The 230686-nt window shown below is 61.2% G+C and carries 179 protein-coding genes, 1 tRNA gene, 2 other RNA genes and 1 pseudogene (1 of these 183 cut by a window edge); 89 read left to right on the top strand and 94 right to left on the bottom strand.

Going from position 1 to position 230686, the window contains the following annotated elements; genetic code table 11:
• On the bottom strand, positions 1-1021 hold the start of the coding sequence (gene aceE / locus FVE66_RS10820) for a pyruvate dehydrogenase (acetyl-transferring), homodimeric type (protein ID WP_151447450.1). Its footprint begins 1676 nt before the window's first position; 1021 of the gene's 2697 nt are visible here — the first part of the coding sequence; the start codon lies at positions 1019-1021; the stop codon falls past the left edge of the window.
• Positions 1022-1310: 289 nt separating this feature from the next.
• Between aceE and folD the strand changes: the two genes are divergently transcribed.
• The 6 genes from folD to FVE66_RS10790 all read left to right on the top strand — a co-directional run bounded on the left by folD (position 1311) and on the right by FVE66_RS10790 (position 7302).
• Complete coding sequence (gene folD / locus FVE66_RS10815; RefSeq protein WP_151447449.1) at positions 1311-2159, top strand: bifunctional methylenetetrahydrofolate dehydrogenase/methenyltetrahydrofolate cyclohydrolase FolD; 849 nt, start codon at positions 1311-1313, stop codon at positions 2157-2159.
• A complete protein-coding gene (locus FVE66_RS10810) occupies positions 2159-4210 on the top strand; it encodes a M3 family metallopeptidase (RefSeq protein ID WP_151447448.1) in 2052 nt (683 codons plus the stop codon). The genes folD and FVE66_RS10810 overlap by 1 nt, the downstream gene beginning before the upstream one ends.
• A gap of 7 nt (positions 4211-4217) precedes the next feature.
• On the top strand, positions 4218-4829 hold the full coding sequence (locus FVE66_RS10805; protein ID WP_151447447.1) for a glutaredoxin family protein: 612 nt from the start codon (positions 4218-4220) through the stop codon (positions 4827-4829).
• A 59-nt stretch (positions 4830-4888) separates the two neighbouring features.
• Positions 4889-5329 carry a DNA polymerase III subunit chi gene (locus FVE66_RS10800; RefSeq protein ID WP_151447446.1) on the top strand — a complete coding sequence of 147 codons (441 nt, stop codon included), beginning with the start codon at positions 4889-4891 and terminating at the stop codon, positions 5327-5329.
• Complete coding sequence (locus tag FVE66_RS10795; protein WP_151447445.1) at positions 5310-5747, top strand: hypothetical protein; 438 nt, start codon at positions 5310-5312, stop codon at positions 5745-5747. Before FVE66_RS10800 ends, FVE66_RS10795 begins: the two co-directional genes overlap by 20 nt.
• A gap of 238 nt (positions 5748-5985) precedes the next feature.
• Positions 5986-7302: a D-amino acid dehydrogenase gene (locus FVE66_RS10790; RefSeq protein ID WP_151447444.1), complete on the top strand. Its 1317-nt coding sequence runs from the start codon at positions 5986-5988 to the stop codon at positions 7300-7302.
• Positions 7303-7360: 58 nt separating this feature from the next.
• On the opposite strand, the gene FVE66_RS10785 is transcribed toward FVE66_RS10790, so the two are convergent.
• A complete protein-coding gene (locus FVE66_RS10785) occupies positions 7361-7870 on the bottom strand; it encodes an Lrp/AsnC family transcriptional regulator (RefSeq protein ID WP_151447443.1) in 510 nt (169 codons plus the stop codon).
• A 130-nt stretch (positions 7871-8000) separates the two neighbouring features.
• On the opposite strand from FVE66_RS10785, the gene FVE66_RS10780 reads away from it, so the two are divergent.
• The gene (locus tag FVE66_RS10780; RefSeq protein ID WP_151447442.1) at positions 8001-9149 is read left to right on the top strand and encodes a branched-chain amino acid ABC transporter substrate-binding protein; all 1149 of its coding nucleotides are present in this window, start codon (positions 8001-8003) and stop codon (positions 9147-9149) included.
• A gap of 91 nt (positions 9150-9240) precedes the next feature.
• Here FVE66_RS10780 and FVE66_RS10775 read toward each other — a convergent pair whose 3' ends face one another.
• A complete protein-coding gene (locus tag FVE66_RS10775; RefSeq protein ID WP_151447441.1) occupies positions 9241-9549 on the bottom strand; it encodes a c-type cytochrome in 309 nt (102 codons plus the stop codon).
• Positions 9550-9706: 157 nt separating this feature from the next.
• Between FVE66_RS10775 and FVE66_RS10770 the strand changes: the two genes are divergently transcribed.
• Positions 9707-9922 (top strand): TIGR04438 family Trp-rich protein, encoded by a 216-nt coding sequence (locus tag FVE66_RS10770; RefSeq protein ID WP_151447440.1) that lies wholly within the window; start codon positions 9707-9709, stop codon positions 9920-9922.
• Positions 9923-10065: 143 nt separating this feature from the next.
• On the opposite strand, the gene ilvD is transcribed toward FVE66_RS10770, so the two are convergent.
• Complete coding sequence (gene ilvD / locus FVE66_RS10765; RefSeq protein WP_151447439.1) at positions 10066-11739, bottom strand: dihydroxy-acid dehydratase; 1674 nt, start codon at positions 11737-11739, stop codon at positions 10066-10068.
• A 137-nt stretch (positions 11740-11876) separates the two neighbouring features.
• Between ilvD and FVE66_RS10760 the strand changes: the two genes are divergently transcribed.
• From FVE66_RS10760 to FVE66_RS10740, 5 genes are all read left to right on the top strand, one after another.
• The gene (locus tag FVE66_RS10760; RefSeq protein ID WP_151447438.1) at positions 11877-12773 is read left to right on the top strand and encodes a LysR substrate-binding domain-containing protein; all 897 of its coding nucleotides are present in this window, start codon (positions 11877-11879) and stop codon (positions 12771-12773) included.
• Positions 12774-13574 carry a prolipoprotein diacylglyceryl transferase gene (gene lgt, locus FVE66_RS10755; RefSeq protein WP_151447437.1) on the top strand — a complete coding sequence of 267 codons (801 nt, stop codon included), beginning with the start codon at positions 12774-12776 and terminating at the stop codon, positions 13572-13574.
• Positions 13575-13629: 55 nt separating this feature from the next.
• Positions 13630-14595 (top strand): Bug family tripartite tricarboxylate transporter substrate binding protein, encoded by a 966-nt coding sequence (locus FVE66_RS10750; RefSeq protein ID WP_151447436.1) that lies wholly within the window; start codon positions 13630-13632, stop codon positions 14593-14595.
• Positions 14596-14660: 65 nt separating this feature from the next.
• On the top strand, positions 14661-15434 hold the full coding sequence (locus FVE66_RS10745) for an enoyl-CoA hydratase/isomerase family protein (RefSeq protein ID WP_151447435.1): 774 nt from the start codon (positions 14661-14663) through the stop codon (positions 15432-15434).
• A 28-nt stretch (positions 15435-15462) separates the two neighbouring features.
• Positions 15463-16977, top strand: a complete 1515-nt coding sequence (locus FVE66_RS10740; RefSeq protein ID WP_151447718.1) for a malonate--CoA ligase — start codon at positions 15463-15465, stop codon at positions 16975-16977.
• Between the two features lie 140 nt (positions 16978-17117).
• On the opposite strand, the gene FVE66_RS10735 is transcribed toward FVE66_RS10740, so the two are convergent.
• The 6 genes from FVE66_RS10735 to FVE66_RS10710 all read right to left on the bottom strand — a co-directional run bounded on the left by FVE66_RS10735 (position 17118) and on the right by FVE66_RS10710 (position 20564).
• Positions 17118-17576, bottom strand: coding sequence for an EVE domain-containing protein (locus FVE66_RS10735; RefSeq protein ID WP_151447434.1), 459 nt, complete (start codon positions 17574-17576; stop codon positions 17118-17120).
• A 73-nt stretch (positions 17577-17649) separates the two neighbouring features.
• A non-coding RNA gene (gene ssrS, locus FVE66_RS10730) (6S RNA) lies at positions 17650-17828 on the bottom strand.
• 174 nt (positions 17829-18002) lie between these two features.
• Positions 18003-18314 carry a cell division protein ZapA gene (locus FVE66_RS10725; protein WP_151447433.1) on the bottom strand — a complete coding sequence of 104 codons (312 nt, stop codon included), beginning with the start codon at positions 18312-18314 and terminating at the stop codon, positions 18003-18005.
• Positions 18311-18529, bottom strand: coding sequence for a coiled-coil domain-containing protein (locus FVE66_RS10720; RefSeq protein ID WP_151447432.1), 219 nt, complete (start codon positions 18527-18529; stop codon positions 18311-18313). Before FVE66_RS10720 ends, FVE66_RS10725 begins: the two co-directional genes overlap by 4 nt.
• An 84-nt stretch (positions 18530-18613) precedes the next feature.
• The gene (locus tag FVE66_RS10715; RefSeq protein ID WP_151447431.1) at positions 18614-19420 is read right to left on the bottom strand and encodes a DUF2334 domain-containing protein; all 807 of its coding nucleotides are present in this window, start codon (positions 19418-19420) and stop codon (positions 18614-18616) included.
• Positions 19407-20564 carry a glycosyltransferase family 4 protein gene (locus FVE66_RS10710; protein ID WP_241673147.1) on the bottom strand — a complete coding sequence of 386 codons (1158 nt, stop codon included), beginning with the start codon at positions 20562-20564 and terminating at the stop codon, positions 19407-19409. The genes FVE66_RS10715 and FVE66_RS10710 overlap by 14 nt, the downstream gene beginning before the upstream one ends.
• 312 nt (positions 20565-20876) lie before the next feature.
• Here FVE66_RS10710 and trxA point away from each other — a divergent pair, with 312 nt between their 5' ends.
• From trxA to FVE66_RS10685, 5 genes are all read left to right on the top strand, one after another.
• Positions 20877-21203 (top strand): thioredoxin TrxA, encoded by a 327-nt coding sequence (gene trxA / locus FVE66_RS10705; RefSeq protein WP_151447430.1) that lies wholly within the window; start codon positions 20877-20879, stop codon positions 21201-21203.
• Positions 21204-21303: 100 nt separating this feature from the next.
• Positions 21304-22569, top strand: a complete 1266-nt coding sequence (gene rho, locus FVE66_RS10700) for a transcription termination factor Rho (protein ID WP_151447429.1) — start codon at positions 21304-21306, stop codon at positions 22567-22569.
• A 274-nt stretch (positions 22570-22843) separates the two neighbouring features.
• The gene (locus FVE66_RS10695; protein ID WP_151447428.1) at positions 22844-23110 is read left to right on the top strand and encodes a type B 50S ribosomal protein L31; all 267 of its coding nucleotides are present in this window, start codon (positions 22844-22846) and stop codon (positions 23108-23110) included.
• A gap of 189 nt (positions 23111-23299) precedes the next feature.
• The gene (locus FVE66_RS10690) at positions 23300-25018 is read left to right on the top strand and encodes an ArnT family glycosyltransferase (RefSeq protein ID WP_151447427.1); all 1719 of its coding nucleotides are present in this window, start codon (positions 23300-23302) and stop codon (positions 25016-25018) included.
• Between the two features lie 48 nt (positions 25019-25066).
• Entirely contained in the window at positions 25067-26455 is a 1389-nt protein-coding gene (locus FVE66_RS10685) for an MATE family efflux transporter (protein ID WP_151447426.1), read from the top strand.
• Between the two features lie 10 nt (positions 26456-26465).
• Here FVE66_RS10685 and FVE66_RS10680 read toward each other — a convergent pair whose 3' ends face one another.
• From FVE66_RS10680 to FVE66_RS20605, 3 genes are read right to left on the bottom strand one after another with little or no spacing between them, the layout of a single operon-like run.
• On the bottom strand, positions 26466-26681 hold the full coding sequence (locus tag FVE66_RS10680) for a hypothetical protein (RefSeq protein WP_151447425.1): 216 nt from the start codon (positions 26679-26681) through the stop codon (positions 26466-26468).
• A 20-nt stretch (positions 26682-26701) separates the two neighbouring features.
• Positions 26702-26920, bottom strand: a complete 219-nt coding sequence (locus FVE66_RS10675) for a hypothetical protein (RefSeq protein WP_151447424.1) — start codon at positions 26918-26920, stop codon at positions 26702-26704.
• On the bottom strand, positions 26920-27048 hold the full coding sequence (locus FVE66_RS20605; RefSeq protein WP_277753162.1) for a hypothetical protein: 129 nt from the start codon (positions 27046-27048) through the stop codon (positions 26920-26922). Before FVE66_RS20605 ends, FVE66_RS10675 begins: the two co-directional genes overlap by 1 nt.
• Positions 27049-27247: 199 nt before the next feature.
• Here FVE66_RS20605 and FVE66_RS10670 point away from each other — a divergent pair.
• A tRNA-Leu gene (locus FVE66_RS10670) sits at positions 27248-27334 on the top strand.
• A gap of 242 nt (positions 27335-27576) precedes the next feature.
• Here the strand turns inward: FVE66_RS10670 and FVE66_RS10665 are convergent.
• Positions 27577-29460, bottom strand: a complete 1884-nt coding sequence (locus FVE66_RS10665; protein ID WP_151447423.1) for a hypothetical protein — start codon at positions 29458-29460, stop codon at positions 27577-27579.
• Between the two features lie 555 nt (positions 29461-30015).
• Between FVE66_RS10665 and FVE66_RS10660 the strand changes: the two genes are divergently transcribed.
• The gene (locus tag FVE66_RS10660) at positions 30016-30936 is read left to right on the top strand and encodes a 5'-nucleotidase (RefSeq protein ID WP_151447422.1); all 921 of its coding nucleotides are present in this window, start codon (positions 30016-30018) and stop codon (positions 30934-30936) included.
• The gene (sugE, locus tag FVE66_RS10655) at positions 30933-31250 is read left to right on the top strand and encodes a quaternary ammonium compound efflux SMR transporter SugE (RefSeq protein WP_151447421.1); all 318 of its coding nucleotides are present in this window, start codon (positions 30933-30935) and stop codon (positions 31248-31250) included. The genes FVE66_RS10660 and sugE overlap by 4 nt, the downstream gene beginning before the upstream one ends.
• A 78-nt stretch (positions 31251-31328) precedes the next feature.
• On the opposite strand, the gene FVE66_RS10650 is transcribed toward sugE, so the two are convergent.
• Complete coding sequence (locus FVE66_RS10650; RefSeq protein WP_151447420.1) at positions 31329-33641, bottom strand: NADP-dependent malic enzyme; 2313 nt, start codon at positions 33639-33641, stop codon at positions 31329-31331.
• A 317-nt stretch (positions 33642-33958) separates the two neighbouring features.
• Here FVE66_RS10650 and thiL point away from each other — a divergent pair, with 317 nt between their 5' ends.
• From thiL to FVE66_RS10635, 3 genes are all read left to right on the top strand, one after another.
• Positions 33959-34924, top strand: coding sequence for a thiamine-phosphate kinase (gene thiL / locus FVE66_RS10645; RefSeq protein ID WP_151447419.1), 966 nt, complete (start codon positions 33959-33961; stop codon positions 34922-34924).
• Complete coding sequence (locus FVE66_RS10640; protein ID WP_241673146.1) at positions 34921-35445, top strand: phosphatidylglycerophosphatase A family protein; 525 nt, start codon at positions 34921-34923, stop codon at positions 35443-35445. The genes thiL and FVE66_RS10640 overlap by 4 nt, the downstream gene beginning before the upstream one ends.
• A gap of 76 nt (positions 35446-35521) precedes the next feature.
• Positions 35522-36004, top strand: coding sequence for a CinA family protein (locus FVE66_RS10635; RefSeq protein WP_151447418.1), 483 nt, complete (start codon positions 35522-35524; stop codon positions 36002-36004).
• 81 nt (positions 36005-36085) lie between these two features.
• Here the strand turns inward: FVE66_RS10635 and pyrF are convergent, their stop codons facing one another.
• Positions 36086-36904 carry an orotidine-5'-phosphate decarboxylase gene (gene pyrF / locus FVE66_RS10630; protein ID WP_151447417.1) on the bottom strand — a complete coding sequence of 273 codons (819 nt, stop codon included), beginning with the start codon at positions 36902-36904 and terminating at the stop codon, positions 36086-36088.
• A 56-nt stretch (positions 36905-36960) separates the two neighbouring features.
• Between pyrF and FVE66_RS10625 the strand changes: the two genes are divergently transcribed.
• Genes FVE66_RS10625 through FVE66_RS10610 form a run of 4 tightly spaced genes read left to right on the top strand, consistent with a single transcriptional unit; the run spans position 36961 to position 39899 of the window.
• Positions 36961-37944 carry a DMT family transporter gene (locus tag FVE66_RS10625; RefSeq protein ID WP_338325382.1) on the top strand — a complete coding sequence of 328 codons (984 nt, stop codon included), beginning with the start codon at positions 36961-36963 and terminating at the stop codon, positions 37942-37944.
• A 33-nt stretch (positions 37945-37977) separates the two neighbouring features.
• Positions 37978-38571, top strand: coding sequence for a LemA family protein (locus tag FVE66_RS10620; protein ID WP_151447416.1), 594 nt, complete (start codon positions 37978-37980; stop codon positions 38569-38571).
• 28 nt (positions 38572-38599) lie between these two features.
• Positions 38600-39403 carry a TPM domain-containing protein gene (locus FVE66_RS10615; protein WP_151447415.1) on the top strand — a complete coding sequence of 268 codons (804 nt, stop codon included), beginning with the start codon at positions 38600-38602 and terminating at the stop codon, positions 39401-39403.
• Between the two features lie 4 nt (positions 39404-39407).
• A complete protein-coding gene (locus FVE66_RS10610; protein ID WP_151447414.1) occupies positions 39408-39899 on the top strand; it encodes a TPM domain-containing protein in 492 nt (163 codons plus the stop codon).
• An 843-nt stretch (positions 39900-40742) separates the two neighbouring features.
• On the opposite strand, the gene dacB is transcribed toward FVE66_RS10610, so the two are convergent.
• On the bottom strand, positions 40743-42155 hold the full coding sequence (dacB, locus tag FVE66_RS10605) for a D-alanyl-D-alanine carboxypeptidase/D-alanyl-D-alanine endopeptidase (RefSeq protein ID WP_151447413.1): 1413 nt from the start codon (positions 42153-42155) through the stop codon (positions 40743-40745).
• Between the two features lie 248 nt (positions 42156-42403).
• Here dacB and lhpI point away from each other — a divergent pair, with 248 nt between their 5' ends.
• Complete coding sequence (lhpI, locus tag FVE66_RS10600; protein WP_206668751.1) at positions 42404-43360, top strand: bifunctional Delta(1)-pyrroline-2-carboxylate/Delta(1)-piperideine-2-carboxylate reductase; 957 nt, start codon at positions 42404-42406, stop codon at positions 43358-43360.
• A 6-nt stretch (positions 43361-43366) separates the two neighbouring features.
• Here lhpI and FVE66_RS10595 read toward each other — a convergent pair whose 3' ends face one another.
• The 9 genes from FVE66_RS10595 to FVE66_RS10555 form a co-directional block, all read right to left on the bottom strand.
• Positions 43367-44602 carry an NAD(P)/FAD-dependent oxidoreductase gene (locus FVE66_RS10595; protein ID WP_151447412.1) on the bottom strand — a complete coding sequence of 412 codons (1236 nt, stop codon included), beginning with the start codon at positions 44600-44602 and terminating at the stop codon, positions 43367-43369.
• Positions 44599-44922, bottom strand: a complete 324-nt coding sequence (locus FVE66_RS10590) for a 2Fe-2S iron-sulfur cluster-binding protein (protein ID WP_151447411.1) — start codon at positions 44920-44922, stop codon at positions 44599-44601. Before FVE66_RS10590 ends, FVE66_RS10595 begins: the two co-directional genes overlap by 4 nt.
• A 114-nt stretch (positions 44923-45036) precedes the next feature.
• Positions 45037-46242, bottom strand: coding sequence for a cytochrome P450 (locus tag FVE66_RS10585; protein ID WP_241673144.1), 1206 nt, complete (start codon positions 46240-46242; stop codon positions 45037-45039).
• A gap of 117 nt (positions 46243-46359) precedes the next feature.
• Positions 46360-47430 (bottom strand): ABC transporter substrate-binding protein, encoded by a 1071-nt coding sequence (locus FVE66_RS10580; protein WP_241673143.1) that lies wholly within the window; start codon positions 47428-47430, stop codon positions 46360-46362.
• Positions 47431-47470: 40 nt separating this feature from the next.
• Entirely contained in the window at positions 47471-48910 is a 1440-nt protein-coding gene (locus FVE66_RS10575; RefSeq protein WP_151447409.1) for a UbiD family decarboxylase, read from the bottom strand.
• A 324-nt stretch (positions 48911-49234) separates the two neighbouring features.
• On the bottom strand, positions 49235-50788 hold the full coding sequence (locus FVE66_RS10570) for a DHA2 family efflux MFS transporter permease subunit (RefSeq protein WP_151447408.1): 1554 nt from the start codon (positions 50786-50788) through the stop codon (positions 49235-49237).
• Entirely contained in the window at positions 50788-52026 is a 1239-nt protein-coding gene (locus FVE66_RS10565; RefSeq protein ID WP_151447407.1) for an HlyD/EmrA/EmrK family protein, read from the bottom strand. Before FVE66_RS10565 ends, FVE66_RS10570 begins: the two co-directional genes overlap by 1 nt.
• Positions 52023-53519, bottom strand: a complete 1497-nt coding sequence (locus FVE66_RS10560; protein WP_151447406.1) for an efflux transporter outer membrane subunit — start codon at positions 53517-53519, stop codon at positions 52023-52025. The genes FVE66_RS10565 and FVE66_RS10560 overlap by 4 nt, the downstream gene beginning before the upstream one ends.
• On the bottom strand, positions 53516-53977 hold the full coding sequence (locus tag FVE66_RS10555) for a MarR family winged helix-turn-helix transcriptional regulator (RefSeq protein ID WP_151447405.1): 462 nt from the start codon (positions 53975-53977) through the stop codon (positions 53516-53518). The genes FVE66_RS10560 and FVE66_RS10555 overlap by 4 nt, the downstream gene beginning before the upstream one ends.
• Positions 53978-54280: 303 nt before the next feature.
• Between FVE66_RS10555 and groES the strand changes: the two genes are divergently transcribed.
• From groES to FVE66_RS20380, 3 genes are read left to right on the top strand one after another with little or no spacing between them, the layout of a single operon-like run.
• Positions 54281-54574, top strand: coding sequence for a co-chaperone GroES (gene groES / locus FVE66_RS10550; RefSeq protein WP_151447404.1), 294 nt, complete (start codon positions 54281-54283; stop codon positions 54572-54574).
• Between the two features lie 36 nt (positions 54575-54610).
• Positions 54611-56260 (top strand): chaperonin GroEL, encoded by a 1650-nt coding sequence (gene groL / locus FVE66_RS10545; RefSeq protein ID WP_151447403.1) that lies wholly within the window; start codon positions 54611-54613, stop codon positions 56258-56260.
• Positions 56260-56427 carry a hypothetical protein gene (locus FVE66_RS20380; RefSeq protein ID WP_206668749.1) on the top strand — a complete coding sequence of 56 codons (168 nt, stop codon included), beginning with the start codon at positions 56260-56262 and terminating at the stop codon, positions 56425-56427. The genes groL and FVE66_RS20380 overlap by 1 nt, the downstream gene beginning before the upstream one ends.
• Here the strand turns inward: FVE66_RS20380 and FVE66_RS10540 are convergent.
• The 6 genes from FVE66_RS10540 to FVE66_RS10515 form a co-directional block, all read right to left on the bottom strand.
• The gene (locus FVE66_RS10540) at positions 56413-59403 is read right to left on the bottom strand and encodes a hypothetical protein (protein ID WP_151447402.1); all 2991 of its coding nucleotides are present in this window, start codon (positions 59401-59403) and stop codon (positions 56413-56415) included. The two genes, FVE66_RS20380 and FVE66_RS10540, sit on opposite strands and share 15 nt — an antisense overlap.
• Positions 59404-60000: 597 nt before the next feature.
• On the bottom strand, positions 60001-62670 hold the full coding sequence (locus FVE66_RS10535; protein ID WP_151447401.1) for a hypothetical protein: 2670 nt from the start codon (positions 62668-62670) through the stop codon (positions 60001-60003).
• 239 nt (positions 62671-62909) lie between these two features.
• Complete coding sequence (locus FVE66_RS10530; protein WP_151447400.1) at positions 62910-63707, bottom strand: enoyl-CoA hydratase; 798 nt, start codon at positions 63705-63707, stop codon at positions 62910-62912.
• A 67-nt stretch (positions 63708-63774) separates the two neighbouring features.
• Complete coding sequence (gene ylqF / locus FVE66_RS10525; protein ID WP_151447399.1) at positions 63775-64683, bottom strand: ribosome biogenesis GTPase YlqF; 909 nt, start codon at positions 64681-64683, stop codon at positions 63775-63777.
• Between the two features lie 126 nt (positions 64684-64809).
• Positions 64810-66447 carry an acyl-CoA synthetase gene (locus tag FVE66_RS10520; RefSeq protein ID WP_151447398.1) on the bottom strand — a complete coding sequence of 546 codons (1638 nt, stop codon included), beginning with the start codon at positions 66445-66447 and terminating at the stop codon, positions 64810-64812.
• A 63-nt stretch (positions 66448-66510) separates the two neighbouring features.
• Positions 66511-67497 (bottom strand): histone deacetylase family protein, encoded by a 987-nt coding sequence (locus FVE66_RS10515; protein WP_151447397.1) that lies wholly within the window; start codon positions 67495-67497, stop codon positions 66511-66513.
• A 154-nt stretch (positions 67498-67651) separates the two neighbouring features.
• On the opposite strand from FVE66_RS10515, the gene FVE66_RS10510 reads away from it, so the two are divergent.
• The 4 genes from FVE66_RS10510 to mltB are packed head-to-tail and all read left to right on the top strand — an operon-like array spanning position 67652 to position 72774.
• Positions 67652-68572 carry an AAA family ATPase gene (locus FVE66_RS10510; protein WP_151447396.1) on the top strand — a complete coding sequence of 307 codons (921 nt, stop codon included), beginning with the start codon at positions 67652-67654 and terminating at the stop codon, positions 68570-68572.
• Between the two features lie 4 nt (positions 68573-68576).
• Positions 68577-69575, top strand: coding sequence for a DUF58 domain-containing protein (locus FVE66_RS10505; RefSeq protein ID WP_151447395.1), 999 nt, complete (start codon positions 68577-68579; stop codon positions 69573-69575).
• Complete coding sequence (locus FVE66_RS10500) at positions 69572-71644, top strand: transglutaminase TgpA family protein (protein ID WP_151447394.1); 2073 nt, start codon at positions 69572-69574, stop codon at positions 71642-71644. The genes FVE66_RS10505 and FVE66_RS10500 overlap by 4 nt, the downstream gene beginning before the upstream one ends.
• Positions 71635-72774, top strand: a complete 1140-nt coding sequence (mltB, locus tag FVE66_RS10495; RefSeq protein ID WP_151447393.1) for a lytic murein transglycosylase B — start codon at positions 71635-71637, stop codon at positions 72772-72774. Before FVE66_RS10500 ends, mltB begins: the two co-directional genes overlap by 10 nt.
• 64 nt (positions 72775-72838) lie before the next feature.
• Here mltB and modC read toward each other — a convergent pair whose 3' ends face one another.
• The 4 genes from modC to FVE66_RS10475 form a co-directional block, all read right to left on the bottom strand.
• Complete coding sequence (modC, locus tag FVE66_RS10490) at positions 72839-73951, bottom strand: molybdenum ABC transporter ATP-binding protein (RefSeq protein ID WP_151447392.1); 1113 nt, start codon at positions 73949-73951, stop codon at positions 72839-72841.
• A 14-nt stretch (positions 73952-73965) separates the two neighbouring features.
• A complete protein-coding gene (gene modB / locus FVE66_RS10485; RefSeq protein WP_151447391.1) occupies positions 73966-74637 on the bottom strand; it encodes a molybdate ABC transporter permease subunit in 672 nt (223 codons plus the stop codon).
• Positions 74638-74650: 13 nt separating this feature from the next.
• Positions 74651-75400, bottom strand: coding sequence for a molybdate ABC transporter substrate-binding protein (gene modA, locus FVE66_RS10480; protein ID WP_421829677.1), 750 nt, complete (start codon positions 75398-75400; stop codon positions 74651-74653).
• A gap of 129 nt (positions 75401-75529) precedes the next feature.
• Positions 75530-76756: an MFS transporter gene (locus FVE66_RS10475; RefSeq protein ID WP_151447389.1), complete on the bottom strand. Its 1227-nt coding sequence runs from the start codon at positions 76754-76756 to the stop codon at positions 75530-75532.
• 242 nt (positions 76757-76998) lie between these two features.
• Here FVE66_RS10475 and FVE66_RS10470 point away from each other — a divergent pair, with 242 nt between their 5' ends.
• Both FVE66_RS10470 and FVE66_RS10465 read left to right on the top strand, forming a co-directional pair.
• Entirely contained in the window at positions 76999-77553 is a 555-nt protein-coding gene (locus FVE66_RS10470) for a DUF1415 domain-containing protein (RefSeq protein WP_151447388.1), read from the top strand.
• 339 nt (positions 77554-77892) lie between these two features.
• Entirely contained in the window at positions 77893-78222 is a 330-nt protein-coding gene (locus FVE66_RS10465) for a hypothetical protein (protein WP_151447712.1), read from the top strand.
• Positions 78223-78291: 69 nt separating this feature from the next.
• On the opposite strand, the gene cysM is transcribed toward FVE66_RS10465, so the two are convergent.
• The 14 genes from cysM to gyrA all read right to left on the bottom strand — a co-directional run bounded on the left by cysM (position 78292) and on the right by gyrA (position 94028).
• Positions 78292-79203 (bottom strand): cysteine synthase CysM, encoded by a 912-nt coding sequence (gene cysM, locus FVE66_RS10460; RefSeq protein ID WP_151447387.1) that lies wholly within the window; start codon positions 79201-79203, stop codon positions 78292-78294.
• A gap of 186 nt (positions 79204-79389) precedes the next feature.
• Positions 79390-79698, bottom strand: coding sequence for a helix-hairpin-helix domain-containing protein (locus tag FVE66_RS10455; RefSeq protein ID WP_151447386.1), 309 nt, complete (start codon positions 79696-79698; stop codon positions 79390-79392).
• Between the two features lie 83 nt (positions 79699-79781).
• On the bottom strand, positions 79782-80723 hold the full coding sequence (gene rfaE1 / locus FVE66_RS10450) for a D-glycero-beta-D-manno-heptose-7-phosphate kinase (protein ID WP_151447385.1): 942 nt from the start codon (positions 80721-80723) through the stop codon (positions 79782-79784).
• Positions 80720-82093, bottom strand: coding sequence for a UDP-glucose dehydrogenase family protein (locus FVE66_RS10445; RefSeq protein WP_151447384.1), 1374 nt, complete (start codon positions 82091-82093; stop codon positions 80720-80722). Before FVE66_RS10445 ends, rfaE1 begins: the two co-directional genes overlap by 4 nt.
• Positions 82094-82135: 42 nt before the next feature.
• Positions 82136-83311 carry a lipopolysaccharide assembly protein LapB gene (lapB, locus tag FVE66_RS10440; RefSeq protein WP_151447383.1) on the bottom strand — a complete coding sequence of 392 codons (1176 nt, stop codon included), beginning with the start codon at positions 83309-83311 and terminating at the stop codon, positions 82136-82138.
• A 44-nt stretch (positions 83312-83355) separates the two neighbouring features.
• The gene (locus tag FVE66_RS10435) at positions 83356-83664 is read right to left on the bottom strand and encodes a LapA family protein (protein WP_151447382.1); all 309 of its coding nucleotides are present in this window, start codon (positions 83662-83664) and stop codon (positions 83356-83358) included.
• A 156-nt stretch (positions 83665-83820) separates the two neighbouring features.
• Positions 83821-84126, bottom strand: a complete 306-nt coding sequence (locus tag FVE66_RS10430) for an integration host factor subunit beta (RefSeq protein WP_151447381.1) — start codon at positions 84124-84126, stop codon at positions 83821-83823.
• Positions 84127-84140: 14 nt separating this feature from the next.
• Complete coding sequence (rpsA, locus tag FVE66_RS10425) at positions 84141-85817, bottom strand: 30S ribosomal protein S1 (RefSeq protein WP_151447380.1); 1677 nt, start codon at positions 85815-85817, stop codon at positions 84141-84143.
• A gap of 226 nt (positions 85818-86043) precedes the next feature.
• Positions 86044-86712 (bottom strand): (d)CMP kinase, encoded by a 669-nt coding sequence (gene cmk, locus FVE66_RS10420; protein WP_151447379.1) that lies wholly within the window; start codon positions 86710-86712, stop codon positions 86044-86046.
• 70 nt (positions 86713-86782) lie between these two features.
• Entirely contained in the window at positions 86783-88117 is a 1335-nt protein-coding gene (gene aroA, locus FVE66_RS10415; protein WP_151447378.1) for a 3-phosphoshikimate 1-carboxyvinyltransferase, read from the bottom strand.
• A complete protein-coding gene (locus tag FVE66_RS10410; RefSeq protein ID WP_151447377.1) occupies positions 88114-89028 on the bottom strand; it encodes a prephenate dehydrogenase in 915 nt (304 codons plus the stop codon). Before FVE66_RS10410 ends, aroA begins: the two co-directional genes overlap by 4 nt.
• A 15-nt stretch (positions 89029-89043) precedes the next feature.
• Entirely contained in the window at positions 89044-90156 is a 1113-nt protein-coding gene (gene hisC, locus FVE66_RS10405) for a histidinol-phosphate transaminase (RefSeq protein ID WP_151447376.1), read from the bottom strand.
• A 141-nt stretch (positions 90157-90297) separates the two neighbouring features.
• A complete protein-coding gene (gene pheA / locus FVE66_RS10400; RefSeq protein ID WP_151447375.1) occupies positions 90298-91371 on the bottom strand; it encodes a prephenate dehydratase in 1074 nt (357 codons plus the stop codon).
• A 17-nt stretch (positions 91372-91388) separates the two neighbouring features.
• Positions 91389-94028 carry a DNA gyrase subunit A gene (gene gyrA / locus FVE66_RS10395; protein WP_151447374.1) on the bottom strand — a complete coding sequence of 880 codons (2640 nt, stop codon included), beginning with the start codon at positions 94026-94028 and terminating at the stop codon, positions 91389-91391.
• A 225-nt stretch (positions 94029-94253) separates the two neighbouring features.
• Between gyrA and FVE66_RS10390 the strand changes: the two genes are divergently transcribed.
• From FVE66_RS10390 to FVE66_RS10355, 8 genes are all read left to right on the top strand, one after another.
• Positions 94254-94949: an OmpA family protein gene (locus FVE66_RS10390; RefSeq protein ID WP_151447373.1), complete on the top strand. Its 696-nt coding sequence runs from the start codon at positions 94254-94256 to the stop codon at positions 94947-94949.
• A gap of 315 nt (positions 94950-95264) precedes the next feature.
• Positions 95265-95945, top strand: a complete 681-nt coding sequence (ompA, locus tag FVE66_RS10385) for an outer membrane protein OmpA (RefSeq protein ID WP_151447372.1) — start codon at positions 95265-95267, stop codon at positions 95943-95945.
• A 182-nt stretch (positions 95946-96127) separates the two neighbouring features.
• Entirely contained in the window at positions 96128-96823 is a 696-nt protein-coding gene (gene ubiG, locus FVE66_RS10380; protein WP_151447371.1) for a bifunctional 2-polyprenyl-6-hydroxyphenol methylase/3-demethylubiquinol 3-O-methyltransferase UbiG, read from the top strand.
• Positions 96824-96848: 25 nt separating this feature from the next.
• A complete protein-coding gene (locus FVE66_RS10375) occupies positions 96849-97529 on the top strand; it encodes an HAD family hydrolase (protein WP_151447370.1) in 681 nt (226 codons plus the stop codon).
• Positions 97530-97642: 113 nt separating this feature from the next.
• On the top strand, positions 97643-98434 hold the full coding sequence (locus tag FVE66_RS10370; RefSeq protein WP_151447369.1) for an oxygen-binding di-iron domain-containing protein: 792 nt from the start codon (positions 97643-97645) through the stop codon (positions 98432-98434).
• Between the two features lie 72 nt (positions 98435-98506).
• Positions 98507-98885: a transfer-messenger RNA gene (gene ssrA, locus FVE66_RS10365) on the top strand.
• A gap of 274 nt (positions 98886-99159) precedes the next feature.
• Complete coding sequence (locus FVE66_RS10360; protein WP_151447368.1) at positions 99160-99390, top strand: hypothetical protein; 231 nt, start codon at positions 99160-99162, stop codon at positions 99388-99390.
• A gap of 3 nt (positions 99391-99393) precedes the next feature.
• A complete protein-coding gene (locus FVE66_RS10355) occupies positions 99394-99774 on the top strand; it encodes a type II toxin-antitoxin system death-on-curing family toxin (protein ID WP_151447367.1) in 381 nt (126 codons plus the stop codon).
• Between the two features lie 310 nt (positions 99775-100084).
• Here FVE66_RS10355 and FVE66_RS10350 read toward each other — a convergent pair whose 3' ends face one another.
• Both FVE66_RS10350 and katG read right to left on the bottom strand, forming a co-directional pair.
• Positions 100085-101209, bottom strand: coding sequence for a Fic family protein (locus FVE66_RS10350; RefSeq protein WP_151447366.1), 1125 nt, complete (start codon positions 101207-101209; stop codon positions 100085-100087).
• A 156-nt stretch (positions 101210-101365) separates the two neighbouring features.
• Positions 101366-103540, bottom strand: coding sequence for a catalase/peroxidase HPI (gene katG, locus FVE66_RS10345; protein WP_151447365.1), 2175 nt, complete (start codon positions 103538-103540; stop codon positions 101366-101368).
• Positions 103541-103710: 170 nt separating this feature from the next.
• On the opposite strand from katG, the gene FVE66_RS10340 reads away from it, so the two are divergent.
• The gene (locus FVE66_RS10340) at positions 103711-104889 is read left to right on the top strand and encodes a DUF3095 family protein (protein WP_151447364.1); all 1179 of its coding nucleotides are present in this window, start codon (positions 103711-103713) and stop codon (positions 104887-104889) included.
• On the opposite strand, the gene FVE66_RS10335 is transcribed toward FVE66_RS10340, so the two are convergent.
• The gene (locus FVE66_RS10335) at positions 104879-105757 is read right to left on the bottom strand and encodes an NAD(P)-binding domain-containing protein (RefSeq protein WP_161993252.1); all 879 of its coding nucleotides are present in this window, start codon (positions 105755-105757) and stop codon (positions 104879-104881) included. The two genes, FVE66_RS10340 and FVE66_RS10335, sit on opposite strands and share 11 nt — an antisense overlap.
• Before the next feature lie 473 nt (positions 105758-106230).
• On the opposite strand from FVE66_RS10335, the gene FVE66_RS10330 reads away from it, so the two are divergent.
• The 6 genes from FVE66_RS10330 to FVE66_RS20175 all read left to right on the top strand — a co-directional run bounded on the left by FVE66_RS10330 (position 106231) and on the right by FVE66_RS20175 (position 113084).
• Entirely contained in the window at positions 106231-106839 is a 609-nt protein-coding gene (locus FVE66_RS10330; protein WP_151447362.1) for an HPF/RaiA family ribosome-associated protein, read from the top strand.
• A gap of 34 nt (positions 106840-106873) precedes the next feature.
• Positions 106874-108667, top strand: a complete 1794-nt coding sequence (locus tag FVE66_RS10325; RefSeq protein WP_151447361.1) for an adenosylcobalamin-dependent ribonucleoside-diphosphate reductase — start codon at positions 106874-106876, stop codon at positions 108665-108667.
• 139 nt (positions 108668-108806) lie between these two features.
• The gene (locus FVE66_RS10320; RefSeq protein WP_151447360.1) at positions 108807-109112 is read left to right on the top strand and encodes a hypothetical protein; all 306 of its coding nucleotides are present in this window, start codon (positions 108807-108809) and stop codon (positions 109110-109112) included.
• Positions 109113-109490: 378 nt separating this feature from the next.
• Complete coding sequence (locus tag FVE66_RS10315) at positions 109491-110270, top strand: porin family protein (RefSeq protein WP_151447359.1); 780 nt, start codon at positions 109491-109493, stop codon at positions 110268-110270.
• A 96-nt stretch (positions 110271-110366) separates the two neighbouring features.
• Positions 110367-110756, top strand: a complete 390-nt coding sequence (locus FVE66_RS10310) for a hypothetical protein (RefSeq protein WP_151447358.1) — start codon at positions 110367-110369, stop codon at positions 110754-110756.
• 66 nt (positions 110757-110822) lie between these two features.
• The gene (locus FVE66_RS20175; RefSeq protein ID WP_161993251.1) at positions 110823-113084 is read left to right on the top strand and encodes a carboxypeptidase-like regulatory domain-containing protein; all 2262 of its coding nucleotides are present in this window, start codon (positions 110823-110825) and stop codon (positions 113082-113084) included.
• Positions 113085-113127: 43 nt separating this feature from the next.
• Here FVE66_RS20175 and FVE66_RS10300 read toward each other — a convergent pair whose 3' ends face one another.
• Positions 113128-113892 carry an IclR family transcriptional regulator domain-containing protein gene (locus FVE66_RS10300; protein ID WP_151447357.1) on the bottom strand — a complete coding sequence of 255 codons (765 nt, stop codon included), beginning with the start codon at positions 113890-113892 and terminating at the stop codon, positions 113128-113130.
• A 195-nt stretch (positions 113893-114087) separates the two neighbouring features.
• Between FVE66_RS10300 and FVE66_RS10295 the strand changes: the two genes are divergently transcribed.
• The 6 genes from FVE66_RS10295 (at position 114088) to FVE66_RS10270 (ending at position 119848) form a co-directional block, all read left to right on the top strand.
• Complete coding sequence (locus FVE66_RS10295) at positions 114088-114558, top strand: MaoC family dehydratase (RefSeq protein ID WP_151447356.1); 471 nt, start codon at positions 114088-114090, stop codon at positions 114556-114558.
• A 6-nt stretch (positions 114559-114564) separates the two neighbouring features.
• Positions 114565-115005 carry a MaoC family dehydratase gene (locus FVE66_RS10290; RefSeq protein WP_151447355.1) on the top strand — a complete coding sequence of 147 codons (441 nt, stop codon included), beginning with the start codon at positions 114565-114567 and terminating at the stop codon, positions 115003-115005.
• Between the two features lie 144 nt (positions 115006-115149).
• Positions 115150-116118: a tripartite tricarboxylate transporter substrate binding protein gene (locus FVE66_RS10285; RefSeq protein ID WP_151447354.1), complete on the top strand. Its 969-nt coding sequence runs from the start codon at positions 115150-115152 to the stop codon at positions 116116-116118.
• Between the two features lie 91 nt (positions 116119-116209).
• A complete protein-coding gene (locus FVE66_RS10280; protein WP_151447353.1) occupies positions 116210-117472 on the top strand; it encodes an FAD-dependent monooxygenase in 1263 nt (420 codons plus the stop codon).
• A 69-nt stretch (positions 117473-117541) separates the two neighbouring features.
• Positions 117542-118540, top strand: coding sequence for a tripartite tricarboxylate transporter substrate binding protein (locus FVE66_RS10275; RefSeq protein ID WP_241673140.1), 999 nt, complete (start codon positions 117542-117544; stop codon positions 118538-118540).
• A gap of 81 nt (positions 118541-118621) precedes the next feature.
• Positions 118622-119848 carry a CaiB/BaiF CoA transferase family protein gene (locus FVE66_RS10270; protein ID WP_151447352.1) on the top strand — a complete coding sequence of 409 codons (1227 nt, stop codon included), beginning with the start codon at positions 118622-118624 and terminating at the stop codon, positions 119846-119848.
• Positions 119849-119931: 83 nt separating this feature from the next.
• Here FVE66_RS10270 and FVE66_RS10265 read toward each other — a convergent pair whose 3' ends face one another.
• From FVE66_RS10265 to FVE66_RS10185, 17 genes are all read right to left on the bottom strand, one after another.
• Positions 119932-121824, bottom strand: a complete 1893-nt coding sequence (locus FVE66_RS10265) for a sensor domain-containing diguanylate cyclase (protein WP_161993250.1) — start codon at positions 121822-121824, stop codon at positions 119932-119934.
• 231 nt (positions 121825-122055) lie between these two features.
• On the bottom strand, positions 122056-122994 hold the full coding sequence (locus FVE66_RS10260) for a LysR family transcriptional regulator (RefSeq protein WP_151447350.1): 939 nt from the start codon (positions 122992-122994) through the stop codon (positions 122056-122058).
• A 1073-nt stretch (positions 122995-124067) separates the two neighbouring features.
• The gene (locus FVE66_RS10255; protein ID WP_151447349.1) at positions 124068-124517 is read right to left on the bottom strand and encodes an SRPBCC family protein; all 450 of its coding nucleotides are present in this window, start codon (positions 124515-124517) and stop codon (positions 124068-124070) included.
• A gap of 42 nt (positions 124518-124559) precedes the next feature.
• Positions 124560-125036 carry a (2Fe-2S)-binding protein gene (locus FVE66_RS10250; RefSeq protein ID WP_151447348.1) on the bottom strand — a complete coding sequence of 159 codons (477 nt, stop codon included), beginning with the start codon at positions 125034-125036 and terminating at the stop codon, positions 124560-124562.
• Positions 125033-125881, bottom strand: a complete 849-nt coding sequence (locus tag FVE66_RS10245; RefSeq protein WP_151447347.1) for an FAD binding domain-containing protein — start codon at positions 125879-125881, stop codon at positions 125033-125035. The genes FVE66_RS10250 and FVE66_RS10245 overlap by 4 nt, the downstream gene beginning before the upstream one ends.
• Positions 125878-128241, bottom strand: a complete 2364-nt coding sequence (locus FVE66_RS10240; protein WP_151447346.1) for a xanthine dehydrogenase family protein molybdopterin-binding subunit — start codon at positions 128239-128241, stop codon at positions 125878-125880. Before FVE66_RS10240 ends, FVE66_RS10245 begins: the two co-directional genes overlap by 4 nt.
• 150 nt (positions 128242-128391) lie before the next feature.
• Entirely contained in the window at positions 128392-129450 is a 1059-nt protein-coding gene (locus FVE66_RS10235; RefSeq protein ID WP_151447345.1) for a Bug family tripartite tricarboxylate transporter substrate binding protein, read from the bottom strand.
• 60 nt (positions 129451-129510) lie between these two features.
• Entirely contained in the window at positions 129511-129861 is a 351-nt protein-coding gene (locus FVE66_RS10230) for a RidA family protein (protein ID WP_151447344.1), read from the bottom strand.
• A 122-nt stretch (positions 129862-129983) separates the two neighbouring features.
• Positions 129984-131579, bottom strand: a complete 1596-nt coding sequence (locus FVE66_RS10225) for a hydantoinase B/oxoprolinase family protein (RefSeq protein ID WP_151447343.1) — start codon at positions 131577-131579, stop codon at positions 129984-129986.
• Positions 131580-133694 carry a hydantoinase/oxoprolinase family protein gene (locus FVE66_RS10220; protein WP_151447342.1) on the bottom strand — a complete coding sequence of 705 codons (2115 nt, stop codon included), beginning with the start codon at positions 133692-133694 and terminating at the stop codon, positions 131580-131582.
• 69 nt (positions 133695-133763) lie between these two features.
• A complete protein-coding gene (locus FVE66_RS10215) occupies positions 133764-135176 on the bottom strand; it encodes an aldehyde dehydrogenase family protein (RefSeq protein ID WP_151447341.1) in 1413 nt (470 codons plus the stop codon).
• Between the two features lie 26 nt (positions 135177-135202).
• Complete coding sequence (locus FVE66_RS10210) at positions 135203-135814, bottom strand: thiamine pyrophosphate-dependent enzyme (protein ID WP_151447340.1); 612 nt, start codon at positions 135812-135814, stop codon at positions 135203-135205.
• 4 nt (positions 135815-135818) lie between these two features.
• A complete protein-coding gene (locus FVE66_RS10205; protein WP_151447339.1) occupies positions 135819-136352 on the bottom strand; it encodes a thiamine pyrophosphate-binding protein in 534 nt (177 codons plus the stop codon).
• Positions 136353-137600: 1248 nt separating this feature from the next.
• Positions 137601-139190, bottom strand: coding sequence for an ABC transporter ATP-binding protein (locus FVE66_RS10200; RefSeq protein WP_151447338.1), 1590 nt, complete (start codon positions 139188-139190; stop codon positions 137601-137603).
• On the bottom strand, positions 139187-140245 hold the full coding sequence (locus FVE66_RS10195; protein WP_151447337.1) for an ABC transporter permease: 1059 nt from the start codon (positions 140243-140245) through the stop codon (positions 139187-139189). The genes FVE66_RS10200 and FVE66_RS10195 overlap by 4 nt, the downstream gene beginning before the upstream one ends.
• A gap of 32 nt (positions 140246-140277) precedes the next feature.
• Positions 140278-141342, bottom strand: a complete 1065-nt coding sequence (locus FVE66_RS10190; RefSeq protein WP_151447336.1) for a microcin C ABC transporter permease YejB — start codon at positions 141340-141342, stop codon at positions 140278-140280.
• A gap of 75 nt (positions 141343-141417) precedes the next feature.
• Positions 141418-143217, bottom strand: a complete 1800-nt coding sequence (locus FVE66_RS10185; protein WP_151447335.1) for an extracellular solute-binding protein — start codon at positions 143215-143217, stop codon at positions 141418-141420.
• Positions 143218-143395: 178 nt separating this feature from the next.
• Between FVE66_RS10185 and fabI the strand changes: the two genes are divergently transcribed.
• A complete protein-coding gene (gene fabI / locus FVE66_RS10180; RefSeq protein ID WP_151447334.1) occupies positions 143396-144175 on the top strand; it encodes an enoyl-ACP reductase FabI in 780 nt (259 codons plus the stop codon).
• Positions 144176-144671: 496 nt separating this feature from the next.
• Positions 144672-146066 carry a DEAD/DEAH box helicase gene (locus FVE66_RS10175; protein WP_151447333.1) on the top strand — a complete coding sequence of 465 codons (1395 nt, stop codon included), beginning with the start codon at positions 144672-144674 and terminating at the stop codon, positions 146064-146066.
• 1010 nt (positions 146067-147076) lie between these two features.
• Here the strand turns inward: FVE66_RS10175 and senA are convergent.
• The gene (gene senA, locus FVE66_RS10170) at positions 147077-148264 is read right to left on the bottom strand and encodes a selenoneine synthase SenA (protein ID WP_194164382.1); all 1188 of its coding nucleotides are present in this window, start codon (positions 148262-148264) and stop codon (positions 147077-147079) included.
• Between senA and senB the strand changes: the two genes are divergently transcribed.
• Both senB and selD read left to right on the top strand, forming a co-directional pair.
• Complete coding sequence (gene senB, locus FVE66_RS10165; RefSeq protein ID WP_151447332.1) at positions 148252-149301, top strand: selenoneine biosynthesis selenosugar synthase SenB; 1050 nt, start codon at positions 148252-148254, stop codon at positions 149299-149301. The genes senA and senB overlap by 13 nt on opposite strands.
• Positions 149302-149303: 2 nt before the next feature.
• The gene (gene selD / locus FVE66_RS10160; protein ID WP_151447331.1) at positions 149304-150374 is read left to right on the top strand and encodes a selenide, water dikinase SelD; all 1071 of its coding nucleotides are present in this window, start codon (positions 149304-149306) and stop codon (positions 150372-150374) included.
• Between the two features lie 895 nt (positions 150375-151269).
• Here the strand turns inward: selD and rfbC are convergent.
• The 3 genes from rfbC to FVE66_RS10145 form a co-directional block, all read right to left on the bottom strand.
• The gene (rfbC, locus tag FVE66_RS10155; RefSeq protein ID WP_206668756.1) at positions 151270-151833 is read right to left on the bottom strand and encodes a dTDP-4-dehydrorhamnose 3,5-epimerase; all 564 of its coding nucleotides are present in this window, start codon (positions 151831-151833) and stop codon (positions 151270-151272) included.
• Complete coding sequence (gene rfbA / locus FVE66_RS10150) at positions 151829-152731, bottom strand: glucose-1-phosphate thymidylyltransferase RfbA (protein WP_151447329.1); 903 nt, start codon at positions 152729-152731, stop codon at positions 151829-151831. The genes rfbC and rfbA overlap by 5 nt, the downstream gene beginning before the upstream one ends.
• 66 nt (positions 152732-152797) lie before the next feature.
• Positions 152798-154231 (bottom strand): tetratricopeptide repeat protein, encoded by a 1434-nt coding sequence (locus FVE66_RS10145; RefSeq protein ID WP_151447328.1) that lies wholly within the window; start codon positions 154229-154231, stop codon positions 152798-152800.
• Positions 154232-154595: 364 nt separating this feature from the next.
• On the opposite strand from FVE66_RS10145, the gene FVE66_RS10140 reads away from it, so the two are divergent.
• The 4 genes from FVE66_RS10140 to FVE66_RS10125 all read left to right on the top strand — a co-directional run bounded on the left by FVE66_RS10140 (position 154596) and on the right by FVE66_RS10125 (position 170040).
• Positions 154596-168029 (top strand): LysM peptidoglycan-binding domain-containing protein, encoded by a 13434-nt coding sequence (locus FVE66_RS10140; RefSeq protein WP_151447327.1) that lies wholly within the window; start codon positions 154596-154598, stop codon positions 168027-168029.
• On the top strand, positions 168029-168601 hold the full coding sequence (locus FVE66_RS10135) for a hypothetical protein (RefSeq protein WP_151447326.1): 573 nt from the start codon (positions 168029-168031) through the stop codon (positions 168599-168601). Before FVE66_RS10140 ends, FVE66_RS10135 begins: the two co-directional genes overlap by 1 nt.
• Positions 168602-169100: 499 nt before the next feature.
• Positions 169101-169676, top strand: a complete 576-nt coding sequence (locus FVE66_RS10130) for a transposase (protein ID WP_151447325.1) — start codon at positions 169101-169103, stop codon at positions 169674-169676.
• 115 nt (positions 169677-169791) lie between these two features.
• On the top strand, positions 169792-170040 hold the full coding sequence (locus FVE66_RS10125) for a helix-turn-helix domain-containing protein (protein WP_151447324.1): 249 nt from the start codon (positions 169792-169794) through the stop codon (positions 170038-170040).
• Here FVE66_RS10125 and FVE66_RS10120 read toward each other — a convergent pair.
• Positions 170022-170294 carry a hypothetical protein gene (locus FVE66_RS10120; protein ID WP_151447323.1) on the bottom strand — a complete coding sequence of 91 codons (273 nt, stop codon included), beginning with the start codon at positions 170292-170294 and terminating at the stop codon, positions 170022-170024. The two genes, FVE66_RS10125 and FVE66_RS10120, sit on opposite strands and share 19 nt — an antisense overlap.
• 123 nt (positions 170295-170417) lie before the next feature.
• The gene (galE, locus tag FVE66_RS10115; protein ID WP_151447322.1) at positions 170418-171431 is read right to left on the bottom strand and encodes a UDP-glucose 4-epimerase GalE; all 1014 of its coding nucleotides are present in this window, start codon (positions 171429-171431) and stop codon (positions 170418-170420) included.
• A 170-nt stretch (positions 171432-171601) separates the two neighbouring features.
• Between galE and FVE66_RS10110 the strand changes: the two genes are divergently transcribed.
• The 3 genes from FVE66_RS10110 to FVE66_RS10100 all read left to right on the top strand — a co-directional run bounded on the left by FVE66_RS10110 (position 171602) and on the right by FVE66_RS10100 (position 175042).
• Positions 171602-172684, top strand: a complete 1083-nt coding sequence (locus FVE66_RS10110) for a glycosyltransferase (RefSeq protein WP_151447321.1) — start codon at positions 171602-171604, stop codon at positions 172682-172684.
• A 130-nt stretch (positions 172685-172814) separates the two neighbouring features.
• The gene (locus FVE66_RS10105; protein ID WP_151447320.1) at positions 172815-174251 is read left to right on the top strand and encodes a phosphomannomutase; all 1437 of its coding nucleotides are present in this window, start codon (positions 172815-172817) and stop codon (positions 174249-174251) included.
• The gene (locus FVE66_RS10100; RefSeq protein ID WP_151447319.1) at positions 174203-175042 is read left to right on the top strand and encodes an aldose epimerase family protein; all 840 of its coding nucleotides are present in this window, start codon (positions 174203-174205) and stop codon (positions 175040-175042) included. Before FVE66_RS10105 ends, FVE66_RS10100 begins: the two co-directional genes overlap by 49 nt.
• 321 nt (positions 175043-175363) lie before the next feature.
• On the opposite strand, the gene FVE66_RS10095 is transcribed toward FVE66_RS10100, so the two are convergent.
• The 3 genes from FVE66_RS10095 to FVE66_RS10085 form a co-directional block, all read right to left on the bottom strand.
• Positions 175364-176335, bottom strand: a complete 972-nt coding sequence (locus tag FVE66_RS10095) for a class I SAM-dependent methyltransferase (RefSeq protein ID WP_151447318.1) — start codon at positions 176333-176335, stop codon at positions 175364-175366.
• Positions 176336-176473: 138 nt separating this feature from the next.
• Positions 176474-177679: a DUF1501 domain-containing protein gene (locus FVE66_RS10090; protein ID WP_151447317.1), complete on the bottom strand. Its 1206-nt coding sequence runs from the start codon at positions 177677-177679 to the stop codon at positions 176474-176476.
• A 27-nt stretch (positions 177680-177706) separates the two neighbouring features.
• Positions 177707-179296, bottom strand: coding sequence for a DUF1800 domain-containing protein (locus tag FVE66_RS10085; protein ID WP_241673138.1), 1590 nt, complete (start codon positions 179294-179296; stop codon positions 177707-177709).
• A 245-nt stretch (positions 179297-179541) separates the two neighbouring features.
• Between FVE66_RS10085 and FVE66_RS10080 the strand changes: the two genes are divergently transcribed.
• From FVE66_RS10080 to FVE66_RS10000, 17 genes are all read left to right on the top strand, one after another.
• Entirely contained in the window at positions 179542-181209 is a 1668-nt protein-coding gene (locus tag FVE66_RS10080; RefSeq protein ID WP_151447316.1) for an O-methyltransferase, read from the top strand.
• A complete protein-coding gene (locus FVE66_RS10075; protein WP_151447315.1) occupies positions 181202-181897 on the top strand; it encodes a 6-hydroxymethylpterin diphosphokinase MptE-like protein in 696 nt (231 codons plus the stop codon). The genes FVE66_RS10080 and FVE66_RS10075 overlap by 8 nt, the downstream gene beginning before the upstream one ends.
• A 47-nt stretch (positions 181898-181944) precedes the next feature.
• Positions 181945-182826 (top strand): glycosyltransferase family 2 protein, encoded by an 882-nt coding sequence (locus FVE66_RS10070; RefSeq protein ID WP_151447314.1) that lies wholly within the window; start codon positions 181945-181947, stop codon positions 182824-182826.
• A gap of 20 nt (positions 182827-182846) precedes the next feature.
• Positions 182847-183557, top strand: a complete 711-nt coding sequence (locus FVE66_RS10065) for an acylneuraminate cytidylyltransferase family protein (RefSeq protein ID WP_206668747.1) — start codon at positions 182847-182849, stop codon at positions 183555-183557.
• Positions 183554-184492, top strand: coding sequence for a phosphoglycerate dehydrogenase (locus FVE66_RS10060; RefSeq protein ID WP_151447313.1), 939 nt, complete (start codon positions 183554-183556; stop codon positions 184490-184492). The genes FVE66_RS10065 and FVE66_RS10060 overlap by 4 nt, the downstream gene beginning before the upstream one ends.
• Positions 184493-184494: 2 nt before the next feature.
• A complete protein-coding gene (locus FVE66_RS10055) occupies positions 184495-185250 on the top strand; it encodes an SDR family NAD(P)-dependent oxidoreductase (RefSeq protein ID WP_151447707.1) in 756 nt (251 codons plus the stop codon).
• 199 nt (positions 185251-185449) lie between these two features.
• Complete coding sequence (locus tag FVE66_RS10050; protein ID WP_151447312.1) at positions 185450-186343, top strand: WcbI family polysaccharide biosynthesis putative acetyltransferase; 894 nt, start codon at positions 185450-185452, stop codon at positions 186341-186343.
• 55 nt (positions 186344-186398) lie between these two features.
• Positions 186399-187607 carry a hypothetical protein gene (locus tag FVE66_RS10045; protein WP_151447311.1) on the top strand — a complete coding sequence of 403 codons (1209 nt, stop codon included), beginning with the start codon at positions 186399-186401 and terminating at the stop codon, positions 187605-187607.
• A complete protein-coding gene (locus FVE66_RS10040; RefSeq protein WP_161993248.1) occupies positions 187604-188707 on the top strand; it encodes a glycosyltransferase in 1104 nt (367 codons plus the stop codon). Before FVE66_RS10045 ends, FVE66_RS10040 begins: the two co-directional genes overlap by 4 nt.
• The gene (locus FVE66_RS10035; RefSeq protein ID WP_151447309.1) at positions 188700-190232 is read left to right on the top strand and encodes a glycosyltransferase; all 1533 of its coding nucleotides are present in this window, start codon (positions 188700-188702) and stop codon (positions 190230-190232) included. The genes FVE66_RS10040 and FVE66_RS10035 overlap by 8 nt, the downstream gene beginning before the upstream one ends.
• Positions 190233-190567: 335 nt before the next feature.
• Positions 190568-191692, top strand: a complete 1125-nt coding sequence (gmd, locus tag FVE66_RS10030) for a GDP-mannose 4,6-dehydratase (RefSeq protein WP_151447308.1) — start codon at positions 190568-190570, stop codon at positions 191690-191692.
• Complete coding sequence (gene fcl / locus FVE66_RS10025) at positions 191689-192666, top strand: GDP-L-fucose synthase (RefSeq protein WP_151447307.1); 978 nt, start codon at positions 191689-191691, stop codon at positions 192664-192666. Before gmd ends, fcl begins: the two co-directional genes overlap by 4 nt.
• Entirely contained in the window at positions 192663-193166 is a 504-nt protein-coding gene (locus FVE66_RS10020; protein ID WP_241673136.1) for a GDP-mannose mannosyl hydrolase, read from the top strand. The genes fcl and FVE66_RS10020 overlap by 4 nt, the downstream gene beginning before the upstream one ends.
• Positions 193167-194129: an SMP-30/gluconolactonase/LRE family protein gene (locus FVE66_RS10015; RefSeq protein WP_206668745.1), complete on the top strand. Its 963-nt coding sequence runs from the start codon at positions 193167-193169 to the stop codon at positions 194127-194129.
• A gap of 141 nt (positions 194130-194270) precedes the next feature.
• Positions 194271-195680 carry a mannose-1-phosphate guanylyltransferase/mannose-6-phosphate isomerase gene (locus FVE66_RS10010; RefSeq protein WP_161993247.1) on the top strand — a complete coding sequence of 470 codons (1410 nt, stop codon included), beginning with the start codon at positions 194271-194273 and terminating at the stop codon, positions 195678-195680.
• A 135-nt stretch (positions 195681-195815) separates the two neighbouring features.
• A complete protein-coding gene (locus FVE66_RS10005; protein ID WP_151447304.1) occupies positions 195816-196706 on the top strand; it encodes a WcbI family polysaccharide biosynthesis putative acetyltransferase in 891 nt (296 codons plus the stop codon).
• A complete protein-coding gene (locus FVE66_RS10000) occupies positions 196703-197773 on the top strand; it encodes a GSCFA domain-containing protein (protein ID WP_151447303.1) in 1071 nt (356 codons plus the stop codon). The genes FVE66_RS10005 and FVE66_RS10000 overlap by 4 nt, the downstream gene beginning before the upstream one ends.
• Before the next feature lie 33 nt (positions 197774-197806).
• On the opposite strand, the gene FVE66_RS09995 is transcribed toward FVE66_RS10000, so the two are convergent.
• From FVE66_RS09995 to FVE66_RS09950, 11 genes and pseudogenes are all read right to left on the bottom strand, one after another.
• The gene (locus FVE66_RS09995) at positions 197807-199030 is read right to left on the bottom strand and encodes a glycosyltransferase family 2 protein (RefSeq protein WP_241673191.1); all 1224 of its coding nucleotides are present in this window, start codon (positions 199028-199030) and stop codon (positions 197807-197809) included.
• Positions 199031-199086: 56 nt separating this feature from the next.
• A complete protein-coding gene (locus tag FVE66_RS09990) occupies positions 199087-201474 on the bottom strand; it encodes a coiled-coil domain-containing protein (protein WP_151447301.1) in 2388 nt (795 codons plus the stop codon).
• A gap of 162 nt (positions 201475-201636) precedes the next feature.
• The gene (locus tag FVE66_RS09985) at positions 201637-204045 is read right to left on the bottom strand and encodes a hypothetical protein (protein WP_241673133.1); all 2409 of its coding nucleotides are present in this window, start codon (positions 204043-204045) and stop codon (positions 201637-201639) included.
• Positions 204046-204240: 195 nt separating this feature from the next.
• Positions 204241-204534 (bottom strand): annotated as a pseudogene (locus FVE66_RS20675) (hypothetical protein); the annotation flags it as partial.
• 116 nt (positions 204535-204650) lie between these two features.
• Positions 204651-206387 (bottom strand): tetratricopeptide repeat protein, encoded by a 1737-nt coding sequence (locus tag FVE66_RS09980; RefSeq protein ID WP_151447299.1) that lies wholly within the window; start codon positions 206385-206387, stop codon positions 204651-204653.
• A gap of 180 nt (positions 206388-206567) precedes the next feature.
• A complete protein-coding gene (locus FVE66_RS09975; protein WP_151447298.1) occupies positions 206568-208550 on the bottom strand; it encodes a glycosyltransferase in 1983 nt (660 codons plus the stop codon).
• A complete protein-coding gene (locus FVE66_RS09970; RefSeq protein ID WP_151447297.1) occupies positions 208547-209632 on the bottom strand; it encodes a hypothetical protein in 1086 nt (361 codons plus the stop codon). Before FVE66_RS09970 ends, FVE66_RS09975 begins: the two co-directional genes overlap by 4 nt.
• A gap of 69 nt (positions 209633-209701) precedes the next feature.
• Positions 209702-210949, bottom strand: a complete 1248-nt coding sequence (locus tag FVE66_RS09965) for a TolC family protein (RefSeq protein WP_161993246.1) — start codon at positions 210947-210949, stop codon at positions 209702-209704.
• A gap of 686 nt (positions 210950-211635) precedes the next feature.
• Positions 211636-213012 (bottom strand): HlyD family type I secretion periplasmic adaptor subunit, encoded by a 1377-nt coding sequence (locus FVE66_RS09960; protein WP_151447295.1) that lies wholly within the window; start codon positions 213010-213012, stop codon positions 211636-211638.
• Positions 213009-214922 (bottom strand): type I secretion system permease/ATPase, encoded by a 1914-nt coding sequence (locus FVE66_RS09955; RefSeq protein WP_161993245.1) that lies wholly within the window; start codon positions 214920-214922, stop codon positions 213009-213011. Before FVE66_RS09955 ends, FVE66_RS09960 begins: the two co-directional genes overlap by 4 nt.
• Positions 214923-215032: 110 nt before the next feature.
• Positions 215033-222424 carry a beta strand repeat-containing protein gene (locus FVE66_RS09950; RefSeq protein ID WP_151447293.1) on the bottom strand — a complete coding sequence of 2464 codons (7392 nt, stop codon included), beginning with the start codon at positions 222422-222424 and terminating at the stop codon, positions 215033-215035.
• A 410-nt stretch (positions 222425-222834) separates the two neighbouring features.
• On the opposite strand from FVE66_RS09950, the gene FVE66_RS09945 reads away from it, so the two are divergent.
• Both FVE66_RS09945 and FVE66_RS09940 read left to right on the top strand, forming a co-directional pair.
• Positions 222835-223467: a trimeric intracellular cation channel family protein gene (locus FVE66_RS09945; protein WP_151447292.1), complete on the top strand. Its 633-nt coding sequence runs from the start codon at positions 222835-222837 to the stop codon at positions 223465-223467.
• Between the two features lie 290 nt (positions 223468-223757).
• Entirely contained in the window at positions 223758-226571 is a 2814-nt protein-coding gene (locus tag FVE66_RS09940; protein ID WP_151447291.1) for an AMP-binding protein, read from the top strand.
• 921 nt (positions 226572-227492) lie between these two features.
• Here the strand turns inward: FVE66_RS09940 and FVE66_RS09935 are convergent.
• The 3 genes from FVE66_RS09935 to FVE66_RS20375 form a co-directional block, all read right to left on the bottom strand.
• Positions 227493-228497: a DUF6352 family protein gene (locus FVE66_RS09935; protein ID WP_151447290.1), complete on the bottom strand. Its 1005-nt coding sequence runs from the start codon at positions 228495-228497 to the stop codon at positions 227493-227495.
• A gap of 157 nt (positions 228498-228654) precedes the next feature.
• Positions 228655-230169, bottom strand: coding sequence for an MDR family MFS transporter (locus tag FVE66_RS09930; RefSeq protein WP_151447289.1), 1515 nt, complete (start codon positions 230167-230169; stop codon positions 228655-228657).
• Between the two features lie 165 nt (positions 230170-230334).
• Positions 230335-230686 (bottom strand): hypothetical protein (locus FVE66_RS20375; RefSeq protein ID WP_206668744.1); only part of this gene is annotated, 352 nt, incomplete at its 5' end.

The following is a 230686-nucleotide window of genomic DNA, read 5'->3' as shown; positions in this document are numbered from 1 at the left end:
GCACGAAGGCGCCGTCCTTGGCCTTGTAGTTCTGGTACTCGCCATCGACGGTTTCCATCATCACGCGCTGCAGGATGCCGTCGTGATCGCGCGCCAGCAGCTCGTCCCAGGGAGCGCCCCAGATCACCTTGATCACGTTCCAGCCGGCGCCGCGGAAATCGGCTTCCAGTTCCTGGATGATCTTGCCGTTGCCGCGCACCGGGCCGTCGAGCCGCTGCAGGTTGCAGTTCACGACCATGACCAGGTTGTCGAGATTCTCGCGCGCAGCCATGCCGATCGCGCCCATCGATTCCGGCTCGTCCATCTCGCCGTCGCCGCAGAACACCCAGACCTTGCGGCGCTCGGTATTGGCAATGTCACGCGCGTGCAGGTAGCGCAGGAAGCGCGCCTGGTAGATCGCCATGATCGGACCCAAACCCATCGAGACCGTAGGAAACTGCCAGAAATCGGGCATCAATTTCGGATGCGGATAGGACGACAGGCCGTGGCCATCGACCTCGCGGCGGAAATTCGACATCTGGTCTTCGCTGATGCGGCCTTCGAGGAAGGCCCGCGCATAGACGCCAGGCGATGAATGGCCCTGTATGTAGAGCAGGTCGCCGCCGTGGTCTTCGGTCGGCGCGTGCCAGAAATGGTTGAAGCCGATCCCCAGCATGTTTGCCAGCGAAGCAAAACTGGAAATATGGCCGCCAAGATCGCCATCGACACGATTTGCCTTGACCACCATCGCCATCGCGTTCCAGCGCATCCACGAGCGCAGGCGTTCTTCGTATTCGAGATTGCCGGGGCAGTGTGCGCCAAGTTGGGCAGGGATGGTATTGACGTAGGCGGTATTGCTGGAGAACGGGATCTGGGCGCCGCGGCGGCGTGCCAGGTCAACCATGCGCTCCATCAGGTAGTGGGCCCGTTCGGGGCCCTCGTTTGCGATCACCGCTTCAAGGGCGTCGAGCCATTCCTGGGTTTCGACTGCGTCGGGATCGTTGGCGGCCTGGGCCAGGATCTGGTCTATCTGGGCGGACATGCTTGTCTCCTTCTCGGGGCCTGTCACAGCGGGACACCTGCTGCAGGCATTCTCATCCAAAATGCGACTTGTTGTCGCGCTAACTGACCGGATTCTAGCAGCAGCCTTCCATTTTTCAAAATGCGATATTTGATTTCATAATGCGGAATCAAAAGAGATGAGGTGCCGGTGACCGCACCGCGCTTCGCCACAATCGCCGCGCATTCCGGTATTCAGTCCAGACCGCACTGCAGCCCGCACTACAGCCCTTATAATTCCGGTTCTCGTCCAGCCAACCATCCCTCACTTCATGCCTGCACAAATCATCAACGGAAACCTGCTATCACAACAACTCCGCGCCGACGTCGCGCGCAGGGCGGCGGCCCTCACCGCCAAAGGCAGACAGCCGGGACTCGCCGTTATTCTTGTCGGCGAAAATCCGGCTTCGCAGGTATACGTGCGCAACAAGGTCAAGGCGTGCGAAGACAACGGCATCCATTCGGTACTGGAAAAATATCCGGCCGACATGAGCGAGGCGGACCTGCTGCAACGCATCGCCGCCCTCAATGCGGACCCGAAAATCCATGGCATCCTGGTGCAGTTGCCGCTGCCGGCGCATATCGACTCGCACAAGGTAATCGAGGCCATCGCGGCCGAGAAAGACGTCGACGGCTTCCATATCAGCAATGCCGGACTGCTCATGACCGGCCAGCCGCTGTTCCGTCCCTGCACGCCGTATGGCGTGATGAAAATGCTGGAGTCGATCGACTATCCGGTGCGCGGCGCCCATGCGGTGATCGTCGGCGCGTCGAATATTGTTGGCAAGCCGCAAGCCATGCTGCTCTTGCAAGCGGGCGCGACCATCACCATCTGCAATTCGAAGACGCGCGACCTCGGCCATCACACCCGCCAGGCGGACATTCTCGTGGTTGCTACCGGCAAGCGGAACATCGTCACGGCGGACATGATCAAACCGGGCGCCGTCGTCATCGACGTCGGCATGAACCGTGACGACAACGGCAAGTTGTGCGGCGACGTCGATTATGGTCCGGCATCGGAAGTGGCCGGCTACATCACGCCCGTCCCCGGAGGCGTGGGGCCGATGACCATCACCATGCTGCTCGTCAATACCCTGGAAGCTGCCGAAAGAACACTTTGATGAACAATCCCCTGCTCGACTTTTCCGATCATCCGCGCTTCGACGCGATCCGTCCGGAGCATGTAACACCGGCCATCCAGATCCTGCTGCAGGACGGGCGGGACATGATCGCCCGCCTGGAAGCGTCGACCGGGGCGCCGGACTGGGACTCCTTCGTCGAACCGCTGGAGAGCGTCACTGAAAAACTGGGCCGCGCCTGGGGCGTGGTCGGTCACCTGAACGCGGTGGTCAACACACCCGAATTGCGCGCAGCCTATAACGAGAACCAGCCGCTGGTCACCGAGTTCTGGACCGCGCTGGGCCAGAACGAAGCGCTGTTCGCCAAATACAAACAGCTGCAGCAGGCGCCGTCGTTCGCCAGCCTGTCCCCCGCGCGCCGCCGCATCATCGACAACGCGGTACGCGACTTCAAGCTCGGCGGCGCCGACCTTGCGCCGGACCAGAAAATACGGTTCGCGGAAATCCAGGAGGAGCAGGCCACCCTCTCCAACCGTTTCTCCGAAAACGTGCTGGATGCGACCAATTCATGGGAACTGCTGATCGAGGATGCAGCGCGTTTGTCGGGACTTCCCGAGGATGCGGTCGACGCGGCCAAGGCGCTGGCTGAAAAGGAAGGCAAGGCCGGCTACAAGTTCAGCCTGCACTTCCCGTCCTATTTCCCGGTCCTGCAATACGCCGATGACCGCGCGCTACGCGAAGCCGTCTATCGCGGCAATGCGACCAAGGCGTCCGAACTCGGCGAGAAGCCGGAATGGGACAACACCCGGATCATCGCCGACCTGCTGCGCCTGCGGCGGGAGGAAGCGACGCTGCTGGGATACCGGAATTTCGCTGAAGTTTCCCTGGTGTCAAAGATGGCGGAGACGCCGCAGCAGGTGGTCGACTTCCTGGAAGACCTGGCGCGCCGCGCCCGCCCTTTCGCGGAAAACGACCTGGCCGAGTTGAGGACCTTCGCAAAGAGCGAACTGGGGATGGACGGGCTGGAAGCCTGGGACATCACCTATGCCTCCGAGAAGCTGCGCGAAAAACGCTATGCCTTCTCCGATCAGGAAGTGAAGCAGTATTTCCCGGAATCCAAAGTCGTTGCCGGGCTGTTCGGCATGGTGCAGAAGCTGTTTTCGGTCGAGATCCGCAGCGACCAGGCTCCCGTCTGGCATGACGACGTCCGCTTCTTCCGGATCGAGAAAAATGGCCAGCTGGTCGGCCAGTTCTACCTTGACCTGTATGCGCGCAACGGCAAGCGCGGCGGGGCCTGGATGGACGACGCCCGCGGGCGCCGTGTTGCCGGCAACCTGGTGCAGACGCCGGTCGCCTACCTGACCTGCAATTTCACCGAGCCTGCGGTGGTCGACGGCAAACGTCGCGATGCGCTGTTCACCCACGACGAGGTCACCACGCTGTTCCACGAGTTCGGCCACGGCCTGCATCACATGTTGACGCTGGTCGATGAACTCGGGGTTTCCGGCATTTCCGGCGTCGAATGGGACGCGGTGGAACTGCCATCCCAGTTCATGGAGAATTTTTGCTGGGAGTGGGATGTCCTGCAAGGGATGACCGCGCATGTCAAAACCGGTGAAGCGCTGCCGCGTGCGCTGTACGACAAGATGGTCGCCGCCAGGAACTTCCAGTCGGGGCTGCAGATGCTGCGCCAGGTCGAGTTCTCGCTGTTCGACATGCACCTGCATTTCGATTTCGATCCCGACAGCGGCCGCAGCGCAGCCGACGTACTGGCCGAGGTGCGGCACAAATTCGCCGTGCTGGTGCCGCCGGCATTCAATCGCTTCCAGAACTCGTTCAGCCATATTTTCTCGGGCGGTTATGCTGCTGGCTACTACAGCTACAAATGGGCCGAGGTACTATCCGCCGACGCCTATGCCGCATTCGAGGAAGCGGCAGATGACGCCGAATTGCTGGCACATACCGGAATGAAGTTCCATACCGAGATATTGGCGGTAGGAGGCTCGCGTTCGGCGATGGAAAGCTTCAAGGCTTTCCGCGGCCGCGAGCCCACCATCGACGCGCTGCTGCGGCACAACGGCATGACGCTCTGACGCGCCGATGAGAACCATCGCCCTTGCCTTGCTGGTCCTCGCTGTCCCGGGGACGGTCAGTGCGCAGCTGTACAAGTGGGTCGGGCCGGATGGCAAGATCAACTACAGCGACACGCCGCCACCGCGCGATGCCAGGAATGTCGAGACCCGGCCACGGGCCGGCGAAGCACGCGGGGACGTGGCCCTGCCCTACGCGTTGCAACAGGTAGCCGCCGCACATCCGGTTACCCTGTACACCATGAAGAACTGTGCTCCCTGCGATGCAGGGCGCAGCCTGCTGGCGTCGCGCGGCGTGCCGGTCACCGAAAAAACCATTACCAGCAACGAGGACATCGCGGCATTGCGCGCCATTGCCGGTGGCAACAGCCAGTTGCCAGTGCTGGCCGTGGGCCGCCAGCGCCAGCAGGGTTACGAGCCAACTGCCTGGAACCAGCTTCTGACGGCAGCCGGATATCCGGCCGAGTCGAGGTTGCCGGCCGGCTGGCGCAATCCGGAGCCGGCGCCACTGGTGCCGCCGCAACAACAGCAAGCGGAGCAAGCGCAACAGCCGGCCAAGGCAGCTGCGCCTCCGGCATCCCCGGCACCGCAACCGGACGCAGCTTCCGGATTCCGCTTTTAAACATGGTCAAAAGCACGGCCAACAGCACGGAACCGGGCACGCCCAACCCAAGCGCCACCATGACCCAGATAGATTTCCATACCAATGTGCCGGACAAGCTGCTCTACACCTGCCGGCTGATTCGCAAGGCGCTCAACGACGGCTGGCAGGTCGTGGTGTTTTGCGGTGACGACGGCGAGCTCGGCAAGCTGGACCAGGTAATGTGGACATTCTCCGAACAGGATTTCCTGCCGCACGTGCGCGCGGAAGATCCGCTGGCCGCCAGCACACCGGTAGTGCTGACGGCCAGCGACGAGGCGGCGCTGCCCCACCACCGGCTGCTGGTCAATCTCGCCACGGTCTCACCCGCGAATTTCGCCCGGTTCGAACGACTGATCGAAGTGGTGTCGACCGACCAGAACGAGGTAGCACTCGGGCGCGAGCGCTACGCCTATTACCGCCAGCGCGGCTATCCCCTCAAACACTACAGCCGGAGCGCAAATGAGCAGCCCGTCACGTGATGCCGGCATACCGGTACTGACCGAAGTCATCGAAGCGGCGCAGGAGCCAACGGCCCAGGTCGCCGGTGCCGGCGCCCCTGGCGCCGCGGCAGAGGCATCGGCGCCGTTGGAAGTGCAAGTGCCGGCGACGGCACCCGCCAGCATCGAGGAACTGGAAGCCCGGGCGATCGCCTCGATGGGAAGCGCCGACTGGGCGCGGCTGGAGCGGGCACTGCGCGAGCGCATCCTGCGGCAGTTGCTGGCAAGGGTGGATACCACACTCGAGCACCGGGTGCGCGACAGCCTGGCCGATGTGCTGCAAGGAGCGGTCAGCACGCTGGCCACTGACATTCGCAGCGGCCTGCACCAATCGCTGGAGGAAATGATCGTGCGCGCGGTGTCCCAGGAAATTGCCCGTCTGCGTTCGACGCAAAACTAAATTTTTTAGCGGTTTCCTTTGTTTTTTGAACGCGGCGGAAGATCCACCTGCCGAAAATGGAAATCAATGACTCCATATTGATTACTTTCGAAATCAATATATTTTTAGAATGTTTTCTGGGGTGCCACTCAGGTCGGGCCCGGGTTCGCGGCGATACGATAGCCCGCGACAATGCAAAGGCCGCCCGACAAGACCGGCAGCGCCGCGCCGCGAGGGCCGGCACATTGGAGAAACGGAAATGCACGTAATCGTACTGGGCGGCGGCATCATCGGCACCGCTTCCGCATGGTTCCTGAACAAGGCAGGTCATCAGGTCACGGTGGTCGACCGCCAGCCGGGACTGGCGCAGGAAACCAGTTTCGCCAATGGCGGGCAGATATCGGTTTCGCACGCAGAGCCATGGGCGAATCCGGGGGCTCCGGCCAAGATCCTGAAATGGCTGGGCAAGGAAGACGCGCCGCTGCTGTTCCGCTTCCGACCCGAATGGCTGCAATGGAAATGGGGCCTGAACTTCCTGCGCGAATGCACGCAATCGCGCACCGACCACAACATCCGGCAGATCGTGGCAATCGCCGAATACAGTCGCCAGACTTTGCAGGATGTCCGTGCGGAAACCGGCATCCAATACGATCAACTGACACGCGGCATCCTGCATTTCTACACCAACCAGGAAGAATTCGAGCATGCCCAGCCTGCCGCCCGCCTGATGCGCGAGCTCGGCTGTCCGCGCGAAACCGTCGATGCCGCACGGGTCCTGCAGATCGAGCCCGCACTGCGGCCGATTGCCGACCGGATAGTCGGCGGCGACTACACGGCAACCGACGAATCCGGTGACGTCTACAAGTTCACCACCGGGCTGGCGCAACGGGCGCAGCAAGCCGGCGTCACGATCGAGACCAGTACCACGGTCACCCGGCTGCTGACGGAGGGCAGCGGCGCCGCATCCCGCATCACCGGCGTCGAAGTGATCGACGGCCACGGCCGGCACCGGGTGCTGCGCGCCGATGCCTATGTGGTGGCGATGGGCAGCTTCTCGACGCCGCTGGTCAAGCCGCTGGGCATCGACCTGCTGATCTATCCCGGCAAGGGATATTCAGCCACCTACCAGGTGCTCGATCCGGACGCGGCGCCAGTCGTGTCGCTGACCGACGACGGCTACAAGCTGGTGCTGTCGCGCCTGGGCGACAGGCTGCGGGTGGCCGGCACCTGCGAGCTGAACGGCTACACGCGTGAACTGAACCAGGTACGCTGCGAAGCGATCACCCGGCGTACGCGCGAACTGTTCCCGGGTGCATGCGACTATGATCACCCGGTCTACTGGACCGGCCTGCGTCCGCTGACGCCATCCAATGTTCCCTACATCGGCCGCACAAAGATCTCTAACCTGTTCCTGAACGCCGGCCACGGCACATTGGGATGGACCATGGGCTGCGGCTCGGGCCGCGCGATCGCCGACATCGTGTCGGGACGGGTGCCGGAGCTGGATTTCGCGTTTACGGGAATGACGGCCAGCGGGCGGTCCGGGGTGATGGCGGGCCAGCCGTTGCGGGCGTAATACGGCGTACCGACGTGCAGGCCCGGACCGCCTGCATGTCTGATTATTCTGCTGGTCTCTAGCGGCGCGCCCGCACCCCCACCTCGGACTCTTTCTCGTCAAAGGCAATCCTGGTCGTAAACTTCGCCCGTTTCATAGGGAAGCGCGACTGGAAGTTCCGCACATTCCCCGGCCCCGAGATCACCCGCCGGACAAACTGGTAATACGCGTCCATGTCGCGCACATGCACCACCAGGAAATAGTCGTAGTCGCCCGATACGAAATAACACTGCAGCACCTCGGCCTCGCGCCCCATGCGCGCCTCGAATGCCTGCATTTCCTCGTCCGACTGGTTTGCCAGCGACACTTCGAGGAAGGCCATCATTCCGTAGCCCAGTTCAAACGGATCGACCATCGCGACATCTGCGCTGATGACGCCCGCCTCGTGCAGCGCCCGCACCCGGCGCAGGCAGGTCGGCTGCGATACATGCACCCGCTCGGCCAGGTCCCGGGTGGGCATCTGGTTATTCTTCTGCAGCAGGTTCAGCAGCTTGCGGTCGACCTTGTCGAGGATATGGAGTCTGGACATGAATGGGCGCTGGGACAGAAAATCGGCTAGGCCTTTGCAGGTCTTTTGTTCTAAGGTAATGTTTGCCATCAGAAGGCACGCATGCAGTGTTGCAGCATGCTGCCGTTTTTTCAATCCTCGGAGGAATCCAATGCGGTCAAAAGCAATTCTGCTGGCAAGCGCAGGCGTCGTAGCAATGGCCTCGACCAACCCCACCCTGGCGCAGGAACTGGTAGTCAAGCTCGGCCATGTGGCGCCGATGTCCGGCGGACAGGCGCACTATGGCCGCGACAACGCCAACGGCGCCATCCTTGCCATGGAAGACCTGAATGCGAAGGGCATCACCCTCGGCGGCAAGAAGGTGAAGTTCCAGTTGTTGATGGAAGACGACGCCGCCGATCCCAAACAGGGCACGGCAGTGGCGCAGAAGCTGGTTGACGCCAAGGTAAATGGTGTGATCGGCCATCTGAACTCCGGCACCACCATTCCCGCCTCCAGCATCTACCATGCCGCCGGCATTCCGCAGATTTCACCCTCGGCCACCAATCCCAAATACACGCAGCAGGGCTTCAAGACTGCATTCCGGGTGGTCGCCAACGACAGCCAACTCGGCAGCACGCTGGGCCGCTATGCGATCGACACCCTCAAGGCCAAGCAGGTCGCCGTGATCGACGACCGGACCGCCTATGGCCAGGGCGTGGCCGCCGAGTTCATCAAGGGAGCAAAGGCAAAATCCGGCGGCTTGCAGGTAGTGCAGCAATACACGAACGACAAGGCGACTGACTTCAGCGCCATCCTGACCGCGATCAAGTCGAAAAAGCCGGAAGTCGTATTCTTCGGCGGCATGGACAATGTCGGCGGCCCGATGCTGCGCCAGATGAAACAGCTGGGCATCAATGCCAAGTTCATGGGTGGTGACGGCATCTGCACCGCCGAATTGTCCAAGCTGGCCGGCGACGGCTTGTCCGACAACCAGGTGATATGCGCCGAAGCCGGCGGCGTGACCGGCGCCAAGGAGAAGGACATGCAAGCCTTCGTCGAACGTTACAAGAAGCGCTTCAACATGGAGGTGCAGCTTTACGCCCCCTATGTCTACGACGCGGTGATGACAATGGCGGCAGCGATGCAAAAGGCCGGTTCGGCCGAGCCCGCAAAGTATCTGCCCGAACTGGCAAAGATCAAGCATGAGGGGGTGACCGGCAACATCGAGTTCGATGACAAGGGTGACATCAGGAACGGCACCCTTACCCTGTTCACTTACAAGGGTGGCAAGAAAGAGAAGATCGCGGTAGTCCGCTAGGGCTGGCGACGGTGCGCCCGGCAACGGGCGCACCATCAACAAAAAAGCGCCCGACAGGGCGCTTTTTTTTGTTCCGGGACTGGACCGGAGATTACTTCTGAGCCAGGATCCACTTCACCAGCGTATGCGCCTCGGCATTGCTGACTTGCGGATTGGCTGGCATCGGGACTGCGCCCCATGCGCCGCTGCCGCCCTTGAGGACCTTGTCCACCAGCTTGGCTTCTGCATCCTTCTGGCCGGCGTATTTTGCCGCCACGTCCTTGAACCCGGGGCCAACGACTTTATTGGCAACTGCATGGCAGGCCATGCAGTTCTTTTGTTTTGCCAGATCGGCGTTTGCCATCGCCACGTTCGAGACCAGCGCGCCGAGCGCAACCAGGGCAACCAACACTTGTTTCATTACTGCCTCCAGATTAAACAGATTCCGCATTCTAACCTTTTTTGCCGGAAACCGACTTGCCGGCAATCCTGCAGTCTTTAACTTACCACGCCCGGGAAATACGGCGGTTGACCGTTACAGTCGATGACAATATCCTCCGCTTCAGAGGAGAAAATTCATGCCGTTGATCATCATCATTGTCCTGCTGGCCGTGCTGCGCTACCTGGAGGTCGAACCGGTCGCAGGCCTGTCCTGGTGGTGGATAGCCGGCCTGTTCGTCGTGACCTTCATCTGGTTCGAGTTCGGCGAGAAATTCCTGGGGCTGGACAAGAAGAAGGCACACGACGAAGCGGACAAGATCCGGCGCGAACGGATCAAGAATACGTTCAAGTAGGCCCATTCCAGGCTGCATTCGCGAGCCAGTGCATCGCGAATGCAGCCTGGACCTCGTCCGCGGACCGGCCTGCAAGTCGGTCCGCGGAAGGCGCGAGACAGCGCCTCCCGAAACCCCGTCCTTGCTTCGTCCTTGCTTCGTCCTTAACCCGTCGTCGCACCCTTGCTCGCAGGCGATGCCAGTGCTGCATATTTGGCAAGCACCCCGCGGGTGTAACGCAGCGCCGGCGCTTTCCATTCGGCACGGCGGCGAGCGATCTCCTCGTCCGCCACATTCAGCTGGATCAGCTGCTGGTGCGCATCGATCGTGACTGAGTCGCCTTCCTTGACCAGCGCAATCGTGCCGCCCGCAAATGCCTCGGGCGCGACGTGTCCTACCACCATGCCCCAGGTGCCGCCGGAGAACCGGCCATCGGTGATCAGGCCAACTGACTCGCCCAGGCCCTTGCCGATCAGTGCCGACGTCGGCGCCAGCATTTCCGGCATGCCGGGTCCGCCCTTGGGGCCGAGGTAACGCAGGACCAGCACATCGCCCGGGTTGATCTTGTCGGCCAGGATCGCGTCCATTGCGGTGTACTCGTCCTCGAACACCCGCGCCGGACCGGTTATCACCGGATTCTTGAGGCCGGTGATCTTGGCCACGCAACCCTCGGGCGCCAGATTGCCCTTGAGGATTGCCAGGTGGCCCTGCGCGTACAGTGCCTTGTCGATGGTGCGGATCACGTCCTGGTCCGCGCGCGGCAGGTCGGGAATGTCGGCCAGTTCCTCGGCCAGCGTGCGGCCGGTGATGGTGATGCAGTCGCCATGCATGAGGCCGGCATTGAGCAGGAGCTTCATTACCTGCGGTATGCCGCCGGCACGATGCAGGTCGGTGGCGACGTACTGGCCCGAGGGCTTGAGGTTGCAGATCACCGGAACGCGCAGACGGACGCGCTCGAAGTCGTCGAGCGTCCATTCCACCTCGGCTGCATGCGCAATCGCCAGGTAGTGCAGCACGGCATTGGTTGATCCGCCGGTTGCCATGATCAGCGCCACGGCATTTTCGATCGACTTGCGGGTGATGATATCGCGCGGCTTCAGGTCTTTCTTGATCGCTTCGACCAGCACCCGCGCGGATTCGGCAGCCGAACCGACTTTCTCGTCATCCGGGTTGGCCATGGTCGACGAGTACAGCAACGCCATGCCAAGCGCCTCGAATGAGGACGACATGGTGTTGGCGGTGTACATGCCGCCGCAGGAACCGGAACTCGGGCAGGCGTTGCGCTCGATCCCTTCAAAATCTTCCTGCGACATGCGGCCGGCGGTGAATTCGCCAACCGCCTCGAACGAGGACACGATGGTCAGGTCATGACCCTTCCAGCGGCCCGGCTTGATGGTGCCGCCATAGACATAAATGCTGGGAACGTTGGTGCGCGCCATCGCGATCATGCCGCCCGGCATGTTCTTGTCGCAGCCGCCGATCACCAGGCAGCCATCCAGCCACTGGCCGTTCACCACGGTTTCGATGCAGTCGGCAATCACCTCGCGCGAGATCAGCGAGAACTTCATGCCTTCGGTTCCCATCGACATGCCGTCGGAGATGGTCGGCGTGCCGAATACCTGGGGATTGGCGCCGGCTTCCTTGGTCGCCTGGATGGCGATGTCGGCCAGCTTCTGCAGTCCGGAGTTGCAGGGGGTAACCGTCGAATGCCCGTTGGCAATGCCAACCATCGGCTTGTCGAAATCCGCTTTCTCGTAGCCCAATGCGTAATACATTGAGCGGTTGGGGCTGCGCGCCACGCCCTGCGTGATGTGCTTCGAGCGAGGGTTGTTTGCCATGTTGCCTCCGATGGAATGCGTGTTGTCAGTGCCGGGCAGTCCGGCGAAGACCGCTACATTGCCTTGCGCATGCCACGCTGTCAAATATATCATTCACGCTTGATCAATATATTCCACGAATCAATCCCCCCTCCGATATGCCGATCGAGCTGCGCCAGTTGCGCCATTTCATTGCCGTGGCCGAAGAAATGCATTTCGGCCGGGCGGCGGCGCGCCTGCACATGACCCAGCCCCCACTGTCGCAATCGATCCGCGCGCTGGAGACGGATCTCGGCACGCCGCTGTTCCTGCGTACCAGCCGCAGCGTCAGCCTGACTGCCGCCGGCCTCGCCCTGCTCCCCGAATCGCGCCGCCTGCTGCAGCAGGCCGAGGCGCTTCCGGATATGGCGCGGCGGGCAGCCGCCGGCGAATCGGGCCGGCTTACGGTCGCCTTCGTGTCGATTGCGGACTACAGCGTGCTGCCGCAATTCCTGCGCCGCTTCGGTCAAAGCCACCCGCAGGTCCAGATCGAACTGCGCGAGGCTACCAGCGACGTGCAGTGGGAAGACCTGGCGGCCGGGCGCATCGATCTCGGCTTGTTGATCCCGCCGCTGCCCGACAAGCTTGCCGACCAGCTCGACTACCAGCCGGTGCTGTCTGAACCGCTGGTGGTGGCGGCACCGGATGGGCTGAAGGCACTCCCGGCGCGCGGACCGGTTTCCCTGGCCGCGCTCGCCGGCCAGCCGCTGCTGGTGTTCCCGCGCCGCATCGCGCCATCCTTTCATGACGCAATCCTGTCCTGCTTCCGCCAGGCCGGCATCACGCCGCACATCGGGCAGGAAGCGATCCAGATGCAAACCATTGTCGCGCTGGTGTCGGCAGGAATGGGGATAGCGCTTGTGCCACAATCGGTGTCGAACCTGAAGCGGCCCGGTGTGACCTACCGCGCCCTGCGCGAGCCGGCGCCGATGATCGAAACCGGCTTCGCCTGGCGGCGCGACAATCCCTCGCCTGTACTGCAGGCATTCCTTAAACTGCTGAAAAGGAAGTACTGAATGCTGATCCATCCGATGCCTGATCCGATCGCGTTTTCGATCGGACCGCTAGCCGTACGCTGGTATGGCCTGATGTACCTGCTCGCCTTCGTGCTGTTCCTCGTGCTCGGACGCATCAGGATGAAGCAGCCGCATATCGCCGCGGCGGGCTGGAAGAAGGAAGACCTGGACGACATGCTGTTCTATGGCGTGCTCGGCGTCGTCATCGGCGGCAGGCTGGGCGAAGTCCTGTTTTACCATCCGATGTACTACCTGTCGCACCCGGCGGAAATCCTCGCCGTATGGAAAGGAGGCATGTCCTTCCATGGCGGCTTCCTGGGCGTCATGGCCGCCATGCTGCTATGGGCGCGCAAGAACGGACGGCGCCTGATGGACGTGATGGATTTCATCGCCCCGCTGGTGCCGCTTGGCTATGCAGCCGGCCGGCTCGGCAACTTCATCAACGCCGAACTGCCGGGCCGGTTGGCAGACGCTTCGCTGCCATGGGCCATGATCTGGCCCAACGTGGACCAGTTCCCACGCCATCCGTCGCCGCTCTACCAGGCGCTGGTCGATGGCGTGCTGCTGTTCGTCGTCGTGTGGCTGTTCGCGCGCAAGCCGCGCCCGACAATGGCGGTGTCCGGCGTGTTCGCGGCAGGCTACGGCGTGGCGCGCTTTTTCACCGAATACTTCCGCACGCCGGACTATGAAGTCACACTCGGCCCGCTGGTGATTTCAGCGGGCCAGATGCTTTCGGTTCCGATGATCGTCCTGGGAATTGTTTTATTATTGACGGCCTACAGAAAACCTCCCGCAAGCTGACGCATGCAGGGAGGCCCGGATTCCGATGTCCGGACAACATAATATGGAGACACACATGAAGCTAAAAAAACTGCTCCTGCTGAGCGCAGGACTGCTAATTGCTGCGCATGGCCATGCCCAGTCCTGGCCGAACCGGGCCGTCACCCTGGTCGTACCCTTCCCGGCAGGTGGCGGAACCGACGCCTTCGCGCGTCCGCTGGCAGCGCAACTGACGAAGCAACTCGGCCGGCAAGTCATCATCGATAACCGTGGCGGCGCCGGCGGCACCATCGGTGCAGCCATTGCGGCCAAGTCCGCCCCCGACGGCTACACCTGGTTCGTCGGTGCTGCGCACCACGCCATCGCACCCTCGATCTATCCGAAGCTGGAGTACGACATCGAGAAGGATTTCGTGCCCGTCGCACTGCTGGCGACCCCGCCGCAGGTAATCGTGGTCAATCCGCAGCGGGTGCCGGTGAATGACCTGAAGGGATTCCTGGATTACGCCCGAAAGAATCCGGGCAAGCTCAATTACGCATCGGCCGGCAATGGCACATCGCATCACCTGGCCGGCGAACTGTTCAAGATCCAGACCAAGACCTTCATCACACATATCCCCTATCGCGGCGCCGGCCCTGCCTTGCAGGACCTGATCGCGGGCCAGGTGGACGTGATGTTCGACGGCCTCGGATCATCGGCCGGCCATATCAAGGGCGGCCGCATCAAGGCGCTGGCAGTTGCGGCGCCACGCCGCTCGCAGGCATTCCCCGACGTGCCGACCACGGCCGAAGCAGGCGTGCCGGGCTACGAGGTATCGACCTGGTATGGATTGTGGGGCCCGAAAGGCGTGCCGCCGGAAATCGTCGATAAAATGGCGGCCGAGGTGCAGAAAGCGCTGGCCTCGCCCGAACTCAAGACTTCGTGGACCAGCAACGGGTCGGAAGTGCCAAACGTGGTGCGCGGCCAGTTCGGCACCATGGTCACCTCGGAAATTGCACGTTGGGCTACCGTGGTCAAAGCGGCAAAAATCAAGCTCGACTGAAGCGCGTAGTAGCGGCTCAATCAGCAGCCGGCCAGTGCCGGCTGCTATTTTTTTCGAGTGCAAAAATGTCAACGATACAGGTAGAAGCCCGGGAACGCATCGCCACCGTCACGCTGTCCAATCCGGGCAAGCTGAACGCGCTGGACGTCAAGGCCTGGCAGGGGCTGGCGCGCATTTTTTCAGAGCTGTCGGCTGACGATGATCTGCGTTGCATCATCCTGCGCGGAGAAGGCGGCAACTTCGCTGCGGGCGCTGACATCGAAGAATTCCCCGATGTGCGCTTCACCACCGAACAGGGTATCCAATATCACACCGTCACGATCGCCAATGCGCTGCACGCGGTCCTGCATTGTCCGCATCCGACCATTGCTGCAATCGAAGGTGTCTGTGTCGGTGGTGGCATGGAACTGGCAAGCGTGTGCGATTTGCGAATTGCCCACAGCGCATCCCGCTTCGGCATTCCGATCAACCGCCTCGGCTTTCCGCTGGCGCCCGGCGAGATGGTCGGCCTGCTGCAACTCGTGGGCCGTGCTGTCACGCTGGAAATCCTGCTCGAGGGCCGGGTCTTCGGCGCGGCCGAAGCGATGCAGAAGGGCCTTCTCAACCGCATTGTGGAAGATGTGCCCGATGAAGCGTGGCGCAGCGCCCAGCGCATTGCGCAGGGCGCGCCGCTCGCTGCGCGTATGAACAAGCAGCAGGTGCGCCGCCTGTCACCGGTGGCCGCACCATTGACCGATACCGAACTGCGCGCCGCCTTTGCCTATTTCGAATCCGACGACCACAAGGAAGGCATACGAACTTTCCTCGCCAAGACCAAGCCTGTATTCACCGGCAAATGACAGCCAACAACACAAAATGAACGACAACCTGAACGCTAATCTCTACGCACTGTTTGCATCCCGCTTCCCCGCCGACCGCAGCGCCTGCTGTATCGAAACCCATGACGGCCACTACTACTCGTGGGACGACCTGGAGCGCGCCAGCGCGAGGATTGCCAACCTGCTGGCCAGCCTCGGACTGGAACCGGGCGAGCGCGTTGCCGTGCAGGTGGAGAAATCGCCGGAAGCGCTGATGCTGTACCTGGCGACGATACGCGCCGGACTGGTGTACCTGCCGCTCAATACCGCCTACCGACAGTCCGAGATCGATTACTTCCTCGGTGACGCCGAACCGGCTGTAGTGGTCTGCTCGCCGGCGAATTTCGGCTGGGTCGCGCAAAGCGCGTTCAAGTCGGGCACCAGACATGTGTTCACGCTGGATGAACTGCACAACGGCCGCAACAGCGGCTCGCTGCTAGAGCGCGCCGCCCACCATCCGGACCAGTTCCAGACGGTGCAGCGGGCCGGCGACGACCTTGCCGCCATCCTCTACACCTCCGGCACCACCGGCCGTAGCAAGGGCGCGATGCTGACCCACCGCAACCTGGCATCCAATGCCGAGGTACTGCACCGCTTCTGGCATTGGCAGCAGGACGATGTGCTGCTGCACGCGCTACCGCTGTTCCATGTACATGGCCTGTTCGTGGCATCGCATGGCGCGCTCTACAGCGGCAGCAAGATGATTTTCCTGCCGCGCTTCGATTCCGCGCAGGTCATGGAGTACCTCGGCCGCTCGACGGTATTCATGGGGGTGCCGACTTACTATGTGCGGCTGCTGGCGGATCCGCGATTCGGACGTGAAGCCTGCCGCAACATGCGCCTGTTCATCTCCGGCTCGGCGCCGCTGCTGACGGAAACCTTCACCGATTTCCAGTCCCGTACCGACATGACGATACTGGAGCGTTACGGCATGAGCGAGACAGTGATGCTGACCTCCAACCCGTATGACGGCGAACGCCGCGGCGGGACCGTCGGCGTGCCTCTTCCAGGTGTTTCAGTGCGGGTGGTGAACGCCGGGGGCGAGAATTGCGCAGTTGGCGATATCGGCGACATCCAGGTCAAAGGCCCGAACATCTTCCCGGGCTACTGGCGCATGCCGGAAAAGACCGCCGAGGAATTCACTGCCGATGGCTATTTCAAGACCGGCGATGTCGGGCGCTTCGACCACGACGGCTACCTTTCCATCGTCGGACGCAGCAAGGATCTGATCATCTCCGGTGGCTACAACGTCTATCCCAAAGAGATCGAATCGGTGATCGACGAGATGGACGGCGTTGCAGAATCTGCGGTGATCGGCGTGCCGCACCCGGATTTCGGCGAGGCGGTGAATGCGGTGGTGGTGCTGAAGCCGGGTGCAACGCTATCCGAATCGGACGTGATCCAGTCCCTGAAAGCGCGCATCGCCAATTTCAAGGTGCCGAAGCGGGTGCATTTCGTCCCCGAACTGCCGCGTAACACGATGGGCAAGGTGCAGAAGAATGTATTGCGGGACCGGTACGCGTAAGCGGTGATGCTCGGGGAGTGAGCGTGAATTTCATTCAGCCGTAGCAGCGGCGTCAACGGCGGATCGACTTTATAGCTCCCTCCCTTTCAAGGGGAGGGAGCGTTCGTGGCGGACGCCGGTCCATGCAAAAAAGGCAGAACTCAAGCAAGCAACTCCCGCACCGCATCCCACTCGCCTTGCGTCACCGGCGTGATCGACAAGCGGTTCCCCTTGCGCAGGATCACCATGTCGGACAGCGCCGGATGCGCGCGCAACTCGGCAATCTTCAACAAGCGCGTCTTGCGCATCGCCCGCACATCGACCAGCAGCCAGCGCGGCTCTTCTTGCTTCGCCTTCGGATCGTAATACGGACTGGCCGGATCGAACTGGGTCGGATCAGGGTAAGCGCCGCTCACCACTTCAGCGATACCGGCAATCCCCGGCTCGGCGCAACTGGAGTGATAGAACAACACCCCATCCCCCACCTTCATCCGGTCCCGCATGAAATTACGGGCCTGGTAGTTGCGTACCCCGGTCCACGCCACCGTGCTCGCCGGCGCGGCCAGCGCGTCGTCGATGCTGACCTCATCCGGCTCCGATTTCATCAGCCAGTACTGCATCCCGAGCTCCCTGCAAGCGCGCATGGCGACAGCAAAAAAAAAAGCGGCTGCATCGGATGCAACCGCTTTGGTATGAATTCCCGCCAGTGCCGCTTTGCCGGCATCCTGAACCTTAAGGTTCAAGGCGGCCGCAGTCACATCAACTTTGGGTTCGTCGGACTAGCGACGATCACGCCCGTCGACTTTATTCCGCAACCTATGCACTACAAAGGTTCAAGGAATATATGGCAATGGCGAACACGGCAGGAGATTCAAAGTCTACCCGATTCATTCGCGATGTCAAACGCTTCCGCAATCTCTTTCGCTTAATATTCCGCGAACTTTTTAAGGCGCCGGCACAGGCATGCAATCGGGCAATCGGCGACTTGCGTTTGCAGGTGAATGCAAGTAGCAGACCGCGGCAGCAGGCACGGCAATCGCCAATGCTCAGAACAGATTTTCCTGCGGCGTGAGCGCCTGGTCGAGCTGCTCGTGCATCCCTGAAATCACTTGCCTCATCTGTGCGATCGATACCCCCGACAAGGGGCCATCTTCCGCCTTGGTGGCGAGCAGTTCTGCCGCGATGCCCAAGGCCGCAATGACGGCAATGCGGTCATTGCCGCGCACCTTGCCAGCGTCGCGGATCGCGCACATCTTCTGGTCGAGATAGGCGACCGCTTCGAGCAGGGCCTGCTCCTCGCCTTCCTTGCAGGCCAGCTTGTACGCCTGCCCCATGATGGAAACATCGATCTGGGTCATGCGGCCTCCTGCTGCGGATTCGGCACAGCAGGAATCTTGTCGAGCAGCAGGGCAACCCGCTGGTGCGCCTCCTGCATCCGGCGAGCCAGGTCAGCGTTGTCACCGGTCAGCGAAGCGCATTTCATGCGGAGTTCGGCATTTTCCGTGCGCAGTGCATGGGTCAGTTCCGCTAATTGACTGACTTTCTCGGAGAGGGCGAGGAATTCGGAAATCATCCCGCCACTATAGAGGGGCGAACAAATTTCCGTCAACAGAATAAGGAGGCGAAGTGAATTGCCAGATTGCCAAACCACACACATTCACACCGGTTTGCCGGCCGCCCACCACTTTGTGGACAAATATTCATCATCCGGGGCGGCCGACCAGCGCGATGCGAACGCGGACTTGGTCATGGCTTGCCGCCTTTGCAACAGTTTTTCAAGCAAGCGCTGGCAATGAAGAACGGTCGACGGGCGGTTGGCGTCACGCGGATGCAGGCCCAGGCGCAGCAGCGGCGCGTCGCGCAAGATCCTGGCGACTGCGTCATTACCCGAACGTGAGAAGGCGCTGCCCCATCCGCTGCGGGCGCTGTAGACCAGGCTGGGCGCAAACAACGAACGTCGCTGCTGCAGCAGGTAGATCCGCGAAAAGCTCGTGGTATAGCGGAAGGGAAATTCTTGCAGCGCTTGCCAGCTGCCCTCCGACATGAGCCACGCGGGTGCAACGAAGCCATCGACCGGCCAGCCCTGCCGGGCGAACCATTCCAGGCCCCAGCCCAGGCGCTCGCGGGCCTGTCCGACATCGAGCCCGGCGAATTCGCCCTCGCCTTGCGTGTAGATCTGCCGCCAGAAGTACGCCCAGGAGCAGTCGGGCCTGCGCCCCTCGTCCAGATGGGTATAGCCGTGCAGGGCAAGCTCGCTGCCCTGTGCCATCTGCTGGCGCAGCGCAGCGAAGCAGGCATTGTGATGCTCGCCTTGGCAGCGGTGGTGATACGCCGGCACTACCAGCAATGTGAGCGGTATCGGCGCCACCTGCCCGATCGCGTCGATCAGCTTCTCGCACAATGGCCAGGTCGCCGGTGCGACGTCGTGTATGGCCACGCACAGCGCGCGTTCAGATCCAGCCATCGCTCGCCTCCCGCTCGATCAGGCCGCCGCCCGCGGCATTGAGTACCCTGGCATATTGGCGCAAGAACTGCGGCATGATGACCTGCCAGTCGTAAAGCCGGCTGACCCTGGCGCGCGCTGCGTGGCCCATGGCCGCCATGTCGCGCGCGTACAGGCGCCGGATGCCCTGCGCCAGGGAGCCCGTGTGATTCGGATCAGCCAGGACTCCGCAACTGTCGTCGATCAGTTCGGCCACGCCGCCGGAGCGCACGCCGACCACCGGTATGCCGCTCGCCATGGCTTCCAGCACGATCAGGCCAAAGGTCTCGCCATCGCCCGGATGCACCAGCGCGTCGCAGCTGGCAAGCAGCCGTGCCAGCTCGCGATTCGTCTGGAACGGGAGACAGGTGACGCTGGACGAACGGCGCTTTCCCATGCTGCCGCCAATCATCAGCAAATGGTAGGGCGGCCCCAGGTGCTCGACTGCGTCAACCAGCAGCGGCAATTTCTTTTCACGGGTGAAGCGCCCGGCATAAACCAACAGGCGGGTGTTGTCCGGCAGGCCCAGTTCCTCGCGCAAGGTGCTGCTGCGACGCATGGGATGGAATATGCCAGTGTCGACGCCGAGCGCTTGATGCCGCACCTGTTCGATACCGATGCTGTGCAGCCGTTGTACCGCAGCGCGGCTTGGCGCCAGCACCAGATCGAAATCACGGTACAGGCGGCGCAGGTAGGCGATCGCAGCAAAAGATGCCGCGCCGCCGAATCGCTGCTGCACCACACGCGGGAGATCGGTGTGGTAAAAGGCGATCGCCGGGACGCCGAGAGCGCGCTTTACCCGCAATGCGGTCCATGCAAACTGGTATGGGTCGCCGACTTCGATCAGGTCCGGGCGCAGCGTGGTCAGGACGCGCTCGGCACGGGCCGTGGACAGCGGAATCCGGACGCCCATGCGACCGGGAATCCGGATTCCCGGCACCGCGATCAGGCCATGCCCGTCACGCGCCGTCCTGCTGCCCGCGCCCGGCGCGATCACGGTATGCTCGATGCCACGCCGCTGCGACAGCCAGTTGGATTTGGCGGACAGATAGGTGCGTACACCACCGCTTTCGGCGGGATAGAACATGGTGATGTCGACGATGTGCACGACCAGCCACCAGGTCAAGGGAGGAGATCGATCCACAGTATCGAAGCCGCCAGGAAATACCTTGACACCTGTCAAGCCGGTCCATCGCGCTCTTTATGCCAGTTCGCTCAAACCTGCGATCGTGAGCGTCCTGACATCAGTCGCCACACATTTTTGAAAAATCGGTTATGATCATTCCAATTCCCCGTCGTACCACCTCTTGAGCCCCGTTCAGATCCTTCCCTTGAACAGCTTGATGTCGAGTGATCTGCCGCCCCGACCGGCTATCGTCGGGAAACAACAAAAGCCCCCCTGCGGTACATGACTCCATTCCCCTCAATTGAGGAAACCATGAGTGAAAATATCAAACACATCAGCGACGCATCATTCGATTCCGACGTGCTGAATTCCGACAAACCCGTGCTGGTCGATTTCTGGGCCGAATGGTGCGGTCCGTGCAAGATGATTGCGCCGATACTCGAGGAAGTCGCAAAGGAATACGACGGCCGGATCCAGATCGCAAAAATGGACGTCGACGCCAACCAGGCCATACCAGCCAAGTTCGGCATCCGCGGCATTCCGACGCTGATCCTGTTCAAGAACGGCCAGGTCGCAGCACAGAAAGTCGGCGCAATGGCCAAGGGCCAGCTTACCGCCTTCATCGACAGCAACATCTGAAAAGACGCAAGCGGCGGCACGCCCGTGCCGCCGTTCCGAAGACTCCACCACACCGCAGTCCCCTCCCCCACCTAACATTCCCGTCCCGGGACACAAACACATGCACTTATCCGAACTGAAGGCAATGCACGTCTCTGCCCTGCTAGAGATGGCAATTGGCCTCGACATAGAAAATGCCGCGCGCTTGCGCAAGCAGGAACTGATGTTCGCCATCCTGAAAAAACGCGCCAAGTCGGGCGAACAGATTTTTGGCGATGGCGCCCTGGAGGTGCTGCCGGATGGCTTCGGCTTCCTGCGCTCGCCAGACGCCAGCTACATGGCATCGACTGACGACATCTATATCTCGCCGTCGCAGATCCGCCGCTTCAACCTGCACACCGGCGACTCGATCGAAGGTGAAGTCCGCACCCCGAAGGATGGCGAACGCTACTTCGCGCTGGTCAAGGTGGACAAGGTCAACGGCGAATCGCCGGAGGCATCGAAGCACAAGATACTGTTTGAAAACCTGACGCCGCTGCATCCCAGCAAGATGCTGCACCTGGAACGCGAGATGCGCGGCGAGGAAAACATCACCGGCCGCATCATCGACCTGATTGCGCCGATCGGCAAAGGCCAGCGCGGATTGCTGGTAGCGTCGCCGAAGTCCGGAAAATCGGTGATGCTGCAACATATCGCTCACTCGATCACGACCAATCATCCCGACGTAACGCTGATCGTCCTGCTGATCGACGAACGCCCAGAGGAAGTGACCGAGATGCAGCGTTCGGTCCGTGGCGAAGTGGTGGCATCGACCTTCGACGAACCGGCGACCCGCCACGTGCAGGTTGCAGAAATGGTGCTCGAAAAAGCCAAGCGGCTGGTCGAAATGAAGCGCGACGTCGTGATCCTGCTGGACTCGATCACCCGCCTGGCACGCGCCTACAACACCGTGATCCCGGCCTCCGGCAAGGTGCTGACCGGTGGTGTCGATGCCAATGCGCTGCAACGGCCGAAGCGCTTCTTCGGCGCCGCCCGCAACATCGAAGAAGGCGGCTCGCTCACCATCATCGCCACTGCCCTGATCGAAACCGGCAGCCGGATGGACGACGTGATCTATGAAGAATTCAAGGGCACCGGCAACATGGAAGTGCATCTCGAGCGCCGCCTGGCCGAGAAGCGCGTGTACCCGGCAATCAACCTCAACAAGTCCGGCACCCGCCGCGAGGAATTGCTGATCAAGCCCGACCAGCTGCAAAAAATCTGGGTCCTGCGCAAGCTGCTGTACAGCATGGACGAGATCGAGGCGATGGAATTCATCCTCGACAAGATCAAGGCGACCAAGACCAACGCCGAGTTCTTCGACATGATGCGACGCGGCGCCAGCTGAGGACGGTAATTCGCGGCGCATGCGCCGCGCCGTCCGGATCGGTTCCGCTTGCAAGCGGAACCGTGGGGGCCGCAATCCGGTTGTGCGTGCAGTCGCCGCTGCGGCTACCCAAGCAGTGAACGCATAAGCAAAAACCAACACCCCCTCGAAATAGACCTCGATTTTCGGTATAATCCCGCCTTTCCCCAACCGGGCAAGTGAACGTCAATCGGGTCAGGAAGCAATGTTGACCGACGAAGTGGCGATTGGCTACCCAACCATCCGAGGCTAGTAAATGAAAGAAGGCATTCACCCGAACTATCGCGAAGTCGTGTTCCACGACCTGTCATGCGATTTCAAATTCGTCACCCGTTCCACCGTGCAAACACGTGAAACGATCGAACACGAAGGCAAGACCTACCCGCTGGTGAAAATCGAGGTGTCGTCGCAATCGCACCCGTTCTACACCGGCAACCAGAAGATCGTCGACACCGCCGGCCGCGTCGAGAAATTCCGCCAGAAGTTTGCCAAGCTGGGCACACGCGGCAACAAGAACGTCTAAGTATCGTGGCATTCCGGGAAAGGCAGCTTAGGCTGCCTTTTTTGTTGCCCGGCGCTACCATGGTGCCGTCCGGGCCACGCGTCAATGCCGATTCAATGCCGATTCAATGCCGATTCAGACGCGTCCCTGTGCCTTTTCCGGCACAATAGGCACCAATCACAATAAGCCGAGAAGGCAGCCTTTCTGCAGATGAAGCCCGTCCGACTCCCCGCCTCCGCCACGCTCGCGCTGCCGCGCTGGGGAATCATATCTCTGTGCCTGCTGTACATCCTGCCCGGCCTGATCCGGCGCGACCCGTGGAAATCCGATGACGCAGCCGGGTTCGGCATCATGTGGACCATGGCGCACGGCGGCCTTCAGGACTGGTTGCTGCCCAACATTGCCGGCATGCCGATGCCCGAGGAAGGCCCGCTGGCGTTCTGGCTGGGCGCCATCTTCATCAAGCTGTTCGGCTGGCTGGTGGGCGACCCGCTGGCCGCGCGCATCTCGACCATACTTTTTTTCCTGATCGGCGCCACGGCAGTCTGGTATGCCACCTATCTGCTCGGCCGGCGCACGGAGGCGCAGCCGCTGAAGCTGGCCTTCGGTGGCCAGCCGGCACCGAAAGACTACGGCCGCACCCTGGCCGATGGCGCACTGCTGATCTACCTCGGCTGCCTGGGCCTGCTTCTGCGCAGCCACGAAACCAGCGCCGAAGCACTGCAGGTGTCATTGGTCTGTGTGGCCATGTATGGCGCCATCCGGCTGTTCGATTCCGGCTCGAAACGTGGTGCCGCGACCCTTGGCGTAACGCTCGCCCTGCTGGCGCTGACCCGTGGCTTTGTCGTTCCCGCCACAATCGCTGCCGCGCTGCTGATACCAGCCGCCCTAGCCGATCGGCCGGTATTGCGCAGGTTGCTGCTGATGTCCTGCCCCCTGGCCCTGCTGATCATGGGAGCGTGGTTCTTCGTGCTGCGGGCATGGAGCCCGGAGAGCGGCGCGTTGACAATGGAATGGCTGGAATGGAATGCCGGGCAACTGGGCGCACCGGGCTTCCACAACTTGGCTTACCTGCTCAAGTACGGCATCTGGTTCACGTGGCCAGCCTGGCCGTTCGCACTATGGGCGGTCTATGCCTGGCGCCACCAGGCAAGTGCCTTGCACATCCGGCTGCCGCTGGCAGTGCTGGCGGCGGTGATCCTGCTGGCGCTGGTCAATCCGCATTCGGACGAATCGATATTGCTGCCGCTGCTGCCGCCACTGGCGATACTGGCCGCATTCGGCCTGCCCACGATGAAGCGCAGCGCGATCAACGCCGTCGACTGGTTCTCGGTCATGACCCTGAGCACCTGCGCCATCTTCATCTGGGTGGGATGGATTGCCAAGCAGACCGGCTGGCCGCATCAGATCGCCAGGAACGCGTTCAAGCTTGCTCCCGGATTCCAGCCCGAATTCAACCTGATTGCGCTCCTGATCGCCAGCGCTGCCACGATCGCCTGGATCCTGCTGGTGCACTGGCGCATTTCGCGCCGGCCAACGGTATTGTGGCGTGCCGTAGTACTCTCCTCCGGTGGCGTCATCCTGTGCTGGCTGCTGCTGATGACACTGTGGCTGCCCTGGCTGAATTACGGCAAAAGCTACGCCGGTGTTGCACAGCAGATCGCGGGCAAGTTGCCCAAGGGCGGATACTGCGTGGATTCCAACGTCGGCCCGGCGCAGCGCGCCTCGTTCGCCTATTTCGGCCGGGTCGCGTTCTCGCGTCCGGGGCAGGAATCCTGCCGCTACCTGCTTCTGCAGGACAGCCTTTCAAAGCGAAACAGCCGGCAACTGCTGCAGCAACATGAAGGCGAATGGAAACTATTGTGGGAAGGACGCCGTCCATCCGATCGCGACGAACGTTTCCGTCTTTACCAGCGCGGATCCCGATAACACCGGGCAGGAGCCCAGTATCGCGCCCCCGCCCGACCTGTCGTTGCCATGACCTCGTCCCAACATTTTTCTCAGCACGCCCGACGCATCGGAACGCTTGCCTGGCCACTGCTGATCGGCCAACTGGCAGTGATCTTCAATGGCGTGATCGACACCGCAATGACATCGCGCTATTCGTCGGTGGACCTGGCTGCGCTGGCGATCGGGGGCTCGGTCTACGTCAGCATTTTCGTCGGACTGAATGGCGTGCTGCAGGCGCTGTCACCCATCATCGGCCAGCTGTATGGGGCAAAGCGTCATGCCGAGATCGGCGAGGAAACCAGGCAGGGCCTGTGGCTGGCGCTGGCACTGACGCTGGCAGGTGGCCTGTTCCTGCTGAATCCGCAACCTTTGCTGTCGATTGCCCGCGCTTCCGGCGAACTGCAGGAAAAAGTCACCACCTACCTGCAGGTGCTGGCCTTCGCCTTGCCGGCAACCATGGCCTTTCGGGTCTATGCGTCGCTGAACACAGCAGTGGGACGGCCCAAGATGGTGATGTTCCTGCAGATTGCCGGGCTGTTCCTGAAAGTGCCGCTGAATACGCTGTTCATTTTCGGCGGACTGGGCTTGCCGGCTTTCGGCGGTCCCGGATGTGCGATGGCGACCACCGTCATTGCCTGGCTGATGGCGCTCTCCGGTTTTGCACTGCTGCGGTTCTCGCCGCATTACCGGCAGTTCAGGCTGTTCGACGCCGGCTTCACCAGGCCGCGATGGAAGGCCCAGCGGACCCTGCTCAAACTCGGCATCCCGATGGGACTGAGCTACCTGATCGAGGTGACCGCCTTCACCTTCATGGCGCTGTTCATCGCCCGGCTTGGTCCGGAACCGGTTGCCGGGCACCAGATCACGGCCAACCTGAGTACGGTGCTCTACATGTTGCCACTGTCGATCGCGAATGCCACCGGCACGCTGGTGGCACAGTCCATCGGGGCCGGCCGACTGCAGGATGCGCGGCGCATCGGCCGGGCCGGGATCATGCTCGCGGCCGCATTGTCATCGACGATCGGCATCGCGATCTGGCTGCTGCGCGAGCCGATCATCCATGCCTACACCCCGGACGCACGGGTGTTTGCCGCAGCACTACCCTTGTTCGTGTTCATCAGCTTTTACCAGTTGTTCGATGCAGTACAGGTGACGACCGCTTTCGTCTTGCGGGCATATCGGGTCGCGATCGTGCCGACCATCATGTACGCGGTGGCGCTGTGGGGCGTCGGACTTGGGGGCGGCTACCTGATGGGCCTGGACCCCTTTGCCATCATGCCCGAAGTGCTGCGCGGCCCCGCCGGGTTCTGGCTTGGCAACAGCGTCAGCCTGGCGGTAGTCGGCGCCGGCCTGCTGTGGTACCTGTATCAGGTGCAAAAGAAGGTAGAGGAAGAAGATAAAGAAAAACGCGGCTGAGCGCGCAATCCTACAGCTTCGCCAGCAGCCGATGAGCCAGTGCCTTGGCTTCCTCCAGTGCTTCCCCGGGGGTATCGGACACGGCGTCGACCAATTGCGGTTGCGCATCGCCTGATCCGCCTCCCTGCTGCGTGATCAGCACCACGCCCTGGTACTTGCCGTCAGGCAGGCGCTGTATATCCGCTTCCGCCTTCCAGTCCCGCTTGGTGTAGGTCACTGCAGCCATACGCCGGCCTCCCGGAGTGCTCAGAATTCATGCTCGCGCAGCGCGCGCTCGGCCCGTTCCTCTGCCGCCCGCAATGCTTCCTCCTCGGACGGATACATGCCGGCCGGAATATAGGTTTCCGCCACCTCGGGCTCGCGGGTCAGGCGCACGAACACCTGGGCCTCGTACCACCCTCCCGGATGCGGCGCGGTATCCGTTCGTGCGATATGCGTTCCGCTTTGCAGAATGCGGCCTGGCATCACCAGCCTCCTGTTGCCAGGATCATGCTCGGATTGTGATCCGGAACCGGCTGATCGTCGGGTGTCGGATTGCCTGGCTCGGGCACCGGATCATCGTCCTCGGTCGGCTCGTTGTCAGGTGTGGGCATGGGCGCTCGATGCATGATCGGTCCTGGGATTGGAAAACAGCATTGCATGCGAATTGGACGACCCGGATCGCCGTTTTGTTCATGAACGGGAGTAGATGATTCGCAACGTCGGCGGTCGTCGCAATGCCTGCTGATTCCGTGCGACAAGCTCTCTGTGGTTGCCCCGGCGCGACAAATCGCGGATAATCCTGCCTGCGTTGCCGGGATGGCGGAATAGGTAGACGCACGGGACTCAAAATCCCGCGCTGGAGACAGCGTGCCGGTTCGATTCCGGCTCCCGGCACCAAGGTGAGCAACGTACTACCCCTCTTTTGCTCGCTTCTCCTGCAAAATCAAGCACTTCCCTCTCCTTGCACTTCACTGGCACTTCCGTGAAACAACGCCCTGCTGGCAGCTACTGGTCAAGCTGACGCCTGAGTGCATCAGATCTGGTCACCGCCGAATCGGCTGTCAGCCAGCCGCGGCATCAGGGACGTCGCGAGGCGCCTGACAGCCTCCTCGCCTTGTTGCGGTAGCCCGTGACCTCTTTCAGGAATTGGACGGCCAGTAAAGTTTTTCCGCAAAGTGATCATCCACAACACTGCGCCTGCGCTCGGCTTCAACCAGCACCAGCTTGCGCGCAAGGTGAGCGGCCGAGCCCACCTCTCCTCCTGGCGGCAGGCCCGGGTCGGCCATCGCCTTGGCGAAAGCGTGGTAATCGAGCCCGGCGAACAACGCCTTTGCGGCTGTGAAGTTTTTGCTCTTGTCGCTGGATAACGCGTTCGCCGCGAACCCCGGGGTCGCAATCAGGTCCTGCACCCGCCCAAGGTAAGCGGAGGGTGTCAACGCCTTCTCCTTGCCACTTGAGTCGACCCGGAATGGTATGCCGATCGCGCCGGCAATTGCCCGCTTCAGATAGAGAATCCGGTCGTCGCCCTTCATCGCGCTGGCAGCGTCGCAAAGAGTCTGGATCTCGAACGGCGACATGCCTGATGCCTGCAACAAGCGCAGGACTGCGCCGGCTTCTTTGCTTATGTGCCGGTCAGATTGCTGTGGATCTTCCGGTTTGGCGAGAAATGAGATTGCCGCATCCAGCCTCAGCCATTCTGCGCGGTCGCCGCGCCCGATCATGTCGCTCAACTCATGCGACATCAGATGCAGCCCGACATAGGCATTCCTGCCTGCGTCGACCAATGGGACCCGGACCGCCCTTCTGCCCGCATTGAAAAGGCCGCCCCGTTCAACCGTGATCGCAATGGCCCTCCTCGATTTCATATCCGTTTCGCGCATGAAGCTGCGCAGTTGATCCCGGCTGTGCGTGGCAATCAAGGCCTGGGCCTGCATCTGGCTGCGCTTGCCATGCCGCTCCGAGCGGGCATTGCGCACCGTGCGTACGGCGACATAGGCCAGGTAAGCTGCGCTCAATGCCGCGGCGGCGGCTGCCACCACGATGCCGGCCGTCAGCACCGCGGTGCCGACCACGGCAGCAAGCCCCAGCGAAAGCATGACGCCACCGGCAATGCCGAAAGCCATGTTGCCGCTGGCCTTGGCGAACTGTAACCTCGCGCCTCGCTTGACCCAGTTCGCAAGCCGTTCCTGGCGGCGGACCTCGCCCGCGCAGGCCTGGAAAATCCCACTGACGGGAAGCTCCAGGTCCGCGTTCTTGCGCTGGTATCGCCACGATTCGAGCTTGGCGAGTTTCTCGCCCAGCGTGTGCGACTTGCGGCGCCCGCTTTCCAGCGCTGCCTTCGCGCCTATCGCTTCGAAAGGGCCCACTGCCGCAGCAAGGAAAGGGCCAACCGGGCTTGCGGCGGCAGTGCTTGCACCAGCGCCGATCACGCTCACGATGTTACTGCTCGTGCTGATTGCATAGCGGGCCACGGTGGACGCTGCCTGATGTTGCTCCAGGCCCAAGTCCGAAGTACCCGGGATCCAGCCATCCTTGTCCTTGTGCAGTACCAGCTTCGCTGCGGCCGTGAACTTGCGGTATGCCTTCGCAGTTTCTGCATTGGCGGCCTCGGGATTGTTCACATGCACGCGCGCCTTCTCAAGGCTCTCGGTCATGTCCTTGATCGCGGCCTTCTTTTTCTTGCGTATGTTCTTGAACCTGATGGTGCTGGCCGCAAGCGCGACGCCATTCAACGCAACGCCAGATCCCGATGCGCCAAGGTCAACTTTCGAGCCCAGCTCGGCTGCTTGGGCGCCACCAGGAATGTTCTTCACCGCCTTTGCCAGTCCCGCTGCCACCTTCGTCGCAGAGGCCACGGAATTCGCGGACAGGTTGGCACCAGTGGTTCTTGCATGTGTCAAATTGCTTGCGGCCTTGCTGGCCTTGCGTGCATGGGATTTCGAGAGGACCTCATAGATCGGCGCGTCATCCGGGCCGCTGACACTCAACTTGCCTTTCTCCGCCCGCCGCTTCAGATAGTCCATGGCTTGCTTGAATGCTGGCGCTACAGCCTTGCTTGCCTCTGCAAATTTCGGCCTGACTGGCTGATTGCCGGCTTCGATTTGATTGTGCGGGCGCTGCTCGTTTTTCCTGATCGTGTGTTGCTCGTTGATGGCCATTCCCATAAAGCCCCCTGTTCCGCAATTACGCCATGCCAATGGCTAGAAGTGCGGTCTTTGTCACTCGGCCCACGCGGGTGTTCCGGTGATCGGACAAATTGACCATTTATTAGTGTGGTGCAATGCAGCGTAGTCGAGGAGCTCCAGCCGATATACGGATGATGCGAGCGATGTGCGGTGCAACGTTTTGGCCGACCCACCTCTGAAAAGTTAATGATCCTTACGGCCGCCGCCAAATTTTCCGTGCTCGGCCACGTCCACTGCTGTCCAACCCGCCACGGCCCACCCCCGCCGCTGTCCACCCTGGCGACTCTCCACCTTGGCCACTCTCCACCGTGGCCACTCTCCACCGTGGCCACTCTCCACCCCCGCCACTATCCCCCCCTATAATGGCTGCTTGCGCACAAAGCCGGACCACCTATGCCCGTATCGCTCGATAACCTGCTCGTGGTGGGAATTTCCTCACGAGCACTGTTCGACCTCGAAGCTGAAGAAGATATTTTTCGCAGTCAAGGCCTGGACATGTACCGCCGCCACCAGATCGAACACGAAAACGAGGTATTGCCGCTGGGCGCCGGCTTCTCGCTGGTGAAAGCGCTCCTGAAGCTCAACGAACTGACCCACAACCGGCGCTTCGCCGAAGTGGTCATCATGTCGCGCAATTCGTCCGAGACTTCGCTGCGGATTTTCAATTCCGTCAGCCACTACGGGCTCGATATCACCCGGGCGGCGCTGTCGGGAGGCGCTTCGATCGCGCCCTACCTGCAAGCCTTCAACGTCAGCCTGTTCCTGTCCCTGCACGAAGACGATGTGCAGGCGGCGATCGATTCCGGCACAGCAGCCGCGCTGCTTTACCAGAAGCCGGAAAATGCCCTCGAAGAACTGGACCAGATCAGGATTGCGTTCGACGGTGACGCAGTGATCTTTTCGGACGAATCGGAGCGCATTTACCAGACCCAGGGCATAGAGGCATTCGAGAACCATGAACGCGAGAATGCGATGAAGCCCTTGCCCGAAGGCCCGTTCGCCCGGTTGCTGAAGGCGCTGTCCTATATCCAGCAAAACTGCCGCACGCCGGACAGCGGACGGCCACCGATCCGCACCGCACTGGTCACCGCGCGCTCGTCGCCGGCCCATGAGCGCGTGATTCGCACGCTGCGGGCATGGGACGTGACCATCGACGAAACCTTCTTCATGGGCGGGGTGGCGAAATCGCAGGTGCTGGCTGCCTTCAAGCCCCACATCTTCTTCGATGATCAGGCCGGGCATTGCGACCGCGCGTCGCCACTGGTCCAGACCGGCCGCGTACCATTGCGCAGTGCGCTGACGAGCAAGACATGAGCTGGATCCTGTTGGTCATCGCCGGCCTGTTCGAGATCGGCTGGGCAATCGGCCTGAAATACACCGAAGGTTTCACCCGCTTCTGGCCCAGCGTGGCGACGCTGGCCGCGATGGCGGTAAGCCTGGGCCTGCTCGGCATTGCCATGCGCGAGCTTCCGGTCGGGACCGCTTATGCGGTGTGGGTTGGCGTCGGTGCTGTTGGAACCGTCGCACTCGGCATCCTGCTGTTCGGCGAATCGGCCAGTGCGGGACGCCTGCTGAGCGTCGGACTGATCGTGGCCGGCATCATCGGGCTGAAGCTGGCTTCTTCCTGATCAGCCCCGGCGCAGTGCGGCCAACAAAAAAGCCGTTTTCCCTTGCAGGAAAACGGCTTCAATTCAACACTGCGGACTTCAGCGTTCCGAAACCGCGTCAACCACGCACAATGCGGTCAGGTTGACGATCCGGCGCACCGTAGCCGAAGGCGTCAGGATGTGCACCGGCTTGGCGCAACCGAGCAGCAGCGGTCCGATCGCCACGCCGCCACCCGCGCCGACCTTCAGCAGGTTGTAGGCAATGTTGGCGGACTCGATGTTTGGCATCACCAGCAGGTTGCAATCTCCCGTCAGCGGCGAATCCGGCATCATCGATTTCAGGCGCTCGGCATTGAGCGCGGTATCGCCGTGCATTTCGCCGTCCACTTCCAGGGTGGGGTCCATCTTGCGAATGATCGCCAGCGCCTCGCGCATCTTGACCGCAGAACGACTGTCGCTGCTGCCGAAGTTCGAGTGCGACAGCAGCGCCGCGCGCGGGAACATGCCCAGGCGGCGCATTTCCTCGGCAGCCATGACCGTGATTTCCGCGATCTCTGCTGCGCTCGGATCTTCGTTCACATGGGTATCCACCAGCACGACATTGCGGTCCTTGAGCAGGATGCCGTTCATCGCGGCAAAGACATTGGCGCCTGGCCGCTTGCCCAGCACCTGGTCGATATACTCCAGATGCAGACGGGCCGTGCCGTAGGTGCCGCAGATCATGCCATCGGCATCGCCTTTGTGGATCATCATCGACCCGATCAGCGTATGCCGGCGCCGCATTTCCAGCTTGGCGTACTGCTCGGTGATGCCCTTGCGACGGGTCATGTCGAGGTAGGTCTGCCAGTAGTCGCGATAACGGGAATCGAACTCGGGATTGATGACTTCAAAGTCGATTTCAGGACGCAGCCGCAGGCCGAATCGTTCGATGCGCTGCGCCAGCACAGCCGGCCGGCCGACCAGGATCGGCTTGGCCAGGCCTTCATCGACCACCACCTGCACCGCGCGCAAAACACGCTCTTCCTCACCTTCCGCGTACACGATGCGCTTCTGGCCCGCCCGAGCTTTCCTGGCGATGTCGAAGATCGGCTTCATGAACGTGCCGCTGCGGTAGGTAAACTGCTCCAGCTTGTCGACATAGGCTTGCATGTCGGCGATCGGCCGGGCGGCGACGCCCGACTCGGCTGCAGCTTTGGCCACCGCCGGCGCAATACGGCTTGCCAGGCGCGGGTCGAACGGTTTCGGAATCAGGTATTCCGGTCCGAACGCCAGGTTGTCAATGCCATACGTGGTGGCGACGACATCGGACTGTTCCGCCTGTGCCAGCTCGGCGATCGCGTAAACCGATGCGATCTCCATCTCCCGGTTGATCGTCGTTGCGCCGCAATCCAGCGCGCCACGGAAGATGTACGGAAAGCACAGCACGTTATTGACCTGGTTCGGATAATCCGAACGGCCGGTAGCGATGATGGCGTCGTCGCGCACTTCGCGCACTTCGTAGGGATGGATTTCCGGGGTCGGATTGGCAAGCGCGAGAATCAGCGGCCTGGCCGCCATTGCCGCCACCATCTCGGGCTTCAGGACGCCGCCAGCGGACAGTCCCAGGAAAATATCCGCGCCCGGCATCACTTCTGCCAGCTTGCGGGCAGAAGTGTCCTGCGCAAATTTTTCCTTGTCCGGATCCATCAACTCCTTGCGGCCCTTGTACACAACGCCGGCCAGGTCGGTGACAAAGATGTTCTCGACCGGAAATCCCAGGTCGACGATCAGGTCCAGGCAAGCCAGGGCAGCAGCGCCAGCGCCGCTCACCACCATCTTGCAGTTCTTTATGTCCTTGCCCGCGACCTTGATACCGTTGATCAGGGCCGCCGACACGATGATTGCGGTGCCGTGCTGGTCGTCATGGAAGACCGGGATCTTCATTCGTTCGCGCAGCTTGCGCTCGATGTAGAAGCACTCCGGCGCCTTGATGTCTTCCAGGTTGATGCCGCCGAAAGTCGGCTCCAGGCTGGCAATGATGTCGCACAGCTTGTCCGGGTCGGATTCGTTGATTTCGATGTCGAACACATCGATCCCGGCGAACTTCTTGAACAGGACCGCCTTGCCTTCCATCACCGGCTTGGAAGCCAGCGCGCCGATATTCCCCAGTCCGAGCACCGCAGTGCCGTTGGTGATGACGGCCACCAGATTGCCACGCGCCGTGTAACGGAATGCCGTGTCCGGGTCGGCCTGGATCTCTTCGCAGGCGGCAGCGACGCCGGGCGTGTAGGCCAGCGACAGGTCGCGTTGGTTGGACAGTTGCTTGGTCGGCGTGACACTGATTTTTCCGGGTGTCGGAAACTCGTGATACTCAAGCGCCGATTGGCGCAGTTGCTGGCGAAGCTGTTCTTGCTGATCTTTCGAAGGATCCATCACTGCGGGCCTTTCGGTTACTTTGGGAAAGCTAATGATTCTAGCAGACCGCTCGGGCCGGAATACCGTGTTTCTACTAGGTCCAACTGCGCAACATTAGATTTAAACTATTAATCATAGATAAACGATTTAAATATTTAATCAAATCTCACCGAATCTTCACCCTCCCTGCTCACTTCGGACTCAAGTAAACCGGGCCGGATCAATCTTGGCGGAAGGGCCGGATTTCGAAATGATCGAGATTTGCCGCCGAGCCTGGCGCGCAGCAACCGCCGCAGCTACGGCGGCTGCCTCGGTACATTCGGTACAATCCGGGAATGTTGTCCGAATTCGAACTGATAGACCGCTACTTCAACCGCCCGCTGCAGCCGGGCGGCCGCATCGCGCTTGGCATAGGCGATGACTGCGCGCTGCTCGCGCCATCGCCCGGCATGCAACTGGCGATCTCCACCGACATGCTGGTGGAGGGCCGGCATTTTTTTCCTGATGTGGACGTTGCTTCGCTCGGCCACAAATCGCTGGCAGTCAACCTTTCAGATCTTGCCGCGATGGGAGCAAAGCCGCTCGCATTCACGCTCGCGCTGTCGCTGCCATCGGCTGACGAAGCCTGGCTCGCCGCATTTTCGGGGGGATTGTTCGCGCTGGCCGACCAATCAGGATGCGCACTGGTCGGCGGCGACACGACACAGGGGCCGCTCAATATCTGCATCACCGTTTTCGGCGAGGTTCCGCTGGCCCAGGCCCTGCGCCGTTCCGCTGCCCGCGCCGGCGACGATATATGGGTTTCCGGCGCCCTTGGCGACGCCCGCCTGGCACTGGCCGGCCATCGCAACGAACTGACGCTGGACGAGCTGTCCATGCAGCAGGCAGAACCGCGCCTGCTGCGGCCCGCTCCCCGGGTGTCCCTCGGCATCGCGCTGCGCGGCATCGCCCATGCAGCAATCGACGTCTCGGACGGATTGTGCGGTGACCTCGGCCACATCATGGAACAATCCGGTATCGGCGCCACCGTCGATGTCGACGCCGTCCCTGCCGGGCCGGCATTACAGCGCCAGCCGGCGGACCGGCGACGCAAATTTTCGCTGGCCGGCGGCGATGACTATGAACTCTGCTTCACCGCCCCCGCCTCTGCACGCAATGAGGTGCAGGCCGCAGCACGTGCGGCTGCAACGCCGGTCACCCGGATCGGCGTCATGGACAGCACGCCCGGCCTGCGCCTGCAAGATGCGAGCGGCCGGCCGCTGACACTCGATTTGCATTCTTTCGATCATTTCACTTCATGACCACTCTGGAAAGCGGACAAACAGCCCACGTCACCAAGCCCGGCTCGCGTTTCATGCTGGCGCACCCGGCGCACCTGATCGCACAGGGTTTCGGCAGCGGACTGTCGCGGGTCATGCCCGGCACTGCAGGCACGTTGCTGGCATGGCTCTCATTCAACGTCCTCAGCAGCCGCTGGCCCGGCGTCTTCGACGCTGCCACATGGGGGGGCATGATCGCGGCCGGATTCCTGCTCGGCATCTGGGCCTGCGGCAAGACCGGGCGCGACATGGGCATCAGCGATCACGGCAGCATGGTGTGGGACGAGATCATCGCTTTCTGGCTGGTGCTGCTGCTGATTGCCCCGGCAACGGGGGAAACCCAGTTGTGGGCCTTCATCTGGTTCCGCGTTTTCGACATGCTCAAACCGCCGCCGATCGCATGGTTCGATCGCCACATCAAAGGTGGATTCGGCGTAATGTGGGACGATATTGTCGCCGCCTTCTATACGCTGTTGCTGTTCGCGCTCTGGCGTGTAATCTGAACTGAAGGAAGGGCCGGGCATCAGGAGCCCGGCTTGGACGGCCGGCGAAAACAAGACAACCGAGGAGACGACAAGCATGGAAAACATCATCGACCTTGCAGCCCGCGTCGGACAGGCGCTTAAACAGAGGAAGCTGCTGATGGCGACGGCGGAATCGTGCACCGGGGGCGGCGTCGCCCAGGCTGTCACGGAAATCCCCGGCTCATCGGAATGGTTCGATTGCGGCTTCGTCACCTATTCAAATGCATCGAAAACCGATCTGCTCAATATTTCCGAGGCACTGATTGCGCAGCACGGCGCTGTCAGCGAGGAGATCGCAGCGGCGATGGCAGAGGCCGCTGTCGCCAACAGCAATGCACAAGTGGCCGTGTCGACCACCGGCATCGCCGGTCCCGGCGGCGCCGTTCCGGGCAAACCCGTAGGTACCGTCTGTTTTGGCTGGATGGTCGGCAACAAGGTCCGTACCGAGCGCAAAGTATTCCAGGGCGACCGCCAGGCGGTACGAGAGCAGGCGGTGGCGCATGCGCTGGCCTGCCTGGTGCGTCAACTGGAAGAGTAATGCTGTAGATCGCCTGCGCTGCGATTTCCGGGCAAAACTGCTGCCCGGCAGCCGAGTCCTGGCCCGGGGCCAGTCCGCCGGTCAGGCCGCTGCGCGAATCGCGTCCCGCGTTTCCATGGCGACCCGGCCCGCTGCCTGCCACGCATCCTCTCCAGCCTGGGGCTTTGCGTACAGGATCGCACGCGATGAATTGATCATCATGCCCTTGCCCGACGAGGTCCTGCCTGCTTTCACCGTCGCATCCACATCCCCGCCCTGCGCCCCGATGCCGGGCACCAGCAGCGGCATGTCGCCGACTATCCTGCGGACCTCGGCCAGCTCGGCGGGAAAAGTCGCGCCGACCACCAGGCCGCACTGGCCGTTCACATTCCACTTGTCCGCCACCAGGTGTGCGACGTGCTGGTACAGCGGCTGTCCGTTCACCGTCAGGAATTGCAGGTCGGACCCGCCCGGATTGGAAGTACGGCAGAGCACGATGACGCCGCGGTCGCGCCATTCAAGATACGGCGCAATCGAGTCCTGACCCATGTATGGATTGACCGTCACCGCGTCCGCGCCATAACGCTCGAACGCCTCGCGTGCATATTGTTCCGCGGTGGCACCGATGTCGCCGCGCTTGGCGTCCAGCACCAGCGGCAAGTGTGGATAGTGCTCGCGCGCATGACGGCACACCTGCTCAAGCTGATCCTCTGCCCCGAGCGCCGCGAAATAGGCGATCTGCGGCTTGAATGAACAGGCATATTGCGCGGTGGCATCGATCACCCGGATGCAGAATTCAGCCACTGCATCGGCGCGGCCGCGCAGTTCTGCCGGGAACTTGGCAACGTCGGGATCAAGTCCGACGCAGAGCATGGAATCCTGGCTGTTCCATGCCGCCTGCAATTTGTCGGTAAAGCTCAAGATGTGGTCGCTTTCTGGGAGAGCCGGCGGTGCCGCAGGCGGGAACGTATTGTACCGTGCGTACCGTGCGTACCGTGCGTACCGTGCGTACCGTGCGTACCGTGCGTACCGTGCGTACCGTACGTACTGCGCCATGCTATCGTTCCGGCATGACAACGCTCTCTCCCAAAGACTGGCTGCTGGTCATATTGATGACAGTTTGCTGGGGCATCAATTGGCCGATCATGAAAATCGGCGTCCAGGATTTCCCGCCGCTGACGTTTCGCACCATCAGCATGTTGATCGGCCTGGCGGTCATCTGGCTGGTCGCGCGCATGCAAGGCGTTTCCCTGGCCCTGCGGCGCGACCAACTGGCACCGGTGGTGCGGCTGACCATACCTAACATGCTGGTCTGGCATGCGGTGATCGTGTTCGGCGTACGCATGCTGGCGTCCGGACGGGCGGCGATCCTCGCCTACACGATGCCGGTGTGGGCGGTGCTCGCCGGCGTGGTTTTTTTCCGCGAAACAATTCCCGGCCGGGCATGGTTCGGCGTCGCCTGCGCCATGACGGCGGCAATGCTGCTGCTGACCAGCGAGATCGGCAACATCGCCGGACAGCCGCTGGGCAGCGGCCTGATCCTGCTCGCGGCGGCAGCCTGGGGCTACGGCACAGTAGTCATGAAGCGCTCGCCGATCGACATGTCCACCATGGCGCTGACGTTCTGGATGATGGCCATCACGACCGCCGTGCTGACGATCGGCGCGACCATCCTCGAACACCCGGCCTGGCGCGTACCGACCGGGCGCGAATCTGCCGCCATCCTGTACAACGGCCTGATCATCTTCGGACTGGTACACACCGTATGGTTCCGGCTGGCACGCCTGCTGCCACCAGTCGCATCCAGCCTGTCCATCATGATGATTCCGGTGCTCGGCGTGTTCAGCGGCGCCTGGATGCTCGGCGAAACGCCGCACTGGCAGGACTATGCCGCCATGTTGCTGATTCTGCTGGCAATGAGCGCGGTGCTGTTGAAACCACGCGCACTTGCCCCCACTTGACGTTTGGACAAGCACCCTTTCCGGAGAACCCACATGAAGAAATGGATCAACTGGCTGGGCATCGCCGCACTGACGGCATTGCTGAGCGGCTGCGGCTATAACGACTTCCAGAACAAGGACGAGAGCGTGGCGGCGGCATGGAGCGAAGTGGTGAACCAGTACCAGCGCCGGGCCGACCTCATTCCCAATCTGGTAAATACGGTCAAGGGTTATGCATCGCACGAGCGCGAAACGCTGGAAGCCGTGACCCGGGCACGGGCGTCGGCCACCAGCATGCAAGTCACACCGGAGGTGCTGAACGACCCCGCAGCGTTCCAGCGTTACCAGCAGGCACAGGGCCAGCTCACGCAGGCACTGTCGCGGCTGATGGTGGTGGCAGAGAACTATCCGCAACTGAAAGCCGATGCCAGCTTCCGCGACCTGCAGTCGCAATTGGAAGGAACCGAGAACCGCATCACCGTCGCCCGCCAGCGCTATATCGCGTCGGTGCGTGACTACAACGTGCTCACGCGCAGCTTCCCGACCAACCTGACGGCAATGCTTTTCAGCTACAAGGTGAAGCCTAATTTCGCAGTCGAAAACGAACGCTCGATTTCCAATGCGCCGGCCGTCAACTTCGGGAAATAAGACAATCACCGCTACCGTCATCGCCCCCATGCACGCCATCCGGCATTTGCTAGCGCTAGCGCTGTTGCTGTTGTGCCTGGCCAGCCAGGCCTGGGCCCAGGATTTCGTGGCCGTGCCGCCGCTGCAGGCGCGCGTCACCGACCTGTCGGGCATGCTCAAGCCGGACGAGCGCAGCAAGCTTGAGGGCGTGCTGAAGGAACACGAAGAGCGTACCGGCAACCAGATCGCCGTGCTGCTCATCAACAGCACCGCGCCGGAAGCGATCGAGCAGTACAGCATCCGTGTTGCCGATGCATGGAAGCTGGGCCGCAAGGGTATCGATGACGGCGTGATCCTGGTCGTCGCGAAGGACAATCCAGCGGCGCTGCGACGATTGCGCATCGAGGCCGGACGCGGCGTCCAGGGCTCGCTGACTGATGCCCAGTCCAAGCGCATATTGCAGGACGTGATCGCGCCGCATTTCCGGCAGAACGACTATTACGGCGGCCTGTCGGCCGGGGTCGCGGCAATCGCTGCCACGGTGGACAAGGAGCAACTGCCCGCCAATCAAAAGAAGGCAGCGGAGGAAGACCTGGGCGGCTGGCTGCCTTTCCTGCTGTTCGCATTCTTTATCTTCATCACGATCAGCCGCATGCGGCGCGGGCATCGCAACTTCAGTTCCGACGGCTGGGGGCGCTCCGCCGGCATCATCCTCGGTAGCGGCATGGGTTACGGACACGGCAATATCGGCCGCGGCGGCTGGGGCAGCGGCGGCGGAATTTCGGGGGGCGGCGGCGGATTTTCGGGCGGTGGCGGCGGATTCGACGGCGGCGGTGCCTCGGGGAACTGGTGACCATATGAAACGACTGTTCCGACACCTGACCACCACCAGCGCCGCTGGCCGCCGCGCTTTCCCGCCGGAAGGCATGAAGGCAATCCAGGCCGCGATTGCGCGCGGCGAGAAAGCGCACCGTGCCGAGATCCGGCTGATGGTGGAACCGGCCATGAGCTTCGGCGACCTGCTCGAAGGCCGGACCGCCCGCCATCGGGCACGCGCGTTATTTACCGAATACCGGATCTGGGATACCGAAGAGAATTGCGGCATCCTGGTCTACATCAACCTGGCAGACCGGATGGTCGAGATTGTCGCCGATCGCGGCGTCAACAAGCTGCTGGAAGCGGCGCAATGGCAGCAGGTGTGCCGCACCATCACCGCCGGCTTCGCCGCCGGCCGCTATGACGAGAGCGTGGTGGAAGCGATAGACCAGCTCAACGGGATGCTGCACGCAGACTTTCCGGCCGAGGATCACAATCCGAACGAATTGCCGAATCGGCCGCTGATGCTGTGAGCGCCGGTGTGTAATGGACGACCACTACAGTCGTTCATTCCTTTCAACGGGTGATCGTTGCCCATATCTGTGGTTTTGTGGTTTTGTGGTTTTGCAGCTCTTTGGCTTGCGGGTGGTGTGGCTGGGTTTGATGGTTGTGGTTGTGAAGCCGGGAGACACCCCGGCGGGTGTGTCCCTTTCTTTTTAAAAAGAAAGGAACCAAAGAAAACACCGTCAAAACCCACTTGGCCAACGCACGCCTCGATAGCCAACCAGACTCGGATGTCTGGGCTAATCCAGTGCGACGTTCGCGAGTGATGATCCCTCGGCTGTGTGCCCCTTACCTAATCAGCCAACCCCATGAAGTGTCTTATACCGATGCCCAGCGCACCGTTGACTCTTAATTTTTTTCGAAGCTTCAAACAAGCGATGGGGCTGTTCGACGAAAGACAAGGAGCAGCAAGGAACGGCAGAAAATCCCCCGCGATCCCCACTGCCGCTGACAATAGGACCTCAAGAGCCAATTAGCGGCTTCGAAAACAATTGGGAGTCAACGAGCAGTGGTGTGCGGTCGGCGGCATTGAAGCGGGTTGGCTGATCCCGGTCAGAGGCGAACGTGTGGCAGGACCTTCCTCGCGAACGCCGCAATGGTTCGGCCCAGGCGTCCGAGTCTGGTTGCCTATCGAGGCGGGCGTTGGCCAAGTGGGTTTTGACGGTGTTTTCTTTGGTGACTTTCTTTTCCAAAAGAAAGTTACACACCCGCCGGGGTGTCTCCCGGCTTCACAACCACAACCATCAAACCCAGCCACACCACCCGCAAGCCAAAGAGCCACAAATCCGCAAAACCACGGATATCGGCAACAATCACCCCTTCTCGATGATCCACTGCAGCAAGGCATCATGCGCCGCATGTGACGCCGGCGCATTGACGTGATTGACGATGCTCACGACCGCGTAGCGCCGCCCCGACGCCGCCAGCACATACCCCGCGATGCCGCGCACTCCGTTCAGGCTTCCGGTCTTGATGTGTGCAACCCCGGGCAAGTTCAGAAGCCGGTTGCGCATCGTGCCGTCCAGCCCGGCCAGCGGCATCGACGACATGAATTCCGACATGGATTGCGAGTGGAATGCGGAAACCAGCAGGCGCGCAAGCGTACGGGGCGCAATCTGCGCGTTGCGCGAGAGTCCGGAACCGTTGTCGAGCACCAGTTCAGGCGCGGCGATCCCTTTGCCGGCAAGCCAGGTGCGCACCGCTGCGGTGCCGCGCTGGATATCTCCAGGCGGGCCAGATACTTCAGCACCGATTGTCAGCAGCAACTGACGAGCCATCACATTGTTGCTGAACTTGTTGATCTCGCGCACCACCTCGGACAGCGCCGGCGAACGCCATTGGGCCAGCAGCCGCGCATCCGGCGGCACGCTGCCAGCGCGCACTTCGCCGCTGAACACACCACCCAGTTCGCGCCACAACTGCCGGAAAACGACGCCGAAATACTGGTCGGGCGTCAATTGCCATGCGTGCATGTTCCAGCTGCGCTCACCGCAGCCAGCGGGATAGGGACCATCGAAACCCATACCGCTCGCGCTCGGCCGCGGCTGCAAGGATTTCCGCCATTCGTTGCAGTCGCCCGCGGCCAGTTGCGGCGCCGCTACCGCGTAGGCATCGACCGTCGGCTCCATTGCCACCCTGACCATGCCGGCAGCCTCGTCCGGCAGGAAGCGGAATGACAGCGTCTTGTAGTTCAGCAGCAAGGCATCGGGCAAGGCGTTGTACGGCCTTTGCGGATCGCCATCGAAGGCGGCCGGATCGGCCGGCTCGGTCTGGAAGTAACTACGGTCCAGCACCAGGTTGCCGCGGATCTCCCGTATTCCCCGCGCCCGCACCTGGCGCAGGAACAGCCAGAAATTTTCGATGACCAGCTTGGGATCGCCGCCCCCGCGAATCACCAGGTCGCCCTGCAACACATCGGCCAACTGCGTGCCGGTGGCATAAGCCTCCGTGCGCCAGCTGAAGGTCGGGCCCAGAAGCTCCAGCGCGGCATCGGTCGTCACCAGTTTCATCAGCGACGCCGGACTGAAAGCGAGGTCCGCGTTCTGTTCGATCCTGGGTGACCGGGACGACACCTCCTGCACCACAACACCGACCGCCTGGCGCGGAATGCCGGCCCGGGCAAAGGCTTTCGCCACCCCATCCGGCAGCGCCTGGGCCGCTGCGGTATTGCCGAACAGGCACGCAGCAGCAAGCAGCAGCGCGACAGTCCGTTGAAATGAAGGCATGGTCATGACTGGATCGCAAGAGTGCGGGTATTCCGGACAGGAATTATCCCACGCCGAAGCCGCTTCACGGCGATGCGCCTTCAGCAGGCCGGGACCGGCTGCCCCGCATTTTCCCGCAGCAGCCCGCCTGGTCCTGTGACGGGCTGCTGGCGCTGAATTACGCTATGCTGGTTTCTTGCCCGGAACACAATTGAACCCTGAACCCTGAACCTTGCCCCTTCAACCTTGAACCCTGGACCACGCCGCCGATGATCCCTTACCTGAATGCCGCGCAATTGCGCACCGCCCTGCCCTATCCCGCGCTGATCGATGCATTGCGCGACGCGTTCCTGCAGGGCGCAGTTGCCCCCACCCGGCATGTGCACCGGGTAGATGAAAAGGAAGGAACGGTCCTGCTGCTGATGCCGGTCTGGCAGGAGCAGGCACACATGGGTGTGAAGCTGGTCACGGTGGCGCCGGGCAATCCGGCTCGCGGCCTGTCGACCGTCCACTCGATCTTCGTGCTGTTCGATACGGCATCGGGAGAACCGAAGGCGCTGCTGGACGGGGAGGAACTGACGCTGCGCCGTACCGCCGCGGCGTCCGCCCTCGCCTCGCGCTGGTTGTCACGGCCCGACAGCAGGACCTTGCTGGTCGTGGGCACCGGTTCGCTGGCGCGCTACATGGCCCCGGCGCATTGCGCCCAACGCCCGATTGAACGGGTGCTGGTATGGGGCCGCAATGGCGAGCGGGCACGGGCCACCGCCGCTGCCATCCGCGAACAGGGCTTGCCCGCGAATATCGAACTGGACGTCGCCACCGACCTGGCAGAGGCAGCCGCCAGCGCGGATATCATCACCGCCGCCACCACCAGCACGACGCCACTCCTGAAGCGCAAATGGATAAGCCCGGGCACGCATGTCGATCTGGTGGGAGGATTCAAGCCTGACATGCGCGAAGCGGATGACGACCTGATGGCTGCGGCGTCGCTGTTCGTGGACACCTTTGCTGGCGCACTGGCCGAAGCGGGAGACTTGCGCCAGCCCATGGAGAACGGGCGCCTGCAGCGCAGCGCGGTGCTGGCCGAAATGGCGGACCTGGTGCACGGGCGCCATCCCGGCCGCCGGGAAGCGGCCGAGATCACGCTGTTCAAGTCAGTCGGTACCGGGATCGAAGACCTGGCCGCAGCAAATCTGGCGTGGTCGGTGCTGCGGCCAGCAGGCTGAGCGTTCCTACTTCCCTGCTGCTGCAGCTGCCTGCTTCAGGTCGTAGTCCGGATCGGCTGCCTGCTCGGGCGTGATGGCAATGCCCGCGCCCAGCAGCTTGCGCACCGCCAGGTGGTCGGGCGAGCGGTTCACCGACTCGGCGCCAAGGAATACGCCATCGCGGAAACAGAAAACGGACCAGGCGTTTTCTTGCGCCGATCCACGCACCACGGCCTGGTTGTGTGACGAGGTAATGCCGGCCATCTGCAGGCGAACATCGTATTGCTCGCTCCAGAACCAGGGAACGCTGGCATAGGGAGCAGGCTTGCCGCCCAGGCGCGCCGCCACCAGGCGGCCCTGGTCAACGGCATTCTGCACTGACTCCAGTCGTATCATTCCACCGGCGAAGCTGCTCGGGAAGGCCGCGCAATCGCCGATGGCCGATATCGCCGGGTCGCTGGTCAACAGATGATCGTCGACCACGATGCCATTGTTCACGGCCAGCCCCGCTGCCTCGGCCAGTTCCACGTTCGGCAGGACGCCGATACCGATCACGGCCACGTCCGCATCCAGCACCGTGCCGTCGTCGAGTTCGACGCCACTCAGTTGCCCGTTCTCTCCGAGCAGGCGGCAGACCGCGCGATTGACGACGATACGCACGCCATTGGCCTCGTGCTTCGCGCTCAGGTAAGCCGACATCTGCTCGCTCAGGACCCGCGACATCGGCCGCGCAGCCGCTTCCACCACCGTGACCTCGATTCCCTGGGCGCGGGCAGCAGCCGCGAACTCCAGTCCGATGAATCCGCCGCCCACCACGACCGCGCGGGAAATGCTGCCCAACCGCTCGCGCAGGCTGCGCGCCTCGGCCAGCGTGCGCAGATAGCACACCCCCTTGAGCTCGGCGCCGGCCACCGGCAAGGGCCGATTGCGCGCGCCAAGCGCGAGCACCAGATGGCTGTATTCGATCGTCGCGCCGGAAGCCAGGCGGATGCTGTGATTGGCACGGTCGATCGCCTCGATGCGCTGGCCGAGCATCAACTCGACGCGCTGGTCGGCGTACACTTTTTCCGCGCGCAGCAGCAAACCCGGCTCTTCCACCTTCCCGGCCAGGTAGGCCTTGGACAGCGGCGGACGCTGGTAAGGCAGGGACGGCTCGTCCCCGATCAGGACGATCCGCCCTTCGAAGCCTTCCTGCCGCAAGGACACTGCGGCCTGGGCGCCTGACTGTCCGGCGCCGGCAATGATGACTGTCCCCGCACTCATGACTGGATCCCGGGCAGATGCACCACCAGTCCGTCCAGTTCAGGCGTGACCGTCACCTGGCAGGACAAGCGGCTGCTGGTGCGCCGCTCGTCGGCCACCGAGTCGAGCATCTCGTCCTCGACCGCATTCATCGGCGGCAGCTTCGACTCCCATTCGGAATCGACATAGATATGGCAGGTTGCGCACATGGCGGAACCGCCGCATTCGGCAACGATGCCCGGCACGCCGTTGGCGACGGCCGCGGCCATCAGCGTGGTTCCGCTCGCCACTTCCAGCACATGCTGCTGGCCCTCGGACTGGATATAGGTAATTTTTGCCATGTCGTAATGCGCTTTGAATCTCTGGAACGTTAAAAAAAAGAAGCAATCAATGTAGCGGCGGCATAGCGCGGCACGTTGATTGCTCCCATTGCCCCGACTACCCGCCGGCGCGGATCAACTGCCCAGTCGTACCGGCAAGTATTCGAATCCGCGCAGCGTATTGTGCAACAGATGACGCGGCTCGCCCGTAATTTCGATGGTCGCGACTCGGGTCGCCAGCGCGCGCAGCACCACTTCCAGTTCGAGCCGGGCAATCATCTGACCGACGCAGCCGTGAATGCCTGCGCCAAAACCGACATGGCCGGCAGTGCTGCGGCTGATGTCAAAACGGTCCGGCTCGCTCCACTGGCGCGGATCGCGGTTGGCGGATCCGAGCGAGAGCATGATCTTCTCGTCGGCGCCGATGGTGACGCCCGCCAACTCCACCTCGCGTGTCGTGGTCCTGAAAAAAGTCTGGAACGGCGACTCGAAGCGCAATATCTCCTCGAAGGCTGCTCGTGACAGATCGGGATTGGCGCGCAGCGCCTGCCACTGATCCGGATTGCTGGCAAAGCAGTACAGCGCATTGGCGATCGCATTGGCGGTGGTATCGACGCCGGCCGACAGGAAGGAACGAACCAGCCGCGCCCCCTCTTCGTCGGTCAGGATGCCAGCATCCACCGCATCGAAAATACGAATGCCCAGCCCGTCCGGCGACAGGTTCTTGCGCTGGCAGGCGTTCCACACCCAGCCGGCGACTTCTTCGGCATTTTCCATCGCATTGTCATACAGCTTGTTGCGCGGCCCCATGCCGTTGAAAACCATGTTGCCATAGGCGATCAAATGCTGCCGGCTATCTTCCATCAGGCCGATGGCATCGGCAAACACCCTCAGGGGAAACGGTTCGCCCATGTCCTTGACGGCGTCGAAGCTGTCGCGGTCGAGCAGGCTGTCGACCAGCCTGTTGGCCTCGGCTTCGAAGCCGGCGCGCAGCGCCCGCAACGCCGCCGGCGACACCGCGCGGCTGATCACGGCGCGATTACGTGTATGGTCGGGCGGATCGGTTTCCAGCACCATGCTCGGCGCACGCCACGGCGGATCCTTGTGGAAGTTGGCGAGGCCAACCCCGGCGCCGGAGCAGAAGGTCGCCGCGTCTTCCAGTATCCCCCGCACCTCCGCATAACGACCGACCGCATGCACCTTGTACTTGTCAAGGAACACTACCGGCCCTGCCTCCCGCAATTGCTGGTGGAAGGGATAGGGACTGCGTATGTAGTCGTCCGAAAACGGGTCGAGGTCCGATACCGGCGCCGTTCCGGCGACTGGATCCATTTCTGCCATCATCATCTCCTTGTTGCCGCGCTTGCCCTGCGCAGCCGTTCCGCGGCGCCCTGCTGCAGGACGCCGCTGTACATCACGCCATGCAACACATGCCAGCCGGTTCGCGCGAACCCCTCGTCACTTGCGTTTGTATGGTCCGAGCTCTTTCAATGCTGCATTGACGAAGCTGTGGTCGACCACCTGCTCGACCGTGATCGCGCCTTCCAGGAAGCCCTGGTCCTTGTAGAACTGCAGGTCTTTCTTCATGCTGGCTTCGTTCACCCGGCCGTCAGGATTATTTCCATTGGGTGTCATTTTCCTGTACAGCGCCACATCCTTCACATTGCTGTCCTGCGCAAGAATCTGGATCACTTCCTCGCCGGCAGGGCCGGCAAACTTGCCGTCCTTGAGCGCATCGTTGTACACCCTCGTGCCCTTCAGGTAGGCGATCATGAATTTCTTCGCAATCTCCGGCGATTTTGCAATGAACTGTCCGCCGTAGAACAAGGCTGCTACGGCCTGGTCAGGATAGATCTTGTCCATCGACATGCGCACAGCCGCGCCGCGTTCGACCGCTTGCGTCGCCGAGGGTTCGGTCGTGATGGCAGCGTCGACTGCGCCGTTCATGAGTGCCGCCACGTGCTGTGGATAGCTGATGAACTCATGCTGCACATCCTTGTACGACAGGCCCTCGCTCTTGAGCGCCTCGTTCAGCTTGGAACCCTGCGAACCGCCCTTGCCGGCCTCGGCCACCTTCATGCCTTTCAGGTCCTTGAAACTTTTCACCTTGCCGGAATCGACCAGCGCCTTGCGCACCAGGATAGGAAGGTAGTCATAGCCGGGCGGCGTCGAGCCCTTGTCGGCCACGACCTTGATGTTGATTCCGCGCGCTGCGGCATTGAACAGCCCGGCCGAAATCGCGCCAGCAGCAACATCCAGCTGGCCGGTGCCCAGTGGGGCAATCATCTTGGGGCCCGCGTCGAATTTGACGAAGGTCACCTTGATCCCCTGCTCGGCAAAATAGCCCTTGCGGCTGGCAATGAAGAATGGCCCGTCGCTGACCACGCCGTTGGTGCCGATCCGCACTTCAACCAGCTCGGAGGCAGCCGCCGCGCCTGGCATGGCCGCACCCAGCGCAGCCGCAAGCGAAACCGCCATCAAGGCCGGACGCAATCTGAAAAACGAAGCCGAACGTGCTGTTGTTGTCATCAATGTCTCCTGGTAGTTTTTAGTATGTATTCGTGATCGCTCATTCGGCGAACAATTTGCGCGTCTCGGCAGTGGCAGGTCCCTGCAGGTACTGCGCCGGATCCCGGTCTTCGCCGGGTACGTGCACCTTGGTGAAGACATGGCCCTCGTACCTTACCGGCCGGGTCGCATCCAGGCCCATCTTGGCGCTGATGCCCTGCATTTCCTGGGGAATTTCCTCGCCGGCGAATGCCACGGTGGTGGACGGATCCAGTATGGATCCCTGGGCGCCGGAAATGACAACCAGGTCGCGGTCGGCCTGGAAGCGGGTGGCGATCGCCCATTCGACCTGCTTCGGATCATGCACGTCGACGTCCTCGTCCACCACAACCACATGCTTGACGTCGTAATGCCCGGCAAAGGCGCCGAGTATCACGTTCTTCGGCTCGCCTTCGCGCTGCTTGCGCAGCTTGACGTAGAGGTGATAGCGGCAAGTGCCACCGACTGACAGGTGCACATCCTGCACGCCCGGGAAGCTGCGCTGCAGATGTGCCAGCAGCGTGGCCTCGCGCGGGATCGCGCCCATCAGCAGGTGCTCCATCTCGGCCGGCACGATCGTGTGGTAGATCGGGTCCTTCCGGTGGGTGACGGCATCGACCTGGATCACCTCGCGCTTCTCGGCCGAGCTGTAATACTTGGGAAACTCGCCGAAAGGTCCCTCCATCTCGCGTTCGTCGATCAGGATCCGGCCCTCGATCACGATTTCCGCATCGGCCGGTACCCGCAGCTCGCTGGTCAGGCATTTGGTCACCCGCAACGGTGTACCGTGCAGCGCACCGGCGATCTCCAGTTCGTCATGATTGATCGGGACAATCGCCTGCGACGCCAGCAAGGTCAGCGGATCGACGCCGATCACCACAGCCACCGGCAGCGGCTCGCCTTTCTTTACCGAGGCCTGGTAGAAGGCCCAGGTATGGCGCGGCAGCATCAGCACCGCCATCCGGTCCTTCGAATTTACCTGGATGCGGATGATCGAGACGTTCTGCACGCCCGTATCGGGGTTGCGCGCGATGATCAGGCCGGCGGTGATGTAGGGCCCGCTGTCATGCTCGCTGTGGGTCGGAATGGGGAGCAGCGTGCGCATGTCGACTTCGCGGTGCACGACTGCCTGGCAAGGCGCCGAGCCAGCCGGCACTTCCTGCCAGGGAAGGGGATTTTCAGCTGCATGGCGGTAGGCCTGCAACAGTTCGCTGTTGTCCACGCCCATCGCCTCGGCAATCCATTCGCGCCGCGACATGAAACCGGTGACCACCGGGATCGAATGCCCGCCCGGCTGCGGGAACAGCACGGCCTTGCTGGTGTCCATGCGCTTGCCGATGGCAGCAATCTGGTGCTTGAGTTCCATCCCCGGCTGCGCCACCACCAGGCGGTCGGTCTGCGCCAGACGCTCGAGCCAGCTCCGCAGCGTCAGCGGTGAACGCGATTCAGATTGCTTGTTCATGTTTTTTTCCTCTGCCTTGTCTCGTGCGCAAACGGGCTCCGCGCCGGGACTCTTGTCGGGGGCGCTCTGGAAGCTGCAAGGGGAACAGGGGCAGGTGGGCGACAGGAACAGCCGGATCGCTTGCCACGACATTTCCGGCCGGACTGCCCGCCTGGGGCGAGCCGTCACGATCCTGCCTGTGTCTCCGCTACCGCTTCGTATCGAGCGATTTTTGGTCTTTGTTCAACCGAGTATAAGCGTCGGATCAGCGGGACCGGTAGAGATAAATTCACCCTCGCCGAGAGAAAAACTCACGCTGAAAGACCCAGCGCGCTGGCTCCGGGTTCAATGCGCGCCGCCGCCATCGACCGCTGCCTTGCCCTTCACCGGCCTGGTCAGCCAGATCAGCCCGATCAGGACCACGAACAGCACGGACGACAGCCAGAACAGGTCGGTCGCGGCCAGCGTACTGGCCTGCACGCTCATGCGGCGCTCGATCACGGCCCAGGCGGCCGGCTCGGTCAGTCCCGCCGACACCAGCGATTGCACTGTCTCGGTAAATGCGAGATTGTGCGGCCCGGTGGTCTCCGCCAGCTGGGAATGGTGCACTGCGCTGCGGCTGTCCCACATGGTCGCCGTGATGCTGGTGCCGATGCCGCCGAACATGATGCGCACGAAATTCGAGAGGCCGGCTGCGGCCGGCATCTTGTCCGGTCCCAGGCCGGACAGGATGATGGACGTCAGCGGGATGAAGAACATCGCCATTGCCGCGCCCTGGATGATGGTCGGCACCATCAGCGTGAAGGTGTCGACGTCGGCCGTGAATTTCGAGCGCAACCAGAACACCAGCGCAAACACCAGGAAGGCGGTGGTGGCCAGCAGCCGCGCGTCCATCTTCGGCAGCAGCCGCCCCACCACCGGGGACAGGATGATGGCAAGTATCCCGACCGGCGCCATCACCATGCCGGCGTCGGTCGCGGTATAGCCTACCTGGGTCTGCAGCCACAGCGGCAAGACCACCAGGCTCCCGAAGAACAGCGCATAAGACACTGAAATGGCAACCACCCCGGCGCTGAAATTTCGCCCCCTGAACAGCGACAGGTCGACCACCGGGTGCGCCTCCCCTCGTTCCCACACGACGAAATAGACGAAGGCGATGACAGCGACAGCGGTCAGCGCGATGATTTCACCGGAATTGAACCAGTCCAGTTCCTTGCCCTTGTCCAGCATCAGTTGCAGGCTGCCGACCCACAACACCAGCAACGCCAGTCCGATCTTGTCGATCGGCAGTTTTCGCACCACCGATTCCCGATGGCGATAGAGCCGCCAGCAAGCCCAGGCCGTGAGCAAGCCTATCGGCAGGTTGATGTAGAAGATCCACGGCCAGCTGTAGTTGTCCGAGATCCAGCCGCCCAGCAAGGGCCCCATGATCGGCGCCACCAGCGTGGTCATGCCCCAGAACGCCAGCGCCATGCCGCTCTTTGCCGGCGGATAACTTGCCAGCAGCAGCGACTGCGACAGTGGAATCATGGGACCAGCCACTGCCCCCTGCAGCACGCGCGCCGCGATCAGCATCTCGATGCTGGGCGCAATGCCGCACAGGAAGGACGCCAGCACGAACAGCATGATCGACCAGACGAACAGCTTCACCTGGCCGATGCGCATCGTCAGCCAGCCGGTCAGCGGCACCGAGATTGCATTGGCCACGGCAAACGAGGTGATCACCCAGGTGCCCTGTTGCGGCGACACGCCCATGTCGCCGGAGATCGCAGGGATCGACACGTTCGCAATCGACGAGTCGAGCACGTTCATGAACACCGCCATCGACAGCGCGATGGTGCCCAGCACTCGCTGCGATCCATCCAGCGGCGGCAGCGGCTGCACAGGCCGTGTACTCATTATTTGCGCTGCCCGTCGGTCGCCGCCGCGCCAATGTTTTCAGCAATGATGCGCGCCACCATGGCGTCAGCTTGCTTGCCGGCGGCGTCGAACACCTGCGTGCGCAGGGCCGGCTGCGAGCCACCCTGGCCGAGCGCAACCGGTGCGCCCTTCTGCTCTGATATATCGACCTTGGCGTGCATCGACAGGCCGACGCGCAGCGGATGCTTCGCCAGTTCCTGCGGATCGAGGCTGACGCGCACCGGAATGCGCTGGACCACCTTGATCCAGTTGCCGCTGGCATTCTGCGTCGGCAGCAGCGCAAACGCGGAACCGGTGCCGGCCGCCAGCCCGACCACCTTGCCATGGTAAGTGACCTCTCTGCCATACAGGTCGGCACGCAGCGTGACCGGCTGGCCCACCCGCATGTGGGTGGCCTGTACTTCCTTGAAGTTGGCATCGACCCACAGCGCATCCAGCGGCACGATCGCCATCAGTGGCGCGCCGGGCGCCACCCGTTGCCCCACCTGCACCGAGCGCTTGGCGACCGTGCCGGTCACCGGCGCTGGCACCATCGCACGGGTCCAGGCCAGCCAGGCGTTGTGCAACTGCGTGCCTGCGCGCAGTACGTTCGGATGATTTTCCACCGAAGTGCGATCGGTCAGCACACGATTCGAGGCCAGCTGCTCGCGGGCCGCCACCAGGCCCGACTCCGCCGCTTCCAGCACGCTCTTTGCATGCGCGATGTCTTCCGTCGATACCGCGCCGGTGCCGGCCAGTTGCTGGCGGCGGTCGAGATCGCTGCGGGCACGGGCGGCATCTGCCGCGCGGGTGGCGACATTGGCCGACAGGGCATTGTTGTTCACATACAGCGTGCGCACTTCCCGCACCGTCTGCGCCAGTTGCGCCTGCGCCTGCCGCAAGGCCAGCTCGGCGTCGCTGCGATCCAGCTCTACCAGAGGCTTGCCGGCCTGTACCAGCTCGGTGTCGTCGGCATGAATGGCCACCACCGTGCCGGCCACCTGCGGCGTCACCTGCACGATGTTGCCGCCAACATAGGCGTCGTCCGTCTCTTCAAAGTGACGCAGCGCCAGCGCCCACCAGGCACCGTAGGCGAGCCCGACGAGTACCAGCACCAGCGTGGCCATGAATAGCGTGCGGGACCGGCCGGCGCTGCCACCGTTGCCACCGCTGCCTGCGTTGCCTGCGTTGCCTGCGTTGCCTGCGTTGCCTGGGGGATTTGTTTCAGTTTGATTCATGATCCGGACTTTGAAGAAGGAGAGTTTGCAACGGCAGCGCCATCATCAGCAGCCAGCGCGCGGGCATCGAAGCCGCCGCCCAAGGCCTTGATCAGGCCGACCTGCAGCTCGGCACGCCGCGCCACCAGCTCGACTTCCACCTTGCGCTGCGCCAGCCAAGCCAGCTCGCCGGCCAGCACCGGCAACATGTTGGCGGTGCCCTTTTGTTCGCGCTCGCGCGCCAGATGCCACGCCTGCTGTGCCGCTTCGCTGGCGACCAGCAGTTGGCCGGCCTGTTCCGCGGCGCCGCGCATCGACTGCACCTGATCCGCAACGTCGCGCAATGCTTCGGTCAACGCCTGGTTGTAGGAAGCCACTGCGGCGTCGTAGCCGGCGACCCGCCCTTTCAACTGGGCCCGCAATGCGCCCCCTTCAAACACCGGCAGGCGGATCGCCGGTCCGATGCCGATGATCTGACTGCCGGGATCGAACAGGCGCGACAAGCCCAGGCTCGACACCCCGGCGAATGCAGCCAGGTTCACGTTGGGATAGAACTGCGCGCGCGCGACATCGATGTCGCCCTGCGCCGCTTCAACCCGCCAGCGTGCCGCGACCACCTCGGGCCGGCGTCCGAGCAGCCCCGCCGGCAGCGCGTCGGGCAAGGCCAGCACCGAGGCCTGCGGCAACGCTCCCGCTGCAATGCGCAGCCCACGGTCCGGCCCCTGGCCCAGCAAGGCGGCGAGCTGGTTGCGGGTCAGCGCCATCGCTTCCCTCCACTGCGCCTGCTCGGCGCGCAGCACCGCAATCTGCTGGCGCGCCTGTTCGCTGTCGCTGCGCGTATCAAGCCCGGCCGCATAGCGCAAGCGCACCAGATGCTCCAGCTTCTCGCGCGCGGCCAGTTGCCGGCTGCCCAGGTCAAGCTGGGCCTGTTGCCGCGCCAGTTGCAGCCAACTGCGGGCGATCGCACTGGCCAGGATCAGGCGGCTGCTGTGCTGCTCCGCCTGTGCCACCCTGCCCTGCGCCAGCGCGCCACGCAGCGCAGCGGCGTGCCGGCCCCAGAAATCGAAGTCGTAGCTGAAGTCCAGCGTCACCTTGCTGTCGGTCTTGTAAGTGCCGGCCAGGGCCGGCGGCACCAGTCCATGTTCCGTATATCGCTGATAGGTTGCCGAGGCGCCCGCGCCGATCGACGGAGCGCGTGCGGAGCGGGCAGAATCGGCCAGCGCTGCAGCCGCCTGCACCCGCGCGGCCGCAGCCCTGAGGCCGGGGTTGTCGCGCACCGCTTCATCAACCAGGGCCTGCAACTCGCTGCCGCCGATCGAGCGCGCCCAGTCCAGCGCAGGCCAGTCACCACTGCCGCCCGGCAGCAGCGCGCTGCTGGCGTAGTCCGCGACGCTTGCCACCGATGCCGCTGGCTTGATTCCATCCTGGCTGGCGCATGCGGACAGCACCAGGGTCGCGGCGGCCGCTAGCGCAAGCTGCCTGATCGGCCCGATCGCGATCATTGCTTGTTTCATGCGGGATCCTCCTCCTGCAGCAACTTGCGCAGCAGCCGCTTCAGGGTCTCCGTTTCTTCCTTGCTGAAGCGGGCGAAATAGCGGTTCAGCACCTCTACATAGTTGGCCGGCAAGTTGGCGGCCAGCGCGCTGCCCGCTTCGGTCAGGCTCAGCTTGACCACCCGCCGGTCCTGCTCGCTCGGAAGCCGTTCGACCAGCCCGCGCTTTTGCAGGCGGTCCAACGTGCGGGTCATCGACGCCGAATCGATATACATCTCGCGCGACAGGTCGGCCGCGGTCTGGCATTGCCCGTTCCAGAGCAACATCAGGATCGCACCCTGCTGATGCGTGATGCCCAGTGGCGCCATCTGGATATCGAGCGTTTTCGCCAGCTTCAGGCGGGCACGCCCGAGCAGATAGCCGGGACTTTCCTGGACCTGGTAGCCGACCGTCGAAAACAGTTTGGGGGATTTCGTCATTTTCCTGCCCGATCAATTACTGACTAGGCAAGCATTCTAGCGAAGTCTGTTCTGAAACGCATCTGAAGCGGCCATCGCTTCGCGGTCGGCCGCGAAGCGAAAGGCGCCGGACCATTGCAGCAAGACTAATAGCTTGATAAACAACGGGGGCATCCCTATACTTAGCACTCGTTGGGAGAGAGTGCTAACAATAGTGCTATCCTCCCGCTTGATCGTGGATGGCTCACGCCGTCCCGCTGACGTGCCCGTGCGGCAGATAGTCGCCGCAAATAAATATAACCAACTGATTTTTAAGGAGTTTGTATGAGCCTTCGTCCTTTGCACGATCGTGTCATCGTCGAGCGTCAAGAAAAGGAAACCACCACGGCTTCCGGTATCGTCCTCCCAGGCGAAGCAGCTGAAAAGCCCGACCAGGGCACAGTCCTGGCCGTCGGTAACGGCAAGATCCTGGAAGACGGCAAAGTGCGCCCGCTCGACGTCAAGGTCGGCGACACCATCCTCTTCGGTAAATACTCCGGCCAGGCAGTCAAGGTCGACGGCAAGGAACTGCTCGTGATGCGTGAAGAAGACATCATGGCCATCGTCGTAAAAGACTAATCCCGATACAGAATCCAGAGAATCCAGGAGAAAAATATGGCAGCTAAAGAAGTTATTTTCGGCGACGCAGCGCGCGCCAAGATGGTCGAGGGTGTCAACATCCTCGCCAACGCAGTCAAAGTCACACTGGGCCCGAAAGGCCGCAATGTTGTTATCGAGCGCTCGTTCGGCGCCCCGACGATCACCAAGGACGGCGTCACCGTCGCCAAGGAAATCGAGCTCAAGGACAAGCTGATGAACATGGGCGCGCAGATGGTCAAGGAAGTCGCTTCCAAGACCGCTGACAACGCCGGTGACGGCACCACCACCGCAACCGTGCTGGCACAAGGCATCGTGCGCGAAGGCATGAAGGCAGTTGCAGCCGGCATGAACCCGATGGACCTGAAGCGCGGTATCGACAAGGCTGTCGCCGCCATCGTCGAAGAACTGAAATCGGTTGCCCGTCCTTGCACCACCTCGAAAGAGATCGCACAAGTCGGCGCCATCTCGGCCAACAGCGACGCATCGATCGGCGAGCGCATCGCTGAAGCGATGGAAAAAGTCGGCAAGGAAGGCGTGATCACGGTTGAAGACGGCAAGTCGCTGAACGACGAACTCGACATCGTCGAAGGCATGCAATTCGACCGCGGCTACCTGTCGCCGTACTTCATCAACAACCCGGAAAAGCAAGTCGCTCTCCTGGAAAACCCGTTCATCCTGCTGTTCGACAAGAAAATTGCGAACATCCGTGACCTGCTGCCGGTGCTGGAGCAAGTCGCCAAGGCTGGCCGTCCGCTGCTGATCATCGCCGAGGACGTCGAAGGCGAAGCGCTGGCAACCCTGGTGGTCAACAACATCCGCGGCATCCTGAAGACCTGCGCAGTCAAGGCTCCTGGCTTTGGCGATCGTCGCAAGGCCATGCTGGAAGACATCGCAATCCTGACCGGCGGCCAGGTTGTGGCTGAAGAAGTCGGCCTGTCGCTCGAGAAAATCACCCTGAACGACCTCGGCCAGGCAAAACGCATCGAAATCGGCAAGGAAAACACCACCTTGATCGACGGCGCCGGCCAGGCTGCCGACATCGAAGCGCGCGTCAAGCAGATCCGCGTGCAGATCGAAGAAGCGACGTCCGACTACGACCGTGAAAAACTGCAAGAGCGCGTGGCCAAGCTGGCTGGCGGCGTTGCAGTGATCAAGGTTGGCGCTGCCACCGAAGTCGAAATGAAAGAGAAGAAGGCACGTGTCGAAGACGCACTGCACGCTACCCGTGCAGCCGTTGAAGAAGGCATCGTTCCTGGCGGCGGCGTGGCCCTGCTGCGCGCTCGCTCCAACCTGAAGGTCAAGGGCGACAATGCAGACCAGGAAGCTGGCATCCGCATCGTGCTGCGCGCGATCGAAGAGCCGCTGCGCATGATCGTCCAGAACGCCGGCGAAGAAGCATCGGTCGTCGTCAACAAGGTGCTGGAAGGCAAAGGTAACTACGGTTACAACGCTGCCAACGGCACCTACGGCGACATGGTCGAAATGGGCGTGCTGGATCCGGCCAAGGTGACCCGCTCCGCGCTGCAGAATGCAGCGTCGATCGCTTCGCTGATGCTGACCACCGATTGCATGGTGGCCGAGCTGGTTGAAGACAAGCCGGCTGGTGGCGGCATGGGCGGCATGGGTGGAATGGGCGGCATGGGCGGAATGGAAGGCATGATGTAATGCCTGTCGCGCCGGGCAACCGGCGCGGCGCTTACCGCAACACGCAGCCGTATCATGAAAAAACCCGCTATCTCGCGATAGCGGGTTTTTTTGTGCCCGACGCGGACGGGTTGCCGGCTTCAGTCTTCCTGGCACATGTCGTGCATGTGGCGCTATTCGGATTTTGAAACCGTAGTCGACTGCGAAAATGCATCGCGCGGGTTCTCTCCATTCGTGGATTGGGCGCTTGATTTCAATGCAAAGTCCAGCGCGGTCATCAATTCACCCCTGCGCGCCTTCTCCTTCCCAAACAGCTTTTGCACAAGGCGTGCCCGGTGCCGCCTCGTCACTCGCGGCGGGGTGCTTGAGGAATCGCCGTTCATGGGACCAGTATCCGCCTTGCGTCCGGCAGCGCTGCCATTACTCTCGTTGCTGGATATCGAGTCATCGCTACTCGAGTCTGCGCCCTCGACCAAAAGGGAGTCATCGCTGCCGTCGCTGGCAGTTCCGGAGTGATCCGCCGGAGTGCCGAGCACTTTGCTCAGATCGATCACGACATCCGAGTTCTTCCCGCCTACACCGCCGCGAGCCCCATCATCAGTGTCATCAAATTCGGAGTCGTCCGAACTTGTATCGTCCGAATCCGCCGCGCTAACGATACTGTCGTCATCTTCCACATTGCCGCCGCTTGTATCGATGTCCAGCTCCGCCAGTATGTACTTCAGTTCTTTGCTGCACTCAAGATCGGAAAGCAGGCCCTGATCGGAAGTTTCAGCACCATCCCTGGCCTCGCTGATCAGCCGCTGCACCAGAGGCATGTGCGACAGCTTTGTCGCCGCACCGGCCTTGGCCTTGCGATCAAGCTGTATCTCGGCATTCAAGTAAATGCGTACTTGCTCCTGCAAGGCGTCCGCCGCATTTTTGCTGGCGGCAACTCTAAGCTGCTTCCCATCCACATGGAGCAAATTCGTCATGATGGCGATGCCACGCTGCTCGCGCAGGTCTACGATGTAATCGGCCAGGAGCCGAGCGTGGTACAGCCCGGTCTTGGCATCGCTTGTCACCCTTGAAGGTGTCCTGGTGGCCCACACCTGATCCATGGCAATCAGGAAATCGTCCTCATCGAAGCGATTGAAGAAAGTCCCCTTCAGATTCAGGTAACTTTCACTCAAATGCTTCAGTGCACCCCTGCGGTCCTTGGGGGCCGGATCTGCCGGCACCTTGACCGTTTTCTTCAAACCTCCATGCGTGGCCAACTTCTTGATCGCGATATCAACCAATACTTCGGACGGCAAGGCAGGCGCGCGTCGCGGGTCTTGCGCTGGCGCCGATCCAGCGTTGCCGCGCTGCGGATCTGTCGCCAATGGGTATTCGGCCTTGAACCGCGACGACAGCCGGTATTTGATGAAGTCGATCCGGCGGCGCTCGTCCGGAATACCCCTGGCAACCGCCTGCATGGCAGCCAGTTCAATTTCCGGCGTGCCCCAGACTTTCCGCAAGTCATTGATGACGGACTCGCTTTTTCCCTCGGGCGTGTCCGGATTGACGACCTCCGATACCTGGCGTGCCAGCAGACCCAGTGCCAGGTACTCGTTTTCGTAGGGCGATACGTACTTGTGTGTATAAGGGAACCCGCTTCGCTCGTCATAGGTGCCCGAGACAAGCCGCAATCCGACCGTCAGATTCTCCTGGCACATCAGGGCGATCAACTCGTCGGTGCCCAACAGTGCCTCCGTCAACCTGGCGTCCTCTCGCCGATGCTTGCTGTTGACGACCTCATCACCCCGCTTGTACATCTTGGTGGCGGTAAAAGTCATGTACGCTGTCGAGACTACAGAGATGAATGTTCCGACCAGATTTGCAGGCGCAGGCTTGGCCGGCCTCATTAGCTGCTGCATCAGGGCAACCTGCATCGAACCCACTCCGCTGACCACGTTGGCGCCGGCCTTCACCTCGCGTACCACGCCACCAGCAAGCTCCAGGCCCTGCTGACCCAGCACCCGCAGCATGTGCCGGGTGACGACTTCGCAGACAGCAGTGTTCCAATCATCCTTCGTTCGCCACTGGCTGATCAATTCCTCATCCTGCCTTTCTATCCATTTTTGAGCGAATTTCCTGATCTCCTGTGCTTTTCCTGCTTCGGCGCTGCCCTGGAATCCGTCGCAATAGGCTTGACCGATATATGCCAGCCCGGACAAGCCGAAGGTGACGGTCTGACCGATCGACGGAGAGCCAATTGCGTTCAGGATTTGCGCAGTAGCAGATGCGAGCAGATTGACTGGCAAGAAGGATTTTTCACGCATGGCAGCGTAGTAAGTCTTGTCGGCCTCGAGTCGCGCGGTGGGTGACAGTTCCGGAATTTTCTTGCATGCATCAAGGAAGGCCAGGACGGCCCAGGAGTCCGCCGGCGAGGGATCTTCCATGTTTTTCATGAAGCGGATGGCCCGGTCCATGTTCTCGTACGCCTTGGCTCGCTCTTTATAGAAAGACTCTTCAGTACGGTACACATCCCTGATCATGGTCGCGGTGTGGAATGCGGCGAGCACCGGAACTGCAACAGTGCAGGTGATCGTCAAATTTGTCAGCGCCGCGCTCTTTGTGTAGATCGAGGCAATGAATGTGGCGGCCCGCGCCGCACTTGTGAGCGCCCAGCTGTAATAGATAATGGATTGCCTGCGTCCATTCATCATGTCATGACTGGTCTGGTCGGATCGAAAGGCGTCGAGGATGGCGCTACTCCTGTTGTTCCAGGTCTCCATCCGCTTGACCTTGGTGTGCAATACCTTTTGCACCGGCCTGGACGCCAGCATTTTCTTCAGGTCTTCCGCGCTCTCCCGCAAACTCGCATACTCAGAAGAGGACGCCTTGTCCAATGCTTGCAGCAGCTTATTGAAGCCATCTGAGCCGAGCAGCTCCTCCGCCTTGGCGATTTCCTTCTCCCACTCTCTGGCCACCCAATTCAACTTGTCCCGGAAGCCTTTGACTTGATCCGCAGTAAGAATGGAGACTGCATGTTCCCAATCATCCCTCCTCTTCACCATGGGCGCTTTCGGCCCGGATGAGGAGCCCTCAGGGTTCATGTTCCTGGCCAGGCGATTGGAAAACATGCTATTCGCGTACGGATCGCTGCTTGAACTTGAAACCGTATTGCTTGAACCATCCATGTTCATCTCCTCATTGGTTGTTGTTGAGTGCAGCCCTTGCGTGGGGCGGGCATCTGGCATCAATCGTTACAGCAAGGACGGAAGTAAATTCGCGAAATCCCGATCTCATATCAGTCTCCATTTTTCTGAATGCTTGCTTGGTTGAAGCAGACGATAAGTGTCGGAGATCGCCCTTCGGTTCCACCATCGGACACGAGATTGCGGATTCGCAAAATGAACAGGTGTTATGGAACAGACGCCATCAATTGCCGAACACTGCATGTGAACGGATTGAGCATTCCTCGCAATTGCGGGTTCGGGCCAAACCCATGCGACGAGCCAAGCACGGCCTATGTAGCGCGAACCATGCGTGCGGTTCCCGGCAAGTCGATCTGCTTGCGTTGACGCAAGCGCGTTCGGAATCGGCTGCGCTTGCACAGGTTTCATCCCTGTGTACAGTGAGGATGGCATCAGGTGAGATGCGGCAAGACCGACTAGCCGATATCTGCACCAACGAACAGATATCAACTAAAAATCGACCAGCAAACTAGCTCGCTAAGGTTGCGGGCGCCATTCGCTTTCGCATCCGCGCCATCTCGCTCCTCGCGCCTCGCAGATTCAATCCTGCTGCACCGTGTAGCCGCCCTCCTGGATCGGCGCCAGCCGTCGGCCGCCGCCACGGGATTGCTCGGTACGTTCCTGCAGATGCAGCCGGGTTGCCACCCGTTGCAAGCGCTTGCGATTGTTTGCGGTCGCGCCGGGCATGTCGATGCGTGTGTCGATCAGTATGTCGGTGGGTATGTCCGCTGGTACGTCGCCTCCCGGCGCTGCTGGCGCACCTGTACCTTGCGTCTGCTGGCCACCCTGCGCAGCTTCGCCATCATCGTCGGCGGCGTCCCCCGGCTCGTCATTGTGCCGGTCCACCTGCTGCAGCAAGCCGCCCAATATGTGTCCACACTCCAGGTACGCGAGGATAGCGGGACGCGCAATCATGGCCTGTGCCAGCGCGTCCTGTGCCAGTTCCTGCAATATGCCCAGGCGTGCGGCACGATCATGCAGGCCAGCTTCCGCATAGCGCCGCACCAGCTCGCAAAACGCGGCCAGCGCCGCAGCCTGCCGGCCGGGGAGCACGGCTGCCAGCACAGCGGCATCTGCTGCACACATGTCGCTGATCGCGCCCAGCTGCACCTTGCGCTCGCGGCTGGCCACTTTGGCGAGCTTGCGCAGCACACGAAGTTCGATGGCAGGGCCAGTTGCGATACCGCGCCCGGCATGCTCGCGCGCGACTTTACCCACGGCGTGAATGAACTGCTCCACCGGAATCGTCCGGTGCAGCTCGGGTGCAATCCGACTCCAGGCGAGCAAGGCGCGTTCCGGTGTGTCGACCTCGCCAGTGCTTATGTGATGGATGCGGCACAGGCGGATGGCAATGTCGGCCACGGCCCCGGGCTTGATCTCCCGCTCCATGCCGTCCGCTTCCACTTCGAAGCTGGTACCGAACACCGGCGCCAGGCACTGCCTCAGGTAATCCAGCCGAAAGGCGGGCGCCTTGTACTGCGCCACCAACAACATGTCTTGCAAGTCGGTTTCGCGCATCTGACCGGTGTCGCGCAGCCAGGCCAGACGCTGCTCGCCGTGAGCGGATGCGCGCCAGCCACTGTCCAGCATGTCGTCGATCAGCAAGGCCATGACATGCATGCCCAGGAATTCATTCCGGGCCGGCTCGTACTCAAACTCCTGGTAGTTGAAGCCGGCGGACGCGCTGAATTTTCCGCGCGGCACCCGCAAGCGCTGGCTGCTCCCGTCCGGCACAAGAGCCAGCAGCTCGTCACGGGTATGCGTTGCGATCAGCAACTGTGCCAGCCGCTGGCGATTGCGCGTGTCGGTCGCCGCGTTGACGCGGCCACGCACTTTCAAGCCCGTACCCGTGTAATAGAGGCTGGCGACGGCATATATCGACAGGCTGACCAAGGCCACCAGGTCCGGCAGGACCCGCCCTTCCCGCAACTGGGCAGCCAGGGTGTACAGCGATGCCAGCGCGGCCGCCAGCATGCACAGGCCCTTGGCAATGCGCAGCCATGCACCCGCCACTTCGGCGGACTGTGTTGCCTGCACCCGATTGCCATGGGCGGTGAATACGATGTCAACGGCGCGCAGGGCACGGTCGGCCTGCAGCGCCTCGCCATGGTGGATTGCATACCGTCCCGCCGAGACGCAGCGCTCGCGGGCAGCGTCGCGCAGCGCGAGCGAGCGCGGCAGCTCGGCACGGGCACCCTGCATCACATCAAGGGTGCCCTGGCCCAGCTGTAGCAGGGCGGCGATCAGCTGCACGGCACTGCTCGCCTCGACCGGCCAATCCTGGGTTGCACCGGACTGCACCAGCCCGGAAGCAAGCAGGTTGACCGGCAGGAAAACGCAATCGCGCAGCAGCGAAGCATGGGCACGAAAGGCGTCCTGCCATGCCGGCTTCGACAGCTCCGGCAGCTTGCCGCAAGCGGCGATGAAAGCCACCCGCGCGCGGGCATCAGCGAGGCTGTGCTTGCCCGGATTGGCCATTCGATGCAGCGCACGGTCAAACTCTTTCAGTGCCCGGGAGCGGGCTTTGCGGACGATCTCGCGGCTGCGCAGACCATCCCGCCACATGCCTGCCGCATAGAAGAGCGCATGAAAGGGGGCGACGACGGTGAAACCCTTCGACGACCAACGCACGGCGCTCGCCACGGCGTCCAGCTTCAGGTAGCTCGCGGCCCCGGCCTGGCGTGCGGCCAGCTGCATGGAAGCGCTGGTCAGCCGCCCGATGCTGTTGGCTGACCACAGGAAATAGTTGGCAACCCGCAGCTTGAGCCCGCTGTTCTCGGGAATGCGTTCAAAAATCCGTTCCCAGGCCTGCAGCAGGCTGAGGCAGCAGCCGGGTGCGTCGAGATCCTCGCCGGCAGCCAGGCGCGACATCAGCCCCGGCTGGGACTCGATCACATTGCATGCCCACTTCCCGAACCGCATGAATTGCTCCAGCTCGGCTGCTGGAATGTCGTCGTCGCCGGCCACGCGTGCACTGAGGTTTTGCATGCGCTGCGAGCGCGCACGGACCGGTGGGCTTGCCGCGCCGATGGGCCGTGCGCTGTACGGGCTGCCGTGGGGGCTTCGCTGGCGTAGCCGGGGAACTTGGGCCGGCGTCTTTGCATCGCCATGCGCGGCCTGCAAGGGCGAGGCCGGCATGGACGGCGTGGAGGGCGCGGACAGATTGCGAAAACGCAGTTGCTGGGGGGATTGCGAACCTGGGGTGGCCATCGTGATTCCTCTTTCGGTACGGCAAAGCTGCCTTGGTGAGAAGAGGAAATGCACGGTTCCGCGATGTTTCGACCGCCGCACAATCAGGCGGTCGCGCATTTGCTAATCGACCTATGTGATCAGTTATCAAGCAAGGCTATAACCCAAGCCTATAAAACAAGGCTATAAAACAAGACTATTTCTATATGGAAAGATTAAGGGCAACTCAATCGGCAAACGAACGCTCTGCCAAAAAATACTCATGTGCGGCCAGGCCAATCCGGAGTGCGCTTCTCCAGGAACGCCTGCACGCCCTCCAGCGCGGACGCATCCATCATGTTGCATGCCATGGTCTGCGCGGCGAGCTGGTAGGCGGCGGCCGTACCCATTTCGAGTTGCCGATAGAAAAGTTGCTTGCCCATTTTGACCGACACCATGGGCTTGGCGCAGATGCCCGATGCGAGGCTTGCGATCTCGGCGTCGAGCAAGGCCGACGGCACCACGCGGTTGACGAGGCCGAAGCGCATCGCTGTTTCGGCATCGATGAAATCGCCGGTCAGCAACATCTCCATTGCCTGCTTTCGATGCACGTTGCGCGACAGGGCGACCGCGGGCGTGGAACAGAACAGGCCGAGGTTGACGCCCGATACCGCGAAGCGCGCATCGTCGGATGCAATCGCGAGGTCGCAGGTGGCGACCAGTTGGCAGCCCGCTGCCGTAGCCATGCCATGCACTCGCGCGATCACCGGCTGCGGCAGCTTCTGCATGGTCAGCATTATCTTGCTGCACTGGTCGAACAGCTTGCGGTAATAATCCTGGTCGGGATTCGCACGCATCTCGCGCAAGTCGTGGCCGGCACTGAATGCGCGGCCTTCTGCCGCCAGCACCACGACGCGTGCCGACTGGTCCGACATCAGCCGGTCGAATTCGCGCTGGAGCGCAGCGATCATTTCCGAGGAGAGTGGATTGAAGCGCTCGCCACGGTTCAGCTTCAGCGTAACCACCCCTTGACTGTCGCTTCGCAGCACCAGGTCATCTGCTGGCTGTCGGGTGTCCATATCCTGTTCTCCCTTGTACCTGGCGCCGGCAGCGGCGCCGCACATACTCGACCACTAGATCACTCGATCACTCGTCCGGTTGCTCTTCCTGCGACTCCCCCAGGCGGGGCGGCGGCTGGTAAGTGGCCAGCAAGTGTTCGCGGCTTTGTGGCGTCTCGAGCGAGATGCGGCCAATTGCGCCGCTGCGGTAATCCTGCAACAGGATATGCGCCGCCTTTCCGACATCGGGCTCGCCGCCTTTCAGTTTCAAGGCGCGGCGTTTGGCAATGCCTTCCAGCACCGCATAGCCATCCATTGCCTCGGTGGCGAAACCATAGCGTGCGGCAAGCAAGGGCGCGTAACGATCAAGCAGCAACTTCGCAAGGAATTCCGCTACTTCCTCCTCGATCACGGCATTGACGCCGACCGCATGGCTGGCTGCCAGCATCAGTCCGTCGGTCGGATGCATGATCTTCGGCCACAACATCCCGGGGGTATCGATCAGGACCATGTTGTTGCCCAGATAGAGGCGTTGCTGCGTCTTCGTCACAGCCGGTTCGTCGCCCACTTTGGCGACGCGTTTTTTCAGGAGCGCATTCATCAGCGTCGACTTGCCGACGTTGGGAATGCCCATGATCATCGCGCGCAAGGGCTTTTCGCTGGTGCCGCGGTGCGGCGCGGTCTTGATCGCCAGTGCGGGCACCTTTGCCACATCGGCCGGCTTCTTGCATGACAAGGCGACTGCCCGCACGTTCTTTTGCGCGTTGTAGTAGTCGAGCCAGGCGCGCGTGGCCTCCGGATCGGCAAGGTCGGCCTTGTTCAGGATCTTGAGGCACGGCCGTTGGCGGAAGTTGCGCAGTTCATGGATCATCGGATTGGTGCTGGCCTGCGGCACGCGCGCGTCAACCACCTCGATCACCATGTCGACCTTTTCCATCGACTCCGCGGCATTCCTGCGCGCGGCGTTCATGTGACCGGGGAACCATTGAATAGACATTCTGTGCGTTTTTCTGTGCTGGGGCGGACATTCTACTGGAGCGGACCGGGAAACCGGCGCCCGCGCGCCGGCCGGATCATGGACGGCACGCTGCCAGGCGTCGGTCAGGCTGCGGTCAGATGGCGTTCAGACATCAATCGCCTTTACCGAGCCGGCCTTTTGCCGGAGTTCGAATTTCTGTATCTTGCCGGTCGATGTCTTGGGTAAATCGGCGAACAGGATCGCGCGCGGCACCTTGAAGCCTGCCAGGTGCAGTTTGCAGTGTGCCATCAATTCCTGCTCGGTCAGCGTGGCGCCGGGCTTGAGTTCGATGAAGGCGCAAGGCGTTTCGCCCCAGCGCTCGTGCGGCATGGCGACCACGGCAGCGGCCATCACGGCCGGATGCCGGTACAGCACGTCCTCTACCTCGATGCTCGAAATATTCTCGCCGCCCGAAATAATGATGTCCTTGCTGCGGTCCTTGATCTTGATGTAGCCGTCCGGATGGATCACGCCGAGGTCGCCGGAATGGAACCAGCCGCCGGCAAATGCTTCCTGCGTGGCCTTTTCGTTCTTCAGGTAGCCCTTCATGGTGATGTTCCCGCGGAACATGATCTCGCCCATGGTCTCGCCGTCAGCCGGCACCGGCTGCATGGTAGCCGGGTCGAGCACGCTTACCGCTTCCTGCAGGTTGTAACGCACGCCCTGGCGCGCATTGAGGCGGGCGCGTTCGCCGATGTCGAGCGACGCCCATTCGGCCTGTTTGTCGCAGACCACCGCTGGGCCATAGACTTCGGTCAGCCCGTACACATGGGTCAGGTCGAAGCCCAGTTCTTCCATGCCTTCGATCATTGACGCCGGCGGCGCCGCGCCGGCCACCATGGCGCTGACTTTGTGGCTGATGCCGGCCCGCATGTCGGCAGGGGCGTTCAGGATCAGCGTATGCACGATGGGCGCGCCGCAGTAATGCGTGACGCCATGCTCGCGGATCGCGTCCCAGATCGCACCGGCCTCGACGCGCCGCAGGCAGACGTTGACGCCAGCCTGCGCCGCCACAGTCCACGGGAAACACCAGCCGTTGCAGTGGAACATCGGCAGGGTCCACAGGTAAACCGGATGGCGCGGCAGCGACCACACCATGACGTTCGACACCGCGTTCAGGTAGGCGCCACGGTGATGCACCACCACGCCTTTGGGGTTGCCGGTGGTGCCGGAGGTGTAGTTCAGGCCGATCGCATTCCATTCATCGGCCGGCGGCGACCAGGAGAAATCGGGGCTGCCGCTGGCAAGGAATTCCTCGTATTCGATGCTGCCGATGCGCTCGCCCAGGCCGTCGTAGAGAGCATCGTCGACGTCGATCACCGGTATCTCGCGGCCCAGGTGCGCCAGCGCGTCCCGCATCACGCCCGAAAATTCGCGGTCGACGATGACGAGACTGGCCTGCCCGTGGTCAAGCATGAAGGCAATCGACTCGGCATCGAGGCGGGTGTTGAGCGTATTGAGCACCGCGCCTGTCATCGGCACGCCAAAATGCGCGTCCACCATGGGCGGGGTATTGGGCAGCATCACGGCAACGGTATCGCCCTGCCCCACACCCTTGCCGGAGAGCGCACTGGCCAGTCGCCGCGCGCGCTCGTAAGCTTGCCGCCAGGTGACACGCAGGGCGCCATGCACGATCGCCAGCCGGTCGGGATACACGCTCGCCGCGCGCTCCATGAAACCCAGCGGCGACAGCGGCGCGTAATTGGCCGCATTCTTTTCCAGCCCGATGTCGAATTGGTTCATGCCGTCTCCGAAATTCTTGTCTTCCCTGCCCTGCCAGCCTTGCCCGTAACCATGGGGCGCCGCTCAGTCCAGCCCGGCCAGCGCCTTCACATGCGCCACCACACTCCGGCCCAGGGCGGAAAGGTTGTAGCCGCCTTCGAGGCAGCTGACGATGCGGCCCTGGCCGTGCTGGTCCGCCACCGCCATCAGTTGCTGCGTGATCCATGCATAGTCGGCCTCGACCAGGCCCATCTGGCCAATGTCGTCCTCGCGATGGGCATCAAAGCCGGCGGAAATGAAAATCATCTCGGGCCGGTGAGCTTCCAGCGCCGGCAACCAGCGCTCGGCGATCAGCTGGCGTACCGTATCGCCACGGCTGTGCGCCGGCACCGGCACGTTGACCGAATTGGGCACGATGCGCGACAGCGGCTGCGCGCCGGTGTAAGGGTAAAACGGATGCTGGAAAAAGCTCACCATCAGCACCCGCGGATCGTCGATAAAAGCCTCTTCCGTGCCGTTGCCGTGATGGACATCGAAGTCGGCGATCGCCACCCGTTGCAATCCATGCACCTCGAGCGCGTGGCGCGCTGCAATGGCAACATTGTTAAACAGGCAAAAGCCCATCGGCTCCGAAGGCCGGGCATGGTGACCTGGCGGACGTATGGCGCAGAACGCATTGTCCAGTTCGCCGGCGATCACCGCATCGGTCGCCGCCACCGCCGCACCCGCCGCCCGTAGCGCCGCCCGCCAGCTCCAGGCGTTGAGCGACGTGTCGCCATCGATCGGGTAATAACCGGCCTGCCGCTCGTCGTCGGCGGCGAAATGGTCGCCACCGTTGCTGCCGGCGGACTTGGGGGTGTTGTCACGGATCAGTGCGATTGCCGCATCTGTGTGCACCCTCGCCAGCGCCTGCTCCGGCGCTTCCGGCGCCTGGCGATAATCAAGGAAGGAACTGATGCGGCTGGCAATCAACTGATCTTCGATTGCCTGCAAACGGGCCGGGGACTCGGGATGCCATGATCCCATTTCATGGCGCTGGCAATCGGGATGGGTGTAAATTGCTGTAGTCATGGAAGACCGCCCGAGGGCACGCTTTCTCTAATAAAATCTGGGTGGGCTGCGCCTAGTGTAGCGCGAAACAAAGCGTGCCAATGTCATTGGCCCGACTTTGTCCATGCTGCCGCCAATATACGGAAATACCTCTCGAACGGAACAAGGGTCATTCATGTTTTCAAAAGTCCATGCCGTCGCGCGGCAAGTTGGCGAGATTGTGGTTGGCAAGGACTTCCAGATCAGGCAGGCGCTGGTGTGCCTGCTGGCCGGCGGCCACCTGCTGATCGAAGACGTGCCGGGCGTGGGCAAGACGACCCTGGCGCATGCGCTGGCGACTACGCTCGGACTGCGCTTCAACCGGGTCCAGTTCACCAGCGACCTGCTGCCGGCGGACGTGATCGGCATTTCCGTGTTCGACCGCGAAAAAGGCGGCTTTGCGTTCCACCCCGGCCCGGTATTCACCCAGGTGCTGCTGGCCGACGAAATCAACCGGGCCACGCCCAAGACCCAGTCCGCCTTGCTGGAGGCGATGGAAGAAGGGCAGGTTTCGGTCGATGCCGTGACGCGCGACCTGCCGCAGCCCTTCTTTGTGATCGCGACCCAGAATCCGACCCACCAGATCGGCACCTTCGCGTTGCCCGAATCCCAGCTCGACCGTTTCCTGATGTGCATTTCGCTGGGCTACCCTGACCGCGAGGCCGAACGCGGGTTGCTGCGCGGCGAGGACCGGCGCAGCCTGCTGCGCCAGATGTCGGCGGTGATGCAGCCCGAGGAATTGCAGGCGGCACAGTCACTGCTGCGCGAGGTCCACACCTCGGACGCGCTGATCGATTATGTGCAGTCGCTGGTGCAAGCCTCGCGCCAGGGCGGGCTGTTCGCCGAGGGGCTGAGTCCGCGCGCTGCGATCGCGCTGGTGCAGGCGGCGCGCGCCTGGGCGGCGCTGGAAGGCCGCAACCACGTGATTCCGGAAGACGTACAGGCAGTGCTGGTGCCGGTTGCCGCCCACCGGCTGCGGCCGGCGCGTTCGGCCTCCGGACTGGGCTCGTCCAGCCGCGAACTGGTTCAGCAACTGCTCAAGTCAGTCCGGGTATAAATTCATGCGCCCCGCCCTGGCCCTGCCTCAGTTGTTCCGGCACGCCATCGACACCTGGCTGTTCCAGCTCAAGCCGGCCGAGCACGGCGAAGTGGTGCTGCACCGGCGCCGGGTTTTCATCCTGCCCACTCGCGCCGGAATGGCCTTCGTGGTGATGCTGCTGGGGCTGTTCATCGGTTCCGTGAACTACAACCTGAACATGGGCTTTGCACTCACTTTCCTGGTGACAGGCTGCGCCCTGGTTGGCATGTACCTGACCTACCGCAACCTGGCCTGGCTGCACCTGTCACCAGGCCGCAGCACGCCGGTGTTTGCCGGCGGCGAAGCCCTGTTCGAATTGCAATTGGCCAATCGCAGCCGCCATGCGCGTTACGCGATCGACATCGGCTTCATCGGTGACGATGCGACTGAAGTCGAAACCATGGTCGACCTGCCCGCGTTCGGTGAATGCAGCGTGCGGCTGGCCGCGCCTGCCCGCCAGCGCGGCTGGCTGCAAGCCCCGCGCATCAGGCTGCAGACGCAGTTTCCACTGGGCTTGCTGCGCGCATGGAGCTACTGGCAACCCGAGCTCGCCACCCTGGTGTACCCCAAGCCCGAGGAAGACGGCCCGCCGCTGCCGCCCAGCGAAATGGGCGGCAAGGATGGCAGCGGCCGCGCCGGGCACGATGATTTTGCCGGCGTGCGCGCATGGCAGGCCGGCGACTCGCCCAGCCGGCTGGCGTGGCGCCAGATTGCCCGCATGGGCGACGGCGCCGGCGCCCTGGTGAGCAAGCATTTCGAAGGTGGCAGCAGCGCTGAACTGTGCATAGCCGAAGACATGCTTGCCGGCCTGCCGCTGGAACAGCGGCTGTCGCGCATGACGCGCTGGGTGCTGGAAGCCGAGCAGCGCGGACTGGCCTGGCGCTTCATGCTGGGTGGCATGGTGCTGCCGGCAGCCCAGGGAGCGGCGCATCGCGACGAGTGCCTGCGCGCCCTTGCGCTATACCACGGCGGCACGCCATGAGTGAAGCACGCACGCGCTTGTTTGCATGGCGGCCTGCGCCTGTCGGCCTGTCGCGCGAAAAGGTGGACTCGCTGCTGCTGATCGTCACTTGCGCACTGATCATGGGGCCGCACGGCTTGCATCTGCCGGGCTGGATCACGCAGGTATCGGCCGGATTGCTGGCCTGGCGCTGCTGGATCACGTTCCGCGGCGAGCGCCTGCCGCCGCGCTGGCTGCTGCTGCCGGTGTGTCTGCTGGTGATGACCGGCGTGCTGCTTACTTACAAGACCATGCTCGGGCGCGACACCGGCGTTGCCATGCTGGTGTTGCTGATCGCATTCAAGCTGCTGGAGATGCATGCCAGGCGCGACGCCTTCGTGGTCGTGTTCCTCAGTTTCTTCCTGATCCTGATGAACTTTTTCTACTCGCAAAGCATGCTCACCTCGGTGTTGATGGGTATTGCCGTGGTGCTGGTGCTGACAGTGCAGATATCGTTCCAGTATGCACAACACGCGCCGCCCCTGCGTGACCGGCTGCGGCTGGCAGGCAGCATCGTCGGCCTGGCGGTGCCGCTGATGGTGGTGCTGTTCCTGCTGTTCCCCCGTTTCCAGGGGCCTTTCTGGGGCCTGCAGAGCCAGGCGAACAGCGGCACCTCCGGACTCGGCAACAGCATGGCGCCAGGCAACATATCCAGGCTGGCCTTGTCCAGCGACATTGCCTTTCGCGTGCGCTTCACCGATGCCGTCCCGCCCACTCCCCGGCTCTACTGGCGCGGACCGGTGCTCGGGCATTTCGACGGCCGCACCTGGACGCCGCTGCCCGCCGGACGCGGCCCGGGCGGCACCCTCGAGCTGCGCTCGGCCAGCCCGGCAACCCGCTACCGGGTGACGCTGGAACCGAGCGGCCAGCGATCCCTGTTCGCGCTCGAGATGCCGGCCGCGGTGCCACAGGCCGGCACCCACATCATCCGGGTGCAGCCGGACATGCAGCTGACCACGCGCGCGCCGATCAACCAGCGTGTACGCTACGACGCCGCCTCCTACCTGGATTTTTCGTATCCGGGCAACGAGACTGCGGCTTCGCTGCGCGACTGGCTGCAACTGCCGGCGGGATACAACCCGCGCGCGCGCCAGCTGGCGTCTGAAATGCACAAGGCATCAGGCGCTGCGGGCGATCCCGGGCTGCTGGTCAAACAGGTGCTGGCGATGTTCCGCCAGCAGAATTTCCGCTACACGCTGGAGCCGCCCCTGCTCGGCCAGAACACGGTCGACGAATTCCTGTTCAACACCCGCGCCGGCTTCTGCGAGCACTATGCCAACGCCTTCGTGGTGCTGATGCGCGCGATGGACATTCCGGCCCGGGTCGTGACCGGCTACCAGGGCGGCGAGATGAACCTGCTCGACAATTTCATGACAGTCAGGCAGTCCGATGCGCATGCATGGGCCGAGGTATGGCTGGCGCAGCGCGGCTGGGTACGGGTCGATCCGACCGCCGCGGTTGCGCCATCCCGCATTGACAGCAGCTTGCGCAGCACCGTCCCGCAGACTTTGCTGGGTGGGCTGGTCAGCTTCAACGTCGAGGGCAGCGCCTGGGCCACGGCGATCCAGCGGATGCGGATGAACTGGGATGCGCTGAACAATCGGTGGAACCAGCTGGTGCTGGATTACTCCGCCGGCCGGCAGCGCGACTTGCTGGAAGCGCTCGGCTTTGAAAATCCGGACTGGACCACGCTGACCGGATTGATGATCGCCGCATTGGTCGTGGTCGCGGCATTGATCGGTTTGCCGCTGATGCTGCACAACCGGCGCCGGCACCGCGATCCGCTCGACTCGCTCTACGAGCGTTTCTGCCAGGCATTGGCACGCCAGGGCCAGGCTCGCGCCCTGCACGAAGGACCGCACGGCTGGCGCCAGCGCTTGCTCGCCCAGCAACAGGCCGCCAGCCCGGAAAAGCTGCGCGCCTGGAGTGAATTTCTCGAACTGTATGAAACAATGCGCTACGCCGCCCCGCGCAACCCGGATCGCGCTACCCTGCCATCCGCTGCCCCGGAATTGTCCCGCTTGAGGAAACTGCTATCACTATGTCGTTGATCATCGATGCCCTGCGCGGCATCCGCCGCCTTCGCCCATCCCTTGCCTTGTTGCCATTGGCTGTGCTGATCGCGCTGCCGGCCCAGGACAGCAGCGCCGCCAGCCGCCAGCGCCGCCAGCCGGTCCTGAAAAAAGTGAATGCAAGCGCCGCAGAGGTCGGCGAATTCGCCAATTTCGCACAATGGAAGGACGCCGGCCCGTTCATCGACAGGATGGCGGAAATCCATGGCTTCGAACGCGACGAAGTGCGCGCCATCCTGTCGAAAGTGCGCTTCGTCGAAAAGGCCGTGCAGCTGATCAAGCCGGCTCCACCCGGCAGGCCCAAGAACTGGCAGGCCTACCGCGCCCGTTTCGTCGAGCCGCTGCGGATACAGGCGGGTGTCGAATTCTGGGACCGCCATGCCGACGTGCTGGCGCGCGCCGAAGAGCAATATGGCGTGCCGGCCGAGATCATCGTCGGCATTATCGGCGTGGAAACCATCTACGGCCGCAATACCGGCAACTTCCGGGTGATGGACGCCCTTGCCACGCTGGCATTCGCCTATCCCGAGGCGCCCAACCGTGCTGCGCGCATGGATTACTTTCGCGGCGAACTGGAGAACGCGCTGGTGTATGCGCGGGAAGAAAAGCTGGATCCGTTCACGCTGCTCGGCTCGTATGCCGGTGCGATCGGATGGCCGCAATTCATGCCGGGCAGCATCCGCCGTTTCGCGGTCGACTTCGACGGTGACCAGCACATCAACCTGCGCGCATCGCCGGTGGATGCGATCGGCAGCGTTGCCAATTTCCTGTTGCAGCACGGATGGAACAAGGGCGACCCGGCCGTGTTCCCGGCAACGGTGTCGGACAATGACAGCTGGGCCGGCTTCCTGAAGCAGGGCCTGCAGGCGCGCAACAGCATCGACGAGCTTGCCGCCGGCGGCGTGCTGCCGGCCACCACGGTGCCGGCCGACCTGCGTTACGGACTGGTGGATCTGCAAAACGGCAGCGAGCCGACCGAGTACTGGATCGGCACCAACAATTTTTTCGCGATCACGCAGTACAACCGCAGCTTTTTCTATGCGATGTCGGTGATCGAGCTGGGCAAGTCGGTGCGGGTGGCGCGCAGCACGCAGACCAGCCTGCGCTAAGAAATCCGGGGGATTGCCCCTGTCACGCTGCTGAGAAATTACTGCGCCGGGCGATGGCCCGTATTCAGCCAGCAGGCAGTAGCGCCACCGACTTCACCTGCGCCCAGACCTGCTTGCCGGGAACAATGCCCAGCTGGTCGCGCGAGCGGCGCGTGATGCGGGCCAGCAGCACGGCGCCACCCACATCGAGGCTGATCAACACTTGCGCAGCTTCGCTGGCCGGCCGTTCCGCAATCACCGTCGCCGGCAAGTGATTCAGGATCGAGGTATCGCGCTGCCGCTCCAGCGCCAGGCTCACATCGCGCGCCAGGATACGCAGCCGCATCCGCGCCCCCGGCGGCAGCGCCTTGTGTGCGACCTGCATCGGGTTTCCGCCTACCTGCAAGCGTACCAGTTGGTATTCTTCATCGAAGCCGTCGATCACGCCCTCGATCACGACCCCGGCATCATCGGTCAGGGCGGTGGGCAGATCCAGGCGCGCCATGGTTTCTGCAAGCGGGCCGCTGGCGATCACCCGGCCTGCATCGAGCAACACCAGATGGTCCGCCAGCCGCGCCACCTCGTTGGGCGCGTGGCTGACAAAGAGCATGGGAATATCGAGTTCCTGGTGGATGCGTTCCAGGTAAGGCAGGACCTCTTCCTTGCGCTTGATATCGAGCGAGGACAGCGGTTCGTCCAGCAGCAAGATCCTGGGCCTGCCAACCAGCGCCCGGGCAATCGCTATGCGCTGGCGCTCGCCGCCGGACAAATTATGGGTACGACGCTGCAGCAGATGCCCGATTCCCAGCAAATCCACCGCCCGCGCCATTGCCTTTCCCTGATCCGCCGCGCCGGCGCGCTTGCCCGCATAGTCCAGGTTGCCTTGCACCGACAGATGCGGGAACAGGCTCGCTTCCTGGAAAACATAGCCGAGCGAACGCTTGTGAGTCGGCACGAAGATATCCCGGGAATCGTCCTGCCATACCTCGCCATTCACCTCCAGGTAAGCTTGGCCAGGACGTTCCAGGCCGGCAATCGCGCGCAACAGGGTCGTCTTGCCCGATCCCGAATGACCGAACACCGCAGTGACGCCACGGCCGGGCAGATCCAGATCCACTTCCAGGGAAAATCCGGTGTAGTTCAGCTGCAGATTCAACAGCAGGTTCAGCTGCGGGTTCTTCTGCAGATTCGCGCGCATGGTCGGCTGCCCGTTCACAGTACCCGCCGCGACGGATTGAGCGTGTACAGGCACAGCAACACCAGGAAGGAAAAGATCAGCATCCCGCCCGCCAGCCAGTGCGCTTGCGCGTATTCGAGCGCTTCGACATGGTCATAGATCTGTACCGATACGACGCGCGTCTTGTTCGGAATATTCCCGCCTATCATCAGCACGATGCCGAATTCGCCTACCGTGTGCGCAAAACCAAGGACGCTTGCAGTGAACAGCCCGGGCCGGGCCAGCGGCAATGCCACTGAAAAGAATGTATCCCACGGTCCGGCGCGCAGGGTTGCCGCCACTTCCAGCGGCCGGCGTCCCATCGATTCGAATGCGTTCTGAATCGGCTGCACGACAAACGGCAATGAATAAAATACCGACGCCACGACCAGGCCGGAAAAACTGAAGGGCAACTGGAATCCGAGCGCCGCCGTCAAGCGGCCGACAGGACTGTCAGGCCCCATCGCCACCAGCAGGTAGAAACCCAGCACAGTCGGTGGCAATACCAGCGGCAAGGCGACCACGGCGCCAATCACGCCTTTCAGCCGGGAACGCGTCTGCGACAGCCACCAGGCTATTGGCGTGCCGATCAGGAGCAAAAGCCCAGTGACGACGGTGGCCAGTTTGAATGTCAGCCAGATCGCCGCCCAGTCTTCAGGACTCAGCATTGCCGGGGCCCCTTCAAAAATCGTAGCCGTACGACATGATCACGCCTTTTGCCTTGTTGCTTTTCAGGTGCGTCACCAACGCCGCTGCGGCAGGATTGCCCTTGCCCCGTTGCAAGATCATCGCGTCCTGCCGGATCGGGCTGTACAGCCTGGCGGGCACCATCCAGGCCGATCCGGATTTCAGCTTTCCATCCTCGTAGACCTGCGACATCGCGACAAAGCCGAGCGTCGCATTGCCGGACAATACGAACTGGAATGCCTGCGAGATATTTTCCCCCTGCACGAACTTCGGTTCGAGCGCATTCAGCAAGCCAAGATTCTTCAAGGCTTCGAGCGCTGCCGCGCCGTATGGCGCCACCTTGGGATTGGCTATCGACAGATGCGCAAACGATCCCTGTTTCAGCACTTCACCCTTGTCGTCGACAAGGCCGCCCTTTGCGCTCCATAGCACCAGCTTGCCGATGGCATAGGTGAACCTGCTGCCTGGCACCCCGAAGCCCTCCTTCTCCAGCCTGGCGGGGATCTGGTCGTCCGCGGCAAGCAAGACCTCGAACGGCGCGCCATTCCTGATTTGGGCGTAGAACGCGCCGGTAGCACCAAAGGATGCCACGACCTTGTGGCCGGTTTCCTGTTCAAACTGCGCAGCGATTCTTTTCATGGGTGCAGTGAAATTGGCGGCCACGGCCACCTGAACTTCACCGGCATGGGCAATGCTGCCTGCCAACAAGGCTATTGCGCAAACGGCGTGAAAAACCGCGGGCAGTGCCTGGCCCGGCCTGTTGGAAATTTCATTGCCGCGCCATGGGCGCAGCTTTCTATCGGACCTGCCAGTCATGGAAAACATCTGAAAGTAAGTTGCGGACCAGACCATCCGACTGAATCCAGCAAAATATCACGCCGCAGCCATCGCAGGCGGCGGCTTGGGTCGGCTCCAGGCAAATACCGCCTGTACGATGCCTGCGGCCAGTCCGATCACCACAGCGCCCTGCCATGCCGCATTGTACGAGCCGGACAGGTCATAGATCAGCCCGCCACCGAAGGCGCCGATGAAGCTGCCGAACTGGTGGCTCATGAAAGCCACCCCGCCCAGCATCGCCTGCCAGCGCACGCCGAAGGTTTCGCCTATCCATCCCGCGATCAGGGGCACCACACCCAGCCACAGGAAGCCCATGATGGCGGCAAAAAGCAGCGTACTGAACGGTGTCGGGCTGGACATGAAGTACCAGGCCAGCGTCAGCGATCGCATGATGTAGATGCCGCCCAGCAGCATCAGCTTGTTGTAGCGGGTGCCGGCCCAGCCGAAGAACAAGCTGCCCAGCACATTGAATCCGCCGATCACGCCCAGCGCCTTGGCGCTGAGCATGGGATCCATGCCGCAGATTTCGAGGTAGGACGGCAGGTGGGTGGCAACGAAAATCAGCTGCATGCCGCAAACGAAATACGCCGACATCAATATCAGGTAAGACGAATTGCGCAGCGCGGATTTCAGCGTTGCCTTGCCGCTCAGTTCCGTGCCGCCGGGTGTGGGCGGGACCGGAATCTTGTCGACCCGTCCCGCAATCCAGGCGGCGGGCAACATCGCAAGCGCAATCACGACGAATGCGGTCACGCCGGCCCGCCATCCGTATTCCTGGTTCAGTGCCTGTCCGATCGGTGCCGACAGCAAAGCCCCGAGCGAACCCGCGCCCGACACAAGACCCATTACCACCAAGCGCACAGTCGGTGGGGTGGAGCGCGCGGTGACCGCAAGCGAGATTGCGCTGCCGGTGCAGGCCATGGCCGCGCCGATGGCGACGCCGGCACCCAGGATGATGCCGACCAGTCCTTGCGCGGTAGCCAGCAGGACCAGGCCGCTGATGTACAGCACCGAACCGGCCACCAGGGTCAGGCGAAATCCCGCGCGCGAAGCCCAGGCACCGGCAAACGGCTGCAGCACGCCCCAGGTGAGGTTCTGCACCGCGATGGCGATCGTGAATTGCGATACCGAGATGCCGACGTCGCGAGTAATTGGCTGCAGGAAAATCCCGAGACTTTGTCGCAGGCCCATGGCCAGGCTCAGCACGATGGAGACGCCAATCAGGATAGGCAGGACGGGGCGCAGCGATTTGTAGTCAGACATCAGGAAGCCGGTTGATTTTTTTTATATGCTACCGCCATGTGTCTCCTCCAGCGTGCAGCGCATCGGCAACGACAGATTCGTCGTTGTCCGGGGGAAATCTTACACGAGAAGCGCCCTCATCCGGCGCAGTCGCGCCTTGTCCGGCCGACCGCCGGACGCAGTGAGGGGGTAGAATCCGCACCCGGCGCGACCAATACAGCGCCGGGAACACTGGCAATACACCGACATCGGAAAGCACTTCAATGAACGACGAGAACAAGCTCATGGACGACACCCGGCGCTGGGTGGAAGAGGCAGTCATCGGACTGAACCTGTGTCCGTTTGCAAAAGCGGTGCAGGCGCGAGGGCAGATCCGCTACACGCTCAGCCAGGCGCGCGACCCCGAAGCCCTGACAGCCGAACTGCTCGCCGCCCTGCATGACCTGGCTGCCGCTGATCCGGAACAGCTCGACACGATCCTGCTGATCCATCCATTCGTGCTGGAGGACTTTGCCGAATACAACGACTACCTCGACATCGTCGACATGATCATCGAGGCAGAGGGCTACGAGGGCGTGCTGCAAGTGGCAAGCTTCCATCCCGATTACCAGTTTGCCGACAGCCCGGCTGCGGATCGCGCCAACTACACCAACCGCTCTCCTTACCCGATGCTGCATTTATTGCGGGAAGATAGCATCAGCCGCGCCGTGGACTCCCTGCCCGATCCTGCCTCGGTCTACCAGCGGAACATGCGCGTGCTAAGGGATCTGCCGCAGGACGAATTCGCGCGCATCTGGGGGCCGCGACCAGAGCGCTGAAGCGTTGCGCTTCGTCAAGCGCTGAATATTTTTCGGCGATATCATTGCCTTTATGAAACTTTCTCTGGTGAAAGTTAACAGAACGTAACGATGCGATACATTTGTCAGGGCGACCAGTAAAATCTGGGAAATTGTTTCAGTGGGCATTGATGACGTAATTTTTCGTCAACACCACCCACGATGCGAGATGGTTCTTTATATTGTTTCCAATTGACAATATAATAATTAAAAAGCAACAGCGAACTCTGAACAAGCGTGTCACCAGCGCAGAAATTGAATTCGCTGGTTGCGCCTCTCGTATTCCATCCAAGCTATTTCGTATATTGGACTGCCACCATGATGACTACACAACAAGATACCCCTCCCAGCAACCGTCTTGCAGACCAGGTTGCCTACGACCCGAACAATCTGCTCGATTCCTTGATTGAACGCCTGCACCTGAAAAATGACGCGGCGCTGTCGCGTGCGCTCGAAGTGGCGCCGCCGGTGATCAGCAAGATCCGCCACCGTCGCCTGCCGGTTGGCGCTTCCCTGCTGATTCGCATGCATGAAGTGAGCGACCTCAGCATCCGCGACCTGCGCATGCTGATGGGCGACCGCCGCGACAAGTTCCGTATCAGCGACAAGCAGTTCAAGCCGAAGAACAAGGACAGTGGTTCGGAAGAATGAAAACAGGGCGGGTACGGCATCCCTGCCCTGCCCGCCCTGCAATTTCCAGCGTTACCGGCGTCGATCAGGTCAAGCCGGGAAGATGCCCGTTGACAGATAACGGTCGCCACGGTCGCAGACGATGAAAACGATCGTCGCATTTTCAGTTTCGGCCGAGATACGTAGCGCAACCTCAAGCGCGCCGGCCGCGGAAATCCCGCAGAAAATTCCTTCCTCGATCGCCATCCTCCGCGCCATCTGCTCGGCAGCGGCCTGGCTGACGTTCTCTACCCGGTCGACCCGCGAGCGGTCGAAAATCTTTGGCAGGTAGGCTTCGGGCCATTTGCGGATGCCCGGGATCTGCGAGCCTTCATCTGGCTGGGCGCCGACCACGCAGATTTGCGGATTCTGTTCTTTCAGATAATGCGACACGCCCATGATGGTGCCGGTGGTGCCCATCGCGCTGACGAAATGGGTAACCTCCCCATTAGTGTCCTGCCAGATCTCGGGACCGGTGGACTCGTAGTGGGAACGGGGATTGTCCGGATTGGCAAACTGGTCGAGGATGATCCCCTTGCCATCCTTCTGCATCTGCTCGGCGAGATCGCGGGCATATTCCATGCCGCCAGTCTTCGGGGTCAGGATGATCTGTGCGCCATAGGCCGCCATGCTCTGGCGCCGCTCCAGCGACAGGTTCTCCGGCATCAGCAGCACCATCTTGTAGCCGCGCATGGACGCCGCCATTGCCAGTGCGATGCCGGTGTTGCCACTGGTGGCTTCGATCAGGGTGTCGCCCGGCTTGATCAGTCCGCGCTCCTCCGCGCCTTTCACCATGGCCAGCGCAGGACGGTCCTTGACCGATCCGGCAGGATTGTTGCCCTCCATCTTGCCGAGGATGATGTTGTTGCGGGCAGCCGCATCGGCGCCGGGAATGCGCTGCAACTGGACCAGTGGCGTATTGCCGACTGTGTCTTCGATGGTCTTGTAGTGTGTGCTGGACATGATGATTTGCGGGCGCCGGGCCCGGGCATAAGCGCGTAACGGAGGCCTATTTTAATCGGTCGGCGTCAGGGGCGTGCGAATTGGACCATTGCCCGCTGACGTCAGCCAATTGCATGCCGATTGCCAAGCAATTGCCAAGCGATTGCCTGCCGCTTGCGCGCCACTTTCCACCACCTCACAGCCAGTTCAACGGGCGGAAGAACGCGGCACGCGCGCCGGATCGGCCTTTCCCTTCCCGTCCACGGTCAATCCCGCCTCGGACAAGGCCAGTGCGCGACGTTCGCCCATGCCTTTCACCCGCTGCTCCAGGTCGGCCCAATCCTTGTACAGGCCGCGCCGCCGGCGTTCGTCGAGTATCGCGTGCGAGATGGTGGGACCGATGCCTTTGACACCATCCAGTGCCGCCTGGTCCGCAAAATTCGCATCGACCTGGGCGCAAGCCGGCCCGGCGAACAAGAGCGCCAGCGCGGTAATTTGTAGCAATTGTTTGATCATCGAACCCTCCAGATGCTGTGCATGCGCCACCGGCGGTAGCGCGGTGAACCAGCAACGGCTGAAGGGCGACTTGGTTGACGCCCTCAGGCCTCAGGCGGGAAAAGTTCGTCCAGGCCGACAGTGGCCGTACCGAGCTTGCCAACCACGATACCGCCTGCTCGATTAGCGGTCTCCACTGCATCGCGAATCGACATGCCGGCCCCCAGCATCGTGGCCAGGGTCGCGATCACGGTATCGCCGGCGCCGGAGACGTCGTAGACCTCGCGCGTGACCGCCGGGAAGTGTTCGACAGAATCCGCGGTGTACAGCGACATGCCTTCCTCCGAGCGAGTCAGCAACAGCGCATCGAGCTGCAATTCGCCGCGCAGCTTCTGCGCGCGCTGCGTCAGTTCGTCCTCGCTTTTCCAGTTGCCGACAACCTGGCGCAATTCCGACTTGTTCGGCGTCAGCACCGAGGCCCCGGCATAGCGGGCGAAATCGTCGCCCTTCGGGTCGACCAGGATCAACTTGTTTGCGCGCCTTGCCGTAGCGATCATTTCGCCGACATTGACCAGGCTGCCCTTGGCATAATCGGACAGGACAATGATGTCGAAGCCGGGCAGCAAGGCGTTGAACTGCGTGAGCTTGTCACGTAATGCGATTTCGCTCGGCGCTTCTTCGAAATCGATGCGCAGCAATTGCTGCTGCCGCCCGATCACCCGCAGCTTGATGATGGTCGAGATCGCCGCATCCCGGTTCAGGCTGGAGCGGATGCCGGCTTGCTGCACCAGCGCTTCAACCGCGTCGCCCGCCTCATCTTGCCCGATCACGCCCAGCAGTCCGGTTTGCGCGCCAAGCGCGACGGCATTGCGGGCGACGTTGGCGGCGCCACCAAGCCGTTCCTCGCGCCGCTGGACCCTGACCACGGGCACTGGCGCTTCCGGCGAGATGCGGCTGACCTCGCCAAACCAGTAACGGTCCAGCATCACGTCGCCAACTACCAGGATGCGCGCAGCGGCCGCGCGGGCGGGGTCGAAGCTGTTCATGCGCGCACTGCCGCCGAACGTCCGATACCGTGGTATTCGATGCCGCTGTCGGACATCACTTCCGGCTCGAACAGGTTGCGTCCATCGAAAATCACCGGCGCCTTCAGCTGCCGCTTGAGCCGTTCGAAATCAGGACTGCGGAAGGCCTTCCATTCGGTCACGATCACCAGCGCATCGGCATCCTGCGCGGCGTCATCGGGTGTTTCGCTGAAGCGGATGCGCGACAACAGATCCGGCTTGCCGTCGAAATCCAGCGCCAGCACCCGTTTCGCCTCGTCCATTGCGACCGGGTCATACACGGCAACCGTGGCGCCGCGTGAAACCAGTTCCTGCAGCAGGACCCGGGCCGGCGCCTCGCGCATGTCGTCGGTATTGGGCTTGAATGCCAGCCCCCAGACTGCAAAATGCCGGCCCGCAAGATCCTCGCCGAAACGTTCGACGATCTTGCGTCCCAGGATGTATTTCTGGTGGTTGTTGACCTGCTCGACCGCACGCAGGATCAGCAGGTCCTGGTCGTATTCGCGGGCGGTGCGCTCCAGCGCCTGCACGTCCTTCGGGAAGCACGAGCCGCCGTATCCGCAACCGGCATACAGGAAGCTGTAACCGATACGCGGATCCGACCCGATGCCCTGCCGCACTGCTTCGATATCGGCGCCGACGCGGTCGGCCAGATTGGCCATCTCGTTCATGAACGAGATACGGGTGGCCAGCATGGCGTTGGCAGCGTATTTGGTGAATTCCGCGGAGCGCACGTCCATCCAGAAAGTACGCTCGTGATTGCGGTTGAACGGCGCGTACAACTTGCGCATCACGCGCCGCGCCTGCTCGCCTTCGGCATCGTCGTCGCAACCGATGACGATGCGGTCGGGGCGCATGAAGTCTTCGACCGCGGCCCCCTCCTTCAGGAATTCCGGATTGGACACCACCGAGAATCCGAGCTTTTCGGCGCGCTTGTCGAGTTCCTCGCGGATCGCAGCGCGCACCCTGTCAGCGGTGCCGACCGGAACCGTCGATTTGTCGACCACCACCTTGAAGTCGCGCATGTGGCGGCCGATATTGCGCGCTGCTGCCAGCACGTACTGGAGGTCGGCCGAGCCATCTTCATCGGGCGGCGTGCCGACCGCGATGAACTGGACATCGCCATGCTGGACGGCGGCTTCGATATCAGTCGAGAATTTCAGCCTGCCGTAGCCGCGGTTGCGGGCGACGACCTCGGCCAGGCCCGGCTCGTGTATCGGTATTCCGCCGGCGTTGAGGACGTCGATTTTCTTCTGGTCGACGTCCAGGCAGAACACGTCATTGCCCAGTTCCGCCAGGCAGGCGCCGGTTACCAGGCCAACATAGCCGGTGCCGATGATGGTGATTCTCATATTGATTCCATTGGCTTGATTGCTTGCGGGCCGGCAGGCCCGCTAACTCATGATGGTCATTTCTTCCGTCCGCCGCGGCGGATAGGTTTCCCAGCGATTGCAGCCCGGGCATTGCCAGTAGAACTGGCGCGCCTTGAAGCCGCAATGCGAACACTGATAGCGCGCCAGCTTTTGCGCATAGTTGTGGACCAGATTGCCAACCAGCGTCAGTTCCTGCCGCACTTCATGCTGCGCGTACATCAGGCGCGCAGACAGGAACTTGTCGAGCGCCAGCAAGGTTGGCGTGCGGCGCAGTTCTTCACTGATCAGGGTGTAGCCGGATTCGACGCCATCGAGCTCTGTGACGGCCTTCAGCACGACCTCCAGCAGGTCAATCGAAGAAGCCTCGGCCAGGTAGGACTTGAGCAGGTTGACGCCCTCCTGCGGCCGGCCGACGGCCTTGTAGCCATCCATCAGGCGCTGCGCCACCAGGGCGACATGCGGCACGCTCTGCTGCTCGACCCGGCGCCACGCGGCAAGCGCCGCCTCGATGTCGCCCTTGGCCAGCATGGCGTCGCCGATCAGCATCGTTGCGCGCACGTTCTTGCGGTCGGACGCCAGCGCATGCTCGAGCTGGGCCAGCGCGCCGTCCGGATTGGTACGCACCAGTTCGTCCTGCGCCAGCTCGCAGTAGAACTGCGCAATCTCGCGTTGCCGGGTGCCGGCGCCCGACTCCTGCAATGCGCGCGCTGCTTCGATGGCGCGCGACCAGTCTTTTTCGCGCTGGTAGATTTCCAGCAACGCGCGCCGGGCCTGGGCGCTGTATTGCGTATCGACCAGGCGGTTGAAGGTTTCTTCCGCACGGTCCAGCAGGCCGGCCTTCAGGTAGTCCTGTCCCAGCTCGTAGCGGGCCTGCACCTGGTGCTCGGACGGCAAGTCCGGCCGCGCCAGCAGGTTCTGGTGGACGCGGATGGCGCGCTCGGTCTCGCCGCGACGGCGAAACAGGTTGCCGAGGGCGAAATGCAGTTCAGCGGTTTCCGGATCGAGGGTGACGATCTCGATGAAGGCGTCGATCGCCTTGTCGGGCTGCTCGTTGAGCAGGAAATTCAGGCCCTTGAAATAACCGCGCGGCAAGGTACGCGACTCGGACACGAGTTGGCGGATGTCGACTCGCGCAGCGATCCATCCAAGCCCGAAAAAAGCCGGTATCCCCAGCAGCCACCAGGTTTCAAATTCCATGCGTTGTAATTGTTTTTTTGATCAAGGATTCTGGTCGCCGCCGTTCAGGCGATGTTATCCGGCTGCGGCGGATTGGCGCGCGCCGCCTGTTGCGCCTCGGCTTGCTGCTGTGTCAGCGCGGATACGCGCTTTTGCCGGTTGAGCTCGCGCCGATAGCGGAACACGGTCGGGGTCATTGCCAGCACGCCGAGCACGGCGCCGCCGGCAAAGAAACCCAGCAGCAACAGCACCAGCGGTCCGCGAATTTCGTAGTCGAGGAAAAAGCCCAGGGCCACTTCCTGCGTGTTCTTCAGTGCAAAGCCGAAAAACACCACGAACAGCAGCACGCCAACGATCCTGAACAGTATTTTCATTGAGCGGTTCCCGGTTTCCTGCGCGTCATTGTTATTGTGCGATGCACTTGTTGCATGGCGCCAGAATGGCTGCAATTGTCACAGCCGAAATTGTACGCCAAAAAAAACGGCATCCCGCGGGATGCCGTTCACCAGGCTGCGTTGCCGCCGCCTTTTTCAGTCTTCCTTGATTGGCTGCCCGACCATCGCGTCGACGCGCTCGCGCAATTCCTTGCCCGGCTTGAAGTGCGGCACCCGTTTCTCGGGCACCATCACCTTGTCGCCGGACTTCGGATTGCGTCCGATGCGCGGCGGGCGACTGTTGAGCGCAAAGCTGCCAAACCCGCGGATTTCAATGCGCTGGCCACTGGACAGCGCATCGGTCATCGCATCGAGTATCGTCTTGACGGCAAAATCCGCATCTTTTGCAACCAGTTGCGGATAATGCTCGGCCAGACGTGCAATCAACTCCGACTTGGTCATTGCCGGTCCGGGGCTCAGCCCTTGTTATCCAGCTTGGCTTTCAGCAGTGCGCCAAGGCTGGTCGTGCCGGCAGAACCTGCGGAGTCGGACGAGATCTTCTGCATGGCTTCCTGAGTCTCGGCATTGTCCTTCGCCTTGATCGACAACTGGATGCTGCGTGCCTTGCGGTCGATGTTGATGACCATCGTTTCGACGGTGTCGCCAACCTTCAGGTGCGTACCGGCATCTTCAACGCGGTCGCGCGAGATTTCGGATGCACGCAGATAGCCTTCGACTTCCTCCGACAACTGGATCACTGCGCCCTTCGGCTCGACCGACTTGACCGTGCCGTTGACCAGCGCGCCCTTGTCGTTCATTGCAGCGAAGTTGTTGAACGGGTCGCCTTCGAGTTGCTTGACGCCCAGCGAGACACGCTCGCGCTCGACATCGATCGCCAGCACGATGGCTTCCAGCTCGTCGCCCTTCTTGTAGCGGCGGACGGCTTCTTCGCCGGTCTCGGTCCACGACAGGTCGGACAGGTGAACCAGGCCGTCGATGTTGCCCGGCAGGCCGATGAACACGCCGAAGTCGGTGATCGACTTGATGGCGCCGCTGACTTTGTCGCCCTTCTTGTGCGTGATCGCGAAGTCATCCCACGGATTGGCCTTGCACTGTTTCATGCCGAGGCTGATACGGCGACGCTCTTCGTCGATTTCCAGAACCATGACTTCGACTTCGTCGCCCAGCTGCACAACCTTGCTTGGTGCGACGTTCTTGTTGGTCCAGTCCATTTCGGAGACGTGCACCAGGCCTTCGATGCCCTGCTCGACTTCAACGAACGCGCCGTAGTCGGTCAGGTTGGTGACCTTGCCGAACAGGCGGGTGCTCGGCGGGTAGCGACGCGACAGGCCGGTCCAGGGATCGTCACCCAGTTGCTTGACGCCCAGCGAGACGCGGTTCTTCTCTTGATCGTACTTGAGGACCTTGGCAGTGATTTCCTGGCCAACCGACAGCACTTCCGACGGATGACGCACACGACGCCATGCCAGGTCGGTGATGTGCAGCAGGCCATCGATGCCACCGAGGTCGACGAATGCGCCGTAGTCGGTGATGTTCTTGACGATACCGGTGACGATGGTGCCTTCTTTCAGGGTTTCCATCAGCTTGGCGCGCTCTTCGCCCATCGACTCTTCGACCACTGCGCGGCGCGACAGCACAACGTTGTTGCGCTTGCGATCCAGCTTGATGACCTTGAAGTCCAGCGTTTTGCCTTCGTACGGCGTCGTGTCCTTGACCGGACGGGTATCGACCAGCGAACCCGGCAGGAAGGCACGGATGCCGTTGGTCATGACGGTCAGGCCGCCCTTGACCTTGCCGTTGACGGTGCCGGAGACGATTTCGCCGGATTCCATCGCTTTTTCCAGCGCAAGCCAGGACGCCAGGCGTTTGGCCTTGTCGCGCGACAGGATGGTGTCGCCGAAACCGTTTTCGAGGGATTCGATCGCAACGGTGATGTAGTCGCCGATATTGACGTCGAGCTCACCGATGTCGTTCTTGAATTCTTCGATGGGGATGAATGCTTCGGATTTCAGGCCGGCGTTGACGATCACGAAATTGTGGTCGATGCGAACGACTTCAGCCGAGATCACTTCACCGGAACGCATGTCCTGGCGGGTCAGCGATTCCTCGAACAGGGCGGCAAAACTTTCCATTCCAGGTGCGGACGTGGAGGAAGAAGCAACAGTAGACATAGGGTTTGAGAGGTTAGCCAGTCTTGCGCGGAATGCGAAAGATGCTGGGTGAGGTTAAAAAACACCCGTGGACGCTACATGCGGATACGGGCACCACTACAACGTGCAACAACGCACAACAACGGGCAGGGACACAAGCAGCCCGGAAACCGGGGCAACAAAACTGCACAACGGCGCAAGCCGGGTATCAGCTTCCCCGCCCGGCGGCGTACCACCCGAGTACTTGTTCGACAGCCTGGTCTACGGTCATGTCGGAAGTGTCCAGGAGATGCGCCCCTTCGGCTGGCTTGAGCGGCGCGACGGCGCGGTTTGAATCGCGCGCATCCCGTTCGGTCAAATCCTTCAGCAGGTCGGTCATGCTAGCAGAAAAACCCTTGTCAATCAATTGCTTATAGCGCCTCTGCGCGCGGGCTCCGACACTTGCAGTCAGGAACACCTTGAGGCTGGCGTCAGGGAAGATTACGGTCCCCATGTCGCGGCCATCCGCAACCAGTCCGGGTAAGGTCCGAAAGCTGACCTGAAGGTCGAACAGGGCCCGGCGCACCGCCGGCAGCGCGGCGATTTTCGAGGCGCTGTTACCCACTTCCTCTGCCCGGATTGCATTTGCGACATCTTCCCCGTCCAGCAGTATCTGGTCGTTCACGAAGCGGATCTTGAGGCTGGAAGCCAATTCGGCCAAGGCCGCTTCGTGCGCCAGGTCGACGCCCCCGCGCATTGCGGAAAACGCCGTCAGGCGGTACAAGGCGCCCGAATCGAGATAGTGATAGCCCAGATGGTCGGCCACGCGCTGGGCGACCGTGCCCTTGCCAGAGGCGGTGGGACCATCGATGGCAATGACGGGAATACTGGAATTCATGGCCGTTTTGATATTGTTGATTCTCGTTCGTTATTGCTCGTTATTGCTCGTCATTGCTCGTTATTGCTCGTTATTGCGGGTCGGCCGGACGGCGCTGCACGATGCCGGCAAATGCCTGGAAATAGTCGGGGAAGGTTTTCGCGACGCACTTGGGATCATTGATCCGGATCGCTGCGCCCTTGCGCGCCGCGCCGTCCAGCGTGGCGAGCGAGAAACACATGGCCATCCGGTGATCATCATAAGTGTCGATCGCAGCCGGCCGGATTTGTTCCGGCGGGACGATGCGCAGGTAATCGGCGCCCTCCTCCACTTCGGCGCCCAGCTTGCGCAACTCGGTCGCCATGGCATTGAGACGGTCGGTTTCCTTGACCCGCCAGCTGGCGATATTGCGCAGGATGCTGGGGCCGTCCGCGTACAAGGCGGCGACTGCCAGCGTCATCGCGGCGTCCGGTATGTGGTTGCAGTCCGCATCGAGCGCCTTGAGCACGCCGTTCGAGCGGGCTTCGATCCAGGTGGCGCCGCTGTCAACGGTGGCGCCCATCTGCTGCAGCGCCTCGACGAAACGGACATCGCCCTGGATGCTGTCGCGCCCGACGCCCTCGACCCGCACCGGACCGCCTGCAATCGCGCCGGCAGCAAGGAAGTAGGATGCCGACGAGGCGTCGCCTTCGACCTGTACCTCGCGCGGCGAAACATAGTGTTGACCGGCCGGGACCGTGAACGACTGCCAGCCATTGCGCCGGACCTCGACGCCGAAGCGCTGGATCAGGTTGAGCGTGATCTCGATGTAGGGCTTGGAAATCAGTTCGCCGATCACTTCGATCGTCAGGTCTTCATCACGCGCAATCAGGGGCGCCGCCATCAGCAATGCGGTCAGGAACTGGCTGGAGACATTGCCCCGCACCTGCATGCGTTCAGCGCGGATCCGTCCGCGCTGGATGTGCAGGGGCGGATAGCCAGGCTGGCCGGTATAGTCGATCCGGGCGCCGACTGCGTTGAGGGCATCCACCAGGTCGCCGATCGGTCGTTCATGCATGCGCGCCACACCGTGCAGCGTGTAGTCGCCGCCGATCGCAGCCAGCGCGGCTGTCAGCGGCCTGATCGCGGTGCCGGCATTGCCGAGGAACAGGTCAGCCTGGTGTACCGGAAAAGAGGAATTGGCGCCCTGCACCACGTAATTGCGGCTTTCGCCTTCCTGCTTCCAGTCCAGGCCCAGCTTTTGCAACGCCAATAGCATCACGCTGGTGTCGTCGGACGCCAGCAGGTCGAGGATCCTGGTCGTTCCCTCCGCCAGCGCCGACAGCAGCAGGATACGGTTGGAAATGCTTTTCGAACCGGGCAGGCGCACGGTTCCCGAGGCACGAACTGCGGGTAGCAGGTCGAGATGGTGCGGATAATGTTTCATTGCTGGTTTTCCTGAATGGCTTTGCTGGCCGGCGTCTTGTCGCCTGCCTCGATCGCGCCGATCCAGTTTTCGCGCGCATGCCTGGCATTGGCATACACCGCCTCCAGTCCTGGGCCGTCGGCGGCATCGAGCATGGCGCGCATGCGCTGCAGCTGGACAATGTAGGCATCGAGTTCGTCCAGCATCGCATCGCGGTTGGCCAGCGTGATGTCGCGCCACATCTCGGGCGAGGACCCGGCGATACGCGTGAAGTCGCGAAACCCGCTTGCAGCGTACTGGAACAACTGGTCGGCGTTCGGTTTGCGTGCAATGTCATCCACCAGCGCGTAGGCGAGGAAATGCGGCAGGTGGCTGACGGCGGCGAACACCTGGTCATGCCGTTCGGCGCTCAGGCGGAAGATGGTCGCACCGCAACGTCGCCATGCGGCCGCGACGCGTTCCACATGTTGATCGCTGTTTTCAGGCAGCGCCGCAATCACGACTTTCTTGCCCGCATAAAGCTGCGGCAAGGCAGCGTCGGGACCGTTCATTTCGCGACCGGCGATCGGGTGTCCCGGGACGAATTGGGCGACCTTTTCGCCCAGCGCGCGGCGCGCAGCCGCGACCACGTCGGACTTGGTGCTGCCGGCGTCAGTGATCACGGTGGAAGGTCCGATTGCCGGCTGGATCTGGCGCAGGATATTTTCAGTCTGGGCCACCGGCGCAGCCAGCAATACGAGATCGGCTCCGGCCACTGCCTGCGCAGCCGATGTCGCGATCTCGTCGATGATGCCCAGTTCCAGCGCCCGCTCCAGCGATGCGCGGCTGCGGCCGACGCCGACCACATGGCGCACCGCGCCTGCCTGTTTGAGCGCGAGCGCGAACGAGCCGCCGATCAGGCCGACCCCGAAGATTGCGATCTTGTCGAGCACGGTGAAAGCCTTCAGTCAGGTTTTTTGCAGCGCTTTTTTCAGCGCATTGATGAACGCGGCGTTCTCTTCCGGCAGGCCGATCGAAACCCGCAGCCACTGCGGCAGGCCGTAACTTCCGACCGGCCGCACGATCACACCTTGCTTGAGCAAGGCCAGGTTGACACGGGCACCGGCGTCGTCGTCGGCGCCGGCCCGGAACAGGATGAAGTTGCCATAAGACGGGATGAATTCGATGTCCATCGCACGGAACGCTTCGGTCAGCTGGGCATAGCCCTCGCTGTTGACGCGCGCGCTGCGGGCCAGGAATTCGGCATCGGTCAGGGCCGCTACCGCTGCTGCCTGTGCCAGCGAATTCACGTTGAACGGCTGGCGGATGCGGTTGAGCAGGTCGGTCAGCACCGGCTGGGCAATGCCCAGGCCGACGCGCAGGCCGGCCAGTCCGTACGCCTTGGACAGCGTGCGAGACACCAGCAGGTTCGGATACTGGCGCACCCATGCAATCGAATCGTACTGCAGTTCCTGCGCCAGGTATTCGTTATAGGCTTCGTCGAGCACCACCACCACATGCGGCGGCACTCGCTTCAGGAATGCCTCTATCTCTGCTGCCGGCAGGAAGGTGCCGGTCGGATTGTTCGGATTGGCAATGAAAACCAGCCGGGTATCCGGCGCAATTGCATCCGCCATCGCCGGAAGGTCATGCCCGAACTGCTTTGCAGGCACCATGATCGCGCGCGCCCCGACTGCCTGGGTGGCGAGCGGGTAGACGGCGAACGAATATTCGGAATACACAACCGACTGCCCCGGCTGCACGAATGCGTGCGCCGCGATTTCGAGAATGTCGTTGCTGCCGTTACCCAGCGTGACCCAGTCTTCGGGCACGCCGTATTTGGCGCTGACGACGCGTTTCAGTTCGAAGCCGTTGGCATCGGGATAGCGGCCGATGTCTTCGATCGCGCGCGCCATTGCCTTGCGCGCCGAATCCGGCATGCCCAGCGGATTCTCGTTGGAGGCCAGCTTGACGATGCTGGACTCGTCCAGGCCGAATTCCCGCGCAACTTCAGAGATGGGTTTGCCAGCCTGGTAGGGGGCAATGGCACGGACATAATCGGGACCGAATACGTGGGACATGATGGACTCTGGCAATCGAAAGTGACTTAAGGATATGGCTGGGCTGAATGGCTGGGCTGGATGAGTGACTTATCTGACTTATCTGACTTATCTGACTTATCTGACTTGTCTGACTTGTCTGACGCTTCGCTGCTCCGTTTCTTACACACCCAGCGGATAGGAACCGAGCAGCTTGAAGAACGCGGCGTTCTGTTTCAGTTCGTCCAGCGCGCCGCGCATTTTCTCGTCGTCCGCATGACCTTCGAGATCGACGTAGAAGTAGTACTCCCAGGTGCCGAGCCGGGCCGGGCGCGATTCGAAACGGGTCATCGACACGCCGTGCTTCGCCAGCGGCGCGAGCAGGTTGTAGACCGCTCCCGCCTTGTTGGCAACCGACAGCACCACGGAGGTATGGTCGTTGCCGCTGGGCGCCGGACGCAGGCGGCCAATGACCGCGAAACGGGTCGTATTGTGCGGATCGTCCTGGATGTGCGACTGCACCACCTGCAGCCCGTAGCGACTGCCCGCGCTTTCGCCGGCGATTGCCGCAATGGTCGGGTCTTCCGACGCCAGGCGTGCCGCTTCGCCATTTGAAGCAACTGACTGGCGCTGGATCTGCGGATAGTTCTGGTTCAGGTAATTCTGGCATTGCGCCAGCGCCTGCGAATGGGCGCAGATGCGCTGCACGCCGTCCATCGAACCGCCGAGCGTCATCAGGTTGTGATGCACCGGCAGCGAAATCTCGCCGCTGATGGTGAGCGTGGTCTGCAGCAACAGGTCCAGCGTGCGGTTGATCGTACCCTCGTTGGAATTCTCGACCGGCACCACGCCAAAATCCGCAGTCCCTGCCTCGGTCGCGCGAAACACTTCATCGATCGAAACGCAGGGCACGCCCTCTACTGCCTGGCCGAACTGGCGGAACACGGCCTGCTCGCTGTAGGTGCCGGCAGGGCCCAGGAAAGCGACGGAAACCCGCTTTTCCAGCGCCCGGCAGGCCGACATCACCTCCCGGAATATCGATTGCACGTCGGCGCCATACAACGGCCCCGGGTTGCGCTCGGCCACGTTGCGCAGCACCTGCGCCTCGCGCTCCGGGCGGAACACCGGTGCATTGGTAAGCGACTTGATGTGCCCTACCTGCTGCGCGACCCGCGCGCGCTCGTTCAGCAGTTCCAGCAGTTGCGCGTCGAGGGCGTCAATTTTTTCGCGCAGCGGCTTCAGTTGATCGTCGTTCATATCTCCCCGGATGGCTTTCAGACCGCTTGGTCGGTACCGGTGTCGGTACCTGTGTCGGTGTCGTTGCCGGATTCTTCTTCAATGTCGCTTTCCAGGATGCGCTGCAGTCCGGACAGGCGGGTGCCATCTTCCACGGCAATCAGCGTCACGCCCTGCGTCGCACGCCCCATTTCGCGGATCTCGGACACGCGGGTGCGGATCAGCACGCCGCCGGTCGTGATCAGCATGATCTCATCGCTCGGATCGACCAGGGTGGCAGCAACGACCTTGCCGTTGCGTTCGCTGGTCTGGATCGCGATCATGCCCTTGGTGCCACGTCCATGCCGGGTGTACTCGGTGATGGGCGTGCGCTTGCCATAGCCGTTCTCGGTTGCGGTCAGCACCGACTGCTGCTCGTTCTCCGCGACCAGCAGCGCAATCACCTGCTGTCCTTCTTCCAGGTTCATGCCACGTACGCCGCGTGCGGTACGACCCATCGGACGCACGTCGTTTTCATCGAAACGCACCGCCTTGCCGGAGTCGGAGAACAGCATCACGTCATGCGTGCCATCGGTCAGTGCGGCGCCGATCAGGAAATCGCCTTCGTCCAGGTCGACCGCGATGATGCCGGCTTTGCGTGGATTGCTGAAATCGGACAGTGGCGTCTTCTTGACCGTGCCCAGGCTGGTCGACATGAATACATAGCGGTCTTCCGGGAAAACCCGGTTCGCGCCGGACAGCGGCAGCACGACGGTAATCTTTTCCCCTTCCTGCAGCGGGAACATGTTGACGATCGGCCGGCCGCGCGAATTACGCGATCCCTGCGGCACTTCCCATACCTTGAGCCAGTACATCCGCCCGCGGTTGGAGAAGCACAGGATGTAATCATGGGTATTGGCGATGAACAACTGGTCGATCCAGTCGTCTTCCTTGGTCGCCATCGCCTGCTTGCCGCGTCCGCCGCGCTTCTGGGCGCGATATTCCGAAACCGGCTGCGATTTCATGTAACCGGTGTGCGACAGCGTCACCACCATGTCCTGCGGCGTGATCAGGTCTTCGGTGCCGAGATCGGTCGCGTTCAGCTCGATATGCGAGCGGCGCGGATCCTTGCTGGCATCGCCATATTCATTGCGCACCGCCGTCAGTTCGTCGGAAATGATGGTGGTGACCCGCTCCGGGCGCGCCAGGATGTCGAGCAGATCGGCGATCTGCGCCATCACATCCTTGTATTCGTTGACGATCTTGTCCTGTTCGAGGCCGGTCAGGCGCTGCAGGCGCATCTGCAGGATTTCCTGGGCCTGGTCGTCCGACAGCTTGTACATGCCGTCGCCCTGCAGGCCATAATGCAGCGGCAGGCTTTCTGGGCGGAAGGCATTGACGCCGCCGGCGTGTTCCGCACCCGTGCGCGCCAGCATCTCGCGCACCATCGACGAATCCCACGCGCGTGCCATCAGCTCGGATTTGGCAATCGGCGGCGTCGGCGCGGCCTTGATGATGGCAATGAAATCGTCGATATTGGCCAGCGCCACGGCCAGGCCTTCGAGCACGTGTCCGCGCTCGCGCGCCTTGCGCAATTCGAACACGGTACGCCGCGTGATCACCTCGCGACGATGCGACAGGAAGCTGTCCAGCATCTGCTTGAGGTTCAGCAGCTTGGGCTGGCCATCCACCAGCGCCACCATGTTCATGCCGAACGTATCCTGCAACTGAGTCTGCTTGTACAGGTTGTTGAGGACGACCTCGGGCACTTCGCCGCGCTTGAGTTCGATCACGACCCGCATGCCGTCCTTGTCGGACTCGTCGCGAATGTCGGAAATTCCTTCCAGCTTCTTGTCGCGGACCAGTTCTGCAATCCGTTCGAGCAGCGACTTCTTGTTGACCTGGTAGGGCAACTCGTCAACGATGATCGCCGGACGGTTCTCGCGCGTATCCTCGAAGTGGGTCTTTGCCCGCATCACGACGCGGCCGCGGCCGGTGCGGTAGCCGTCGCGCACGCCGGAAATGCCGTAGATGATGCCCCCCGTCGGGAAATCCGGCGCCGGGATCAGTTCAATCAGTTCGTCCACCGTGCACTGCGGGTTGCCCAGCACATGCAGCGCGCCGGTAATGACCTCCCCCAGGTTGTGCGGCGGGATATTGGTCGCCATGCCGACCGCGATGCCCGAGGAACCGTTGATCAGCAGGTTCGGCACGCGCGTAGGCAGCACCGACGGCTCGCGCTCCTTGCCGTCGTAGTTAGGGACGAAATCGACCGTGTCCTTCTCGATGTCGGCCAGCAGGTCGCTGGCGATCTTGTCAAGCCGGCACTCGGTGTAACGCATTGCCGCCGCACTGTCACCATCGATGGAACCGAAATTACCCTGTCCGTCGACCAGTGTGTAGCGCAGTGAAAAATCCTGGGCCATGCGCACCAGCGTATCGTAGATGGCCTGGTCGCCGTGCGGGTGGTATTTACCCATCACCTCGCCCACCACGCGCGCGCACTTCACATACGGCCGGTTCCAGACGTTGTTGGTTTCGTGCATCGCAAACAGCACGCGGCGATGCACCGGCTTCAATCCGTCGCGGACATCAGGAAGCGCCCGACCCACGATCACGCTCATCGCGTAGTCGAGGTAACTCTTGCGCATCTCCTCTTCGAGTGAAATCGGAATAGTCTCTTTTGCGAATTGATCCATGTCTGGCCGGTAGTTCAGTGACGGAATGGCGATCGCAGAAGCGATACACCGCGGTACAAGGAAAACGAGGGATTTTACCATGCGGCCACCCGCCATCCCGCCCCAGCGGCTCGCTTGACCGCCGGAGGGCCGAACCGGCTGACTCCGACGGCTGGCTGTGCTCTAATCAAAACACAGGCAACAGGGCTTGCCTGTTCGACAAACAATGACTGCAAGGAGGGCACCATGCTTGACAAACTGACTGCCGGCATCCTGATGAGCATGACGGTGCTTGCGGCGCATGCCCAGACCGGCACCGACGTGAAAGCCGACTCACCCAGTAGTGCTTACGCGCAGGATTCGCGCGGAATGGTGGTCCGCACGCAACACGGACTGTGCGTTCGCAATGGCTACTGGACACCGGCCGATGGCGTGATCGGCTGTGACGGCACCCTTGCTGCGCCGGTGGCCAAAATAACCGCCCCGCCCCCCGCTGCTGCTGCACCGGCCCCGGCAGCACCCGCTGTCGTTGCTGCGGCACCGAAACCCGCCCCGAAACGGTGCGACGCGTCGATCACGCTCGGTGCCGACGAAACATTCGCGTTCAACAAGGCCGTATTGACACCTGCCGCAAGAAAACGCATCGACGCCGAATTGCCCGGAAAGATCGCCGCCTGCTCAAAAGTGGATTTGCTTATCGTGACCGGCCACAGCGACCGTATCGGATCGCACCAGTCCAATCAGAAATTGTCCGAAAAGCGGGCCGCAGCCGTCGCTACATATATACAGTCAAAGGGAATCAACGCGCCGATCGACATGCTCGGCGCAGGCAAGACCCAGTCCATCAAGGCTTGCGACGACAAGCTGCCGCGCAAGAAGCTGATCGAATGCCTGGCGCCGAACCGGCGAGTAGTGATCGAAATTCGCGGACCGGGAAAATGATCCCGAGTTTGCTTTGGCACAATGCCAAGCAGCGCACTACGCGCAAAATGCTCGCGGAGGCGGCGCGCGGCCATGAAAATGACCTGTTGTACGATAGCCACAACGAAGCGGAATCAGCAATGCCCCGACGGACGAGTTCCAGCGACAGGCTGCTGTTATGGCAAAATATGTTAAGTCAGGTTCATTTCACAGAAGTAATAATTTGATGATTTGATCTGAGCCGCATGGTATATTGTTGCCAATCTGTACCGTTTAACTTTAATTTGATTAGTTGCGCAGTTCGCGCTGCGGATGATCTCACCCGAGAGGAGAAATATGAATAAGTTAGTAAAACTCGTCTTCGCTGCGACCGCAGTTGTTGCTGCCGCTTCTGCTTCCGCCCAAACAGCAAACGTGAAAGACGTTGCTGCAAAGGCCCCACATAGCGGCTATGCACAAGACCTCCGTGGCGTTACGGTCGCATCCCAGCACGGCTGGTGCGTACGTACCGGCTACTGGACCCCGGCTGACGCAACGCCTGGTTGCGATGCTCCATACGCAGCGCCGGCAGTCGTCGCTCCTGTGGCAGCACCTGCGAAACCTGCACCCGCAGCGATCGCACCAGCACCGAAGCCAGCACCAGCACCTGCCCCGACTTCCGAAAAAGTCACGTTCGCTGCTGACACCTTCTTCGACTTCGACAAGGCAGTCCTGAAGGCCGACGGCAAAGCCAAGCTGGACGACCTGACTTCCAAGCTGAAGGGTATCAACCTTGAAGTGATCATCGCTGTCGGCCACACCGACTCCGTTGGCACCGACAAGTACAACCAGAAGCTGTCTGTCCGCCGCGCTGAAGCCGTGAAGGCCTATCTGGTATCGAAAGGTATCGAAGCCAACCGCGTCTACACCGAAGGCAAGGGCGAGAAGCAACCGGTCGCTGACAACAAGACCTCCGCTGGCCGCGCTAAAAACCGCCGCGTGGAAATCGAAGTCGTCGGTACCCGCAGCAAGAAGTAATCTCCGACCCGTCGGAAAAAAACCCCGCTTCGGCGGGGTTTTTTTATGACTGCCCCGCCCCCGCGAAGCCGGGCCAAGGTTGGTCGCCGCATTGCAGTAACATGGCCGATTTCCTTGCCTGATTGCACCGCCACGCAATCTGGAGGCGACAAGCACACGCTGCTACCGCTATCATTACTCCCATGAACGTCGACCCATCAGAAGTGCAGAAATTCAGCGATCTCGCCCATCGATGGTGGGATCCCACCTCCGAATTCCGCCCGCTGCACGAAATCAATCCGCTTCGTCTCGAATGGATAAACGCACGCGCACCGCTCAAGGGCAAGCGCGTGCTTGATATCGGCTGCGGCGGTGGAATCCTTGCTGAATCGATGGCCAGGAAAGGTGCGGAAGTCACCGGCATCGATCTCTCCGACAAAGCGCTGAAGGTAGCTGACTTGCACAGCCTGGAAACCGGCGTGCAGGTACGGTACGAGCTGGTCGCTGCCGAAGACATGGCCGCGCGGGAGCCATCCGGTTTCGACGTCGTCACCTGCATGGAAATGCTGGAACACGTCCCCGACCCCGAAGCCATCGTCCATGCCTGCGCGACATTGGTCCGGCCGGGTGGCCACGTATTCTTCTCGACCATCAACCGCAACCCGAAGTCCTATCTTTTCGCGGTAATCGGTGCCGAGTACGTCCTGAAAATGCTGCCCAAGGGGACCCACGACTATGCAAAATTCATCAAGCCGGCCGAACTGGCACGATATACCCGCCATGCTGGACTGGACCTGGACGCGGTCAAGGGGCTGACCTACAACCCGCTGACAAAAATGTACTCGCTGAACCAGGATACCGACGTCAACTACCTGATGGCCTGCCAGCGCCCTGCCTGAAGCAAGCCCCCATCTGCCGATTCAAATGAACATCACCGCCCTGCCGGCCCCGCGCGCCATCCTGTTCGATCTCGATGGCACCCTGGCCGATACCGCCCCCGACCTGGCCGCCGCAGTCAACAAGTTGCGCATCGACCGCGGCCTGGCGCCCACACCCTATGAAGCGCTGCGTCCGGTCGCATCGCACGGTGCGCGCGGCCTGATCGGCGCCGCCTTCGGCATTGCGCCCGACCATGAGGAATTCGAAGCGCTGCGTGTGGCCTTCCTTGCGAACTATGAATCTGCGATCGCTGAAAGCAGCACCCTGTTCGACGGTGTTCTCCCCCTTCTGATGCAATTGCAGGCAAGAAGCATACAGTGGGGCGTAGTCACCAACAAAGCGGCCCGCCTGACGAATCTCCTGGTACCGCTGATTGGCCTCGGCGACGCCTCCTGCGTGATCGCCGGCGACACCACGCCCCACCTCAAGCCGCACCCGGCCTCCCTGTTCGAAGCCTCTCGTCGTATTGGAATCAGCGCGTCTGACTGCTGGTATGTCGGCGACGACCTGCGCGACATGCAGGCAGCAAAAGCCGCCGGCATGTTCGCCATTGCGGCCGCGTGGGGATACTGTGGCGACAACGATCCGAACGGATGGGAAGCCGACTGCGTCGTCGAATCGCCGCTCGCGATCCTCGACCTGCTCGCCAGCCCGGCACGGGTCTGAGTCGCACCACCCGGACTGGTCGCATCTGCCCCATTTTGCGGTGCAGTTGACCTGAATCAACGTTTTTTCTCTTCGAAATATCCAACATCAATTTTTCTCTGGAGCATGCGCTGATGTCAGTCGAATTATTCAACAACGGTAAGCACATCTGCGTGATGTTCTCGGACCTCGTCAGCGAAGGCGAGGGTGAATCAGTCCAGTCCAACCAGTTCCTGATCGTCCAGGACGGGAATGGCATCCTCCTCGATCCGGGCGGGGTCCTGACCTACAACGACTTGTTCATCACGATGAACAAGTATTTCCCGCCCAAGCAACTGAAATACGTCTTCGCGTCCCATGCCGACCCCGACATCATTGCGTCCTTGCCGCGCTGGATCTCGGGCTCTGAAACCCGCCTGCTGATTTCCGCGATCTGGTCTCGCTTCGTCCCCCACTTTTGCCCCCAGGGCAAGACCGAGGGCCGGATCATCCCTATCCCCGATGAAGGCACGCTGCTGCCGTTTGGCGACACCACCTTCCAGATCCTGCCAGCGCACTTCCTGCATTCGGAAGGCAACCTGCAGTTCTACGACCCGGTAAGCCGGATCCTGTTTTCGGGCGACATGGGCGCATCCATGATGCCTGGCAAGGTGAGCACCACACCGGTCGCCGATTTCGACCAGCACCTGCCCTTCATTCGTGGTTTCCATTCCCGCTACATGGTGTCCAACAAGGTTTGCCGATACTGGGCATCGATGGTGCGCAAACTCGACCCCGAATGGATCGTTCCGCAGCACGGCGCGCCCTACAAGGGCAAGGAGATGGTTGGCCGCTTCCTCGACTGGATCGAAGCATTGCCATGCGGAATTGACCTGGTGACACAAGAAATGTACAAGGCGCCCACCAGCCTGAACGTGACACCTTGATCCGGTAAATTTCATGGGAGGCCTTGAAGCCCCGGGCCTGCATCCCATATGGGGTACAATCGAGCAGCTTATGGGGGCGACCTGGTTTCGACAGGGGTTGCAAAGCAGCGCAGGGCATACCGAGGACTGGTTACCTCGTAAATACATCCAGAAGCAGACAACTGCAAACGACGAAACTCACGCCCTAGCGGCGTGATACCCCTAGGCGCTTAAAAACCGCCTAGCTCCGCACCACCTCTTCCCTGGGGTGGGCTGGCAACAGCAGCGGAGTCATACACAGGGAATCGCACTGACCCGGGTGGCTTGGGACAGTGTTAAAAAATAGGTCACTCGCCTCACCGCAGCGTGTCCGTCCGCGGCGACCGGGGTTAAATCAAATGGCGAGGCTAAGTATGTAGAACTGTCTGTAGAGTACCTTTGGACGCGGGTTCGATTCCCGCCGCCTCCACCAATTAAACAGCCACCGCAAGGTGGCTTTTTAATTGGTGGTTGCAGTTTGGCTCGAACCCGCGGGACGCGGGGCGAAGGCAGGGTTTCGACGAGCATGCTCGTCGCTGCCGTAGCGGCTTCGCGCTTGCAAGCGCGAAGACCGGGAGATTCCCGCCGCCTCCACCAACTCAAGAAAATGCCCGCAGGTATCACTCAACCCCAGTCTCGCGAGAGTGGCGAATCGTGCGATCTTGCTCTATGCTGAAACATCAAGTTCTATCATGATGAGGTTTGCCATGAGCACCTCCGTCCGCGAAAAGTTTTCCTCCCAAGCCGCGCCAGATGTGCTGGCCGCGCTGCGCCAGATTGCGGAATCCCAAGGTCGCCAGTTCCAGGCTGTCCTGGATGAAGCCTTGCGCGATTACATCGATCGTCAGCAGAAGGAGCGTCCCCGCCGTCATGTGGTCGCCTCGTTTGCATCCAGCCTGGATGAGTTCGACAAGCTCTACCATGAGTTGGCGAAGTAAATCGTGGCGCGCGACTACCTGACAGTGGCCGATGTGCTTGGGATGCACAACGTGCTGATGCAGCGTTACGGCGGCGCCCCGGGAGTGCGTGATCCTGGCGCACTGGAAGCAGCACTATTTCGGCCCCAAACCGGTTACTACAAAGACATCGTGGCTGAAGCGGCTGCGCTAACAGAGAGCTTGGCCATCAACCACCCGTTCGTGGATGGCACCAAGCGCATCGCATTCGCTGCCGCCGATGTGTTTCTGCGCATCAACGGTTGGCGTCTGCAGCGTCCGCCGATGCAGATCTACACCGAGACGATGCAGATGCTCGAATCCGGCACTTTCGATATTGCTCACCTCGAACCGTGGCTTCGAGCGTTCGCGACCACCGCCGAGTGATGTAATGGCGAATCGGATGGACAAGACCAAGGCCGACAAGCTGATCCCCAAGGTGGCGTACTCGCCCGTGGCCGTCGACCCGTCCCGACTCAAGCCCCCCCCCCACGAATGAGGGCGTACACACTGGACGGACGTTACGCGGCTACGCATATGGCAACCGACCGAGTACGCCTCCAGCCTTTTGTCTTCATTGCAGGCTCGCGCAAATTGAATCGAGCGACTTCCATCCTGATCCCCTTCCGAATGACTTGCCAGGAGTCCATGAACGCGCCATTTCGCACACGAGCCAAGCCAATTTCGAAAGACGCTACTACGTCGGCAGATCGTTCAACTCGTAGCTGGTACTGCGTCCGCCGCCATCCGCTTTCCGCAACACGCCGCGCGCCAGCAGATCGTTGATGTCGCGCAGAGCCGTATCCGGGGAACATCTGGCGATGGCGGCCCACTTGCTGCTGGTGAGCTTGCCGTCAAAGCCATCAAGCAATTTGTCGAGCAGCTTCACCTGTCGCTCGTTCAATGGCATGGTCGCCCAACGCTGCCAGAACCTGGTTTTGAGCAGCACTGCGTCGAGCGTGTGCTGTGCCTGATCGACGGCACGGTGCAGACTATCCAGGAACCAGGCCAGCCAATCGGTGACATCCATCGACCGCTTCTGTGTCCGCTCCAGGATGTCGTAGTAGGCCTTGCGCTCGCGGTGGATCTGCGCCGACAGGCTGTAAAAGCGCTGCGGGCTGCCGTCTGCGCGCGCCAGCAGCAGATCGCCGATGGCACGGGCAATACGCCCGTTGCCGTCGTCGAATGGGTGCAATGTGACGAACCACAGATGGCCAAGTCCCGCCCTGATCAGCAGGGGCTCAGTGGGTGGACCGTTAACCCAGTCCAGGAATCGGCTTGTCTCAGCCTCCAGCCGGTGTGCTGGCGGCGCCTCGAAATGCACACGCTGGCGGCCGATGGGGCCAGACACCACTTGCATGGGACCACTGGCATCGTCGCGCCAGGCACCGACCTTGATCCTGGCCAGGCCAGAGTAGCCCGTCGGGAACAACGCAGCGTGCCAACCGAACAAGCGATCCCTGGTAACGGGTGCCTGGCTGTTGGATGCGGCATCGAGCACCATATCAACCATGCCTTCGACGTGGCGATCCACCGGTGCCAGCGCTCCGATGTCCACTCCCAGACGGCGGGCAATGGACGACCGTACGGATGCGACGTTGAGCTGTTCGCCCTCGATCTCACTGGTCTTGACCACATCGTCGGTCAGCGCGGCCAGGCTGGCCTGATCGCGAAGCGCCATGCCGACGTCGGCCAGCCGCCCCATCAACAGTCCCTGGGCACGACTGACCTCGGCCATGGATCCTGCCAGTGCCGCCAGATCAAAGCGCCAGTCCGGCCAGCCATTGGCCTGCCAGATATATTTATAATCGCCGCTATTCATGCGGAGATTATGAGCATCATTCTCCGCATCCGCAAGGTATTCGCTGCACAGAGTGCGGTGAAAGTGGGCCCCATTCTCTGCGTGTACGAATTCCCCGGGACCGAATAAGCATCCCTGCGCCGCCCCTCTCAGCAACGCAGGGATACACGCCCTGCGCTATGCGATATCGAAGCGGTCAGCGTTCATGACCTTCGTCCAGGCGGCAACGAAGTCGTGGACGAACTTCTCCTTGTTGTCGTCCTGCGCGTAGACCTCGGCATAGGCGCGAAGGATGGAGTTGGATCCGAAGACGAGATCAATCCGGGTCGCCGTCCACTTGACCGCGTCTGTCTTGCGGTCACGGATTTCATACAGGTTTTTGCCCGCCGGCTTCCACGTGTATCTCATGTCTGTCAGGTTCACAAAAAAGTCGTTCGTCAGGACGCCTTCGCGATCGGTGAATACGCCGTGCTTGCTGCCGCCGTGGTTGGTACCAAGAACCCGCATGCCGCCGACCAGCGCAGTCATCTCATGAGCAGTCAGCCCCATGAGTTGCGTACGATCGAGCATCAACTCTTCTGCACTGACCCCATAGTCTTTCTTGAGCCAATTGCGGTAGCCGTCATGGATCGGCTCCAGCGGGTCGAACGACTCGACATCCGTCATGTCTTGGGAGGCATCGCCCCGCCCCGCAGCGAAGGGGACAGTGATCGTCACGCCTGCGGCCCTGGCCGCCTGCTCGACACCCAGGTTTCCGGCCAACACGATGACATCGGCCACGCTGGCACCGGTATCAGCCGCGATGCCTTCGAGCACCTTGAGTACCTTGGAAAGGCGCGCAGGCTCGTTGCCCTCCCAATCTTTTTGCGGGGCGAGGCGGATACGCGCACCGTTGGCGCCACCGCGCTTGTCGGAAGCACGGAAAGTGCGAGCGCTGTCCCACGCGGTGGCGACCATTTCGCTGACACTCAGGCCGCTGGCTTCGATCTTTGCTTTCACGGCGGCAAGGTCATAGCCGGTGCGGCCTGCGGGCACCGGGTCCTGCCAGATCAGGTCTTCTTTCGGCACATCCGGGCCGAGGTAACGCGCTTTCGGGCCCATGTCGCGGTGGGTCAGCTTGAACCAGGCACGTGCGAAGACTTCCGATAAGTACGCAGGATCCTTGTGGAAGCGCTCGGAAATTGCCCGATAGGCCGGATCCATCTTCATGGCCATGTCGGCATCGGTCATGATGGGCTTGTGGCGGATCGAGGGATCCTCGACATCGACCGGCTTGTCTTCTTCCTTGATGTTGACGGGTTCCCATTGCCAGGCGCCTGCCGGGCTTTTTTTGAGTGCCCAATCGTGCGTGAGCAGCATGTCGAAGTAACCGCCGTCCCACTTGGTGGGGTGGGTGGTCCATGCGCCTTCGAGGCCGCTGGTCACGGTATCGCGGCCAATGCCGCGCTTGGTCTTGTTGATCCAGCCCAGGCCCTGCTCGTCGACCTCGGCGGCCTCGGGTTCCGGGCCCAGCAGCGTGGCATCGCCATTGCCGTGGCATTTGCCCACCGTGTGGCCACCGGCGGTGAGGGCAACGGTTTCCTCGTCGTTCATGGCCATGCGCGCGAAGGTCTCGCGCACATCATGTGCGGTCTTGAGCGGATCAGGCTTGCCGTCCACGCCTTGAGGGTTGACGTAGATCAGCCCCATCATCACGGCGGCCAGCGGGTTTTCCAGGTCGCGCTCACCCGAGTAGCGACTGTTGGCGCCGCCACTGGGAGCCAGCCACTCTTTCTCGGAACCCCAGTAAGTGTCCTTCTCGGGATGCCAGATATCCTCGCGGCCAAAAGCAAAACCGAAGGTCTTCAGGCCCATCGACTCATAGGCAATGGTGCCAGCCAGGACGATCAGGTCAGCCCAGCTGAGCTTGTTGCCGTATTTTTTCTTGATCGGCCAGAGCAGACGACGCGCCTTGTCCAGGTTCACGTTGTCGGGCCAGGAGTTGAGCGGCGCGAAGCGCTGGTTGCCCTTGCCGCCGCCGCCACGGCCATCAGCGATGCGGTAGCTGCCTGCAGAGTGCCACGCCATGCGGATCATCAGGCCGCCGTAGTGACCCCAGTCCGCCGGCCACCAGTCCTGACTGTCGGTCATCAGGGCATGCAAGTCTTTCTTGAGCGCCGCTACGTCAAGCTTCTTGAGCTCTTCCCGATAGTTGAAGCCCTCTCCCATCGGATTGGTCTTGGTATCGTGCTGGTGCAGGATGTCAAGATTGAGCGCCTTGGGCCACCACGCCATGTTGGAGATGCCGGCCGATGTGGCCCCGCCATGCATCACCGGACACTTGCCGCCAGTATTCGTGTCGTTGCTATCCATCGCGACGCTCCTGTTGAATATTGATTGAAACTACGATAGCAGTATTCAAGACTGCAGGCCATGGCGAAAACAAACGTGACGAACAACCGTGACTGCTGGAAAATTCTCGCCGCCCCACCAGCTTGAAGGCATCATTGCCACACTCATCATCAGAGAGCCAGACCCAACACATGATTCCCGCCCCGGATTTCTACGCCCGCGCTCCGCGCATGAAGAGCTTGGCCGAATGGGTCGAGCCCGAGCGCTTTGTTGCATTGCCCGACGACTGGCGGATTTTCGTGGCGGACGTGGAAGACTCGACGCGGGCCATCGAGCAAGGGCGCTACAAGGAAGTCAATGCGCTTGGCGCCGCCTGCATCGTTGCCGCAACCAATGCCTGCCAGTCCGACCGGATACCCTTTGTATTCGGAGGCGACGGCACCATCGTGGCGGCCCCTCCTGCCAGCGAAGCTGCGGTGGGCAGCGCCCTGATGGCGCTGCGTGCAAGGGCGCTTTCAACCAGCGGACTGCGCCTGCGGGTGGGCTGCATTTCGGCGCGCGACGTGCGGCTGCATGGCGCCGAGGTCAAGATGGCCTTGCGCAAGATGCCAGCAGGTTTCGAGCTGGCGCTGTTCGCCGGCGGCGGCCTGTCCCTGGCCGAGGATCTGATCAAGACTTTTCCGGACAAGTACCAGGTCGCGCCGACGCTCGATCCACAGGCCTCGGTCGATGGCCTGGAATGCCGCTGGAACGATGTGCCTTCAGCTAATGGACGCATCATGACCCTGCTGGTCAAGGCAAGGGATCCCGGACTCGCGGAACTGCGGACCCTGCTGGCATCACTGGAAGAAATGTCGCCCTTCATCAACCCGGTGAAGACCAGCAACCTGCCCCTGACCTGGCCGCCCGCCCACCTCAAGACTGAAATCAACTACAAGCATTCGGAAACGCTGGTGCGCGCGCTCAAGTACGCGGGCATCTGGTTGCTGACCGGACTTTTTTCGGGCATCGTCAGGAAGCAAGCGCACAAGCCGGACAGTGCGGCCGGCAAATACATTGCCTCGCTGGCCGAGAACACGGATCACATGAAGCTCGACGATGTGTTCAGGGCGGTCATCGACGTCAGTGACGACCAGGCCATGCGGATCGAGGCCATGCTCCAGTCACTGCACGACGCGGGCCATGTTGATTACGGCATACACTACAGCGACCACGCATTGATGACCTGCTTTGTGCGGAGCATGCAGCACCACGTCCATTTTGTTGATGGTGGAAATGGCGGCTACGCGATGGCGGCTCAACAGCTCAAACGATCGTTGAAGCGCCCCGATGACGTAATTTCTCCCGAGGCGGTTTTAGCTAGCCACTGAGCGTATAACGATGCGCGCCAGGCTTCATCAGGAAGATCCTGCGCGCGCCATCCAGCATCACCTGCGCAGCGAACGGGGCCAGCTGGTATCGCGCTTCCAGTTGCAGGCTGGAATGGATGCCGGCACTCTCGGCCGAGAGCCGTTCCAGCACCACGCCGTGCCCTTCCTCGTTCTCGATTTCTGCCAGGTTTTCCACGCGGAACACTTGCGTGCTCTCGCCCGCGAATAACGGGTCCGCCTCGATCATGCTGCGCACCTCGTCGAAGTCGGCGCCTGGCTTGATCTGCACATAGACGTAGCGCTGCATGGCATCGCCCGGGCCGTGGTATTCGCCGGTCAGCGCGCCCTCGATGCCGTCGATGTGCGCGACGGCGGCGCTGTGGTGCAGCGCAACCCCGGGATGCCGGTGCAAGGTGTCATGGCCATGCGGGATCAGCATGCGGAATGCGCGGGTGAACATGGGCAACAAACCCGGATCCCAGCCAGCGCCGACAATCGCTATGGCCCGGTGCGCCAGCGCGAAGTCGTTCAGGTCCGCATAGTACTGGTCAAGCGCACCACCTTCCAGGCCTGCGCACTCCACCACCGGAATGCGTCCCTGCAACAGCTCGCGGGCTACGCCCGGCGCATCTTCGGGCGGGACGCACAGCAGCACCACATCGACCGCAGGCAAGTCGCGCACATGGCCCACCACCGGGTAGTCTCTCGGAACATCGAAGGGTCGGCCCAGCGATTCGGCACGACGGACCATGCCGGCCAGGACCAGCTCGTCGTCGCGCGTAGCCAGCGCAGCCAGCGCATTCGCGCATGCCCTGCCCAGTGGTCCCAGTCCGACAACGGCTACCTGACGCTTCTTCTTTTCAACCATGTGGTGCCGGTCTGCCCATGCAATGCGTAGCCTCGCCGGCATCAGGCTTGATGCCGGACATCATCAGAACGATCAAGACGATCTGGCGAGGAGCTGCCGCTGTGGAAGTGAAAGGGGCGGAAAGGGGCGGCCCGTACTGGGAAGTCCGCTGCTTGACCATTGAGTAATTCACTCAAGGTGCCTGACACTTGGTGTCGCGCTGCGCCATCCCCGGGCCGCCTTGTAATCAGACTAGCTCCATCGCCGCAGAATTCTCTGATCATGATCAACAAGTGCCACTTCCGGCGCCCGATTTTCACGGTCGATTCCTGCATGCAAGGCGCGCATGAAATCGCCCCAATTCCAGGTTTTTTACGATCCATTTGATCTGTGTCTCGCACCGGCGAAATCGCTGCCAGATACTTTCCTTCCACGAGCACGCTGTTGTCGCTGGCAGTCGCAGCGCACCGTGTCAACAAACGAGGAAATACATCATGGACGCACCAGTACAAATTACCTTCCGGGGCATGGAACGGTCGGACGCCGTCGAGGCCAAGGTCCAGGAACGGGCAGACAAGCTCGCCAATTTTCATCACCAGATCATGAGCTGCAGGGTCGCGGTCGAGTCGCTGCACCGGCATCACCAGTCCGGCAATCATTTCCACGTTCGCATCGACGTCAGGGTGCCGGGACGAGAGCTGGTCGCCGGGCGCGAGCCGGACGAGCATCATGGCTATACCGATGTATATGTCGCAATCCGCGACACCTTCGACTCCATGCGGCGCATGCTGGAGGACCACGCGCGCCATCTGCAAGGCGAGGTCAAGCTGCACGACACCCCGCTGCACGGCGTCGTCTCCGAGCTGCATCCGGAAAAAGATTTCGGATGGATTGATGCATCCGACAACCGGCGCATCTACTTCCACCGCAACAGCCTGGCCGAAGGGGATTTCGACCTTCTGCATCCCGGTGCTGAAGTGCGCTTCGACGAAGAGTTGGGCGATGACGGCCCGCAGGCGACCACTGTTCACCTGGTCGGAAAACATCATCTCGCCGCCCGCCAGGATCAACGCGGCGCCGGCATCGACCCAGGGAAGATTTAAGCCGTATTGCGCTGACATGAAACCGGAGGCAGGTATGGCAGATACTGAATTCACCCAGCCCATCTCGGAGCAGGTGTGGCGCGCCAAATACAGCCTGCAGCAGCCCGGCCGGCGAAGCGAGCACACCCTCGCTGAAACCCGCTCGCGGGTGGCGTTGGCGCTGTCCGCGCCCGAGGCACATCACCGGCAGCAATGGCTGCAGTCTTTCGAGCAGGCGCTGGCCGGATTTCGCTTCCTGCCCGGCGGGCGCATCATGGCCGGCGCCGGCGCCGGCGACGACTTCACCCTGTTCAACTGCTTCGTCACCGGCACCATGCATGACTCGATCGGCGGGATTTTTTCCACTCTCGCCGAATCGATGCTGACGCTGCAGGCCGGTGGCGGCATCGGCTGCGACTTTTCCACCTTGCGGCCGGCAGGCGCCGCGGTCGGCGAATACGGGCAGCAGGCAACCGGACCTGTGCGCTTCCTGCGCGTGTGGGAAGAAGCATGCAACGCACTGGCCACCCGCGGCCCGCGCCGGGCCGCGATGATGGCGACCCTGCGCTGCGATCATCCGGATATAGAAGCATTCATCGATGCCGGGCGTGACAAGAAAGCACTGCGGCATTTCAACCTCTCGGTGCTGGTCACCGATGCGTTCATGCGCGCAGTGGCCGACGATGGGCCGTGGTCGCTGATGTTTCCGGTCGGCGGCCGGCCGGTGCCGGCCGGCGCCGCCATCTGGGACCGGGTATGGTCAGGCTCGATCAGCCCCACCCCCTGCATGGTGACCAAAACCCTGCCTGCGCGCGAATTGTGGGAACGCCTGTGCCGTGCCGCATTCGATTGCGGCGATCCGGGGGTGCTGTTCATCGACCGTATCGCCCAGGACGACAACCTGTATTACGGCGAACCGGTCAGCGCCACCAACCCCTGCGGTGAAGTGCCGCTACCGCCGCACGGCGCCTGCAATCTCGGCTCGATCAACCTGACGCAATTCGTCCTGAAGCCCTTCACCACCTCGGCCCGGCTCGACATGGATGGCATCAGGAACATGGCCAGCGTGGCGGTGCGCATGCTGGACAACGTCTACGACTGCTCGTCGTTTCCACTGGCCGCGCAGAAGAAGGCCGCACGGGCTTCGCGTCGCATAGGCCTCGGCATCACTGGCCTGGCCGATGCACTGGCCATGCTGGGCGTGCGCTATGGCTCGCCGCCCTCGCTTGAGGTTGGCGACGCCGTGATGCGCACCATCTGCCTTGCGGCCTACGAACGCTCGGTGGAAATGGTGGCCGAGCGCGGCCGCTTCCCGGCCTTTCGCGCAAACTCCTATCTCGCTGGCGGATTCGTGCGCAGGCTGCCCGAGTCGCTGCAGGAATCGATACGGCTGCATGGCATCCACAACAGCCACCTGACTGCAATCGCGCCCGCCGGATCCATCAGCCTGCTGGCCAACAATGTCTCGAGCGGCATCGAGCCGGTGTATGCGTTCGAGGGACAGCGCCGCATCAGCACCCGCGACGGCCAGGTGACGAGCGTGCCAGTGCAGGATCATGCGTGGCAGTTGTTTCGCGAACTGCATCCGGGACAACCGCTGCCGGCCGCTTTCGTGCAAGCGGCCGACGTGGCGCCGGCCGAGCAGCTCAAGTTGCAGGCGGCGTGCCAGGCCCATGTCGACCAGGCAGTCTCCAAGACCATCAACCTTCCCGCGCAATCCCGCTACGAAGATGTGCGCGATCTGTTCAATGTTGCGTTCGAACTCGGATTGAAAGGCTGCACCATGTACCGCGCCGGAGAGAGCAGCGAATCCATCCTGTCCTGCGCCAAGGAGTGCAGCCAGACCTGACCCGGAATACCTGCCCGGCGGCGCCTTGCTCGCGTGCGCCGGGCGTTTGCCTGTGCGCGACAGGCCCCGACAAAGCCTGCGCGGCCTGCCAACTGCGCGCGACCGGTCACAGGCACAGGTCGTCGCATGGAGCCACATCATGCTGCTTGCCAGATGGCAGATCGACGCCCACTTCGGGCAGAAGCAGAAGGTCATCGAAAAACTGCGCGAATGGGAGACCAGGATCGCACCACAACTCGGCATCCGGCCGGGACGCATCCTGACCGGCTCGATCGGCGCGCTGGAAGCGACCGTCGTGCATGAGTGGGAGGTTGCGGACCTCGGGGAAATCGAACGCGCCTGGGCAAAACTCCCGAACATCCCGGCTCACCAACAGTGGAGCGACGAACTCGAGCCCTACGTGGTTTCGGGCACATCGCGCTGGGAGATTTTCAGGATTCTTTGAACCGGAGCAGTTCCGGACTTGTGGCCGGATCGTTACCCATGTCTCGATTGACAGCGCAGAACGGCGCACGCCACGAATGCGTGCGCCGGGCTACGCCAGGAATCAGGATGCGGGTAATGATCAGCCTTCAAGGCGACGCATGGCCTGGACCTCGCAGCCGCCCCCTTCGTCGATCCCGCCTCCCCGCTCGGGGCTGGCCGGCATTCACCATTCACCCAATTATTTTGGTCCATGCTACGTTGCAAATTTGCAAATGCAGCTGGAATGTGTTCTAACATGGCCTGCAGCAACAAAATCTGAACTTCAGGCCGAACCCCGCCAGCCAGGCTGGCATCCAGGGTTCGAACATAAGGCAGCACCCACAGCAGTGAGGTTTGCATGCACGGCCCTTTCCACCTGAAGCTCGCAGCCGCCACGGCCCTTGCCGTGCTGGCCGCCTCTTCCCATGCCGAAGTGACCCTGAATGCGGGCGCCCGGCTATCTCACGACAGCAACGTCAACGGCTCGCCGGATTTGCCGACCAAGGCCAACCAGCGCAGCGACAGCTTCCTGGCGCTAAGCGCCTCCGCGGTGTATTTCACGCCGCTGAACAGGGAGCAGACCGACTATTTCGTCGGCCAGGTCGGCGCCCTGGTTTCCCGGTACAACAATTTCAGCAACCTCGACAGTTCCACGCTGATGGGCAGCGCAGGCTTCTACCGGCAGTTTTCGCCAAAATGGTCGGGCCAGTTGACAGGCCGCGCCTTCGTGCGTGAAACCCGGCAGCACGACCGCGATTCCAGCGGCTACGGCGCGACAGCCGAAATCAAGAGGCAACTGACCCAGACGGTGTGGCTCAAGGGCGTGGCCGACTACGAAGACAACCGTGCCAACCTCAGCACCTTCAGCAGCACCGGCCCGACCTATGCAGTGAGCCTGGGATACCTGCCCAACAAGGACCGCTTCATCAACCTCGGATTCAGCCACGCGAGCCGCGACTTCAAGAGCACCACGCCATTCAATACCAAGTCGAAGACCTGGTTCCTGGAGGGCACCGAGAAAGTGTCGAAAAACTGGTACCTGAGCCTCGGCTACGCGTTCCAGGACAATGACTCCAACTTCGCAGGCACCGCGTACACCAGCCACATCGTATCTGCCGGTCTGAGCTTCAGCTATTGAGCATCGTTTGCCGATCCCGTATTGCCATGGCGTCCGCCGGCGCGACCCACGTCCCGCCAGGCGTAATTGAAGGTGAATGAAATCAAGGTGAATGAAATGAAAATGAATGCAGCAATGAGCGGGACAGTGCGGCGGACAGTGCGACGGACACTATCTGGACTGGCATGCTCCCTGCTATGCGTGGCCATGTCCGCCTCGGCGCAACAAACCCAATCGCAGCAGCCAGGAAGCACGGCGCAGTCGGCCCCGCCGGCGATCGGTTTCGGCAGCGGCTCCGGCATGGGTCCCGGCGGCGGCAGCGGCAGTCCCGGCAGCATCACCGGCGGCTTCGGTTCACAGATCGGCACACCGGGAGCATCCACCCAGACCTTCGGCGGCGGCTTCACGCCGCAGCAATTCACCGGCCCGGTTCCCCCACTCGGCATCAATCCAGGCGGCGTTGCTGGCAGCGGTAGCGCCGCCGGCAACGCCATGGGTCCGAAATAGCACCCCGGGAGCAGCCAAATCATCAACTCAACTGAGCATGCCGGCGTCGCGGCAGGAACAAGCCTGATGCGCACCCTTGCGTCAGTCATCCTTAGTGCCGCGTTTGCCTTCCTGCTCAGCAGCGGACTGGCGATGGCTGCCAATGAGCCTATCCCCGGGGTGGTGGTCGTCGTCAAGAAAAATCCGGGCGGTGCGCCACTGACGGGCGCCACCGACAAGGACGGAATCTACAGATTCACCAGCCTGCCACCAGGCGACTACGACCTGACGATCTCGGGCGAGCGGACCCAATCAGTACGCGTCGGCGACGACAGGACCATCACCGGCATGGTGAGGCGCAACGACGACGGATCAATCGGCCATATGGTCGAGACAGCGCCGGGCAAGCCTGAAACAGAAATCCTGGGCAAACGGCCACCGGGCACAGACACGCCTGGTAGCCGGCCTCCAGGTACGGACTCGCCGGGTGGCAATCCGCCAGGTACGGATACGCCAGGCAGCAAGCCACCGGGTACGGACTCGCCGGGTGGCAGACCACCAGGTACGGATACACCAGACAGCAAACCACCGGGTACGGACACGCCTGGTGGCAATCCACCAGGTACAGATGCACCGGACAGCAGGCCCCCGGGTACAGACACGCCTGGTGGCGGGACCAACGGCACCGGTACGCCGGGCGGTGGAACCAACGGCACAGGTACGCCGGGGTGCGTGGAGGGAGCCGCTCCTTGCGGACCAAGTGGTACCGGTACCCCGGGTGGCGGGACCAACGGCACAGGTACGCCGGGCGGTGGGACCAACGGCACAGGCACGCCGGGTGGCGGAACCAACGGCACAGGTACACCGAGTGGCGGGACCAACGGTACCGGTACGCCGGGCGGTGGCACCAACGGTAGCGGTACGCCGGGGTGCGTGGAGGGAGCCGCTCCTTGCGGACCAAGTGGTACCGGTACGCCGGGTGGCGGAACCAACGGCACAGGTACACCGGGTGGCGGGACCAACGGTACCGGTACGCCGGGCGGTGGCACCAATGGCACAGGTACGCCGGGTGGCGGAACCAATGGCACCGGCACACCGGGTGGCGGAACCACCGGTACAGGCACCCCAGGTGGTGGATCCACCGGCACAGGTACACCAGGGTGCGTGGAGGGAGCCGCTCCTTGCGGAACCAACGGCACCGGTACGCCGGGTGGCGGAACCAATGGCACCGGCACACCGGGTGGCGGGACCAACGGCACAGGTACGCCGGGTGGCGGAACCAACGGCACAGGTACACCGAGTGGCGGGACCAACGGTACCGGTACGCCGGGCGGTGGCACCAACGGTAGCGGTACGCCGGGGTGCGTGGAGGGAGCCGCTCCTTGCGGACCAAGTGGTACCGGTACGCCGGGTGGCGGAACCAACGGCACAGGTACACCGGGTGGCGGGACCAACGGTACCGGTACGCCGGGTGGCGGAACCAATGGCACCGGCACACCGGGTGGCGGAACCACCGGTACAGGCACCCCAGGTGGTGGGTCCACCGGCACAGGTACACCAGGGTGCGTGGAGGGAGCCGCTCCTTGCGGAACCAACGGCACCGGTACGCCGGGTGGCGGAACCAATGGCACCGGCACACCGGGTGGCGGGACCACCGGCACAGGAACGCCAGGTGGTGGGACCACCGGCACAGGCACGCCGGGTGGCGGAACCAATGGCACAGGCACGCCGGGTGGCGGGACCACCGGCACCGGTACGCCGGGCGGTGGAACCAACGACACGGGCAAGCCAGGCGGTGGCACCAATGGCAGGGGTACGCCGGGTGGTGGAACCAACGGCGCAGGCAAGCCGGGTGGTGGCACGAACGATACCGGCAAGCCAGGCGGAGTGACCACCGGCACCGGCATCACGGGTGGCGGAACCAGCAGTACCGGCAGACCGGGCGGGGCAACGAACGATACCGACAAGCCAGGCGGAGCGGGCACCGGGACGGGAACTACCAGTACCGGTACCGTCATCATCACCGACACCAAAGGCACCGGAACCAGCACCAGCACCGGAACCACGACAACGAGTACGACTGGAGCCGGCCGCGCCAGCAATGTCGCGCCATCGGTCGTCGCGCCGGACAAGGCCAGGCCCGCCGATGGCTTGAAGCCGGATAATCCAGTTTCCGGGTTCGGTAGCGGGAGCGCCATCGGCGCCGGCGCAGCGCTCGGCGGATTCGGCAGCCCCGGATTGGGCGGACCAGGCGGAGCCGTGATGGGGCCGCCTGTCATTCAGGGGCCGGCCGGATTTGGCGCCGGCCCGCGCATGGGCGGCCCGATGGCCCCCGGGGGCAGGCCATGAGCGGACCACGCTGCCCGCACCAGCCTGAATCCGGCCACCTCCCCTACATGCTGGCGCTGCGGATGCGCGCTGCGGCCTGGCGCAGCGGCACCAGGAATTCGTCGCGCGCCGTTTCCTCTGTCCACGGCCCCGCCGGCAAGCTCACGTTGATTGCCGCCGCGACGCCGGTCTCCGGATCCCGTATGGGCACCGCAATCCCGCAGATCGACTCATCCAGTTCCCTGTCTACCCACGCATAGCCCTGCTCCCCGGCGGCGCGAATTTGCGCAACCAGTTGCGCGCGGTCGGTGATGGTCCAGTTGGTCAGCTTGCTCAGTTTGGCCCGGTCCAGGTAATTGTTGAGCTGTTCTTCGTCCAGCGCCGACAGCAGTATCCGGCCCATCGAGACGGCATGTGCAGGAAAGCGGCTTCCCAGCACCGGACTCATCGCCAGGATCCGCCGGCTGTGCGCGCGGGCGACATAGACAATGTCTTCCTCGTCAAGTACCGACAGCGCGCAGGACTGGCCGACACTGGCACACAATTCTTCAAGCACCAGTTGCGCAGTGCGCCAGAAAGGCAGCGTGTACAGGTAAGACATGCCCAGCCGCAGCACCTTGGGCGTGAGCCAGTAATAGCGCTCGTCGCCGCGCACGAAATCCAGCTCGATCAGGGTCAACAGGAAACGGCGCACGGCGGTGCGCGGCAAATCGCATGCTTCGGCAATGCCGGCGATGGTCTGCTTGCGCTCGCCGCGCCCCATTGCCTCGATGACCTTCAATCCGCGCGCAAACGAGCGCACGAACGCATCGCTATCGGGTGTAGCCATCTGATTCCCCTCCCTTTCAGGTGTCCGGCACAGATCAATCAAGCGCCAGGCTTCTGGACAAAATGCCAGAAAGCCAAAAACCGTCTTGACATAAATCTCAAAACGGCGAAAATGAACGTCTGGCGGTTATCGCTGTCCGCACAGCGGTCATTTTATAACATATCCCGTTTATTGGGGGAGATAATGCAGCAGACAATGCAGCAAGACTTCGAGACTGATTTCTGGAAGGACGAAAAACGGCGCAAGGTATGGGACGACATCATCCCCGGCCAACCCCGTAAAACCCTGCCCTACACGCTGACGCTGGAAGCCATCCAGAAGTTGTGCCGGGTGGTAGGCGACACGCATCCGCTTTACTTTGACGAGGAATACGCCCGCAATTCGCCGTACAAGGGGCTGATCGCTCCGCCCTCGATCCACATCCTGCTGATGTTCTCCTGCACGCCGGCAGACGACTGGATGCGCAGCCCCGGCACGGTGAATGCCGGCCAGTCCTGGAGCTACAACGTCCCTGCCCGTCCCGGCGACGTGATCCGGCTGGAGGCGCGCGCGCTCGACAAATTCATCCGTCGCGACCGCCTGTTCGTCTGCCACGACAACGTATTCTTCAACCAGCACGACGAAGTGATCTGCTCCGGTCGCGGCTGGACCATTCGCCCGATGTGAGGAACCATGACAACCACTTTCGACACCCTGCAGGCCGGCTACGCCATCGAGGGAACGCCGTTCACCCCGACACGCGAATCGATCCGCGAATTCTGCGAAGCATCGCTTGACTTCAACCCCTTGCACCTCGACGACGAGTACATGAAGGGCAGCTTCGGCAAGACCAATTTCGGCGGCATCATCATGCACGGCATGAACAACTTCGGCGTGATCACGAAGATGTTGACCGACTGGTTGTATCCCGTCGGCGGCGTGCACCGGCGGCTGGAGACGCGCTGGAAAATACCGGTCAAGCCGGGCGACACCATCATCGCCCAAGGCGTGGTAACAGCCACTCGCGTCACCGAGAAAAGCCGCTGGGCGACGCTCGACGTGAAGGTGCTCAACCAGCGTGGCGAAACCGTCGGCGTCGGCGAAGCGATGGTCGAGTTCCCGCATTCGCATTAAGATCATGCGCCGGCCAGAAGCCGGCCAGGTAGCAACGTAATTCACTGAAAAGCGCCCGCAGAGGCGCGACCAGGCAGGCTGTCCGGCACGGCCCGGACAGCCTGCCTGGCACCCCATGGATACCAGTCAATCGAGGAGACAAGCATGCGCAACATGTTCCGTTTGATGGCAGCGTTGTTGCTGGCCATTGCCACCTGCAGTAGCGCTCTCGCGCAGAAATTCCCGTCGCAGCCAGTCAAGATCATCGTCCCCTTCCCGCCCGGCGGAACCACCGACATCCTGGCACGCGAGCTGTCACAGGAACTGACCCAGAAATGGGGTGTCTCGGTAGTGGTCGACAACCGCGCCGGCGCCAGCGGCGCGATCGGTTCCGAACAACTGGTGCGCTCCGCGCCAGACGGCTACACGCTGATGGTCACTGCCACTCATCACGTGATCAACCCCAGCCTGTTCAAATCGCTGAAGTACGACACCCGCCGCGACTTCACCCCGATCGCACTGGTGGCAGCGGTGCCCAACGTGCTGGTGGTGCATCCGTCGCTGGGCGTCAACACCGTGCAGGAACTGATACAGCGCGTCAAGGAGCAGCCGGGCAAGATCAACTTCGGCTCGGCCGGTTTGGGCGGCGCCAACCACCTGGCTGGCGAACTGTTCAAGCACACCGCAAAGCTCGACATCGTGCATGTGCCATACAAGGGTGCGGCGCCGGCATTGAATGACTTGCTGGGCGGGCAGATTCCGATGATGTTCGACTCGCTGCCAGGCGTGATCCAGCACATCAAGAGCGGCCGCCTGAAAGCACTGGCAGTCACGACCAGGCAGCGCGCCAAGGCAGCACCCGAAATCCCGACCATGCAAGAAGCCGGCGTGAAGGACTTTGAAGCCACCGCATGGTTCGGCATGTACGCCCCCGCGAAGATGCCGCCCGAACTGACCCGCAAACTGTCGGCCGACGTACTGGAAGCACTCAATACCCCGCGCCTGCAATCCCTGCTGCAGAAACAGGGTGCCGAGCCGGGAACCATGAGCCAGCCGGAATTCGCCAAATTCGTCGATTCCGAGCTGACACGCTGGAATGCGGTGGTCACCGCTGCCAACGTCACGCTCAACTGAGCATTCCCGGACATTTCCGTACACAAGCTGCTGGTCACCGCCAGCAGCCTGTAATACCGATACCGACAGACCGACAGACAGGAAACAAACGATGGATATCGCCATTTCAGGCGCCGGCATCGGCGGGCTGACGGCAGCGCTCAGCCTGCATGCTGCCGGCCAGCGCAACGTCACCGTATTCGAAGCAGCGCCGCAACTGCGGCAGGTCGGCGTCGGTCTCAACCTGCCACCGCATGCAGTGCGCGAGCTGGCCGAATTGGGACTGGGCGACCAACTCGAGAGGGCCGGTATAAGGACTGCCGAGCTGGCCTACTACGATCCGGCCGGCAAGCTGATCTGGGCCGAGTCGCGCGGCACCGAAGCCGGCTACCGCTGGCCGCAATACTCGATCCACCGCGGCAAGCTGCAGGACCTGCTGGCGCAAGCCGTCCGCGAGCGCCTGGGCCAAGGGGCGATTCGCACCGGCATCCGCCTGTCCACTGCCACCACCCGCGCCGACGGCCGGGTCGAATTTCATGGAACCGACGTCCAGGCCGGCACCAGGCTGTCGTTCGAAGCCGATCTGCTGGTCGCGGCAGACGGCATCCGCTCGGCGCTGCGCGACCACCTGGCCGGCCAGCCGACGCCGCTGGCAAGCAATGGCTGGGTGATGTACCGCGGCACCACGCGGGCAGCCCCCTTCCTGAGCGGCCATTCGATGGTCATCATCGGCGATGAGAACCAGCGCATCGTGGTCTACCCGATCGGCGACGGCATGCTCAACTGGCTGCTGGTACGTCCGCGCGATGACAAGGCGCCGGCCGCAGAATTAGGCAACTGGAACCTCGAAGTCTCGCCGGCGAAGCTGGCGCAGACTGTCAGCGACTGGCGCTTCGAATGGCTGGATGTCCATGCCCTGGTAGCCGCTGCGCCGATCGCATGGGAATACCCGATGGCCGACATCGATCCCCTGCCGCGCTGGACCTACGGCCACTGCACCCTGCTCGGCGACGCTGCCCACGCCATGTATCCATTCGGATCGAACGGCGCGTCCCAGGCAATCATCGACGCCCGCGTGCTGGCCTGGGCAATCGGCACCCGGCCCGGCATCGACGACGCCCTGCAGTGGTACGAGCAACAGCGCCGCCCCGCCACCGGCAACGTGCAGACTGCCAACCGCCGCCAGGCCGGCGACGTGATGGCCAGGGTCAGCGAACTGGCACGCCGGGCCGCCCATGCGGATGCGGCCAATGAATTACTGGAAGTCGAACGCCGCTACAAGCAACTGGCAGGCTTCGATGTCGAGACCCTCAACAAGCGCGACTCATGGAACGTGCCGGCGAACGTGGCAGCCGGCACCGCACCCGCAGCCTGACGCTCAAGCCGCAAAGCAACATCGACCCGAACGCAATATCCAATACAACAGGACAACAGGAGACATTCGATGACAACGCTGAAAATCAGGAATTTCCCCGGAGCCAAAGCGGCAATGGCCGGGCTGTGCTGGCTGCTGGCCGCGCTGGTTCCGGCCACGGCCGCAGCCCAGGCCTACCCGAACCGCCCGATCCGCATGGTGGTCGGCTTCGGTGCCGGCGGCCCGACCGACATCACCTTTCGCAAGCTGGCTGAACTGGCCGGTCGTCAGCTCGGCCAACCGATCATCGTCGAGAACAAACCGGGCGCCGGCGCGACGCTGGGCCCGTCCACGATGGCCAAACAGGAAAAACCCGACGGCTACACGATTGCCGCCGCCACGGCGGGCCTGCTGCGCTACCCGCACATACAGAAAGTCGACTGGGATCCGTTGCGCGACTTCACCTGGATCGCCGGGCTGGGCGGCTACAGCTTCGTCATGACCGTGCGCGCCGATTCGCCATTCCAGCAAGCCAGTGAATTGCTGGCGTGGGGACGCGCCAATCCCGGCAAGCTCAGCGTCGGCACCGCGGGCGCCGGCACCACCATGCACCTGCTGACCGAAGCCCTCGGCAGCATGGCCAAGGTCGACGTCAACCACATCGGCTACAAGAGCAGCAACGAAGCCACGACCGCCCTGATCGGAGGCCATGTGGTGGCCACGGTCGATGCCGCCGGCAGCGTCGCGCCGCACGCCAGCGGCGGCAGGCTGCGGGTTCTGCTCACCTTCGACGAGAAGCCTGCGCAATGGCTGCCTGGCGTGCCCACTGCGCGCATGCTCGGCCATGACCTTGCCTACCCTGCACCCTATGGACTGGTAGGACCGAAGGGCATGGCGCCCGAGGTCGTGAAGAAACTGCAGGATGCATTCAAGGCTGCCATCGACGACCCCGAATACAAAAAGCTGCTCGACAACCTGCGCCAGACCGAATGGTATCGCTCGTCGACGGAGTACGAAAAATGGGCGAAAGAGTTTTACGTATCCGAGCGCTCGCTGGTGGAACGCGCCAAGCTGCTGCGCCAGCCTTAGCCCAGCAGCAGCGGCCGCAAAAACAGCAGCAGCAGCGAACAACATCAAGACAACACAAGATACCGAACCTGGTTTGAAGCAATGACTGAAAAAACCCTCTCGCACATCCGCGTACTGGACCTGTCCCGCATTCTCGCCGGTCCCTGGTGTACGCAAAACCTGGCCGACATGGGCGCCGAAGTGATCAAGGTGGAGCGGCCGGGCGTCGGTGACGACACCCGCGCCTGGGGCCCGCCATGGATAGCGGCGGCCGACGGCGCCAGCTCGCGCGACTCGACCTACTATGCCGCCGCCAACCGCGGCAAGGAGTCGCTGACGATCGACATCTCCTCGGCCGCAGGCCAGGCGTTGGTGCGCGAACTGGCGGAGCAGAGCGACGTCTTCATCGAGAACTTCAAGGTCGGCGACCTGGCACGTTACGGCCTCGACTACGCATCGCTGTCGAAGATCAATCCTGGCCTGGTTTACTGCTCGATCACCGGGTATGGCCAGGACGGCCCCAAGGCGGACCAGCCCGGCTACGACATCGTATTCCAGGCCATGGGCGGACTGATGAGCATCACCGGCGAAGCCGACAGCCGCCCGGGTGGCGGGCCACAGAAGGTCGGCATCGCGATTGCGGACGTCATCACCGGCATGTACGCAACGATTGCCATTCTTGGCGCCCTGAACCACCGCACAGTGACCGGCCGCGGCCAGTACATTGACATGGCCCTGCTCGACTCCATCGTGGCGATCGGCGGCAACCAGGTGACCGGCTACTTCGCCACCGGCAAGGTGCCGCACCGCTACGGCAACAGCCACGCGACCATGGTTCCCTATCAGGTGTTCGACACATTGGACGGACAAATGGTGGTGGCGGTCGGCAACGACACCCAGTGGAAGCGCTACTGCGAAGCCATCGGCCACAGCGATCTGGGCGAAGATCCGCAGTGGCGGCGCGTGCAGGACCGGATCACCGGACGCGACCGGCTGATACCGCAACTGGAGCAGATCATGAAGAACCGCAGCAGCGCGGAATGGAGCGCGCGGCTGGAAGCCCACGGCGTCCCCTGCGGCCCTATCAACAACTACCAGCAAGTGTTCGAGGACCAGCAAGTCCGCCATCGCGGCCTGCGGGTCGACCTGCCGCGCGCGGACGGCGGTACGGTCGGCACCATCGCCAGCCCGCTGCGGCTGAAGGGCACGCCGGTCACCTACGAACAGGCACCGCCGCTGCTGGGCGAACACTCGGAGAAAGTGCTGGCCCGAGTACTTGGAAAGACCGAAGCGGAGATCGCGGCACTGCGGGAGAAGAAGGTGATCTGAGCAGATTGCGCCCGCCTGCCGATCCGGGTGACCGCGAAAGAACAGGCGAACGCGCAAGCCGCCAAGGGACCGGGACAGCCGTCTCAGGCAGTCCCGCTTGCCGCCTTTTCCGCGCCGTCGATTGCAACGCATACCCGGTTGCGCCCGGTGTGCTTGGCGCAATACAGCGCCCGGTCCGCCGCCGCAATCAGTTGTTCCGCCGTCTCGCCGTCAGCCGGATAGGCGGCAACGCCTATGCAGATGGTCGAGCGCACCTGCTGGCCCTGGGCATCGATGGCCTGGCGTGCGAAGTCCTCGCGCACATGATCAGCGCGCTCACGGGCGGCGTCCCGGGTCATGTGCGGCAGCACCACCAGGAATTCCTCGCCGCCATAGCGGCACGGGATGTCGCTGCGACGGGCATGTTGCAAGAGCATGGTGCCAATTGCCCGCAAGACATCATCGCCGGCCTGGTGACCATAGGTATCATTCAATTTCTTGAAGTGGTCGATATCCATCATCAGGACGCTCACCGGATGTCCTTCGCGTGCCGCGCGCGACAATTCCCGCGACAGCGTCTCCTCCAGGTAGCGGCGATTGAACAGTCCGGTCAGCGGGTCGCGAATCGCTTCCTCCCGCAAGCGGGCCTGTAGCTCCTTCAGCGCGTCCTCGGCTCGCTTGCGATCGGTGATGTCCGCGAACGAAGTCACCACGGCATGCGGCCGCGACTGCCCGGGCTTGTACAGGGGCTGGGAATTGATCGAGATCCAGCAGATCACCCCGCCGGGCTTCTGCAATCCCATGATGACGCCGCTCAGCGACTCCCCCGTTTTCAGTGTCATCGTGGCCGGATGCTGTTCGCCGGGAAACGGCGACCCGTCCTCATGAATCGCCTGCCAGTGCGGATCGTACGAAGTCTTCCCGGCCAGTTCATCCATGCTCAGTCCCAGTATTCGTTGTGCGCTGGAATTGGACGCCTTGATCGTGCCATCCGCATTCATCAGCACCACGCCATCGAACAGGGCGGCCACCACGGTTCGATAGCGCTCCTCGCTGGCCTGCAGCGAGCTCTCCGCTAGCCGGCGTCGTTGCTCGCTTCGTAACAGCTTCATCGCACTCCACTGCACCAGGGCGGTCAACGCGACAATATTAGCCATGGTGACGAACGCCATGCCGACGGTAGCACTGTAAAGATCCAGCTCCATGCCACGCAGCGCCAGCCAGCCCGACAGGAGCGGGATGCCGATGGTGGCCGGAAGCAACAAACGGGCGGCGGCCCCGGCGTCGCTGTCGCTCCAGAAGGTGCGGCGAAGTGGAAAGTGCGGCCTGGCGTTCATTATTCCCAGTCCGAGCAGCAGGAAGGCCACCACTGCATCAACCGATATCGGCGTGAAGTCCAGCCGGAGCCGGTAGAAAGCCTCGACGTTGTAGATATAGCCGAGCAGCGCCGTGCCGGCAATCAGGAAAGGTACCAGCACGAATCCATGCAGGAGCCAGGTGAAATCCCGCCTTGCCTGGGCGAGCAGCAGAAGGGCTGCGCCAGATGCAATGAAGTTGACCGCAGTATTGGCCGCCATCCGGCCGGGAATGTCGCCGGGAAGACTGGTCCTGTCCTGCGCCATCAACTGGTCGATGCCAAAGTCGATCCCGGCGAGGTATTCGACGCTGGTCAGGAAGCCCACCATCAGCACGCCGGTCGAGCAAGCCAGCGACAGAACGCGCAAGAACGCGCGCGCGCGGCCGTGCGCCGCAGCCAGGATGGAGCCAGTCCAGAGTGCGATGCCGGCAAGAATGAAACAGGCTGCGGTGTTCGCCTTCATCGCAGCCAGGCCGGAAAACACGTGCTGTGGCCGCGGCACATCCAACAGCCAACCGGACAAGACCAGCACACCGATCACCAACACCGTTGCCGCGCACAGCCGTGACAGGTATTCGGCCACGAGCTTGACCGGCCGGCGAGTGCATGCGCGCGCGCGGCTCTGTTCGCGACGCGGCATGCTTGCTGGGTTGTCTGCCTGCATATGCTCAACCGAAATCGGCCGCGGCCGGCTGCGCTTCAGCCTGGGCGGCATTCGGCAAACTGCACATTGCAGCCGAAGCGAGCATCGGAATCAAACACCCCATGTGGGAGGACCTTCAGTTTATGGTCCCGTGCACATGCTGTCCCTGATGCCATGAAGCGAATTGACCGTGATCAATCCGCCCCGCCATCAGCCCCACCCGTGCCGCTAGTCGGCTGCAACCGCCTCCGTGCCGTTGAGGAAGGAGGTCCCGCGTATCGTCGCCATCAGCACTTCCAGGATGCGCTGCGTGTTCGGCGAAAACGAGCGCAGCTGCCGGGTGATCAGGCAGATCTCGCGCGTGATCGGGGGATCGGTCAGCTCCCTGAAGCGGAATTCGTTCATCGGACTGGCCTGCGCCGCAAGCGATGGCAGCACCGAAATCTTGCCACCCAGCTTCAGCATTGCATACAGCGAGTTTGTGCTGGAGGCGTGATCGTAGGGGTTGGCGTTCCTGGACAGTCCCAGTTCCGGATAGTTTTCCAGGAAGGCGCCGATGCCGGTGTCGTTGGTCAGCGCGATGTATTCGTATCCGGACAGTTCGGCCCAGCGCACCGGACCGTCACCTGCCGCAAGCGGATGTTCGGGCGGCATGATCACGCCGAACGGGTCGCGCAGGATGGGTTTGTAGTCCAGTTCCGGATAATCCTTCAAGCGGCTGGCGATGCCGAAATCCACTTCGCCATCCAGCACGGCGCGTTCGATGCGGGCCGAACCGGCGTCCTGCACCGAGATCGTGATATCCGGATAGGCATTGCGGAATGCGCGCAGTGCCGGGGTCAGCACATGCACCACGATTGACGGCGCAGCGGCGATGCGCACATGGCCGCGCTGGCTGGTGGCGATCGCGTGCAGGTCGCCGATCGCGTTGTCGAAATCCTTGACCAGCTTTTCGGCGACGGAGCGGAAACGGATCGCTTCGGGGGTGAGGTCGACGCGCCGGGTGGTGCGCTCAAACAGCTTGAGTCCGATTGCTTCCTCGAATTGCTGGATGGTCGCGGTCAGCGAAGACTGTGTCTGGAACAGGCGCGATGCGGCGACGGTAAACGATCCGGTCTCCGCGACGGCCAGGAAGCAGCGCAGGTGACGCAGGGAGATTTTTCTCATCGGCGGCGAATGGTATGGGGTGCAGTGGGATTGTAATGATAAGCCCTACGGGCGCGCCATCGCCTTCAAGGGGTCGTTGCCCATCGACGTGGTTTTTTGGCTTTTTGGCTTTTTGGCTTGCGGGTCGTGTGGATGGGTTTGATGGTTGTCGGTGTGAAGCCGGGAGACACCCCGGCGGGTGTGTAACTTTCTTTTGGAAAAGAAAGTCACCAAAGAAACCAAAGTCAAAACCCACTTGGCCAACGCCCGCTTCGATAGCCAACCAGACTCGGATGTCTGGGCTAATCCAGTGCAACCTTCGCGAGAGATGATCCCTCGGCTGTGTGCCGCTTACCTAATCAGCCAACCCCATGAAGTGTCTTATACCGATGCCCGGCGCACCGTTGACTCTTAAATTTTTTCGAAGCTTCAAACAAGCGACGGAGGGGATCTGTTCAAGAACGGCAGAGAAAGGCGGAAAATCCCCTGAGGCCCCCACTCCCGCTGACAATCGGACCTCAAGCACCAATTAGCGGCTTCGAAAATAATTAGGAGTCAACGAGCAGTCGTGTGCGGTCGGCGGCATTGAAGCGGGTTGACTGATCCCGGTCAGAGGCGAACGTGTGGCAGGACCTTCCTCGCGAACGTCGCATTGGTTCGGCCCAGACATCCGAGTCTGGTTGGCGATCGGAGCGGGCGTTGGCCAAGTGGGTTTTGACCTTGTTTTCTTTGGTTCCTTTCTTTTTTTAAAAGAAAGGGACACACCCGCCGGGGTGTCTCCCGGCTTCACAACGACAACCATCAAACCCAGCCGAACAATCCGCAAGCCAAAAAGCCGAAAGCGCATCGCCGTAATGAAGCTGCTGGACCCCATCCCCCCTTGCAGGGCGCGTCTGCGCTTGCAAGCGCAGACCGTTCCGCAGGCGGGCAGCATGCTGCCCGAAACCCCTGCTCCACCCCCGCCCTCCCCTTGAAAGGGAGGGAGCTACAAAGTCGATCGGCCGTTGCCGGTCTCCACATCGAAATGTGGGTAATGCTCAGCCTTGAAAGGAGGGGAGCGTTCGTGGCGTGCGGCGGCCCGCGGAATTTCTACCCTACCCTTGCTTCCCCTTCACCGCCTCTTCAAACTTGTCAAAAAACACCCCCGACAATTTCTTCGCCACGCTTTCGATCAGACGGCTGCCAACCTGGGCCAGCTTGCCGCTGATCTGGGAATCGGCCTTGTAGCTCAGCTTGGTGCCACCCTCGGCGTCTTCCAGGAAAACCTTGGCCGAACCCTTGGCCATGCCGACCGCACCGCCCTGCCCTTCGAACAGCAAGGTACAGGCGTCCGGCGCCTGGGCGTCGGCGATCGTCAGCGTGCCTTTGAATCTCGCCTTCAGCGGGCCGATGGTCAGCAAAGTGGTGACGCGATACAGCGTATCGCTTTCCTTTTCCACTGACTCGCAGCCAGGAACCGACGCCATCAGGATCTTGGTGTCAAACAGGCTGTCCCACACGATCGCGCGCGATACCGGCAGCAGCCGCTCTCCATTTATGTCCATTTTTTCTCTCTATATTGTTGATTCCCGCGGCCGCCAGCAGGCTTATTCGCTCTTCGCCTTCAACCTGTCGCGCGACAGCTCGGTGGCCTTGACGATGCCAGCATAACCGGTGCAGCGGCACAGGTTGCCGGACAGCTCGGTGCGGATCTGCTTCGCATCCACGCAGGCGCCGCGCTGAACGATATCACGCACCGTGATCACCATGCCCGGCGTGCAAAAGCCGCACTGCAGTCCGTGCGCTTCGGAAAAGCATTCGCGGATCACTTCCATCGCCGGATCGTCGTTGAAATCCTCGATGCTGCGCACCGAGCGCCCGGCCATGGACAGCGCGAGCGTGATGCAAGCGCGAACCGGCTCCTCGTCCACCAGCACCGTGCAGGCCCCGCACACGCCATGCTCGCAGCCGAGATGGGTACCGGTCAGGTCCAGCTTGTCGCGCAGGAAGTCGGCCAGCGTCATGCGGTCGTCTATCTCGGCGACTACCGGCTCGCCATTTACCGTGATTGAAATCGATGTCATTTTTTCAGGGTCTCCATGACTGCCCGCTTGATAATGGTCTTGTGTACCTGGAAATCGTAGGACGCCGGGTCGAGCGAGGTACTGGCCGCAAGGTCCTGCTCCAGCAACGTCATGAAGCCGGAACTCGCCACCTCTTGGGCGTCGAGCCCGTCTGCCAGCCGCGCCGATACCTTCGCCAGGCGCACCGGCTTGCCGCCCACCGCGCCGAGCACGACATTGACAATGCCGGCCGCTGGATCGAACACCACCGCACCGATCGAATGCGCAAACTCGCCAACCTTGTGGCAGAACTTCTGGTAAGCCCAGCGCGCTCCCGGCGACAGCCGCGGCAGCAGCACGCCCTGCAGCAACTCGCCGTCGGCCAGGCTGGTTTCCATCACGCTCACCTGGAACTCGGCCAGCGTTACTTCACGCGTGCCATCGGCACCCCGGATCACCGCCACGGCATCCAGCGCCCGCAGCGCCGTCGGCCAGTCGGCAGCCGGGTCGGCATGCGCCAGGCTGCCGCCCACCGTGCCGCGGTTGCGTATCGATCGATAGGCAATACCGGCCGCCACATGACGCAGGTAGCCGCGTGCCGGATCCTCGACCTTGCCGTCTTCGATCATCGCATGGGTGATGCCGGCGCCGATGAACAGCTTGTCGCCAACGGCCTTTACTTCACGTAGCGCAGCGATGCGCGAAATGTCGATCACCTGGTCGGCGAACGCCATGCGCAGGTTCATCATCGGCATCAGCGACTGGCCGCCAGCCATGAACTTGCCCATCCCTTCGAAACGCCTGTTCAGCGCCAGCGCGCTGTCGATCGAATCGGCGTGGTGATAAGTCAGCTTTCCCGCTTTCATACGGCCACCTTGTCATTCTTGTTTGCCAGCGCGCGCTCAACCGCCGCCCGCACCCGGCGCGGCGTCATCGGCGTTTCATTGATCTCGCCGCCGATCTGCAGCAGCGCATCGCGGATCGCATTGGCGATCGCCGCCGGCGGCGATATCGCGCCGCCTTCACCCATGCCCTTCATGCCGTATTCGGTATGCGGTGTCGGCGTCACCATGTGACCGATCTTGATCGCCGGTATTTCCGGCGCACCGGGCAGCAGGTAATCGGCGAAGGTGGTGGCCAGCGGCTGGCCATTCTCGTCGTAGGGAATTTCTTCATACAGCGCATTGCCGATGCCCTGCGCAATGCCGCCAATGATCTGGCCGTCGACGATCAGCGGATTGATCACGGTGCCGCAGTCCTCGATTACCGCGTAGTCGAGGATCTCGACCTTGCCGGTGTCGGGGTCGACCGCAACCACCGCTGCCTGGGTCGCATAGGTGAACAGGCCGGTGTCGACCGCAGGTTCGTAGGTGGCCGTCACGTCCAGCAGCGGATCCATGCCCTTGGGCAGGATTTCCTGGCGCAGATGGGCGATCCGTCCGATCTCCTCGAAACCGATCGATCCCTGCGGGCCATGCACCGCGCAATTCTCGAAACGCAGCTCGCTGGCATCGCATTTCAGCACGTGGGCAGCGATTGCCGTCATCTTTGCGCGCAGCAAGCGGCAAGCTTTGGCCACCGCGCCGCCCGCCATCACGATACTGCGCGAGGCAAAGGTCCCCATGCCGAATGCCGACACCTGGGTGTCGCCGTGGCGCACCGACACGTTCATCGGGTCGATGCCCAGCTCCTGGTACGCGATCTGCGCCAGCGAGGTCTCCATGCCCTGGCCGTGCGACACGATGCCGACCATCAGCATCAGCGAGCCGTCGGTCATCATGCGCGCGGTGGCGGTCTCATAGCCTGGTATCACCGGCGTGCCGCGCGACACCCATTCGCCGCAACCATGCGCGGTCTGCTCGGTGAAGGAAGCGAAGCCGACACCGATCAGGCGGCCATCAGGCTCGGCCGTTTTCTGGCGCGCGCGCACCGCTTCGAAGTTGATCAGGCTGGCTGCCCGCCGCACCGACTCGGGATAGTCACCGGTGTCGTACAACAGGTTGGTGACGTTACGGAAAGGCATTGCCGCCGGCTGCACCATGTTTTCCATACGCACCACCCAGGGCTCGCGGCCCACCGCGTGCGCCACTTCGTCGATGGTGCGCTCGATCGTGAAGCAGGCCGCGGGACGGGCCACGCCGCGATAGGCGCCGATCGGCGACTTGTTGGTGGCGACCGTATAGCTGTTGCTGCGGTAATTGGGAATGTCGTAGGGGCCGGGAATGTTGCGCGCAGCCATGCCGGTTTCCATGAATGGTCCGTTCGGCCAGTGCGAATAGGCGCCGGCATCGACCCAGATTTCCACGTCCAGCCCCAGTATCTTGCCGCGGCTGTCGGCGTATGCCGTTACCTTGTGATGATGTTCGCGGCAATGGATCGCGGTCAGCAAGTGCTCGCGCTTGTCGTCGATCCAGCGCACCGGCTTCTTCAGCTTCAGCGCCAGCGCCGCCACCATCAGTTCTTCCGGATACAGCACACGCTTGGCGCCGAATCCGCCGCCCATGTCGGGCGTGATCAGGTGCAGCTTGCGCTCTTCGATGCCGAGTGCCTGCGCCATGCCCACCCGGGTCTGGTGCGGCGACTGGCTGCCGGTATAGACCAGCAATTCCTCCAGCCGGTTATCCCACACGGCCAGTATGGCGCGGCCTTCCATCGGCACCGCGCTTTGCCGGTTCATCCGGTATTCACGGGTTACGGTGACCGCTGCATTCTTGCGCGCAGACTCAAGGTCGCCGTACTCGTTGCCCTTTTCGACGTAGACGTTGTCGCCCCATTCCTCGCGCATGACCGTGGCGCCGGGTTTGGTAGCGTCCAGCATGTCCACCACCGCCGGCAATTCCTCGATGTCGACGAAGACCGCATCGGCGACGTCCTCGGCCTCTGAGCGGCTGGGGCCGATGGCCATCGCAATCGGCTCGCCGGCAAAGCGCACGCGATCGGTGGCCAGCGCCGGATGTTCGGAATACTTGAAGCCCGCAACCTTGGGCACCGCGATGATCGGCTTGACGCCGGGAAAATCGGCGGCAGTGAATACCCGGCCCTTGAATTCGTCGGGGATCTCGATGCGCTTGACGATGCCGTGCGCGACCTGGCTGCGCACGAAGGCGACGTCAAGGATGCCGGGCATGCGGATGTCGGAGACGAACTGTCCCTGTCCGCGCAAATGCCGCTTGTCCTCTTTGCGGCGCAGCGGTACACCGACGCCTTTTCCTGATTTTTCGATCATTGTGTCTCTAGTGGGATAGGTGTGATGAGCGGTCCGGACAGGATAATCGGAATGCTGATTGCGCGGGGTTCTGGCAAGTTTTCGTTGCTTCGATCCTGGCGAACCGGCCGACGAGTTACGGCTGGACCGTAACTCGTCAGACCGTCAACTTCAATCAGTCTTCAGCCCCATGGCCTTGACCAGCTTGGCGTAACTGACCACGTCCTTCTGCCGCAATGCCTCGAACTCCGCGGGCGTCAAGTGATACGGCTCGGCGCCCAGGAATGCCATCTGGTCGCGCATTTCCTTGGAGGCCACGGCAACTTTCAGCGCCGCGTTCAGCTTGTCGACGATCGCCTTCGGCATCTTGGCCGGGCCTTCGATGCCGACCCAGAAGTTCATCGTCGCCGTCGGGAATCCGCTTTCCATTGCGGTCGGCACGTCGGGCATGATGCTTGAGCGCCGATCCGACAAGACCAGCAGCGGCCGCACCTTGCCGGAACGTACATGGCCGATGGTCGACGGCAGCGAATCGAACACCATCGAAACGCGGCCGGAGATCACATCGGGGAAAGCCTGTCCCGATGACTTGTACGGAACGTGTTGCATCTCGATGCCGGTCGAGGTCTGCACGATGTGGCCCGACAGGTGGCCGACACTACCCGGTCCGGCCGATGCATAGCTCAGCTTGCCCTTGCCTGGGCCCTTTGCGTACGCGACCAGCTCGATGATGCTCTTGACTGGTATGTCGTTGTTCACTGCCAGCACGTTGGGCGTGGTCGCCATGGTGCCGATCATCGTGAAGTCCTTCGAGGTGTCGTACTGCAGGCTTGGCAGCAGCGCCGGCGCCACCGCCACCATCGGCGGGCTGGTCAACAGCAGCGTGTAGCCATCGGGGGCAGACTTCGCCACCACGCCAGCGCCCAGCGTGCCGCCGGCGCCGCCGCGATTTTCAACCACCACGGTCTGGTTCAGCGCCTTCGACAGCGCGGTCGCCGTCATGCGGCCCATCGCATCCGACACACCGCCGGTTGCATACGGAATGACCAGCTTGATCGGCTTGGACGGATACTCATCCGCGATTGCAGCACCAGGCATGGCCATGGCTGCGAGCGTGAGCGCCGTGATGCCGGCCAGCGTCAGCACCTGCCGCCGCTTTGCCGCAGGCAGCCCGCAGGCTCCCCTGGACGATGATGATTCGGCTACCAAAACCTTTGAATCTGCAGACATGGGATACCTCTCTAGTTGGTCCAAAAAAATGCCGCTTCTACGAACGGCGTTATCAGGCTTCTATAGTGCTGCGACTGCGACAATCTCTACCAGGCACTTCGGATCGTTGAGCTCCACCTTGCCGCAGCAACGAGTCGGTGTTTCGCCAGGCACGACCCAGGCGTCCCACACTTCGTTGAAACCAGCAAAATCATCCATCGTTTTCAGCCACACCTGCGCGCTGAGAAGACGTGCGCGGGTGGTGCCAGCTTCAGCAAGGAGATCGTCGATTTTCTTTAGCACTTGTCGTGCCTGCTCGGCGACACCGCCGCTACGGTCGTCAGGCACCTGTCCAGAGAGGTAAACCAGGCCGTTGTGGACCAGTGCACGGCTACGCCGTGCGTTCTGGTCGATGCGTTTCATATCGGTCATGTTGCTTGCCTTTTCTCGTTCCCTGTTATGGGTGTTTTGGTGTTCGTTGTGGTGCATCTGTTTCTGCCTGATCAAGCGGGACAACGCCCGATCGACCTTATCGCTCCCTACCTTTCAACTTTTCACCCCTGTCCGTACGCACCACCACCCGCTGTTTCCATCACCACCCGATCGCCGCCCTTCAGTATTCGCGGCTCGGTCGGATCCACTACCTCGCCATTAATCGTCAGCCGCCCCGGTTGTCCGGCGCCGCCGCCGGCCAGCCCCGCAGGCACTGATTTCAATTGCGTCATCAGGAACGACGCTGAAGCCTCCTTCACATCCGCCAGCAATTCGAACTCGAACGTAATCCCATTGCCGCCCTTGTGCAATCCGATTCCGCCGCTGCCGCGACGCACCTGTCGCCGGATCACGCGAATCGGTGCCAGGCTCTCCATCATCTCGACCGGCGTGTTGCCCAGGTTGCCTGGGAAGGACAATGCGGAATAGCCGGCGCGACGCGCGGTCGCGCCCTGCCCTGCATTCAGGAAGTTGACCACCGCATAACGCTTGCCACGGTATTCGCCCGACATGGTCATCGACGAGTTGGGTGAGCCGGATGCCCATACCTTGTTCGGCAATACATCGGCGAGCGCCTTGAACACCGCTGCCGGCAGCAGATGGCCAATTGCACTGCGTCCGCCGGAAGCCGCCGGATAGGTCGGATTGAACAGCGAGCCGAGCGGCGCGTCGGTCGTGATCGGCAGGAAACTGCCTTCGTTGTTCGGCACGTCCGGGCACAGCAGCGACTTCAGTCCGTACACCGTGTAGGCGAAGGTATAGATCGGCACCACATTGACCGCGCGCGGCAGTTGCTGGCTGGAGCCGGCGAAATCGATATCGATGCGATCGCCACTCACGGTCAGCTCGCACTGGATGATGATCGGCGCTTCGAAGCCGTCATGCTGCACGGTCGAGGTGTAGACGCCATCAGGGATCTGGCTGATCGCTTCGCGCATCGCCTTTTCGGAACGGGCGCGCACTTCCGCGCCCAGTTTTTCCAGGTCGACGGTATCGAGCAATCCCTGCAGCCGATCGCCCATCATGCGGCAAGCCGATACCTGCGCCCAGATATCGCCCATGCCCTGGTCAGGCACGCGAATGTTCTGCGTGATCATCTCGATCAGCACGGTGTTGGGCTGGCCGGCGTCGAGCAGCTTCATCATCGGGATCTGCAAGCCTTCCTCGTAGATCTCGCGGCTGCTGTTGCTGCGCAGCTTGCCGCCGATGTCGGGCAGGTGCGAGACCACGGCAGCAAAGGCCACCAGGCGGCCGTCGCGGAAGATCGGCGTCACCGTGGTGACGTCATGGATATGGCCGGATCCCTTCCACGGATCGTTGGTGATGTAGACGTCGCCCTCTTTCATCGTCGGCGCCGGATACTTGTCCAGGAAATGGCGCACCGTGGCCGGCAGGCAACCGATGAAGCCGGGCAGGCTCATGGTGGACTGCGCCAGCGAGCGTCCCTGGGCATCGGTCAGCACGATGGCAAAGTCATTGCCGTCGCGCACCAGCGTCGAGAAGCAGGTGCGCACGAACGCGGCGGAGGCCTCGTCGACCACGCTGATCAGGCGCTTCCACAAAATCTCCAGCTCGATCGAGTTGAAGTGCGAGCTTGGGTTCGGGGTCGTGGTTGGTGGCAGGGCCGCGCCGCTCACCTTGTCTGCAACAGTATTCATTTAATCGAATTCCTTGATCGTGACGGAGACGGTGAGGTCGGGCAGGATCGTCACTTCGGACTTTACCGGAACGACGATGGTGGACTCGCGCTCTTCCAGGATCAGCGGTCCCTGCAAGACCTCGCCGGGCTGTACCGAATAGCGGTCGTACACATTGACCTCGCCATATTCTTTCTTCAACGGCAGGTAGATGCTGCGCGAACCGCGCAGCGCGGCGCTGGCCTTGACGCGGTCGTCGCCCCATTCGAAGTGATGGCCGCGACTCTCGGCCCGGCCGGTCAGGCGCCAGGTCATGACCTGCGGCCTGGCGCCCGGGACGGTGCGGCCGTACAGCTTTTCGTATTGCTCTTCGAACGATTGCAGGATGGCCGCGCCAGTCTTCGCGGTGACGGCTTCGAAAGGAATCGAGACCGGCACTTCGGCGCCCTGGCCGTAGTAACGCATCTCGGCGCCGATCTGCCAGATGACATCCTTGGCTCCGGCGGTGTCGAGCTCGTCCTGCGCCTCGCGCTTGAGTTGTTCCAGCGCAGCCGCGACCTGTGGCCAGTCAGTGTCGGCCAGCAGTTGCGGATTCGACCAGGCGCGATCGACGCGCGCCGGCGCAGCCAGCATGCCCAGGCAGGAACCAGCGCCTGCCGCAATCGGAATCAGCACCCGCGGTATGCGCAGCTTGCGCGCCACTTCCACTGCATGGACCGGCCCGGCGCCGCCGGTGCCGACCATCGAGAAGTCGCGCGGATCATGGCCGTTCTCGGCGATGTGGATGCGGGCCGCGCTCGACATGTTTTCATTGACCATGTTGTAGATGCCCCAGGCCGCATCGGTGGTCGACACGCCCAGTTTCTCTGCCAGCCGGCCCATGGCTTTCTGCGCCAGGCCGACATCGAGCTTCATTTCGCCGCCCAGGAAATTGTCGGCGTTCAGGTAGCCCAGCAGCAGGTCGGCATCGGTCACCGTCGGATCCTCGCCGCCGCGGCCATAGCAGGCCGGACCAGGGACCGAACCGGACGACTCGGGACCGACATTGAGCAGGCCCAGGCGGTTGCAGAAAGCGATCGATCCGCCGCCGGCGCCGATCTCGATCAGCTCGATGCTGGGGATCAGGATAGGCAATCCGGAACCGCGCTTGAAGCGCTCGACGCGGGCGCATTCGAAGGAGTGCGCCACCGGCGCAGTGCCGCCGACGGCCACGCAAGCCTTGGCGGTGGTGCCGCCCATGTCGAAAGCCAGCACATGCTGCACATCGTTCTGGCGCGCGGTATTCAGCGCCGACAGCACGCCGGCCGCAGGACCGGATTCCAGCAGCAGGATCGGCGTCTGCGCGGCAGACTTGGCTGAGGTGAAGCCGCCGCTGGAAACCATGACCCGCAGCGGCACGTCGGCCCCGATCTTCCCGATGCGCGCCTCCAGTTCCTGCAGATAGGCGGCGACGATCGGCTTCACATAGGCATTGGCGGCGGTGGTCGAGGTGCGTTCAAATTCCTTGATCTCGCGCGCCAGTTCGGACGACAGCGACACCGCAACGCCGGGCAATGCACGCTCCAGTTCTGCGCGTATCTGCTGCTCGTGCTCGTCGTTGACATAGGAATGCAGCAAAGACACCGCGACCGACTCCACGCCCATCTGCTTCAGATCGGCAGACATGCGCGCCAGTTCGGCGGCGCCCAGCGATTGCAGCACCTCCCCGCGCGCATTGAGCCGCTCGTCCACTTCAACCCGGTCTTCCGGGGTCACCAGCGGCGTCGGCAACACGATCTCCAGATCGTAGATGTCGTAGCGCCACTCGCGGCCGATGTCGAGCATGTCGCGCTGCCCGCTGGTCGTGACCAGTGCGGTGCGCGAGCCCTTGCGCTCGATCAGCGTGTTGGTGATCAGCGTGGTTCCGTGCACCACCTCGGCCAGCGCCGGCGCTGCCTCACCCATGGAATGCGATACCTGTTGCAGCAGGTTGAGAATGACAGTCGACACCGCCTCGCCCGGATCGGACGGGGTGGTCGGGGTCTTGCCGACCCAGATGCGGCCAGCGGGAGACAGCGTTGCGACGCCGTCGGTGAAGGTGCCGCCGATGTCCACGGCCACACGCAGGATATTGGATTCTGCAGTAGGATTTTTCACAAGTCAGTCGGTTCGGTTTGATTCAGGTTGGATCGGTAGCGTGGCAAGGCCGGCACACTGCTGGCCGGCTCAATAGGCAACGGTGATCAGTCTTTCCTCGGTCATTTCGCGGATCGCGTAACCCGGGCCTTCACGACCGAAGCCGCTATCCTTGACACCGCCAAAGGGCATGATGTCGACCCGCGCGCTGGACGCTTCATTGATATGCACGCCGCCGAATTCCAGCCGGCGCGCAGTGCGCAATGCGGTTTGCAGGCTGCTGGTGAACAGGCCGGCGGCCAGGCCGTACGGACTGTCGTTGGCGCGCTCAACCACTTCGTCGAGCGTGTCGAATTCGAGTATCGACAGCACTGGCGCGAAGACTTCCTCGCAGTACACCCGCATGCTGTCGTTGACCTTGTGCAGCACGGTCGGCTGCATCACATTGCCTTCGCAGCCGCCGCCAGCCAGCAGCGTGGCGCCGGCTTCGACCGCTTCCGCCACCCAGGCACTGGCGCGCTGTGCGTGATGGCTGCTGATCATCGGCCCGACGATGGTCGCCGGATCGGCCGGGTCGCCGGCCCTGGTCGCCTTTGCCGCCGCGACAAATTTCGGAATGAAGGTATCGGCAATGCGGCGATCGACGAACAACCGCTGCACCGACGTACACACCTGGCCGGCCTTGCGAAAACCGGCGTTGATGATCTTCGGAATCGCCATGTCGATATCAGCGTCATGACAGACGATGGTGCTGGCGATGCTGCCCAGTTCCAGCTGCACGCCGCGCAGGCCGGCAGCCTGCTGGATCTCGCGCCCGACCCTGGTGCTGCCAGTGAATGCGTAATAGGCAATGCGCTGGTCGTCCAGCAACTGGCTGCCAATGCGGCTGCCCGGCCCGTTGACCAGCGACAGCAGTTGCGGCGGCAGGCCGGCGTCGAGCAGCGCCTTGCACAATTCGACCGCGGTCAGGGGCGTCAGGTTGGATGGTTTCAACACCACGGCATTGCCGCCCGCCAGCGCCGGCGCCACCTTGTGCGCCACCGTATTGAGCGGCGAATTGAACGGGGTGATGCAGCAGATCACGCCGCGCGGCACGCGCAGGGTGAAGCCCATCCGGTTTTTCATGCCGGCCGCCGCTTCCATCGGCACCAGCTCGCCATTGAGCCGCTTGGCTTCCTCGGCCGACAATTCCAGCGTCTGCACGCATCGCCGCACTTCGTTCTCGCCATCGGCGCGGGTAAAGCCGGCTTCGTCGCGCATCAGCCCGACCAGCAACTCGATCCGGCTTTCGACGATGCGCGCCGCCTGCGACAAGATGCGATAGCGCTCATACGGCGACAGGGTCGAGGTCTTGACGCCGGCCACTGCAGCGCCGATCGCCTCGTCGATCTGGGCGGCGGATGCCACCGCCATCTGGCCATAAACGCGGCCCTGGTATTTCTCGGTCAGCTGCTGGGTCGATTCGCCATCGACCCAGTGGCCATTGATGAGTAGCTTGGACATGTCGGCTCCTGGTCGGCAGATACGGCTCAGGCTTTCGCGCCCATCGCAGCCATGAAGCGCTGGCGAATGCGGGCAGGATCGCGATCGGTGGTGCCGGCCGGCTTCTGGTCGTCGATACGAGCGGCGATCAGCCACGGGCCGTCGCCGTCCAGTGCGCGATCCACCAGCGCTTCAAAATCGGCTTCATCGGCAGCCCATGCGCTTTGCGCCAGGCCGGCGCCCTTGGCCACCGCCACCAGGTCGACCGTGCTGGAAGTCAGCGTCGGCTGCTTGCCGGTAATCTGGTACATGCCGTTGTCGAACACGATCACGGCCAGGTTCTTCATCTTTGCTGCGGAGATGGTGCCCAGTGCGCCCAGTTGCATCAGCAGCGAGCCATCGCCTTCCAGCGCGAACACGCGGCGCTGCGGCTGTGCCAGCGCCACGCCCATGGCGATCGGCGCGGTCAGGCCCATGCTGCCCAGCATGTAAAAGTTTTCCGGGCGCTGGCCAGAGGCCCACAGGTCGAAGTTGTTGTTGCCGATGCCGCCGATCACGGCTTCGTTCGCATTGAGCCTGGCGACCAGACGCCGGGTCAGGTCGGAGCGGTTCATCACACGGGCGGTGTCGCGGGTCGCCTGCTTGTCATTGTTTGCCATGGCGTCAGTCCTGTTTCGAAGCGGTGTTTTTCTTGGTCAGGAGCGGCGACAGGATGATGGCTGCCGGCGCCTGCGTCGAAAACGCCTGCTGGATCATGTTGTTCACCACGAACTCGACGTCATCCAGCCGCTCGATGGCGAAATGTTCGATGCCGAGCGTTTGCAGCACTGGCCGCATGGTGCGGCAGACGATCGCCTGTCCAAGCTGGTGGTCGCCCAATGTGCCGCGCTCGGAAATCATCATCAGCAGCGGAATCTGGAACGGCACGGCCAGCGAGGCCAGCGCGTTCGGCAAGGTGGCAAAGCCGCTGGTCTGCATCAGCGTGATGCCACGCATTCCACCCATCCAGGCGCCGGTCACGATGCCGACTGCTTCCTCTTCCCGTGCCGGGCAGATGACGGTGAACCAGGGGTCGGCGTGGATTGCCTTGATCAGCGGGGACAGGACGTTGTCGGGCACATAGGCAACCAGTTTTACCTGGTTCGCCTTGAGTACCTTGACGACGATGTCGTACCAGGTTTGGGTTTCGGCGGGCATTGTCTGTTTTCGGTTGTCGGTTGAGGGGGGGGATGGCGTCAACCGTGCATTCAAATCCGCCCGGTGCCGCCGTGTTGGAAAGATCATAGGCGGGGGGTTTGATGAAAACAAACAACTAGTTTTTGTGCATTGTTCGGATTTGGTGATAGATGGGGAGGGGCTGGCATGCCGGGCTGGCATGCCGGGTGGCACCGAGGGTAGACCGGCGCATGCTACGAACGCTCCCTCCCTTTCAAGAGGAGGGTTGGGGGTGTAGCAGGGGTCTCGGGCAGCATGCTGCCCGCCTGCGGAACGGTCTGCGCTTGCAAGCGCAGACGCGCCCTGCAAGGGGGGATGGGGTCCAGCAGCTTCATTACGGCGATGTGCTTTTCGCCGCTTCAGCTTGCGGTTGGTTTGGCTGGGTTTGTTGTTTGTCGTTGTGAAGCCGGGAAACACCCCGGCGGGTGTGTAACTTTCTTTTGGAAAAGAAAGTCACCAAAGAAACCAAAGTCAAAACCCACTTGGCCAACGCCCGCCTCGATAGGCAACCAGACGCGGATGTCTGGGCTAATCCAGTGCGACGTTCGCAAGTGATGATCCCTCGGCTGTGTGCCGCTTACCTAATCAGCCAACCCCATGAAGTGTCTTATACCGATGCCCAGCGCACCGTTGACTCTTAATGGTTTTCGAAGCTTCAAATTGGCGATAGGGGTGCAGTGGTTCGGGTCGATCGAACGATGGCGCAATGATCAACCATATTTGGATTACTCGCCCGATCACCAGATCACCCGATCAACCGATCACCAGATCAGCAGATCAGCAGATCATCAGGTCATCAGGTAAATCGCCGATCATCGATCAGCGCCACTGTGTTTCAGCGTTGGCCGCAGCGATACGGTTTTGACCTACCTCCCGTATACGACGCCCCGAAATCTGATGGGATGGCGGATAAAGAAGCGTGCTTGTCTGAGCGAAGCGAGTTTGCACGCTTCTCCGCCAGGCCGTCGGATTTCGGGGGGACCCCGAAGGGGCGTCGTATCCGGGTCGCCTTTCTTTGCGTCCTTTCTTTGGCGACCAAAGAAAGGACGTCGCCCGCCGGGGCGAGTCCCGGCTTGGTCGCAATCAACGATAGCTTGAAAACAGCACACCAGCCCGCAAGGAAAGGGACACGCCCGCCGGTGCGAAAACCGGCTACGTCGCAAGCAACGCCAGTTCGAATACAGCACAAACGCCAGCAAACAAAGGGCCGCCAAAGGAGGAAGCCCCCTCCTACCCCGCCCCCTTTAACGTCGCATAAGTAGCCGCCGCCAACAAGCTCCTCGTATACTCCTCCCGTGGATCGCTCAGCACCGATTCCGTGCTGCCCGCCTCCACTACCCTCCCATCCTTCATCACCATCACCCGATGCGCCATCGCCCGGATCACCGCCAGGTCATGGCTGATGAAGAGATAAGCCAGGCCGTATTTCTTCTGCAAGCCGGCCAGCAGCCGCAGCACCTGCAACTGCACCGACACGTCCAACGAGGACGTCGGCTCGTCCAGCAGGATCAGCGCCGGCTTCAGCACCAGCGCCCGCGCAATCGAAATTCGCTGCCGCTGGCCGCCGGAGAATTCGTGCGGATAGCGTGACATCATCTCCGGCTGCAATCCGACTTCCTCCAGCGCCGCGCCAACCGCATTCCGCAACCCATCACGCGACAGCTCGGGATGATGCAGCGCCAGTCCCTCGCCAACTATCTGTTCGATCGTCCTGCGCGGTGACAGCGATGCGAACGGGTCCTGGAATACGACCTGCATGCGCGCGCGCAGTGGCCTGACGCGGGCGCTGTCCATCTCGCTGATCGGCTGGCCCACAAACGCAATCCGTCCAGCCACCTTCGCGGCGGACAGGCGCAGCATCGCCATCCCCAGCGTCGACTTGCCGGAACCGGACTCGCCGACTATGCCCAGCGTCTCGCCGGCACGCAGCTGCAAGTCCACATTGTCGACGGCAACGAAGTCGCGCTTCTTGAACCAGCCCTGGCTGATCTGGAACACGCAGCGTACCTGCTCGCCCTGCAACAACAACTCGTCGCCTTGAGGAGCCGTCTCCAGCAAGTGATCCGGATGACTGGCCAGCAATTTGCGGGTGTAGGCTTCCCGCGGGGCGGCAAACAGTTCGGCGGTGCTGGCGGTCTCGACCAGCAGGCCCTTTTCCATCACGCCGACGCGGTCGGCGAAATGGCGGACCAGGTTGAGGTCGTGCGTGATCATCAGCACGGCCATGTTTTCTTCACGCTGCAGCTGGTTCAGCAGTTCCAGTATCTGCACTTGTATCGTCACGTCCAGCGCAGTGGTCGGCTCGTCGGCGATCAGCAGCCGCGGCCGGCAGGCGAGCGCCATCGCAATCATGGCGCGCTGGCGCTGGCCGCCGGACAACTGGTGCGGATAGGCAAGCGCGCGCCGCGCCGGTTCCGGTATGCCGGTCTTGTCCAGCAATTCGACCGCGCGCCGCGCTGCTGCCTTGGCACCCAGGCCTTCGTGCAACATCAGCACTTCGGCAATCTGGTTGCCGATGGTGAACAGCGGGTTGAGCGCTGTCATCGGTTCCTGGAAAATCATGGCGATGTCGCGGCCGCGCAGCGTACGCAGGGCCGGGACCGGCTTTTGCAGGATGTCTTCGCCGTCGAACAGGATCTGTCCGCCATACGCAGCGTCCTGGTTCAGGCGCAGGATCGATAGCGCAGTCACGGTCTTGCCGGATCCGGATTCGCCAACCAGTGCGAATTTCTCGCCGGGCGCAATCGTGAAACTGACATCGTTGACGACCGTGGAAGAACCGAATCCGACCACCAGATTGCGTACCTCAAGCAGGCTCATGTCCGCCTCCGGACATCAAGCGCATTGCGTAGCGCATCGCCGATATTGGTCAGCAACAGCAGCGTGACGGTCAGCACGGCAAACGTGGACAGCGCGATCCACCAGGCGTCGAGGTTGTTCTTGCCCTGGGCCAGCAACTCGCCCAGGCTGGGGGTCGACGGCGGCACGCCCAGGCCAAGGAAATCGAGACTGGTCAGCGCCAGGATCGCGCCGCTCATCCGGAACGGCAGGAAGGTCACGACCGGCGTCATGCTGTTGGGCAGCACATGGCGCCAGATGATCTGCCAGTTCGACAGTCCCAGCGCGCGGGCCGCCTGCACATATTCGAGGTTGCGGTTGCGCAGGAAATCGGCGCGCACGTAATCCGACAGGCCCATCCAGCCGAACAAGGATAGCAACAGCAACAGCAGGCCTATGCTGGGGTCGAAAATCGACGCGAAGATGATCAGCAGGTACAGCTCCGGCATTGAACTCCAGATCTCCATGAAGCGCTGGAACAGCAGGTCGGTGCGGCCGGCGAAATAACCCTGTATCGCGCCGGTGACCAAGCCGAGGATGACGCCGGTCGCAGTCAGCGCCAGCCCGAACAGGATCGAGATGCGAAAGCCGTACAGCAGCCGGGCGAACACGTCGCGGCCGCGGTCGTCGGTGCCGATCCAGTTCTGCCCGGTCGGCGGCGCCGGATTGGGCGACCTGGCAAAATAATTCAGCGTGTCATAACGATAGCGGTTCAAGGGATAGATGGCCCAGTTGCCCGGTTCGCTGAACTGCTTTTCGATGAAGGGATCGAGATAGTCGGCCGGCGAGTCGAAGTCGCCGCCGAACACCCGTTCGGAATAATCCTTCACGATCGGAAACACCAGTTCGCCCTTGTAGCGCGCCACCAGCGGGCGGTCGTTGGAGATCACTTCCGCCATCAGGCTCAGCCCGAACAGGATCAGGAAAATCACCAGGCTCCAGTAGCCGCGCCGGTCACGGCGAAACCGCAGCCAGACCCGGCGGCCGGGGGAGATCGAGGGCGCGGCCGTCGTGGCCTGCATGCTCGGCGTGCTCATGGGGTTCTGCGTGCTTTGCGTGCTTTGCGTGCTCATCGTGCCAGGCTTTCGAACTGCACGCGCGGATCGGCCCACACGTAGCAAAGGTCGCCGATCAGTTTCACCACCAGCCCGATCAGCGTGAACAGGTAGAGCGTGCCCATCACCACCGGATAGTCGCGCCGCACCACCGACTCATACGACAGCAGGCCCAGGCCATCCAGCGAGAACAGGGTTTCGATCAGCAGTGAGCCGGCGAAGAAGGCGCCGATGAAGGCCGCCGGGAAACCGGTCACCAGCGGAATCAGTGCATTGCGGAACACGTGCTTGTACAACACGGTTTTTTCCGACAAGCCCTTGGCGCGCGCCGTCAGTACGTACTGTTTGCGTATCTCTTCCAGGAACGTGTTCTTGGTCAGCATGGTCATGACGGCGAAGGAACCGGCAACCGAGGCCACCACCGGCAGCGTGATGTGCCACAGATAGTCGGCAATCTTGCCGGACCAGGACAGTGTTTCCCAGTTGTCGGACGTCAGGCCGCGCAGCGGAAACCACTGGACGAAACTGCCGCCACCAAACAGCACCAGCAGCAGCACGCCGAGCACGAAGCCCGGTATCGAGTAGCCAATCAGCACCGCGATGCTGGTGGCGACGTCGAAGCGGCTTCCTTCGCGGACCGCCTTGCTGATCCCGAGCGGGACCGAAATGAAATAGGTCAGGAAAAACGCCCACATGCCCAGCGAGATCGAGACCGGCAACTTGGATTTGACCAGTTCCCACACATCCTTGTGATGGTAGAAGCTCTGCCCGAGGTCGAAGGTGGCAAAGCCCTTCAGCATCTGCCAGAAACGCGCCATCGGCGGCTTGTCGAACCCATACAGCGCCTGGATTTCCTTGACCCGCTCGGCGTCTATGCCCTGGCGGCCGCGGTACTGCGACGCACCGCCGCCGCTGGCTTCACCGCCGCCGGTCACGGCACCCTGCTTCAGCTCCATCAGCGCCTGTTCGACCGGCCCGCCGGGCACGAACTGGATCACGGCAAAGGTGATCGCGATGACGCCCAATAATGTCGGGATCATCAGCAACACGCGCTTGGCGATATAAGCCCAGATATTCATGGTTCCATCTGTATGCGGTCAATCCGGTATTTGTCCATGCCGCCGCCGCTGTCCCTGCTGTCCGTGCCGGACATATCAGCGCGGCTTGGCTTGCCACCAGTTCGAAATTACGTAGGGATCCGCCTGGTAGTACAGCGGCGCTTTGTCGGGAATGCCGAAACGGTTGCGATAGGCCACCCGGTGGGTAGGCGAGAACCAGTGCGGCACCGCGATGTATTTATGCAGCAGCACCCGGTCCAGCGCGCGCGCCGCGGAGACCAGCTGCTCGCGGGTTTCCGCCGCAACCAGGGCCGCCACCAGCTTGTCGACCGCCGGATCTTTCAGTCCCCAGACATTGTTCGATCCCTTGATGTCCGCCGCTTGCGAACCGAAGATATCGAACATTTCATTGCCCGGGCTGGTGACGTCGGGCAGCCGCTGGGTGGTCATGTCGTAGTCGAATTCTTCCATGCGCTTTTGCACCAGCGCGTAGTCGGCGGTGCGCTGCGTCACCTGCACGCCCAGCTTTTTCAGGTTGCGCACATAGACGCTGATCACGCGCGACAGCGCCGACTGGTCGTCCAGGATCTCGAAGCCGAACACCTCGCCGCTGGCATTGCGCAACGCGCCATCACGGTATTCCCATCCGGCCTGGCGAAACAGCTCGCGCGCCTTGAGCAGGTTGGCGCGCAGCGAAGCCGGCGGCTCGGTATCGGGCGGTACCGGCGCCGGGCCGAACACGGCGGGATCGAGCCCGGCACGCAACGGTTCCAGCAGCTTGAGCTCGCCCGCACCCGGCATGCCGGTGGCGCCCAGCTCGCTGTTGCTGAAGAAGGAATAGATGCGCTTGTACTGGTTATAGAAAAGCTGGCGGTTCATCCATTCATAGTCCAGCGCAAGGCCCAGCGCCTGGCGCACGCGCGGGTCGCGGAACTGCGGGCGCCGCAGGTTCATCATGAAGCCCTGCATGCCGGCGCCGTTGGAGTGCTTGAGTTCGCGCTTGACGATTTCGCCGCTGCGGAACTTCGGCCCGTTGTAGGCGCGCGCCCAGTTCTTGGCGCTGTATTCGACCACCACGTCGAATTCGCCGGCCTTGAACGCTTCCAGCCGCGCCACATCGTCCTTGTAGAAGCGATAGACGATGCGCTCGAAGTTGAACATGCCGCGCCGGGTCGGTACCTCATTGGCCCAGTAAGCCGGATTGCGGCGGTACACGATGGAGCGGCCGACGTCGTAGCGGTCTATCAGGTAGGGTCCGCTGGCGATCGGCGGCGCCAGCTGTATCTTGTCGAAGGGTGTGCCGGCGGCCCACTTGCGTGAAAACACCGGCACCCCGCCGACGATCAGCGGCAACTCGCGATTGAGGCTCTTGAACTCGAAGCGCACGGTGCGCGCATCCAGCACCACGCACTGCTTGATGTCGGCGAAGATCGACTTGAACTGCGGCGCGCCCTTGGCCAGCAGGGTGTCATAGGAATATTTCACATCCTCGGCCAGCACCGGATCGCCGTTGTTGAAGCGCGCCTTGGGATCGAGCCGGAAAACCATGGACATGCGGTCCGGCGCCAGCACCATGTCTTGCGCCAGCAGGCCGTACATGGTGGCGGTTTCGTCGGAAGAGCTGGTGGCCAGGGTCTCGAACATCAGGTTGCTCAAGCCGGCCGCCGCCACCCCTTTCATCGAAAACGGATTGAACTTGTCGAAGCTGGTGCGGCGGTCGGGATTGGCGAGGAACAGTTCCCCGCCGCGCGGCGCGTCCGGATTGACGTAGTCGAAATTCCTGAAACCGGCCGGATATTTTGGCTCGCCGTAGAGGGCGAATGCGTGGGCGCCCCATGCGTGGGTGCCGGCCATCAAGCCAGCGAGGAACAGCAATGTCGAGAGGAGTCTTACCATGCAAGCGTTGGCTCAGGAGGAATCGGCTGCTGCGTCCGGCAGGCGTCGGCAGGTGGGCCCGCACGCCACAGGATGTGGTCTATTGTACATAAAGGGATGCCCGCGCAAGGCGCCGCGGTTGCCCTGCCCCACATGAAGCCCTACAATCTTGCCCATCCTGACATTCCGGAGTCGCTCCATGGCGTTCTTGCAAGGCAAAAAAATTCTGATCACGGGCTTGCTGTCCAACCGTTCCATCGCATACGGCATCGCCCAGGCCTGCAAACGTGAAGGCGCCGAGCTGGCATTCACCTATGTCGGCGACCGCTTCAAGGACCGGATCGTCGATTTCGCGAAGGAGTTCGACAGCGAACTGATCTTCCCGTGCGACGTCGGCAGCGACGAGCAGATAGAAGCGCTGTTCCGCGACCTGGGCCAGTCCTGGGGCCAGCTCGACGGCCTGCTGCATTCGATCGGTTTCGCGCCCCGCGAGGCAATTACCGGCGATTTCCTGGAAGGCCTGTCGCGCGAGGCATTCCGCACCGCACACGAGATCTCCGCCTACAGTTTCCCGGCTTTGGCCAAGGCGGCCTTGCCGCTGCTCAAGCCTGGCTCATCGCTGCTGACGCTGACCTATCTCGGCGCCATCCGCGCCACGCCGAACTACAACACCATGGGCCTGGCCAAGGCATCGCTGGAAGCCAGCGTGCGTTACCTGGCGGAATCGCTGGGCAAGAGAGGGGTGCGCGTGAACGGCATCTCGGCCGGTCCGATCAAGACCCTGGCTGCCAGCGGCATCAAGGACTTCAGCAAGCTGCTCGGCATTGTCGCGGCCAACGCGCCCTTGCGCCGCAACGTGACGATTGAAGACGTCGGCAATGTGGCGGCCTTCATGCTGTCGGACCTGGCTGCTGGAATCACGTCCGAGATTACCTACGTGGATGGCGGCTTTTCGAATGTGATGTACGCGCCGGAGTGATGTTTTCGGCGGGCCAGGCGGCCTGAGCTGATTGGCCTGACCTGATTGGCCGGACATCGCGGACCATGTTGCCCGCATGGTCCACATTCCGGCAAGTCCGAAGGCATGTTGAAATGGCATGCAGTTTGCAGGGCGGATGCAGCTGAAGCCACCCTGCAAACGTTCCCCCCTTCCCGGCGCTTTATATTAGAACGATGGGGCTGGACATCCGCCACCGTACCCCGTACAATCGCTGGCTGTGCTCCTGATGGGGCACTAAACGCCGCATCGCAAACCCTCGCAGTAACCATACGAAGCCCTCCCGCCCCCTGGTGTCGCCTATGACGGACACCGCCCCGGCGCAAAGCTTTATTGTGCCGAAATCTCTCTGAGCTCTCTGTAGTTCTCATAGCTGTTTCGCAGTTTCGTTGGTTCGCGTTGCTATCCTCGCGCCACAAGCGCATTTCGTTCTGCATTACCCATGCAGCGCGGAGCAATGATTTTGACGAAAGTAAATATGACTTTTGAAGCACTCGGCCTCCACCCGGCCATTCTTAAAGCAATCAACGAATCCGGCTACAAGGACCCTACCGCAGTTCAGGCTCAAGCGATTCCGGCAGCAATCGAGGGACGCGACCTGATGGTGTCGTCGCAAACCGGTTCGGGCAAGACCGCCGCATTCATGATCCCGTCGCTGCACCTGCTGGCCTCCGCCGTTCCGGTCGACGCTGGCAAGACCGCGAACCAGACAGCGCAGGCAGCCCGTGCCCGCGGTGAGCGTCCGCGCTTCCGCCCGGCCCAGCCGCGCGTGCTGGTACTGACGCCGACCCGCGAACTGGCACTGCAAGTGACCAACGCGACCGAAAAATACGGCTCGCACCTGCGAAGCATCCGTGCCGTCGCCATCCTGGGCGGCATGCCTTACCCGAAACAGATGCAACTGCTGTCGCGCAATCCGGAAATCCTGGTTGCCACGCCAGGCCGCCTGATCGACCACATGGAATCGGGCAAGATCGATTTCTCCGAACTGCAAGTGCTGGTTCTGGATGAAGCCGACCGCATGCTGGACATGGGCTTCGTCGAAGACATCGAGCGCATCGTCGCCGCCACGCCGGAAACGCGTCAGACGATGCTGTTCTCGGCCACGCTGGACGGCATGGTCGGCAAGATTGCAGCGCGCATCACCAAGAACGCCCAAGTGATCCAGATCACCGGCGCCACCGCACGGCATGAAAACATCCAGCAGAAGGTTCACTTCGTCGACGACCTGTCGCACAAGAACCGCATGCTCGACCACCTGCTGCGCGACGAGTCGATCGACCAGGCCGTGATTTTCACCGCCACCAAGCGCGATGCCGATACGCTGGCCGACCGCCTGACCATCGCCGGTTTTGCTGCTGCTGCGTTGCATGGCGACATGCACCAGGGCGCGCGTAACCGTACCCTCGACAGCATGCGTCGTGGCCAGGTGAAAGTGCTGGTCGCGACCGACGTTGCCGCCCGCGGCATCGACGTGCCGACGATCACCCACGTGATCAACTACGACCTGCCTAAATTCCCGGAAGACTATGTCCACCGCATTGGCCGTACCGGCCGTGCCGGTCGTAACGGCGTTGCAGTGTCGCTGGTCAACCACCAGGAAAACATGAACGTCAAACGCATCGAGCGCTTCACCAAGCAATCGATTCCGGTTGATGTGATTGCCGGCCTGGAGCCGAAGCGCAGCGCAGCCCCTGCCCGTCCGGGCACCGGTTCGGGCTGGAAGCCTGGCGATGGCCGCGGCCGCGCCAAGCCTGGCCAACGCAGCTTCAGCAAGCCTGCAGGCGGTGCACCGCGTCGCGAGAGCGGCTACGGCGGCAACCGTGACGGCGCCAATACTGGCGGCGCACGCCGGTCATATGGCGATCGTTGATTGCTGATTGACTGACTCCGGCCGCAATGCGGCTGGATCAAGTACTAAAAAACGCATGGCGACTCAGGTTGCCATGCGTTTTTTTTGGGCTGGCGATTTGCTCCGACCGCAGCAAGTACGTCGATGGCCGAGCGACCTTTGGCCCTCTCCCTTTCAGGGCTGAGCCTTACCCATAACCGTGGGTGAGTGGTTTTGTGGATTTTTGGGTCTCTGGCTTACGGTTGGTGTGGCTGGGTTTGTTGTTTGTCGTTGTGAAGCCCGGGAGACACCCCGGCGGGTGTGTAACTTTCTTTTGGAAAAGAAAGTCACCAAAGAAACCAAATTCAACACCCACTTGGCCAACGCACGCTTCGATAGGCAACCAGACTCGGATGTCTGGGCTAATCCAGTGCGACCTTCGCGAGCGATGATCCCTCGGCTGTGTGCCGCTTACCTAATCAGCCAACCCCATGAAGTGTCTTATACCGATGCCCGGCGCACCGTTGACTCTTAATGGTTTTCGAAGCTTCAAACAGGCGACGGAGGGGATCTTTTCTAGAAAGGCAGAGTTCTGGGGAAGATCGCCTGAATTGCTCGCCCCGCCCCCCCCCTGAAAACCCGACCTCAAGAGCCAACTAGCGGCTTCGAAAACAATTGGGAGTCAACGAGCGGTGGTGTGCGGTCGGCGGCATTGAAGCGGGTTGACTGATCCCGGTCAGAAGCGAACGTGTGGCAGGACCTTCCTCGCGAACGTCGCAATGGTTCGGCCCAAGCGTCCGAGTCTGGTTGGCGATCGGAACGGGCGTTGGCCAAGTGGGTTTTGACCTTCTTTTCTTTGGTTCCTTTCTTTTTCCAAAAGAAAGGAACACACCCGCCGGGGTGTCTCCCGGCTTCACAACCACAACCATCACACCCAGCCACACCAACCGCAAGCCAACAAGCCGCAAAATCCAAAAAACCCACTAACCAGAGATATGGGTAAGGTTCAGCCTTGAAAGGGGGGCGTTCGTGACGTGCCTGGGACAGCGCCCTCACCCCATCCCGCAAGTCCTGAACCCTACAAAAATATCATTCCTCTCCGGCAAATAGAAATTCCGGAATTTCACCGAGCGCATGCGCCCCGGCGTAACAAAGGACGCGCCCCGCAGCACCTGGTGCGAATCGAACCAGGGCTGGGAATATTCACGATACGCATCCGCTTCGAAACCCTCATACGGCAGGAATCGCGAACAAGTCCATTCCCACAGATCGCCCCAGCGCAAGGCCGGATGTCGGCTCAATGCCGCACTCTCCCACTCCGCTTCGGTCGGCAAGCGGCGGCCGGCCCAGGTGCAGTAAGCCTGTGCTTCGTACAGGTTGACGTGCCGCACCGGCTCATGCTGCGGCAATATGCTGTCACGGCCGAAGCGCTCGCAGCGCCAGCTGTTGTTGTCGCGCCGCCAGTAACGCGGCGCCGACTGCTCCTGCGACATCAGCCAGATGCGTCCGGCCTGGGTCCAGTAATGGGGATTCTCGTAGCCGTTGTCATCGACGAAATCGGCATACTGGGCGTTGGTCACCAGCGTCGCATCCATCTCGTAACTGTCCAGCCGCACCGGATGCGCCCATTTTTCGTTGTCGAACACGAATTCATTGTGGGCGCTGCCAAGCTCGAAGGTGCCGCCCGGGAAGCGGATCGTGCCCTGCGCCCATGCGCGGGTCGTGTTCCAGCTGCCATGCGGCAGCGCCGGAACGCCCAGGGTCTGCATGGTGTAGGCCAGCGCCTCGCCATGCATGTCCTCATGGGCCAGCGCCAGGCGGTAGGGATACAGCGCCGCGGCGCTTTCGGCGGACCGGCTCAATTTGTCCAGGACCCGGTCCAGCACTTCGCGGCAATATGTCTTCAGCGCGCCGGGCGACGGCAAGCCCAGCGACCAGCGCTCCTTGTGTGGCACCAGGTTGGAATCGAACCAGTCGTCGCCCTTGGTCAGCAGCGAATGTCCGCGCGCCGTTCCCGGCTGGCTCGATTCGGCTTCACGCAGGATGTACCACTCGGCAAACCAGGCCTGGTGGCCGAGCTCCCACAGCGGCGGATTGACAGTCGACAGCAAGGGCACGCGGGCCGGCAGGTCCAGTCCGGCCTCGGCAAAGCGCTCGAACAGGGCGAGCGTATAATCCCGCGCATCAGTGAGCGCGTCCGCCAGTTCGCTGCGGCTGGCCGTACGAAATGAAGCATTCATCGAGAGATCCTGAAGCCGTGACGGCGAAGCCGCTTATATTCATTATCAGTCCCGCATCGGCAAAAGCCAACAACGGCAACTGGCAAACTGCGTCGCGCTGGCAACGCTTCCTGCGCGATCGCTATCGCGTGCGCCTGACCGATGAATGGGATGGAAAAATACAAGCAGATCTGATGATCGCACTACATGCGCGAAGATCGGCTCCTGCCATTCAAGCATGGGCGCGCCAATCGCCCGATGCGCCGCTGATCGTTGTCTTGACCGGCACCGACCTCTACCGCGACATCCACACGGATGCTGACGCCCGTCAATCGCTGGAAGCGGCAAGCAGGCTGGTGGTGCTACAGGAAGCCGGGCTCGAACAGCTATCCCCGGCACTGCGCAAAAAAACCAGCGTCATCTTCCAGTCAGCTCCGCAGTTTGCTCCATCCATTGCTCCGTCCCTGACGCCGGCCAGCGCGCCGGCGGCCCTATCCCCGCTTGCTGCCAACCCGGCCTTCACCGTCATCATGATCGGCCACCTGCGCGCCGAAAAAAGACCGGAGACCTACATGCAGGCGGCGCTGCTACTGAAGTCCTCCGGCATCCGCTTGCTGCACGTCGGCCATGCACTCGATGCCGGACTGGCACGACAGGCTGCCGACACCGCCGCTGCCTGCCCGTCCTACGAATGGCTGGGCGGTCTGCCCCATGCCCGCACCCGTCGGCTGCTGGCCGACAGCGACCTGATGGTAATCACCTCGGCGATGGAAGGCGGGGCGAATGTGATCATCGAAGCAGTGACCAGCGGCGTGCCGGTGCTGGCCAGCGACATCGACGGCAACCGCGGCATGCTGGGCAGCGACTATGCCGGCTATTTTCCGGTCGGCGACAGTGCCACGCTGGCAAGGCTGATCCTGCGCGTGCGGGACGAAGCGCCTTACCGCGAACAGTTGCGCCGGCAATGCAGCCAGCGGGCAGACCTGTTCAGCCCGGAGCGGGAGCAGGCGGCGCTGCTGGAACTATTGGATAATGTGCTGCTACCGCATCAGGAATGAACATGAACGCACCTACCGAACTCCCGTCCGAACAACCCGTCAAGCTCACCTCTTTCTCGCACGGCGGCGGCTGCGGCTGCAAGATCGCGCCCGGCGTGCTGGCGGAAATTCTCAAGCGTTCCAGTGGCTTTCCGGTACCGAAGGAACTGATGGTCGGCATCGAAACCGCCGATGACGCCGCCGTGTACCGCCTGAACGACGAGCAGGCGCTGATTGCTACGACCGATTTCTTCATGCCCATCGTGGACGACCCGTTCGACTTCGGCCGCATTGCCGCGACCAATGCGATCTCGGATGTCTATGCGATGGGTGGCACGCCGATCATGGCGCTGGCGCTGGTCGGCATGCCAATCGACAAGCTGCCGCTGGACGTGATCGGAAGCATCATCCGTGGCGGCGAATCGATCTGCGGCGAAGCCGGCATACCGATCGCGGGCGGACACACGATCGATTCAGTCGAGCCGATCTATGGGCTGGTGGTGCTGGGCCTGGTTCACCCGGACCGGGTCAAGCGCAATGCCGACGCCCGCGCCGGCGACCAGCTGATCCTTGGCAAGCCCCTGGGCGTGGGCGTGCTGTCGGCGGCCTTGAAGAAAAATGCGCTGGACCAGGCCGGATACCGCGCCATGATCGAGGCCACGACCAAGCTCAACAAACCGGGGCGCCTGCTGTCGGAAATGGCCGGCGTACATGCCCTGACCGATGTCACCGGCTTCGGCTTGCTCGGGCATCTGCTGGAACTGGCGCGGGGTGCGGGGCTGACCGCGCGCCTGGACATGTCGCGCATTCCGTTGCTGCCCGGCGTGCAGCAACTGGCGGAGGCAGGTTTCGTTACCGGCGCCTCCGGCCGCAACTGGGGCGGCTATGGTCATGATGTGCAGCTGGGTGTGGGTGTCTCGGCTGTGCAGCAGATGCTGTTGACCGATCCGCAGACATCGGGGGGCTTGCTGGTGTCCTGCGCGCCGGAGGCGGTGGACAGTGTGCTGGCCTTGTTCCGCGAGGGCGGATTTGCCGAGGCAGCGGTGATCGGTGAGATGGTTGCTGGGGCGGCGAAGGTGGAAGTGAAGGCGTAGTACGTCGATTTGCGGCGTCGACCGTAGCGTCACTTTAATGCTCCCTGCCTTTCAAGGGCTTTCGTTACCCATATTCATGGGTGAGTGGTTTGGTGGCTCTTTGGCTTGCGGTTCGTTTGGCTGGGTTTGATGGTTGTGGTTGTGAAGCCGGGAGACACCCCGGCGGGTGTGTTCCTTTCTTTTTAAAAAGAAAGGAACCAAAGAAAACAGAGTCAAAACCCACTTGGCCAGCGCCCGCCTCGATAGCCAACCAGACTCGGACGTCTGGGCCGAACCATTGCGACGATCGCGAGGGAAGTCCTGCCACACGTTCGCCTCTGACCGGGATCAGTCAACCCGCTTCAATACCGCCGACCGCACACCACCGCTCGTTGACTCCCAATTATTTTCGAAGCCGTTAATTGGCGCTTGAGGTGGGGTTGCCAAGGGCGCGGGTATCCCCGGGAGCAACTGCGGCGCTCTGCCTTTCGTGAAGCAGATCCGTCGCATATTTGAAGCTTCGAAAACCATTAAGAGTCAACGGTGCGCCGGGCATCGGTATAAGACACTTCATGGGGTTGGCTGATTAGGTAAGCGGCACACAGCCGAGGGACCATCACTCGCGAACGTCGCACTGGATTAGCCCAGACATCCGAGTCTGGTTGGCTATCGAGGCGAGCGTTGGCCAAGTGGGTTTTGACCCTGTTTTCTTTGGTTCCTTTCTTTTTGAAAAGAAAGGGACACACCCGCCGGGGTGTCTCCCGGCTTCACAACCACAACCATCAAACACAGCCGAACGAACCGCAAGCCAGAAAGCCACCAAACCACCAAACCGCTCACCCACGGCTATGGGCAGGTAATGCTCAGCGTTCAAGCGAAGGGATCGTTCGTGGCGTGCGTCGGGCCACGCCAAGAATCAAGATACGGACCCCGTAAACACCTCCGCCTCCTCAAACGCCTTCCCCGCCAGGTCCTTGGCCGACAACACCAGTTCCCCGGCATCCGGCCACTCGATCCCGATCGTGGCGTCGTTCCACAAAATGCTGCGCTCGTGCTCGGGTGCCCAATAATCGGTCGTCTTGTACAGCACCTCTGCAAATTCGGACACCACGACAAACCCATGGGCAAAGCCGGCGGGAACCCAGATCTGGCGCTTGTTCTGCTCTGACAGGTAGTCCCCCACCCATTTGCCAAAAGTCGGCGAGCCGCGGCGGATGTCGACGGCGACGTCGAATATCTCGCCTGACACCACGCGCACCAGCTTGCCCTGTGGTTGCCGGATCTGATAATGCAAACCGCGCAGCACGCCGCGCATGGAGCGCGAATGGTTGTCCTGCACGAAGGGCGTCGAGACGCCAGTCAGCGCGGCAAAGGTGCGAGCATTGAAGCTCTCGTAAAAAAACCCGCGCTGGTCGCCATACACCGTCGGCTCGATCAGCTTGACGTCGGGTATCGCCGTGTCAATCAACTGCATCTCAATAAACCTTTGAATCCAGGATGTTCAACAGATACTGCCCGTACCCGCTCTTCTTCAGCGGCTCGGCCAGCCGGGCGACCTGCGCGGCGTCGATGTAGCCCTTGCGGTAGGCAATCTCCTCCGGACACGCCACCTTCAGCCCCTGCCGCTTTTCGATCGTGGCAATGTACTGCGAAGCGTCCAGCAGCGATTCGTGCGTGCCCGTGTCCAGCCAGGCCATGCCGCGGCCCATTACCTGCACGTCGAGCTGGCCCTGCGCCAGGTAGGCACGATTGACGTCGGTGATCTCCAGTTCGCCGCGCGCCGAAGGCTGGACCGAGGCCGCGATGTCGCACACCTGCTGGTCATAGAAATACAGCCCCGTGACTGCGTAATTCGATTTCGGGACAGCCGGCTTTTCTTCGATGCTGACCGCGCGCCGATTCGCATCGAACTCCACCACGCCGTAACGCTCCGGGTCTTGCACGTGATACGCAAAAACCCGCGCCCCTTGCGACTGCGCGCAAGCCGCGCGTAACTGGCTGTCAAAGTCGTGGCCGTAGAAAATGTTGTCGCCCAGGATCAGGCACGATGGCTGGTTGCCGAGGAAATCGCGGCCGATGATGAAAGCCTGTGCCAGCCCGTCCGGCGAGGCCTGCTCCGCGTACTGCAAGTTGATGCCCCACTGGCTGCCGTCTTGCAGCAGATGCTGGAAACGCGGCAGGTCCTGCGGCGTGGAAATCAGCAAAATGTCGCGTATGCCCGCCAGCATCAGCGTGCTGAGCGGGTAATAGATCATCGGCTTGTCATACACCGGCAGCAGTTGCTTCGACACTGACACCGTGACCGGGTGCAGGCGCGTACCCGAACCGCCGGCAAGAATGATCCCGCGCCGGGCCGGCGCATCTGTAGTTAATGGCATTTCAATTCCCGAGTCCTGTGTTCCATGTCCTGATCCCTGTGTCCGCCCTGCATGCAGTGCGGCGCATCAGAGCGTAGCGCCATGCCGCTCGCAAAACAACTCCCCCACCCGCGTCTTCACACCCACACCAAGCGCCCTCGCCTCGCGCGCCGTCAAGCCGCCGCTGTACGGAAACGTGTCAAGCATGACCTTGTGCTGGTTGACCGCCTCCAGTGCCTCCTGATGCGAGCCGGGGAGAACATATTCCACCTGCCGCGGATCGAGCACCATCTCGATGCGCTCGCGAACCCGCGCGTACTTGTACTGCCGGTGCACGAAGCACTTCTTGCCCGGCAACGCCGCCAGCATCTGCAGGAAAGCGCGCGACACCTTGGCCGGATTGGCAAAGATCACCGGCACATCGCTCTTCACTGCGGCAGGCTCGGGCATGTAGGGCGGCGGCGTGTAGGTGGCGTAGCCGCCTTCGATATTGATCAGCGGCTCGGTGTACAGCGGCTGCAGGTAGGTCGGGGACTGGGCTTCGTCGCCGATCCAGCCGTCGAAGGTAGTGAGGCCGGTCGTGATGCTCTGCCCGCCCACCCATTTGAACTGCTGCCGCGCCGGCTTGGCCGACAAGGCTTGCAACCCGACCGGGTCCATCCACCCACCCAGGTCGTACAGCACCTCGATGTCGGCATCGTGAATGGCCTGCGCCAGTTGTGGTGCCGGCAGGTGCTGCACATCGAGCCATTCCGCCGCAATCTCGCGGAAGGCATCGGTGGCCCAGTCCTTCTTGGACCCGCGATTGAACACCACGATGTCGCAGCCCTTTGCCACATGCCGGAAGCCGGCGATGGTCAGGAAGTACACCGGCGACACGCAGAGCAAGGGCGACAGCAGCGCCACCCTGGGCCGCGCCGAGGCCGGACGCAGCGGCCGCAACGGGCGCGGACGAAACGAGAAATCAGGCATGCGCAAAGCGCGCCGGGAAAAATCCATCACCTGCTGGGTCAGCTCCACCGACCCGATGTCGCGGTCGTACAGCGAGGCCATCAGGGTCGTCAGTTCGGCATCATTGCGCTGCGACGGATCGTTCCACAAGGGCTGCACCAGCCGCACCGCGGCCAGCGGATCGCCGAATTCATTCATCGCCAGGTCGGCACGGCCGAGCAGCGCGGAAGCGTTCAGGGGATCTGCCGTCAATACCTCGCTGAAGACCTGGTCTGCGGTTTCCATCTCGCCCTGCGCCTTGCGCGACCGGGCCAGGATGATCTTGCTCTGCCACAGGGCCGGCTTCAGGGCCAGCGCGTTTTCGGCCGCGATGATGGCCGCCTTGTGGTTGCCGATGCCGTACAGGCACAGGGAAAGGTTGTGCTGGATCTCAGCGCTTTTCGGGGCGGCGGACATCGCTTTCAGGTACAGCCCGATGGCGGCGGTCCAGTTGGAAGCGTTACGGGCGGCCTGGGCCTGCTGGAGCACGGCCGCGAGATCGGCGGGAATGGGCGGGGAAGATGGAGTCATAGGCAGGATTGTAGGGCTGTTGGCGGGAAAGAACACAGGATATGGGTAATGGTCAGCCCTTGAATCAGCTCACCTGTAATAAATGGGGTCAGACTCTGACCCCATTTATTTTGCACTTCCGGGCGGATGCCGGCCGGAAGCGGCGGTTCAAGCGCAGCGCTCATTCACACTTGTTTATTCCACTTTGCTGATGGTGCAGGATCGGCCAAATGTTGGAAGTCAGGTGTTTGCCAGGTGACGCACGGCGATGTTCGAACGCTCTGCCATTTCTCTGCACTTGCTGGCCCAACCATGACGATCTCCGGGGGGCGGCAGTATGGTGGCAGTCGTATCAGGCAGCGGGTTGGGGCTGGGGAACAGCTACTTGTCGATTCCAGGTCAGCAGATTGGCGCCGCGGCGCTCGGGCAGGCAGGAACGATGGGCTTCGTCAACGCCCGTACCGGCAATCTGGTATTGCAGCGGCAGGACGATGTCCTGCTCGGCCGCGGACCCGACATCGGCATTGTCCGCACCTATAACAGCCAGGGCTTGCTCGACGACGACAATGCCGACAACTGGCGCATCGGACTGTATCGCAGCGTCGGGCAACTGGCCGGCATCGTCAATACCGCCGGCAGCACCATCCGCCGCGTCGATGGCGACGGCGCCGAACAGGCCTATGCATGGGACGCGGCGCGCGGCATGTACCTCGGCACCGATGGCGCCGGCAGCTACGACACTCTGGGCTTTTCGAACGGCACATGGACCTGGACCGACGGCGACACCCAGGCTACCGAAACCTATGATTGGTCCGGATCGGCCGGCAAGCTGATCCGCCATGCCGACGCCGATGGCTTCGGCCTCAGCTTCATCTACACCGGCAAGCTGCTGACCAGCGTGCTCAGCGCAAACGGCGAGCGCACCAATCTCGACTATTACGGCAACCAGCTGGGCCAGACCCGCACCGTCACCAGCACCGGCGCCACACTCATACGCACCCGCTATGCCTACGACGCCAATGGCCGCCTGACGCAGGCGATCACCGACCTGTCGCCGCAGGATGGCAGCATCGCCGACGGCAATGTCTTCGTCACAAGCTATGCATACGATGACCGCCCCGCCGGCAGCGATGGGGGCAGCATTAGCTATAGCAACCGGGTTGCGCGCATCAGCCAGTCCGATGGCGTCGACGTCGCCTTCACCTATGCGCTGGTGGACGGCAGCTGGCGCGTGACAAACATCACCGACGCGCTCGGTCGGATGACCAGCCTGGCCTGGGAATCGGAAAATTCGGCTACTTCGGATTCTTCGACTACTTCGGCTACTCCGGCAACTTCAGCACCCTCAGCAACTTCGCGCACCATCGTCACCGATGCCGCCGGCAGCCAGACCATCTTCACCAGCGACAGTGCCGGACGCCTGATCAGCCTGCAGGGCCCGGCCGTGGGTGGCAAGCGCCAGCTGCTGTCATGGGACTACAACGCCAACGGCGACCTGCTCCGCCAGACCGATGCGCGCGGCAACAGCGTCAGCTACGAATACGACGCCAACGGCAACCTGGTGAGGCAACGGGACGCCGCCGGCACCACCGTCACGCGCGTGTTCGATGCCCGCAACCGCCTGCTGGTCGAAAGGCTGTCCAATGCCGCGACCGGCGTGCCCGAATCGAACACGCGTTACGCCTGGGACAGCAGAGGCCACCTGCGCTTTGCCGTCAGCGCTGAAGGACGCGTGACCGAGTACCGGTACAACGGACTCGGGCAACGGACGAGCACCATCCTCTACACCGATGCGCGCTACGGCGTGGATTCCGACATGCGCGATGCCTTGCGGGCGATCCTTGCCCGCACAGCGTTGAGCGAATCGCAACTGGCCGCATGGGTGGCCGGCAGCAGCGTGGACAAGACGCGCAGCCTGCGCACCGACACCAGCTACGATTTCCGCGGGCAGGCGTCATCGGTCACCACCTTCGCCCGGAACGATGCCGCCGGCAATGGCATCCGGGACGGAGCGCAGTCGACGACCAGTTACGTCTACGACCAGGCCGGCCAGTTGCTGTCCACCACCGCAGCGAAGGGCGTCGCCACAACCGGCAACCCGGGCGACTACCTCACAAGCTTCGTGTACGACGGCCTGGGCCGGCTGAGCGCCAGCACTGACAGCCTGGGCCGCGTCACGCTCACGCAATACGACAGCGCCAGCCGGCGTGTCGTCACCACGATGGCCAACGGGCTGATCAGCACCGCCGTGTTCAATGCCGCCGGCGAACTGGCCAGCCTGCTGCAATCCGACGGCGCCCAGGCAACGGGCACGACCCGCTACCAGTACGACGCCGCCGGCCGCTTGCGCATCACGCAGGACCCGACCGGCGTGATGAGCTACCTGCTGTACGACGAAGCGGGCCGCAAGGTGGCGAGCATCCAAGCCGACGGCAGCCTGACCGAGTACCTCTACAACGCCGGCAACCTGCTGGTGCGGACCATCTCGTATGCGACTGCGTTGGCGGCATCCGCGCTGGCTGGCTTGCTCGATGCAAGCGGCAACCCCGCCAATGTCGCGCTCGCTTCGATCCGCCCCGCCATCTCGGACAATGACCGCAGCAGCTGGAATTTTCATGACGCGGCCAACCGGCTGGTCAAGACCGTCGACGAAGAAGGCTTCGTCAGCCAGCAGTCATACGATGCAGCCGGCAATGTCATCTCCACGCTGCGTTTCGCCACTGCCGTGCCCGTCAAGGACATCACGGCGGCCACCTTGCCTGCCGACCCGGCAGTCTCGCCCGCCGCCAGTCCCGAAGACCGCCGCACCCGATATTTCTTCGATGCCGACGGCAAGCCAGCCGCCACGCTGGACGCCGCCGGCTATCTGAGTGCAAGCGAATACGACGGCGCCGGCCGCTTGATCCACACCATCGCCTACGCGCGCCAGTCCGATGAAGCACTGCGCAGCAGCGGCACGCTGGCAGAACTACGTCCCGCTGCCAGCGACCAGGATATCCATGGCTGGATGCTTTACGACGGCCGCGGCAATGTCACGGCCACGCTCGATGGCGAAGGCTACCTGAGCGAATCGCTCCATGACCTGAACGGCAACCAGACAAGACAGGTCCGCTACGCCAACAAGGCCTTGATTGCGCCACAGTCCATCACCGCATCGACATCGATCGCGGCGCTGCGGCCTGCATCAAGCGCCCGGGACCAGATGACGACCCGCAGCTTCACGGCACTCGACCAGCTTGAAACGCTGACCGACTACCAGGGAACGATCACCCGCTACACCTACGACCAGGCCGGCAAGCTGATCGCGACCGACAAGGCCTGGGGCACTGCCGAGGTTCGCACACTGCAGTCCCGCTACGACCGCCAGGGCCGCCTGACCGGCGAACTGAGCGCCGAGGGCAGCGCGCAACTGGCAGGACTATCCGCACTGGCGGCGCCCACTGCCGGCCAGGTCGACGCCATATGGAGCAACTGGGGCCTGACCCACACCTACGATCGGGCCGGCCGCCGCAGCAGCACCACCGACGCCAACGGCAACCGGACGCTGTTCTACTACAACACCGACGGTCAGCTGACGCACACCATCAACGCATTGGGCGAAGTAAGCGAAGTCCGGTTCAATGCCTTGAACCAGGCCACCCAAACGATCCGCTACGGGACCCGGATTGCCGCCGCGACTCTCGATGCACTTCCGGGCGGACTGATCGATGCTGCGCTGACGGCGGCCATCGACGCGATTGTCGACACCGCACTCGACAGCGTGCACTCGTCCACCTACACCCTGCGTGGCCAGCTGGCATCGGCTACCGATGCCCTCGGCGCCGTCAGCAGCAACGCGTACAACGCATTCGGCGAACTGGCCAGCCGCACAATGCCCGCCACCATGGCTGTCGCTGCCGGCACCAGCCTGGTCCCGAGTCTGGATCCGAGCTTGGATCCGAGCTTGGATCCGAGTCTGGATCCAAGTTTGGTCCCGCGTTTTGCCCCGCACTTCCGCCACGACCATTACCGCTACGACCAGCGCGGCCAGCTGGTGCAGGTCCGGGAGGATGCGAACGGTCTCGATCGGGTCAGCACCACCGTCCACGACGCCTTTGGCCGGACAGTGCTGGAGGTGGACGCCAGCGGCAACCGGCGCGCTGCATCCCATGACCGCCTGGGACGCGTGGTGCAGACCATCGACAGCCTGGGTGCGGTACGCAGCACGACCTATGATGCATTCAGCCGCACGCTGACGCAGACCGATGCGCTGGGCAATGTCACCACCACCTCGTACAGCGCCATCGCCCGCAGCGTCACCTTGACCACTGCGGAAGGCATCAGCATCACCAGCCGTGCCAATCGCCACGGGCAGGTAATCTCCATGACCGACGGACGCGGCAACACCAGCAGCAGCACCTACGACCGCAACGGCAATCTGCTGCGCAGCACGGAGCCAGCCAGCAGCACCACCAGCGCCGGCCGCACCCGCAGCAACGACTACGACCGTGCCGGCCAGCTGATCGCCAGCACCGATGCAGGCGGAGTCCGCACCACCCATGTCTACGACGCAGCCAACCGGGTCCTGGTTCGCCGGCTGGATCCGGAAGGCCTGAACATCGCCACCCGCTACGCCTGGGACGCCAAGGGGCAGGCGATCAGCGTGACCGACGCCAACGGTGTCGAGACGCGCACCAGCCACGACCTCAACGGCCAGGTCGTGCAGGTAGCCGTCGACCCCGACGGCCTGAACCTCAGGACCAGCTGGACCTACGACCAGCTCGGCAACACGCTCACCATCACCGAAGGCGCCGGCACACCGACGGCCAGGGTTACCGCATACCTCTACGACACGCTCGGCCGGCGCATCGAAGAAACCATCGACCCGGCCGGCCTGGCGCTGAGCAGCCGCTACGCCTACGACCAGCACGACAATCTGGTGGCCAAGACCGACGCCAATGGGCATGTCACCCGCTATTTTTTTGATGCCGGCAAGCAGCTCGTCTATTCGATCGACCCGCTGGGCGGCGTCACGCAGAACGTGCATGACGCAAATGGCCGGGTGATCAGGGTCATCAACTACGCAAGGCCGCTGGGCGGCTTGGCGGAGAGCACAAGCAGCACCGGCATTGTCGAAAATATCGCAAGCGAAATCGTCACCAGCCCCGATGACCGCGTGACCCGCACGGTGTTCGATCGCGATGGTCGTGCTGTCTATGCGATCGACAGCCTGAACCATGTCACGCAGAACATCCACGATGCCAATGGCAATGTGATCCAGACCATTGCCTATGCCCGCCCGATTGATCTGGCGACTGATCTGGCGATTGATTTGGAGACTGATCTGGCGACTGATTTGGCTACTGATCTGGCGATTGATTTGGCGACTGGTTTGCCGGCGGGTTTGCCAAATGAGCCGCCGGCGGATCCGGGCATGGACGACATTGCCGCTGCGGTGCTGGCCGTTGCCAGTACCACGCAAGACCGCAGCACGCGCACCGTCTACGATGCCGCCAACCGTGCGGTGTATGTCATCGATGCCGCCGGTGCCGTACAGCAGAATGTCCATGATGCGCAGGGCAATGCCGTGCGCGCAGTCGCCTATGCCAATCTGGTGGACCTGGCCGGCAATCCCGGCATGGATGCCGTTGCCGCGGCGCTGGTGCCCGACCCGGCCCGGGACCAGGTCACGCGCACCGTGCGCGATGCCGCTGGCCGTCCGGCATTCGTGATCGATGGCCTGGGGTATGTGAAAGAAGCCCGGTACGACGCACTGGGCCGGGTGCTCCGGACGATCAGCCATGCCCGGCCCATCGCCATCACAATCGTCATTGGGCGCGCGCCGGCGATGGTCGTGGCCGATGTCGAGGCCGCGCTGGGGCTGGACAGTGTTCCGTCCACCGCCATGACCGGCATGCGCAATCCGGTCCAGCCTTTCCAGTGGGTCGGATCGGCCAGGTCGGATGTGGTCACTGCGCAGACCGAGAACGTCGCCATGACGATCTCGACCTACATGACGGGAACCGTTCCCATCGTGAACCTCTCCTGGCCGGGTAAGCCGCCTGCCGGCACTACGGTCAGCTTCGAATATCGTCCAGCGGGCAGCACCGGGAGCTTCGCCGAACCACCGGTAAGCATCACTGGCGGTTTCTTGAAACCCACAAAACAGCAGGTCGGCCTGAGTGGAGCTATCTATAGCTACGAATATCGAATCCGCTACACCGACAGCACTGGCCAGGTTCTCAGGTCAGCAGCAGGTACGTTCAATCTCGCCATGGGAACCTTCACTGCGGCATTCAAGTTCACCAAAGTTACCTCCACCGCGGTAGCCGGTTCATCGATATCCGGGTACATCGCCGCCGCTGACGTCGCCGCAATCGCGTATCTCGATGCAGTCGTTGCCGACAAATCCACCGGCAAGGCGATCAGCACAGCACGTACCTGGCCGGGATACGAACCCGGCTACAACGGCCACGTCAACCTGTCGGTCGGCACCGAACTGCCCGAGGGCAGCTATACCATCTCGATCCGGATCCGCAAGAAAGATGGTACCGAGATCACGCAGCCGGGCTTCAACTACGAAGTTGGCCTGCAGGCGACCGGTGAGGCCTCGACGACCATCGCCTGGAATGCAGGCAAGCAACCCCCGGACACCAGCGTCCAGTTCGAGTACGCCCCGCTTCGCTCGACCAGCTTCACCACAGCCACCGTCGAACGCTTCGGCCTGCTTCACCAGGTTGTGCTGGCGGCGCCATCGCCGGGACCATACCAGTACCGGGTGCGCTACATCGACAACGCCAGCGGCGCTGTCGTCAAGGAAGCGCATGGCCAGTTCAGTGCCGGCGCCAAAGGCACTGCCATCGTCGCATCACTGCAGTTTGCGCCCGGGAATGCAACAATCGCCAGCCAGGTAAACACCTTCAGCTACGACAGCGCCGGACGCCTCGTCGCCAGCACCGATGCCGCCGGCTACACGGAGTCCTGGATCCGGGATGCGCTGGGCAACAAGAAATCCTTCGTCAACAAGAACGGCGCAGAGTGGAAATACGAGCATGATGCCGCCGGGCGCCTGGTCACCGAAACCAGTCCCGCAGTGGCGGTCACCAGCGTCAGCGACAATCTGGTCGCCACCACCGAAAGCAGCGCGCTGCAGACCCGCCTGGACTACGATGCGCTCGGCAACCTGACTTCACGCACCGAAGCCTGGGGCCGGCCCGAAGCACGCACCACACGCCATGAATACGACGCGCTGGGGCGGCAGGTAGAGACCATCCATCCGGAAGTCCGGGTCTACGGTTCCGACAACCTGGCGACCAATGGACTGGATGGCGTCGTCAAGCGCACCGAAGTCCGCATCAGCCCGACCAGCATCGTGCGCTACGACCGCTTCGGCAATGCCATCGTCAGCATCGACGCGGCAGGCGGCTACAGCTACAAGCTGTACGACCAGCTGGGCCGGGTCACCTACGAAATCGACGCCGGGCGCTACGTCACCGCATATGACTACAACGCCTTCGGCCAGCAGATCCGCCTGACGCGGCACGCCTGGCAGATCGGCATGATCATCCACAGCCAGCTCGACGACCCCTGGACCCTGGCCGAGGTACAGGCCCGGCTCGGCACCAGCGATGGCGACCGCAGCATCCAGACCGGATACGACCGCCTGGGCCGGGTCGTCACAGTGATCGAACCGCAGGTCACGGCCTATGACTCCAGCGCCGCCGCTGGCAGCCAGTATTTCAGCGCCGGCAAGACCACCATTAACGATTACGACGCCTTCGGCCGGGTCACCAGGCAATCGATCCTGCGCAATCCCGTCACCGATACCTGGGCTCACACGCGCAGCTGGCACGACGCGCGCGGCAACAAGACGGCGCAGCTCGACCCGATGGGCTACCTGAGCACCTGGGAACACGACGCCGGCGGCAATATCATCCGCCAGGTCGAACATGCCAAAGCACTGGCCGCAGAAAGCATCAGCGCCACCAGTTACGGCGTGCCCGTAACCACCACACCAGCGTCGAACCCCGACAGCGCAATCGGCTATGACCGGGAACTGCGTTTCGATTACGACCTGATGAACCGGAAAATCCGCGAGACCAGGGTCCATGTCGAATACGCCAGCGCCAGCGGCACCGGCAACAGCGTGACCAGCATCTCCGGCGACATCTCGACCGAATACGGCTATGACGCCGTCGGCAACCTGGTGCAACTGAAAGACGCCAATGGCGACATCAGCTGGACCTGGTACGACGCACTAGGCCGGATCCGCGCTGTTGCCACCCCTGCTTCCAACTCTGCTTTCGACGCTGCTGCCATCGGTGCTTCCACCACTGCTTCCACCGCGGTTTCCACCGCTGTTGCCACGGCTGATGCCACCGCTGCCGGCGACCAGCAGTGGGGCATGACCGTCCTCGACAACGACGCCTTTGGCAATGTCACCCGCCAGACCCGTCACGCCAATGCCAGCAGCGGCGTCAGCGCTGTCGGCTACACAACGCCTTTGGCCAGCAACGACGACCAGGTCTCCTTCAAGCTGTACGACACCCACGGGCACATGATTCGGGCGGTCGATGCCGAAGGCAAGTCGAAATACACCTCGTACAACGCCATGGGCCAGGTCGCCAAGGAATGGCACGCGATCACCGACGCCGATGGCAGTATTCAGAACGTGGTCCGGGTATTCCGCTACGACATGCTGGGCCGGCAGATCGCAACAACCGAGCGGCCGGTGGCGCAATCCGGTGTCACGGTTGACCTGGCCGTCAACCAGGTGGCCTGGAACGCATTCGGAGAAATCACGCAGAAAGGCGTCAACAGCTACCAGGAATACTTCCAGTACAACAACGCCGGCCAGCTGTGGCGCACCAACAGCGAGGACGGCGTCAACCGCGTCTACCTGTACGACCTGCAGGGCACCGCCACCGCCGAGATCCGCAGCCAGCAACTGGACCTGGGGGCCTACCGCCAGGCCAGCGATGTGGCAGCACTGACCGCCAATGTGATGCGCACCGACACGCTGGTGGACCTGAACGAACGCGTGATCGGCCGGGTGCTGCCCTCGTTCACCGTCGAGCGCAGCATCGAAGCCGCAGCGCCGCCGGCCTATCAAGCAGCGGCGCTTGACTATGCCGTCGCGGCGAGCGGCAGCCGGTATGCCGATGAAGGCGGCGAATTCTTCTGGGGCACCAACCAGGTGAACCTGAGCTGGACCCCGCTCGGCGGATGGGGTGACGGCACGGTATATGTCGAGATCAACTACACCGATCCGACCACCGCCTGGTACGACGAATATGGCACTCGCTACCTGAGCAGCAAGAGCTACGGCCTGGAAATCTCGCCGCTGACCACCGACACCGGCACCACGCTTGAATGGCCCGCGCAGGTCACCGGTGGCGGCATCGAATCCATCAACTGGGTCGCGCTCTACAAGCGCGATGTCAACGGCAACTGGCTGAAGGTGTATCAAACCGGCGCCCCCGGCCCCCAGCAAAAACAGTTCATGGTCGCCACGCCCACCGAGCCTGGCGGCAGGATGGAGGTTCGGCTGCGCGCAGCCGGCAGCACCAGCTGGTTCCCGGCCACCGTGACCGACATGGGCCGGCAGACCATCATCAACACCGCCAACCTGAACCAAGGCGGCGTGTACGACTACGAGATCCTGTACTACCACCGCAATGGCGTGACCGGCCAGCCCGACCTCACCCCCTATGCGCACGCCACGGGTCAACTCGGCATCAACGGCGCCTACGGCTGGATGAGCGTCACCACGGCCGCCGGCAACGATGTCGTCACCCACACACCGGTCATCAGGCAATCGCTGGACCGCTGGGGCAATGTCATTGAAGTGAGCAATGCCGGCAATCCAGGCGATCCCGGAATTGCCGACAATGCCGAATATGCCGCCACCACCCGCTACCGCTACAACGACCTGAACAAGGTGGTGCAGCAGACCAGTCCCGAGGTGGATATCTGGGGAGAAAACGGCGTCGCCAGGCGCAGCACACCCGTGTCCTGGAAGTATTACGACAAACTGGGCCGCGAGCTCGGCACCAGGGACGCCAACGGCAAGCTCAACACCGTCGCCCGGGACGCCGCCGGCCACGTCATCGCCGAATACCACGCCGATGGCGGCATCGTCACCCACACCCATGACGTTCTGGGACGAAAGTCCAGCACCAGGAACGCCAACGGAAACATCACGTCCTGGACCTGGGACCGGATGGACCGCCTGAAGTCGGAACGGCGGCCCATCGGCGCCGACTACTACGACTACGACGAAGCCGGCAACCGCATCCGCGAATACGGTAACCGTCTGGCCATCACCAACTGGTACGACACGCGCGGCAAGCTGGTGCGCACCCGGCTGCCGATGGGGCAGGAAACGACATATCAGTACGACACCCGCGGCAACAAGATCCGGGAACGCGACGCCAACGGCTTCGTCGCAAGCTGGACCTACGACTACTTTGGCCGGGTACGACTCCATTTCGACCTGGGTGGCGCCAACACCAGCTATAGCTACAACAGGGCCGGCCTGCTGGTCAGCCAGACCAACACCCGCGGCCAGAACCTGGCCTATACCTGGTACGAGAACGGTGCGGCCAGGTCCACCGTCGACAAGGCCCTCAACGCCGAAACCTTCTACGAATACGACGCCGCCGGCAACCGTACCCGCGAACGGTTCCGCAAGGCCGGCGTGACCCACCAGGACAACCGCATCGCCTTCGACAGCCTGGGCCGCATCACCTTCGTGCAGGACAACCGTTATGCGCTGAGCTACGGCTATGACGCCAACGGCAACCGCCGCTTCAATCGCGCCAGCTACTACGACACTGCCGGCGCCAAACGCAGCGTCGAAAACTGGTACCGGTACGACAGCATGAACCGCATCAGGCTGTCGCAGGGCGTACTGGCGAATGGCTACATCACGATCAATGACGCGCAGGGTGTGATCCTGTCATACGACCTCGCTGGCAACCGGAGCAGCGCATTTTCCATCGTTCCGGGTGCGGGATGGAACGAGAACTACTATTACGATCGCAACAATCGACTGACCTTGTCGATGCGGAGCGAGTCAGTGGGCTCGAGCCGCAGCTACGACGGGGCCGGCCGGGTCATGGAACAGATCAGCGTCGCCGGCACCAGCTACCGGCGCACAGTCAACGACTACAACGCCAACAGCTGGCTTAGCTCGCAACAGACATTCAACGGCGCAGGCACCAGGCAGAGCGCCACCCAATACACCGGCTATGACAATACCGGCAACCTCCTGAGCTGGCAGACCACGGTTTTCACCGGCACCCCGTACACCAACTTCTACAGCCAGGAGGCCTATGCCAGGTTCGAGACCTACAAGGAGAGGGTCATCCACGGCAGCAGCACCCTGTTCCAGCCCGGCACCACCACCAGCAGCTACGACGTCAACGGCAACCTGATCGCGGTCAGTGACCAGTTCGCCGGCAGCAAATACCGCAGCTTCGTCACCGACCAGGCCGGGCACATCCTCAACAAGAGCGAGAACGGCAGCACGCAGTACTACTTCCACGTCAATGACAAGCCCAGCGGCTCGACCGCTGCATCGGGCGCGGACTTCGACTTCAATTACACCCCGGTCTCCGAGCGCTACCCCGCATCGACACCTGGTACCTGGGTCGTCAACCAGGGCGACACACTGCGCTCGATTGCCCAGGCCACCTATGGCGACGCCCGCCTGTGGTACCTGATCGCTGACGCCAACGGCCTGCGCACCGACGCCGACCTGGGCGTCGGCCGCCGGCTGACGGTGCCCAACAAGATCACCAACCTGTACAACGACAGCAGCACCTTCAAACCCTATGCCGCCGGCACGATCATCGGCGACACCACGCCGACCCTGCCGGATCCGCCACCGGCACCGCAGGCAAGCAGTGGTGGCGGCTGTGGCGGCCTGGGCTCGATCCTGGTGGCAGTGGTGACGATAGCCGTTGCTTCCATCACGGCCGGTGCGGTGCTGGCGACCATGTCCAGCGTGCTGGGAGGGCTTGCCGGCACGGTCGCAGCAGGGGCAATCGGCGGAGCGGTCGGCAGCATCGCCGGCCAAGGCGTGGCCATTGCGCTCGGCATGCAGGACAAGCTCTCGTGGGATGCCGTCGCGATGGGTGCCATTGGCGGCGGCGTTGGCGCGTACGTTGGCCCGGCGGGAAGTGGCGCGACCGGACTGATGACCAATGCAGTAGCGACCAGCGTGGCAACGCAGGGAATCGCCATCGTCGTCGGCTTGCAGGACCAATTCTCGTGGCAAGCGGTCGCGGCTGCGGCGGTGGGCGCGGGGATAGGGGCGACGGTGGGCAAGACGATTGCAGAATCGCTGGAACGCGGCTTGAAGTCGGCGGGAGCAGGGTTTGCGAACGTCGCGGCAAGGATCGCAGCGGGAATGGTTCGCAGCGCGGCGCAGGTGATGGTCCGGGGCGGGAGGATGGAGCTTGCTGCGGTGTCTGCGGATGCGTTCGGGAATGTGTTGGGGAATGGGATTGTGGGGGCGATGGGTCGGGGGAGCCAGCAGGCTGCGGTCCTGTATGGCGAGAAAGAGCAAGCACAGGATTTCGACCGTGAAAACACACGGTTTATCAGCGCAACTCAGGCGAATGCCGGTGATATTGCCAACATGGAGCGGGCGCAATGGCTACTGGAGAACAGCGTAGCGGGGCCGGGAGTCGGGGTAGCGCAAAGCGGGGGAGACCGCTTGCGCTTGTCGTCTGCTGACGACATCCCGATCGACATGCCGCATGCCACTACCGATCCTCGTGTCTTGGAAACCAGGACTCTTGCCGATCAGTTCAATGCCTTGAGAATCAGTCAGGCGATCGCGGATGGAGAGGACCTCGCGCCTACGACTGCAAATGCGGCGCGACTGCGGCTGTATGACATGTCTGGCGGGGGTATGCCGGTGAAGTCCGCCTACCCAAACAGCTTTGAATATAGCGACCCGATGACGGGGTTTACAAACGACGACACGACCCTGGATTCACTGGGGCGCAACGCCAGTGAACTGTTCAAGGCCCAAGTCTATAGCCGGATCTCCGGTAGTGTGGGGGCGGTCGCTTCCGGATTGGAAATTGCGGCAACTGCAGGAATGAGCCCATTCGGCAGCGCAGTCCTGATTCCGCACGGCATCGACAATTTGCAGGCGAACTTGCGCCAGACGTGGTCGGGTGAATACACTCCATCATCTACTGCCCAGTTAGGTATGTTGGCCGGCCTCAGCCCGACCCAGGCTGAACTGGTCAATGCTGGAGTCGGACTGCTGCCGTTAGCGCCGGCTGCACTTGCTTATGGCGTTGGCAAACTTGGACCGTCGCTCATGCTACGGTCGGAGGCCTACCTTGATAGTTGGGGTTTGCGCCTATCGGTTGCGGAGTCGGGACCAAGGACGAGCGCAGCAAAAAGTTTTCCTAATCTTATGCCGGAGGATCTCCAGAAAGACCTTGAGCTTGCCAAATCGCTGGGCATCGCTCCGATCAAGGTTGCCGATCCTGCATTTGCCGCAATTGCTGAACAAGGAGCTATAAAATGGGCTGTACTTGAGAACGGTGACCTCGTTGCCATCCCGAAAAATGTTGGTCCGTACCAACTAAAGCACTCAGTGTTATCCGGCGGAAAACCCGTTTTAACAGCGGGAGAAGCAACCGTCGATATTTTTGGAAATATAAAACACGGTCACGATATTAACAGAATATCCGGACACTTCAAGCCTTCGAATGGTAGTCTGCAAATTGGTGTTGATGCCTTTATAAATGCCGGAATTTCATTTAAAAAGGTAGATCCCTCTCTTCCACAAGAATTCTATTGGGGATTTTGATGATTTCGATAAAGTCAATTTCGTGGCAGCCAACATTGCTTGATAATGGGCCGGATGCTTGCCTAGAATTTATTAATGAATATTTCCCAGCCAAATACGATTGGCTGCGCTTGGCAGAGGCCGCTGCGACCAAGGCCGCTGCGCATATAAAACTCGGAGAAAAGCCTTTTGAGAAGGGACTGTGTTGGATACGGGTAGCCGTAGAATTATATGAAAGGATGGCAGATCAACTCAATCTTGTAAAAAAAGATGCATGTCTTAGGCTCCGATTACCCGCTCTGGCACTGCGTGTGCAGGCAATAGCGACCTGGGGACCAAGGGATGATGACTCTCTACTAAACCCCGAGGAAGTCATTACCCGATTTCATTATCTGATAGAGGTGTCTCCCGAGGAACTCGAAGATGATTCAAGTTTTCCTCGGCTCCCCAACATCAGAAATGCATTGGACATAACGAAACAGGTTGAGCCACTTCTGAATGTTGAACCCTTGCGATTGAAATTTCCAGAACTATCAGAATATTGCCGAGCTGCAAACATTGCTCGTGAAAATTCACGCACAAGAATTGTGTAAAAATATGGGGTCATAGAAATATGGTGTCAGACTCGCTATGAATGGCATGCTAATCGAGTCTGCCCCCAATTCCCCGATCCGACCCATCGTGCGGAGCGATGTCGCAGGTCTGCTAACGATCGTTCAGGCAGATGGAGAATTTACAAAGGGTCAAAAAGTCTTCGTTGTCCTCGGCTCCAAGCCTGTAATTGTCGCTACCCAGTAGAAAAATATGGGGTCAGACTCGATTTAAATGGCGATCCTGATATAGAGAACTGCATGAATATTACTTCACAGCGAATCTGAATAATCTTAATCGAGTCTGACCCCTATTTATGCCATTACTTGGTGATCTGTTCGATTATCAGGACGTCACCATGATCCTTCGAGCCTGATCACTAATAGTCCTGTGCCTCCTGGCCCCCTTGCAGGAAAGTTTCTGCCTTCATGTGCGGAAGGATCTCGGCTCTCCATATCAATATGGGCTCCCGTCGCGCCTCGATCAGACTCGTAATATAGGATGGCATTGAACATGGCTCGACTACCCCGCCATTTTTCCCGCGCTTTGCCGCTGCATATAATTTTGCGGGGGAACAACCGTACGCCCATATTCTCGGCTGATGCGGATTACAAACATTTCAAAGGTGCCTTGCTGGACGCTGCATCTCGTCACAAGCTGGCGATCCACGCATACGCGCTCGTGAGCAACCACATTCATTTGCTTGCCTCGCCAGGTGGCCCGGAGAGTGTCCCGAAGACAATGCAGAGCGTGGGCAGGCGATACGTTCAGTATTTCAATCTCCGCTACGACCATACCGGAACACTATGGGAAGGTCGCTATCGGGCGACGGCTGTCGACACCGAAAACTACCTGCTAGCGTGCATGCGCTATATAGAACTGAGTCCTGTGAGGGCAGGGATGGTGAATCACCCGCGTGACTACGCCTGGTCCAGCTACGCCGCGAATGCAGAGGGGAAGGACGACATGCTGATCACACCGCACGGCCTGTACACAAGCCTGGCCACTGACGTTTGCGCACGCAGGATCGCCTATCGCGACCTGGTGACGGCGGCGATGAACGAAACCGTGGATTGAAATCCGTGAATGCACGAGTCTGACGCCCTACCCTCCTTTGTTCACGGGCCGTGAACGATTATTTTTATTGAACATCGCTCGTTTTTTCCATAGACCCCATGTGGAGCAAATTTTCATGAAGACACCTGTGGATGTAGGCGAGCAGTTCCAAGCGCTGCGCCGGCAAGCCCATAAGACTCAAACTGAAGTCGCTGGTTTGACAGGGCTCCAACAGGAAGTACTGTCTCGTTTCGAGCGAGGGCGAGGCAACGACTTTTCCCTCGGTCGACTGTTAAGGCTTGCCCACAGTCTCGGCTACGAGCTGGCGTTTGTTCCGTTGGGGCGCAAGCCCACCCTGGCGGACGTCTATGAAGAGAGAAGATAGTCGATCACGAGGTACTGCATCAGCGGGTCAATCCAGCGCACCGGATCAGGTGCGCCTGCTGTCCGATCCTCCGGCCGAAGAATCAGGAAGAAACCTCTCCTGGGACTGGCGAGCCGGCTCTTTTTGGCCAGCCGGGTGGCCGCAGCAGAAAAGGCCGCAGGGCTCAAGCCGAGCGCCTGCATGGCATCTTCCCGACTGAAGTAAGCCCTGCCGCGGGAGAGTTGTTCATCAAGGTATCGATCAAGTGCGCCCATTCCCCGCTTTTATGCAAACACCGACATAAAAGCAAGCTTTTCGAATATGAGTGGGGATCTGGAAAAAGCGCCTTGCTCAGTCTTTGCCAATTCAACTTGTGGGCATGGGTTGGGGAATCAGGGTCAATACCCTTCCGGATTATTTTCCTGCCACCGCCAGTGATCCAGGCACATCTCGGTCAGGTCCTTTTCGGCGCGCCAGCCCAGCAGTTCCAGCGCAAGGTCCGGACATGAATAACAAGCGGCGATATCCCCCGGCCTGCGCGCCTGGACCACATACGGAATCGGGCGGCCGCTGGCCGCTTCAAAGGCGCGCACTGCGTCCAGCACGCTGTAGCCGCGGCCTGTTCCCAGGTTGACGGTGAAGCTGCCGGGCTGCGAGAACAGGCGGTTCAATGCGGCGACGTGGCCCTTGGCCAGGTCAACCACATGGATGTAGTCACGAACACCGGTGCCGTCCGGTGTCGGATAGTCGTTGCCGAACACCGCCAGTCGCTCACGGCGGCCAACCGCCACTTGCGCGATGTACGGCATCAGGTTGTTCGGTATGCCGCGCGGGTCTTCTCCCAGCCGGCCGCTGGCGTGAGCGCCGACCGGATTGAAATAGCGCAGTATCCCTGCCTGCCATTGCGGATCGGAGCGCACCAGGTCGTTGATGATCTGCTCGACCATCAGCTTGGAACTGCCGTAGGGATTGGTGGTGGACAGCCGCGCCGTTTCGCGAATCGGCACGGAGTCGGGGTCGCCGTAGACGGTGGCCGAGGAACTGAACACGATACGCCGGATACCCGCTGCTGCCATCGCCTGCAGCAGGGTGACGGTGCCGTCGACATTGTTCTCGTAGTACATCAGCGGCTTTTCAACCGACTCGCCTACCGCTTTCAGGCCGGCGAAATGGATCACGGCGTCTATGTCATGATCGGCAAAGATGGCATCGAGCGCAGCCCGATCGCGCACGTCGCTCATGACGAAGTGAATGGGCGATCCGGCGACTTCCTCCGCCCGCTCCAGTGCGGTGCGGGAGCTGTTGCACAGGTTGTCCAGCGCGATCAGCTTGTAGCCGGCTTGCAGTAGTTCTATGCAGGTGTGGGAGCCGATGTAGCCGGCGGCACCTGTTACGAGGATGGTTTTGCTCATTTTGTTGGTTGGTTAGCTGGCCGACCGGATGTCGTCATCATTTTTCGTATGCGACGAACTGGTCGGCGATTATCGTCCAGTCGGTTAGCATATCATCCACTGTCGCAAAAGCGGCTGGGCGAAATCAACTTGGCCCCCTCGGGGCGCATGTACCGAAATACAGCAATCAAATGAGCAAGCAAGGATTCAACCTGATCGGATACGCCACGTCACCGCTGGGCTTGGGTGAAGACCTGCGTTCTTTCGCCGGGATGCTGGATTTCCTCGGCATGCCGTTCTCCGTCACCGACGTACCGACCGACGCCACTGGCAAGGTAAAGGTGAACTGGAAGAACATGACCACGGAAGACTATGCGACCAGCTTCTTCTTCATGGCGCCGATGGAGTGCGCAAGGATCGCGGCCAGCCATCCGCGGCTGTTTTCCGAGCCGAAGCTGAAAGTCGGCTACTTCCTGTGGGAGCTGCCGGACTACCCCCGCAGCCACATTCCTGCGCTGGGGCTGGTCGACCACATCTGGTGCCCGACCGGGTTCGTGCAGAAGGCATTTTCGGACGCCGTAAAGAAGCTGGTGCTCGCCATCCCCCTGCCCGTTCCGGTAACCAAGCCGGCAAAAAGAAATTTCAGGAAGGAGTTGGGCATACCAGCAAAAGCCTTTGTATCGCTCTACATGTTCGACCTGCACTCGACGGTGAACCGGAAGAACCCGCAAGGTGCTGTGCAGGCCTTCCTGGATTTCGCCGGCGCAAGGACGGACGTGTACCTGATCCTGAAGCTCAACCGCTGGGAAAGCACCCCGAAAGAAAAGCTGGCGTGGCTGCCCACCGACCCGCGCATCAAGATCATTACCGAAACGCTGGATGGCGCCGAACTGGCAGCGCTGTACAAGTCGGCGAACTGCTACTTGTCGCTGCATCGGGCCGAAGGCTTCGGACGCACCCTGGTGGAGGCGATGCAACAGGGTCTGACGCTGATTACCACCGACTTTTCCGGACCGGCGGATTTCGTCAATGAGACCAACTCGCTGCTGGTCGAATGGAAGCGGCGCGACATGGGCCCCGATGATTATCCAAACGCAGACCCGTCATGGTGGGCAGAGCCGTCGATCGAGGACGCCGCGCGCAAGCTTGAAGAAGCCTGCTCAGGCAAGAGGAGCCGGTTTTCGAAGGCCGCGAAAGCGACCGGGGAGCAGTTTACTGTCGAGGCGCTGGCTGAACGGTACGAGCCGGTGCTGAAGCATTACCTGAGAATGTAGGGCCACGGGTTAATCGAGTCTGACCCCAATTCAGGGAACATCCAAGAAGATATGCGACAGTTGGGTGGGTCCGCACCCGGAGCGTTTTGAGTCAGAAATCAACAGAGGCTTCACTTTGAACAGATATCAAATGGCCGAACTGGTAAAAAGTTCGGGGGTTGAATTCGGCACGAGTGGCGCGCGCGGATTGGTTGCTGCAATGCTGCCGTTTTTATCTTACGCATACGCAGCCGCGTTTTGGCAAGCAGTTGGATCCGGTAACAGAGTTGTACTTGGCCACGACCTAAGGCCAAGCAGTCCAGGCATTGCTGCATCGTGTGCGGCTGCCTTCCGCGATTTGGGTGTCGAGGTGGAGTATGTCGGCTCGCTGGCCACGCCAGCGGTGGCTCACTATGCCATTGAAGCGGGCGTCCCCGCAGTTATAGTGACCGGCAGCCACATCCCCTTTGACCGTAATGGCATCAAGTTCTACAGTGCCGACGGTGAAATTACCAAGGCAAACGAACAGTCAATATTGCAGGCCTCCGTGGAGGTGCCGGCCGAATTTGCTGCGCCTCCGTTACCCTTACCCAGCAGCGAGGCCCACAACGCGTATATCAGTCGCTACGTCCAGTTCTTCGGAAGTAGGGCTTTAGAGGGGAAGCGCATCGCCATATACGAGCATTCCAGTGTCGCCCGAGATCTGCTGCGCATTGTCCTCCAGAGGCTGGGTGCCGAAGTCCTGTCCTTAGGGCGAACGGACACATTCGTACCGATCGATACCGAGGCTGTACGGGCTGAGGATGTTGCACAAGCAGCACAGTGGGCCACTGAGAACTCCTTCGATGCCATTGTCTCTACTGACGGTGATGCCGACCGTCCGCTTATTGGAGATGAGGAGGGACAGTGGTTCCGCGGCGATGTAGTCGGGGTATTGTGCGCCAAGTACCTGAATGCTGACGTCGTGGCTACCCCAGTAAGCAGCAATACTGCTGTCGAGAAGGCTGGTTGGTTTAAGCAGGTTGTGCGGACCCGGATTGGTTCTCCCTATGTAATTTCGGCAATGGACGCAGCGTCCAGGGCGGGTTCGGGCAACGTCGTCGTGGGTTACGAGGCCAACGGTGGTTTCCTTCTTGGGAGCGATGTTCGGCTTAACGGGAAATACCTGAGTGCACTTCCGACGCGCGATGCAATGCTACCGATAATTGCATTACTGAGCATGGCCAAACAACGGCAGTGCAAGGTGTCGGAAATAGCTTTGAATCTGCCGCAGCGCTTTACCCATAGCGATCGACTGCAGAGCTTCTCCTCGGAAGCGAGCGTAGCGCTGTTGGCACAATTGTCGAAAGACATTGATTCGGCCGCCGATATTTTGGCTCCTGATGCGGGCAGGGTCGCTTCCCTTGACGAGACGGACGGGATGCGTGTGACGTTTTCTACCGGCGAAATTGTGCATCTCAGACGCTCGGGAAATGCGCCTGAGCTGCGCTGCTATGTGGAGGGTGATTCCCAACTGCGCGCTAAGTACTTGTGCGATGCATGCCTGGCCAGAATCCTGAACCTAAAAGAACAACTGCCTCCAATCTGACCATGGTGAAAACGCGGCATAGCGCAATTGGTGCGCAGGTTCTTGAATTCGCTGGGGATGGCAATGGTGAACTTTTCTATTGCACGCCTGTGATGCCAGTGGTGCCGGGTCCGGTTCGAGGCGGCGTCCCGATAGTTTTCCCGCAATTTGCCGAGAGCGGGCCCCTGCAAAAGCATGGATTTACACGAAATCTGGGGTGGACTCTGGATGAAAGCCATGTGACCCCGGCTTCTGTTCGGTTGAAGTACTCGGTAGATATCTCGCCCAAGCAATTTCCAAAGTGGCCGCACTCCTGCCATCTAAGTTTAATTGTGACTGGCAGCTCCGACTCACTGGAATTCGAATTTTCCGTTTCGAATACCGGCGAGGACGCCTTTTCTTTTACAGGCGGTTTGCATCCTTATTTCTACGTGCCGGATCTTCTACACGCGAGGGTGGAAGGCCTGAGTGGTCTTTCGGTTACAGACCGATATGAGGTGGACCGCAAGAGCGAAGAAGGTCTCAACTTACGTTTTTCCGATCGAGCTTTTGAGAGCTTGTACGATGAGTCCCCAGCATTGAATCTTTGGACGGGGGAGCGCTCGATTGCACTGTCAACGATCGGGTTCGATCAATGGATGATCTGGAATCCGGGTCGGGACGAAGGCAGACTGATCGCTGACCTTCCAGATGGGGATTGGGCAAGGTTCATCTGCATCGAGCCGGTACGGGTATTGCGACCAGTCTTTCTAGCGCCGGGGAAGACCTTCACCGGTGCATTAATGATTGCTATCTCGTCGTCTGAAAAGTGACTCGACAGTAGCGTGCAGGGGGTTTGCTTCAGGTTCACGCAGTACTCCGCACACCATGACCGGATCGTCATGCCAGAATCGGCTTGTTCCAGTAGACGCGCTGACCACAATGTCCGCTTTGAATCCTCTTGCATATTCGTGACTCCTGGAGTTTTTGGAGCCACGACTTTGGGCGGGGGATTTCAGGAGGGGAAGGTGGGGTGTAAATCGCGCTTACACTCCTTCAGCTCGCAGGCAGGTGAATTGGGTCAGACTTGACATAAATGGCAGGCTAGATGTGGTCCAAGCATCATAAACGCATCAGAGGTGGATCTGAACCGATCAAATCGAGTCTGACCCCAATTCTTTAACAGCGAAATACGTGTACGAACCGGGTTGGCCGGTCCAGCCATCGGCGAGCACCTCTTTGACAGTCAATTTGTTGCGCTGCAATACGCTTAAAACCTCATGCATGGGTATTGCGTGCATCTCCATGTCGCTGGATCTTTTATTCAAATAGTCGTCGATTTTAAAGCGATATCCTGGCAAGGATGCTGGCGTCTGGAACAAGCATCCACCGCCGATTTTTATCTTTGCGGTTAATTTATCTATCAGGAATTTTTGAATTGGCGGGGTGTTGTGCTGCAATACAATCAGAGAGAACATGAAATCATGCTCGGGAAGTCTTTCGTAATCTGAAAGCGATTTTATCAGCACGTATTCGACATTATTCACCCCCAGGGATGAAAGATACTCTTCACAGACTCTCAAGTTGCCTTCGGAAATATCCGAGGCAATTACCTTCTTGAACATCTTCGAGAGATAGTAGGTTATTCTTCCCACGCCACAACCCAGCTCATGGCAAGTATCTCGATTTAAATTGAAATTTGCTCTTTGTTCAAATTTCTCGATCAAGCTCGCACTATATTTTCCGGTGGCGAAAAACTCTTTCTTTTTCTCTTCGTTCAGATTTGAGAGTTTGTAGGCTTCGTCTGTGAGCACAGACCAATAAGGATCGGCCTCACCCAAGGACATCCAGCCCTGGATTGTCCTGTGTATCAGCAAATCCATTTGGAAACCATCCGCATCCACCTCGATATCAGCGGTTGCAGTGCCCAAGAGTCCATTGACGGCATTCAGATAGTGATGCAAGCCGGCGTTCCGTCTGAACTCTCCGGAGTTGGCGATCACTCTGATCAGGCTCTCCACCGAATCAGATGATCTTGCATGTGATTCCGTTACTGCCTGCGATTCGGGCTCTCGCTTAAGCAAACCTCGATAAACTTCAGCAACCAGAGATTGATCAATCGGCATTTTTACCTTCAGTGGGGTCACAAATTGGGGTCAGACTCGATATAAACGGCAGAATTTATGTTGCCCAAAGCATCATAAACGTTTATGAGGCCGGCTTGGAACGGTTAAATCGAGCCTGACCCCAATTCCTCCAATTCCTCAGAGCAGCCGGAGATCGGTCGCTGGGGCGCCGGGGAACACACGGGCAAGTGCGACCTTGGATAAGCCGAACTGTCGTTGCCACAAGCCGCCGAGTATTGCGCGATATTCGTTGAGCACCGGGTAGTCGCGGTTCTGGTGGAGATTGCCGGGGGTCAGTGCGATCTGTTCGCCTGCTACCGGCCCGGATGCCAGCGCACCTCCCAGCAACAGATAGGTACTGCCATGGCCGTGGTCGGTGCCGCGATTGCCGTTTTCGCGGAAGGTCCTGCCGAATTCGCTGATCACCATGATCGTGGTCTTGCGCCACAGGTCCGGACCCAGCTCGCTGCTGATTGCCGCCAGTCCGCGGCCCAATTCCTCGAAGCGATTCGCCAGTGCCCCGGTGGCAGCACCCTGACCGGTATGCGTATCCCAGCCACCGACATCGACAAAGCCCAGGCTGAAACGGCCGCGCATCAGGCGGCCAATGCGGCGGGCCTCGCGTTCGAAGCCCTTGGTGTTGATGGCGTTGCGCCCGGCTGCATCCATTTCCTTCAATATGTCGGGCGAGAGATCGCGCATCAATTCCTCGCGCAGCGCAAAACCTTCCGCTACCTTGGCCGCAAGCGGGGTGTCGCGGTACATGGACTGGAGCAATTCGCGCGCCCTGCCCTCGAGCGGCAACTTTGCGTCGGTGCGCAATGAGGCATTGTCAATTTTGGCGGCACCGCGAAAGACCAGCGGCAACTGATCGGTGAAAGAAATCGACTCTGAAGCACCAATTTCGGCGGCAAGGCGATTCATGAAACCCGACTGGAAATCGCGCGAGCCCGACAAGGACTGGCCCAGTTCGATGCTGTCCTGCGTCTCGAAATGGCTGCGTGACAGATCGGCGGTGCCAGCGAATGGCAGGAATACGGCCTGACGCGCCTGTACCAGCGGATACAGGCTTTCCTTGAAAGCAGGATGCAATCCCCAATTTGCGTCGACCGGCAGCGCACAATCGCCGCTGTCGCCGCCAGCATCCGGTTTGGCGATGGCGATCTTCGGCCGCGCTTCGTAATAAAAACTGCTGGAAACAGGCACCAGCAGGCTCGCCGCGTCATAGCCGCCGCGCAGGAAAACCAGCAGAAATCGCGGACGATCGGGGCCGGCGGCGAACAGGCGCGCACCGGGCAAAATCAGGCTGGCGGCTGCTGCTTGTAAAAATCGACGGCGATGCATGATGGCTATTTCTCCAAACTTCCAGACTCATCTGACCATGAACTCGGGACTGGACAGCAACAGCGTAAGCCATAGCTGCGGGGTGTCGGCTTGCGCAAGAGCAGCCTTCGTCCGGGCGCTCAAGTGCGGAGCAAGACGCTGACCGATTTGCGCCACATCGGGCTTCACCGGCGCCGGTTTCGCGGCGCCTGCGACCGGGCTCCGGAATATCGCCGTTGCGCCGCCGCCGATCTGGCGCGCAATCTCGAAGCGCACAGCCAGCTGTCCGGCACTGTTCCAGGCAGAAGCCGTACTCGGGTAACCGTCCGGTGACTGCCGGTCGTAAAGCCCCTGGCCCATGCGCCGCAGCCAGCCTGTCAGAGGCTGGCTGTTCTGCAGCACCTGGCCTTCGAACGCAAGCCGGATTGCAGAAAACAGATAGTGCTGCGGATCCTTGAATTTGGCCGGCTTTGACGAAACGAATTCGCTTGAAAGCAGTAACGGTCTCAGTGTGGCCTTGATGTCGCCACCTGTCGCCTGGAAAGCACGGGCCATGCGGTCGACCACAGCCGGTGGCGGATCGTCGGACAGAAAGTACACCGCCAGCTTGCGGCTGATGAAGCGGGCCGTGGACGGATCCGCCACCAGCAGGTCCAGAACCTGGTCCAACTCGCCAGCCCCACTGCCCCGGATCGTGCGTCCGAGCAGTTGTTTGTCACCGTAGTCATGCCGCGCCGGATTGAACTCGAACAAGCCGTCGCGGAGGTATTGTCCCTCCAGCCTGGCAGGCAGCCTGGGCGGCTCTTGCTGTATCCGTACGCCGAAACCCGTCAGCACCCGGGCCAGTTCCTGGACATCGCGCTGGGTATAGCCACCGTCGACGCCCAAGGTGTGCAGCTCCAGCAATTCACGGGCGTAGTTTTCGTTGATCTTGTTGTTTGCGTTCTGGTCGTTGTCCAGGTAGCGAAGCATGGCCGGATGCCGCGCCACTGCGCCCAATATCGATCGGAAGCTGCCCAGCGCATGGGGCCTCAATGCGCGTTCTTCATAGTCGGCAAGGAGGACACGAACGTCGTGCTTAAACTGATGAACGTTGAAATGATTGAACCAGAAGGCACTGATGTGTTCGAGCAGTTGCGAGTCGGCGTAAAGCACCCGCAACAGCCGGCGGTGAGCCGCCTCCCCTGCCACAGCGTTCATTCGATTCTGGTAGGCCTGCCGGGCAGCGATCCTTTCAGCCTCGATAGGGGAGCTATCCTGATTCCTGCGCAATTCATCGAACTCCATTACGAGATCGAGGGCAGGTCGGCGGATGTTGGGCAGTTCGTCAATCTGGACCTGGGCAGCAGCAAAGAGCGGAGCGCTGGCCGAAGTCTGCAACTGTTTCTCGACATAATTGCGCCAACCCAGAATGGCAATCTGGTCGAGCTGGCCACGCGTTGCACCCCAACCAATACGGTTAGCACCCCTGAACTGAGCCAGGCGGTCACCGGGCTCACGCCTGGGTACACCCGCGCAGCCGGCGAGCGCCGCACCAAGGGCGACAGCCAGCAAGCGGCGCCGAGAGGGGATGAAGTCTGTGCAAATTGGGGTCAGACTCGCCATATACCTCAAACTTGATGTGGACCAACGCATCATAAACGCTGCAAAGGCGAATCTGGACCGGTTAAATCGAGTCTGACCCCGTTTCTTCAAGCGACCCGATCCTCAGTCACGAATCGTTCACTTTGCTCCGCTACAATATTTACACTTGAGCAACCAGAGCAACATGCTGCATCATACTAGCTTCCGGGATTTCATCGACCCGGGTCTAGCGGGTTGCTTGGCCTACCCAGACTTGCAGACCCGGATTTGGTGCTTCCGCACTTTTGTTCTGGCCAAAAATGCTGTCAAAGCTACAACTACTAATTCGCAGATGGTTCGGTTCGTCATCGGAACAGCGTGAACACATCGACTCCGGCCCAAGCGATCCGCATACCCAGTCTGTGATGCGACATGCGGACAGGACTGGCACGCATTCTTCGCGAGAACAGCAATCCCAACTCGTCGCTTACGACGAAAATCTGCTCGATCGCAGCCGCACCCAGTGGCAGTTTGGCGACTGGGACAGTCTGACGCAATTGGACCGTGGCACATTGCAGCACCATCCTGACCGTGCCAAGCTCGCGCTGCTGGCCGCCGCAGGTCATCAGGCGCTGGGAAGCGCCAGCGATGCACGCAATTTCACCCGGCTGGCACTTGATTGGGGCTGCAGCAAGAAGATGGTCAGCCAGATCCTGATAGCAGGGGTGCACAACACATTAGGTCGGGCGGCCGCAGTCGGGAACCAGGCGAACCGCGCATTGCGGCACTTCACGGCTGCTATCGAAACAGGGGCGCCTGCCTCCCCAGCCAGTTTGCTGACGCCAGCCCGCGCAAGGCACCAACTGGAGCTGCTTGGCTTGGTGCAAGGCGCCTTGCCAGCCATTATTTCCGCCCCCTCCGCAGCACCCCATACCAGTTCCGCACCAGCTTGGCTGTCGCAGCGGGCTCGGGAATGCCTGCTGGCTGAAGACGTACACAATGCCGTTGACGACCTGTTGGCGTCCAATGAACTCACGCCGCCCGAACACTTCTGGTTCTGCCTTGAGCTTTCAGATCAGTTTATCGACCGCAAGGACAAGCTGACTGCCCTCCACTTTCTGGAGATGGCCCGCGAACACATGGTGGAAGCAGACGAATCCATGCGCTCGACCCTGATGAAAAAATTCATCTCACTGGGCCAAGCCGGTGAGGCTGCCGATATTGCGGTCAATGCCACACTGGGACAAGCGAGTGCGCTTGAACTGAGCCCGGAAGAAAAAGCGGCGCTGCAAGCGGCTTACGAGAAGAACCGTTCAATCGCCAATGCCAAGTCCGAGCACGGCCACGAACTGTTGCTGGCTTACCTGCAGACGCATCTAAGCGATATAAGTATGGCAGCGGCAGTAACAGCGGCAGCGACCACAGCACCCGACCGTCAATTGGTACTGGTCGAAATCGGCACCACCCGAGAAAGCGTCCCCGGTCAGGGCTCCACCCTCAAGATTGCCGATTTTTGCCGCATGCATGACATGCATTTCATCACCGTGGACATGGATCCACACAACACCCGCATGGCGGCGGACATGTTTGCCAAGCTGGGCCTTCCCTTTGAAGCCGTCACGATGAAGGGCGAAGACTACTTGCGGGAAACCACCCGGGAGTTTGACTTTGTATTCCTGGATGCCTACGACTTTGACCACGGCGGCCACAGCGCGCTGCGCCAGAGCCGCTACGAAAAATACCTGGGCAGCCCGATTGATGATGAGGCCTGCCACCGGATGCATCTGGAATGCGCCGAATCCATGGTCAGGAAGCTGCCGCCCCATGGCCTGGTCTGTCTTGACGACACCTGGCTTGAAGCAGGCAAATGGACCGCAAAGGGCACGCTGGCAATGCCGTACCTGCTCAGCCACGACTTCATGCTGCTCGAAGCACGAAACCGCGCCGCATTGCTCGCCCCGCCCCTAAAAAAGGCTAGCGATGTCTAGACTGGCTCTCCTGAAGAACCGCCACAGCGGCCAGCGCTGCGTGGTGGTGGCCAACGGCCCGTCGCTAAACCAGATGGACCTTGGCTTTTTGCGGAATGAGACCGTCATCGGCCTCAACAAAATCTACCTCGGTTTCAGGAAATTCCGTTTCTACCCCCGCTACTACGTGGCGGTGAACCGCAAGGTCATCCATCAGGCCGCCCCGGAAATCAAGGCAATGAATTGCGTCAAGTTCATCGGCGATGCGGGTGCCGATGGCCAGATCAAGGAAGACGCCCTGACCTACCTGGTCAACACATGCATGCCAGGCCAGCGCTTTTGCCGGGATATTGCCTTGGAGGGAATGCACGAGGGCTGGACGGTCACCTACGCCGCGCTACAAGTGGCCTATTTTCTGGGCTTTTCGCAGGTAGTCCTGATCGGGCTTGATCATCGCTACGAATACGCCGGCCAACCCAACGAGGCACGACGCATGGACGGCCCCGACCCCAACCACTTCAGCCCCGGCTATTTCGGCCACGGCCAGGATTGGGACAACCCCGACCTCGCTCGTTCAGAAGAGTCGTACCGCATCGCCCGGCAGGTTTTCGAAGACAGCGGACGCAGCATTGTAGATGCCACCTTGGGTGGCGCATGTGAGATATTTGATAAGGTTGATTATCTGCAAATTTCGAGGGTATTGGTTTAAGATAGGACAAAAAGAAAGCAGAACCCAGGGTCAGGAAGAATTACCAAATGATTGTCAGCATAGTAATACGTACATTGAATGAATCACGATACTTGGGCGAACTGCTGGAAGCGATACAGCGGCAGCAAGTGAATGGTTTCACCGTAGAAACCGTCGTCATTGATTCCGGCTCCACAGACGGCACCCTGGAGATCGCCAAGCAGTACGGCTGCACGATCACGCACATCACCCGCGACCAATTTTCCTTCGGCCGTTCATTGAACTGGGGCTGCGAGGCAGCACAAGGTGACATCCTGGTGCTGATCAGTGGCCACTGCGTACCGACTGACTCCCAATGGCTGCAGACGCTATGCGAGCCAATTGCGCAGGAGAAGGTCCACTACACCTACGGCAGGCAAATCGGCGGAACCCATACGCGTTTCAGCGAAAACCGAATCTTCGCCAAATACTTCCCTGATCAGACCTCGTTGCCGCAAGAAGGTTTTTTTTGCAACAATGCCAACTCCGCACTGGCGCGAAGCGCTTGGGCCCAGCACAAGTTTGACGAAGAGGTCACCGGCCTGGAAGACATGGAACTGGCGCAGCGACTGCACCGCACTGGCGCGCGCATTGGCTATGTGGCCGAAGCCTGTGTTTTTCACTACCACGCCGAATCCTGGCCCCACGTACGTCGGCGCTTCGAGCGTGAAGCGCTGGCATTGCAAAAAATCATGCCGCAGGTCCATGTAACCCTATTCGACACGGTGCGCTACATTTTCACCAGCATCTGGCGCGACTGGGGCAACGCCCGCAGGCAAGGGCGATGGCGAGAAAAAGCCTGGGAAATCGTGTTGTATCGATATAACCAGTACCTGGGCAGCTACCGCGGCAACCATCAGCACCGCAAGCTTTCCCACGCCGAAAAAGACAAGTATTTTTATCCCCACTGATCTCCAAGGATGTATTTCAAATGAGTGACACCAAGCCCCGCGTGATTGCCCTGCTGCCGATGAAGGCCAACAGCGTGCGCGTCAGCGGCAAGAACTTCCGCGACTTCTGCGGTAAGCCGCTATTCCGCTGGATTCTGGACACCCTGCTGGAAGTGAAGGAAATCGACCAGATCGTCATCAACACCGACGCCCGCCAGATCCTGGCCGATAACGGTTTGGTGGAAACCGACCGTATCGTCATCCGCGATCGCAAGCCTGAAATTTGCGGCGACCATGTATCGATGAACCTGGTGCTGGCCGACGACTTGTCCAACATGCCCGCCGACGTCTACCTGATGACGCACACCACCAACCCGCTGATGAGCGCAGACACCATCCGCAAGGCGCTTGCCACTTTCCAGGAAGCGCAGGCGACGGGCAAGGCAGACTCGCTGTTCACGGTGGACAAGGTGCAGACACGCTTCTACCGCGCAGACTGCAGCCCGGTGAATCACGACCCTGACAACCTCATCCCAACCCAGAACCTCGAGCCCTGGTACGAAGAGAACTCCAACCTCTACATTTTCACCGCCGACAGCTTCGCCAAGACCAAGGCGCGCATCGGCAAGCAAGCGATGATGTACGAAGGCCCTTACTTCGAATCAATCGACATCGACACCCCAGCCGACTGGGACTTTGCCGTGGTTGCCGCGCGGTTCCTGCAAGAAAAAGACAAGGAAGCTGCGAAATGAAAGTGCTGGTCACCTGCCCCCCGATGCTGCGCATGATCGACAGCTTTCGCCCGCTGTTCGCGCAGTATGGCGTTGAAATCACCACGCCCAATGTGGTCCAGACCCTGAGCGTTGACGAACTCAAGCAACTGGTCCCCCTGCACGATGGCTGGATCATCGGCGACGACCCAGCCACGCGGGAAGTGTTCACTGCGGGCAAGGCCGGCGAGCTGAAAGCCGCCGTGAAATGGGGCATTGGCGTCGACAACGTCGACTTTGCCGCTTGCAAGGACCTGGGCATCCCGATCATCAACACGCCCAACATGTTCGGCGGCGAGGTTGCCGACATTGCTGTCGGCTATGTCATTGCGCTGGCGCGGGAGACCTTCGAAATCGACCGCGGCGTGCGTGCCGGGCAATGGCCCAAGCCACGCGGCATCTCGCTGGCCGGCAAGACAGTGGCCCTGGTGGGATTTGGCGATATCGGCAAGAACACCGCCAAGCGCCTGCTGGCTGCTGACATGAAAATCATCGCATACGATCCGTACGCACAACCGGGTGCCGACCTGGCTGCGGTGGAAATGTCCCCTTGGCCACAGCGAATACACGAAGCGGACTTCATTGTCATCAATTGCGCGCTCACGCCAAGCAGCCACCACATGCTGAACGCCGACGTGCTGGCCAAGGCCAAGTCCGGGGTTCGCGTGGTCAATGTTGGTCGGGGCCCAATCATTGACGAAAAGGCCCTGGAAAACGCGCTGAAGAGCGGGCAGGTCTATTCCGCAGCATTGGACGTGTTCGAGATAGAGCCAGTGCCAACAGAATCATTCCTGCGCCAGCACCCCCGCTGCGTGCTTGGCTCGCACAATGCGTCCAACACCGCGGATGCTGTAGAACGCACCAGCAATATCGCAATTGGCAAGCTGATGGAGTTCCTGGGGAAGCAAGTAGCGTGATTATGGAGCCCGCCATCCCGCGCTATGCCGTTGTCACCGGCGCTGCTGGTGGCATCGGTCAGGCTATCGTGCGGGAATTTACCCAAGCCGGATATTCCGTCATTGCCACCGACATCGCGGAACAGCCCGCCGGTCTCCGGTGCAGTCTGTACCTGCAGGTGGACCTCGCTAGGACCGTGTCCGACGAGGCGTATGCGCAAGATGTGTTCTATCAAATCAAGGCACATCTAGGCCCGCAAGGACTCACCACCCTCATAAACAACGCTGCGATTCAAATCCTGGGTAGTGCCGACAGCCTGACCCGTGACGATTGGCACAAGACGCTGGATGTCAATTTGCTGGCACCATTCTTGTGGACGCAGGGACTATTGCCCGAGCTGGAGCGGTCAAGAGGCAGCGTAGTCAATATCAGCAGTATTCACGCAAGGTTGACCAAGAAAAATTTTGTGGCTTACGCCACAAGCAAGGCTGCGCTTAGTGGTATGACACGCTCGATGGCGGTGGATCTGGGCCCCCGAGTACGTATCAATGCGATCGAACCAGCCGCCATCGCAACGGACATGTTGATTGCGGGATTCGATGACAAATCCATGTTGTTTCGTGAACTTGAGGCGTGCCACCCATTGAACCGAATCGGTTCGACGCAGGAAGTAGCCTCATGCGCACTAGCAATGGTCCAAGGCATGGGTGAATTCCTGCACGGCGCGTGCATCTCGCTTGATGGGGGAATCGGCGTGCGACTATTTGACCCAATTTGATGAATGTATTGATGATCTCGAGCTATCTAGCTTAGAGAAAATGATTATCGACGGCCACCACCAGCGATCTGGTTAAAAAATTGCAGGCAAAGCCTCCGCCTAAACGACACTTTTATTTACAACGAGACGGTACGATATTTCGCGCGATAAAACCCCGAAAAATCGACAAAATCCAAAACTTTCTTAGAGGGAATTTTATATGAAAGTCGCAATCATCGGGAACTGTCAATCCGCAGCGCTTCAAAAAATATTTAGAGCCGCCAGTGGAAATATCAATGTCGCCCCAATAAAACCAGTTCACATGTTAAGCACAACCGAGATACCAAGCCTTTATGAAGAGGTTTCTGGCAGCGACTTGATATTATGCCAGCCGATATCCCCCACATATCGAGGCCTTGGCATAGGCACCGAAAGCCTAAAATCAATAAAAAAAACGAATGCGAACTTTATTACAATTCCCAACATTCACTTCGACGGGTTTTTCCCGTTTCTGATGTACGCCAAAAATAAGCTTGGTGACCATGTAACGCCTAAGACGCCCGGGTATGCAGTATTGCCCGGAGATTACCATGACAGCGCAGTAATGGCCGCTGCTGCAATCGGTCGGCCGCAGAATGAAATATCTGACCTGATGAGGTCAGCCGAACTCCTTAGAAATTCAGTTTCTGAAAACTGGAACAAGTCACTAGCCGCCATAAATGAAAGGGAAGCGATATGCGACCTGAAAATTTCCCCGATTATTGAAAAACATGGATACGAGCATCAACTTTTTTGGACGTTTAACCATCCAACCAACAAAATGCTAGATTTCGTCCTTGCCGAATTATTTCGGCTCTCAGGATTAGACCCCATATCAATCAAACATCACCCGGAATATTTGGGAGAAATTAAATGGTCAGTCGCAGAAGGCGTCAAAGAAGTTCTAGGACTTCAGTTCCACACAAACGACTATAAATACGGAAAATACTCCGACTACGACCTATATATGTCAGAACTATTATCTATCTATGCTGAGCGAGGGGCAGATTTGATCGAATCAAATCGCAATGAATACAAGTTCAAATTAGCCTATGACCTTATGGCGATTAAATAATCTGCACAGGCCTGTAATTTACAATAGCAAAATTTATTATAAAATGGAAGTTTCTATGCTAAAAGCTCTGGTTTGGCCACCAGTAAATGTCAACGATTATGGAGGAATCGGCGCAGTTAAAGGTTATTTCTCATGGTTTTTTGGCCATATATTCTCCGAGATAGATGTACCCTTAACAATTGAATCAGCATTAGCTAGCGACCGTGATGAGTGCCCTTATGTATCAGCTGCAGCGTTATTCAATTCAGACAAGGTCACACTCATCCCAAATGTAAAAATTTTCGATCAACTCGTCAATTCATACGACCTGATACTTTTTACCGCCGCCACCATTGAGAATTATAATCTACCGATACCAGTAAAAAAAATGCGGGGATCTTCAGCAGTTACTGGATCCAATCTGACCAATGAGAATGCAAATACGCAATACTATTACGTAGGAAATCCTCGACATGACAAAAATGATGCCTTCAACGCAGTATCCTTTTCATATTGGCATCTAGGTGGTGCGGATAATGAATTATTAAACCGGTCACATGAACGAATTCGGAGCCTGAAAGTTGGAATCAAAAAAGACGCCAATGTATCATTATTTGGAACCGGCCCTTCCTTGGCGGAAGCCGCGTCTTTAGATCACTCCGATGCCTTTCCTATTGTATGCAACACAATCGTAAAAAATAGAAGATTGATGGCAGGCATGAAGCCAGGAATTATTGTGGCTGCAGATGCACATTTTCATTTTTCTTACCATCGTTATTCAGCTCGCTTGCTATCTGACATATATTTTTCTATCAAGGAATACGGGTACACATTCTTCACGTTTGACAAATTTGCAGTGTTTCTTCAGTCCAGAGTCCCTCAATTCTCCGGGTTGGTATTTGGAGTGCCTGCTGGCAGACGAGAACCCGGCTACGACTTTGACGAACAATTTGCCGTGTGCCCAGGAGAAAGTGTAATTAATATGTTCATGCTACCTATCGCGATGTACCTCGGCGATCGGATAAAGTTACACGGATTTACTGGCCGCGCCCCTTCTGATGCGTATTTTTGGGCACACTCCGACCTCCACCAGTATGGTGACCTTATGCCTGATGTCAGGGCCGCACATCCCGCATTTTTTGAAAATAGAGACTATCCCGGATATGCGGAACTCGTCGAAGGACAAATAGAAGCACGCATTTCGCTGGCTCGGGCACATGGAAAAGCTATTTCGAGTGCAACCACAACCTTCTATGAATGTCTATTGACGAGCACCAACAGATGATGAAGCCAACCATCCTGATTGATGGACGAATATTTTCTCTCCAAAGCCATGGCGGCGTTAGTCAGCAATGGGCGCAGATACTCTGTAGCAAAATATTTTCAAATGCATTTGATATATGGCTGATGACTTATAGAGGCTTCGAAAAGAATATCCATCTAAAAAGCCTTCTTGAAAATTATCCGCGGAAAATTAACGTATTTGAATGCGATATCCCCCCCAGTGATAACGATAATTTCAATAACGTGGAAAGCCGAACAAGAAGGATAAGATTGATTAAATCTGCAATCCCAAAAAAACCTGATGCGGTAATAAACACCTATTACGGCGAGAATATATTTCCAAGTTGCAGAAATTATGTCGTCGTTGCGCACGATTATGCTCATGAGGAGTTACCATCTCTTGCATCGAAAGCTAGCACCCCTGGGGTATTACGCAGAAAACGTGAAGCTTTTCAAAGTGCACAACTCATAGTATCTGTATCAAGCAATACGTTTAGAACGGGCTTGCAGCTGTACCCCCACCTAAAAGGAACTCGCAACGTTGTAATTTACCATGGCCACTCTGGATATAAACAGAACGCCGAAATTGTAACCAATAAGATTGTCCATATTGGTGGCCGCGGCGGATACAAGAATTTTGATGCGATATATAAAAATATCCCGCGAATATTGATAGACGCTCCGAACTCAACTTTTTTTATTGTTGGAGGAGAGTCAATTGATAATGATATAAAGACATTAGAGATTGATTTCCCTGGCAGAGTTTCTTCTCATATTGGCATATCGGATATTGAGGTCGAAGATATTTTATCTACATCTGAGTTTTTTATATCCGCCTCACTTTACGAAGGATTTGGAATCCCGCTTCTAAACTCTCTTAGATTGGGTGTGACGCCAATCATTTCAAATATCACAGTCTACAAGGAATTGGCATCCGACTCGGCATATTATTTCGACCCACTTGATCATGAAAATATTTATCAAGTTATTATGAAAGCTATTAATGGGGGGCGCCCAAGAATTCCTGCTGGATTTATGCGGACTTGGGAAAATGCTGCTCAAGAGTACGTGCGCGAAATAATGGGGATGATTCATGCTTGATCTCGACTTTTTTGATGCAGAAAATACACGACCAGTAGATTTTTCGGGCGACAAAGACAAATATCTTTTTTTATCAGCCAACCCTGATTTAAAGACTGATTTTGGGCATTTTTTAAACTATGAGCGCCGGATGAAGGATGTCTGCGATGGCTTGGGAATCAACTACCTTTGCCTTGCACACAAAGATTGTGAGTTAAATTTCGATTGGTCTATACCCATATTCGAACACGATTCAGGATTCTACTCACTATATCGCGGGTCAGTTAAGGTTGCCGATAACGAGATAGCCCAGCAGTTCCTCGATAGCGTCCACCGCGGCATTGAACTATTTCAATCAAAATGCAACAAGGAATTCGAGAAAGTCGTAGTTTTTTTTTACACGGGTAGCTCAAAATTTGCCGGAAAGCTTGCGAATCAACTTGATAGTGAATTAATCAAACATAAATTTATAATAAATTCTTTTTGGGATTTCATAGCTCCATCGTCCTACCAGCCGCAGAGTAGTTTGTCCCGCATTAAGTTTTCGAAGCAAGTTGAACTCTTCGCCATGTCTTCCTTACATTCGATATCCATCTTGGAGACGACAGGGCTTTGTTTTGCGCCAATCGTTAATCCCCCTCCCTTGATGTCTGACGGCAACTCTATCCTGTCGGTCAAACGGTGGCGTGCGACTCGACTGGCGGGCGAGTTTCGTTCTGTTTTCCTTCCTGGCCTAATGACGATTGGGAAAGGATTGGACTTTACTTCAAAGTTTTTTGAAACGGCGTCAATTCGGGAGAGTGACTTCCATTTCATCGTTAGGGACCGAAAATCTGAGGTTAACCTTCCGTTACGATCGAATATAGAGGTTCTTCGGGGAGATTTTTCCAATGAAGAAATTATTTGCTTTTATAGCAGATCCGATGCCGTGGTACTCCCCTATGATTCGAAGGTTTTCTCTGTGCGAACCAGCGGGGCACTTGTTGACTGCCTGTTGCTCGGCGCCGTACCCATAGTATTTTCTGGCACTTGGCTTGCATCCATCTGCGAGAACTTCGACTTTGGCCATATTGTTTCCGGGGGATCCGTAGACGAGGTAGCTGAAACTATTAACTTGATTGCGAGTGATATAGATCGAGAGAGAAATCGGCTCTATTCTGGCGCGATAAAATACCTTTGTGCCAATACGTGGACAAAGCTTGTGGAGTCAGTAATACTCGGGCCTGAGTCACAAACATTAAATTTTCATTTAGTGGGTGGTGACACCTATCGATCTGATAAAACACGGCAACTTCCTCCAGATGATGAAAACTTTTCGCGCCTCTGGAGTAGTATCAATGGCACACAATTTAACATTCGCGAGGCCAATAGTCGGTTCAACGAGGGAGACGTCAGAGTGGCTATGACGATGTATCTACAACTCCATGAACAGCGAGGTCTTCAGATGTATCTAGATAATGCTCTGAGGTGCGCAAGAAAGCTTGGTATTGGACGCTCTGTCACCAAGGAGAAGTTATTAAGTTTGTATGTGGATGAAGACGCGTAAAATCTTTCTCGATTGAAAATCTTTAGATAAACTTTCTAGCTTTCGTTCACTAAATTTTCTCAGATTTTGCGACGAAAATTTTTCTTTTTTGAAATTGGATGTTTTTGCGCCCTATCCTAGGTCCACGATTCTATTTCTGGAGGTTGTGCAGGACACATACGTTTTTTAACTGACTATTGAGTCAAGTTGCGTTCGATGTCGGGTAGACTGCCGCTTGAATGTGCCCAAGCGGACGTACAGACGATATTAGTAGACGCTATTCCCCCGGAATTAACGCATAGATTTTTCGGCTAAACCGGTTCGATTTTGCGGGCCATCCAGTAGATTGATTTACTATGAAAAAAGCACTTATCACCGGAGTCACAGGCCAAGATGGCTCCTATTTGGCCGAGTTCCTTCTCGCGAAAGGCTATGAGGTTCATGGCATCAAACGCCGCGCCTCCATGTTCAATACTCAGCGGGTTGACCATATATATGAAGATCCGCACACGGCGCACCAGCGCTTCAAGCTCCACTACGGCGACCTGACTGACAGTTCCAATCTCACGCGAATCCTGCAGGAAGTGCAGCCGGACGAGGTCTACAATCTCGGTGCTCAGTCGCACGTGGCCGTGAGCTTCGAGTCCCCGGAATACACCGCAGATGTTGACGGAATGGGTACCCTGCGCTTGCTGGAGGCCATCCGCCTCCTTGGACTAGAGAAGAGGACACGCTTCTATCAGGCTTCGACCTCGGAACTCTACGGGCTGGTTCAGGAAATTCCGCAGAGGGAGACCACCCCCTTTTATCCACGCAGCCCCTACGCTGTGGCAAAGCTCTATGCCTACTGGATCACGGTCAATTACCGTGAGGCCTATGGAATGTATGCCTGCAACGGCATCCTGTTCAACCACGAGTCCCCCCGCCGCGGCGAGACCTTCGTAACGCGCAAGATAACCCGCGGGCTGGCCAACATCGCCCAAGGGCTTGAGAAGTGCCTATACATGGGCAACATCGACGCCTTGCGTGACTGGGGTCACGCCAAAGACTATGTGCGCATGCAGTGGATGATGCTACAACAAGAGCAGCCTGAAGACTTTGTGATCGCCACCGGCGTTCAGTATTCAGTGCGCCAATTCATACAGTGGTCCGCGGCAGAGCTGGGCCTGACACTGCGCTTCGAGGGCAATGGCGTTGATGAAAAAGCCTATGTGGCTGCCATAGACGGCGACAAAGCCCCGGCGCTCAAGGTGGGCGATTGCATCTTGGCCGTGGACCCGCGCTACTTCCGCCCGGCCGAGGTTGAGACGTTGCTGGGCGACCCTAGCAAGGCCAAGAGCAAGCTTGGCTGGATACCAGAGATCACCGCGCAGCAGATGTGTGCCGAAATGGTGGCTGAAGATTTAAAGGTCGCGCAGCGTACCGCATTCCTGAAGGCCAACGGCCATGAAGTTTCACTTTCCTTGGAGTCTGGCGGATGAATACCGCACTCAGGGAGCAACCCATCTTTGTCGCCGGCCACCGCGGGATGGTCGGCTCGGCCATCGTGCGCCGCATGCAAGGTCTGGGCTATGCCGATATCGTCACCGCCAGCCACAGCGAACTGGACCTGACCTCCCAAGCTGCGGTGCAACAGTTCTTCCGTTCGCGCCGGATCGGCGCCGTGGTGCTGGCCGCTGCGAAAGTGGGCGGTATCCACGCCAACAATACCTACCCAGCCGACTTTATCTACGAAAACCTGATGATTGAGGCGAATGTCATCAACAGCGCACACGAGTCGGGCGTCCAGCATCTGCTGTTCCTGGGGTCTTCCTGCATCTATCCGCGCCTGGCGCCCCAACCCATGCGTGAAGACGCGCTGCTGACCGGGACGCTGGAGAGCACCAACGAACCCTACGCGATTGCTAAGATCGCCGGCATCAAGCTGTGCGAGAGCTACAACCGCCAGTTCGGGCGCGACTATCGCAGCGTGATGCCGACCAACCTCTATGGTCCCGGCGACAACTTCCACCCTGAAAACTCCCACGTCATCCCGGCCTTGCTGCGGCGTTTCCACGAGGCCACGCTGACGAAGGCAAACGAAGTAGTCATATGGGGAAGCGGCACGCCCCTGCGAGAGTTCCTGCATGTGGACGACATGGCTGCCGCCAGCGTGCATGTTCTGGAACTAGACGAGGCCACTTACCAAGCAAATACGCAACCCATGCTAAGCCACATCAACGTCGGCGCCGGGGTCGACTGCAGCATCCGCGAACTGGCCGAAACCATCGCACGGGTCACCGGCTTCGAGGGTCGTCTGGTATTCGATGCCAGCAAGCCGGACGGCACGCCGCGCAAGCTGATGGATGTCTCGCGCCTGAAAGCGCTTGGCTGGCAAGCGTCGGTCGCACTCGAGGACGGCTTGCGTGAATCCTACTCATGGTTCGTGCAACACGAGCAGGATGCGCGCAGGTGACCACGGGGTGGCTCGACCACGACACCTTTCGCGCGGTGGTATCCGCCGCGCCGCTGGTATCGATTGATGTTCTCGTGCTTGACGAAGCGCGACGTGTACTCCTCGGTTTGCGCAACAATCGACCGGCACAAGGCCAGTGGTTCGCGCCGGGAGGGCGCGTCTGCAAAGGTGAAAGCCTGGATGTAGCGTTCAATCGTATTACGCGGAATGAACTGGGCCACGAATTTAATCGTAGAGACGCAACTTTTGTTGGCCCCTACGAGCATTTTTATCCGGACAGTGTTTTTGGCAGTGAGGGAAATTCGCCGTCGACTCATTACGTCGTATTGGCATACTGCATTTTTCTCGATCCCAGCAAGACTTTGCAGCCACACATGAACCAGCACAGTGGTTACGATTGGTGGTCTCTTGACAGAATGGCCGAAGATACACGTGTGCACAACTACACCCGGCAATACGCCGCCGCCTTGAACAAGTTGTCCGCCGGAGACATGCCTTGAATGCCGGCCACGACCAGCGAGCTGTCGGATATCCGTTCTCCACGCTGCAATGCCCCCACGATGACTTCAATGGATCATATTTCGCTTTGCCTCAAACTCGATGCCCAACTGGGAGAGGGCCTGCACTGGGACGCTAGCCATCACCAGTTGTGGGGAGTCGATATCCACGGCCGCCAAGTGTGGCGCTGGAACTTGCAGTCTTCTTCCTGGCAAAGTTGGCAACTGGCGGAGCGAGTGGGCTGGGTGTTGCCCGAAGCCGGTGGAGATCGCTTGCTATTCGGCCTGCAGCAAGGCTTTGCGCTTGCGCAACGCGATGATCCGGAACAATGGCAATGGCTGCACCGGCTATTCGTGGGTCAGGCCGCGCTACGTTTGAACGACGCCAAGGCAGACGCCACTGGCGCGGTCTGGGCGGGCAGTCTGAACAACGACGACGAATCGCGCAGCGACGGTTGCCTTTACCGGCTGGACAGGTCCGGGCAGGTAACGCTGGCGGACAGTGGCTACACGGTCGCCAATGGCCCGGCAATCAGCCCGGACGGTGCGCTGTTGCTGCATACCGACAGCGGCCGCCGTACCATCTATGCTTTCACGCTTGACGCAAAGGCAGGGACCGTTGCCGACAAACGCGTGTGGAAGGTGTTCACGCCCGAAGAGGGCTATCCCGACGGCATGTGTTTTGATGCCGAAGGATGCGTATGGGTGGCCCATTGGGGCGCGGGCTGCATCAGCCGTTTCACACTCGATGGAGCCCTCCTGCGCCGTATCGCGCTACCAGTCACGCAGGTCACAAATGTCTGTTTTGCAGGACCTGGGTTGGACAGGCTCTTTGTGTCTTCGGCACGGGTCGGTCTTGATTCGAATGACCTGGCGGGCCAGCCTTTGGCCGGTGCCCTGTTCGAGGTACTGCATCCAGATACAAAAGGATTGCCGGGTCTACCATGCGGCCCATTCAATTTGTGAGGTGCCCGCACCGCGTATCCGCGAATAATTCCATTGAGAAATATCACCCGCTGGACCCACCTACACTGGCAGTGCAGGCGATCCGCGCACGTAGCTCACCTGATAACCTGAAACAACATGAGAATCCGAGAAAACCTGCCCATGATTACTCCCGTCATCCTTTCTGGTGGTTCCGGCACACGGCTGTGGCCGTTGTCGCGTGCCGGCTACCCCAAGCAGTTCTTGCCACTCACAGACGACAGCTCGCTATTTCAACTGACGCTGCTTCGCCTCGCCGGACTACGTGGCTCGGCTGCACCACTGGTGGTCTGCAATGACGATCATCGCTTCCTGATTGCCGAACAGGCCAGGGAAGCAGGCGTGCCCCTCTCTGCCATCGTGTTGGAGCCGGCGGCACGCAATACCGCCCCGGCCATTGCCTTGGCCGCGCTCAAGGCTCAGCAGTCGGGTGAGGACCCCTTGCTGCTGGTGCTGCCGTCCGACCATGTGTTTTCGGATACACCGGCGTTTCATGCAGCGGTGCAAGCTGCTGTCCCAGCGGCCAGCGCGGGACAGTTGGTGACCTTCGGCATCGTTCCGACTATCCCTGAAACCGGGTATGGTTATATAAGGGCAGGGGATGATCGGGGCGACGGCAGTTTTGTTGTCGATCGCTTTGTAGAAAAGCCGGACCTTGCGACAGCCGAACGCTATCTCGCCGAGGGTGGCTATTTCTGGAACAGCGGCATGTTCCTGTTCAAGGGGTCGGTGTATCTAGATGCGCTTGCGCGTCATTCCCCTGCCATGGTGGCGGCTTGCGATGCGGCATTCAGGGCTGCACGGGACGACCTCGATTTTTGCCGGGTGGACAAAGCGTCGTTCGAAGCATGCCCTGCGGACTCGGTGGACTATGCCGTGATGGAAAAGACAGACCGCGCTGTCGTCGTCCCCTTGGCCGCTGGCTGGAACGATGTTGGTGCTTGGCCTGCAGTGTGGCAGGTACTTGAGCGCGACGCCGAGGGCAACGCCGGACGAGGCGATGTGCTATTGGAGAACTCCCGCAATTGCTATGTCCATTCCAGCACTCGGCTGGTAAGCCTGCTGGGTGTGGAAGACCTGGTTGTGGTCGAAACGGCGGATGCAATCATGGTGATGCACAAAGAGCGGGCGCAGGATGTGAAAAAGCTGGTGGATCGCCTCAAGGCTTCGGGCCGTAGCGAAGCAACGCTGCATCGTGAGGTCTTCAGACCTTGGGGTTCATTTGATTCTATCGATGAGGGACATCGCTTCAAGGTCAAGCGCATCACGGTCAAACCCGGTGAGCGCCTATCGCTACAGATGCACCACCACCGTGCCGAGCACTGGGTCGTGGTTTCCGGGACTGCCAGGGTCCGCATTGGCGATGCGGAAAAACTCGTTACGGAAAACGAGTCTGTTTTCATCCCTATTGGTGCGCAACATTTCCTGGAAAATCCGGGTAAAGTGAGCTTGGAGCTGATCGAGGTTCAGACTGGCGCCTACCTTGGCGAGGACGACATCGTCCGGTTCGAGGACCGCTACGGCCGGGCGTGATGGCTGGTTTTCCTCGTGACTTATTTGCTTGCCGCAACGGGGGGTGACTTCCGCGCTCGCCTTGCTCTTTGCACCACCCTTGCCGCTGCGCCAATATAATGAACGATTACGCCGACAGTCGGCTTTTTTAAGCAAATGCCCCATTTAGTCATTTCGAGCAACTGCCAGACAGCAGGCCTTGCTGCCACGCTTGCAGAGATTTTCCATGGCAACGTGGTGACGCCATTGCCGTTGCCACAATTCGCCAACGATGGGGAAGAAGCCCAGTTCGCCGAACAGTTGAAGTCCGCGGATGTGTGGGTCTCCCTCGGGCAATTTGGCCTCGTTGAAAAATACCGTTTGCGCGACGCGAAGCCTGGCTTCCGGCTGATCAAGGCACCGCCGCTCGGATTCCCCGCATTTCATCCGGATCTTTGCTACGCCCGCAGGATCTCGACCAACGAGCTTGTGGTGCCGCACTACAACTCAGCGATCGTGGTGTGGGCATACAGGAACGGACTGTCGCCCGAGGACGCAGCAAGACTCTTTACCAGATCGAACTATGAAAGCCTGGGTTACCTTGATGCATGGGGCCCGAGCGTCGCGCATTTACGCCAGGTCTTCGCCAACTTCGACATGCGGGAAGAATTCGACAAGTTCTACCTGCATATGAAGCGCCGCGGCAATTTCATGTATTCGATCAACCATCCCCGCAGCGACGCATTGGTGCAGCTGGGCAAGATCATCGCCACCAAGATCGGTTGCAGCAAGGACGTGTACGAACAGGACATCCAGATAAGCGACGGCCTGACCGACGTGATCTGGCCGCTATACCCGGAAGTTGCAGACGGCCTGGCGCTGGAAGGCGGCAGCTACCAGTGGAAGCTGGGCGGTCATCTGCGCATGGAGGGCGTTCGAAACTACGTCGATTTTGCGTACAACAACTACCGCACCGTCGGCATCGAGCCCGCCGATATTGCCATCGCCTATTTCGACGAAAGCCGGCTCGACGCGGTGCTGGGTGCCCAAGCAAGGACAGCGCGATGACCAATCCTTACCGCGGCCTGAACGACTTCTGTTTCTGGTCGCAGGCGATGACTACGCCAGCCCCCGGTCATATCGACCCCGCTGTCCGCTCTGACCGCATCGAGCCTCACCATAAGGTGGCGACGATGGGGAGCTGCTTCGCTCAACATATCTCGCGCCATATCTCGGCTGCGGGGCTTGATTATCTGGTTACCGAAAAGGCGCCCGAGGGCATGGAGCCGGATGTCGCGCGTGCGCTCGGCTATGGCGTGTTCTCGGCGCGGTATGGCAACGTCTATACGGTGCGCCAAGCCGTGCAGCTATTCGATAGGGCGTTTGGAAGGTTCGAACCGGCGGAGGGAGTATGGGCACGTGGCGACCGCTACGTCGATGCGTTCCGTCCGCAGATCGAGCCCGAGGGGTTCGGGACGGCGGACGAAGTGCGCGAGGCCAGCGTCGTGCATCTGAAGCACGTCCGTGACGTATTCACCCAAGCCGACTGGATCGTGTTCACCCTGGGATTGACAGAGGCCTGGCGGTCGAAGCTTGATGGCGCGATCTATCCGACCGCGCCAGGCGTGGCGGGCGGCTCGTTCTCACCGGACCGGCACGAATTCGTCAATTTCACTGCTGGCGAAGTGCGCGACGACCTGCTCGCGCTGTCGAGCAGGATCGCTGACGTAAATCCGAAGGCGAAAATATTGCTGACAGTGTCGCCGGTGCCACTGATTGCGACTTATGAAAAGCGCCACGTGCTGGTATCGACGACTTACAGCAAGGCGGCCCTGCGAGTGGCGGCAGACGAAGCCGAGCGCATGCTGGGCAACGTCATCTACTTCCCCTCCTACGAGATCATCACTTCGCCGGCAGCCGGTGGACGCTACTACGCGGACGATTTGCGAGAAGTCACCGAGCAGGGCGTAAAGCACGTCATGCGGATATTCTCGAAGCATTTTCTGCCCGCCGTGCTTCCCGCTTTCGACAACGAGTCCCCACTCCAACCCATCACGCCTGTCGAGTCGACGTTCGACGTCATGTGTGACGAGGAGGTCATTCAGAAGGCGTTGAAAGAAGGCGGCTTCCGCTGAGTGTGCAGCCGGCACATGCCGGCCGGGGAGCCCCTACTGTTCGAGCTCGATGCCGTGTACCAGAAAGGCGAGAGATCGCCTGTCGCTGGAATTTGACTCCGATTCAGCAGGAATGAACGCCCCTTCCGTCCTGATCATGAAGGACCAGTAGGCCGGACTGCGATAGCCAGCGGGCAGGTCGAGTTCGAGCGAAAACTCCCCGGGCTCGCTGACCGTGATTTCGAAACGCTTGCCATTAGGTCCGCTGACCAGGATGCGTAGCGTTCCGCCTTTCGGCGCCGCGTGCCGACACAGGACGCGAACCTTGCGCCAGCCATCCTTACGTGCCCGGACGCGAAGCACACACTCCGGGGCCGCCCATCCATCCGGATAGATCGCGATGCTGGCATCGTCGTGCATTACTCGCAAGCGCGCGTCGTGCTTCATACGCTCGTCGAAGTCGACCCGATCGGAATCCGAAAGGTATCCGCGCGCTTCATTGACCGCCTCCAGCATGGCGGCGCGCGCGTCGGCCGGCTGTCCCCCGTACGGAAAATCGCGAAAATACTCTTCCAGCCAGGAGTAGAACCAGTGTGGCGATGCGCTTCCCAAACCGCGCGCAGTCACGCGCATGCTTTCCAGCGCCACCTCTCGCCGTTGCCGCATGGTTTTGCACGCTGCATGCAAGCGCGAATAAGCCTGGATAGCGTTAATGTAGCCAACCTGATAGGGATAACGCTTGAATACACGTATCCACAGGTCATAGTCAAACGACAGGCTCAGGGAGGGATCGAGCAGGCCCACCTGATCGAGCATCTCGCGGCGGAAAAATACAGTAGGCTGGCAAATCGGACAGGAACTGCGCAGCATATCTGCGCGCAGGGGTGGAGGTTCACCAGGATACGCGCCCATCTTCGCCCCGCCCTCGTCGATGTGTTCGCCAATGCCGTAGACCATCATGGTTTCCGGGCGCTGGCCAAAATACTCGATTGCCCGCTCTACCGCCCCGCGTGCATACAGGTCGTCAGAATTGAGCCAACCGATGTACTCGCCACGCGCAAGGCTGAATGCCTTGTTGATCGCATCGGCCGCCCCATCATCTCGTTCCGAATACCACCGGAGCTTTCCGCCGTATTCAGACCCCAGCCGCTCCAGCACCTGAAGGGTGCCGTCGGTCGAACCGCCGTCTACAACGATCAGTTCCAGATTGGCGAACGACTGCATCAGTACGCTTTCGACAGCAGCACCGATGAACGAGGCCTGGTTGAAAGAGGGCATGACTACCGACAGCAGGGGAACGTCGGCTGCGCCCTGCCGCGTTCTGCCCGCTGCCATCAGGCCGCCTGCACTTTGATCAACTGCGCGACGACCCGTCGCGCGCGGTTGAAGCTATCGGTGGAGTTTTCCAGGGCTTTAGTGACGTCCTGGCCCCTTACAAAATAATGCTCAAGTTCTTCCTGAACCTGGTGCAACTGCTGCAGCAGCAGATCAGCTTCGCTCTCTGCTTCCTTCGCCCGCGTTTCGATAGTGGCTATCGATTCGCGCAGCTTGGCCTCCTGCTCTGCCTCGGCCTTGGCGCGCTGCTGCAGTTCCGTTTCAATCGCTTTCGATTTCGCCGCCGCATTCGACAACTCGTTCGTCAGCCGGGTGACTTCGGCGGCCAGTTTGGCTTTTTCAGCCTGCAGGGCCGCGCTCTGCTTCTCGGCGTCCGCGGTCGCGACTTTCAGCTTGTCGGAAACTTGCGCTACCTGCGATTCCGCTTCTTTTATGCGTGATTCGAGTTTAACGATTTGCGCCTTGAGCCCCTGTTCCTGAACGATGGCAGCGTCAACTTTGGCCTTTAGCGCCGTATCCGCCGCACGGGCTTGCTGCAATGCAGTCGCTACCTCTCCCTGGACCTTGCTGACTTGCGCAGCCAGTGCTGATTTCTCCGCCGTCAGTGCCTTTGCGGCTTCGGCCGACCTGGCGATTTCGGCTTGCAGCTTTTCGACCTGTCCGCTAGCTGCGGCTTTTTCTGCGGCGAGTGCCTTGGCTGCTTGTTCGACTTTCGTAATCTCGGTCTGCAGTTTCTTGACTTGCTCGGTGAGCGCCGCTTTCTCGGCCGCAAGCGCCTTGCTTGCCTCTCCGGCTTTCGTTGCGTCGCCCTGCAGCTTTTTCACTTGCTCAGCAAGCGCCGCTTTCTCCACCGCAAGTGCCTTGCTTGCATCTCCGGCTTTCGTAACCTCACCCTGCAGCTTTTTCACCTGCTCGGTGAGCGCCGCCTTTTCCTGCTCAAGGCGGGCACGGACATCTCCCGCCTGCTTCGCGGCTTCCTGTCCCTGAATGAACGTGGATTCAAGACTTTCCTGTACCTGATGCAGCTGCGCCAAGAGCAGGTCTGCTTCTGAAGCATTTTCCTTGGCCACTTCTTCCGCAGCCCGCAACCTTTCCTGCAGGTCGCGCTCTATCTTCCGGCTGGCTTCGGATTGCGCATGCAAAGCAGCTTCCAGTTCCTGCACCCGCGCCTGTGCGGATTCAGTCTGCTTGCGCGATGACTCCTGCAATTCTTGTTCACGCTTTTGTGCCGCCTCGGATTGCGTCACCATCAAGGACTGAAGCTCCACTTCGCGCTGCTGCGCGGCGCTTGCCTGCTTCTCCAGAGACTGTTCCAGCAAACCCCGTTCCCGCATACTGTCCTGCAGGGCCTCATCCAGACGAGCAAGCTTTTCCTGCAGATGCCTGGTTTCGTTCTCGTGATTTTCGGTGCTTGCATGCGCCTCGACGGTCAAGCGGCGAATCCCTTCCTGAGCATCGTCATATTGCGACTGCAGATGCGAAACCTGCTGGCGGATTTCATCTGCCAGCGTCCGGGCTTCTTGCAGTTCAGCTTCTGTATTCGCGGTTATCTCGCCTTGCGCAATCAGCTGGGCATTCCTTTCCCCTAGCAGCCTGGGGAGATGAAGCGCACGGTGCCAATCGGCTGCTACTTCCGCCAGGTCGATGGAATCGATGACGGACAGATTGTCCCGATACTCGGGCTCGCCATTGCCAAGCCAGGAACAGGATTCCAGCGCCTCGTAGACGTCCCAGTATTCGGGAGCGATCCACTCAAAATTCTTTGCGCGCAATGCCGCCATGCCGTCGGGCGTGTGATCGGCTCCATCCAGTTCGCTTGCGTATTCAGGCGCATGACCACAGATGGAACGGACTTCGTCGAAGAGCAAAGCTGCCGAATCATCCAGCCGCCTCGCGCTCACCAAGATCAGCCGTCCGCCAGACTCCTGGCGCAGGCGCAGCAGGCCGGAGTGATAGCGCATCCATACATCCAGGTACTCGGAAAGTTGTTCTTCGCTGACGGCAAGTACTGCGTCCCATGGGGATTCGTACATGGCCAGGACTTGGACGCCTTCCTGCTCTTTCAGGACTGCCTCGATTTCGGAAAGCGCCGCAGCATGAGTGAGAACCGGAGCACGCCATTGATCTTCCGCGAATGAATCTACCGTTATGGCTTGCAGCATGCCGCACAGACGATCCAGCGCAAGTCCGGGCAATCCGGTAACGGCCACCCGGCCTTGATACGTTGGCATCGCGTGCTGTGCGGACAGATACGCATCATGTACGGTGGTCGTGACGGGTTCCTGAATTGCCGGTGCGGGCGGTGTTGCTGATGCAAGCACTGGAGCTTGTGCTGCGGCCTTTGCTTTCCGCTCGGCAGCAAGCTTGGCTTTTGATTTCTTGCTCATTCCCCTGCCCCTGCCGAATCAACAATCGTGGAACCTATGGTGACGTGTTGCCACATGAGAGCGGGTTTGGGCAGGGTCCGCCTTTCAAACACCGTCGAATTCTTCAACTCGTACTTCATTTTTTGGTCCTGGCAAAATTCTCTAAACATGGCGATATGCGAATCAAAGTGACTGTTCGCGCAGCAGCAGATCCTTGATCAGCTCGATCTGCGCTTCGGCCCGCACCAACTCGTCGTTCAGCATCGCCTGACGTGCCTGCAGGTCGGCGTTAGTGGCCTTGACGTCACTCAGCGTGGTCTCGCGTTCTGCCAAAGTGGCCGCGATCCGGCTGAGCTCCGATTGGCCCGCATGCGCCAGCTTGGTCTGTTCGTCTAGCGTGTTGGTCAGCGTGTCGACCTGCGCCCTCAATTCTGCTGCCAGCTTGGTTTGCTGGTCGCGCGCTGTCGTCAAGGCTGCGCCCTGCGCCTTCAGTTCTTCGACGGCCTTCACCTGCTCATCGCGCGCTTTGGTCAATGTATCTATCTGAACCTTCCGATCCGTCGCCAGCTTGGTCTGCTCGTCACGCGTCTTGGTCAGCGTGTCGACCTGGACCTTCAGTTCTGCTGCCAGCTTGGCTTGCTGGTCCCGTGCCGCCGTCAAGGCTGTGCCCTGCGCCGTCAGCTCTTCAACGACTTTCGTTTGATCGTCACGCGCTTTGGTCAACGCATCGATCTGAACTTTTCGATCCGCTGCCAGCTTGGTCTGCTCGTCGCGCGTCTTCGTCAGCGCGTCGACCTGGACCTTCAGGTCTGCTGCCAGCTTGGCTTGCTGGTCCCGTGCCGCCGTCAAGGCTGTGCCCTGCGCCGTCAGCTCTTCGACGACTTTCACCTGCTCGTCACGCGCTTTGGTCAATGTATCGATCTGAATCTTCCGATCCGTCGCCAGCTTGGTCTGCTCGTCGCGCGTCTTTGTCAGCGCGTCGACCTGTACCTTCAGATCCGCTGCCAGTTTTGCTTGCTGGTCCCGCGCCGCCGTCACGGCTGTGGCCTGCGTCTTCATGTCGTCGACGACTTTCACCTGCTCGTCACGCGCTTTGGTCAACGCATCGATCTGAACCTGCCGATCCGCTGCCAGCTTGGTCTGCTCGTCGCGCGCCTTCGTCAGCGTGTCGACCTGCGCCTTCAGTTCTGCGGCCAATTTGGCTTGCTGGTCCCGTGCCGCCGCCAAGGCTGTGCCCTGCGTTTTCAGGTCTTCAACGACTTTCGTTTGGTCGTCACGCGCTTTGGTCAACGCATCGATCTGAATTTTCCGATCCGCTGCCAGCTTCGTCTGCTCGTCGCGCGTCTTCGTCAGGGCGTCGACCTGGGCCTTCAGTTCTGCGGCCAGTTTGGTTTGCTGGTCACGCGCTGCCGTCAAGGCTGTGCCCTGCGTCTTCAGGTCCTCGACAACTTTTGCCTGATCGTCACGGGCTTTGGTCAACGCATCAATCTGGGCTTTCCGATCCGCTGCCAGCTTTGTCTGCTCGTCCCGCGCCGTCGTCAACGCGTCGACTTGAGTCTTCAACTCGCCTGCCAGTTTGGCCTGCTGGTCTCGCGCTGCCGTCAGGGTAGTGCCCTGGGCCTTCAGATCTTCGACAAGCTTGGCGTGCTCTTCGCCTGCTTTGGTCAACGTATCAGTCTGGGCCTTGCGATCTGCGGCGAGCTTCGCCTGCTCGTCCCTTGCCTTCGTCAAGGCGTCGACCTGAGTCTTCAACTCGCCTGCCAGTTTGGCCTGCTGGTCGCGCGCTGCCGTCAGGGCAGTGCTCTGCGTCTTCAGAACTTCGACAAGCTTGACCTGCTCTTCGCCTGCTATGGTCAAGGTATCAATCTGGGCCTTGCGATCTGCGGCGAGCTTCGTCTGCTCGTCGCGCGCCTTCGTCAACGCGTCAACCTGGATCTTCAGCTCTGACGCCTGCTTCGCTTGCGCATCGCCGGCTTTCAATGCTTCTGCCAAACGCTGCTGATCGCCAGCAAGCTGAGTCGCTTGCTCGGTAAGCTTCTGATTCAACTCGGCGAGTTGCTTCTGCAGATCGTTTGCCAGTCCCGCTTTGCCATCATGGGCCAGTGACAACTCGTCGATCCGCTTCTGACGCTGCTGGGCAAGCGCGGCTTGTTCTTCACCTTGCTGCGTGAGCAACTGCAACTCGTCCTTGAGCCCGGCCATCGCCTTGCCTTGCTCCGCACGGGCATGCACTTCCTCTTCCAGACGTGCCCGTGACTCCTTGAAGAGCCGGGTTTGCTCGTCGGATCTGGCACTCAGGGTTGCGTTCGTGTCTTCGTATTCCCGCAGCAGGTTTGCCTGGCGCTCGCTGGCAGCGAGTAACTCGTCTACCCGGCCCTGCTGCTCGGATACCAGTTTTGCCTGGCTGTCCCGGTCGCTGGAAAGCGCCTCGACCTTGCTTGCCAGCTCTTCGCGACTGCTGGCCAGCGATGCGCTCTGTTGTTGCTCATCGCGAAGCTGCTGCTGCAGCGCTTCGATCTGTCCTTGCTGTTCCTCGATATGCCTCTGCTGGCGACGCTGCGTCACCAGGACGTCATCGCGCTGGTACAGCACTGCCTTGTACGGCGGAAGCACAGTCTGGTCGGCCGCCTGCAGGGCAAACCCTAGCGTAGCCATCTGTGCCGCGACCGAGGCTTCCGTTGCCCCGGATTCGTACAAGGAAAATTCGGAGGTGAGTACGGCGAGATGGCTGAATTGTTCGAGCACCGGCCCACCGGCGGTCGACAATATTTCGCCTTCCAATCCTGCGATATCCAGAATCAACAGGTTCTGCGCCTGGCTGTCGAGCGGGAACGCGTGCAGGACGTCGTCAAGCGATTTCGTGTCCACCGCAAGCTCTGCTGTCTGCCGCAGGTTAGGGAATGCGGTGAACAGGCCTTGGCCGCGCAGCAAGCTGTTTGCCCGTGCGTTGTTGAACACCTTCATGGCGCCCTCGCCCGACTGGGGCGCTAGTGCCGCTTCCAGCAACTCTTCACCGCGAGCACCATCGAGCTTGCGGCGAAGTGCAGAGGCCAGTTGTGCATTGGGTTCGATCAGCAGCATCCGGCCGGGCGCCAGCTTGCGCAAGTCCGGCAGTTCTGTTCCTGCTCCGGCGCCGGCGAAGACAATCGCATCGAACCTGGCGGTGCCTTCGGTGTGCAACAACTGCAGCAGTCGCTTCATTTGCGGGTTCCTGTCATCGCTTCAGCGGCGTCCAGCACGAGGTCCAGCATTTGGCGTGCTGCCTCGAATGCTCGAAGTTCCTTGTCCTCCAGGGGATCGGCCGCGCCATTCTTCACTGGCGCGCAAAGGGCCTGCTCCAGCAAGTTCCAGCCATCTTCGTCGTCCGGGCTATGCAGCAGATAAGCTTTAAGCATGGCCACTGCTTGCTCGGGCTTTCCTTCCTTCATCAGCGACTGTGCCTGCGTCTTGTTTGACCGCGAGCGCACGTCTGCCAGCCGGGCCTTCGCCTGCGCCAGTTGCGGCATCAGGTCCGCGCTCTTGCGGTAGGCTGCTTCTGCTTCAGGCCACGCTTCCAGCAGGCGCTGCGCGCCGCCTAGTCCCAGCCAGCTCCACCCGAAGTCGGCGCCGCACTCTATGGCTTTCTGATAGGCGCGCACTGCATCCTGGTTGCGGCCAGCAAGCAGGTAGGTTTCCGCTAGCTTGCAAAAGAACAGCGGCTGCTCGCCAAACTTCGGCAGCAAGTCGAGAAAGCCCCGGGCTGCTTCGGTAAGTTCGCGCATGTCCAATGCAAGATTGGCGTTCCCGAATGCCAGCACCAGTTCTTTCTGAACCTCCGGATCCTTCAGACCGCCTGCAAGCGCCACTGCCAACTGGAGGGCGACGTTGGACGGAATCAGGTCGAACTCGCTGGTGTCGACTGGTGGAAGTTCGAACGAATGGCTGTCGCCTCCGCCCTTGACCTGCAGTGCCTGCCCCGTTCGCGCAACGCGAGCGGTCAGCTTGTGGGGCTTGCCGTCACGCAGTTCGTACGAAACCGGCAGCTTGTAGCAATAACGGCCATCGCCTATCCCGGCGTTGAGCAGGTCGTCGCGGAAGCGATCGGCGATTCCGCGCGCGACCACACGCTTGCCTTCCATGATCTCGACAATCAGGCGTTGCTTGGGATTGGCAGGGTCGAAGGCCCATCCCTCTGCGCGGCCTTCCACAACCTCGTCAAAAAAGCCCTGCTGCCTGGGCGCGGCAGCGGTGGCTGCGGTGGCTGCGGGCTTGGCCGCTTTGGCGGGCGCTGCTGTTGCAGGGGCGGCGGCTGAAGGTTTGGCGGCTGCCGGTGTGGCTGCTAACGCGGCGGGACTGGCGCCAGCCTTCTTCAGCGGGTGCTCCGGCGGAAGCATGGCGCTGACTGCAGGGGCGAAGAGGTGGCGGTACTCGCGCATCACGCTTTCGCGCATCGGGCCTGCCAGCGCTTGCAGGCGGATGACGTCGATAGGGAATCGCGTCAGCAGTCCGTCCTCCTGCACTACACCAAAGTGCAGGGACGAGGCTTGCTCAAGCAGCTTGGCGGGAATGGGAAGGAAGGCCAGGTATTTTTGTTCGCGGGGAACTTCCTGCTCATCTTTTTCGTTCTTTCCAATCTTGGTGAACGGCGCAGTGTCGACCTGCAGCACGCCGCCTTTCGCAGGTACGCAGCAGAGTTCCAGGGTGTCGCTGTCCGCTTTGAAGTATCCGAGGCCGGTGATTTTCGAGGCGCGTTCGGGCAGCGCGCCGAGCAGGAAAATTCCGGCGTCCACAGCCAGCGCCAGGAATGCCTTGGGAATCGACTGGGCCAGGATATCTTGCGCAACTTGCTGCGGCAGCTCGCGTACTGGGGTTTTTGCCGCTGACTTAGCCGCTGACTTAGCCGCTGACTTTGCGGCAGGCTTCGCTTCAGTTGCCTTGGCTGCCGCTTTCGTCACGGCCGAAGGAGCCGCCGGCACCTTACGGGCAACTTTCGTGGCCGTGGCCGTGGGTTTACTTGACGGTGCTTTGCTGGACTGGGCAGCCTTTACAGCAGGAGCAGGCTTCGGCTTTGCGCTAGTCTTGAGAGTGGACATGGACTGAATCTTGAATATGGTCGATTGGTTGTTCGATGGCGATCAGTCGGTCAGCGCGACGCGCCGCCGCGACGGCTTGCGCGGGCTGGGCGCTGACTTTTCCGATGTGGCCGACGGCGCAGCAAATGCGCCTGTCTTGCGCAGCACGGCCTCGTATTGTTTGCCGACACGCTTGACGTCATGATTTGTCGCGACGGTTTCATGGCCTCGGGCGGCAAGCTGCTCGACGGATCTGGTTTCGTTCACGACCAGCAGCATCTGCGCCGCTGCATGAGTGACGTCTGCATCTGCCCAGACTTGCCCTTCGCCGTGCAGATAGTCGCCGGCGGCAACCGGAATCAACGTGTGCTTCACCAGCAGTGCGTTGTTCTCGTTGGTAAATTCCAGATTGCCGGAGAACCCGGTCGTGATGACCGGTTTACCCAGCAGCATGGCTTCAGCAATACCGCGGCCAAAGCCCTCTGCCCTGTGCAAGGAGACGAAGCAGTCACAGGCCTTGTACAAGGCCATCAGATCGGCCTTGGATAGTGTCTGGTCCATCAGGTGGATGCGTGGGTCTTCTGCCTGGAGTTGCTTGAGCATTTCCCAGTCGGCGTCGTGCTGGTCCAGTGGATGCACCTTGACCACCAGGCCAACTTGCTCAGCGCCGAGCGCCTTCTTGCCTTTCAACGGAAATGCTTTCCTGAATGCCGTCACGCAGGCAATCGGATTTTTTCGCTTCGCGGAGGACTGCAGGTCGAACGCGAAAATGAACAGCTTTGCTTTTGGCGGCAGGCCGAAGTCGCTGCGGTTCTTGTGGCTGACTTCGGTCATTTCCACGGCCATCGGCATCACGCGTACTGGCACTGGCACCGGTACCAGGCTGTCGCCATCGAGTCCCTTGCGGATGTGCTCGCTTGCCACCCAGATCTCGTCAACCAGGGAAATGAGATGGCGCCACTGGGTGGGGAATTTCGGCAGCTCCCACGGCCAGTAACCGATGTTGTAGCGGCCTTCGATCTGCTTGATCCCGCGCTCGGCAAAACATCTGCCCTGCTCCAGCGCCGTCAGGCAGAACAGGTTGGTGGAATAAGCGCCGTCCGGCGTGACATGCGCCGCCATGCTGCGATCGTTCTGCGGAATTTCCTTCCCTGGCGGGAAGTCGATCAGGGTGAACGGCACGGTGGTGGACAGCAGCGACCTGGCGGCCATGCGCGCATCTTCGCCTATGCCCAACTGGCCGTGGATATAGCCGATGACATTGACGCCCGGCGCCCGGGCGGCCGGATCCTGGGCCACATCGGGCAGGGAATGCCGGTCGATGCCGGTGGCGCTGTCTATGCTGGCCCACTGTGCACAGAGATTTTTTACCAGCTTGGTGTCGACGCAAAGGTAGTTCCGCAGCCAGCCCAGGTATTGCTGGCGCGCGGCCGGCAAAGGAAATGACTTCTGGACATGGGGAATTGCCTGGTACATCAGCAGGTGCAGGCGATTGAGGCCAGGCATGCCTGATTCGGCGAACAGGTAATCGGTCTGCCATGGCTGGAACGGCCGCTGGACGAACGGCAGTTCCTTTTGGCCGTGCAGGATGTACCACGCCAGCAATTGCTTGCGGCCCTGCACCGTGGACAGGTCGATGCTCAGGTCGCCGCGCTGGCGCAGCAGCAGCACCATCAGCCAGGAGATGCCGTGGCCGGGGTCGTCGGACGGCAGCGGGCCACCGGGAAAGCTGGCGGGCTTGCCCAGCGCTTCCCAGAAGGCATCTGCCTCGCGCAGCGACTGGTATTCGCGGCCGCCGTGGACCAGGCACCATGCGATGAAATCGAGCCGGCTCCCTGCATCATCGAGCGGATATTTTTGCTTCAACTCCTTTTCGCGCAACTGCCATATCAACACCATGATGCCGAAGATCGGCACCGGCAAACCTTCGGACAGGCCGGGCACGGGCTCGAAATAGCCGCGCCAGCGCTCACGAACATGCTCAGCTGCTGTTCGATCCAGCAGGTCGTTCAGCTGGTCGATCGGGGTCTTGATCGCTGCTTTCATGCGGGTACCCCGAATGCAGCAGCGGGCAACTGTGGCTGTCCGATGATCGCGGCGGTAGGAGTGGAAGTTGAAACGGTAGATATTATGTCCGCTTCATTTGACGGGAATATGACTTCATTCGCGGCAAAGGGCTTCAGGTGCTTGCTGGCCCAGGCTGCACCGAACCTCTCGGCGCAATACAGGTCGCGGTAGTTTGCCCAGCACGAGGCCAGCCATGTCGACCTGGACTGGCAAGCGACGCGCCGCATGTCGGCCAGCAGCCGCAAATGCACATCGGGGGGTGCTGGCGGGTTGGCGGGAACGAGCTTGCAGGCCTTGAACTGGCGGCCTTCATCGCTGTGCAAATAGACTGAAAGAAGCCGCTCCACGATGAGCCGTATGCACGGCGCGGTCGCCCGCCCGGTCTGTTCATCTGGCGCGGACGAATAAAGCATGTCGAAGGCAGCGGGCGGCATGTTCTTTTCTGCCAGCTTGAGCGCCATGCTGATCCAGGCGAGGTAGCTGTTCCAGAATGCAGGCGTCGCCAGCACGCAGTCGGTTGTGCCGAAAAGACGCGGGGGCTGCAGGGTTTTCAGAAGGTCCACCGGCAGCTTCGCGGCCCTGAAAAATTCCTTGCTCAGGGCAAGAAAATGCGGCTGCAGGGTCTCGCCGTGCTGCCAGACGTTTTGATACAGCGCTTCAATTTGCGGGTGGGGATAGATGAAGTAAGCGTCATGGCCGGGGTTGCCGGCTATCTGCTGGCGCAATTCCTGCGCGGTCATCCCGGTGGTCTCGCCAAAATCCCAGGATAGTGCACCCCAGAGCGATGCCTGTGTCAGCTCGGCGCGTTGCGCCTGGCGGGTCAGGACATCGAGCGCAGCCAGGGGAGCGTCATGCCCGATGTTGTCCAGGGCTTCGAAACCGGGGTCGAGAAACGGCCTTTGCTCCGGCAGGTTGAAGTACTGGAACAGGCGAATCTGCGGTGCAGGACCGGCGCGATCCTTTTCCTTGGGCGCGGGCGAGCGCAGACGGCTACCGGAACGAGTTTCCGGGGTCGCTTTAGCCAGTTCAGCGCGCTTGGTGGAGGTTTTCATATTCGCCATGGATCGCGGGTCCGCTACAGCATGCAAGCGCGGTGCCAGCATCTGGTGCCTGGTTTATTCGGGTTGCCTTTAGCGTTTGCCCAGCATGAATTTGTCGGTCTCGCCCAGCGCCGGTCCGGGCTCGCGGCCGGCCAGCATCAGCAAGCTCATGAAGTTCTCGGCCTGCTGGGTAATGGCCTGCACATAGTCGTTCTTCACCTCGAACAGCACCTGGATGCTGTTGACGACGTCGATGTTGCTGCGCACGCCGGCGTCGTAGCTTTTCTGGTTTGCCTCTACCGACAGTTCAGCGGAGTCGATCGCGGACCGCTTGATCTTGATGGCGTCCTGACCGGCGGCCACCAGGCCATGCAGGCGCTCCAGTTCGACCCGGGCCTTTTCTTCAGCCAGGCGGCGCTCTTCCTTTGCCTTGACCGCATTCGCGGAAGCCGAACCGCTGGAGTAGTAATTTCCGGCGTTCAGTGGCAAGGACACCGTAAAGCCGGTGTTGTTGATGGTGGTGCCGCTGTAACTGGAACGGGAATGCGCCATCGACACGGTCGGATACATGCTTCCCTTTACCCGCTGCGCTTCCAGTTCACTGATGCGCTCGGTCTGCCGGCTGGCGGTGAGTTGGGGATTGTTCTGTTCGAGCTGGGTCTTGAACTCATCGAGCGCCGGCAGCGGAACCGGGAAATGATTGGTCGGCAGATTGAAGTCTGTTTTCGCCGGCACCACGCCGGTCAGCGAAGTGAACACACGTTCCGCGGCGCTGCGGGCGACCAGCAGGTTGATCTGGTTGGCCTTTGCCTGCTCGAACTTGACCTGGATGTCGCGCAGGTCGGTGATGGTGCCCTGGCCCAGTTCAAACAGTCGCTTGGCGCGGGCGGACTGGCGTTCGAAATTGCTGATCTTGGCTTCGTTCAGGACTGCCGCTTCACGGGCACGAATCAGTTCTGTAACGGCTTTCAGTACACGTTGGGAGAGTTCCTGCTCGCGGGCCTGGAAGGTGGCGTTCGCGAAGTTGGCCCTTGGCTCGGCCTGCCGCAAGGTGGCGTAGCGGTCCATGCTCAGCACCGGTTGGGTGATGGTGATGGTTTGAACGGGTGTGCTTTGCGTCTGCAACTGGCTGCGCGAGTAGCTCGCCTCGGGGTAGTAGGCCGACTTTGCCTGGGACGCACCGAATTGGCCGGCGTCGCGTTCGGCGACGGCCCCCTGGAACTGCGGGTCATAGGTACGGGCACGCTGGTAGGCTTCGACCAGATCAAGCGCGCTGGCATTTGTGGAGACGAAGGCGGCGGAGACGGCGAGCGCGCAGGCGGTTAGCAGGTTCTTCACTGTTTTTAATTTCGGGTGAGATGCGTTGATGGGTGAACGTCTGGGGAGGACATTGGCAGCGATGAAGGCACGGCCAAGCCAGGCACCGCGCGCGTTGCGCTGGTGCCGTGCTGGCTTTCGGTCGCGACTACGCAATCGCTGATCATGGCCTGTTCATTGCCCTTCGATCCAGATGTCGTTGGAATGCTGTAGGTGGCGACTTTGGTCGCTCTGATGGTCAGCAGAGAATGTCAGCCAGGATTTTGCTGCTGCTGACATCGGGAGGCGGGCAGTCGGCGCTGCCTTGGTCGGTCCTTGCGATGCTGCTTGCTGCGTTGACATGACAGGCCCGGGGCATGTCATGGTTCAATCCGGAGGGAACTCCCTGCTGCTATTTTTTTGCTATTGTGCTTACGCAACAATTCTGTTGGGTGTTGGTTGCGTAGTCAATCTTTCGGGTAAAGAAATGTAAAAAAAGTTTGGTGATGTGACTAAATGGTTTGCTTGCTTGTGTTTTTGACTCCGGGGCTACGAGTCGCCGTAATTGGGGTGGTGGACCCCAACCCCACCCTCCTTGCAGGACGCGCACAGGCTTGCAAGCCTGTGCCGTTCCGCCGGCGGGCGGCATGCCGCCCGAATTCCCCGTCTACACCCCTCCCCTTGAGAGGGAGGGAGGTTCCTGGCGTGCGTCGGTTTACGCCCCTGATCTAGTCCTTGAATGCCTTCGACAGCTTGTCGCTCAGCGGCTTCAGCAGATAGCTGACGAAGCTGCGCTCGCCTCGCTTCACGACTACATCCACCGGCATGCCGGCCTGGACCTTGAGCTTGCCGAGCATTGCCAGACCTTCAGCGGTGGTCTCGATGTGCGCCACGTAGTACTCACCTTGCTGGCCTTCCTTGGCCGGCAGCTTGTCGGCGCCGACCAGCTTCACTCGTCCGGGCACGACCGGGGTCGTGGTCATGTTGAATGCGGTGAATCGCATGTCCGCACTCAGGCCCACGTGCACCTTGTCGATCAGGTGAGTCGGCACCTGGGCTTCTACCATCAGGCTTCCGCCCTCCGGCAAGATCTCCATCAGCAGCTGGCCCGGTGTAATGACGCCACCCACCGTGAATACTTTCAGGCCCACCACCGTTCCACTGACCGGCGCCTTGATTTCTGTTTGCACCCGGTCGAACTTGGCAGCTTCAAAACGGGTCTGGAAAGCTTCGCGGTTCTTTTGCGTTTCGGATAGCTCGCGGTCTATCTCTTTCAGATAGGCGGTCTGCAGCCCGGCGATCTGGGCGCGGGTCTTGCCCAGTTCGGCATAGGCGCTGGCCAGGGTGGATTCCAGTTCTACCTTGCTGCGCAAGGTGTTGTTGGCCTGGGAACGGGGAACGAAGCCTTCTTCGGATAGCTTCTGGTTGCTCTTCAGTTCTTCGGTCAGCGTGCCGAGCTGTACCTTGCGGGATTCAATCGCGGTTTGTATGCCGGCGATCTGTGCGTGCAGGCCGGAGACCTGATTTGACATCTCGGCGCGGCGCGATGTGAGCATTTCAAGCTGCAGCTGCTTGGCTTCCTTCACGCGAATATCGTCGCCCCATTTGTCGAGCTCTTTCACCCACTCGACCTTGGGCCTGCTCAGGCGCTCGGCGCGCAGGCGCGATTCGGTTACCAGCAGGTTGATGTACTGTAGCTCGGCATTGGTCAGGCTGGCTTCGCTGTTGAGCGGGTTGATCTTGATGAGTACATCGTTTTGCTTCACCAGGTCGCCTTCGCGCACCATGATCTCCTGCACCACCCCACCCGATTGGTGCTGAACCGATTTGCGGTAGCCCGAGACGACAACGTTGCCGCCGATGTTGACGCCGGCATCCAGCGGTGCCCAGAATGCCCACCCCAGGAAGATGATCAGGCCGATGAAAAACCATCGCGCTGCGCTCTTGCGGATCTGCGATTCTTCGACCTGGACCGGTTGCAACTTGCGGTCTTGCAGCTGGGACGGATCGTACGGGTTCCAGCTGCGGATCCAGGAGTCGGCCTTGCCGTCCATTTTCTTCAGCATGCCCATCGGGCCGTGCGGATCTTTGTCGGGGGTGCTCATGCCTGTGCCTCGCCCTTGGGTGCTGCTGCGGGTGGAGTCGCTGTGGCGGCGGCAGCTTGTGCTGGCACCGCGGCGGATGCGGCTGCTGCGGCCGCAGGTGCGGCTGCCGGTGTCTCTGTGCTAGCGGCGCTCTTCTGTGCGGCGACTACTTGCAGGTTGCGCACCGCGTTGAGCATGTCCTGCGCCGGGCCAAAGCCAACCTGGCGGCCATTGCGCAGCACCAAGAGGTTGTCCACCACCCCCACCAGCCGCGGACGGTGGGTGGTGATGATGATCGAGGAGCCGGCTTTCTTCATGGTGTCGATGGCCTTGGCCAGCACGCTTTCGCCGACTTCGTCGAGGTTGGCGTTGGGCTCGTCCAGGACGATGTATTTGGGCATGCCGTAAAAGGCGCGAGCGATCGCCACACGCTGGCGCTGACCGCCGGAAAGCTGGAAGCCGGTCTCGCCCAGCATGGTGTCGTAACCATTGGGCAGGGCCAGGATCATTTCGTGAATGCCGATCAGCTTGGTGGCCTGGATCACCTTGTCGGGATTGACCTCGCCAAGGCGGGCGATGTTCTCGGCGACCGTGCCTTCAAAGAATTCGATTTCCTGCGGCACGTAGCCGATGAACGGGCCCACTTCGTCATGATTCCACTCGGACAGCTCGACGCCATCCAGGCGGACGTTGCCGCGGGCGGGCTTCCATACGCCGACCAGCATGCGGGTCAGCGAGGTCTTGCCGGCGGCGCTGGGGCCGACGATGGCGACAGCTTGGCCGGGCAGTACCGTGAAGCTGACGTCCGATACCACTGCCTTGTCGTGGCCGGGCGGAACGGCGGTGGCCAGGGTCACCTCAAGCTTGCCGACTGGTGCCGGCAGTTGCATTCGGGTGGCGATCTTGACGTCTTCCTCCAGCAGCTTGTTGAGCCGGTCGTAGCTCTGGCGGGCGGAGATGATCTCTTTCCAGTTAGCGATCAGCTTCTGGATCGGGGAGACGGCTTTGGAAATCAGCATGGTGGCGGCAATGACCATGCCGCCGGTGATCAGGTTTTCGATGGCGAGCCAGGCGCCCAAGGCCATTTGCAGCGAAGGCAGCGCCTTGGTCAGGAAGCCGGAAAAGCCACCGGTCATGCCCGAAGCTTCACTGGCATTGACCTGTAGCTCAAGAAACTTGCGGTGCTGGTCGTACCAGCGGTTTCGCACTGCGCCCATCATGCCCAGTGCCAGCGTGGTCTCGGCGCTGCGCAGGCTGTTGGCTGCGACCCGCGTCGCTTCGGCGTTGGCGTCGTTGGATGCCTTCAGGATGGGGCTGGTAACTTTTTGCGTCGCGTAGCTGGTCAGCAGCATCAATACCGATGCAATGATCACGAACACCGCCAAGTAGGGGTGGAACATGGCGCCGATGATGATGAACACGATAGCGAACGGCGCATCCATGATCGAGAGCACCGGCTGTCCAGTCAGGAACTGGCGCATGGTAAGCAGGTCGCCCAGCAACTGGTGCACGTTGACGTTCTTGCGGCCCACATAGCGGCGGAACGAAGCGTCGAACACTTCTGCCGCCAGATCCCAGTCTATGCGCAAGGACAATCGCACCATGAGGCGGCTGCGTATCCATTCCAGCGAGGACCAGAAGACGTACATGCCGACCACCAGCAAGGTCAGCGACACCAGGGTGACGCCGCTGCGGGTGGAGATGACACGGTCGAACGTGTTCATCATGTACAAGATCGGCGTGATCGACATGATGTCGATCAGCAGGGTTAACAGAAAGGCAAAAGCAAAAGCGCGCCGGCATTGATGCAGCAGGCGCGCTATTGGTGGCTTCGAGTTGTCCACAGCCGGCGCGGTCTGCGCCGGGGTTGCGGTTTTTGCTGCGGACGCTGCTGTTGTTTCCGTTGCTGCTGTGTTTGCTGCTTCGCTCAAGATGGCTTCCTCTTTGGCTGAAAAATACCTGCCAGGACCGCGCGCTTCTTGTGTGCGTTGTGCGTCTGAACGGGTGACAGATCTTGTCGCCTCTCCCTCTATTTGTCCAGTTATTGCTTCGGATGGTGCAGGTCGTCGAACAACATCGGATCTGCATCCTGGCCGATGAGCTTGACTTCGACCGGCAGCACCGTCTGGGCAACAATACTCGTGTGCTCGTTGTGACCGACCAACACGCCGATTTCCTTGATACCGATGTGTTCCAGGCCTGCCAGCAGGTCGGCATCGAACACGCCCGAGTCGGACAGGGCTTCGGCCATCTTGCTGTCCATGACCAGGGTCGGCGTGGTGGCGCCGGTGAACATGTCCGCGTCGAGGTGCGTGAGCAGCTCCTTGACCTCGGCCAGCGCATTGCCGTCGCCCAGCTCGCCCAGGTCGATGTACAGGTTGCCGCTTGCGCTGGCGTTGACATGGTCGACGTCGAGATCGGCCAGCTCCCTGAGCGAGGTGAACAGGCGGTCGCCGGAGGCAGTGGCATCCAGCACCATGTTCGTGGCCGGCAGGGCTTGCAGCATGCCTGCGTCGGACAGTGCATTGAGCAGTCCGTCGGTAACCTGCACCGAACCTGTCTCGACCACCAGGTCGGAAACGCCCGAGTTGGTCAGTGCGTTGATCAGGTCGCCGTAGTTGCCCGGGGCTGCGAAACCGCTAAGGGCGCCGAACAGTTCGGCATCCAGGTTGGCGTCTGCCGGCGTTGCCCCGCCCTGCAGTTGCAGTTCGAGGTCGATGCCAGTGCCCGTGAAGCTGCCAAGCGCCGCCAGCAGGTCGCCCAGGCCGTTGCCGCCGCCTTCGTCAAACAAGGCTGCGACGTCCTCATTGATGGCCACCTGATCGATGCCGTGGGCCAGCAGCGCATTACCGAATGCAGCGTCCATCGTTCCAGGCAGCGGTGCATCAAGCGTTACATCGAGGCGCTGGTCGAACATTGGCAGGTCGTTCGCATCGATCGCTGGTGCGAACTCGTCGACCTTGTAATTCACATGGTCAACGCCCAGCTTGTTCAGGTCGTCGAAGTTGGTCGCCAGCTGGGTACCAGCCGCACCTGCGGCGACATCCAGGCTGATGTGATCGAGACCTTCGAAGGAGATGCCTGCGTCAACCAGTGCCTGTGCGGTATCCATATCGATGTGGGCGCTGCCGTTGAAGCCGGCCACGTCGATCTTGTCGACCGTGACATCGCCAACCGTCGGCAGGCTGCCAACGTTCAGGGCTGCCAGGTCATTCGCAGTTACGTCGAGGGTGAATCCATCCACGCCGGCAGTTGCGAGATCGCCCGCATCGAGGCCGAGGAAATCGGCGGCACTGCCATGCAACTGGATGCTGTCGATGTTGGATGCATTCAGGGCGCCGGCATTTGCCATGCCCAGCAGCTCACTCATCTGCGAGGCATCTGCATTCAGCGTGACGTTCAGGCCGGCGTCGAAAGTCGGCAATCCGCCCACGCCCAAATCGCCATGACCGAGGTCGACCGCCAAATCAGCTGCGCCTGCCAGTGAGACGTGATCGACACCGAGTTTCTGCAAGTCTTTCAGGGTGGTCGACAGGTGAGTCGCTTCGCCCTGGGTTGCGTCGACGGCGAGCGTGACGTCACTGCTGGACTGTGAGAAGTCCAGACCTGCGTGAACCAGATCGTTGGCGTCCTGATCGCTGATCGAGACAGCAGAACCACCAGCTTCGATATGGTCGACGCCGAGTCCCTGGACGCCTGTGAGACCTTGCAGCACGCTGTCAAGGTCGACATCGCCGCCAATTTCCAGCGAGACGTTATTGTCGGCGCTGATCTGCAGGTCGCCAAGGTCATAGCTCAGGTCGCCGCCAAGGATGGCCTGTGCATCGGCCATGCCGACGTTGACGTTGGTTTCGTCGTTGACAAAGATCGTATCGATGCCGGCGGCAGTCAGTTCGGCGACGTGCGCAACCATGCCATCGCCATCCGCACCGGAGATGCTCAGCGTGATGTGGTCGCCCTGATCGAAGCTCGTCAGCGCGCCGCCAAATACGGTGGAGTCGCCGAGCTCGACAGTCAGGGTACCGGCAGCATCTGCGCCACCACTCAGGCTGACGTGATCGACGCCCAGTTTCTGCAAGTCTTTAAGGCTGGTGGACAGGTGCGTACCTTCCGCGCCGGTCACATCTACCGTGACGGTGTCGGTGGCTTCGAACTCCAGGCCGGCCTGAACCAGTGCGGCAGCATCGCCGGCACCCAAGGTGAGGCTGGCGTTGACACCGGCGACGTCGAGCGTGTTGACGCCGTAGTCGTGTACCTGCGCTGCGTTGTCGGCCAACAGGCCAATGTCGGCCTCGGTTACGGTCAGGGTCAGGTCAGTGCCATCGGTAAAGTCGACGGTGCTGCTCATCCACTGCTCGAGTTGCGCGACGTCAAGCGTGGCCTGGCCGCCATTGACCTGGATGTGGTCGATGCCAGCGTCTGCAAAGGAATCGGCCCGGCCTGCAAGCGAAGCCGGATCCATCACGTTGAGTGTGACGTCGAGCGCGCTGTCTTCAAGTCCGGACAAGGTTCCATCGCCATCGGTATCGCCGAACACCGGCAAGGCGCCGGCACCGAAGAGTCCGGCACCAAGTCCGACCTTCAGTACGCTTGCGGCATCAGGCGCTAGCACTGTGTCGACGCCGAGCTTTTGCAGGTCTTTCAGGCTGGTCGTCATGTGCGTGGCTTCTGCCTGCACGGTGACTTCGTCATTAACAACGAAGTTCAGGCCCTCGCCGATGATGGCACCTGCCTGTGCATCGGACAGCGTAACCGCGCCGGTGGAAGAGTGCAGGTGATCGACGCCGAGGTCCGCGAGGGCAGCGGCTTCGCTCGCCACCGTGTTCACTGCGCCTGGCAGGGCTCCATTGAACCCCATAATGATATTTTCAGAGGCACCGAAACCAAGGTCGGTTGCCGCATCAAAAACACCGTCGTTGCCGAGCAGGGTATTGGCCTGCGCCAGGGTCATGTTGAAGCTGTGGTCGTCGTTGACCAGGAAATCGACGCCAGCCGCCTTCAGTGCCGCGCCGTTGTCGACCACTTCCTGCAGCTGCAAATCGCTGAAGCCAAGGTCGACGGTCAAGGTGTTGCCGAACGTGGGCAAGGTGCCGCTGAGCGTGCCTTCACCCAACTGGACATGCATGTTGCCGATGTCGCCGCCGTTCAGCGAAACCTGGTCGACACCGAGCTTCTGCAAATCTTTCAGGCTGGTGGACAGGGTCGTTGCAGCCGAGTCAACCACAATGCCAGTGTCATCGGCCGAGAAGTGCAGGCCGGCGCTGACGAGGCTGGATGCGTCGCTGTCGGACAGCGTCAGCGTGTTGTCGCGGACATCGATGTCGTCGACACCGATCTGGGCCAGGGCTTGCGCGTGGGTGACGACATCCGGCAGGTCGCTGTCGACGAGGTCGAAACTGACGTTGTCGCCAATGACGTACAGGTCATCCGCGTAGGACACTTGATCCGTGCCCAACAGCTCGACGGCATCGGCCATCTGGATCAGGACATCGCCGTCGGACTGCAGCCAATCGACGCCATTTTGCGCGAGTGCACTGGCAAGTCCGGGGGTGCCGGTGATTTCGTCAAGTTGCAGGTCGGTGATGTTCAGGGCGACATGCAGGATCGGTGCAAACACCGGCAGGCCGGCGGCGCTAAGCGTGCCGGTGGTGCCGAGGTCCAGCTCGATCTGGTACTGGCCACTGAAGCTGGACACCAGGACATTGTCCACGGCAAGCTTCTGCAGGTCTTTCAACGTGGATTGCAGCAGGCCGCCAGGGGCGTCGGCGGCGTCGAAGGTGACCGCGGCGGTGGCCGGGTCGCCGAAAGTCAGGTTAGCTGCCAGCAGCGGCTGAACTTGCGAGTCGGTGATGGTGACCGGCGTGATCTGCAGCGAATCGACAACGAAGCCGGCCGTGCGCAGCGCGGCGATATCAGTCGCGAACGTGCCACTGACAAGCAGGTCGTCCAGCGCGGCTTGGTCGGCGGGGGCAAACTTCAGCGTCGGCAGGCCGCCTGCCTTGAAAGCAGCAGCATGCGAAACTGCCGCAGCCAGGCTGGCGGCGTCCGCAACCAGCAACTCAATGACTTGGCTCGGTGCAAATTTGTAGCCCGCATCGAACAAGGCCGCCGCGTTCTCTGCGTTGATGACCAGCGGCGCATCGGTGACGGTCAGCGGGATGTTCTTGCCCACCAGCAGCGTTTCGTTGAGCAAGCTGGCCAATTCGGCCTGCGTCACATTCAGCGAAATAGTAGTCAACGGATCAAAGGCGATTCCGGAGCCGAGGATATTCTGGGCTTCGCCGAGCGACAGGGTCAGGTTGCTGACGGTCGAATCAATAAAGTCGACGCCTGCGGCCTTCAGTTGATCAGCTGCGGCAGCGAGCGCCGGAATGTCGGCCGGATTGAACTGGACCGTGACATTGGTGCCCGTGGCGGCAAAGTCGAGCTGGGCGTTGGCTATGCTGATGGCGTCCGCAACGGTCAGCACCAAGGTGCCGTCGGCTGCGCCGACGTGGTCGATACCAGCGGCTTTCAGTTGTGCTGCGGACGAAACCAGGGTGGCGACTGATGCGTCAGGTACCAGCACCGTGAAGTCGCTGGCCGCCTCGAAATTCATGCTGTTGGTGATCGCAGCCTGGACCGATACCAGCGACAGCGAAGTCGCAGCAGCGGCTGCCAGGGTCGTAATGCCTTGTGCGTGGAGCGTTACTGCGCTCGTTTCCAGCAGTGCGGAATCGGCGGTCGTGACGGTAACGACGACCTGCGCGCCATTGGTCAGGCCAATGCTTTGTGCCAGGACCGGTGTCAGTGTGGTCAGTGCCAGTGTCGGCGTCGCGCCCAGCACGGTAAGGCTGTCCACCCCGATGGCGTGGAACGCTGCGGCGTTCATCGTGCCAACTTCACCAGCGGTGACGTTGACAACAATATTGCCACCCGTGAATGGCAACGCGGCCGTGGCCAACAGGCTGGCCTGGCTGTAGTCGAGGGTGAAATCAGTCAGGCCGGCATTCAGCTCGATCTGGTCGATGCCGTGGGTTTTCAGGTTGGCGATGTTGCTGGCCAGCGCTGCGGCGTCGCTTGCCCCAACCAGGACAGTAACGGTATTGCCAGCGGTGAACGACAGTCCGGCATTGGCGATGGCAATTGCATCGGCCAATTGCACGCTCAGCACGGAGCCGGTTTCGGCGCCGATGGCGTCGATATTGGCGGCAGCAAATTCGGTGACCAGTCCGGCGACCTGGGTCAACTCATCGGAGGTGACGCCGACGGTAATGGTGTTGCCAGCGGCAAAGTGCAGGCCGGCATCAACCAGCGAATAGGCCTCGTGCAGGGTAAAGCCGTTTGCAGGTCCGAGCGTTCCACCGATGACCGAGATAGTCGATACGCCACCGAGAGCCAATTCAACGGCGCTATCAACTACCGTTTCAAGCTGGCCGGTCGTGAACGACACCGTGACCAGGTTGGGCGGGAACTTGATACCGGCATCGAGGAAATTGACTGCAACCGTATAGGTAAGGGTGCCGGCAGCGTCACCAACTGTCGGGTTGCGGAACGCGACCGTGGGAATACGGTCGATCAGCTCTTGGGCAATAGCAAGGTTAATCGGGTCAGTGACGACCACACCGACGGCCTTGGTCAAGTAACTGGCCGGGTCGCCTACGTGGGCGCGAGCATACGCCACCAGGTTGGCTTGCGTATCCACGACAGTGAATTTTGTCGAGGTGGCGATGGCCGGATTGCTCAGGGCCAGGAAGTCATTGGTCGCGGTAGTGGAGCCAGCCTTGACTGCCTCGACAAAAACCTCGGTCTGCAGGTTGGCCAGCGCTTCCTTGTCGCCGGCGATGAGCAGCGAGTCCTGCGAGTTGGCCAGCGTGGTCGCACTGGTCGTGTCGACCGCGCGAATACCGGTGATCAGGGTGTTCTGCGAAACCGCGGCGATGGCCATTTTCTCGGCCAGCGCCTGGATGCTGCCTGCATCGGTCGGGTTGGCCTGGGAATTGGTGAGGGCGGTCGCCAGTCCCGTGTATTTCTGCTCGATCGCACTATTGACCGTGGACAGCGCCCGGGTCACGTTTGCCTGCAAGGCTTCGCGCACTTCCGTCGACGCATTGGTCAGGGCAGCGTCAACGGCCTTGCTGGCAGCCTGGTTGATGATGGAAGTAGCCGAGACGGCGGCGCCGGTCCCATCCGTGGCCGGCGCGCTGCTGATCGACTTGGCAATCGAGCTTGCGATGCTGGTAATGTCCGACAGGCCGCTGGTGGTTCCACCAACTTTAGCCTGCAGTTCGGCAGCGGTCTGGATGACCGAAAACACCTGCTGCGATACGGTGAAGGCTTTCTCGGCAAGCGCCTTTTCAGCGGGTGTGCCGCTGGTCATTGCCTTGATCGGATCGTAAGTCTTCAGGAACTCCAGAGGGCTCTTGCCATTCAGGCCGGCGCCGGAAATGCCAAGCTTGGCCAGCATGGCGTTCTGGCTGGCAGCGTCGCCACCAGCAGCAGCGACCAGCGTGGTCAGCGGGCTGACGAAGGCAAAACCTTCGGGCGCGACCATCATGCCGACCTTCTGGCCGGTCAGGGTATCGAAGCCGTCGCCCAGCACGACCAGCTTGCCGGTCATGAGGGCGGCGTCGCCGGTCATGTTGTAGGAGCCGTCTGCCTTGGTCTTGGCTGAAATCTCACCGGCGTCGAGCTTGCCGTTGCCGTTACGGTCATAGAAGATCGTTGCGTCACGGACGTTGCCGTCAACCACCAGACCGGTGGTCGTTGCCAGCGCGACAGAGAGGACGCTTGCTGCTGCACTGCCGCCACCGGTCGCCAGTGCAGCGGCCGTGGCCAGGCCGGCACCCATGATGGCGCCAACAGGCATGGTCAGCGAGCCGAGGGTAACAGTACCCAGGCTGGCAAGACCGGAACCGGCCGCACCGCCGGCTGCACTGCTGGCTGCACTGCTGGCGGCGGCTGCATCGGCTGCGCCGGCAGCACTGCCAGCTGAGCCACCTGCACCACCGGCGCCGGCGTCGGTCATGGTCGTGCGGGCGTCCACGCCTGGCGGCAGGTCGGCAACAGGGGAAGCCTGGGACAACATCGTGCCGTCAAGGTCGGCAACGGGAATTTCTGCGGATGCGGGGACTTCGCCAAGCTCGGTCAGTTCGGCGACTTCGGCGGCGTCGAGGGACGCCAACTCTTGCGCAATCTGGTCGAGGTCAGCAGAGAGAAGTTCGGCAGGAAGCTCAGCTACAAGCTCGGCGTCATGCGCCTGGGCGAGCAAATCATCCGCTTGGCGGTCATCTAGGGATTGTTTTCCCTTGTCGGCCGCCTGGACTTGTTGCGCTGCAAGGAAGGTACCGAGCGCGGCAGCCGCCATTCCGGCTTTGTCCAGCTCGACGCCTAAACGCCGCCGCGCAACCTTCTTTTTCTTCAGGTCCGCAGTCGGTTTTATCTTCTTTGCCATTCTCAAATCCTCGGTGTCTTGCCACAGAAACAACTGCTTTTTTTTCGTTTTTTATTACCGCTTCGCTGCGCTGCAACAAGTCAAGGGCAAATTGGTGCCGGGACTTTGATGCAGGATAAACACTCTTACACGGTGGAAATCTTACAGCAGGCTGAAACAAATTCCTACAATTCAATGTGTTCAGAAGGTAATTATTTTGTTTAATTCACATTTTTAATGGTTGAATTTACAATCCCGTCCGCAGCGCACTGCGCAGTGCACCAAAAAACGCATAAGGTGTGCGAAAACGATGCAATATCCTGATAGTTCACGCAAATCTGTCACTAACTTGTCATGAAGCTTGTTAGCCGCCAATTGCTCTTGTGGTTGAATTGCTGCAAAGAAACATAAACATTAAATGGAAACAATTTGTGAACGCCCTTCCCCCGTTTTCTCTCAGCACCCTGCTCCAGGTGGTCGAAGTGTTGGGCGTCGTCGCCTTTGCGTTTTCCGGGTTCATCGAGGCGCGCCGCAAGCACATGGACATGGTCGGCGTGTTCACGGTGGCATTCATTACGGCCTTCGGCGGCGGCACGCTGCGCGACCTGTTACTGGACCGGCGGCCGCTGTACTGGGTCGAGCATCAGGAATACCCGATCATGGTGTTCGTGCTGGCGGTGGTGGGCAGTCCTTTCCTGCGCCATTTGCAGTCGGCGCGCTCGGAACGGCTGATCGTGGTGGCGGATGCGCTGGGACTGGGGCTGTTCAGCGCCAGCGGGGCGTCGCTGGCGCTGAATTTCGGCATGCCGACCTTTGTCTGCGTGATGATGGGTGTGATTACCGGGATTTTCGGGGGGGTGCTGCGGGATGTGATCTGTAATGAGATCCCCCTGGTGTTCCGGCGAGGTGAGTTATATGCAACTTGTTCGTTTGCCGGATGCTGGGTCTATTTGTGGATGGACTGGATGAAGGCGCCTGAGGTGATGAGCCTGGGCGCCAGTATCGCGGTGACGGTGGTGTTCCGGCTGGTGGCGGTACGCTTTGGCTGGCGCTTGCCTGGATGACAATATTGGTGCAGCCGTGATGGACGCAGCCCATTCTGCAAGCTCTCTTGCCACTCTTGCCACTCTGCCCACTGTGCGCCCTCGCGCAAGTTCACCGGAATCGAGTTACCAATGACATGCGCGAAACCACACGCGCTTCTTTTGCCGCAGGCTGCCCGGACTTGAGGGCAATCAGAGCGCATTGCTTGCAGGAGCGGATTCTGTGACGCTCAACAGACCAGGCGGCTACATCCAGCGGTAAGGTTCTCCCTGGCGTGTGCTGCAAGGTCCGCAATCGTCAAGGGGTGCGCATGTCCGCATGGATTCAAGCTGGGGTGGCGGTGGCGCCGGATTTCAACGGTCCGGTCGAGGTGCCGTTCCAGCGCTTCGAGGAGGCATGGATCGAGCAACCGATCTTCGCGCGCTTCCTGCAGACTGCGACAGTCCACGCCGGGCGGGTGGCAATCACCGATGCCCGCCATCAATTTACTTATGCCCAGGTGCTGGAACAGGTGCGGCGTTTGGCGCAGCGCATTGCCCATCAAACGGATCACGCGGATTGCATGCCGGTGGGCATCATGCTCGGACAGGATGCGAGCTTTCCGGTGGCGGCGCTGGCTTGCCTGGCTGCGGGCAGGCCTTATGTTCCGATTGACCTGAAGTATCCCCCTGCCCGGATCGCGGCAGTGCTTGCGGACGCTGGCTCGACGATGGTGATCGCGATGGGCGCGCCGGCGGCGGGCGCATTGCCGCAACCGGTGGAGGTCTTGCTGTTCAACGATGAGCGGGCCGGGCAGCACGACGGGGAAATTGAATTGCAGCCGCTCGATGTGTCGGCGCCGGCTGTGATCTTGTATACGTCGGGCAGCACGGGGCGGCCAAAAGGGATCTGCAACAATCAGCGCGCGCTGCTGCAGCGGGTGTGCGAAGCCACCAATTCCAGTCACATCAATTACTCCGACCAGATGCTGCTGCTCAGCTCGCCCGGCACCATCGCCGGCGAGCGGGAGATGTTTGCGGCGTTGCTTAATGGTGCGACGTTGACGCTGTGCGATCCGCAGCGCGACGGCCTGCATGGCGTGCTGCAGATGCTGGAGGGGCGGGGCATCACGCTCTGCTACATGGTGCCGGCGCTGTTCCGGATGCTGCTGCGGGCGCCAGGCGCGGCGCGCGCACTGTCGCAGTTGCGGGTGCTGCGCATAGGCGGTGACATCACGCTGGCGAGCGACCTGCTGTTGTTCCGGCAGGTGGCGCCGCCGGGCTGCCACTTCCTGGCCAGCTTCAGCGCGACTGAAATGCCGGCGGTGTTCCAGTGGTTCGTTCCACGCGACTGGCAACCCGACGGGCCGCGGGTGCCGGTGGGTTATGCGCGGCCGGAAGTCGACTTCTGCGCGCTGGACGAAAACGGGCAGCCGGCCAGGCCGGGAGAATTTGCGGAGCTCGTGGTGCGCAGCCCTTATCTGGCAATGGGCCAGTGGCAGGACGGCCGGCTGCAGCCGGGCGCTTTCGTCGCCGATCCGGCCGATGCTTCCTTGCGCATATTGCATTCGGGCGACATGGTGCGGGCGCGCAGCGACGGCTTGTGGGAGCTGACCGGGCGCAAGGACAGGCAGATCAAGATCCACGGCCAGCGCGTCGATGCCGGCGAGGTGGAAGCCCTGTTGCGCAGCCATGCGGGGGTGGAGGACGTGGCGGTGATTGCACGCCGCAAGGGCGAGGAGACGGTGGCGCTGGTGGCCTTTGTGGTGGCGAGTAACGAGACAGAGACGGTGGGGACAGGGGCAGGACTTGGTGCAACACCGGCGTCGCCGTCGCTGGTGGACGAGCTGCGGCGGCTGCTGGCGCAGCGGGTGCCCGGCTTCATGCGGCCGGCGCAAATCCACCGGCTGCCGGCGATCCCGCAACTGCCGGGATTCAAGCCGGATATCGCGGCGCTGCACAGGCTGGATCAGGAGTTCCAGCTTGCCTGGTCGGCCGACAGTGCGCATGCGCTGCAACACGCTGCAAAACCAGACGTAACGGTACAGGGGATGGCGGTGGCCGAGGTAGCTGTGGGCGATGTTACTGGGAGCGAGACCGCTGCGGGCGAGGGAGCGGCAGACAATGCGGTGCGGGCTGTTGTGCGCGCTGCTGTGCGCCAGGCCTGGAGCAAGGTACTGAGCGCGGAAGCGTATCGGCTCGACCTGCCCTTCGACGACAGCGGCGGCGATTCGCTCAAGGCACTGGAGTTGTGGTTTCACGTCGAGGAAGCGCTGGGCTTCAAGCTGGGCCTGGATGCGATGGCCATCGGCTCGCGACCAAGCGAACTGGAGCAGGCACTGGCTCGCGAGATCACGAACCCGGCCGTGGCGTCCGCCAGCTTGACCGGCGACGGCGGACCATTGATCTACCTGGCGCCCGGCATTCTGGGTGACGACCCGATGCAGTTGCGGTTTCGAGCGGCATTCGGCGACTCGGTGCGGTTCAAGCTGCTTGACTATCCGGGCTGGCGCGAGACGATGGCGGAGGATTGCAGCTTCCATGCGATTGTGGATTCTGCATATCGGCAGATATGCGCGGATCCGCCGCAGCAGGTGTACCGGCTGGCTGGCTATTCATACGGCGGCATCGTTGCGTTCGAGCTGGCGCGGCGCCTGGTGGAAGCGGGCCACAAGGTGGGTCTGGTGGCGCTGCTGGACAGCAGGCGCTGGGACCTGGCCGGCACCCGTCCCTTGTGGCAGGAAGACCAGATGCTGCCGGAGCGCGGCATCGCGGGGCATGTGCTGGCGCCGGCGATTACCGTGTTGGTACGTGCTGGCTTTTATCGCGTGCTTGGACTGGCCTGCACGACGCTGACCCGCCACGCGAACCGGGTGGCCTTTCGCTTTCGCAACAGGATGACGAAGGATTTGCGGTTTGAAGCCCTGCGCAAATGGAAGCCGCGGCCGCTGGCGGTACCGGTGACGCTGTTTGTGTCGTCAGACCGCTGGCCTGGGGAGCCGGAGGGCTATGGGTGGGACGAGTTGTGCAGTGGGCTGACTACGGTGCATATCGGCGGGACGCATGCATCGATGATCGACAAGCCGGGGCGGGAGAGGATTGCGGGGTATATACGGGAGGCGGTGGGGTGGAGGGGGATGGCTTGAGATTGCTCTCAAACTGCCGGTTTGCGCACCGGCGGGCGGGCGTGTCGCTTAGTTTGCTAAGGTTTTTGCGTTTTTTCGAACTGGCGTTGCTTGCGACCTGGCCGGTTTCCGCACCGGCGGTGCGTGTCGCTTAGTTTGCTAAGGTTTTTGCTCTTTTCGAACTGGCGTTGCTTGCGACCTAGCCGGTTTCCGCACCGGCGGGCGTGTCCCTTTCTTTGCTCGCCAAAGAAAGGAACCAAAGAAAGGCGACCCGGATACGACGCCCCTTCGGGGTCCCCCCAAAATCCGACGGCCTGGCGGAGAAGCGTGCAAACTCGCTTCGCTCAGACAAGCACGCTTCTTTTTCCGCCATCCCATCAGATTTCGGGGCGTCGTATACGGGAGGTACGTCAAAAACGTATCGCTACGGACAACGATTGAAACACCGTGGAGCTGATCGACGATTGACGATCGGCGATTGACCTGATGACCTGATGACCTGATGATCTGATGATCTAGTGATCTAGTGATCTGGTGATCGGGCGAGTAATCCAAATAGGGTTGATCATTGCGCCATCGTTCGATCGACCCGAACCATTCCACCCCAATCGCCAATTTGAAGCTTCGAAAAACATTAAGAGTCAACGGTGCGCTGGGCATCGGTATAAGACACTTCATGGGGTTGGCTGATTAGGTAAGCGGCCCACAGCCGAGGGATCATCTCTCGCGAACGTTGCACTGAGTTAGCCCAGACATCCGAGTCTGGTTGCCTATCGAAGCGGGCGTTGGCCAAGTGGGTGTTGACGTTTTTTCTTTGGTTCCTTTCTTTTTCTAAAAGAAAGGAACACACCCGCCGGGGTGTCTCCCGGCTTCACAACCACAACCATCAAACCCATCCACACGACCCGCAAGCCCAAAAGCAAAAAGCCAAAAAACAACCCCTCACACAACCGGCAAATTCAACAACAAATTCTGCGGCTTGATACGCAAGATACCATCCCCCGTCATCGCACAAGCCAGGTAGATCTTGCGACCCTGAACCTCCGGCCGGATATCGACGGGATCGCAGATCTTCATTTCAAACAACCCCAGCAAACGTCTTCGCCGGTCATCGTTCAGCGAATGGCCGCGGTACAGGTCGTTCATGATCGTCGTGGCCTCGGCGTCCAGGCCAATATGCCATGCCCAGCGTTCCTCCCGGATCGCATCAATAGCCCGAATCTCGGTGCGCAGGCCCCGCAGGCGAAAGATCCATTTTTCCAGCACGCGGCAAAAGGCTTCCAGGCCGGCACTACCGTAATGGAAAGGCAGCACCATGTCGTGCGCACCACTGCGCTCCCAGTACTGCTCGCCATTGTCGGCATTGAGGACGTCTAGCGGTATGTTGCGGGGCTTGATCCTGGACTCGACCAGCATCTGCCCAATTGCACCGAATGCCCTGCCCGATGCATGCCGGTCTATCGCCTCGGTGTCTGCTACCAGCACCGCGCCATTTTGTATCGACACCGTCTGCCGGCGAAACAGCAACTCCGCGGCGCGCACTTCCAATGGATCGGCAACGTCGTCCAAGGCATCCCGTAGCACCAACTCCGAAATCAGGTCGATGAACAAGGGGCCGACACCGACATTGCTGTGGCTGAAAATCTCGCGATAGGCGTCGTCGGCAGAACGCGACGCCAGCAGCCGGGCAATGAAGGATTGCAGCAGCGCATAGTTTTCGCGGGCATCCCTGTCGGCGATCGTCGCGAGCTGGCGCTCGTTGAGCAGCTCACGCGGACGGGCTAGCAGTTTCGCGTGCAGCGAACGCTCGTTGCGGCATGATTCCTCCACCGGCGCAACTTCCTGGCGGCGCCAGAGCGCACGCAGGAAGTCGTCACTGATGCGAACCGTGCCATCGGTCCTTCTGTCGGCATTCTGATAGGGGCATCCGGGCCAGAAATTCGGCATGCATTTCTCCTTGGTCTGCTGATGGGTCTTCACTGTTAGGGTATCGGCAGCATCTCGCACCGGGCAACATCCGGGCTAGTGCATTCGCATTACCACTGAATAAAGGAAGCGCGCGCTGACGTCAGCAAAAATTATGAGGACTATTTCGACTTTGTCCTTATTCGGACCGATCGTGCAATACGTGACCAGGAAGCCGCCAGACCAGGAGCAGGGAGATCAGGGTCAGGCCGGCACAGACCAGTATGGTGCGCTCGAATGCGCCGGCCGCGACCTTGGCCAGGTGCATTCGTTCGGAAGGCGGCATGTTGTCCAGGGTCGCGCCCACCAGCTCTTTCATCATCTCTGCACCCGATAGCGCCAGTGCCGAACCGGCCCCGGTGTCGGCCAGTGCGCCCATCAGCACGGCCGTCACAACAGCGACAACTATCGATGCCCCCAACTGCCGGGCAAAGGTGGTGCTGGCAGTGGCGATGCCGATATGCGCACGAGGAACGGCATGCTGGATAGCGACCAGCGCGGTTGGCATCAGGATACCGACTGAAAAGCCGGTGATCGCCAGCGCGATACTGGACAGCAGCATGTTGGCCGGATCGATCAGTGCGACGCAGGTGAGGGCCAGCGGCAGTATGCAGGTGCCGGCAATCATGGCCGGCTTGTACTTCCCGGTGCGTCCGATCAGCATGCCGCCGAGAAAAGCGCCGAACGGGCTGCCAAGGGTAAGCGGAACCAGCTGCAGCGCCGACTGGCTGGCGGCCATGCCGGCCACCATCTGCGAGCGCAGCGGCACCAGGATGGCGACGGCAATCAGTTGCGAGAAACTGAAAAACAGGACACCCAGGCACAGGGCGACCACCGGTATCCGGAACAGTGCCAGCGGCAGGATCGGATGTTCGGTGCGCAGTTGGTGGAAGATGAACAGACCGAGCATGACCAAGGCCACCAGGAACAGGGCGACATTGAGGTCGGACAGCCAGGCGGCGCCCTGGCCGATGCGTGTGAAGCCGGTCATTCCGGCGCCAAGGCCGGTGCACAGTAGCAGCGCGCCGAGGTAATCGACCTTGTGGCGGATGTGGGGCACCGGCAGCCGGCGCAGGCTGTCGCGGGTGACGATGAGTGCCGCCGCGCCCAGCGGCAGGTTGATCCAGAAGATCCACTGCCAGGACAGGTATTCGGTAAGCATGCCACCGAGGACCGGCCCGGCGACGCTGGCGGTGGCATAGGTGGCGCTGAAATAAGCCTGGTATCGGCCACGTTCGCGCGGCGTCACCACGTCGGCCACGGCGGCCTGGGTGACCGAGAACAAGCCGCCCCCGCCTATGCCCTGCAGGATGCGGGCGGCAACCAGCATCGGCATGGAGGTGGCGAGTGCGCAGGCCACTGAAGCCAGCAGGAAGATCCATATCGCCGACACCATCATCACGCGCCGGCCGTACATGTCGCCCAGTTTGCCGTAGATCGGCGTGGCGACTGCTGCCGCGATCAGGTAGCCGGAGACCACCCACGCCAGCAATTCAAAGCCCTGCAATTCAGTCGATATGCGCGGCAGTGCGACGGCGACGATGGTCTGGTCGAGTGCTGCCATCAGCAGCGCGAGCATCAGGCCGGTCAGCAGCTTGCGGATATCCTGGGGGGAGAATTCGGTGTGGGGGACGGATGGTGATGGGGAGGACATCGATTTGAATCGGTGAATGCGGCGGCTGGGAGTGGAGTGATGATAGCGCAAGGCCGGTTTTCGCACCGGCGAGCGGGAGTGTCGCTTAGTTTGCTAAGGTTTTTGCTCTTTTCGAACTGGCGTTGTTTGCGACCTAGCCGGTTTCCGCACCGGCGGGCGTGTCGCTTAGTTTGCTAAGGTTTTTGCTCTTTTCGAACTGGCGTTGCTTACGACCTGGCCGGTTTCCGCACCGGCGGGCTTGTCGCTTAGTTTGCTAAGGTTCTTGCTCCTTTCGAACTGGCGTTGCTTGCGACCTAGCCGGTTTCCGCACCGGCGGGCGTGTCCCTTTCTTTGCTCGCCAAAGAAAGGAACCAAAGAAAGGCGACCCGGATACGACGCCCCTTCGGGGTCCCCCCCAAAATCCGACGGCCTGGCGGAGAAGCGTGCAAACTCGCTTCGCTCAGACAAGCACGCTTCTTTTTCCGCCATCCCATCAGATTTCGGGGCGTCGTATACGGGAGGTACGTCAAAAACGTAT

The sequence above is a fragment of the Lacisediminimonas profundi genome, assembly GCF_008831265.1.
Lineage (GTDB): Bacteria > Pseudomonadota > Gammaproteobacteria > Burkholderiales > Burkholderiaceae_D > Lacisediminimonas > Lacisediminimonas profundi.
This window is presented reverse-complemented; position numbering and strand designations above follow the sequence as displayed.

What these genes read in the sequence shown, in the direction of transcription:
- FVE66_RS10240 (WP_151447346.1), bottom strand. Translation starts at nt 128,241, where the DNA reads ATGATCGAAAAATCAGGAAAAGGCGTCGGTGTACCGCTGCGCCGCAAA.
- FVE66_RS10350 (WP_151447366.1), bottom strand. Translation starts at nt 101,209, where the DNA reads ATGAATAGCGGCGATTATAAATATATCTGGCAGGCCAATGGCTGGCCG.
- FVE66_RS09930 (WP_151447289.1), bottom strand. Translation starts at nt 230,169, where the DNA reads ATGTCCTCCCCATCACCATCCGTCCCCCACACCGAATTCTCCCCCCAG.
- FVE66_RS10465 (WP_151447712.1), top strand. Translation starts at nt 77,893, where the DNA reads ATGACTACACAACAAGATACCCCTCCCAGCAACCGTCTTGCAGACCAG.
- FVE66_RS10660 (WP_151447422.1), top strand. Translation starts at nt 30,016, where the DNA reads ATGCCCGTATCGCTCGATAACCTGCTCGTGGTGGGAATTTCCTCACGA.
- FVE66_RS10750 (WP_151447436.1), top strand. Translation starts at nt 13,630, where the DNA reads ATGAAGCTAAAAAAACTGCTCCTGCTGAGCGCAGGACTGCTAATTGCT.
- lgt (WP_151447437.1), top strand. Translation starts at nt 12,774, where the DNA reads ATGCTGATCCATCCGATGCCTGATCCGATCGCGTTTTCGATCGGACCG.
- FVE66_RS10280 (WP_151447353.1), top strand. Translation starts at nt 116,210, where the DNA reads ATGGATATCGCCATTTCAGGCGCCGGCATCGGCGGGCTGACGGCAGCG.
- FVE66_RS10255 (WP_151447349.1), bottom strand. Translation starts at nt 124,517, where the DNA reads ATGGACATAAATGGAGAGCGGCTGCTGCCGGTATCGCGCGCGATCGTG.
- FVE66_RS10260 (WP_151447350.1), bottom strand. Translation starts at nt 122,994, where the DNA reads ATGAGAAAAATCTCCCTGCGTCACCTGCGCTGCTTCCTGGCCGTCGCG.
- FVE66_RS10095 (WP_151447318.1), bottom strand. Translation starts at nt 176,335, where the DNA reads ATGCCGATTGATCAATCTCTGGTTGCTGAAGTTTATCGAGGTTTGCTT.
- FVE66_RS10045 (WP_151447311.1), top strand. Translation starts at nt 186,399, where the DNA reads ATGCTAAAAGCTCTGGTTTGGCCACCAGTAAATGTCAACGATTATGGA.
- FVE66_RS10230 (WP_151447344.1), bottom strand. Translation starts at nt 129,861, where the DNA reads ATGACCGATATGAAACGCATCGACCAGAACGCACGGCGTAGCCGTGCA.
- FVE66_RS10005 (WP_151447304.1), top strand. Translation starts at nt 195,816, where the DNA reads ATGCCCCATTTAGTCATTTCGAGCAACTGCCAGACAGCAGGCCTTGCT.
- FVE66_RS10195 (WP_151447337.1), bottom strand. Translation starts at nt 140,245, where the DNA reads ATGAGCACGCCGAGCATGCAGGCCACGACGGCCGCGCCCTCGATCTCC.
- FVE66_RS10515 (WP_151447397.1), bottom strand. Translation starts at nt 67,497, where the DNA reads ATGACTACAGCAATTTACACCCATCCCGATTGCCAGCGCCATGAAATG.
- FVE66_RS10285 (WP_151447354.1), top strand. Translation starts at nt 115,150, where the DNA reads ATGCGCAACATGTTCCGTTTGATGGCAGCGTTGTTGCTGGCCATTGCC.
- modC (WP_151447392.1), bottom strand. Translation starts at nt 73,951, where the DNA reads ATGCGCGCGAATCTGCAGAAGAACCCGCAGCTGAACCTGCTGTTGAAT.
- FVE66_RS10035 (WP_151447309.1), top strand. Translation starts at nt 188,700, where the DNA reads ATGCTTGATCTCGACTTTTTTGATGCAGAAAATACACGACCAGTAGAT.
- FVE66_RS10295 (WP_151447356.1), top strand. Translation starts at nt 114,088, where the DNA reads ATGCAGCAAGACTTCGAGACTGATTTCTGGAAGGACGAAAAACGGCGC.
- FVE66_RS10270 (WP_151447352.1), top strand. Translation starts at nt 118,622, where the DNA reads ATGACTGAAAAAACCCTCTCGCACATCCGCGTACTGGACCTGTCCCGC.
- FVE66_RS10810 (WP_151447448.1), top strand. Translation starts at nt 2,159, where the DNA reads ATGAACAATCCCCTGCTCGACTTTTCCGATCATCCGCGCTTCGACGCG.
- FVE66_RS10065 (WP_206668747.1), top strand. Translation starts at nt 182,847, where the DNA reads ATGAGTGACACCAAGCCCCGCGTGATTGCCCTGCTGCCGATGAAGGCC.
- FVE66_RS10185 (WP_151447335.1), bottom strand. Translation starts at nt 143,217, where the DNA reads ATGGTAAGACTCCTCTCGACATTGCTGTTCCTCGCTGGCTTGATGGCC.
- FVE66_RS09960 (WP_151447295.1), bottom strand. Translation starts at nt 213,012, where the DNA reads ATGAGCACCCCCGACAAAGATCCGCACGGCCCGATGGGCATGCTGAAG.
- senB (WP_151447332.1), top strand. Translation starts at nt 148,252, where the DNA reads ATGAAGCATTCATCGAGAGATCCTGAAGCCGTGACGGCGAAGCCGCTT.
- FVE66_RS10585 (WP_241673144.1), bottom strand. Translation starts at nt 46,242, where the DNA reads ATGGCAGAAATGGATCCAGTCGCCGGAACGGCGCCGGTATCGGACCTC.
- hisC (WP_151447376.1), bottom strand. Translation starts at nt 90,156, where the DNA reads ATGTCCCACGTATTCGGTCCCGATTATGTCCGTGCCATTGCCCCCTAC.
- aroA (WP_151447378.1), bottom strand. Translation starts at nt 88,117, where the DNA reads ATGAAACATTATCCGCACCATCTCGACCTGCTACCCGCAGTTCGTGCC.
- FVE66_RS10315 (WP_151447359.1), top strand. Translation starts at nt 109,491, where the DNA reads ATGCACGGCCCTTTCCACCTGAAGCTCGCAGCCGCCACGGCCCTTGCC.
- gyrA (WP_151447374.1), bottom strand. Translation starts at nt 94,028, where the DNA reads ATGGATCAATTCGCAAAAGAGACTATTCCGATTTCACTCGAAGAGGAG.
- rfaE1 (WP_151447385.1), bottom strand. Translation starts at nt 80,723, where the DNA reads ATGAACAGCTTCGACCCCGCCCGCGCGGCCGCTGCGCGCATCCTGGTA.
- FVE66_RS10105 (WP_151447320.1), top strand. Translation starts at nt 172,815, where the DNA reads ATGGCCGAACTGGTAAAAAGTTCGGGGGTTGAATTCGGCACGAGTGGC.
- FVE66_RS10330 (WP_151447362.1), top strand. Translation starts at nt 106,231, where the DNA reads ATGGACGCACCAGTACAAATTACCTTCCGGGGCATGGAACGGTCGGAC.
- thiL (WP_151447419.1), top strand. Translation starts at nt 33,959, where the DNA reads ATGTTGTCCGAATTCGAACTGATAGACCGCTACTTCAACCGCCCGCTG.
- FVE66_RS09995 (WP_241673191.1), bottom strand. Translation starts at nt 199,030, where the DNA reads ATGCCCTCTTTCAACCAGGCCTCGTTCATCGGTGCTGCTGTCGAAAGC.
- FVE66_RS10060 (WP_151447313.1), top strand. Translation starts at nt 183,554, where the DNA reads ATGAAAGTGCTGGTCACCTGCCCCCCGATGCTGCGCATGATCGACAGC.
- ylqF (WP_151447399.1), bottom strand. Translation starts at nt 64,683, where the DNA reads ATGTCTATTCAATGGTTCCCCGGTCACATGAACGCCGCGCGCAGGAAT.
- rfbA (WP_151447329.1), bottom strand. Translation starts at nt 152,731, where the DNA reads ATGCCATTAACTACAGATGCGCCGGCCCGGCGCGGGATCATTCTTGCC.
- cmk (WP_151447379.1), bottom strand. Translation starts at nt 86,712, where the DNA reads ATGAATTCCAGTATTCCCGTCATTGCCATCGATGGTCCCACCGCCTCT.
- FVE66_RS10500 (WP_151447394.1), top strand. Translation starts at nt 69,572, where the DNA reads ATGAGTGAAGCACGCACGCGCTTGTTTGCATGGCGGCCTGCGCCTGTC.
- selD (WP_151447331.1), top strand. Translation starts at nt 149,304, where the DNA reads ATGAACGCACCTACCGAACTCCCGTCCGAACAACCCGTCAAGCTCACC.
- FVE66_RS10215 (WP_151447341.1), bottom strand. Translation starts at nt 135,176, where the DNA reads ATGTCCAAGCTACTCATCAATGGCCACTGGGTCGATGGCGAATCGACC.
- FVE66_RS10300 (WP_151447357.1), bottom strand. Translation starts at nt 113,892, where the DNA reads ATGGCTACACCCGATAGCGATGCGTTCGTGCGCTCGTTTGCGCGCGGA.
- FVE66_RS10805 (WP_151447447.1), top strand. Translation starts at nt 4,218, where the DNA reads ATGAGAACCATCGCCCTTGCCTTGCTGGTCCTCGCTGTCCCGGGGACG.
- FVE66_RS10190 (WP_151447336.1), bottom strand. Translation starts at nt 141,342, where the DNA reads ATGAATATCTGGGCTTATATCGCCAAGCGCGTGTTGCTGATGATCCCG.
- trxA (WP_151447430.1), top strand. Translation starts at nt 20,877, where the DNA reads ATGAGTGAAAATATCAAACACATCAGCGACGCATCATTCGATTCCGAC.
- FVE66_RS10110 (WP_151447321.1), top strand. Translation starts at nt 171,602, where the DNA reads ATGAGCAAGCAAGGATTCAACCTGATCGGATACGCCACGTCACCGCTG.
- sugE (WP_151447421.1), top strand. Translation starts at nt 30,933, where the DNA reads ATGAGCTGGATCCTGTTGGTCATCGCCGGCCTGTTCGAGATCGGCTGG.
- FVE66_RS10800 (WP_151447446.1), top strand. Translation starts at nt 4,889, where the DNA reads ATGACCCAGATAGATTTCCATACCAATGTGCCGGACAAGCTGCTCTAC.
- folD (WP_151447449.1), top strand. Translation starts at nt 1,311, where the DNA reads ATGCCTGCACAAATCATCAACGGAAACCTGCTATCACAACAACTCCGC.
- FVE66_RS09975 (WP_151447298.1), bottom strand. Translation starts at nt 208,550, where the DNA reads ATGAAAGCAGCGATCAAGACCCCGATCGACCAGCTGAACGACCTGCTG.
- FVE66_RS10050 (WP_151447312.1), top strand. Translation starts at nt 185,450, where the DNA reads ATGAAAGTCGCAATCATCGGGAACTGTCAATCCGCAGCGCTTCAAAAA.
- FVE66_RS10360 (WP_151447368.1), top strand. Translation starts at nt 99,160, where the DNA reads ATGAGCACCTCCGTCCGCGAAAAGTTTTCCTCCCAAGCCGCGCCAGAT.
- FVE66_RS10435 (WP_151447382.1), bottom strand. Translation starts at nt 83,664, where the DNA reads ATGAAAATACTGTTCAGGATCGTTGGCGTGCTGCTGTTCGTGGTGTTT.
- FVE66_RS10590 (WP_151447411.1), bottom strand. Translation starts at nt 44,922, where the DNA reads ATGGCAAAAATTACCTATATCCAGTCCGAGGGCCAGCAGCATGTGCTG.
- FVE66_RS10555 (WP_151447405.1), bottom strand. Translation starts at nt 53,977, where the DNA reads ATGACGAAATCCCCCAAACTGTTTTCGACGGTCGGCTACCAGGTCCAG.
- FVE66_RS10335 (WP_161993252.1), bottom strand. Translation starts at nt 105,757, where the DNA reads ATGGTTGAAAAGAAGAAGCGTCAGGTAGCCGTTGTCGGACTGGGACCA.
- modB (WP_151447391.1), bottom strand. Translation starts at nt 74,637, where the DNA reads ATGCTGAGTCCTGAAGACTGGGCGGCGATCTGGCTGACATTCAAACTG.
- FVE66_RS10200 (WP_151447338.1), bottom strand. Translation starts at nt 139,190, where the DNA reads ATGAGCCTGCTTGAGGTACGCAATCTGGTGGTCGGATTCGGTTCTTCC.
- FVE66_RS10275 (WP_241673140.1), top strand. Translation starts at nt 117,542, where the DNA reads ATGACAACGCTGAAAATCAGGAATTTCCCCGGAGCCAAAGCGGCAATG.
- FVE66_RS10580 (WP_241673143.1), bottom strand. Translation starts at nt 47,430, where the DNA reads ATGACAACAACAGCACGTTCGGCTTCGTTTTTCAGATTGCGTCCGGCC.
- FVE66_RS10125 (WP_151447324.1), top strand. Translation starts at nt 169,792, where the DNA reads ATGAAGACACCTGTGGATGTAGGCGAGCAGTTCCAAGCGCTGCGCCGG.
- FVE66_RS10685 (WP_151447426.1), top strand. Translation starts at nt 25,067, where the DNA reads ATGACCTCGTCCCAACATTTTTCTCAGCACGCCCGACGCATCGGAACG.
- groES (WP_151447404.1), top strand. Translation starts at nt 54,281, where the DNA reads ATGAGCCTTCGTCCTTTGCACGATCGTGTCATCGTCGAGCGTCAAGAA.
- FVE66_RS10325 (WP_151447361.1), top strand. Translation starts at nt 106,874, where the DNA reads ATGGCAGATACTGAATTCACCCAGCCCATCTCGGAGCAGGTGTGGCGC.
- FVE66_RS10320 (WP_151447360.1), top strand. Translation starts at nt 108,807, where the DNA reads ATGCTGCTTGCCAGATGGCAGATCGACGCCCACTTCGGGCAGAAGCAG.
- FVE66_RS10210 (WP_151447340.1), bottom strand. Translation starts at nt 135,814, where the DNA reads ATGGCAAACAATGACAAGCAGGCGACCCGCGACACCGCCCGTGTGATG.
- FVE66_RS10120 (WP_151447323.1), bottom strand. Translation starts at nt 170,294, where the DNA reads ATGGGCGCACTTGATCGATACCTTGATGAACAACTCTCCCGCGGCAGG.
- FVE66_RS10455 (WP_151447386.1), bottom strand. Translation starts at nt 79,698, where the DNA reads ATGATCAAACAATTGCTACAAATTACCGCGCTGGCGCTCTTGTTCGCC.
- FVE66_RS10695 (WP_151447428.1), top strand. Translation starts at nt 22,844, where the DNA reads ATGAAAGAAGGCATTCACCCGAACTATCGCGAAGTCGTGTTCCACGAC.
- FVE66_RS10530 (WP_151447400.1), bottom strand. Translation starts at nt 63,707, where the DNA reads ATGGACACCCGACAGCCAGCAGATGACCTGGTGCTGCGAAGCGACAGT.
- groL (WP_151447403.1), top strand. Translation starts at nt 54,611, where the DNA reads ATGGCAGCTAAAGAAGTTATTTTCGGCGACGCAGCGCGCGCCAAGATG.
- cysM (WP_151447387.1), bottom strand. Translation starts at nt 79,203, where the DNA reads ATGTCCAGCACACACTACAAGACCATCGAAGACACAGTCGGCAATACG.
- FVE66_RS10135 (WP_151447326.1), top strand. Translation starts at nt 168,029, where the DNA reads ATGATTTCGATAAAGTCAATTTCGTGGCAGCCAACATTGCTTGATAAT.
- FVE66_RS10445 (WP_151447384.1), bottom strand. Translation starts at nt 82,093, where the DNA reads ATGAGAATCACCATCATCGGCACCGGCTATGTTGGCCTGGTAACCGGC.
- FVE66_RS09950 (WP_151447293.1), bottom strand. Translation starts at nt 222,424, where the DNA reads ATGGCAAAGAAGATAAAACCGACTGCGGACCTGAAGAAAAAGAAGGTT.
- FVE66_RS10145 (WP_151447328.1), bottom strand. Translation starts at nt 154,231, where the DNA reads ATGACTCCATCTTCCCCGCCCATTCCCGCCGATCTCGCGGCCGTGCTC.
- FVE66_RS10665 (WP_151447423.1), bottom strand. Translation starts at nt 29,460, where the DNA reads ATGGACTATCTGAAGCGGCGGGCGGAGAAAGGCAAGTTGAGTGTCAGC.
- FVE66_RS10620 (WP_151447416.1), top strand. Translation starts at nt 37,978, where the DNA reads ATGAAGAAATGGATCAACTGGCTGGGCATCGCCGCACTGACGGCATTG.
- FVE66_RS10540 (WP_151447402.1), bottom strand. Translation starts at nt 59,403, where the DNA reads ATGGATGGTTCAAGCAATACGGTTTCAAGTTCAAGCAGCGATCCGTAC.
- rho (WP_151447429.1), top strand. Translation starts at nt 21,304, where the DNA reads ATGCACTTATCCGAACTGAAGGCAATGCACGTCTCTGCCCTGCTAGAG.
- FVE66_RS10735 (WP_151447434.1), bottom strand. Translation starts at nt 17,576, where the DNA reads ATGCAGTACTGGCTGATGAAATCGGAGCCGGATGAGGTCAGCATCGAC.
- FVE66_RS10010 (WP_161993247.1), top strand. Translation starts at nt 194,271, where the DNA reads ATGATTACTCCCGTCATCCTTTCTGGTGGTTCCGGCACACGGCTGTGG.
- FVE66_RS10250 (WP_151447348.1), bottom strand. Translation starts at nt 125,036, where the DNA reads ATGACATCGATTTCAATCACGGTAAATGGCGAGCCGGTAGTCGCCGAG.
- FVE66_RS10725 (WP_151447433.1), bottom strand. Translation starts at nt 18,314, where the DNA reads ATGACCCAGATCGATGTTTCCATCATGGGGCAGGCGTACAAGCTGGCC.
- FVE66_RS10560 (WP_151447406.1), bottom strand. Translation starts at nt 53,519, where the DNA reads ATGAAACAAGCAATGATCGCGATCGGGCCGATCAGGCAGCTTGCGCTA.
- FVE66_RS10080 (WP_151447316.1), top strand. Translation starts at nt 179,542, where the DNA reads ATGCTGTCAAAGCTACAACTACTAATTCGCAGATGGTTCGGTTCGTCA.
- gmd (WP_151447308.1), top strand. Translation starts at nt 190,568, where the DNA reads ATGAAAAAAGCACTTATCACCGGAGTCACAGGCCAAGATGGCTCCTAT.
- FVE66_RS09990 (WP_151447301.1), bottom strand. Translation starts at nt 201,474, where the DNA reads ATGAGCAAGAAATCAAAAGCCAAGCTTGCTGCCGAGCGGAAAGCAAAG.
- FVE66_RS10245 (WP_151447347.1), bottom strand. Translation starts at nt 125,881, where the DNA reads ATGAAAGCGGGAAAGCTGACTTATCACCACGCCGATTCGATCGACAGC.
- FVE66_RS09935 (WP_151447290.1), bottom strand. Translation starts at nt 228,497, where the DNA reads ATGCCGAATTTCTGGCCCGGATGCCCCTATCAGAATGCCGACAGAAGG.
- FVE66_RS10505 (WP_151447395.1), top strand. Translation starts at nt 68,577, where the DNA reads ATGCGCCCCGCCCTGGCCCTGCCTCAGTTGTTCCGGCACGCCATCGAC.
- FVE66_RS10690 (WP_151447427.1), top strand. Translation starts at nt 23,300, where the DNA reads ATGAAGCCCGTCCGACTCCCCGCCTCCGCCACGCTCGCGCTGCCGCGC.
- FVE66_RS10340 (WP_151447364.1), top strand. Translation starts at nt 103,711, where the DNA reads ATGATTCCCGCCCCGGATTTCTACGCCCGCGCTCCGCGCATGAAGAGC.
- FVE66_RS10795 (WP_151447445.1), top strand. Translation starts at nt 5,310, where the DNA reads ATGAGCAGCCCGTCACGTGATGCCGGCATACCGGTACTGACCGAAGTC.
- FVE66_RS10175 (WP_151447333.1), top strand. Translation starts at nt 144,672, where the DNA reads ATGACTTTTGAAGCACTCGGCCTCCACCCGGCCATTCTTAAAGCAATC.
- FVE66_RS10225 (WP_151447343.1), bottom strand. Translation starts at nt 131,579, where the DNA reads ATGAATACTGTTGCAGACAAGGTGAGCGGCGCGGCCCTGCCACCAACC.
- FVE66_RS10570 (WP_151447408.1), bottom strand. Translation starts at nt 50,788, where the DNA reads ATGAGTACACGGCCTGTGCAGCCGCTGCCGCCGCTGGATGGATCGCAG.
- FVE66_RS10390 (WP_151447373.1), top strand. Translation starts at nt 94,254, where the DNA reads ATGCTTGACAAACTGACTGCCGGCATCCTGATGAGCATGACGGTGCTT.
- FVE66_RS10565 (WP_151447407.1), bottom strand. Translation starts at nt 52,026, where the DNA reads ATGAATCAAACTGAAACAAATCCCCCAGGCAACGCAGGCAACGCAGGC.
- FVE66_RS10040 (WP_161993248.1), top strand. Translation starts at nt 187,604, where the DNA reads ATGATGAAGCCAACCATCCTGATTGATGGACGAATATTTTCTCTCCAA.
- FVE66_RS10055 (WP_151447707.1), top strand. Translation starts at nt 184,495, where the DNA reads ATGGAGCCCGCCATCCCGCGCTATGCCGTTGTCACCGGCGCTGCTGGT.
- FVE66_RS10790 (WP_151447444.1), top strand. Translation starts at nt 5,986, where the DNA reads ATGCACGTAATCGTACTGGGCGGCGGCATCATCGGCACCGCTTCCGCA.
- FVE66_RS10640 (WP_241673146.1), top strand. Translation starts at nt 34,921, where the DNA reads ATGACCACTCTGGAAAGCGGACAAACAGCCCACGTCACCAAGCCCGGC.
- galE (WP_151447322.1), bottom strand. Translation starts at nt 171,431, where the DNA reads ATGAGCAAAACCATCCTCGTAACAGGTGCCGCCGGCTACATCGGCTCC.
- FVE66_RS10575 (WP_151447409.1), bottom strand. Translation starts at nt 48,910, where the DNA reads ATGAACAAGCAATCTGAATCGCGTTCACCGCTGACGCTGCGGAGCTGG.
- FVE66_RS10375 (WP_151447370.1), top strand. Translation starts at nt 96,849, where the DNA reads ATGAACATCACCGCCCTGCCGGCCCCGCGCGCCATCCTGTTCGATCTC.
- FVE66_RS10775 (WP_151447441.1), bottom strand. Translation starts at nt 9,549, where the DNA reads ATGAAACAAGTGTTGGTTGCCCTGGTTGCGCTCGGCGCGCTGGTCTCG.
- FVE66_RS10370 (WP_151447369.1), top strand. Translation starts at nt 97,643, where the DNA reads ATGTCAGTCGAATTATTCAACAACGGTAAGCACATCTGCGTGATGTTC.
- FVE66_RS10265 (WP_161993250.1), bottom strand. Translation starts at nt 121,824, where the DNA reads ATGCCGCGTCGCGAACAGAGCCGCGCGCGCGCATGCACTCGCCGGCCG.
- rpsA (WP_151447380.1), bottom strand. Translation starts at nt 85,817, where the DNA reads ATGGAAAGTTTTGCCGCCCTGTTCGAGGAATCGCTGACCCGCCAGGAC.
- dacB (WP_151447413.1), bottom strand. Translation starts at nt 42,155, where the DNA reads ATGCCTTCATTTCAACGGACTGTCGCGCTGCTGCTTGCTGCTGCGTGC.
- lhpI (WP_206668751.1), top strand. Translation starts at nt 42,404, where the DNA reads ATGATCCCTTACCTGAATGCCGCGCAATTGCGCACCGCCCTGCCCTAT.
- FVE66_RS09970 (WP_151447297.1), bottom strand. Translation starts at nt 209,632, where the DNA reads ATGGCGAATATGAAAACCTCCACCAAGCGCGCTGAACTGGCTAAAGCG.
- FVE66_RS10310 (WP_151447358.1), top strand. Translation starts at nt 110,367, where the DNA reads ATGAAAATGAATGCAGCAATGAGCGGGACAGTGCGGCGGACAGTGCGA.
- FVE66_RS20175 (WP_161993251.1), top strand. Translation starts at nt 110,823, where the DNA reads ATGCGCACCCTTGCGTCAGTCATCCTTAGTGCCGCGTTTGCCTTCCTG.
- fcl (WP_151447307.1), top strand. Translation starts at nt 191,689, where the DNA reads ATGAATACCGCACTCAGGGAGCAACCCATCTTTGTCGCCGGCCACCGC.
- FVE66_RS10760 (WP_151447438.1), top strand. Translation starts at nt 11,877, where the DNA reads ATGCCGATCGAGCTGCGCCAGTTGCGCCATTTCATTGCCGTGGCCGAA.
- FVE66_RS10780 (WP_151447442.1), top strand. Translation starts at nt 8,001, where the DNA reads ATGCGGTCAAAAGCAATTCTGCTGGCAAGCGCAGGCGTCGTAGCAATG.
- FVE66_RS10430 (WP_151447381.1), bottom strand. Translation starts at nt 84,126, where the DNA reads ATGACCAAGTCGGAGTTGATTGCACGTCTGGCCGAGCATTATCCGCAA.
- FVE66_RS20605 (WP_277753162.1), bottom strand. Translation starts at nt 27,048, where the DNA reads ATGCCCACACCTGACAACGAGCCGACCGAGGACGATGATCCGGTGCCC.
- ilvD (WP_151447439.1), bottom strand. Translation starts at nt 11,739, where the DNA reads ATGGCAAACAACCCTCGCTCGAAGCACATCACGCAGGGCGTGGCGCGC.
- FVE66_RS10610 (WP_151447414.1), top strand. Translation starts at nt 39,408, where the DNA reads ATGAAACGACTGTTCCGACACCTGACCACCACCAGCGCCGCTGGCCGC.
- senA (WP_194164382.1), bottom strand. Translation starts at nt 148,264, where the DNA reads ATGAATGCTTCATTTCGTACGGCCAGCCGCAGCGAACTGGCGGACGCG.
- FVE66_RS10085 (WP_241673138.1), bottom strand. Translation starts at nt 179,296, where the DNA reads ATGATGCGTTGGTCCACATCAAGTTTGAGGTATATGGCGAGTCTGACC.
- fabI (WP_151447334.1), top strand. Translation starts at nt 143,396, where the DNA reads ATGGCGTTCTTGCAAGGCAAAAAAATTCTGATCACGGGCTTGCTGTCC.
- mltB (WP_151447393.1), top strand. Translation starts at nt 71,635, where the DNA reads ATGTCGTTGATCATCGATGCCCTGCGCGGCATCCGCCGCCTTCGCCCA.
- FVE66_RS20380 (WP_206668749.1), top strand. Translation starts at nt 56,260, where the DNA reads ATGCCTGTCGCGCCGGGCAACCGGCGCGGCGCTTACCGCAACACGCAG.
- FVE66_RS10130 (WP_151447325.1), top strand. Translation starts at nt 169,101, where the DNA reads ATGGCATTGAACATGGCTCGACTACCCCGCCATTTTTCCCGCGCTTTG.
- FVE66_RS10090 (WP_151447317.1), bottom strand. Translation starts at nt 177,679, where the DNA reads ATGCATCGCCGTCGATTTTTACAAGCAGCAGCCGCCAGCCTGATTTTG.
- lapB (WP_151447383.1), bottom strand. Translation starts at nt 83,311, where the DNA reads ATGGAATTTGAAACCTGGTGGCTGCTGGGGATACCGGCTTTTTTCGGG.
- FVE66_RS10615 (WP_151447415.1), top strand. Translation starts at nt 38,600, where the DNA reads ATGCACGCCATCCGGCATTTGCTAGCGCTAGCGCTGTTGCTGTTGTGC.
- FVE66_RS10000 (WP_151447303.1), top strand. Translation starts at nt 196,703, where the DNA reads ATGACCAATCCTTACCGCGGCCTGAACGACTTCTGTTTCTGGTCGCAG.
- FVE66_RS10595 (WP_151447412.1), bottom strand. Translation starts at nt 44,602, where the DNA reads ATGAGTGCGGGGACAGTCATCATTGCCGGCGCCGGACAGTCAGGCGCC.
- FVE66_RS10015 (WP_206668745.1), top strand. Translation starts at nt 193,167, where the DNA reads ATGCCGGCCACGACCAGCGAGCTGTCGGATATCCGTTCTCCACGCTGC.
- FVE66_RS10290 (WP_151447355.1), top strand. Translation starts at nt 114,565, where the DNA reads ATGACAACCACTTTCGACACCCTGCAGGCCGGCTACGCCATCGAGGGA.
- FVE66_RS10535 (WP_151447401.1), bottom strand. Translation starts at nt 62,670, where the DNA reads ATGGCCACCCCAGGTTCGCAATCCCCCCAGCAACTGCGTTTTCGCAAT.
- ompA (WP_151447372.1), top strand. Translation starts at nt 95,265, where the DNA reads ATGAATAAGTTAGTAAAACTCGTCTTCGCTGCGACCGCAGTTGTTGCT.
- pheA (WP_151447375.1), bottom strand. Translation starts at nt 91,371, where the DNA reads ATGAACGACGATCAACTGAAGCCGCTGCGCGAAAAAATTGACGCCCTC.
- FVE66_RS10520 (WP_151447398.1), bottom strand. Translation starts at nt 66,447, where the DNA reads ATGAACCAATTCGACATCGGGCTGGAAAAGAATGCGGCCAATTACGCG.
- FVE66_RS10235 (WP_151447345.1), bottom strand. Translation starts at nt 129,450, where the DNA reads ATGTCTGCAGATTCAAAGGTTTTGGTAGCCGAATCATCATCGTCCAGG.
- FVE66_RS10475 (WP_151447389.1), bottom strand. Translation starts at nt 76,756, where the DNA reads ATGTCTGACTACAAATCGCTGCGCCCCGTCCTGCCTATCCTGATTGGC.
- FVE66_RS10070 (WP_151447314.1), top strand. Translation starts at nt 181,945, where the DNA reads ATGATTGTCAGCATAGTAATACGTACATTGAATGAATCACGATACTTG.
- FVE66_RS10075 (WP_151447315.1), top strand. Translation starts at nt 181,202, where the DNA reads ATGTCTAGACTGGCTCTCCTGAAGAACCGCCACAGCGGCCAGCGCTGC.
- FVE66_RS10650 (WP_151447420.1), bottom strand. Translation starts at nt 33,641, where the DNA reads ATGGATCCTTCGAAAGATCAGCAAGAACAGCTTCGCCAGCAACTGCGC.
- FVE66_RS10205 (WP_151447339.1), bottom strand. Translation starts at nt 136,352, where the DNA reads ATGCCCGCCGAAACCCAAACCTGGTACGACATCGTCGTCAAGGTACTC.
- FVE66_RS10745 (WP_151447435.1), top strand. Translation starts at nt 14,661, where the DNA reads ATGTCAACGATACAGGTAGAAGCCCGGGAACGCATCGCCACCGTCACG.
- FVE66_RS10720 (WP_151447432.1), bottom strand. Translation starts at nt 18,529, where the DNA reads ATGATTTCCGAATTCCTCGCCCTCTCCGAGAAAGTCAGTCAATTAGCG.
- FVE66_RS10510 (WP_151447396.1), top strand. Translation starts at nt 67,652, where the DNA reads ATGTTTTCAAAAGTCCATGCCGTCGCGCGGCAAGTTGGCGAGATTGTG.
- katG (WP_151447365.1), bottom strand. Translation starts at nt 103,540, where the DNA reads ATGGATAGCAACGACACGAATACTGGCGGCAAGTGTCCGGTGATGCAT.
- FVE66_RS09940 (WP_151447291.1), top strand. Translation starts at nt 223,758, where the DNA reads ATGTCCGCATGGATTCAAGCTGGGGTGGCGGTGGCGCCGGATTTCAAC.
- FVE66_RS10770 (WP_151447440.1), top strand. Translation starts at nt 9,707, where the DNA reads ATGCCGTTGATCATCATCATTGTCCTGCTGGCCGTGCTGCGCTACCTG.
- FVE66_RS10635 (WP_151447418.1), top strand. Translation starts at nt 35,522, where the DNA reads ATGGAAAACATCATCGACCTTGCAGCCCGCGTCGGACAGGCGCTTAAA.
- FVE66_RS10715 (WP_151447431.1), bottom strand. Translation starts at nt 19,420, where the DNA reads ATGGCTGGATCTGAACGCGCGCTGTGCGTGGCCATACACGACGTCGCA.
- FVE66_RS10785 (WP_151447443.1), bottom strand. Translation starts at nt 7,870, where the DNA reads ATGTCCAGACTCCATATCCTCGACAAGGTCGACCGCAAGCTGCTGAAC.
- FVE66_RS10100 (WP_151447319.1), top strand. Translation starts at nt 174,203, where the DNA reads ATGCCTGGCCAGAATCCTGAACCTAAAAGAACAACTGCCTCCAATCTG.
- ubiG (WP_151447371.1), top strand. Translation starts at nt 96,128, where the DNA reads ATGAACGTCGACCCATCAGAAGTGCAGAAATTCAGCGATCTCGCCCAT.
- FVE66_RS10470 (WP_151447388.1), top strand. Translation starts at nt 76,999, where the DNA reads ATGAACGACGAGAACAAGCTCATGGACGACACCCGGCGCTGGGTGGAA.
- FVE66_RS10675 (WP_151447424.1), bottom strand. Translation starts at nt 26,920, where the DNA reads ATGCCAGGCCGCATTCTGCAAAGCGGAACGCATATCGCACGAACGGAT.
- FVE66_RS10680 (WP_151447425.1), bottom strand. Translation starts at nt 26,681, where the DNA reads ATGGCTGCAGTGACCTACACCAAGCGGGACTGGAAGGCGGAAGCGGAT.